The organism is Pseudomonas sp. A0308, assembly GCF_044218815.1.
GTDB classification, from domain to species: domain Bacteria; phylum Pseudomonadota; class Gammaproteobacteria; order Pseudomonadales; family Pseudomonadaceae; genus Aquipseudomonas; species Aquipseudomonas iridis.
Window position 1 is genome coordinate 2,175,328 of sequence record NZ_CP162581.1, and the last position, 230,686, is coordinate 2,406,013.

205 protein-coding genes, 1 tRNA gene and 2 pseudogenes (2 of these 208 running past the window's edge) are annotated in these 230,686 nt (G+C 59.3%); 97 read left to right on the plus strand and 111 right to left on the minus strand.

Annotated elements, in window-relative coordinates; translation table 11 throughout:
* Together AB4P92_RS10190 and rlmF are read left to right on the plus strand one after the other, a co-directional pair.
* Nucleotides 1–1,632, plus strand: the 3' portion of a protein-coding gene (locus AB4P92_RS10190; protein WP_042557780.1) for a valine--tRNA ligase. The gene continues 1,215 nt to the left of window position 1, outside the view; 1,632 of the gene's 2,847 nt are visible here — the last part of the coding sequence; its start codon lies beyond the left edge, outside the window; the stop codon is at nt 1,630–1,632.
* A 156-nt stretch (nt 1,633–1,788) separates the two neighbouring features.
* The gene (gene rlmF / locus AB4P92_RS10195) at nt 1,789–2,808 is read left to right on the plus strand and encodes a 23S rRNA (adenine(1618)-N(6))-methyltransferase RlmF (protein ID WP_047299839.1); all 1,020 of its coding nucleotides are present in this window, start codon (nt 1,789–1,791) and stop codon (nt 2,806–2,808) included.
* A gap of 189 nt (nt 2,809–2,997) precedes the next feature.
* On the opposite strand, the gene AB4P92_RS10200 is transcribed toward rlmF, so the two are convergent.
* Nucleotides 2,998–3,279: an HU family DNA-binding protein gene (locus tag AB4P92_RS10200; RefSeq protein WP_003221909.1), complete on the minus strand. Its 282-nt coding sequence runs from the start codon at nt 3,277–3,279 to the stop codon at nt 2,998–3,000.
* A 395-nt stretch (nt 3,280–3,674) separates the two neighbouring features.
* Here AB4P92_RS10200 and yejK point away from each other — a divergent pair, with 395 nt between their 5' ends.
* Nucleotides 3,675–4,679, plus strand: a complete 1,005-nt coding sequence (yejK, locus tag AB4P92_RS10205; RefSeq protein ID WP_042557778.1) for a nucleoid-associated protein YejK — start codon at nt 3,675–3,677, stop codon at nt 4,677–4,679.
* Nucleotides 4,679–5,029: a glutaredoxin family protein gene (locus AB4P92_RS10210; RefSeq protein WP_008083649.1), complete on the plus strand. Its 351-nt coding sequence runs from the start codon at nt 4,679–4,681 to the stop codon at nt 5,027–5,029. The genes yejK and AB4P92_RS10210 overlap by 1 nt, the downstream gene beginning before the upstream one ends.
* 51 nt (nt 5,030–5,080) lie before the next feature.
* Here the strand turns inward: AB4P92_RS10210 and AB4P92_RS10215 are convergent, their stop codons facing one another.
* The 5 genes from AB4P92_RS10215 to AB4P92_RS10235 form a co-directional block, all read right to left on the minus strand.
* A complete protein-coding gene (locus tag AB4P92_RS10215; protein ID WP_047299838.1) occupies nt 5,081–6,016 on the minus strand; it encodes a glutathione S-transferase family protein in 936 nt (311 codons plus the stop codon).
* Nucleotides 6,017–6,761: 745 nt separating this feature from the next.
* Nucleotides 6,762–7,064, minus strand: coding sequence for a GIY-YIG nuclease family protein (locus tag AB4P92_RS10220; RefSeq protein ID WP_042557776.1), 303 nt, complete (start codon nt 7,062–7,064; stop codon nt 6,762–6,764).
* A gap of 39 nt (nt 7,065–7,103) precedes the next feature.
* A complete protein-coding gene (locus AB4P92_RS10225; protein ID WP_395599322.1) occupies nt 7,104–7,574 on the minus strand; it encodes a nuclear transport factor 2 family protein in 471 nt (156 codons plus the stop codon).
* 156 nt (nt 7,575–7,730) lie between these two features.
* Nucleotides 7,731–9,035, minus strand: coding sequence for a CynX/NimT family MFS transporter (locus AB4P92_RS10230; RefSeq protein ID WP_115146338.1), 1,305 nt, complete (start codon nt 9,033–9,035; stop codon nt 7,731–7,733).
* A complete protein-coding gene (locus tag AB4P92_RS10235) occupies nt 9,025–9,684 on the minus strand; it encodes a FadR/GntR family transcriptional regulator (RefSeq protein WP_115146337.1) in 660 nt (219 codons plus the stop codon). Before AB4P92_RS10235 ends, AB4P92_RS10230 begins: the two co-directional genes overlap by 11 nt.
* 165 nt (nt 9,685–9,849) lie before the next feature.
* Here AB4P92_RS10235 and AB4P92_RS10240 point away from each other — a divergent pair, with 165 nt between their 5' ends.
* Nucleotides 9,850–10,161 carry a type II toxin-antitoxin system MqsR family toxin gene (locus tag AB4P92_RS10240; protein WP_042557772.1) on the plus strand — a complete coding sequence of 104 codons (312 nt, stop codon included), beginning with the start codon at nt 9,850–9,852 and terminating at the stop codon, nt 10,159–10,161.
* Nucleotides 10,158–10,646, plus strand: coding sequence for a type II TA system antitoxin MqsA family protein (locus AB4P92_RS10245; protein ID WP_395599323.1), 489 nt, complete (start codon nt 10,158–10,160; stop codon nt 10,644–10,646). Before AB4P92_RS10240 ends, AB4P92_RS10245 begins: the two co-directional genes overlap by 4 nt.
* A gap of 53 nt (nt 10,647–10,699) precedes the next feature.
* Here the strand turns inward: AB4P92_RS10245 and AB4P92_RS10250 are convergent, their stop codons facing one another.
* The 4 genes and pseudogenes from AB4P92_RS10250 to AB4P92_RS10265 form a co-directional block, all read right to left on the minus strand.
* Entirely contained in the window at nt 10,700–11,464 is a 765-nt protein-coding gene (locus tag AB4P92_RS10250) for an amino acid ABC transporter ATP-binding protein (protein WP_007905492.1), read from the minus strand.
* 10 nt (nt 11,465–11,474) lie between these two features.
* The gene (locus tag AB4P92_RS10255; RefSeq protein WP_047299835.1) at nt 11,475–12,572 is read right to left on the minus strand and encodes an amino acid ABC transporter permease; all 1,098 of its coding nucleotides are present in this window, start codon (nt 12,570–12,572) and stop codon (nt 11,475–11,477) included.
* Between the two features lie 10 nt (nt 12,573–12,582).
* Nucleotides 12,583–13,764: an amino acid ABC transporter permease gene (locus AB4P92_RS10260; protein ID WP_042557769.1), complete on the minus strand. Its 1,182-nt coding sequence runs from the start codon at nt 13,762–13,764 to the stop codon at nt 12,583–12,585.
* 66 nt (nt 13,765–13,830) lie between these two features.
* A pseudogene (locus tag AB4P92_RS10265) lies at nt 13,831–14,862 on the minus strand (amino acid ABC transporter substrate-binding protein).
* A gap of 468 nt (nt 14,863–15,330) precedes the next feature.
* On the opposite strand from AB4P92_RS10265, the gene AB4P92_RS10270 reads away from it, so the two are divergent.
* From AB4P92_RS10270 to AB4P92_RS10290, 5 genes are all read left to right on the plus strand, one after another.
* The gene (locus AB4P92_RS10270) at nt 15,331–15,987 is read left to right on the plus strand and encodes an alpha/beta hydrolase (protein ID WP_042557767.1); all 657 of its coding nucleotides are present in this window, start codon (nt 15,331–15,333) and stop codon (nt 15,985–15,987) included.
* Between the two features lie 96 nt (nt 15,988–16,083).
* A complete protein-coding gene (gene rhlB / locus AB4P92_RS10275) occupies nt 16,084–17,562 on the plus strand; it encodes an ATP-dependent RNA helicase RhlB (RefSeq protein WP_115146332.1) in 1,479 nt (492 codons plus the stop codon).
* 140 nt (nt 17,563–17,702) lie between these two features.
* Entirely contained in the window at nt 17,703–18,647 is a 945-nt protein-coding gene (locus tag AB4P92_RS10280; protein ID WP_395599324.1) for an ornithine cyclodeaminase family protein, read from the plus strand.
* Nucleotides 18,648–18,794: 147 nt separating this feature from the next.
* Nucleotides 18,795–19,922 (plus strand): NAD(P)/FAD-dependent oxidoreductase, encoded by a 1,128-nt coding sequence (locus AB4P92_RS10285; protein ID WP_395599325.1) that lies wholly within the window; start codon nt 18,795–18,797, stop codon nt 19,920–19,922.
* Between the two features lie 92 nt (nt 19,923–20,014).
* Nucleotides 20,015–20,641, plus strand: coding sequence for a transcriptional regulator (locus AB4P92_RS10290; RefSeq protein WP_150597492.1), 627 nt, complete (start codon nt 20,015–20,017; stop codon nt 20,639–20,641).
* Nucleotides 20,642–20,763: 122 nt separating this feature from the next.
* On the opposite strand, the gene AB4P92_RS10295 is transcribed toward AB4P92_RS10290, so the two are convergent.
* The 6 genes from AB4P92_RS10295 to AB4P92_RS10320 form a co-directional block, all read right to left on the minus strand.
* Complete coding sequence (locus tag AB4P92_RS10295; RefSeq protein WP_047299830.1) at nt 20,764–21,540, minus strand: ABC transporter substrate-binding protein; 777 nt, start codon at nt 21,538–21,540, stop codon at nt 20,764–20,766.
* A gap of 229 nt (nt 21,541–21,769) precedes the next feature.
* A complete protein-coding gene (moaE, locus tag AB4P92_RS10300; protein WP_008080204.1) occupies nt 21,770–22,222 on the minus strand; it encodes a molybdopterin synthase catalytic subunit MoaE in 453 nt (150 codons plus the stop codon).
* 3 nt (nt 22,223–22,225) lie between these two features.
* Nucleotides 22,226–22,468: a MoaD/ThiS family protein gene (locus AB4P92_RS10305; protein ID WP_150594956.1), complete on the minus strand. Its 243-nt coding sequence runs from the start codon at nt 22,466–22,468 to the stop codon at nt 22,226–22,228.
* Nucleotides 22,465–22,938 (minus strand): cyclic pyranopterin monophosphate synthase MoaC, encoded by a 474-nt coding sequence (gene moaC / locus AB4P92_RS10310; protein WP_042557760.1) that lies wholly within the window; start codon nt 22,936–22,938, stop codon nt 22,465–22,467. The genes AB4P92_RS10305 and moaC overlap by 4 nt, the downstream gene beginning before the upstream one ends.
* Before the next feature lie 175 nt (nt 22,939–23,113).
* Complete coding sequence (locus AB4P92_RS10315) at nt 23,114–24,505, minus strand: PhoH family protein (RefSeq protein WP_042557759.1); 1,392 nt, start codon at nt 24,503–24,505, stop codon at nt 23,114–23,116.
* 349 nt (nt 24,506–24,854) lie between these two features.
* The gene (locus tag AB4P92_RS10320; protein ID WP_395599326.1) at nt 24,855–25,979 is read right to left on the minus strand and encodes a polysaccharide deacetylase family protein; all 1,125 of its coding nucleotides are present in this window, start codon (nt 25,977–25,979) and stop codon (nt 24,855–24,857) included.
* A 265-nt stretch (nt 25,980–26,244) separates the two neighbouring features.
* Here AB4P92_RS10320 and yaaA point away from each other — a divergent pair, with 265 nt between their 5' ends.
* The 13 genes from yaaA (at nt 26,245) to AB4P92_RS10385 (ending at nt 44,333) form a co-directional block, all read left to right on the plus strand.
* Entirely contained in the window at nt 26,245–27,024 is a 780-nt protein-coding gene (yaaA, locus tag AB4P92_RS10325) for a peroxide stress protein YaaA (protein WP_395599327.1), read from the plus strand.
* Nucleotides 27,025–27,833: 809 nt separating this feature from the next.
* Nucleotides 27,834–29,150 (plus strand): nucleotide sugar dehydrogenase, encoded by a 1,317-nt coding sequence (locus tag AB4P92_RS10330; protein ID WP_150594961.1) that lies wholly within the window; start codon nt 27,834–27,836, stop codon nt 29,148–29,150.
* A gap of 98 nt (nt 29,151–29,248) precedes the next feature.
* Entirely contained in the window at nt 29,249–30,733 is a 1,485-nt protein-coding gene (gene alg8, locus AB4P92_RS10335; protein WP_390896409.1) for a mannuronan synthase, read from the plus strand.
* A 35-nt stretch (nt 30,734–30,768) separates the two neighbouring features.
* Nucleotides 30,769–31,938, plus strand: coding sequence for an alginate biosynthesis protein Alg44 (locus tag AB4P92_RS10340; protein ID WP_042557754.1), 1,170 nt, complete (start codon nt 30,769–30,771; stop codon nt 31,936–31,938).
* A gap of 9 nt (nt 31,939–31,947) precedes the next feature.
* A complete protein-coding gene (gene algK / locus AB4P92_RS10345) occupies nt 31,948–33,456 on the plus strand; it encodes an alginate biosynthesis TPR repeat lipoprotein AlgK (RefSeq protein ID WP_395599328.1) in 1,509 nt (502 codons plus the stop codon).
* Complete coding sequence (locus AB4P92_RS10350; protein WP_395599329.1) at nt 33,453–34,940, plus strand: alginate export family protein; 1,488 nt, start codon at nt 33,453–33,455, stop codon at nt 34,938–34,940. Before algK ends, AB4P92_RS10350 begins: the two co-directional genes overlap by 4 nt.
* Before the next feature lie 26 nt (nt 34,941–34,966).
* Complete coding sequence (algG, locus tag AB4P92_RS10355; protein ID WP_042557752.1) at nt 34,967–36,538, plus strand: mannuronan 5-epimerase AlgG; 1,572 nt, start codon at nt 34,967–34,969, stop codon at nt 36,536–36,538.
* Between the two features lie 10 nt (nt 36,539–36,548).
* Nucleotides 36,549–38,009, plus strand: coding sequence for an alginate O-acetyltransferase (locus AB4P92_RS10360; protein ID WP_042557751.1), 1,461 nt, complete (start codon nt 36,549–36,551; stop codon nt 38,007–38,009).
* Between the two features lie 8 nt (nt 38,010–38,017).
* Nucleotides 38,018–39,142 (plus strand): mannuronate-specific alginate lyase, encoded by a 1,125-nt coding sequence (locus AB4P92_RS10365; protein ID WP_042557750.1) that lies wholly within the window; start codon nt 38,018–38,020, stop codon nt 39,140–39,142.
* Between the two features lie 214 nt (nt 39,143–39,356).
* On the plus strand, nt 39,357–40,922 hold the full coding sequence (locus tag AB4P92_RS10370; RefSeq protein WP_042557749.1) for an MBOAT family protein: 1,566 nt from the start codon (nt 39,357–39,359) through the stop codon (nt 40,920–40,922).
* Between the two features lie 10 nt (nt 40,923–40,932).
* Nucleotides 40,933–42,108 (plus strand): alginate O-acetyltransferase, encoded by a 1,176-nt coding sequence (locus tag AB4P92_RS10375; protein ID WP_395599330.1) that lies wholly within the window; start codon nt 40,933–40,935, stop codon nt 42,106–42,108.
* Nucleotides 42,109–42,122: 14 nt separating this feature from the next.
* Entirely contained in the window at nt 42,123–42,779 is a 657-nt protein-coding gene (locus AB4P92_RS10380; RefSeq protein ID WP_042557747.1) for an alginate O-acetyltransferase AlgF, read from the plus strand.
* A gap of 102 nt (nt 42,780–42,881) precedes the next feature.
* Complete coding sequence (locus AB4P92_RS10385; RefSeq protein WP_150603712.1) at nt 42,882–44,333, plus strand: mannose-1-phosphate guanylyltransferase/mannose-6-phosphate isomerase; 1,452 nt, start codon at nt 42,882–42,884, stop codon at nt 44,331–44,333.
* Between the two features lie 83 nt (nt 44,334–44,416).
* On the opposite strand, the gene AB4P92_RS10390 is transcribed toward AB4P92_RS10385, so the two are convergent.
* The gene (locus AB4P92_RS10390; RefSeq protein WP_395599331.1) at nt 44,417–47,239 is read right to left on the minus strand and encodes an RHS repeat domain-containing protein; all 2,823 of its coding nucleotides are present in this window, start codon (nt 47,237–47,239) and stop codon (nt 44,417–44,419) included.
* Between the two features lie 183 nt (nt 47,240–47,422).
* Between AB4P92_RS10390 and AB4P92_RS10395 the strand changes: the two genes are divergently transcribed.
* Together AB4P92_RS10395 and AB4P92_RS10400 are read left to right on the plus strand one after the other, a co-directional pair.
* Nucleotides 47,423–47,887 (plus strand): hypothetical protein, encoded by a 465-nt coding sequence (locus AB4P92_RS10395; protein ID WP_042557745.1) that lies wholly within the window; start codon nt 47,423–47,425, stop codon nt 47,885–47,887.
* Between the two features lie 36 nt (nt 47,888–47,923).
* Nucleotides 47,924–48,748, plus strand: a complete 825-nt coding sequence (locus AB4P92_RS10400) for an SDR family oxidoreductase (RefSeq protein ID WP_047299821.1) — start codon at nt 47,924–47,926, stop codon at nt 48,746–48,748.
* A 26-nt stretch (nt 48,749–48,774) separates the two neighbouring features.
* Here AB4P92_RS10400 and AB4P92_RS10405 read toward each other — a convergent pair whose 3' ends face one another.
* Nucleotides 48,775–49,656: a LysR substrate-binding domain-containing protein gene (locus tag AB4P92_RS10405; protein ID WP_395599332.1), complete on the minus strand. Its 882-nt coding sequence runs from the start codon at nt 49,654–49,656 to the stop codon at nt 48,775–48,777.
* A gap of 109 nt (nt 49,657–49,765) precedes the next feature.
* Between AB4P92_RS10405 and AB4P92_RS10410 the strand changes: the two genes are divergently transcribed.
* Together AB4P92_RS10410 and AB4P92_RS10415 are read left to right on the plus strand one after the other, a co-directional pair.
* The gene (locus AB4P92_RS10410) at nt 49,766–51,136 is read left to right on the plus strand and encodes an MFS transporter (RefSeq protein ID WP_395599333.1); all 1,371 of its coding nucleotides are present in this window, start codon (nt 49,766–49,768) and stop codon (nt 51,134–51,136) included.
* The gene (locus AB4P92_RS10415; protein ID WP_047299819.1) at nt 51,133–51,531 is read left to right on the plus strand and encodes a DUF4440 domain-containing protein; all 399 of its coding nucleotides are present in this window, start codon (nt 51,133–51,135) and stop codon (nt 51,529–51,531) included. The genes AB4P92_RS10410 and AB4P92_RS10415 overlap by 4 nt, the downstream gene beginning before the upstream one ends.
* Nucleotides 51,532–51,675: 144 nt before the next feature.
* Here AB4P92_RS10415 and AB4P92_RS10420 read toward each other — a convergent pair whose 3' ends face one another.
* The 4 genes from AB4P92_RS10420 to AB4P92_RS10435 form a co-directional block, all read right to left on the minus strand.
* On the minus strand, nt 51,676–52,542 hold the full coding sequence (locus AB4P92_RS10420) for an HlyD family secretion protein (protein ID WP_210624714.1): 867 nt from the start codon (nt 52,540–52,542) through the stop codon (nt 51,676–51,678).
* 10 nt (nt 52,543–52,552) lie between these two features.
* Nucleotides 52,553–52,753, minus strand: a complete 201-nt coding sequence (locus AB4P92_RS10425) for a DUF1656 domain-containing protein (protein WP_042557739.1) — start codon at nt 52,751–52,753, stop codon at nt 52,553–52,555.
* Complete coding sequence (locus AB4P92_RS10430; protein WP_395599334.1) at nt 52,743–54,935, minus strand: FUSC family protein; 2,193 nt, start codon at nt 54,933–54,935, stop codon at nt 52,743–52,745. The genes AB4P92_RS10425 and AB4P92_RS10430 overlap by 11 nt, the downstream gene beginning before the upstream one ends.
* A 142-nt stretch (nt 54,936–55,077) precedes the next feature.
* Nucleotides 55,078–56,577, minus strand: coding sequence for an efflux transporter outer membrane subunit (locus AB4P92_RS10435; RefSeq protein ID WP_395599335.1), 1,500 nt, complete (start codon nt 56,575–56,577; stop codon nt 55,078–55,080).
* Between the two features lie 280 nt (nt 56,578–56,857).
* On the opposite strand from AB4P92_RS10435, the gene AB4P92_RS10440 reads away from it, so the two are divergent.
* The 3 genes from AB4P92_RS10440 to AB4P92_RS10450 all read left to right on the plus strand — a co-directional run bounded on the left by AB4P92_RS10440 (nt 56,858) and on the right by AB4P92_RS10450 (nt 60,260).
* Nucleotides 56,858–57,826: a LysR family transcriptional regulator gene (locus AB4P92_RS10440; RefSeq protein WP_042557736.1), complete on the plus strand. Its 969-nt coding sequence runs from the start codon at nt 56,858–56,860 to the stop codon at nt 57,824–57,826.
* 380 nt (nt 57,827–58,206) lie between these two features.
* Nucleotides 58,207–58,581 carry a DUF6124 family protein gene (locus AB4P92_RS10445; protein ID WP_210624717.1) on the plus strand — a complete coding sequence of 125 codons (375 nt, stop codon included), beginning with the start codon at nt 58,207–58,209 and terminating at the stop codon, nt 58,579–58,581.
* A 704-nt stretch (nt 58,582–59,285) separates the two neighbouring features.
* Nucleotides 59,286–60,260 carry a D-glycerate dehydrogenase gene (locus AB4P92_RS10450; protein ID WP_042557734.1) on the plus strand — a complete coding sequence of 325 codons (975 nt, stop codon included), beginning with the start codon at nt 59,286–59,288 and terminating at the stop codon, nt 60,258–60,260.
* Nucleotides 60,261–60,374: 114 nt separating this feature from the next.
* On the opposite strand, the gene AB4P92_RS10455 is transcribed toward AB4P92_RS10450, so the two are convergent.
* Complete coding sequence (locus AB4P92_RS10455; RefSeq protein WP_042557733.1) at nt 60,375–61,277, minus strand: DMT family transporter; 903 nt, start codon at nt 61,275–61,277, stop codon at nt 60,375–60,377.
* Nucleotides 61,278–61,416: 139 nt separating this feature from the next.
* Between AB4P92_RS10455 and AB4P92_RS10460 the strand changes: the two genes are divergently transcribed.
* Complete coding sequence (locus tag AB4P92_RS10460; protein ID WP_200611064.1) at nt 61,417–62,292, plus strand: AraC family transcriptional regulator; 876 nt, start codon at nt 61,417–61,419, stop codon at nt 62,290–62,292.
* A 143-nt stretch (nt 62,293–62,435) separates the two neighbouring features.
* Here the strand turns inward: AB4P92_RS10460 and AB4P92_RS10465 are convergent, their stop codons facing one another.
* From AB4P92_RS10465 to AB4P92_RS10490, 6 genes are all read right to left on the minus strand, one after another.
* Nucleotides 62,436–64,865, minus strand: a complete 2,430-nt coding sequence (locus AB4P92_RS10465; protein WP_395599336.1) for a TonB-dependent siderophore receptor — start codon at nt 64,863–64,865, stop codon at nt 62,436–62,438.
* Between the two features lie 201 nt (nt 64,866–65,066).
* Nucleotides 65,067–66,056: a FecR family protein gene (locus tag AB4P92_RS10470; RefSeq protein ID WP_395599337.1), complete on the minus strand. Its 990-nt coding sequence runs from the start codon at nt 66,054–66,056 to the stop codon at nt 65,067–65,069.
* Nucleotides 66,053–66,619, minus strand: coding sequence for an RNA polymerase sigma factor (locus AB4P92_RS10475; RefSeq protein ID WP_042557729.1), 567 nt, complete (start codon nt 66,617–66,619; stop codon nt 66,053–66,055). The genes AB4P92_RS10470 and AB4P92_RS10475 overlap by 4 nt, the downstream gene beginning before the upstream one ends.
* Before the next feature lies 1 nt (nt 66,620).
* Nucleotides 66,621–66,947: a DUF3325 domain-containing protein gene (locus AB4P92_RS10480; protein WP_200611070.1), complete on the minus strand. Its 327-nt coding sequence runs from the start codon at nt 66,945–66,947 to the stop codon at nt 66,621–66,623.
* Nucleotides 66,947–68,533: a PepSY-associated TM helix domain-containing protein gene (locus tag AB4P92_RS10485; protein WP_395599338.1), complete on the minus strand. Its 1,587-nt coding sequence runs from the start codon at nt 68,531–68,533 to the stop codon at nt 66,947–66,949. Before AB4P92_RS10485 ends, AB4P92_RS10480 begins: the two co-directional genes overlap by 1 nt.
* Nucleotides 68,530–68,835, minus strand: a complete 306-nt coding sequence (locus AB4P92_RS10490; protein WP_042557726.1) for a DUF3649 domain-containing protein — start codon at nt 68,833–68,835, stop codon at nt 68,530–68,532. Before AB4P92_RS10490 ends, AB4P92_RS10485 begins: the two co-directional genes overlap by 4 nt.
* A 191-nt stretch (nt 68,836–69,026) precedes the next feature.
* Here AB4P92_RS10490 and AB4P92_RS10495 point away from each other — a divergent pair, with 191 nt between their 5' ends.
* From AB4P92_RS10495 to fecA, 3 genes are all read left to right on the plus strand, one after another.
* The gene (locus AB4P92_RS10495; protein WP_395599339.1) at nt 69,027–69,515 is read left to right on the plus strand and encodes a sigma-70 family RNA polymerase sigma factor; all 489 of its coding nucleotides are present in this window, start codon (nt 69,027–69,029) and stop codon (nt 69,513–69,515) included.
* Nucleotides 69,512–70,444, plus strand: coding sequence for a DUF4880 domain-containing protein (locus AB4P92_RS10500; RefSeq protein WP_395599340.1), 933 nt, complete (start codon nt 69,512–69,514; stop codon nt 70,442–70,444). The genes AB4P92_RS10495 and AB4P92_RS10500 overlap by 4 nt, the downstream gene beginning before the upstream one ends.
* 176 nt (nt 70,445–70,620) lie before the next feature.
* On the plus strand, nt 70,621–72,954 hold the full coding sequence (gene fecA / locus AB4P92_RS10505) for a TonB-dependent Fe(3+) dicitrate receptor FecA (protein ID WP_395599341.1): 2,334 nt from the start codon (nt 70,621–70,623) through the stop codon (nt 72,952–72,954).
* Nucleotides 72,955–73,244: 290 nt separating this feature from the next.
* On the opposite strand, the gene AB4P92_RS10510 is transcribed toward fecA, so the two are convergent.
* The gene (locus AB4P92_RS10510) at nt 73,245–73,649 is read right to left on the minus strand and encodes an HPF/RaiA family ribosome-associated protein (protein WP_047299805.1); all 405 of its coding nucleotides are present in this window, start codon (nt 73,647–73,649) and stop codon (nt 73,245–73,247) included.
* A gap of 200 nt (nt 73,650–73,849) precedes the next feature.
* Nucleotides 73,850–74,797: a LysR substrate-binding domain-containing protein gene (locus AB4P92_RS10515; protein ID WP_042557721.1), complete on the minus strand. Its 948-nt coding sequence runs from the start codon at nt 74,795–74,797 to the stop codon at nt 73,850–73,852.
* Nucleotides 74,798–74,932: 135 nt separating this feature from the next.
* Here AB4P92_RS10515 and AB4P92_RS10520 point away from each other — a divergent pair, with 135 nt between their 5' ends.
* Both AB4P92_RS10520 and AB4P92_RS10525 read left to right on the plus strand, forming a co-directional pair.
* On the plus strand, nt 74,933–76,309 hold the full coding sequence (locus tag AB4P92_RS10520) for an L-serine ammonia-lyase (RefSeq protein ID WP_042557720.1): 1,377 nt from the start codon (nt 74,933–74,935) through the stop codon (nt 76,307–76,309).
* Between the two features lie 245 nt (nt 76,310–76,554).
* Complete coding sequence (locus AB4P92_RS10525) at nt 76,555–76,872, plus strand: DUF3509 domain-containing protein (RefSeq protein ID WP_047299804.1); 318 nt, start codon at nt 76,555–76,557, stop codon at nt 76,870–76,872.
* On the opposite strand, the gene AB4P92_RS10530 is transcribed toward AB4P92_RS10525, so the two are convergent.
* Nucleotides 76,869–77,369, minus strand: coding sequence for a phosphate-starvation-inducible protein PsiE (locus AB4P92_RS10530; protein ID WP_261736739.1), 501 nt, complete (start codon nt 77,367–77,369; stop codon nt 76,869–76,871). The genes AB4P92_RS10525 and AB4P92_RS10530 overlap by 4 nt on opposite strands.
* Nucleotides 77,370–77,695: 326 nt before the next feature.
* Here AB4P92_RS10530 and AB4P92_RS10535 point away from each other — a divergent pair.
* Nucleotides 77,696–77,950: pseudogene (locus AB4P92_RS10535) on the plus strand (YebG family protein); the annotation flags it as partial.
* A 145-nt stretch (nt 77,951–78,095) separates the two neighbouring features.
* On the opposite strand, the gene AB4P92_RS10540 reads toward AB4P92_RS10535, so the two are convergent.
* Complete coding sequence (locus AB4P92_RS10540; RefSeq protein ID WP_150595001.1) at nt 78,096–79,115, minus strand: Glu/Leu/Phe/Val dehydrogenase dimerization domain-containing protein; 1,020 nt, start codon at nt 79,113–79,115, stop codon at nt 78,096–78,098.
* A 185-nt stretch (nt 79,116–79,300) separates the two neighbouring features.
* Here AB4P92_RS10540 and AB4P92_RS10545 point away from each other — a divergent pair, with 185 nt between their 5' ends.
* Nucleotides 79,301–80,104, plus strand: coding sequence for a SirB1 family protein (locus AB4P92_RS10545; protein WP_042557715.1), 804 nt, complete (start codon nt 79,301–79,303; stop codon nt 80,102–80,104).
* 100 nt (nt 80,105–80,204) lie between these two features.
* Here AB4P92_RS10545 and AB4P92_RS10550 read toward each other — a convergent pair whose 3' ends face one another.
* From AB4P92_RS10550 to hmgA, 4 genes are all read right to left on the minus strand, one after another.
* Nucleotides 80,205–81,560, minus strand: coding sequence for an MFS transporter (locus tag AB4P92_RS10550; protein ID WP_395599342.1), 1,356 nt, complete (start codon nt 81,558–81,560; stop codon nt 80,205–80,207).
* 156 nt (nt 81,561–81,716) lie between these two features.
* Nucleotides 81,717–82,352, minus strand: a complete 636-nt coding sequence (gene maiA, locus AB4P92_RS10555; protein ID WP_115147438.1) for a maleylacetoacetate isomerase — start codon at nt 82,350–82,352, stop codon at nt 81,717–81,719.
* Nucleotides 82,353–82,364: 12 nt separating this feature from the next.
* Nucleotides 82,365–83,669, minus strand: a complete 1,305-nt coding sequence (gene fahA, locus AB4P92_RS10560; RefSeq protein WP_047299802.1) for a fumarylacetoacetase — start codon at nt 83,667–83,669, stop codon at nt 82,365–82,367.
* Between the two features lie 3 nt (nt 83,670–83,672).
* Nucleotides 83,673–84,977 (minus strand): homogentisate 1,2-dioxygenase, encoded by a 1,305-nt coding sequence (gene hmgA / locus AB4P92_RS10565; RefSeq protein WP_042557711.1) that lies wholly within the window; start codon nt 84,975–84,977, stop codon nt 83,673–83,675.
* A gap of 163 nt (nt 84,978–85,140) precedes the next feature.
* Between hmgA and AB4P92_RS10570 the strand changes: the two genes are divergently transcribed.
* Entirely contained in the window at nt 85,141–85,920 is a 780-nt protein-coding gene (locus AB4P92_RS10570) for an IclR family transcriptional regulator (protein ID WP_047299800.1), read from the plus strand.
* Between the two features lie 105 nt (nt 85,921–86,025).
* Here AB4P92_RS10570 and AB4P92_RS10575 read toward each other — a convergent pair whose 3' ends face one another.
* The 8 genes from AB4P92_RS10575 to AB4P92_RS10610 all read right to left on the minus strand — a co-directional run bounded on the left by AB4P92_RS10575 (nt 86,026) and on the right by AB4P92_RS10610 (nt 96,365).
* A complete protein-coding gene (locus AB4P92_RS10575; protein ID WP_395599343.1) occupies nt 86,026–88,581 on the minus strand; it encodes a LuxR C-terminal-related transcriptional regulator in 2,556 nt (851 codons plus the stop codon).
* A 139-nt stretch (nt 88,582–88,720) separates the two neighbouring features.
* Nucleotides 88,721–90,088 (minus strand): DUF1329 domain-containing protein, encoded by a 1,368-nt coding sequence (locus tag AB4P92_RS10580; RefSeq protein WP_395599344.1) that lies wholly within the window; start codon nt 90,086–90,088, stop codon nt 88,721–88,723.
* 23 nt (nt 90,089–90,111) lie between these two features.
* Nucleotides 90,112–91,905 (minus strand): DUF1302 domain-containing protein, encoded by a 1,794-nt coding sequence (locus tag AB4P92_RS10585; RefSeq protein ID WP_395599345.1) that lies wholly within the window; start codon nt 91,903–91,905, stop codon nt 90,112–90,114.
* Nucleotides 91,906–92,431: 526 nt separating this feature from the next.
* Nucleotides 92,432–93,343 (minus strand): SDR family oxidoreductase, encoded by a 912-nt coding sequence (locus tag AB4P92_RS10590; RefSeq protein ID WP_115147443.1) that lies wholly within the window; start codon nt 93,341–93,343, stop codon nt 92,432–92,434.
* A 144-nt stretch (nt 93,344–93,487) separates the two neighbouring features.
* Nucleotides 93,488–94,390 (minus strand): alpha/beta fold hydrolase, encoded by a 903-nt coding sequence (locus tag AB4P92_RS10595; RefSeq protein ID WP_261736743.1) that lies wholly within the window; start codon nt 94,388–94,390, stop codon nt 93,488–93,490.
* Entirely contained in the window at nt 94,390–95,172 is a 783-nt protein-coding gene (locus AB4P92_RS10600) for a class II aldolase/adducin family protein (protein WP_042557705.1), read from the minus strand. Before AB4P92_RS10600 ends, AB4P92_RS10595 begins: the two co-directional genes overlap by 1 nt.
* A 130-nt stretch (nt 95,173–95,302) precedes the next feature.
* Nucleotides 95,303–95,989 carry an LrgB family protein gene (locus AB4P92_RS10605; RefSeq protein ID WP_200611115.1) on the minus strand — a complete coding sequence of 229 codons (687 nt, stop codon included), beginning with the start codon at nt 95,987–95,989 and terminating at the stop codon, nt 95,303–95,305.
* Nucleotides 95,979–96,365, minus strand: coding sequence for a CidA/LrgA family protein (locus AB4P92_RS10610; RefSeq protein WP_210624738.1), 387 nt, complete (start codon nt 96,363–96,365; stop codon nt 95,979–95,981). The genes AB4P92_RS10605 and AB4P92_RS10610 overlap by 11 nt, the downstream gene beginning before the upstream one ends.
* A gap of 94 nt (nt 96,366–96,459) precedes the next feature.
* Between AB4P92_RS10610 and AB4P92_RS10615 the strand changes: the two genes are divergently transcribed.
* Nucleotides 96,460–97,347 carry a LysR family transcriptional regulator gene (locus tag AB4P92_RS10615; RefSeq protein WP_047299793.1) on the plus strand — a complete coding sequence of 296 codons (888 nt, stop codon included), beginning with the start codon at nt 96,460–96,462 and terminating at the stop codon, nt 97,345–97,347.
* Here the strand turns inward: AB4P92_RS10615 and AB4P92_RS10620 are convergent.
* A complete protein-coding gene (locus tag AB4P92_RS10620; protein WP_047299792.1) occupies nt 97,337–97,795 on the minus strand; it encodes a flavodoxin in 459 nt (152 codons plus the stop codon). The two genes, AB4P92_RS10615 and AB4P92_RS10620, sit on opposite strands and share 11 nt — an antisense overlap.
* Before the next feature lie 153 nt (nt 97,796–97,948).
* Here AB4P92_RS10620 and AB4P92_RS10625 point away from each other — a divergent pair, with 153 nt between their 5' ends.
* Together AB4P92_RS10625 and AB4P92_RS10630 are read left to right on the plus strand one after the other, a co-directional pair.
* The gene (locus AB4P92_RS10625; protein ID WP_261736746.1) at nt 97,949–98,407 is read left to right on the plus strand and encodes a PAS domain-containing protein; all 459 of its coding nucleotides are present in this window, start codon (nt 97,949–97,951) and stop codon (nt 98,405–98,407) included.
* A gap of 72 nt (nt 98,408–98,479) precedes the next feature.
* The gene (locus AB4P92_RS10630; protein ID WP_042557699.1) at nt 98,480–99,085 is read left to right on the plus strand and encodes a hypothetical protein; all 606 of its coding nucleotides are present in this window, start codon (nt 98,480–98,482) and stop codon (nt 99,083–99,085) included.
* A 3-nt stretch (nt 99,086–99,088) separates the two neighbouring features.
* Here the strand turns inward: AB4P92_RS10630 and AB4P92_RS10635 are convergent, their stop codons facing one another.
* A complete protein-coding gene (locus tag AB4P92_RS10635; RefSeq protein ID WP_042557698.1) occupies nt 99,089–100,048 on the minus strand; it encodes a MerR family transcriptional regulator in 960 nt (319 codons plus the stop codon).
* A 209-nt stretch (nt 100,049–100,257) separates the two neighbouring features.
* Here AB4P92_RS10635 and AB4P92_RS10640 point away from each other — a divergent pair, with 209 nt between their 5' ends.
* From AB4P92_RS10640 to AB4P92_RS10665, 6 genes are all read left to right on the plus strand, one after another.
* Nucleotides 100,258–100,833: an antibiotic biosynthesis monooxygenase gene (locus tag AB4P92_RS10640; RefSeq protein WP_042557697.1), complete on the plus strand. Its 576-nt coding sequence runs from the start codon at nt 100,258–100,260 to the stop codon at nt 100,831–100,833.
* A gap of 136 nt (nt 100,834–100,969) precedes the next feature.
* Entirely contained in the window at nt 100,970–101,680 is a 711-nt protein-coding gene (gene folM / locus AB4P92_RS10645; protein ID WP_395599346.1) for a dihydromonapterin reductase, read from the plus strand.
* A gap of 22 nt (nt 101,681–101,702) precedes the next feature.
* Complete coding sequence (gene folE, locus AB4P92_RS10650; protein WP_042557695.1) at nt 101,703–102,263, plus strand: GTP cyclohydrolase I FolE; 561 nt, start codon at nt 101,703–101,705, stop codon at nt 102,261–102,263.
* Complete coding sequence (folX, locus tag AB4P92_RS10655; RefSeq protein WP_016771653.1) at nt 102,264–102,635, plus strand: dihydroneopterin triphosphate 2'-epimerase; 372 nt, start codon at nt 102,264–102,266, stop codon at nt 102,633–102,635. It begins immediately after the preceding gene.
* A 96-nt stretch (nt 102,636–102,731) separates the two neighbouring features.
* Nucleotides 102,732–103,028 carry a DUF1244 domain-containing protein gene (locus AB4P92_RS10660; RefSeq protein ID WP_042557694.1) on the plus strand — a complete coding sequence of 99 codons (297 nt, stop codon included), beginning with the start codon at nt 102,732–102,734 and terminating at the stop codon, nt 103,026–103,028.
* Entirely contained in the window at nt 103,021–103,359 is a 339-nt protein-coding gene (locus tag AB4P92_RS10665) for a HopJ type III effector protein (RefSeq protein ID WP_047299789.1), read from the plus strand. Before AB4P92_RS10660 ends, AB4P92_RS10665 begins: the two co-directional genes overlap by 8 nt.
* A 185-nt stretch (nt 103,360–103,544) precedes the next feature.
* Here the strand turns inward: AB4P92_RS10665 and trxB are convergent, their stop codons facing one another.
* A complete protein-coding gene (gene trxB / locus AB4P92_RS10670; RefSeq protein WP_042557693.1) occupies nt 103,545–104,507 on the minus strand; it encodes a thioredoxin-disulfide reductase in 963 nt (320 codons plus the stop codon).
* Between the two features lie 310 nt (nt 104,508–104,817).
* Between trxB and cysZ the strand changes: the two genes are divergently transcribed.
* Together cysZ and AB4P92_RS10680 are read left to right on the plus strand one after the other, a co-directional pair.
* Nucleotides 104,818–105,570, plus strand: coding sequence for a sulfate transporter CysZ (cysZ, locus tag AB4P92_RS10675; RefSeq protein WP_047299788.1), 753 nt, complete (start codon nt 104,818–104,820; stop codon nt 105,568–105,570).
* Between the two features lie 54 nt (nt 105,571–105,624).
* Nucleotides 105,625–106,824 (plus strand): glycosyltransferase family 1 protein, encoded by a 1,200-nt coding sequence (locus AB4P92_RS10680; protein WP_047299787.1) that lies wholly within the window; start codon nt 105,625–105,627, stop codon nt 106,822–106,824.
* Between the two features lie 137 nt (nt 106,825–106,961).
* On the opposite strand, the gene AB4P92_RS10685 is transcribed toward AB4P92_RS10680, so the two are convergent.
* From AB4P92_RS10685 to AB4P92_RS10695, 3 genes are all read right to left on the minus strand, one after another.
* On the minus strand, nt 106,962–108,065 hold the full coding sequence (locus AB4P92_RS10685; RefSeq protein WP_395599347.1) for an NADH:flavin oxidoreductase: 1,104 nt from the start codon (nt 108,063–108,065) through the stop codon (nt 106,962–106,964).
* A gap of 232 nt (nt 108,066–108,297) precedes the next feature.
* Nucleotides 108,298–108,780: a glutathione peroxidase gene (locus AB4P92_RS10690; protein WP_042557689.1), complete on the minus strand. Its 483-nt coding sequence runs from the start codon at nt 108,778–108,780 to the stop codon at nt 108,298–108,300.
* 123 nt (nt 108,781–108,903) lie between these two features.
* Entirely contained in the window at nt 108,904–109,389 is a 486-nt protein-coding gene (locus AB4P92_RS10695) for a peptidylprolyl isomerase (protein WP_042557688.1), read from the minus strand.
* Between AB4P92_RS10695 and AB4P92_RS10700 the strand changes: the two genes are divergently transcribed.
* The 3 genes from AB4P92_RS10700 to AB4P92_RS10710 are packed head-to-tail and all read left to right on the plus strand — an operon-like array spanning nt 109,358 to nt 112,750.
* Complete coding sequence (locus tag AB4P92_RS10700; RefSeq protein WP_042557687.1) at nt 109,358–109,684, plus strand: DUF3565 domain-containing protein; 327 nt, start codon at nt 109,358–109,360, stop codon at nt 109,682–109,684. The two genes, AB4P92_RS10695 and AB4P92_RS10700, sit on opposite strands and share 32 nt — an antisense overlap.
* A 60-nt stretch (nt 109,685–109,744) precedes the next feature.
* Nucleotides 109,745–111,844, plus strand: coding sequence for a phosphate acetyltransferase (pta, locus tag AB4P92_RS10705; protein ID WP_042557686.1), 2,100 nt, complete (start codon nt 109,745–109,747; stop codon nt 111,842–111,844).
* Nucleotides 111,845–112,750 (plus strand): acyltransferase, encoded by a 906-nt coding sequence (locus AB4P92_RS10710; protein WP_042557685.1) that lies wholly within the window; start codon nt 111,845–111,847, stop codon nt 112,748–112,750. It begins immediately after the preceding gene.
* 134 nt (nt 112,751–112,884) lie between these two features.
* Here the strand turns inward: AB4P92_RS10710 and cysN are convergent, their stop codons facing one another.
* The 4 genes from cysN to AB4P92_RS10730 all read right to left on the minus strand — a co-directional run bounded on the left by cysN (nt 112,885) and on the right by AB4P92_RS10730 (nt 117,209).
* Nucleotides 112,885–114,783 (minus strand): sulfate adenylyltransferase subunit CysN, encoded by a 1,899-nt coding sequence (gene cysN, locus AB4P92_RS10715; protein ID WP_395599348.1) that lies wholly within the window; start codon nt 114,781–114,783, stop codon nt 112,885–112,887.
* 53 nt (nt 114,784–114,836) lie between these two features.
* Nucleotides 114,837–115,178, minus strand: a complete 342-nt coding sequence (locus tag AB4P92_RS10720; RefSeq protein WP_395599349.1) for a four helix bundle protein — start codon at nt 115,176–115,178, stop codon at nt 114,837–114,839.
* 104 nt (nt 115,179–115,282) lie between these two features.
* Entirely contained in the window at nt 115,283–116,200 is a 918-nt protein-coding gene (gene cysD, locus AB4P92_RS10725; RefSeq protein ID WP_007912374.1) for a sulfate adenylyltransferase subunit CysD, read from the minus strand.
* A gap of 250 nt (nt 116,201–116,450) precedes the next feature.
* Nucleotides 116,451–117,209 carry a Nif3-like dinuclear metal center hexameric protein gene (locus AB4P92_RS10730; protein WP_042557683.1) on the minus strand — a complete coding sequence of 253 codons (759 nt, stop codon included), beginning with the start codon at nt 117,207–117,209 and terminating at the stop codon, nt 116,451–116,453.
* A 103-nt stretch (nt 117,210–117,312) separates the two neighbouring features.
* Between AB4P92_RS10730 and algW the strand changes: the two genes are divergently transcribed.
* The 3 genes from algW to AB4P92_RS10745 all read left to right on the plus strand — a co-directional run bounded on the left by algW (nt 117,313) and on the right by AB4P92_RS10745 (nt 121,407).
* A complete protein-coding gene (gene algW, locus AB4P92_RS10735) occupies nt 117,313–118,470 on the plus strand; it encodes a Do family serine endopeptidase AlgW (protein WP_042557682.1) in 1,158 nt (385 codons plus the stop codon).
* An 87-nt stretch (nt 118,471–118,557) separates the two neighbouring features.
* Entirely contained in the window at nt 118,558–120,675 is a 2,118-nt protein-coding gene (locus AB4P92_RS10740) for a TonB-dependent siderophore receptor (protein WP_395599350.1), read from the plus strand.
* A 12-nt stretch (nt 120,676–120,687) separates the two neighbouring features.
* Nucleotides 120,688–121,407 (plus strand): DUF4198 domain-containing protein, encoded by a 720-nt coding sequence (locus AB4P92_RS10745; RefSeq protein WP_395599351.1) that lies wholly within the window; start codon nt 120,688–120,690, stop codon nt 121,405–121,407.
* 210 nt (nt 121,408–121,617) lie between these two features.
* Here the strand turns inward: AB4P92_RS10745 and hisC are convergent, their stop codons facing one another.
* The 10 genes from hisC to AB4P92_RS10795 form a co-directional block, all read right to left on the minus strand.
* Nucleotides 121,618–122,670, minus strand: coding sequence for a histidinol-phosphate transaminase (gene hisC / locus AB4P92_RS10750; RefSeq protein ID WP_261736755.1), 1,053 nt, complete (start codon nt 122,668–122,670; stop codon nt 121,618–121,620).
* A 2-nt stretch (nt 122,671–122,672) separates the two neighbouring features.
* Nucleotides 122,673–123,998: a histidinol dehydrogenase gene (hisD, locus tag AB4P92_RS10755; RefSeq protein ID WP_042557678.1), complete on the minus strand. Its 1,326-nt coding sequence runs from the start codon at nt 123,996–123,998 to the stop codon at nt 122,673–122,675.
* 124 nt (nt 123,999–124,122) lie between these two features.
* Nucleotides 124,123–124,758, minus strand: coding sequence for an ATP phosphoribosyltransferase (gene hisG / locus AB4P92_RS10760; RefSeq protein WP_008085048.1), 636 nt, complete (start codon nt 124,756–124,758; stop codon nt 124,123–124,125).
* Nucleotides 124,759–124,900: 142 nt separating this feature from the next.
* On the minus strand, nt 124,901–126,166 hold the full coding sequence (gene murA / locus AB4P92_RS10765; protein ID WP_042557677.1) for a UDP-N-acetylglucosamine 1-carboxyvinyltransferase: 1,266 nt from the start codon (nt 126,164–126,166) through the stop codon (nt 124,901–124,903).
* 22 nt (nt 126,167–126,188) lie between these two features.
* Entirely contained in the window at nt 126,189–126,428 is a 240-nt protein-coding gene (locus tag AB4P92_RS10770; protein WP_007912386.1) for a BolA family protein, read from the minus strand.
* Nucleotides 126,429–126,543: 115 nt separating this feature from the next.
* On the minus strand, nt 126,544–126,849 hold the full coding sequence (locus AB4P92_RS10775) for a lipid asymmetry maintenance protein MlaB (protein WP_042557676.1): 306 nt from the start codon (nt 126,847–126,849) through the stop codon (nt 126,544–126,546).
* Nucleotides 126,846–127,499 (minus strand): phospholipid-binding protein MlaC, encoded by a 654-nt coding sequence (locus tag AB4P92_RS10780; RefSeq protein ID WP_042557675.1) that lies wholly within the window; start codon nt 127,497–127,499, stop codon nt 126,846–126,848. The genes AB4P92_RS10775 and AB4P92_RS10780 overlap by 4 nt, the downstream gene beginning before the upstream one ends.
* An 11-nt stretch (nt 127,500–127,510) precedes the next feature.
* On the minus strand, nt 127,511–127,978 hold the full coding sequence (mlaD, locus tag AB4P92_RS10785; RefSeq protein ID WP_042557674.1) for an outer membrane lipid asymmetry maintenance protein MlaD: 468 nt from the start codon (nt 127,976–127,978) through the stop codon (nt 127,511–127,513).
* Nucleotides 127,978–128,775, minus strand: coding sequence for a lipid asymmetry maintenance ABC transporter permease subunit MlaE (gene mlaE, locus AB4P92_RS10790; protein ID WP_042557673.1), 798 nt, complete (start codon nt 128,773–128,775; stop codon nt 127,978–127,980). Before mlaE ends, mlaD begins: the two co-directional genes overlap by 1 nt.
* A complete protein-coding gene (locus AB4P92_RS10795) occupies nt 128,775–129,584 on the minus strand; it encodes an ATP-binding cassette domain-containing protein (protein ID WP_042557672.1) in 810 nt (269 codons plus the stop codon). Before AB4P92_RS10795 ends, mlaE begins: the two co-directional genes overlap by 1 nt.
* 275 nt (nt 129,585–129,859) lie before the next feature.
* Between AB4P92_RS10795 and AB4P92_RS10800 the strand changes: the two genes are divergently transcribed.
* The 10 genes from AB4P92_RS10800 to AB4P92_RS10845 all read left to right on the plus strand — a co-directional run bounded on the left by AB4P92_RS10800 (nt 129,860) and on the right by AB4P92_RS10845 (nt 136,887).
* The gene (locus tag AB4P92_RS10800) at nt 129,860–130,834 is read left to right on the plus strand and encodes a KpsF/GutQ family sugar-phosphate isomerase (RefSeq protein WP_047299779.1); all 975 of its coding nucleotides are present in this window, start codon (nt 129,860–129,862) and stop codon (nt 130,832–130,834) included.
* Nucleotides 130,835–131,359, plus strand: coding sequence for a KdsC family phosphatase (locus tag AB4P92_RS10805; RefSeq protein ID WP_395599352.1), 525 nt, complete (start codon nt 130,835–130,837; stop codon nt 131,357–131,359).
* Nucleotides 131,360–131,367: 8 nt separating this feature from the next.
* Nucleotides 131,368–131,940 carry an LPS export ABC transporter periplasmic protein LptC gene (gene lptC, locus AB4P92_RS10810; RefSeq protein ID WP_042557669.1) on the plus strand — a complete coding sequence of 191 codons (573 nt, stop codon included), beginning with the start codon at nt 131,368–131,370 and terminating at the stop codon, nt 131,938–131,940.
* Complete coding sequence (lptA, locus tag AB4P92_RS10815; RefSeq protein ID WP_042557668.1) at nt 131,927–132,472, plus strand: lipopolysaccharide transport periplasmic protein LptA; 546 nt, start codon at nt 131,927–131,929, stop codon at nt 132,470–132,472. Before lptC ends, lptA begins: the two co-directional genes overlap by 14 nt.
* The gene (gene lptB / locus AB4P92_RS10820) at nt 132,472–133,197 is read left to right on the plus strand and encodes an LPS export ABC transporter ATP-binding protein (RefSeq protein ID WP_042557667.1); all 726 of its coding nucleotides are present in this window, start codon (nt 132,472–132,474) and stop codon (nt 133,195–133,197) included. The genes lptA and lptB overlap by 1 nt, the downstream gene beginning before the upstream one ends.
* A 187-nt stretch (nt 133,198–133,384) precedes the next feature.
* Nucleotides 133,385–134,878, plus strand: coding sequence for an RNA polymerase factor sigma-54 (locus AB4P92_RS10825; protein WP_042557666.1), 1,494 nt, complete (start codon nt 133,385–133,387; stop codon nt 134,876–134,878).
* Between the two features lie 73 nt (nt 134,879–134,951).
* On the plus strand, nt 134,952–135,260 hold the full coding sequence (gene hpf, locus AB4P92_RS10830; protein ID WP_047299778.1) for a ribosome hibernation-promoting factor, HPF/YfiA family: 309 nt from the start codon (nt 134,952–134,954) through the stop codon (nt 135,258–135,260).
* An 11-nt stretch (nt 135,261–135,271) separates the two neighbouring features.
* Nucleotides 135,272–135,736, plus strand: a complete 465-nt coding sequence (gene ptsN / locus AB4P92_RS10835; protein WP_042557664.1) for a PTS IIA-like nitrogen regulatory protein PtsN — start codon at nt 135,272–135,274, stop codon at nt 135,734–135,736.
* Nucleotides 135,737–135,738: 2 nt separating this feature from the next.
* A complete protein-coding gene (gene rapZ, locus AB4P92_RS10840; RefSeq protein ID WP_042557663.1) occupies nt 135,739–136,596 on the plus strand; it encodes an RNase adapter RapZ in 858 nt (285 codons plus the stop codon).
* 15 nt (nt 136,597–136,611) lie between these two features.
* On the plus strand, nt 136,612–136,887 hold the full coding sequence (locus tag AB4P92_RS10845; RefSeq protein ID WP_008085079.1) for an HPr family phosphocarrier protein: 276 nt from the start codon (nt 136,612–136,614) through the stop codon (nt 136,885–136,887).
* Nucleotides 136,888–136,978: 91 nt separating this feature from the next.
* Here the strand turns inward: AB4P92_RS10845 and AB4P92_RS10850 are convergent, their stop codons facing one another.
* The 6 genes from AB4P92_RS10850 to pmbA form a co-directional block, all read right to left on the minus strand.
* Complete coding sequence (locus tag AB4P92_RS10850) at nt 136,979–137,872, minus strand: ZIP family metal transporter (RefSeq protein ID WP_395599353.1); 894 nt, start codon at nt 137,870–137,872, stop codon at nt 136,979–136,981.
* A gap of 30 nt (nt 137,873–137,902) precedes the next feature.
* Nucleotides 137,903–138,514: a superoxide dismutase gene (locus AB4P92_RS10855; RefSeq protein ID WP_047299775.1), complete on the minus strand. Its 612-nt coding sequence runs from the start codon at nt 138,512–138,514 to the stop codon at nt 137,903–137,905.
* A 1-nt stretch (nt 138,515) separates the two neighbouring features.
* Complete coding sequence (locus AB4P92_RS10860) at nt 138,516–138,956, minus strand: hypothetical protein (RefSeq protein WP_042557660.1); 441 nt, start codon at nt 138,954–138,956, stop codon at nt 138,516–138,518.
* 27 nt (nt 138,957–138,983) lie between these two features.
* A complete protein-coding gene (locus AB4P92_RS10865) occupies nt 138,984–140,366 on the minus strand; it encodes a class II fumarate hydratase (protein WP_395599354.1) in 1,383 nt (460 codons plus the stop codon).
* Nucleotides 140,353–140,754, minus strand: coding sequence for a hypothetical protein (locus AB4P92_RS10870; RefSeq protein WP_047299773.1), 402 nt, complete (start codon nt 140,752–140,754; stop codon nt 140,353–140,355). The genes AB4P92_RS10865 and AB4P92_RS10870 overlap by 14 nt, the downstream gene beginning before the upstream one ends.
* A 164-nt stretch (nt 140,755–140,918) precedes the next feature.
* Complete coding sequence (gene pmbA, locus AB4P92_RS10875; RefSeq protein WP_395599355.1) at nt 140,919–142,265, minus strand: metalloprotease PmbA; 1,347 nt, start codon at nt 142,263–142,265, stop codon at nt 140,919–140,921.
* A gap of 108 nt (nt 142,266–142,373) precedes the next feature.
* Here pmbA and yjgA point away from each other — a divergent pair, with 108 nt between their 5' ends.
* The gene (gene yjgA / locus AB4P92_RS10880) at nt 142,374–142,898 is read left to right on the plus strand and encodes a ribosome biogenesis factor YjgA (RefSeq protein ID WP_042557656.1); all 525 of its coding nucleotides are present in this window, start codon (nt 142,374–142,376) and stop codon (nt 142,896–142,898) included.
* A gap of 51 nt (nt 142,899–142,949) precedes the next feature.
* On the opposite strand, the gene tldD is transcribed toward yjgA, so the two are convergent.
* The 8 genes from tldD to mreB form a co-directional block, all read right to left on the minus strand.
* On the minus strand, nt 142,950–144,392 hold the full coding sequence (gene tldD, locus AB4P92_RS10885; protein WP_042557655.1) for a metalloprotease TldD: 1,443 nt from the start codon (nt 144,390–144,392) through the stop codon (nt 142,950–142,952).
* 3 nt (nt 144,393–144,395) lie between these two features.
* Nucleotides 144,396–145,256, minus strand: coding sequence for a carbon-nitrogen hydrolase family protein (locus AB4P92_RS10890; RefSeq protein WP_042557654.1), 861 nt, complete (start codon nt 145,254–145,256; stop codon nt 144,396–144,398).
* Between the two features lie 135 nt (nt 145,257–145,391).
* Nucleotides 145,392–149,198 carry a YhdP family protein gene (locus tag AB4P92_RS10895; RefSeq protein ID WP_042557653.1) on the minus strand — a complete coding sequence of 1,269 codons (3,807 nt, stop codon included), beginning with the start codon at nt 149,196–149,198 and terminating at the stop codon, nt 145,392–145,394.
* Nucleotides 149,199–149,273: 75 nt separating this feature from the next.
* Entirely contained in the window at nt 149,274–150,731 is a 1,458-nt protein-coding gene (gene rng / locus AB4P92_RS10900) for a ribonuclease G (RefSeq protein ID WP_042557652.1), read from the minus strand.
* 57 nt (nt 150,732–150,788) lie between these two features.
* A complete protein-coding gene (locus AB4P92_RS10905; protein WP_395599356.1) occupies nt 150,789–151,385 on the minus strand; it encodes a Maf family protein in 597 nt (198 codons plus the stop codon).
* 36 nt (nt 151,386–151,421) lie between these two features.
* Nucleotides 151,422–151,913 (minus strand): rod shape-determining protein MreD, encoded by a 492-nt coding sequence (gene mreD / locus AB4P92_RS10910; protein ID WP_042557650.1) that lies wholly within the window; start codon nt 151,911–151,913, stop codon nt 151,422–151,424.
* On the minus strand, nt 151,913–153,037 hold the full coding sequence (mreC, locus tag AB4P92_RS10915) for a rod shape-determining protein MreC (protein ID WP_395599666.1): 1,125 nt from the start codon (nt 153,035–153,037) through the stop codon (nt 151,913–151,915). Before mreC ends, mreD begins: the two co-directional genes overlap by 1 nt.
* Nucleotides 153,038–153,177: 140 nt before the next feature.
* The gene (mreB, locus tag AB4P92_RS10920; RefSeq protein WP_002555108.1) at nt 153,178–154,215 is read right to left on the minus strand and encodes a rod shape-determining protein MreB; all 1,038 of its coding nucleotides are present in this window, start codon (nt 154,213–154,215) and stop codon (nt 153,178–153,180) included.
* 211 nt (nt 154,216–154,426) lie between these two features.
* Here mreB and gatC point away from each other — a divergent pair, with 211 nt between their 5' ends.
* The 6 genes from gatC to AB4P92_RS10950 all read left to right on the plus strand — a co-directional run bounded on the left by gatC (nt 154,427) and on the right by AB4P92_RS10950 (nt 159,644).
* Nucleotides 154,427–154,714: an Asp-tRNA(Asn)/Glu-tRNA(Gln) amidotransferase subunit GatC gene (gatC, locus tag AB4P92_RS10925; protein WP_007901429.1), complete on the plus strand. Its 288-nt coding sequence runs from the start codon at nt 154,427–154,429 to the stop codon at nt 154,712–154,714.
* Between the two features lie 16 nt (nt 154,715–154,730).
* Nucleotides 154,731–156,182 (plus strand): Asp-tRNA(Asn)/Glu-tRNA(Gln) amidotransferase subunit GatA, encoded by a 1,452-nt coding sequence (gene gatA / locus AB4P92_RS10930; RefSeq protein WP_395599357.1) that lies wholly within the window; start codon nt 154,731–154,733, stop codon nt 156,180–156,182.
* Nucleotides 156,183–156,192: 10 nt separating this feature from the next.
* Entirely contained in the window at nt 156,193–157,638 is a 1,446-nt protein-coding gene (gatB, locus tag AB4P92_RS10935) for an Asp-tRNA(Asn)/Glu-tRNA(Gln) amidotransferase subunit GatB (RefSeq protein ID WP_042557647.1), read from the plus strand.
* Between the two features lie 149 nt (nt 157,639–157,787).
* Entirely contained in the window at nt 157,788–158,162 is a 375-nt protein-coding gene (locus AB4P92_RS10940; protein ID WP_042557646.1) for a septal ring lytic transglycosylase RlpA family protein, read from the plus strand.
* Between the two features lie 46 nt (nt 158,163–158,208).
* Nucleotides 158,209–159,270 (plus strand): calcium/sodium antiporter, encoded by a 1,062-nt coding sequence (locus AB4P92_RS10945; RefSeq protein ID WP_261736805.1) that lies wholly within the window; start codon nt 158,209–158,211, stop codon nt 159,268–159,270.
* Entirely contained in the window at nt 159,267–159,644 is a 378-nt protein-coding gene (locus AB4P92_RS10950; protein WP_042557645.1) for a carboxymuconolactone decarboxylase family protein, read from the plus strand. The genes AB4P92_RS10945 and AB4P92_RS10950 overlap by 4 nt, the downstream gene beginning before the upstream one ends.
* Before the next feature lie 85 nt (nt 159,645–159,729).
* Here the strand turns inward: AB4P92_RS10950 and AB4P92_RS10955 are convergent, their stop codons facing one another.
* The 5 genes from AB4P92_RS10955 to kdgD form a co-directional block, all read right to left on the minus strand.
* The gene (locus tag AB4P92_RS10955) at nt 159,730–160,671 is read right to left on the minus strand and encodes an AEC family transporter (RefSeq protein ID WP_042557644.1); all 942 of its coding nucleotides are present in this window, start codon (nt 160,669–160,671) and stop codon (nt 159,730–159,732) included.
* 174 nt (nt 160,672–160,845) lie between these two features.
* Nucleotides 160,846–162,399: a galactarate dehydratase gene (gene garD / locus AB4P92_RS10960; RefSeq protein ID WP_047299765.1), complete on the minus strand. Its 1,554-nt coding sequence runs from the start codon at nt 162,397–162,399 to the stop codon at nt 160,846–160,848.
* Between the two features lie 11 nt (nt 162,400–162,410).
* Nucleotides 162,411–163,883 carry an MFS transporter gene (locus AB4P92_RS10965; RefSeq protein ID WP_155418713.1) on the minus strand — a complete coding sequence of 491 codons (1,473 nt, stop codon included), beginning with the start codon at nt 163,881–163,883 and terminating at the stop codon, nt 162,411–162,413.
* 50 nt (nt 163,884–163,933) lie between these two features.
* A complete protein-coding gene (locus AB4P92_RS10970; protein WP_261736762.1) occupies nt 163,934–165,379 on the minus strand; it encodes an aldehyde dehydrogenase family protein in 1,446 nt (481 codons plus the stop codon).
* A gap of 60 nt (nt 165,380–165,439) precedes the next feature.
* Nucleotides 165,440–166,351: a 5-dehydro-4-deoxyglucarate dehydratase gene (gene kdgD / locus AB4P92_RS10975; RefSeq protein ID WP_042557640.1), complete on the minus strand. Its 912-nt coding sequence runs from the start codon at nt 166,349–166,351 to the stop codon at nt 165,440–165,442.
* 270 nt (nt 166,352–166,621) lie between these two features.
* Here kdgD and AB4P92_RS10980 point away from each other — a divergent pair, with 270 nt between their 5' ends.
* Nucleotides 166,622–166,996 (plus strand): hypothetical protein, encoded by a 375-nt coding sequence (locus tag AB4P92_RS10980; RefSeq protein WP_042557639.1) that lies wholly within the window; start codon nt 166,622–166,624, stop codon nt 166,994–166,996.
* A gap of 193 nt (nt 166,997–167,189) precedes the next feature.
* On the plus strand, nt 167,190–167,534 hold the full coding sequence (locus AB4P92_RS10985) for a hypothetical protein (RefSeq protein WP_395599358.1): 345 nt from the start codon (nt 167,190–167,192) through the stop codon (nt 167,532–167,534).
* A gap of 7 nt (nt 167,535–167,541) precedes the next feature.
* Here AB4P92_RS10985 and AB4P92_RS10990 read toward each other — a convergent pair whose 3' ends face one another.
* From AB4P92_RS10990 to AB4P92_RS11005, 4 genes are all read right to left on the minus strand, one after another.
* On the minus strand, nt 167,542–168,288 hold the full coding sequence (locus tag AB4P92_RS10990) for a FadR/GntR family transcriptional regulator (RefSeq protein ID WP_047299761.1): 747 nt from the start codon (nt 168,286–168,288) through the stop codon (nt 167,542–167,544).
* A 188-nt stretch (nt 168,289–168,476) separates the two neighbouring features.
* Nucleotides 168,477–170,204, minus strand: coding sequence for an ABC transporter ATP-binding protein/permease (locus tag AB4P92_RS10995; protein WP_395599359.1), 1,728 nt, complete (start codon nt 170,202–170,204; stop codon nt 168,477–168,479).
* A 96-nt stretch (nt 170,205–170,300) separates the two neighbouring features.
* On the minus strand, nt 170,301–170,861 hold the full coding sequence (locus AB4P92_RS11000) for a response regulator transcription factor (RefSeq protein ID WP_042557635.1): 561 nt from the start codon (nt 170,859–170,861) through the stop codon (nt 170,301–170,303).
* The gene (locus AB4P92_RS11005) at nt 170,854–172,116 is read right to left on the minus strand and encodes an ATP-binding protein (RefSeq protein ID WP_042557634.1); all 1,263 of its coding nucleotides are present in this window, start codon (nt 172,114–172,116) and stop codon (nt 170,854–170,856) included. The genes AB4P92_RS11000 and AB4P92_RS11005 overlap by 8 nt, the downstream gene beginning before the upstream one ends.
* Nucleotides 172,117–172,352: 236 nt before the next feature.
* On the opposite strand from AB4P92_RS11005, the gene AB4P92_RS11010 reads away from it, so the two are divergent.
* The gene (locus AB4P92_RS11010) at nt 172,353–173,069 is read left to right on the plus strand and encodes an SIMPL domain-containing protein (RefSeq protein WP_395599360.1); all 717 of its coding nucleotides are present in this window, start codon (nt 172,353–172,355) and stop codon (nt 173,067–173,069) included.
* Between the two features lie 188 nt (nt 173,070–173,257).
* On the opposite strand, the gene AB4P92_RS11015 is transcribed toward AB4P92_RS11010, so the two are convergent.
* The gene (locus tag AB4P92_RS11015) at nt 173,258–173,614 is read right to left on the minus strand and encodes a DUF6124 family protein (protein ID WP_200611202.1); all 357 of its coding nucleotides are present in this window, start codon (nt 173,612–173,614) and stop codon (nt 173,258–173,260) included.
* A 985-nt stretch (nt 173,615–174,599) separates the two neighbouring features.
* On the opposite strand from AB4P92_RS11015, the gene AB4P92_RS11020 reads away from it, so the two are divergent.
* From AB4P92_RS11020 to AB4P92_RS11060, 9 genes are all read left to right on the plus strand, one after another.
* A complete protein-coding gene (locus AB4P92_RS11020) occupies nt 174,600–176,201 on the plus strand; it encodes an ABC transporter substrate-binding protein (protein WP_395599361.1) in 1,602 nt (533 codons plus the stop codon).
* 259 nt (nt 176,202–176,460) lie between these two features.
* Nucleotides 176,461–178,086, plus strand: a complete 1,626-nt coding sequence (locus tag AB4P92_RS11025) for an ABC transporter substrate-binding protein (RefSeq protein ID WP_042557630.1) — start codon at nt 176,461–176,463, stop codon at nt 178,084–178,086.
* A 302-nt stretch (nt 178,087–178,388) separates the two neighbouring features.
* Nucleotides 178,389–179,987, plus strand: coding sequence for an ABC transporter substrate-binding protein (locus AB4P92_RS11030; RefSeq protein ID WP_150595068.1), 1,599 nt, complete (start codon nt 178,389–178,391; stop codon nt 179,985–179,987).
* Between the two features lie 176 nt (nt 179,988–180,163).
* Nucleotides 180,164–181,600 carry an OprD family porin gene (locus AB4P92_RS11035; RefSeq protein ID WP_395599362.1) on the plus strand — a complete coding sequence of 479 codons (1,437 nt, stop codon included), beginning with the start codon at nt 180,164–180,166 and terminating at the stop codon, nt 181,598–181,600.
* A 77-nt stretch (nt 181,601–181,677) separates the two neighbouring features.
* Nucleotides 181,678–183,273, plus strand: coding sequence for an ABC transporter substrate-binding protein (locus AB4P92_RS11040; protein ID WP_210702630.1), 1,596 nt, complete (start codon nt 181,678–181,680; stop codon nt 183,271–183,273).
* Between the two features lie 73 nt (nt 183,274–183,346).
* Nucleotides 183,347–184,357, plus strand: a complete 1,011-nt coding sequence (locus AB4P92_RS11045) for an ABC transporter permease subunit (protein WP_042557626.1) — start codon at nt 183,347–183,349, stop codon at nt 184,355–184,357.
* A gap of 4 nt (nt 184,358–184,361) precedes the next feature.
* On the plus strand, nt 184,362–185,291 hold the full coding sequence (locus AB4P92_RS11050; protein ID WP_390896398.1) for an ABC transporter permease subunit: 930 nt from the start codon (nt 184,362–184,364) through the stop codon (nt 185,289–185,291).
* A 10-nt stretch (nt 185,292–185,301) separates the two neighbouring features.
* A complete protein-coding gene (locus AB4P92_RS11055; RefSeq protein WP_042557624.1) occupies nt 185,302–186,270 on the plus strand; it encodes an ABC transporter ATP-binding protein in 969 nt (322 codons plus the stop codon).
* A complete protein-coding gene (locus tag AB4P92_RS11060) occupies nt 186,270–187,250 on the plus strand; it encodes a peptide ABC transporter ATP-binding protein (RefSeq protein WP_042557623.1) in 981 nt (326 codons plus the stop codon). The genes AB4P92_RS11055 and AB4P92_RS11060 overlap by 1 nt, the downstream gene beginning before the upstream one ends.
* 214 nt (nt 187,251–187,464) lie before the next feature.
* On the opposite strand, the gene AB4P92_RS11065 is transcribed toward AB4P92_RS11060, so the two are convergent.
* Entirely contained in the window at nt 187,465–187,725 is a 261-nt protein-coding gene (locus tag AB4P92_RS11065; protein ID WP_042557622.1) for a hypothetical protein, read from the minus strand.
* A 319-nt stretch (nt 187,726–188,044) separates the two neighbouring features.
* Nucleotides 188,045–189,628: a peptide chain release factor 3 gene (locus tag AB4P92_RS11070; RefSeq protein WP_042557621.1), complete on the minus strand. Its 1,584-nt coding sequence runs from the start codon at nt 189,626–189,628 to the stop codon at nt 188,045–188,047.
* Between the two features lie 517 nt (nt 189,629–190,145).
* On the opposite strand from AB4P92_RS11070, the gene AB4P92_RS11075 reads away from it, so the two are divergent.
* From AB4P92_RS11075 to AB4P92_RS11095, 5 genes are all read left to right on the plus strand, one after another.
* Complete coding sequence (locus AB4P92_RS11075) at nt 190,146–190,835, plus strand: ABC transporter permease (RefSeq protein ID WP_178120922.1); 690 nt, start codon at nt 190,146–190,148, stop codon at nt 190,833–190,835.
* Between the two features lie 21 nt (nt 190,836–190,856).
* On the plus strand, nt 190,857–191,750 hold the full coding sequence (locus AB4P92_RS11080; protein ID WP_150595073.1) for a glycine betaine ABC transporter substrate-binding protein: 894 nt from the start codon (nt 190,857–190,859) through the stop codon (nt 191,748–191,750).
* A gap of 13 nt (nt 191,751–191,763) precedes the next feature.
* Nucleotides 191,764–192,417, plus strand: coding sequence for an ABC transporter permease (locus AB4P92_RS11085; protein ID WP_042557618.1), 654 nt, complete (start codon nt 191,764–191,766; stop codon nt 192,415–192,417).
* Nucleotides 192,414–193,571 (plus strand): betaine/proline/choline family ABC transporter ATP-binding protein, encoded by a 1,158-nt coding sequence (locus AB4P92_RS11090; protein WP_395599363.1) that lies wholly within the window; start codon nt 192,414–192,416, stop codon nt 193,569–193,571. Before AB4P92_RS11085 ends, AB4P92_RS11090 begins: the two co-directional genes overlap by 4 nt.
* A gap of 640 nt (nt 193,572–194,211) precedes the next feature.
* Complete coding sequence (locus AB4P92_RS11095) at nt 194,212–195,375, plus strand: type III PLP-dependent enzyme (protein ID WP_042557616.1); 1,164 nt, start codon at nt 194,212–194,214, stop codon at nt 195,373–195,375.
* A gap of 40 nt (nt 195,376–195,415) precedes the next feature.
* Here AB4P92_RS11095 and AB4P92_RS11100 read toward each other — a convergent pair whose 3' ends face one another.
* The 4 genes from AB4P92_RS11100 to AB4P92_RS11115 form a co-directional block, all read right to left on the minus strand.
* Entirely contained in the window at nt 195,416–196,294 is an 879-nt protein-coding gene (locus AB4P92_RS11100; RefSeq protein WP_395599364.1) for a hypothetical protein, read from the minus strand.
* Nucleotides 196,295–196,339: 45 nt separating this feature from the next.
* Nucleotides 196,340–198,556, minus strand: a complete 2,217-nt coding sequence (locus AB4P92_RS11105) for an alpha-xenorhabdolysin family binary toxin subunit A (RefSeq protein WP_395599365.1) — start codon at nt 198,554–198,556, stop codon at nt 196,340–196,342.
* 229 nt (nt 198,557–198,785) lie between these two features.
* Nucleotides 198,786–199,541, minus strand: coding sequence for a tetratricopeptide repeat protein (locus tag AB4P92_RS11110; RefSeq protein ID WP_395599366.1), 756 nt, complete (start codon nt 199,539–199,541; stop codon nt 198,786–198,788).
* Nucleotides 199,538–200,218 carry a Fe2+-dependent dioxygenase gene (locus AB4P92_RS11115; RefSeq protein WP_150595076.1) on the minus strand — a complete coding sequence of 227 codons (681 nt, stop codon included), beginning with the start codon at nt 200,216–200,218 and terminating at the stop codon, nt 199,538–199,540. The genes AB4P92_RS11110 and AB4P92_RS11115 overlap by 4 nt, the downstream gene beginning before the upstream one ends.
* A 207-nt stretch (nt 200,219–200,425) precedes the next feature.
* Here AB4P92_RS11115 and AB4P92_RS11120 point away from each other — a divergent pair, with 207 nt between their 5' ends.
* Together AB4P92_RS11120 and AB4P92_RS11125 are read left to right on the plus strand one after the other, a co-directional pair.
* On the plus strand, nt 200,426–202,735 hold the full coding sequence (locus AB4P92_RS11120; protein ID WP_395599367.1) for a TonB-dependent receptor: 2,310 nt from the start codon (nt 200,426–200,428) through the stop codon (nt 202,733–202,735).
* Nucleotides 202,736–202,968: 233 nt separating this feature from the next.
* Nucleotides 202,969–205,497, plus strand: a complete 2,529-nt coding sequence (locus AB4P92_RS11125; RefSeq protein ID WP_395599667.1) for a PepSY domain-containing protein — start codon at nt 202,969–202,971, stop codon at nt 205,495–205,497.
* 56 nt (nt 205,498–205,553) lie between these two features.
* Here AB4P92_RS11125 and AB4P92_RS11130 read toward each other — a convergent pair whose 3' ends face one another.
* From AB4P92_RS11130 to ptsP, 4 genes are all read right to left on the minus strand, one after another.
* Nucleotides 205,554–207,095, minus strand: coding sequence for an alkaline phosphatase D family protein (locus AB4P92_RS11130; protein WP_395599368.1), 1,542 nt, complete (start codon nt 207,093–207,095; stop codon nt 205,554–205,556).
* Between the two features lie 171 nt (nt 207,096–207,266).
* Nucleotides 207,267–209,000, minus strand: a complete 1,734-nt coding sequence (locus tag AB4P92_RS11135) for a PTS fructose-like transporter subunit IIB (RefSeq protein ID WP_042557609.1) — start codon at nt 208,998–209,000, stop codon at nt 207,267–207,269.
* Between the two features lie 11 nt (nt 209,001–209,011).
* The gene (gene pfkB / locus AB4P92_RS11140; RefSeq protein WP_042557608.1) at nt 209,012–209,953 is read right to left on the minus strand and encodes a 1-phosphofructokinase; all 942 of its coding nucleotides are present in this window, start codon (nt 209,951–209,953) and stop codon (nt 209,012–209,014) included.
* Nucleotides 209,953–212,814: a phosphoenolpyruvate--protein phosphotransferase gene (gene ptsP, locus AB4P92_RS11145; protein ID WP_395599369.1), complete on the minus strand. Its 2,862-nt coding sequence runs from the start codon at nt 212,812–212,814 to the stop codon at nt 209,953–209,955. The genes pfkB and ptsP overlap by 1 nt, the downstream gene beginning before the upstream one ends.
* 307 nt (nt 212,815–213,121) lie before the next feature.
* Between ptsP and cra the strand changes: the two genes are divergently transcribed.
* Nucleotides 213,122–214,117 carry a catabolite repressor/activator gene (gene cra / locus AB4P92_RS11150; protein ID WP_042557606.1) on the plus strand — a complete coding sequence of 332 codons (996 nt, stop codon included), beginning with the start codon at nt 213,122–213,124 and terminating at the stop codon, nt 214,115–214,117.
* Between the two features lie 3 nt (nt 214,118–214,120).
* On the plus strand, nt 214,121–214,897 hold the full coding sequence (locus AB4P92_RS11155; protein ID WP_261736773.1) for a TatD family hydrolase: 777 nt from the start codon (nt 214,121–214,123) through the stop codon (nt 214,895–214,897).
* A gap of 120 nt (nt 214,898–215,017) precedes the next feature.
* Here AB4P92_RS11155 and AB4P92_RS11160 read toward each other — a convergent pair whose 3' ends face one another.
* The 4 genes from AB4P92_RS11160 to AB4P92_RS11175 all read right to left on the minus strand — a co-directional run bounded on the left by AB4P92_RS11160 (nt 215,018) and on the right by AB4P92_RS11175 (nt 220,881).
* Complete coding sequence (locus tag AB4P92_RS11160) at nt 215,018–217,048, minus strand: methyl-accepting chemotaxis protein (RefSeq protein WP_395599370.1); 2,031 nt, start codon at nt 217,046–217,048, stop codon at nt 215,018–215,020.
* Between the two features lie 185 nt (nt 217,049–217,233).
* Complete coding sequence (gene ampE, locus AB4P92_RS11165; protein ID WP_042557603.1) at nt 217,234–218,073, minus strand: regulatory signaling modulator protein AmpE; 840 nt, start codon at nt 218,071–218,073, stop codon at nt 217,234–217,236.
* Complete coding sequence (ampD, locus tag AB4P92_RS11170; protein ID WP_042557602.1) at nt 218,070–218,630, minus strand: 1,6-anhydro-N-acetylmuramyl-L-alanine amidase AmpD; 561 nt, start codon at nt 218,628–218,630, stop codon at nt 218,070–218,072. Before ampD ends, ampE begins: the two co-directional genes overlap by 4 nt.
* A gap of 64 nt (nt 218,631–218,694) precedes the next feature.
* Entirely contained in the window at nt 218,695–220,881 is a 2,187-nt protein-coding gene (locus AB4P92_RS11175; protein ID WP_395599371.1) for a DUF1631 domain-containing protein, read from the minus strand.
* A 393-nt stretch (nt 220,882–221,274) separates the two neighbouring features.
* Here AB4P92_RS11175 and nadC point away from each other — a divergent pair, with 393 nt between their 5' ends.
* A complete protein-coding gene (nadC, locus tag AB4P92_RS11180; RefSeq protein ID WP_042557600.1) occupies nt 221,275–222,123 on the plus strand; it encodes a carboxylating nicotinate-nucleotide diphosphorylase in 849 nt (282 codons plus the stop codon).
* Nucleotides 222,124–222,212: 89 nt separating this feature from the next.
* On the opposite strand, the gene AB4P92_RS11185 is transcribed toward nadC, so the two are convergent.
* Nucleotides 222,213–222,512 carry a DUF6388 family protein gene (locus tag AB4P92_RS11185; RefSeq protein ID WP_042561953.1) on the minus strand — a complete coding sequence of 100 codons (300 nt, stop codon included), beginning with the start codon at nt 222,510–222,512 and terminating at the stop codon, nt 222,213–222,215.
* 274 nt (nt 222,513–222,786) lie between these two features.
* Between AB4P92_RS11185 and AB4P92_RS11190 the strand changes: the two genes are divergently transcribed.
* Nucleotides 222,787–223,281 (plus strand): hypothetical protein, encoded by a 495-nt coding sequence (locus AB4P92_RS11190; RefSeq protein WP_047299741.1) that lies wholly within the window; start codon nt 222,787–222,789, stop codon nt 223,279–223,281.
* 9 nt (nt 223,282–223,290) lie between these two features.
* Here the strand turns inward: AB4P92_RS11190 and AB4P92_RS11195 are convergent.
* The 7 genes from AB4P92_RS11195 to nusA form a co-directional block, all read right to left on the minus strand.
* Nucleotides 223,291–223,363: transfer RNA gene (locus AB4P92_RS11195), tRNA-Thr, on the minus strand.
* A 157-nt stretch (nt 223,364–223,520) separates the two neighbouring features.
* Nucleotides 223,521–225,626, minus strand: a complete 2,106-nt coding sequence (gene pnp / locus AB4P92_RS11200) for a polyribonucleotide nucleotidyltransferase (RefSeq protein WP_042557598.1) — start codon at nt 225,624–225,626, stop codon at nt 223,521–223,523.
* A gap of 192 nt (nt 225,627–225,818) precedes the next feature.
* Nucleotides 225,819–226,088 carry a 30S ribosomal protein S15 gene (rpsO, locus tag AB4P92_RS11205; protein ID WP_003177875.1) on the minus strand — a complete coding sequence of 90 codons (270 nt, stop codon included), beginning with the start codon at nt 226,086–226,088 and terminating at the stop codon, nt 225,819–225,821.
* Nucleotides 226,089–226,230: 142 nt separating this feature from the next.
* On the minus strand, nt 226,231–227,148 hold the full coding sequence (gene truB / locus AB4P92_RS11210; protein ID WP_042557597.1) for a tRNA pseudouridine(55) synthase TruB: 918 nt from the start codon (nt 227,146–227,148) through the stop codon (nt 226,231–226,233).
* A 4-nt stretch (nt 227,149–227,152) separates the two neighbouring features.
* Nucleotides 227,153–227,554, minus strand: coding sequence for a 30S ribosome-binding factor RbfA (gene rbfA, locus AB4P92_RS11215; RefSeq protein ID WP_042557596.1), 402 nt, complete (start codon nt 227,552–227,554; stop codon nt 227,153–227,155).
* A gap of 159 nt (nt 227,555–227,713) precedes the next feature.
* Nucleotides 227,714–230,245, minus strand: coding sequence for a translation initiation factor IF-2 (gene infB, locus AB4P92_RS11220; RefSeq protein WP_042557595.1), 2,532 nt, complete (start codon nt 230,243–230,245; stop codon nt 227,714–227,716).
* A 27-nt stretch (nt 230,246–230,272) separates the two neighbouring features.
* Nucleotides 230,273–230,686: the end of a transcription termination factor NusA gene (gene nusA, locus AB4P92_RS11225; RefSeq protein ID WP_042557594.1), read on the minus strand. It continues 1,068 nt past the right edge of the window; the window shows 414 of its 1,482 coding nt (coding positions 1,069–1,482); the start codon falls outside the window, past its right edge; it ends in the stop codon at nt 230,273–230,275.

Here is a 230,686-nt window from a genome sequence, read left to right on the forward strand (position 1 = left end):
TACGAAAACATGTACTTCTCGTGGATGCGCGACATTCAGGATTGGTGCATCAGCCGTCAGTTGTGGTGGGGCCATCGGATTCCGGCCTGGTACGACGAGTCGGGCAAGGTCTACGTCGGTCGCGATGAAGCCGAAGTGCGTGCCAAGAACAACCTTGGCCCGGACGTTGCGCTGCAACAGGACAACGATGTTCTCGACACCTGGTTCAGTTCGGGTCTGTGGACGTTCTCCACCCTCGGCTGGCCGGAGAAAACCGAGTTCCTGAAGAAATTCCACTCCACCGACGTGCTGGTCACCGGTTTCGACATCATTTTCTTCTGGGTCGCCCGGATGATCATGATGACCATGCACCTGGTAAAGAACGAAGACGGCACGCCGCAAGTGCCGTTCAAGACCGTCTACGTGCATGGTCTGGTGCGCGACGGCCAAGGCCAAAAGATGTCCAAGTCCAAGGGCAACGTCCTTGACCCGCTGGACATCATCGACGGCATCGACCTGGAAACGCTGGTGCAGAAACGCACCTCGGGTCTGATGCAGCCGAAACTGGCGAAGAAGATCGAGAAGCAGACCCGCGACGAGTTCGCCGACGGCATCGCCAGCTATGGCACCGACGCCCTGCGCTTCACCTTCTGCTCGCTGGCGTCCACCGGTCGCGACATCAAGTTCGACATGGGCCGCGTCGAAGGTTATCGCAACTTCTGCAACAAGATCTGGAACGCCGCACGTTATGTTCTGGACAAGGGCGAAGACTGCGGCCAGAACGGCGAAGCCTACGAGCTGTCGCTGGCAGATCGCTGGATCATCTCGCAACTGCAGCGCACCGAAGCCGAAGTCACCCGTCAACTGGATCAGTTCCGTTTCGACCTCGCGGCGCAAGCGCTGTACGAGTTCATCTGGAACCAGTACTGCGACTGGTATCTGGAATTGTCCAAGCCTGTGCTGTGGGACGAAAACGCTCCGGTCGAGCGCCAGCGCGGCACTCGTCGCACGCTGGTTCGCGTACTGGAAGTGGCGCTGCGTCTGGCGCACCCGTTCATGCCGTTCATCACTGAAGAAATCTGGCAGCGCATTGCACCGCTGGCCGGTATTCAGGGCAAGACGATCATGCTGCAACCTTGGCCAGTGGCCAATGAAGAGCGCATCGATCCGGCTGCCGAGAGCGACATCGAGTGGCTCAAAGAGCTGATGCTCGGCACGCGTAACATCCGTGGCGAGATGAACATCGGTCCGGGCAAACCACTGCCGATCTACCTGAAAAACGTCAGCGCCGAAGACCAGCGCCGTTTGACCGAGAACGAAGCGCTGCTGAAGAAGCTGGCGCGTCTGGAATCGATCACCGTCCTGGCCGCTGGCGAAGAAGCACCGCTGTCCGCCACCGCACTGGTCGGCGAAATGGAAGTGCTGGTGCCGATGGCCGGCCTGATCGACAAGGCTGCTGAACTGGCGCGCCTGGACAAGGAAATCCTGCGTCTGCAGGGCGAAGTCCAGCGGGTTGGCGGCAAGCTGTCCAACGCCGGTTTCGTCGACAAGGCCCCGGCCGAAGTCATCGAGAAGGAACGCGCCAAACTGGCCGAGGCTGAACAGGCCCTGGGCAAACTGGCCGAGCAGCACGCGCGGATTGCCAGCCTGTAACGGTAAATCGCAATGAAAAAGGGAGGCCCGTAACGGCCTCCCTTTTTTATGCCCGCCACACATGCCATGCGGCATCTCCGACATGGGTTCGGCGTATAAGTCGTCAATGTGGGACAATACCCACCACTTTCAGCCATACCCGAATCGACCACGCCCATGAACGCCCCCCGTACACCTCGCCCGCCGCGCAAGAAGCCTGATTCCGCCACCTCGGCCAAAGCCGTGGAACCGCGGGAAAAGGCCAGCCTGCACCCGCGCAATCGCCATCAGGGTCGTTACGACTTCCCGGCACTGATCAAAACCACGCCGGAACTGGCGAAGTTCGTGATCACCAACCCGTACGGCAAGGAAAGCATCGACTTCGCCAGCCCCGACGCGGTGCGCGTGTTCAACCGTGCGCTGCTCAAGTCGTTCTATGGCATTCAGCATTGGGACATTCCGGCAGACTACCTCTGCCCTCCGGTTCCGGGCCGTGCCGATTACGTGCACTTTCTTGCGGACCTGCTGGCGAGCATCAACGACGGCAAGGTGCCGCGCGGCGCGATCGTCAATGTGCTGGACATCGGCATGGGTGCCAACTGCGTGTATCCGCTGATCGGCAACAGTGAATACCGCTGGCACTTCCTCGGCTCGGAAATCGACCCGACGGCCGTTGCAGCGGCCAAGGCGATTGTCCAGTCGAACGACCTGAGCAAGGTCATCCAGCTGCGCCAGCAGGAGAATCGCAAGCACATCCTGATCGGCTTGCTGGAGCCAGGCGAGCGTTTCGACCTGACCATGTGCAACCCGCCGTTCCATGCCTCGATGGACGAAGCGACCAAGGGCAGCGAGCGCAAATGGCGCGCACTGGGTAAAGCTGATCCGAAACGCAAGTTGCCGGTGCTGAACTTCGGCGGCCAGTCGGCAGAGCTGTGGTGCGAGGGGGGTGAAGCGCGTTTCGTGACGCAACTGATCGCCGAAAGCGCCAATTTCCAGCACAAGGTGCTGTGGTTCAGCACATTGGTGTCTAAAGCCTCCAACCTGCCGGCCATCGAAACCGCGCTGAAAAAGGCTGGCGTACTGGAAAGCCAGGTGGTGGAAATGTCTCAAGGGCAGAAACAGAGCCGTTTCGTGGCCTGGACCTTCCAGACCAAGTCCGAACAGCAGATCTGGCGTCGCGAGCGCTGGACGCGCTAAACATCGCATTGACCGACGCAGGTCAAATCTGCTCGCGAAGGCGGCGGGTCAGTCAACTTTAAAATCGACTGACCCACCGCTTTCGCGAGCAGGCTCGCTCCCACATGGGATCGCGCGGCATCGCCAAATCGCAGACACAAAAAAACCGTGCCCGGATCGCTCCGGTGCACGGTTTTTTATTGCTGCGTCTTACTTGTTCACAGCGTCGGTCAGGCCTTTGGCCACAACCAGCTTGATCACTTTCTTCGCAGGGATTTCGATGGCAGCGCCAGTCGAAGGGTTACGGCCAGTGCGGGCAGGACGCTCGGTCACTTTCAGCTTGCCGATACCTGGCAGAGTGATTTCGCCGCCGTTTTCCAGCTGATCGGCAACGATTTGGCCCAGTTGGTCCAGAGCGTTACGCGCGGTGGTTTTCGGCGCGTCGATAGCTTCAGCGATGTCGGCGATCAGTTGGTCTTTAGTAAGAGCCATGTAGTGTTCCTTCCCTATCAAATTCATATGGATTGCAGAGTGCAGTGTCAGCCATCGAGCCCGATCTTCTGGATCTGGCACCCTCGGCGATAACCGCGACGAGTCGGGTTATAGATACCGAAATCAGGGTTTGGTTCGACCTGACAAATGCTGATTGCACGCTTAACGCAGTGACTTCGCGTAAGACCGGGCAAAACTAGCACAGAGACAAGGAAATATCCGCCTCTAGCTACCCATTTGGTCAGCTTTATTGCTCTAAACCGGTAAAAAACTGCATAAGGGCCGCACAGCGCCCAGGAATTGCCCTTCACCCGGCGCCAAAACCAGTGATTGCGGTACACTGGGCGCTTTTTCGGGGGAGCCTGCCCTCCTCCCATCCAACAGCCGAGAAGCCCATGCCGATCCGTCATTGCATCGTCCACCTGATCGACAAAAAACCCGACGGCACGCCCGCAGTTCTGCACGCCCGTGATTCTGAACTGGCGGAGTCGGCGGCCATCGAGAACATGCTCGCCGACCTCAACGAGAGCTACAACGCCAAACAGGGCAAAGCCTGGGGTCTGTTCCACCCGGAATCTGGCGCGTTCCCGTTCAGTGGCTGGCTGAAGGAGTACATGGAAGGTGGCAGGGACTTCACCGCATTCAGCAAAGTGGCGGTCGAGCATCTGCAGAAGCTGATGGAAGAGTCGAACCTGTCGGTCGGTGGCCACGTGCTGTTCGCCCACTACCAGCAAGGCATGACCGACTACCTGGCCATCGCCTTGCTGCACCACAGCGAAGGCGTGGCCGTCACCGACTCGCTGGACGTGACCCCGTCGCGCCACCTCGACCTCGGCCAGCTTCACCTGGCCGCGCGGATCAACGTTTCCGAGTGGCAGAACAACAAGCAGTCCAAGCAGTACATCTCGTTCATCAAAGGCAAAAACGGCAAGAAGGTTTCGGAATACTTCCGCGACTTCATCGGCTGCCAGGAAGGCGTCGACGGCCCGGGCGAGACCCGCACCCTGCTCAAGGCTTTCAGTGACTTCGTCGAGAGCGAAGACCTGCCGGAAGAGTCCGCTCGCGAGAAAACCAAGACGCTGGTCGATTACGCCAGCAGCCAGGCGAAACTTGGCGAGCCAATGGGCCTGGAAGAGCTCTCGGAGCTGATCGACGAAGAACGCCCGAAAGCCTTCTACGATCACATCCGCAACAAGGATTACGGCCTGTCGCCAGAGATACCGGCGGACAAACGCACCTTGAATCAATTCCGCCGCTTCACCGGTCGCGCCGAAGGCCTGTCGATCAGCTTTGAGGCGCACCTGCTGGGCTCCAAGATCGAGTACGACGAAGAGAACGGCACCCTGATGATCAAGGGTCTGCCAACCTCGCTGACCGATCAGCTGAAGCGCCGCAACTGATGCTCGGCAATGTGCTGAAGAAGGTCGCGCTGGTTCTGCTGGTGGTCGTGGTTTATCAGAACTGGGGCAAGATCGAGCGGGTGTTCAACCCGTCGCAGATGGTTGCTGAGCAGACGCGGGCGCAGGCTAATGTCGTGCTCTATGCCACAGACTGGTGCGGCTACTGCAAGCAGACCAAACGCTTTCTCGACAGCAAGGGGATTGCGTTCAAGGAATTCGACATCGAGAAGGATGCCGAGGCGCGCAAGGCGTACGAGGCACTGGGTGGACGCGGGATTCCGCTGATCGATGTGAATGGCACGTTGATTCGAGGATTTGATCCGGACGAGATCCTCGCTGCCCTGAAATAACTGTGGGAGCGAGCAGGCTCGCCCCCACAGGTTTGCATCTGACTTAAAAAATCAGCGGGCCTCGATACGGAAACCGAAGCGCGGGAAGTGCACATGCACCACGCCGCCACGCTCGTCTTCGCGACGCACGATCAGCTCCTCACGACCGGCAAACAGCAACTCACCCACCACCGGATCAACCCCGTAATCAGTCGCGGCAATTGCCACCTGCTGGCCTGCCTTGAACCCGTTCGGATCAACAAACTGTTCATCCGGCAATGCCGCTGGCGTCGCATTGCGTGCAACCTCCAGCGCCTCCTCGGACGTCATTTCGCTCGCAGCGCCATGCCCGAAGCCCAACACACGTCCCAGCCACGCGACGACGGCTGGATACTCATCCACCAGAGGCGCTGTCACATGGGTCGCCTTGAGAAACCACATCGGGTGCGCCAAAGCAAAGTCGGCAATCGATGGACCGCCAAACAGGAAGTCACCTTGCTCGCGCTGCAACTGCTGCTCCAGACGCGCCATGATCGTCGGCCATTGATGCTTGGCCTGCTCGGTAGACAAACGCGTGGCGCTGCCGCCACTGAACAAGCCGGCACGGTCGGCCATAAACGCCTTGATCGCTTCCGGCGGTAATTTGCCGAAACGCACGGCAACCGATTCCGGCTGGAACACCAGACTGACGGCATGCTGGAACACCACCGAGTCCGCCCACGTCGCGAAGCTGGCGGTGGTCATCTCCTGACCTTCGGGGAAAAACGACGGCTGCGCCTTCTCTTGCTCCAGGCGGCGGGCGATCAACGAAGTGTCGCAATAGATGTCAGCGCCGATCTGCAGCACTGGGGTTTTGCGATAACCACCGGTCAGGGCGGTCAGATCCGGTTTCGGCATTACCGGCGAGATATTCACCGAGCGCCAGGACAGACCTTTGAAGCCCAGCAGCAGACGGGCCTTCTCGGCAAATGGAGAGGTCGGGTAATGATGCAGAATCAACTCGGACATGCTCGGCTCCGCCGCTCAGAAAGTGAGTCGGCAGCTTAGCGCGCATTTACTTAGCAGCCTACAGATCTGGCTGATGGGAACCGATCAGTCAGATTGATAAGACGAGTGTGGCCCCCGAACGAAAAAAACCGCCTCAGCCGAAACCGAGGCGGTCGTTCTCACCTCAATAAACCTTACATAAAGTCATCGAAGTGATCTCGCAGGAATTCGTAAAAGCGAACCGCTTTAAACGATCTCCATACGAGGCTCAGAGTACGCAGCAAAAGCTTCATACGTTTTGGCCTCCAGTCGGGGGACCAAACCTCCAGCGCGCTTACCGGACCATGTACGCCTTCGGAATACACGCTAGCGTATCCAGTGAGGCGGCCGATTGAGACACCCTTCGAAAAATCATTCCGGCACGGGAGCAACTCCGTGTCAGAGGGCATGAAACCGTTACGCCAATCAGCCAAGCCTCACTAGCTGCACTGTCATGCGAGCGGATGGAGAGTAATCGCGTTTCAGAACCGCCGTTTAAACAAATCGATCTAAAATCGCGCTCTTCCAAAAATCGCCTCAGGCTTGCTCGATGGCAAAAAGACGAATAATCTTCACCCACGCTAGTGTATCCAGTGAGAACAGTAATCCCGGCCGCAAACCGAGGTTTACGAAAAAAAACCGCCCCGCAAGGCGGCTTTTTTTTGCCTGCCATTTGCGTGGTAGTCGTCTCCATCCACAAGGATTTCTACCACCCGACAGAATCTGATCAGTCAGATTGATAAGACGCGACCAGACACTCCTTCGCGCTCTTGCGCAGTTTTTTGATCAACCGCTCCTGCCGCAAGGCGTCGCTCTTGTCGCGACAAAGCTCGGTGTAAACCAGTGCCGTGGCCGGGCTGGACAGGAAGAAGCGCGCGCCTTTACCGCTCTGGTGCTTGGCAAAACGGCGCGCGGGATCGTTGCTGATCCCGCAATACAACGAACCGTTGGCCGCGCGCACGAGGTAGACGAACCAGGACTTGCTCACTGGCTCGACAACATCGACAGATTTTTCGCTAAGGCTGGTCACTTCAGGATCAAGACGCGTAGGAAACAGGCCGCGATCTTATCAGCGACCGGCCTGAAATGCCTTCAGTCCCTTCAGCGCCTGGGCACGCAATGCGTTGCGCACCAGAGGCGTCCAGCCCAGCAGCAGGCCTTTGAAACCCAAGGCCTGACGCGACCAGCGCCACAGATCGAAATGATCGTGGTGCTCGCAAATCTTGCCGTCACGGAACACGAAGCGTGCTTGGATATCGTTGACCACGACGTTGCCGGTCTGGCTGAACAAATACGTCGCCACCCAATGCGCACCGCCGCTGCGCTCATCGGCGCGAACGTTGTCGAAAGTCAGCGAAAAGTCTTTGGCGCGGGTGGTGAGCATTCGCCACATGTCGCCAGCATCGCGCCCACGCAGCTCACCAAAGGCCGGGTCGCTGAACACCACATCGTCGGTGTAACACGCAGCCATGGCCTCGGCGTCGAGGCGCTGGAAAGCCTGATAGAAGCGGGTGATCAACGCAGCGTGGGCGTCACTCATGGGCAAACTCCGAGGAATGGACAGATTGCCAGCACGATAATCTGCAAAGCGCGGAAACACTATCGGCATTCGCCCACCGAATACCCTTCTTGGCCTTCAGACGACGATAAAACCAGTGGGAGCGAGCAAGCTCGCTCCCACTGGGGCCTGCGCTATTCAGATCTTTTCGCTTGTGACCTGCACGTACAGCGTCCGCCCGGCGCCGAGGCCCGCGACGATCGCCCCCGTGCCAATGATGCCGAAGATCCAGCCCACCGCATTCCAGCCGCCCGTCCAGTCATGCACAACGCCGACTGCAAAGGGCCCCATCGACGCCAGCGTGTAGCCGAAACCCTGGGCCATGCTCGACAGGTTGGCTGCGACATGGGAGTCACGCGAACGCAGTACGATCAACGTCAGCGCCAGACTGAATGCACCGCCCTGCCCCAGACCGAGCAGAATCGCCCAGCCCCACAGGCCTTCGATCGGCGCATACAGACAACCGAACAGACCGCCGAGGGTCAGCGACATCACCACCACGATCGCCAGACGCTGATCCTTGCCACGAGTCGCCAGCCACGGCGCCGCGAGTGAACTGGCGAGCTGGACGATCACCGAACCGGACAGTACCAGGCCGGCCTGAGTCGGCGTCAGACCGCGACCAATCAGGATCGACGGTAACCAGCCGAACACGATGTAGGCCAGCGACGATTGCAGTCCCATGTACAAGGTCACCTGCCACGCCAGCGGATCACGCAACAGTCCGCGCACGCGATAAGCGACATTGTGCGCACCGTGTTTCTGGCCGACTTGTGGTAGCCAGAACACCGCAGCGACCAGCGCCGGAATCACCCAGAAACCCAGACCCACGGCCCAACTGCTGCCGAAGTGCTCACTCAACGGTACGCTCGATCCCGCCGCCATCGCGGCACCGAGACACAGCGCCATGGTGTAAACGCCCGTCATGGTACCGGCGTGTTTGGCGAAGTCGCGTTTGACGATGCCCGGCAGCAGCACGCCAATGATGCCGATACTGGCGCCGCCCAATACGCTGCCGGCAAACAGACCGATCTCACCGAAATTGCTGCGCAGGATAATCCCGCCTGCGAGGGTCAGGAGAATTCCCAACACCACTCGCTCGGCACCAAAACGCCGCGCCAGAATCGGCGCCAGCGGTGCAAACAGACCCAGGCACAGCACCGGCAACGTGGTCAGCAGACCCGCCTGAGCGGCAGACAGCCCGAGACTTTTCGATACGTCGCTAAGCAGCGGCGCCAGGCTCGACAGCGCCGGACGCAGGTTCAGCGCCACCAGAATCAAGCCCAGCAGCAACAGCCATGGCCGGCGCACCAGCGGATGGCTTTGCTGTACTTGTTCGTCATCAGCCTCGGCATCGATCAGCAGCTCTTCGAGCTCTGCCGTGCGTTTCGGGGCTGTGGATATCTCGTTGCGGGGCATGGATTTCTCGGTTTCAAGGTTCATTGATCAACTGCCTGGATAAGGCTTTGGCCCGTTCCGGGTCGCGTTGTTCGACGGCATCGAGCAACTCGATGTGCAGGTCGAACACTTCCTGACGGCGCGGAACGATGTTCAGCGTCTGACGCAATTGCGCGCCGACGATGCTGGAAAAATAGCGATACAGCTCGCTGAGTGTCGGGTTATGCGCGGCGTCGACCAAACGGCGGTGGAACACCAGATCGCAGGCGATGTAGGTGTCGAGATCGCCGTGGTAATGGCTGCCGCTTGTGCCGAGCGCTTCACGCAAGGCGACGAGGTCTTCATCGGTGCGGCGCAACGCCGCGAGGCCGATGGCCTCGACCTCAAGGATATGCCGGGTTTCCCGCGCCTGTTCCAGCGAACAACGCGAGAGCGCCTTGAGGGTGTCCAGCGGATCAATCACCGCACGCAGATAACTACCGTCGCCCTGGCGAATTTCAATCAACCCGGAAAACGCCAGCACGCGCATGGCCTCACGCACGGTGTTACGGCTGATGCCCAGCTCGGCGCACAGCTCGGGCTCGGTAGGCAATCGCTCGCCGACCTGCCAGGTGCCGCTGTTGATGCGCTGACGCAATTGATCCAAGGCCTGATCGACCAAGGACCGTTTAACAAGAGGAGAAATGTCTGACATAGGATTCGCCCTTTCATCCAATCATAGGATGAATTTTCTGACATGTTAGTCAGACCCGTGTAGGACGGCAACAACCTAGGGTCAATTGGAGGGAAATGAAGCGGGATTTTCGATTAGTCAAAATTACCCTTAGAGGGTAATTTCAGGGACAGGGTTTGGTTTCTTATGGAGAAGAACACGCCCCATTACGACTTGGCGGTGATTAAGGCTGAGGTCCGGCGGCTTGGGAAAAAAGCCTTCACCAAAACCTCGGCAGATTCAGCTGAATATCTCGGCTTTAGCGTCAGCGAGATGCAAGAGATCATTTTCGAATTGCAAAACAGGATGTTGTACAAATCGATGACCAGCTACGACGACCATCGTGTCTGGCAAGACGTGTATCACACCAACTCACAAGATCTGGAGATTTACATCAAGGTGACCTACCGCCCCGGCGGCGGCCCACCGGTAATCTCCTTCAAGGAGAAAAACCCATGAAAACCCGGCAATGTGTCAGCTGCGGTGCACGTGAGGGAATGAAACATTTTGAAGGGCGCGGCGAGACCTTGAGTGTCAAAGGCATGGAGCGCCGTGTAGATGATCTTTCTGGATGGGAATGCCAGCAGTGCGGAGAAGTCGAGTGGGATGACGATACCGATAGTGCGGAACGTTATTGTGACGCAGGGGATGAGCTGGTTATCGCTGCAAGGCAAATGATCGGGGCCGAGATGAAGCGTATCCGGCGCAAACTGCATCTCACGCAAAAAGAGACGGTGCAACTGCTGTCTGGTGGAGGGCATAACGCGTTCTCTCGCTACGAGCGCGGCGAAACATTACCACCCAAGTCGCTGATGTTGCTGATGCGACTGTTGGATCGTTACCCGTACTTGCTGACCGATGCGAAAATTCTCAGTGAGGGCGCAGACTTGAGAGGCTTCAAGCACACCATCCACAAAGAACACGAAACCCTCACCGTATCCTGACCCCCAAAAAAACAAACCCGACACAAGGCCGGGTTCGTTTTACACATCAGCCATCAATGCAGAATCTGGCTCAGGAACAGCTTCGTCCGCTCATTTTGCGGATTATCGAAGAAGTCGTTCGGTGCCGCCTGCTCAACGATCTCGCCCTTGTCCATGAAGATCACGCGATTGGCCACGGTGCGGGCAAAGCCCATTTCGTGGGTTACGCAGAGCATGGTCATGCCGTCTTCGGCCAGACCGATCATGGTGTCGAGCACCTCTTTCACCATCTCAGGATCAAGCGCCGAAGTCGGTTCGTCGAACAGCATGATTTTCGGTTTCATGCACAGCGCGCGGGCGATTGCCACACGCTGTTGCTGACCGCCGGACAGTTGCCCCGGATACTTGTGCGCCTGCTCCGGAATGCGTACGCGCTCCAGGTAATGCATGGCGATTTCCTCGGCCTTGCGCTTGGGCATCTTGCGTACCCACATCGGCGCCAGGGTGCAGTTCTGCAAAATGGTCAGGTGCGGAAACAGGTTGAAATGCTGGAACACCATGCCGACTTCACGGCGGATCGCTTCGATCTGCTTGAGATCGTTGGTCAGTTCCACGCCATCGACGACGATGCGGCCCTGCTGGTGTTCTTCCAGACGATTGAGGCAACGAATGGTGGTCGATTTGCCGGAACCCGATGGGCCGCACAGGACGATACGCTCGCCCTGTTTGACGTTGAGGTTGATGTCTTTCAGCACGTGGAACTGGCCATACCACTTGTTGACGCCCTGCATCTGAATAATGCCTTCAGGGCTCACAGGCTTTTTGATTGCTTCACTCATTACAGAACTCCTAACGCTTGTGGCCAGTGTCGAGCTTGCGTTCCAGATGCATGGAATAGCGCGACATACCAAAACAGAAAATCCAGAACACCAGGGCGGCAAACACGTAGCCTTCGGTGGCCATGCCCAGCCATTTCGGATCGGCAGCGGCTTGTTTGACGCTGTTGAGCAGGTCAAAGAGGCCGATGATGATCACCAGACTGGTGTCCTTGAACAGCGCGATGAAGGTGTTGACGATGCCGGGAATCACCATTTTCAGGGCTTGCGGCAGAATCACCAGGCCCATCGAACGCCAGTAGCCCAGGCCCATTGCAGCCGCCGCTTCGTACTGACCTTTAGGGATCGCTTGCAGACCGCCGCGCACCACTTCAGCCACGTAGGCCGACTGGAACAGGATCACGCCGATCAGCGCCCGCAGCAACTTGTCGAAGTTCATGCCTTCGGGCAGGAACAGCGGCAGCATTACCGAAGACATGAACAACACAGTGATCAACGGCACGCCGCGCCAGAACTCGATGAAGGTCACGCAGACCACTCGAATCGCCGGCATGTTCGAACGCCGACCCAGCGCCAGCACGATGCCAAGCGGCAAGGCGCCAGCGATACCGACGGTGGCAATCACCAGAGTCAGCATCAAGCCGCCCCATTGGCTGGTCGCGACGGTTTGCAGGCCGAATACGCCGCCGTGCAGCAGGCACCAGGCGACAATCGGATAGATCACCAGAAAGCTCAGCCCGTACACAGCTTTACGCGGGAAGCGCGAGATGAACAGTGGCGCCACGCCGATCACTGCCAGCCATACGGTCAGGTCCACGCGCCAGCGCAGGCCGGTCGGGTAGTAGCCATACATGAACTGACCGAAGCGTTGCTGGATGAACACCCAGCAGGCGCCCTCCTTGGTGCAATCGGCCTGGGTGGTGCCGACCCAGTTTGCGTCGAGGATCGCCCACCCCAGAATCGGCGGAACGATCAGGTAGATCAGGTAGAACGCGAACAGCGTCAGCAAGGTGTTGAGCCAGCTGGAGAACATGTTCGCGCGCATCCATGCCACTACGCCGATGCTACTGCTCGGTGGGGGCATGTCGGGTTTGAAAGTATGAGTACTCATGCGCTTTTCCTTACCGCTCGATCAGCGCAATGCGCTTGTTGTACCAGTTCATCAGCAGGGAAATGCTGATACTGATCGCCAGGTACACGCTCATGGTGATCGCAATCACTTCGATCGCCTGACCGGTCTGGTTCAGCACGGTGCCGGCGAACAGCGAAACCATTTCCGGATAACCGATACCGGCGGCCAGCGAGGAGTTCTTCGCCAGGTTCAGGTATTGGCTGGTCAGCGGCGGGATGATCACCCGCAGGGCCTGGGGAATGATTACCTTGCGCAGGGTCGGGCCTTCACGCAAACCGAGTGAACGGGCCGCTTCGGTCTGGCCGTGGCTGACCGACTTGATCCCCGAACGCACGATTTCGGCGATGAACGCCGCGGTGTAAACGGTCAGGGCCAGGGTCAAGGCCAGCAGTTCCGGGATAAGCACCCAGCCGCCAACGAAGTTGAAGCCCTTGAGCTCGGGCATTTCCCAGTGCAGCGGAGCGCCGAAGATCAGCGCGCACAAACTCGGGATCACCAGCAGAATCGCCAGACCCACCCAGAACTTGTGGAACGGCTCACCGGTCGCTTCGAAGCGCTTATTGGCCCAGCGGCACATCAGCACGATGCCGACGATGGCCACCACAACACTGATCACGAATGCCCAGAAACCATCAGCTGCCAGCGCGGCCGGCATGTTCAGGCCACGACTGCTGACAAAGAAGGTGTCGCCGAAGTTGTGGCTGTTGCGCGGTCCCGGCATGGTCAGGAACACCGCGAAGTACCAGAACAGGATTTGCAGCAGGGGCGGAATGTTGCGGAAGACTTCCACATACACGGTCGCCAGCTTGCTGATGATCCAGTTTGGCGAAAGACGCGCGACACCAATGATGAAGCCCAACAGAGTCGCCAGGATCACGCCGATGATGGTCACCAGCAATGTATTGAGCAGACCGATCACAAACACGCGGGCATAGCTGTCCGCTTCGGTGTAGTCGATCAGGGTTTGAGCGATGCCGAACCCGGCACTGCGCTCCAGAAAGCTGAAGCCGGAGGTGATGCCCCGGTGTTCAAGGTTGGTTTGTGTGTTATCGAACAGGAACCAGCCCAGGGAGACGACGGCCACGATAGTGACGATCTGAAATACCCAGGCGCGCACTCGCGGATCGCTGAGGCTGAGCCTCTGCTTTGGTGCGCCGATTGATTTTTGCATGAAGTGCCCCGGAAAAAATGGAACAAGAACATCACCCGGCGGTTGGCCCGCCGGGTGATAGAACCATTAGCGCACTGGTGGTGCGTACTGAATGCCGCCGTTGTTCCACAGGGCGTTCAGGCCACGGTCGATTTCCAGCGGAGTGTTCTTGCCGAGGTTTTTCTCGAACACTTCACCGTAGTTGCCGACCTGCTTGACGACCTGCACTACCCAGTCCTTCGGCAGTTTCAGGTCTTTGCCGTACTCACCGTCAGCGCCGAGCATACGAGCGACGTCCGGATTCTTGGTCGACTTGGCTTCAGCTTCGACATTCTTCGAAGTGATGCCAGCCTCTTCAGCGTTGAGCATGGCGTAGCCAGTCCAGCGCACCACGGCCAGCCACTCGTCGTCGCCGTTACGCACGACTGGACCCAGTGGTTCCTTGGAAATGGTTTCCGGCAGAACCACGTAGTCTTTCGGCGAAGCCAGTTTGCTGCGCTGGGCGAACAGCTGGGATTTGTCGGAAGTCAGCACGTCGCAACGACCGGATTCCAGCGACTTGGCGCTTTCATCGGAGGTGTCGAAGGTGATTGGGGTGTATTTCAGACCGTTGCCGCGGAAGTAGTCGGAAACGTTGAGCTCGGTGGTAGTACCGGCCTGGATGCAGATGGTTGCGCCGTCCAGCTCTTTGGCACTCTTCACGCCCAGCTTGTTGTTTACCAGGAAGCCGATGCCGTCATATTAGGTAATGAAGCCCGGGAATTTCAGGCCCATGCCCGCATCACGGGAGCTGGTCATGGTGGTGTTGCGCGACAGGATGTCGATCTCGCCGGACTGCAGCGCGGTAAAGCGCTCCTTGGCGTTCAACTGACTGAATTTGACCTTGGTTGCGTCGCCGAATACGGCAGCAGCTACTGCGCGGCAGAAGTCAGCGTCGATGCCGAGGATCTTGCCGGTAGCGTCCGGTACCGAGAAGCCCGGCAGACCGTCGCTCACGCCACATTGCACGAAACCTTTCTTCTGCACGGCATCCAGGGTTGCACCCGCCTGAGCGAACCCGCTGACGCCGAGTACTGCTGCTGCAGTCACGATCGCCAGAGTGGATTTCAACATCTTCATTCAAACCTCCAGTTTTGCTCTTGTTGTGTCGGAGCTTGAGTCCAGTCGCACCCTTTTGAGGCGGTGTTGACCCTAGTTGGCTTTTTATTGGGTCAACCGACGTAAAGACCTTCGCTATGAGTGTTTCAGGAGAAAATCCACATCATGGACAACTCACTTCTCACCAATTGGCCGAACGGGCTGTAGCCCTTTCATATTCGCTAAGCCCATGGCGGCCATTGGCGAACATCCATTACCGGATTCTTTGCATCCCATCGTCAGGCGTTCACTGATAGTGTTACCGCCAGACGCGAGATCGGTTGCACGCTTCAAGCCATAGCAAAGCCCGTACCACACCGGCCGCTGAAGCACATAAGCGACAGGTCAATAGCAAAACTTGTACCCTTGCGACATCTTCTTAACGGATCAACCGGGCGCGCACTTCAATCACGCACTCAATGAGAGCGCCCGCACATATTTGGAGCAGACATGACCGAGCCCTTGATTCTTCAGCCTGTTAAGCCCGCAGACGCCTGCGTGATCTGGCTGCACGGCCTCGGCGCCGACCGCTTTGACTTTCTGCCGGTCGCCGAGGCGTTGCAGGAAAGCCTGCTGAGCACACGCTTCGTACTGCCGCAGGCGCCGACCCGTCCAGTGACGATAAATGGCGGATATGCCATGCCGAGCTGGTACGACATCAAAGCCATGAGCCCGGCGCGCGCGATCGATCGCGATGAACTGGAAGCGTCGGCCGATCACGTCATTGAATTGATCGAAAACGAGCGCGCCAGCGGAATAGACGCCTCGCGGATTTTTCTCGCGGGTTTCTCCCAGGGTGGCGCCGTGGTCTATCACACCGCTTTTCTGAAATGGCAGGGACCGCTGGGTGGCGTGATGGCGTTGTCGACGTATGCGCCAACGTTCAGTGAGGAACTGCAGTTATCTGCCAGTCAGCAACGAATTCCGGTGCTGTCATTGCACGGTCAGTTCGACAACGTGGTGCAAAACTCGATGGGCCGCACAGCTTATGAGTATCTGAAAGCCCATGGTGTCACCGTGACATGGCAGGAATACCCAATGGAGCACGAAGTGTTACCCGAGGAAATTCGCGATATCGGTACCTGGCTGAGCGAGCGCCTGCGCTGATTATCCGCACAACGTCCGCCCTTTGATCATCACACTACGCCGCGCCCGTTTCTTGCATTACACTGGCCGGCGTACATTCCTTAACCAATTGATGAGATGACCGTGCTCGAAGCACTCAAGAAAATGTTCGGTAAAAGCGAGGCTGAGCAGCTCGCGCCAGTTACCCGTGCGCCGTCGCACGCCCCCGGTCATCGCAACGATGCCCCGCAGGCCGACCGCCCCGCTCCCGCAGCGGCACCGAAGCAAGAACCGCAACCTGCACCGGCCGCGCCAATCGCCGCCGAGCCTGCCCGCAGCGAAGCGCCAAAACCGCCCAAGCCGCGTCGCGAACCCAAGCCCAAGGCTCCAGTCATCCCGTGGAAACTCGAAGACTTCGTCGTCGAACCTCAGGAAGGCAAAACCCGCTTTCACGATTTCAAGCTTTCTCCAGAACTGATGCACGCCATTCAGGATCTGGGCTTTCCTTATTGCACGCCGATCCAGGCACAGGTGCTGGGTTTCACCCTCGCCGGCAAAGACGCCATCGGCCGCGCCCAGACCGGTACCGGTAAAACCGCCGCGTTCCTGATCTCGATCATCACTCAGTTGTTGCAGACCCCGCCGCCGAAAGAACGCTACATGGGCGAACCCCGTGCGCTGATCATCGCGCCGACCCGTGAGCTGGTGGTGCAGATTGCAAAAGACGCCGCCGACCTGACCAAGTACACCGGCCTCAACGTGATGACGTTTGTCGGCGGCATGGATTTCGACAAGCAGCTCAAGCACCTTGAAGCGCGCCACTGCGACATCCTCGTTGCGACCCCGGGCCGCCTGCTCGACTTCAACCAGCGCGGCGACGTCCATCTGGACATGGTCGAAGTAATGGTGCTGGACGAAGCCGACCGCATGCTCGACATGGGTTTCATCCCGCAGGTTCGGCAGATCATTCGCCAGACCCCGCCGAAAAGCGAACGTCAGACGCTGCTGTTCTCCGCGACTTTCACCGAAGACGTGATGAACCTCGCCAAGCAGTGGACCACCGACCCGTCGATCGTCGAGATCGAATCGCAGAACGTGGCCAACGAAAACGTCGAGCAGCACATCTTTGCCGTGGCCGCTGCCGACAAATACAAACTGCTCTTCAACCTGGTCAACGATAACGGCTGGGAGCGGGTGATCGTGTTTGCCAACCGCAAAGACGAAGTGCGCCGAATCGAAGAACGTCTGGTGCGTGATGGCATCAACGCCGCGCAACTGTCTGGCGACGTGCCGCAACACAAGCGCATCAAGACGCTCGAAGGCTTCCGTGAAGGCAAGATTCGCGTACTGGTCGCCACCGACGTTGCCGGTCGCGGCATCCACATCGACGGCATCAGCCACGTCATCAACTTCACCCTGCCGGAAGTCCCGGACGATTACGTGCACCGCATCGGCCGTACCGGTCGTGCCGGCGCCGATGGCGTGTCGATCAGCTTTGCCGGTGAAGACGACTCCTACCAGTTGCCGTCCATCGAAGAGAAGCTCGGCCGCAAGATCAGCTGTGAAACACCTCCCACGCATCTGTTGCGTGCAGTTGAGCGCAAGCGTCCAGAGTAAGTGACACGATAGAAGAGAAGCGCAGCCGGCAACGGACTGCGCTTTTTTTGTGCCCGGCTTTTTTTCCGGAGGATCTTGCCCGATAAAACTAAAAGTCCATAATAGACAAATAAGTTTAGATTTCGCATCCGGAGCCTGACATGTCCAGTACGCCCTACGTGATCGACCAAACCCAGGCCCGTGAACTGCTGGCCCGCATTGATGTGCCGCAGACATTGCGCAAACTGTTCCGCGATCTCGCCGCCGGTAACGCGGTTCAACCGGCGCAGCAACTGGTGGAGTTCCCGCAGGGCGCTGGTGACTTCATCAATTACCTGGGTGTGCTGGCCGAAGACGGTGTGTACGGCGTGAAGACCTCGCCGTACATCGTCCGCGAGCAAGGCCCGTTGGTGACCGCGTGGACCTTGTTGATGTCGATGCAGACCGGCCAACCCTTGCTGCTGTGCGATGCCGGCGAACTCACCACAGCGCGTACGGCTGCGACCACCGCAGTGGCCGTCGATGCCCTCGCTCCGCTGGATGCGCGGCGACTGGCGATCATCGGCAGCGGCAAAGTCGCACAGGCGCATCTGCATTACGTGAAGTCTTTACGCGACTGGAAAAGCATCAGTGTGTATTCGCCGAGCCTGCAGGAGGATCCTGAAACCCAGGCGCTGCTCAAAGCCGCAGCTCCCGGACTGACGATTACAACCCGTCTTGAAGCCGCCCTCGCCGATGCCGATGTGATCATGCTCTGCACTTCGTCAGCGGGGCCGGTGATCGACCCGGCGGCACTGAGCAAACCTGCGTTGATCACCTCGATCAGCACCAACGCCCCCCGCGCCCATGAAGTGCCGCCGCAAAGCCTCAACGACATGCAGGTGTTCTGCGACTATCGTCTGACCACACCGGGCTCGGCGGGCGAGATGCTGATTGCTGTTGAGCAACATGGCTGGAGCACGGACTCGATCATGGGTGACCTCGCCGATCTGCTCAGTGAAAAAGTGCAACGCCCGGATTACCACCGTCACGTGTTTTTCCGCTCGATCGGGCTAGGGCTGGAAGACATCGCCCTGGCGAATGCGATTTATCACCTGAAGCACTGACACCTCGATCCCTGTGGGAGCGGGCCTGCCCGCGATGCAGACGCCTCGGTTCTTCAGAAAAAACCGTAGTGATGCCATCGCGGGCAAGCCTGGCTCCCACAGGATTTGCGACAACTTCAACTTTGCAGTTCAACGTGGAGTTTTTTCATGAGCCAGGCAGATTTCATCATCATCGGCGGCGGGATTGCCGGCGCTTCCACCGGTTTCTGGCTGTCGCCCCACGCCAAAGTGATCGTGCTGGAGCGTGAGTCTCACCCGGCCTATCACTCCACCGGGCGCTCCGCCGCCCTGTTCACCGCGGCTTATGGCACACCGCAGGTACGCGCGCTGACTCAGGCCAGCCGTGAGTTTTTCGACCAGCCGCCGGCCGGTTTTTGCGAGCACCCGCTGCTGACCCCGCGCGGCGAGATGACCGTGGATTTCACCGGTGACGCCGCCGAACTCAACAACCAGTACCTGAGCGCCAAAGCCACGGTGCCGGAAATGCAACGGCTCAGCGCCGATGAAGCCTGCGCGCGCCTGCCGATCCTGCGTCGGGAAAAAGTCCACGGGGCGATTTACGACCCGACAGCCTGTGACATCGATACCGACGCCCTGCATCAAGGCTACCTGCGCGGGATCCGCCGCAATCACGGCGAGGTGCACACCGACTGCCAGGTGCTGGGGCTTGAGCGCGATGCCAACAATGTCTGGCAGGTGCAGACCAATGGCCAGACCTTCAGCGCGCCAGTGATCATCAACGCTGCCGGCGCCTGGGCTGACAAGATCGGCGCAATGGCCGGTGCACAATCGCTGGGCCTGCAACCGAAACGCCGCGCCGCCTTCATCTTCGCCGGGCCAGAAGGTGTCGACATTCATCAGTGGCCGATGCTGGTCAGCCTCGACGAATCGTTCTACATGAAACCTGATGCCGGCATGTTCTTAGGCTCGCCAGCCAACGCGGACCCGGTCGAACCCCACGACGTGCAGCCTGAAGAACTGGACATCGCCATGGGCATCTATCAGATCGAAGAAGCCACGACGCTGACCATCCGCCGCCCGACACGAACATGGGCCGGCTTGCGCAGTTTCGTTGCCGACGGTGATTTGCTCAGCGGATTCGATGCACAGGTGCCGGGCCTGTTCTGGGTCGCAGCCCAGGGCGGGTACGGCATCCAGACGTCACCGGCGATGGGCCAGGCCAGCGCCGCACTGGTGCGCGGTTTGCCGTTGCCCGAGCAACTGCGCCAGTTCGGCCTGAGCAGCAACATGCTCTCCCCTACCCGGCTCGGTTAATCCGCGCTGCGGATGACGCGCCCAACCGATTGCGGCAAACTCGCAGCGCCCCTGTTCATGTGGGCGCTGACGCTGCCTGGAGCTCCACTGTCATGACCGCCCCCGAACTCGACCCGGCACTGGATAACTTCCGGGCCATCGCCGACGCCATCGCCACACTGTTTTTTCCCCACGCCGAAGTGGTGCTGCACGATTTGCGCACGCAAAAAGTCGATTACATCGCCAACAATCTGTCCAAACGCGAGATCGGTGACGAGTCGTCACTTGAAGACATGCTCAGCGAGGACGTCAGCGAGCGGAACATCGGCCCGTACGAAAAACTCAACTGGGATGGTCAGAAGATCCGCAGCCTGAGCAGCGTATTGCGCGACAGCGAAGGCCTGCCGCTGGCGGTGCTGTGCATCAACCTGAATATTTCGCTGTTCGAGAATGCCAAGGCTGCGCTGGACCTGTTCCTGTCGCCGAGCAAACTGATCCCGCAACCGGACTCACTGTTTCGCGATGACTGGCAGGAGCGCATCAACACGTTTCTGCACGCCTGGCTGCGCGAGCGCCAACTGAGCCTGAATCTGCTGACCCGCGATCACAAACGTGAACTGGTGCTGGCGCTGCATGCCGAGGGCGCGTTCAAGGGCAAGAGTGCCTCGAACTACGTGGCCAATGTGCTGAACATGGGCCGGGCGACGGTGTACAAACACCTGAAGGAATTAAAGGGCTGAAGAGCCGCGGTGATTGATCTGACTCCATCGCTGGCAAGCCAGCTCCCACAGGGATGTTGATGTACACAAAATGTGTACGACTCGATGACTGTGAGAGCTGGCTTGCCAGCGATAGCGGACGATCAGTCGCCGTAAATGTCCGACTTGAAATACTTGTCGGAAATCTTCTGATATTCGCCACTGGCGCGAATGCCATCGATGGCGCTATTCAACTGGCTGACCAGTTCAGTATTACCCTTGCGCACAGCAATCCCGGCCCCCTCGCCGACATACTTCGGATCCTTCAGCTCCGGCCCGACAAACGCATAGCCCTTGCCGCGTGGCATCGACAGAAAGTCATTCAGCGGAATGGTGTCGGCAAAAATCGCATCAAGGCGACCGGCTGCCAGGTCCATGTAGATCTCTTCGTTGTTGCTGTAGCGCTTGACGTTGACGCCCTTGGGCTCGAACACCTCGGTGGCATAGCGGTCGGTGGTGGTTGCGCGCTGCACGCCGACGTTCTTGCCTTTGAGGCTGGCGTATTGATCATCGACCGTGGCGCCGTCCTTCATCACCAGCCGCGAGGACGTGAAGTAGTACTTGTGGGTGAAATCCACCGACTTCTTGCGGTCTTCGTTGATGGTCATGGACGACAGCGCCATGTCGATTTTCTTCACTTTGAGCGAAGGAATCAGACCGTCGAATTCACCCTCGACCCACACGCACTTGGCCTTCATCTGCGCGCACAGGGCGTTGCCGATGTCGTAGTCGAAACCGACGATTTCGCCTTTGTCGGTTTTCGAGGCGAATGGCGGGTAAGCCGCTTCAATGCCGATGCGCAGGGTTTTCTCGGCGGCGAACACGCTGCTGCACGCCAACAGGCTAAGGGCCAGACCGGTGATGAGGGGAAGTTTCTTCATGTTCATTCTCTCGCGGGTTGTTGTTGGTTTGGCAAGATGAAGAAGAGCAGCTGGGAGCAAGGAGCTACGAGCGGCAAGACGAAGCTGTTTTTTGTACTTGGAAATCCATATTGGACTTATAGGTACAAGTCGTCAATTAGGAAGCAGAGAGTGTTTGCGAGGTTTTTGGTGTTGCGGATGGTCTCATCGCTGGCAAGCCAGCGATGGCTTACTGAAGAAAGCTAAAGAACTATTTGTTCCAGCGATCCGCCGCCGCATGATCACTGTCGCGCCCTTCCACCCAGCGCGGGCCGTCACTGGTGTTTTCCTTCTTCCAGAACGGTGCGCGGGTTTTCAGGTAATCCATGACGAAAGCGCAGGCGTCGAACGCAGCCTGGCGATGGGCGCTGGCAGCGCCGACAAACACGATCGGCTCGCCCGGTTCCAGCGCGCCGATGCGGTGCAGCACTTCCAGTTTCAGCAACGGCCAGCGCTGCTCGGCCTCAATGGCGATCTTGCCGAGGGCTTTTTCAGTCATGCCCGGATAGTGTTCGAGGAACATCCCCGCCACATCCAGGCCATCGTTGAAGTCGCGCACGTAACCGACGAAGCTCACCACCGCGCCGACGCCGACATTGGCCGCGTGCATCGCATTGACTTCCGCACCCGGATCGAACGGCGTGGCCTGCACACGAATCGCCATGGATCAGCCTCCGGTCACAGTGGGGAAAAACGCCACTTCGTCACCCTCGACCACCGGCTCGTCGAGCTGGCACAAGTCTTCGTTGCGTGCGCACATCAGGTTCTGCTCGCTCAATACCTCGGCGCCTTCACGCTGCGCCAACAGCGCGCGTACGTCATCGACGGTGGCGAAATCGCCGTCGACCGTTACCGAGTCAACGCCCAGCGCTTCACGGTAACGGGCAAAAAACCTAACTGTCAGCTTCATGCTTGATCCGCCTGAAAGTGCCCGCTCTTGCCGCCGACCTTTTCCAGCAGGCGCACGCTTTCGATGGTCATGCCGCGATCCACCGCTTTGCACATGTCATAGATAGTCAGCGCGGCGACGCTGGCAGCGGTCAGCGCTTCCATCTCGACGCCGGTCTGCCCGGACAATTTGCAACGGGCGACGATGCGCACGGTGTCTTCGCCTTCAGCGCTGAGCTCGACTTTGACGCCAGTGAGCATCAGCGGATGGCAAAGGGGAATCAGATCGCTGGTTTTCTTCGCCGCCTGAATGCCTGCAATGCGCGCGACGGCAAATACGTCGCCTTTGGGATGGCCGCCACTGACGATCATCTGCAACGTTTCGGGGAGCATGCGCACCAGCGCTTGAGCCGTCGCTTCACGGAACGTCACGGCTTTTTCGGTGACGTCGACCATGTTGGCGCGACCTTGGGAATCGAGATGAGTCAGCACGGGGGCCTCCTTGAGGCAGCTACAAGCGGCAAGCTACAAGCGGCAAGTTAAAGCGCGGTAGGCAGGCGTCAGGAAAGCTCGCATTTAAACAGCCGAAAGCCGCAAGCTTCAAGCAGCAAGTGAATTTCACTCGGGCCACTTGTAGCTTACGGCTTGAAGCTTGTAGCTGCTCCTCTTAGAGGTGAGACTCTGCGTATTCAGCCAGGATCGAGCGAGGCACCCCTTGCAGGGTGATGTGCACACCGTTGGGGAAATCCTTGAAGCGTTCGGTCAGGTAGGTCAGCCCGGAGCTGGTCGCGGACAGATAAGGGGTGTCGATCTGTGCGAGGTTACCCAGGCACACCACTTTGGAACCAGCGCCGGCACGGGTGATGATGGTTTTCATCTGGTGCGGCGTGAGGTTCTGGCATTCGTCGATCAGGATCAGGCTCTGCTGGAAGCTGCGACCGCGAATGTAGTTGAGCGATTTGAACTGCAACGGCACTTTGCTGAGGATGTAATCGACGCTGCCATGGGTGTTTTCGTCATCCATGTGCAAGGCTTCGAGGTTGTCGGTGATGGCACCCAGCCAAGGCTCCATTTTTTCCGCTTCGGTGCCGGGCAGGAAACCGATTTCCTGGTCCAGGCCCTGCACGCTGCGGGTGGCGATGATGCGCCGATAACGCTTGCTGACCATGGTCTGCTCGATCGCAGCGGCCAACGCCAGAATGGTTTTACCGGAACCGGCCGCCCCCGACAGGTTGACCAGATGGATGTCCGGATCGAGCAGCGCGTACAGCGCCAGGCTCTGGTAGATGTCACGCGGCTTGAGGCCCCAGGCTTCCTGGTGCAAGAGGGGTTCCTGATGCAGATCGAGAATCAGCAGGCGATCTTCGTCAATCTCCTTGATCCAGCCAACGAAGCCCTGCTCGTCGATGATGAACTCATTGATATGCACCGCCGGCAAGTTGTCGATCAACTTCACTTCGTGCCATGTGCGACCGTGGTCCTGACGGGTTTCAACCTTGCTCACCAGATCCCAGAAAGAGCCGGTCATGTTGTGATAACCGTTGGGCAGCAGGGACACGTCATCGACCAGTTGGTCGGTGCTGTAATCCTCGGCCGCGATCCCGCAGGCCCGCGCCTTGAGGCGCATGTTGATGTCTTTGGTCACCAGAACCACAGGTTTCTGCGGATCACGGGTGTGCATATCGATGAGTTGGTTGATGATTTTGTTGTCGTTCAGATGCTCGGGCAGAATCAGGTTCGATTCGGCCTGTTTGCTCATCAGAATTGACAGCAAGCCCTTCGGACCGCCCTTGCCGCGCTGAATCGGCACGCCCAGTTCGACATCCTCGGGGGAGGCATCGCCCAGGGTCTTGTCGATCAGCCGGATAGCCTGGCGGCATTCGGCGGCAACGCTGTGATGGCCGCTCTTGAGCTTGTCCAGCTCTTCCAGCACGGTCATCGGGATGGCGACGTGGTGTTCTTCGAAATTAAGCAGGGCGTTTGGATCGTGAATCAATACGTTGGTATCGAGTACATAAAGGATTGGCTGGTTGGAAGGGCTACGTCCGTGATCATCCATACTCGGTCACCTTTGTCAGAGCCATTCGACGCAATACCTCTACAGTGCTGCGCCTCGAAGTGACTGCCGATTCATCTGCCGGGCTTTTATTGAAAGAGGCAGGTGACTTGCACACAAAGTGGGTCTTGGAAGACGCCACCTGTGTTGCAGGTTTCGGCGGTCTGTCTTCGTAATACTCCAAAACCCATGACAGGAAAAAGCACTTTGACGGTTTTTTGAAGTTTATTTTGCAGAGTGACGAAAAGCCCTTGGCGGACCGTCCAGACCTCGCTAAAGTCGGAAGTCCGCCTGCATCGAATTCTGCAAAAAAATTGCCCCAAGCCCAATGTTTCCGGGCTTTCTTCGTTTCTCAGCGAAACCCGTCCAGACAGTCTTCCCAACCGATGCCGCTTTGCGCGGTTTGCGTGATCAGCCACGGCATGGCGGTCTTCACGGCATCCTGTTTCATGTTGAAATTGATCACCCCGTGACGCCACAACAGCATCAGGGTCAGCACTCGCTGTGCACTCTGCGGGCCTTTGAGTTTGCCGGCACCGTCCTGGGCATCGATGTCCCACAGCGCCACTTGCAGGCCCTGCGTGTTAAAGAAGCCCTGTGCATCGCTACGCCGCTGGCCATCCGGCGGACGGAACAGCGGTACATAATTTTCCGGCAGTTTGTTCTTCACCAGATCGGCACTGCGGCGCACCGAATCCTGCCAGTCCTGCCAATGGCTGTGGGAGCGGAACTCCCAACCCTGCACGCCGACGCATTGCTGCGAGAACGTCGCTTGCAGGCCGCTCACGGAACGGTCACCCAGTCGCGCCTGAATATCCTTGCCCAACATGAAGAACGTGCCGCTCATGTTGGCCTTGCGCAGGTACTCGGTGAGCCAGTCGGTGTTGTCCGGTTGCGCGTTGGCGGCGCTGTCGAAAGTCAGCAGAAACAGTCGATCATGCATCTCCTCGCCGTTGCGCTCATAGTCGCCGAAACGATCGATTTCGCTGCTGGTCTGTGGAAACAGCGCAGCCTTGCGCAGCAATTCGTCCAGGTACTGCAGATGGAAGATCCGGCTTGGCTCGGCCCACCTGGTGTAATAGCTGTCATCGCTGACGACGAATTTGGCGGCCTGCTCACGCAGCGTAGGCAAGTCTTCGACGAGGAAGCAGAACGAGGCGTCCTGATCGCAACTTTGCTGGGCGTAGTTGTAGTTGGCAAGCAGGCGCTGCCACAGGCGCTCGCGCAGGCTGTTGACTGCATCGATATTGACCGTGCGCAGGCCCAGGCGCTGGGACAGGGCAGCTTCGTCAATAGACTCGGTACCGAGCAGAACACGGGCGAACATGAGGATTTCCGCACGGGACGCAACGTCGAACAGGGTCGGGCTGGTCAATTGCTCAGGCCAGGTGCTGCGATCCAGCGTCGCCACATCGCCCGGCGCCGCGATGGCACCGAAGCTAAACAGCCACGCGGTGAATAAAAGAACAATGCGCAATGGGATGTCTCCGTAACAAAACCCGGGCGGCACTATAGCTGATCCCACACAGTTCCCTCAGCAACACAGATTCCTATGTGGGAGCGAGCCTGCTCGCGAATACGGATTCAGATCCGCCATAGAAGTCGACTGATGCACTGCTTTCGCGAGCAGGCTCGCTCCCACAGGGGATTGGGGCCAGCCGTCGATCACCTATGAGCCTGATAGCTGGAGTCAACCGCCCCAACCCCCTAGAATCGCCTCCACGATTAAAGGAGACGACTTCATGCTGATGGTGATTTCCCCCGCCAAGACCCTCGATTACGAAACGCCGCCGGCGACCCAGCGCTTCACCCAGCCGCAATATCTGGACCACTCCCAGGAACTGATCGAGCAATTGCGCGAGCTATCGCCGGCACAGATCAGCGAGCTGATGCACGTCTCCGACAAGATCGGCGGGCTCAATGCCGCGCGTTTCGGCAGCTGGACGCCAGCGTTCACCCCGCAAAACGCCAAGCAGGCGTTGCTCGCGTTCAAGGGTGACGTCTACACCGGTCTCGACGCGCAGTCCTTTAGCGAAGCGAATTTCGATTACGCGCAAAAACACCTGCGCATGCTCTCCGGCCTTTATGGGCTGCTGCGCCCACTGGACTTGATGCAACCGTATCGTCTGGAGATGGGCACCAAACTGGCCAACGCGCGCGGCAAGGATTTGTACGCGTTCTGGGGCACGCGCATCAGTGAATGGCTGAATGAAGCATTGGCCGAGCAAGGCGATGATCTACTGCTCAACCTGGCGTCCAACGAGTACTTTTCAGCTGTCAAACGCACCGCGTTGAATGCGCGAATCATCAATGCCGATTTCAAGGATCTGAAAAACGGCCAGTACAAAATCATCAGCTTCTACGCAAAAAAAGCCCGTGGCCTGATGAGCCGTTTCGTGATCCAGGAAGGCATCAACGATCCTGCCCAGCTCAAGCAGTTCGATGTTCAGGGTTATCGCTACAGCGCTGAACAGTCGAAACCGGACAATCTGGTGTTTCTGCGCGATCACGCCCCCGAATAAAGCATGCCTATTGCACGACTCTTTCTACCAAGAGTCGTGCAGCTCGCACGATGTCCAAAATCCCTCGCCACATATCGCCATTTTTATGGCGCCATAAAATCAACACCCTCTTTTCTAATATTAGTTTCACTCGACACTGATCATTTTTTTCAGTAGTGGCACCTAAATTTTTTCACGGTAGTGGCACAAAACTATCTAACGTGATTATTCGCCTGTTATTAAAGGTCGAAAACGAAAGTGCCATCAAATTGAGATCGGTGCCATCTACGACAATATTTCAAGAAATTTCAGCTTTCGCGATGAGCGGACAGGAACTTCGTCCAAATGCATAGCTCATACCACCGGTAACGATTCTCGCCGAGTTTGTACGAGATAACTTACGCAGGGCAGATAGTCATGTAACCAAGTTGTCACAGCAACTTGCCTAGATGACTAACTAGTCTGAAAACAAACCGAAGCACAGGAGATACGCTCCATTAATATCCCCTGCAAGGCCATGGCCACGCCCCTATAAACGTGCTCGCCTGAGTACACAACCGCTTGATTTGTATGGCTATTCGCCTTACATCAAGCGCGCAAACCGATTGCACCAAGGTCTCCAACAATGGAGATCGGCTGCATAACAGGGCAGGTCATAACAACAAGGCCTAGTTGCGCACATCTTGAGTGCACTTATTTAGACACTCGAAAATTAGTTTGCCTGCACACGGCATTGTGACGCCTGCGCGCCGCACTTTCGAGTGCACTTTTAACGCTGAACACCATTAACTCCGGCCTTCTTTGGCCTGATATATACAGAGGTAATTGCGATGCGCATCAGCATATTTGGTTTGGGTTACGTTGGCGCAGTTTGTGCCGGTTGCCTGTCTGCACGGGGCCATGACGTCGTGGGCGTCGATGTTGCCAAAGACAAGATCGATATGATCAACGCTGGCAAATCTCCGATTGTTGAACCCGGTCTGGGCGAGCTGTTGCAGCAAGGTATTCAGAACGGCCGTTTGCGCGGTACGACTAACTTCGCTGAAGCGATTCGTGACACCGATCTGTCGATGATCTGCGTCGGTACGCCGAGCAAGAAGAACGGCGACCTGGAACTCAACTACATCGAGGCCGTGTGCCGCGAGATCGGTTTTGTCCTGCGCGACAAGACCACCCGCCACACCATCGTGGTGCGCAGCACCGTACTGCCGGGCACTGTCGCAAACGTTGTCATCCCGATCCTCGAAGATTGCTCCGGGAAAAAGGCTGGCGTCGATTTCGGCGTTGCGGTCAACCCTGAGTTCCTGCGTGAATCCACCGCGATTGCCGACTACGACCTGCCACCGATGACCGTCATCGGCGAGTTCGACAAGGCCTCGGGCGACGTTCTGCAATCGCTGTACGAAGAACTCGATGCACCGATCATCCGCAAGGACATCGCCGTTGCCGAGATGATTAAATACACCTGCAACGTCTGGCACGCCACCAAGGTGACCTTCGCCAACGAGATCGGCAACATCGCCAAAGCCGTCGGCGTCGATGGCCGTGAAGTGATGGACGTGGTCTGCCAGGACAAGACCCTCAACCTGTCCCAGTACTACATGCGCCCAGGCTTCGCTTTCGGCGGTTCTTGCCTGCCCAAAGACGTCCGCGCCCTGACCTACCGCGCCGGTTCGCTGGACGTTGAAGCGCCACTGCTCAACTCGCTGATGCGCAGCAACGAATCGCAAGTGCAGAACGCCTTCGACATCGTTGAAAGCCACGACAAACGCAAAGTCGCCCTGCTCGGCTTGAGCTTCAAGGCCGGCACCGACGACCTGCGCGAAAGCCCGCTGGTGGAACTGGCCGAAATGCTGATCGGCAAGGGTTACGACCTGAGCATCTACGACAGCAACGTCGAGTACGCCCGTGTTCACGGCGCGAACAAGGACTACATCGAGTCGAAGATCCCGCACGTGTCGTCCCTGCTCAACGCAGACTTCGATTCGGTGATCGACAACTCCGACGTGATCATCCTCGGCAACCGCGACGAGAAGTTCCGTGCGCTGGCTCAGCAAGCGCCGGACGGCAAACAGGTCATCGACCTGGTCGGCTTCATGGCCAAAGCCACTGACGCCGGCACCCGTACCGAAGGTATCTGCTGGTAAAGCAGCCCTAAGCGACAAGCTTCGAGCTGCAAGCCAAAGCGTTTCGCTTGCAGCTCGCCGCTTGCGGCTTGAAGCCTTCTCACCTTCGGATGACGGTTATGTCGAACAAGCTCAAACATTTTTTTCTGCAATCCGCCGGCTGGCTTTTTTATCTCAGTCTGCTGATGGGCCTGGCCTTGATGCTGCCCACGTCCACGTTCGACTCCGAGTCGAAGGACTTCATTTTCCTGATTGGCGCCGTGGGTATCTGGCGCTACTCGATGGGTGCAACGCACTTTGTGCGCGGCATGATTTTTCTCTACATCGTCTACCCGCACCTGCGCCGTAAAGTGCGCAAGCTGGGCAAGGCGGCAGATCCGTCGCACGTGTACCTGATGGTCACCAGTTTCCGTATCGACGCGCTGACCACAGCGCAGGTCTACAGCTCGGTGATCCGCGAAGCGATCGACTGCGGACTGCCGGCCACCATGGTCTGCTCCATCGTCGAAATGTCCGATGAGCTGCTGGTCAAAGCGCTGTGGGCGCGAATGAATCCGCCGGATCGAGTGAAACTCGACTTCGTGCGCATTCCCGGCACCGGCAAACGTGATGGCCTGGCCTACGGTTTCCGCGCCATCTCCCGTCACCTGCCGGACGACCGCGCTGTCGTCGCCGTGATCGATGGCGACACCGTGCTCGCCGAGGGTGTGGTACGCAAAACCGTGCCGTGGTTCCAGATGTTCGGCAACGTCGGCGGCCTGACCACCAACGAATTCTGCGAAGTGCGCGGCGGCTACATCATGAGCGAATGGCACAAGCTGCGCTTCGCCCAACGCCACATCAACATGTGCTCGATGGCCCTGTCCAAACGCGTCCTGACCATGACCGGCCGGATGTCGGTATTCCGCGCCTCCGTGGTGACCAATCCGGATTTCATCGCCGACGTGGAAAGCGACTCCCTGCAGCACTGGCGCTTGGGCCGCTTCAAGTTTTTGACCGGCGACGACAAGTCGAGCTGGTTCAGCCTGATGCGACTTGGCTACGACACATTCTATGTGCCGGACGCGGCGATCCACACCGTGGAACACCCGCCGGAAAAGAGCTTCATCAAGGCCAGCCGCAAACTGATGTTCCGCTGGTACGGCAACAACCTGCGCCAGAACTCGCGAGCACTGGGCCTGGGCATGAAACGCCTCGGCGCCTTCACCTCGTTGGTGCTGTTCGACCAGCGCGTGTCGATGTGGACATCGCTGCTCGGCCTGACTGTGGCAATCATCGCCAGCTTCAAGTACGGCACCGCGTTCATCCTGGTGTACCTGCTGTGGATCGGCATCACTCGCCTGATTCTGACGCTGCTGTTGTCCTGCTCCGGTCACCGGATCGGCCCGGCCTACCCGGCGATTCTCTATTACAACCAGATCGTCGGTGCGCTGGTGAAGATCTACGTGTTCTTCCGCCTCGACCAACAATCCTGGACTCGCCAGCCCACTTCCCTGACCCGTGATCTCGCCAGCTTTCAACGTTGGTTCAACACTTGGTCGTCTCGGACCATGACCTTCTCCGCCGGCAGCATTTTCGTCGCCGTGCTGCTGATGATGGTCTGACCCGCCCCTATTGAATTAACAAGGAAATCGCCCCTATGAATACCGCCGTCAACGCCAACGTAGTGCATGAATCCGAAGCCCAGCGCCAACACGCCCGAGTGAAAATCCCGGCCAAACTGCGTTTCTTCGGCCCTGACCGGACGCCGCTGGAAACCCGCGTGCTGGATCTGTCCGCCGGCGGCCTGGCGTTCAACGCCGGGCAGATGCCGCTGACCATCGGCCAGGTGCACAAGGCTCGCCTGCAGTTTGTGATCGACAACCTCGGTCTGGCCATGGACGTCGAGCTGCAGGTGCGCTCCTTCGACCGCCAGACCGGCCGCGTCGGTTGCCAGTTCCAGAACCTTGAGCCGCAGGATATTTCCACCCTGCGCCACCTGATCACTTCGCACCTGGCCGGCGACATCGTCAGCATGGGTGAAGTACTGGCGACCCTGCAGCGCGACAACTTCACCAAGGCGCGCAAGGTCAAGGACGGCGGCCACGGCATGACCCCGTTCGGGCGTCTGAAAGCCGTGACGTTCAGCGCCGGGATCTTCGCGGTCGGCCTGGTCGCGGCGGGTTTCATTGCCAAATCGGTGTATGGCATGTACTTCGTCAGCCACGCGCAGGCCGGTCTGGTCAGCGTACCGGGCATGAACATCACCATGCCGCGTGACGGCACTGTGCAGAGCCTGATCAAGTCCGACGGCGTTGCGGCCAAAGGCGCGCCACTGGCGACCTTCAGCACCAGCATGCTCGACGTGCTCAAGGGCCACATGCAAGAAGATCAACTGTCGCCCGCCAAGGTTGAAGAACTGTTCGGCAAGCAAATGACCGGCACCCTGACCTCGCCGTGCGATTGCACCGTGGCCCAGCAACTGGTGGCTGACGGTCAATACGCGAGCAAGGGCGATGTGATCTTCCAACTGGTGCCGCGCAACACCGAGGCCAACGTGGAAGCACGCTTCTCCTATCGCCAGTTCGGCGACGTGCGTCCGGGCACCCCGGTGAGCTTCCAGATCGCGGGCGAAGACAAGATCCGCACCGGCAAGATCGTCAGCAGCACCAGCCTGAAAAGCGCCGACCTGTCTTCCGATATCCGCGTACAGATCAAGCCTGACGAGTCGCTCGACAGCAGCCTCGCCGGCCGCCCGGTGGAAGTGAACAGCGACCGTGGCCCGAACCTGAACTGGCTGATCGACAAAGCCATGGCTGCCGGTCTTTAAGTCGAGGACATGCCTGTGACTATCACCAGTCTTTTCAGAACGCCACGGTCCCTGTGGGAGCTGGCTTGCCAGCGATCGGATCAATGTGGTCTGGCTGAAACACCGAGTCGCCTGAATCGCTGGCAAGCCAGCTCCCACAAAGGATCAGTGTGTGCATTGGCACTGGCAGTGTCTCTGGCCGGTTGCGCCGGCCTGCCTGATCAGCGCCTGGCCAACGAAGCGCTCAAGCGTGGCGACACCGCCACCGCTGCGCAGAATTATCAGCAACTGGCCGATCTGGGCTACAGCGAAGCGCAAGTGGGCCTCGCTGATATCCAGGTCGACAGCCGCGACCCAGCGCAAATGAAACAGGCCGAAGCGACTTATCGCGCAGCGGCCAGTGTTTCGCCGCGCGCTCAGGCACGTCTGGGGCGCCTGCTGGTGGCCAAGCCCGGTTCGACCGAGGCCGAGCACCACGAAGCCGAAACCCTGCTGAAAAAAGCCGCCGCCAATGGCGAAGGCAACACGTTGATCCCGCTGGCGATGCTCTACCTGCAATACCCGCGCAGCTTCCCGAACATCAACGCTCAGCAGCAGATCGATCAGTGGCGCAAATCCGGCTACCCGGAAGCAGGTCTGGCGCAGGTACTGCTGTACCGCACCCAGGGCACTTACGACCAGCATCTGGATGACGTGGAAAACATCTGCAAAGCCGCGCTCAACACCACCGACATCTGCTACGTCGAACTGGCCACGGTCTATCAGAAACGTGCCCAGCCAGAACAACAGGCCGAGCTGATCAAGCAAATGCAAGCCGGTTACAGCCGTGGCACCGTCACCGCTCAGCGTGTCGATTCGGTTGCCCGTGTGCTGGCCGACTCGACCCTGGGCAAGACTGACGAAAAAACCGCGCAGTCGCTGCTTGAGCCAATCGCTCCAGGCTACCCGGCGTCGTGGGTCACCCTCGCGCAATTGCTCTACGACTTCCCGGAACTGGGCGACGTCGATCAGATGATGAAGTACCTGGACAACGGCCGCGCCGCCGACCAGCCGCGCGCCGAGCTGTTGCTGGGCAAGCTCTACTACGAAGGCAAAGTGGTCCCGGCCGACGCCAAGGTCGCCGAAGAACATTTCCAGAAAGCCGTCGGCCGTGAAGTCGCCGCCGACTATTACCTCGGCCAGATCTATCGCCGTGGTTACCTGGGCAAGGTCTATCCGCAGAAGGCCCTCGACCATCTGCTGACCGCTGCGCGCAACGGCCAGAACAGCGCCGATTTCGCCATTGCCCAACTGTTTTCCCAAGGCAAGGGCACCAAGCCCGACCCGCTCAACGCTTATGTGTTCAGCCAATTGGCCAAAGCTCAAAACACCCCGCAGGCCGATGAGCTGGCGACCACTGTCGCCGCCCAATTGCCGCCCGAGCGTCTGGCCGAAGCCCAGCGCCTGCTGCAACAGGAGCAGGCCAGCCGTGGCGCCCTGAACCCGAACACGCTGCAACTGCACGCCCTGCAAGAAGAAGACGGCGAGGAAAAACTATGAAGCTCAATCCATTCGTGAAGGCCGGTATTGGCCTCACCTTCGCGCTGATCTGGTCTTGCCCGACACTGGCCGCGATGACTGAAAGCAAAAACTTCGGCCTGGAAGTGAAAGTCACCGGCCAGTCCGAAGACGACCGTGACCTCGGTACCGCCAGTGGCGGCGACGTCAGCGGCGTCGGCCTCGACCTGCGTCCGTGGGTCTACGGCGAGAGCGGCGCGTGGAGCGCCTACGCGATGGGTCAGGCGGTGACCTCGACTGACATCATCGAGACCGACACCCTGCAGCAGTCCGACAGCGACGGCACCCAGACCACCGACAACGGTGATCGCAAGACCAAGAAAAACTACCTGGCGATGCGCGAATTCTGGGTCGGCTACAGCGGCCTCACGCCTTACCCCGGCGAGATGCTCAAACTCGGTCGCCAACGCCTGCGCAATGACGACGGCCAATGGCGCGACACCAACATCGAAGCGCTGAACTGGACCTTCGACACCACCCTGTTGCGTGCGAACGCCGGTGTTGCCGAACGCTTCAGCGAATACCGTACTGACCTCAAAGAGCTGGCGCCCAAAGACAAGGATCGCCTGCACGCCTACGCCGATGCCGCTTACCAGTGGACACCGGGCAACTGGGTCGGGATTCGCGGTCACCATACTCACGATGACGGCAAACTCGACTATCCAGAACCCGGCGTTGCCGGCGATTCGCTGGACAAGAAAGAGAATGGCGACATCAGCTGGATCGGCCTCACCGCCGACAGCGATGCCTACAACTGGCGCAACACCAACACCGTCAACTACTGGGGCAGCATCACCGGCATGAGCGGCGACCGCGACACGGTCAACGCGCAGAACGCCGATGGCAGCCGCCCGACGCAAGCCAAACGCAGCGATGACGTCAACGGCTGGGCCACTGACATCGGTGTGCGTCTGCGCCTTGATCCGCAGTGGCAAGTCGGTGCCGCCTATGCCCGCGCCAGCGCCGATTACGAACAGACCGGTCTGGAAAGCAACCGCTCGAACTACACCGGTACGCGTTCACGCGTTCACCGTTTCGGCGAAGCGTTCCGTGGCGAAATGAACAACATGCAGACCGCTACGTTGTTCGGTTCGTGGATGCTCAATGACGAGTACGACGCCAGCCTGATCTACCACAAATTCTGGCGCGTCGACGGCAACAAGCCAGTCGGCAGCAACGGGATCAACGCCGTCGAGAACAACACCGACGACGTCACCGGCGCCATCTTGTCCAGCACCTCGTTGCCGCTTGAAGACGGCAACAAGGACATGGGTCAGGAGATGGATCTGGTCGTCACCAAGTACTTCAAGCAAGGCCTGTTGCCGGCGGCATTGAGCCAGTCGATCGATGAGCCTTCGGCCTTGGTGCGCTTCCGTGGCGGCGTGTTCAAGCCGGGCGATGCCTACGGCAAGCAGGTTGATTCGTACATGCACCGTGCGTTCATCGACGTGATCTGGCGCTTCTGATGCCAACCGCCAAGGGAGTGCCCGACATGAACAGTGCCCGCAAAGGCTCACTCAGCCTGCTGGCCGGCGCAATGCTGCTGGCCTCGGCAGGTGCCTTCGCCAGCGTGGAGCCGGCCAAGCCAGCAACCACGGCGAAAGAGCTGCAACAAGCCAAGACATATACCGTCAGCAGCGCACCGACCGAGGCGCTGAACCTGGCCGCGCCGACACTGCCGGACATCTCCGGCTACACCGCCGAAGCCGCCGCCGCGAAGATCGTTCGCAGCAAAGCGGGCAAGGTCAGCGTGCGCCGGATGATGCAGGAAGACGCCCTGAAGGACTTTATCGGCGGCGACAACAAGATGGCCGAGTGGGTGGTGCGTCAGCACGGTATTCCGCAGGCGATCTTCGTCGACGACGGCTACATGAACCTCAAGGATCTGGCGAAGAAACTGCCCAAGCAGTACTTCAGCGAAACCTCGCCGGGCGTGTACCTGGCGAAGTTGCCGATCGTGGTTGGCCGCAAGGGCATCCTCGAAATCGACGGCCAGACTCAGGAATTGCGCCTGTCCCAAGAGGCCGGGTCGTTCCTGGTCAACGACGGTCAGCTGTTCGTGCGTGATACCAAAATCACTGGCTGGCGGGAGAAGGAAAACGGCCCGGCAACCTTCCGTTCGCCGAAAGAATTCCGCCCGTTCCTGCTCGCCTGGGGTGGCACCGAGACTTACATCGTCAACAGCAAGATGGCCAGCTTCGGCTACGCCAACAGTAAGTCGTACGGCGTGAGTATTTCCCAGTACACGCCGAACATGGCCAAGGTCCTCAAGCGCGCCGAGCCGACTGGCTGGATCGTCGGCTCCGAGTTCTCGGACATGTGGTACGGCTTCTACTGCTATGAAACCCGCGACTTCGTGGTCAAGGGCAACACCTACAAAGACAACATCGTCTACGGCATCGACCCGCACGACCGTTCACACGGCCTGATCATTGCCGAGAACACCGTTTACGGTACGAAGAAGAAGCACGGGATCATCATTTCCCGCGAAGTGAACGACAGCTTCATCTTCAACAACAAAAGCTACGACAACAATCTCTCGGGCCTGGTGATCGACCGGAACAGCGTCAACAACATCATTGCCTACAACGAGATCTACAAGAACCACACCGACGGCATCACCCTCTACGAGTCTGCCGACAATCTGCTGTGGGGCAACAAGGTCATCAGCAACAAGCGCCACGGCATCCGCATTCGTAACAGCGTGAACATTCGCCTCTACGAAAACATCGCCATGGCCAACGGTCTGACCGGCGTCTACGGCCACATCAAAGACCTGACCGACACCGACCGCGACATCAAGCTCGACCCGTTCGATGCGCAGGTGTCGCTGATCGTGGTCGGCGGTGAACTGGCGGCCAATGGCAGCGGTCCGCTGTCGATCGACTCGCCGTTGAGTGTTGAGCTGTATCGCGTATCGATGCTGGCGCCGACCAAATCCAGCGGCATCAGCTTCAACGGCATCCTGGGCGAGCGCCAGGATGAAATTCTTGATCTGCTGGTGCGCCAGCAGAAAGCCGTGCTGATCGACCCTGTCGAACGCCAGACCGAAATGCAGGACTGAGGATAATTTTATGCACCCACACTTGATCAAATTACTCAGCCTGTCGGCCCTGACCATGGGCATTCTGGCGGCCAGCAATGGTGCCCGCGCAGATCAAGCCAGCGCCGTCACACCGCCCAAGTTCACCGCTGATCCGTGCTGCAACCTGTGCCCGGAAGCCCACGACGCGAAGAACTACACCACGCGTTATCAGCAGAACTTCACCACGCTGGTACAGGCGCAAGGCGACTGGCTGTTCCGTACGCAAGAAGACCTGCGCACCGAATTCAACACCACCCCGGCCGGCTACAAACGCATGCAACAGCTGCACGATGCGTTCAAGAGCAAAGGCGTCGAGCTGGTGATCGTTTATCAGCCGACCCGTGGCCTGGTGAATCGCAACAAGCTCAACCCGCAGGAAAAAGCCGCGTTCGATTACGAAAAAGCGTTGGGCAACTACAAGACCATGCTCGGCCGTTTCGCCAAGATGGGTTACGTGGTGCCGGACCTGTCGCCGCTGACCAATGAATCGCTGCCAGACACCCTGCCTGCCCACGATTTCTACTTCCGTGGCGACCAGCACTGGACGCCATACGGCGCACAGCGCACGGCAAAAATCGTCGCCGAGAAGGTCAAGCAGATCCCGGCCTTCGCCGACATTCCCAAGCGTGAGTTCGAGACCAAGAAGTCCGGCCGCATGGGCAAGACCGGCACCCTGCACAACATGGCCGGGCAACTGTGCGGCACCAGTTACGCGATCCAGTACATGGACCAGTTCACCACCGAGCCGAAAGGCGAAGCGGGCGACGGCGACCTGTTCGGTGATTCCGGCAACCCGCAAATCACCCTGGTCGGCACTTCGCACAGCGGCAAGAACTACAACTTCGCCGGTTTCCTCGAAGAGTCGATTGGCGCCGACATCCTCAACGTCGCGTTCCCGGGCGGTGGTCTGGAAGGTTCGATGTTGCAGTACCTGGGCAGCGACGAATTCCAGAAAACCCCGCCGAAAATTCTCATCTGGGAATTCTCGCCGCTGTATCGCCTCGACCAGGAAACCATCTACCGCCAGATGATGGCGCTGCTGGATAACGGCTGCGAAGGCAAAGATGCACAGATGACCGGCAGCGCCACACTGAAGCCGGGCAGCAAACAAGAACTGCTGGTCAACAGCAAGAACCTGAACCTGCAGAACAGCAGTCATCAGGTCGACATTCGCTTCGCCGACACCTCGGTGAAAACCCTGCAAGCCACCCTCTGGTACATGAACGGTCGCCACGAGGACATCAAGATCGAGAAGCCGGAAACCTCCGACACCGACGGTCGTTTCGCCTTTGAGTTGCGCACGGACGAAGACTGGGCCTCGCAAAACCTGCTGGCAGTCGAAGTCCAGGGCCCGGAAGCGGGCGCCGCGCCACAGAAAGTCGAAGCGAAAATCTGCAAACGCAACGTATTCCCGGGCGCTGGGCAACAAACCGCTCAGGTCGGGCAATGAGGTCTGCTATGCGAAATCCGAAATTGAAAACTTTTTTAGCGCCGACGCTGCTCGGGCTGGCGATCTTCGCCGGCACCGCGCAGGCCGCCGCGCCATTGCGTCCACCTCAGGGCTATTTCGCCCCGGTGGATAAATTCAAGACTGGCGACAAAAGCGAAGGCTGCGATGCAATGCCGACGCCGTACACCGGCGCGCTGCAGTTTCGCAGTAAATACGAAGGCTCGGACAAGGCCCGTTCGACCCTGAACGTGCAGTCGGAAAAAGCCTTCCGCGACACCACCAAAGACATCACCACGCTGGAACGCGGCACCGCCAAACGCGTGATGCAGTTCATGCGCGACGGTCGCCCGGAGCAGCTCGAATGCACGCTCAACTGGCTGACCGCTTGGGCCAAGGCTGACGCCTTGATGTCGAAAGACTTCAACCACACCGGCAAATCGATGCGCAAATGGGCGCTGGGCAGCATGGCCTCGTCGTACATTCGCCTGAAATTCTCCGACTCGCATCCGCTGGCGCAGCATCAGCAGCAAGCGCAGTTGATCGAAGCCTGGTTCAGCAAAATGGCCGACCAGGTCGTCAGCGATTGGGACAACCTGCCGCTGGAAAAAACCAACAACCACTCGTACTGGGCTGCCTGGTCGGTAATGGCGACGTCCATCGCCACCAACCGCCGCGACCTGTTTGACTGGGCAGTGAAGGAATACAAAGTCGGCGTGAATCAGGTCGACGCCGATGGTTTCCTGCCGAACGAACTAAAGCGCCAGCAACGCGCCCTCGCTTACCACAACTACGCCCTGCCGCCGCTGGCAATGATCGCCAGTTTTGCCCAGGTCAACGGTGTCGATCTGCGTCAGGAAAACAACGCCGCGCTGAAGCGTCTGGGTGATCGGGTGCTGTCGGGTGTTAAAGACCCGGATGAGTTCGAGAAGAAGAATGGCAAAGAGCAAGACATGGACGACCTCAAGGTCGACTCCAAATTCGCCTGGCTCGAACCGTTCTGCACCCTCTACACCTGCCCGGCCGATGTGATCGAGAAGAAGCGCGATATGCAACCGTTCAAGACCTTCCGCCTTGGCGGGGATCTGACCAAGGTCTACGACCCGTCCCATGAAAAGGGCAACAAAGGTTCGTAAGACCAGACGCAAAACCTGTGGGAGCGAGCCTGCTCGCGAATACGGTCTGACATTCAAAAGTGATGTCGACTGACACGACGCTTTCGCGAGCAGGCTCGCTCCCACAGGGGCCAGTGTCAGGTTTAGAGATTTGTGAGTTGGCCCTCCGGTTTTTCGGTGGGGGGTTTGGGGGGGCTTTTGCCCTTGACTGTTGGTTAAAACTGGAGAGATCGGGATGGTATTTTCATCCAACGTGTTCCTGTTTCTGTTCTTGCCGATCTTTCTCGGCATGTACTACCTGAGCGGAATTCGTTATCGCAATCTGCTGCTGCTACTCGCCAGCTACGTGTTCTATGCGTGGTGGCGGGTGGACTTCCTGGCGCTGTTCGCTGCCGTCACGTTGTGGAACTACTGGATCGGCCTGAAAGTCGGTGCTGCCGGCGTGCGGACCAAACCGGCGCAACGCTGGCTGCTGCTCGGCGTGGCAGTGGATCTGTGCATCCTCGGCTACTTCAAGTACGCCAACTTTGGTGTCGACAGCATCAACGCGATGATGACCTCGGTCGGTCTGTCGCCGTTCATCCTGACCCACGTGCTATTGCCGATCGGGATCTCGTTCTACATCTTCGAGTCGATCAGCTACATCATCGACGTGTATCGCGGTGACACCCCGGCGACGCGCAACCTGATCGACTTCGCGGCCTTCGTGGCAATCTTCCCGCACCTGATTGCCGGCCCGGTTCTGCGTTTCCGCGACCTCGCCGACCAGTTCAACAACCGCACGCACACCCTCGACAAGTTCTCCGAGGGCTGTACGCGGTTCATGCAGGGTTTCATCAAGAAGGTCTTCATTGCCGACACCCTGGCGGTAGTTGCCGACCACTGCTTCGCCCTGCAAAACCCGACCACGGGCGATGCCTGGCTGGGTGCGCTGGCGTACACCGCGCAACTGTATTTCGACTTCTCCGGTTACAGCGACATGGCGATCGGTCTGGGTCTGATGATGGGTTTCCGCTTCATGGAAAACTTCAAGCAGCCGTACATCAGTCAGTCGATCACCGAGTTCTGGCGTCGCTGGCACATCAGCCTGTCCACCTGGCTGCGTGACTACCTGTACATCACCCTGGGCGGTAACCGTAAAGGTACGTTGATGACCTATCGCAACCTGTTCCTGACCATGCTTCTGGGTGGTCTGTGGCACGGCGCGAACATCACCTACATCGTCTGGGGCGCCTGGCACGGCATGTGGCTGGCTATCGAGAAGGCGCTGGGCCTGAACACCTCGCCACGCAGCCTCAACCCGATTCGCTGGGCCCTGACGTTCCTGCTGGTGGTGATGGGCTGGGTGATCTTCCGCGCAGAGAACCTGCACGTTGCCGGTCGCATGTACGGCGCGATGTTCAGCTTCGGCGAATGGTCGCTGTCGGAACTCAATCAGGCCAGCCTCACCGGTCTGCAAGTGGCAACTCTGGTGGTGGCGTACGTGACGCTGGCGTTCTTCGGCCTGCGTGATCTGTACACCAATCAGCCACCGGTCAAGGCCAAACCTGAAGTCAACGTCGAGGCCGACGGCCCTGGCACGGCGACCCCGGGAATGATCAAAGCGGTGCCCGGCGACAACCCGGCAAGCATCCACGAGCCAGGCTACACCGTCGGCGTCGAAGCTCAGGTGCAACCGGCCTACTGGACCGCTGACTGGTCGCGCTACGCAATGCGCGCCGTGATTCTGCTGCTGTTCATTGCCTCGATTCTCAAACTCTCGGCGCAAAGCTTCTCGCCGTTCCTTTACTTCCAGTTCTGAGGGATCTGACATGACCCGCTCATTACGCATCTTCTACATCGCCCTGTTCCTGGTGACCCTGCTGGTCCTGGGTCTATGGTCGGTTCGCAGCTTCTTCGGCTTCAGCACCAACGCCGAAGCGACGGTGCTCAACGGTCGCTGGACCAAGGCTGTGGAGACTCATTACGACGAAGAGTTTCCGATCAAGCGCCTGGGTACCAACCTCTGGGCCGCGCTGGATTTCAAACTGTTCAACGAAGGTCGTCCGGGCGTCGTGCTCGGTCGCGATCAATGGTTGTACAGCGATGAGGAATTCAACCCGATCGTCAACGAAGAGCTGAACCTGCAAGGCAATTACGCGCTGGTCGAAGGCGTACGCCAGACCCTCAAAGACAAAGGCGTGAAACTGGTGATGGCGATCGTGCCGGCCAAGGTTCGTCTGTACCCGGAACACCTGGGTGAAGTGAAACCGGCAAGCATTCACGCCAACCTTTACGAGGACTTCCACGCACGGGTTGCGGCGGACAAGATCCTTGCGCCCGATCTGCTCAAGCCTTTGCAACAGGCCAAGCAGAACGGTCAGCAAGTGTTCCTGCGCACCGACACTCACTGGACGCCTGAGGGTGCCGAAGTTGCCGCCAACACCCTGGCCAAGACCATCGCCGACAAGTTCCCGCTCAGCGGCGAGCCACAGCGTTTCGTCACCACGCCAGCGGAAAAGATCACGCACAAGGGCGATCTGCGTCTGTTCCTGCCGCTTGATCCACTGTTCGAAAACCTGATGCCGGCGCAAGAGCCGCTGCAAAAGCGCAACACCGTAGCCGCTGGCGAGCAACCTGGCGGTGATGACGCTCTGTTCGCCAACAGCGAAGTGCCGGTCGCGCTGATCGGCACCAGCTACAGCGCCAACCCGAACTGGAACTTCGTCGGTGCGCTGAAACAAGCGCTGCACAGCGACGTCGTGAGCTACGCCGAAGACGGCCACGGTCCGATCCTGCCGATGCTCAGCTACCTCAAAAGCGATGACTTCAAGAACAGCCCGCCACAAGTGCTGATCTGGGAGTTTCCTGAACGTTATCTGCCTGTGAACAACGAAATCGGTGACGCCGACCCGCAGTGGGTCGCAGAGCTTAAACAAGCCGGCGCACGCCAACAAAACGTAGCTGCAAACACTAAATCCGAGACGCCCGACCGGGCGCAAAACTGAAAGAGAGGTACACCATGACTTTCACTACAACTCCTCGCCGTCTCGCTAAAAGCTTCGCTCTGGTTGCTGGCCTCAGCGTGCTTTCCGTACCCGCCTTCGCGGGTGGCGATGCTGCCCTCTACGGCCCTACGGCGCCAAAAGGTTCGAGCTTCGTGCGCATCTATAACGCCAGCAACGCTGAAGTCAGCGCCACCGTTGGCAGCACCAACCTGAGCGATGTTGCGCCACTGGCCAGCAGCGATTTCAGCTTCATGCCGGGCGGCGACTACAGCGCCAAGGTCGGCAGCCAGACCCTGCCGGTGAAACTCGCCGGTGACCACTACTACACCCTGGTCAACAACGCTTCCGGCGCGCCGCAACTGATCGAAGAGCCGCCGTTCAAGAACAAGCAGAAATCCCTGGTGCGCGTGCAGAACCTCAGCGACAAGCCGCTGACCCTGAAGACTGCCGACGGCAAGACTGAAGTGGTTAAAACCGTGGCGGCCAAGGGCCGTGGCGAACGTGAAATCAACCCGGTGAAAGTCAGCCTGGCGCTGTACGAAGGCGACAAGAAAGTCGGCGACGTGAAGCCAGTCGCCCTGGAGCGCGGTGAAGCAGCGGTGCTGTACGTCACCGGTTCCGGCAGCAGCCTGTCGCCAGTCTGGGTGAAACGCCCGGTGTCGACGCGCTAATCGCGCGAGCTATCAGCTACAAGCCTCAAGCTGCAAGTGAAGTGCTCCTAACTCACCGCTTGCAGCTTGCAGCTCTCAACTGCATTTTATGGAGTAAACAATATGATTCCGGTGATCTTGTCAGGTGGTAGCGGCTCACGTCTTTGGCCGCTTTCGCGCAAGCAGTTCCCTAAGCAATTCCTCGCCCTGACCGGCGAGCACACGCTGTTCCAGCAAACCCTCGAACGCCTGGTGTTCGAAGGCATGGACACCCCGATCGTGGTCTGCAACAAAGATCACCGCTTCATCGTCAACGAGCAGTTGGCCAACCGCAAACTCGAGTGCCAGCGCATCCTGATGGAACCGTTCGGCCGCAACACCGCGCCGGCCGTGGCGCTGACCGCGATGATGCTGGTCAATGAAGGCCGTGACGAACTGATGCTGGTGCTGCCGGCCGACCACGTGCTGGAAGACCAGAAAGCCCTGCAACGTGCATTGGCCCTGGCCACCGTCGCTGCCGAAAACGGTGAAATGGTGCTGTTCGGCGTACCGGCGACCAAACCGGAAACCGGCTACGGCTACATCAAGTCCACCGCTGATTCGCTGCTACCCGAAGGCGTCAGCCGCGTCTCGCACTTCGTCGAAAAACCTGACGTCAAACGCGCCACCGAGTACGTGCAGTCCGGCGGTTACTTCTGGAACAGCGGCATGTTCCTGTTCCGCGCCAGCCGCTTCCTTGAAGAGCTGAAAAAGCACGATCCGGACATCTACGACACCTGCCTGCTGACCCTTGAGCGCAGCGAGCATGACGCCGACACCGTCACACTGGACGAAGCCACTTTCGCCTGCTGCCCGGACAACTCCATCGACTACTCCGTCATGGAAAAAACCCAGCGCGCCTGCGTCGTGCCACTGAGCGCGGGCTGGAGCGATGTCGGCTGCTGGTCGTCGCTGTGGGAAGTCAACGAGAAAGACGCCAATGGCAACGTCACCAAAGGTGATGTGGTGATTCAGGACAGCAAGAACTGCATGATCCACGGCAACGGCAAACTGGTGTCGGTGATCGGTCTGGAAAACATCGTTGTGGTCGAAACCAAGGACGCGATGATGATTGCCCACAAGGACAAGGTCCAGGGCGTCAAGCAGATGGTCAACACCCTCAACGAGCAGGGCCGCAGCGAAACGCAGAACCACTGCGAAGTCTATCGTCCGTGGGGTTCATACGACTCGGTGGACATGGGCGGGCGTTTCCAGGTCAAGCACATCTCGGTCAAACCGGGCGCGTGCCTGTCGCTGCAAATGCACCACCACCGCGCCGAACACTGGATCGTGGTCAGCGGCACCGCCGAAGTGACCTGCGATGACAACGTGTTCCTGCTCTGCGAAAACCAGTCGACCTACATCCCTATCGCCTCGGTGCATCGCCTGCGCAACCCGGGCAAGATCCCGCTGGAAATCATCGAAGTGCAGTCCGGTTCGTACCTGGGTGAAGACGATATCGAGCGTTTCGAAGATATCTACGGCCGCTCCACCCCGATCGAGCGCGGCGTGTCGGTGAAAACCATCGCGCAGTAAACGATCCGCAAAACAAGAAGCCCTCGCCCTACCTGTTGCGTTCCCTATCCGCAGCGGGTTGGGCGGGGGCTTTTTTCCGGCAATCACTTGCCTTTATTTCGGAACGCCATCAACAACCCTGGGTACGAATCGGCGTTATGCAAAATCACATTTCTTCGAACCGCCAGATTTGACTTGAACAACGTCAGTCGTTGCGCAGCTGATGTCACTGCCCCCCCTCCAGATGCCGCTTGGAATCCATCTATGATTCTTTTGTAATCGGCGCGTCCATTGCCGGGCATTTTTGCTTCATCTGGCCCATCCTCAATTCTTTCGGCGGACGTTAGCAACGCGGTCAACGCAAAGTTTTCGATATCTTGTTCGGATGCTTGCTCCGATAACTTACCGATCCTCAAATACCAAATGTCATCAACCCTTTGGGGGCTACTGTAGTTGTACATCGCATGGGCGGATTCATGCACAAGCGTGCGCGCCAAGCTAAAAACATGTGCACTCTCTACATGATCGCGACTCAACCAGATCTGTTTCTTTTGCGTGTTGTTATAGACGGTTCGTCCTACGGCATGATTGGAGAGCTTTTGCACAAGGCTCAGGCGCCAACTGTCTGCACCTTTTAGCTGCTGCATGTAGCTACCCAAGCGTTGCAGTGACCCCAGCAGGGCCGTGCGCAATTCTTCTGATTCGTTTCGATTGGCTGCGTACTCGGCTCCGAAAACCAAGTTGAGATACTTCTGCGATGACGCGCTCAAGTCTTTCGAAGATAGCGCAGATTGCGCGTTCTTAATCCAGCTCAGGCCTTCATCCAACCCCGCCACTACCTTCTCATGCAAAAGTTGGGGAAAATAATCCAGCCCTCGAGCATCGAAGTGCATGCCTTGATTCAGTGCATTCGTTTCCGACTCGTTCAAGACGTCAAACCTTGGCGATTCGGTGACTGAGCTACCCTGCATGCCCTGCTCGTCCCGATAGACAAGGGGGGAGTTATTGACCATCTGGTACAGGTTCAATCCGTCCACTCCACCCAAAGGGTCCGGATTCAACCAGCGTTGTAACCACGGCATGTAATAGCGATAGCCGTAGTAATACAACCCGGTCGCATCGCGCTCTTTGCCCGAATAACCAACCGTTTGGTAACTGACCTCCGTCTTGGCACTCCACGCCGTCTCGCCAAATGGATAAAAGGTTTCCTGACTGATAAGCCGGGTATCCTCGGCCAGCTCCAGACAGGTCGACCCGAGGTGATCGGTAAAGTTGAAGCGATAACGGTCATTGCTGCCATCGGGTGGAGTACTTTCCCAGTGAAGAACATTGACGCTGTTAAGCCCCGACTGTGCCGTGATGACCTGCAACACCTCACCTGCGCTATCTATGCGCAACTCCAGCCCTGGCAGGTATCGCACCTGAGCAACCACCACGCGTGCATTCGTGTGCAATTCACGAGTTTTGCGCACACGCTGTCCGCCACCGTCGTAAGCGTATTGCTCGATGTCATTGAGCCCACTCGCCCGCTCCATCGGCGTGACCGACTGCAACTCATTACGCAGATCCCACGTCAACGAGCGCCCTGCTTCCAGCGCCCGCAGATTTCCACAGGGATCGAACGCCGCAGCGATTTCCTCTTCCGTGGGCGGTACGTCGTTGCGATAAGGCAGGCAGCGATTGCTAAGCCGCGCGGCGACAAGCTTGCGCCCGCTGCGCGCGCCCACATGCGTCAGCTCCAGCAGGTTGCCGGATTCGTCGTAGCGATAGCTCTGGCGGTAATTGCTCAACGCCGCCGGATCATTGCGACCCAGAGACTCAGGCCCCTGACTCGCGGCCCCCGCCTCCCACCCGGTTGCCTCGCTCAATTGGTACAGACTGTCGTACGTAAACCGGCTGACGGGGTCGATACGCTGATTGGCGAAATAACGAATCGGCAGTGCCTTGTCCTCAATGCTCAGCACATTGCCCACCCGGTCATATTCGTAGCGAAGGAGCTGCAACGCCGCGCCGTTGGCCTTTACAGCGCTGCGCTCAAGCAGGCGACCATCTTCGGGCCGATAGGTCAGTGCTGTCAGCACCCCGTTGCCCGCCAACTCCTGCGTGACTTGTCCGTCAGCGTTGTGGGCTATGTCAGAGACCAGCGTTTGCGGCCCGGTTTGATGTTTCAGTTGCAGATGACTGGCGCGCAGACGGCCATCGAGGGTGAACTCGCTGAAATGCCGATTGCCCCGCGCATCGATCTGTTCGATCACCTGGCCCTGTGGCCCGAAACGCCATCGGGTCATTGCGCCCTCGCCGGGCTCCAGCAACCGTGCCCGTTCATCAATCGGTTCGGGCCAGTCCGGGAGAACGGGATCCAGGGTGAAATGTCGATTGTTTTCGCTGCATTGGCCGCTGATGGAAAAGCTTTCGAACAGCAGACTGCCCGCCGGATCATCATGGCGAAGCAACTGGCCGAGCTGGTTGCGGGTCGGGTCAGCCGTATCGGGCTGGCCATACATGAAACGCTCGACGCATAGCCGAGGTTGCAATTCGCCTTCTTCAAACACCGCCAACGGACGCAGCATCAGATCGTGTTGTATTTCGCGACGAGTGCCACGACTGTCCCAATCGAACAGCACGTGCGCCCCCACACCGTGCAAGGCGATCTGCATGCCGGCATCAACGCTGTCCGAGCGCAGCACCTGGCCATTCAGCAAATACACCGAGGTCAGATTGGCCGGAGTCAGCGGATCGCTCATATGCAGCGACCATAAACGTGGATCCCACTGGGCGACAGCGCGCCCGGCTACGTCATGCAGCGTGCGGTTGATGCGGGTTTGCGCAGGTTCAACCACCTCGGTGCGCCAATAGTCGACCGTACGAACCGGCAACCCACGCGGGTCGTGCGCCGAAAGCGTCGGTGTTCTGCTGTGCACGTTCATGTGGTTTGCTCCGCACGGTCGCGACGTCCCTTTCGTCTGTCGGCATCAAAGCAGTCGGACGGCATGAATGCCTACTGTCAGAAATTACAGTTCCGACCAACGGTGCATTCGCTTGCGCAACGAATGTCTATTGGGGCGTCCCTTAGGTAGGATGGTGCGCAAGAGTTCAAGGAGCGTTCAAACATGTTCATCGGCGTCCTGCTGGTCATCACCTGGCTGATCCTGTTGCTGCGCTATCCCGCCAAGGCTCTACCGGTTTCGGTCGCAGCGGCCGTCGGTCTCGCGCTGGTGGCGATGTGGGTGGTGTGGCTGGACAACCGCGAGGTCAAGCAACTGGCACGTCTGGAACTGCGCATCAGCTATGCGCCCGAACAATGCCCGGCAGATCGACCGCTGCAACTGAAGATGAACAACGGCAACGACGTCCCGCTGACCGAACTGCGCTGGCGCATCGCGGCCTACGCACCGGGCGATACCGTCAATCTGGCCGATAACCAATACACCGCGCCACGCTATCGCGGCCCCGGCGAATTACAGGCTGGCGGCAGTTGGGAAGATTGCCTGCCGATGCCGCCCCTGCGGCCCGGTTATCGCCCACAAACCCTGGAGTTTCGCGCCGAGCGATTGCAGGGCAGCTTCTCCGACTGATCCCCTTCCCCCACCGTTTTGCACAAGGAACGCGCCATGCCTGTTGCGTTGATCACCGGTTGTTCCAGCGGCATCGGCCGCGCCCTGGCGGATGTTTTCACAAGCGCCGGTTACGAAGTCTGGGCCACCGCGCGCAAGTCTGAAGATGTCGCCGCGCTGACAGCAGCCGGGTTTATCGCGGTGCAGCTCGACGTCAATGACGGCGCGGCACTGGAGCAACTCGGCGAGCGAATCAATCAGCAACACGGCGGCCTCGATGTGCTGATCAACAATGCCGGTTACGGCGCCATGGGCCCGCTGCTCGACGGCGGCGTGCCCGCCATGCAGCGTCAATTCGAAACCAACGTGTTCTCGATTGTCGGCGTCACCCGCGCACTGTTTCCGGTGCTGCGCCGGGGCAAAGGGCTTGTCGTGAATATTGGCAGTGTGTCCGGTGTTCTGGTCACGCCATTTGCGGGCGCCTACTGTGCCTCGAAAGCCGCCGTACATGCCTTGAGCGACGCGTTGCGTATGGAGCTGGCACCGTTCGGCATCCGCGTGATGGAAGTCCAGCCCGGAGCGATTCAGTCGAGTTTCGCAAAGAATGCCGGGCATGAGGCCGAGCAGTTGATCAACGAGCAGTCACCGTGGTTTCCCTTGCGTGAAGGCATTCGCGCGCGGGCCAAGGCGTCGCAGGACAAGCCGACACCCGCCAGCGAATTTGCGGCGCAATTGCTGAAGGCTGTGCAACAAAGCAAACCGCCGCGGTTGATCCGCATCGGCAATGGCAGCCGGGCATTGCCGATGCTGGCGGCTTTACTGCCAAAAGGTTTGCTGGAATCGACGTTGATGAAGCGGTTCGGCTTGCGTGGGCAACTCTGAGACCGGGTTGAGCCCATCGCGAAATCTCAACCCCAGCCCTTCATGAAATCAATGAACGACCGCACTTTAAGCGGCAAATGCCGGGTGTCCGGGTACAGCGCGTACACGCCTTGCTGAGCAAAACGGTAGTCCGCCAACAAGCGCTGTAACCGTCCGGCGTCGAGATCTTCCTGGATCAGCCACTGCGGCAGAATGGCCACACCCTGCCCGGTCAATGCAAATGCCCGCAGCGTTGCCGAGTTGTCCGCAACGATCGCGGTCGCCCCCGGTTTTGGCTGATAGAAATGCTCGCTGCCGGCCGGGTCGGTGACCGTCATTTCCGGTACGCGCCCATGCCCCAGTGTCGGCATCGACTCCAGCACTGCCAGGGTGCTGACGGGAGCGAACTGCTCGACCAAAGCCGGCGCCGCCACTGCAAACACCTCGAACGTCGACAACTGCACCGCGCGCAGATTGGAATCGTGCATGCGCCCGAGGCGAATCGCCAGATCAAAACGTTCAGAGATCAGATCCGCGTGGGTCGAGGAAGTGGACAGGTGAATATTCAATTGCGGCTGCTGCTGACGGAACACTTCCAGCGCCGGCACCACCTGCGCCAGAGCAAATTCCACGGTGGTGGTGATGCGCAACGTGCCCTTTAGCTGTGAGTGCTCGGAACGGGCCTCCTCGATCGCCAGTCGCGCTTCATCCAGTGTGCGCAAACAGCGCCGATAGAAGCGCTCGCCGGCATCGGTCAGCGCCAGTTGCCGGGTGTTGCGGGTGAGCAACGTGACGCCCAGCTCCTCTTCCAGCCGTTTGAGGTTGAAGCTCACCACCGCTCGCGTCTGGCCAAGCGTATCGGCGGCAGCGGTCAGCGACCCGGCCTCGACCACGGCTTTAAAAGTGTCAAAACGGTCCAGGCTGACCATGTACACGGCGCTCCTTGTCAAAATTATTTTGACAAACTAGCAGCCAAACCAGCGTTTTCCTATCGCCAGAAGCGCCCTACCCTGCACGCCTCATCACAGGGAAGTCACCATGGCCTATCGCTCAAAAGTCGCGCTGGTGTATCTGCTGGGTTTCGCCCTCGATCTGCTCAACATGTTCGCCGCCAGCATTGCCTACCCGGACATCGCCCGGCAGTTGCACGCCTCGGTGACGCAACTGGCGTGGATCACCAACGCCTACATGCTCGGGCTGACGCTGATCATTCCGATGAGCGTGTGGCTGGCGGCACGCGTCGGCGAGCGCCGGCTGATTCTTGGCTCGTTGCTGGTGTTCGCCATCGCGTCCGGACTGGTGGCCCAGGCCGGCTCGATTGAGAGCCTGATCGGCTGGCGGTTGCTGCAAGGGCTGGGGGGCGGGTTGCTGCTGCCGGTCGGTCAGGCCTTGGCCTATCGAGAGTTTCCTGCGACGCAGCGCGCGCACTTCACCGGTGTGGTGCTGCTGGTGGCGCTGATGGTGCCGGCCTTGTCGCCGGCGGCCGGTGGACTGATTGTTCAAGCGCTGTCGTGGCGCTGGATTTTCTACCTGAACATGCCGATGGCGCTGTTGGCGTCCGGACTCGGCCTGCTTTGGTTGAAGCCCGACCAACCCACCCGCGAACGACCGACACTGGACGCACGCGGCCTGCTGTTGGCCGTGTCGGCCCTGAGCCTGTTGCTGATCGCCGTAAGCCTGGCAAGCGCAACCGCAACCCGCCACCTGGCTGGCGCCGTGCTGCTGCTCAGCGTCTTAACCTTGTGCGTGTACATACGCGATGGCTGGCGAAAACCTGGTGCGGTGCTTGACCTGCAACTGATCAAGAACCCGTCATTGCGTCTGGCCATGCTGATCTACCTGTTTGTGCCGGGCATCTTTACCGGCACCAACATGCTTGCCGTGCTGTACCTGCACGACCTCGGTTTCGGTGCGGCGCAAACCGGTGCACTGATGCTGTCCTGGGCGGCGGCTTCGGGACTGGCGATCATGCTTGGCAAACGCAGTTTCAACCGAGTCGGTCCCAAGCCGCTGCTGATCGCGGGAATGCTTTTGCAAAGCCTGGGCATTGTCACGCTGATGCAGATCGAACAACCCGCAGCTGGCCCGCTGATCATCGCCTATGCCCTGATGGGCCTGGGCGGCAGCCTGTGCAGCGTCACCGCGCAGACCCTGGCGTTTGTCGGCATGAGCGCGGAAAAAATGGGTCACTCCAGCGCCCTCTGGAACATCAATCGCCAGCTCGGTTTCTGCCTCGGCGCGGCGCTGCTCAGTTCATTGCTGGGCGCCTTGGGCGCCAACGGTTTCAGATACTGCTTTCTCGCCGCCGCGCTGCTCACGCTCTTGCCGATGGCCGCCGTGCTGCGTTTCGATGCGAGCAAAGTGCTCGCGCTGCTGAACTCACCTGCCCTTCAGGAAAAATCCACATGACTGACCACACCGACTACTTTGCCGAAGTTATCGAAGCGCACGAGGCCATCGAACGATGGTTTGCCGTGGCAGAAGACGAGACTGCTCTGGAGCGATTACTGACACGCTTTTCACCCCGGTTTTCGATGATTACGCCGCTGGGTCGAGTGCTTGATTTCGAAGCCTTGCGGGGATTGTTTCAAATGGCCGGAGGCAAGAAGAACGGGTTCAGGATTGAACTCAGTGAACTGCGCGCGATTGCCTTGCACGACCGTGGCGCGACGGTGAGTTACCGAGAACAACAGACGGATGCGAGCGGTTTGCACACGGACCGGCGCTCGACGGTCGTGTTTGAAAAACTCGATTCCGGGCGGCTGGTCTGGGTGCATTTGCAGGAGACGTTTTGCGGGGTTTAGACGTTCGGCATTTTCTTGCAGGACCGAGGCGTCCGCATCGCGGGCAAGCCCGCTCCCACAGGTTTTGCGGCGCTCTCAAAAATCTTGTACACGACAGACTCTGTGGGAGCGGGCTTGCCCGCGATGGCCGCGACTCGGTCTGCCTCAGTTATCCACACTGTCCTGCTTGACCACAACCGTACAAGTAATCCCCGCCGCCAACAGCACACCCTCCGGCACTTCATCGATGTGAATGCGCACCGGCACCCGCTGCGCTAACCGGACCCAATTGAACGTCGGATTCACATCGGCAATCAGCTCGCGGCTCTCAGGGTTGTCGCGGTCGTAGATGCCGCGGGAAATACTTTCCACATGGCCCTTCAACACTTCGCCACTCATCAGTTGCATGTCGGCCTTGTCGCCGACGCGCACGTGGGGCAGTTTGGTTTCTTCGAAGAAGCCGTAAACCCAAAACGAATTCATATCCACCACGGCCATTTTTGCCTCGCCGATGCGCGCGTAGTCGCCGCGATGCACGTTGAGGTTGGTCACATAGCCGTCCACCGCCGCGCGCACTTGCGTGCGTTTGAGGTTGAGTTCGGCGGCTTCCAGTTGCGCTTGCGCGTGCTGATAATCGGCCAGTGCGGCGTCTGCGATGTTGCTGGCGTCGTCGCGGTTTTCCCTGGAGATCACCAGCGCATCCATGTCGGCGCGACGATGCGCGTTGACCTTGCGCATCTCCCATGTCGACTTGCGTGAAGCGACCAGCGACTGCGCCTGTTTCACCGCGATGCGGTAATGCTCCGGGTCGATCTGCATCAGCAAATCGCCCTTCTTCACCAATTGGTTGTCGCGCACCGGCACGTTCACCACTTCACCGGTGACGTCGGCGGCGACGTTGATGATATCCGCACGCACCCGGCCGTCGCGGGTCCACGGCGTATCCATGTAATGCACCCACAAGGTCCGACCAATCCACAGCGCAAGGGCCAGCACCAGCAGGGTCGCAAGCAGGCTGAAAAACTTTTTCATCAGGACGTTCTCAACGGTAGACAGTCAGCGACATCGCGCCGAACAGACAGGTAAACAGACTCAGGCGCAGCAGCGCCGGGTGCCAGAAGAAGCGGTACAGATCGAACCCCGACAAGAACCGGTCCACCGCCCAGGCCAAGGCCGCGGCGATGAAAAACATCAGGGTCATGGTTGGCATGTACACGCCGTGGAAGGCGATTTCACGAGGCATGGGCAAGTCCTTCGGGCTTGGCGGGCGCGAGCATGGCAAGCGGTGATTGCGGGTCGAGCAAGGACGTGCGGATAAAGTGCAGATAGCTCTTCACCCGACGCAACGCCGAGGTATCGAAGTGCGGCGCGAACGGTTCATCGGTGGCCGCGACACGACTGATCGCGTGGTCGACCGCGACCAGTGCGCGCTCCAGATTGCTGGCGTTGGGGTACAGAAACAGACGCACCAGTGCACGCCCCATAACGCGGATTGCCTGACGCCACGGCTGCGACTCGGCATACGCCGGATGCACCGGCAGAATCGCCTGTTCCTTGCGCAACTCGATGATCGCGTGGCCGACTTCAAGCACCACGAACATCCAGCGCAGCAGACTCTTTTGTACCTTCGGCTCACCGGCCGCCAGACCGTAGGCCTGATGCAGCAGATCGCGGGTCCGGCTCTCGAAACTCGAGGCCAGCCCTTTGAGTTTGCCGCTGATGGCATAGACCACTTGCCCGCGCAGATCCTGCTCCAGCCGTTGCCACAACCAGCGGCTGTTCGGCGGCAGAATAATCGCCCCGGCAGCCGCGCAGACCAGCATGCCGATGACCATGGCGATGTAGTCATTGATGAAGGTGTACGGGTTGTAGACCGTCAGGTTGTCCGGCACGGAACCGGTGCTGAAGAAGATCAGCAAACCGAGACCGACACCGGCGTATTGCGGCCGCGACGTAAGAAACGAGCCGAGCACGATCACCGGCGCGAGCATCACGCACAGCAATGGAAAACCGTCGATCCACGGAAAGATGAAAAACATCTCGAAGAAGCCGATCAGCGCGCCGAGGAACGTCCCGCACGCCATCTGGAATGCCATGCGTTTCGGGTTTGGCGTAGCGGCGGACAGGCCCACCGTGGCGGCGGCAATCAGGGTCATGGTCGCGCCGCTCGGCCAAGCGGTGGCCACCCAATAACTGCCCAGCACGATCAGGATGAACGAGGCGCGAATCCCCGACGCCGCCGCTGCCCACCAGTTGGTTTGCGGGGTGAACGGCTCGTCCCAACGCTCGCGTTCGTGACGGTGATCGGCCAAGGACGCGTGGGTCTGTGCATAACTGTGCAGGTCATCGACGAAGCGATAGAGCAACTCGTAAGCGGTGTGGAAATCCAGTTGCTCGGCATCGCTCGGCTCACTCTCCTGAAACGTCGCGCGCAGGCTGCGCACCCGCGCTGGCAGGCCTTCTTTATAGGTCGCAAGCGCCGTCGCCAGGCGTGCGGCATCGGGACTGGTCAGGGCACGACCGCTGAAGCTGTCGAGCACTTCGGCCAGGTCCTGCAGACCCGGCCTGATTGCCGCCACGACGTGTTCCTCGCCATTGCCGCGCAGACGCTCAAGCAATTGGTGCAGGGCATTGAAGCGCGTGGTGATGCCCATGAACTCACTGTTCAAACGGCTGAGGCGACCATTGCGCCGGCGCATGTGCGGGTCTTCGAACACGGTCACGCTGCGCAGCCCTTCCAGCCCCACCGCTTCGGCAATGAAGCGTACGTTGGTCGCCTCAAAGGATTCGGTTTTGCTACGCCCGCGCAAGCCATCGGTGACGAACAGCGCGAATACACCGAAACGCTGATACAGAGCGTTGCGCATCGCCGCGCTGGCGGTTTGCGGCAGGATCCCGGCGCTGACTACGGTGGCGCAGAGAATCCCCAGTGAGATCTCCAGAACCCGCCACACAGCGGCCATAAACGCGCCGTCGGGGTGCGCCAGCGCCGGCAACCCGACCATTGCGGCGGTGTAACCCGCCAGCACGAATCCATAGGCGCGGAAGTTACGGCAACGCGCGGCACCCGCCGAGCAGATGCCGACCCAGATCGCCAGCGAGCCGAGGAACAGTTCGGTGTTCTGCGCAAACAGCGCGATCAACGTGACCATCATCGCCGAGCCGGCCAGCGTGCCCAGAAAGCGATAGAAACTCTTGGCGAAAACCTGCCCGCTTTGCGGCTGCATGACGATGAACACGGTGATCATCGCCGTGCGCGGTTGCGGCAATTCCAGACGCATGGCCAGCCACAGGGTCAGGAACGCTGCAAGCAACACCTTGAAGATATAAACCCAGGTCACGCCATCGCTGCGCGCCCAGTCAAAAAAGCCGCGGCGCCATTCCAGGGAGTAGAGCCAGCGCAGAGGTGCGGGCAAGGGAGTCATTCAAATGTGCTCAATGAGATTCGATCTGGTCGCAGAACCTGTGGGAGCGAGCCTGCTCGCGAATGCGTTTTCATATTCAACGTCGATGTCGACTGATAAACCGCTTTCGCGAGCAGGCTCGCTCCCACATTGGGTCGTGTGTTCAATGCAGGAGAGCCGGGGTTTTCGGGGCTTGGGTTTTTTCGGCACTCGGCACGTCATTCCCCGCACCCAGCCCACCACCCAGCGCCGTCACCAATTGCGCATGCGCACTCAAGCGTGCCGCCTGCACCTGCTGTTGCACTTGCTGCTGTTTGAACAGCAACGTTTGTGCGTTGAGCACGTTGAGGTAATCGGTGAGGCCGCGCTGATAAGCGATCATCGCGATGTCGTAAGTCTTCTGCGCGGTGGCCACGGATTCGGCGGCGAACCCTTGCTGCTTGTCCATCGACTCACGGCGAATCAACTGGTCGGAAATATTCTTGAGCGCATTCACCAGTGTCTGGTTGTAATGCGCCACAGCGATGTCATAACCGGCCGACGCTTCACCCAGTTCGGCACGCAGTCGCCCGCCATCGAAAATCGGTAACGAGATTGCCGGGCCCACGTTGTAATTGAGTTTCTTGCCGGTCAAAAACTCCAGCGCCCCACCGCCAGTGGCCATGAAACCGAGGCTGCCGACCAGGTCGACGTTGGGATAAAAACCGGCGTGCGCCACATCGATGCCACGCGCCTGCGCCGCCACTTGCCAGCGGCTGGCGACCACATCCGGACGCTGCCCGAGCAATTGCGCGGGCAGTGCCGAAGGCAGCTTCAGCGCCGCACCAAGGGACAGCGTCGGCCGCTGCAATTGCGCGCCCGCCCCCGGCCCTTTGCCTGCCAGTGCGGCGAGCTGATTGCGACTGAGGGCGATCTCTTCGTCCAGCGCATCGAGTTGCCGATGGGTCTCCGGCAACGGCGTTTGCGCCTGGCTGACTTCAAAGTGCGTGCCGATCCCGCCGTCCAGACGCTTTTGCGCCAGATCGAGAATCTGCTGTTGCTGCGCAAGCGTGGCCGCGACGATGTCGCGCTGGGCGTAATGCAGCGACAGCGCGATGTAGGCGCGCACGATGTTGTTCTGCAACTCCAACTGCGCCAACCGCGCCTCGGCAACGCTCATGTGCGCCAGATCCACCGCCCGTTCGCTGGTATTGCTTTCGCGGCCCCAAAGGTCGAGGGCGTAGCTGAAACCCAGCGCGGCGTTGTTGTCCCAAGTGGTGGTATTGGCCAGCTCGCCCGGGCCGTAGAACTGATCAGTCGGCCAGTTGTGGCGCTTGAGCGTCGACTCGCCATTGATCAGCAATGACTCGGCTGCTTCAGCGACACCGGCCATGGCTTTGGCTTGACGTACTCGCGCGGCGGCTATGGCCATACTCGGGCTGCCTTGTACGGCGAGGTCGATCCAGCGGTTCAGTTGCGGGTCGCCGTAGGCTTGCCACCATTGTGCGGCGGGCCAATTGGCGTCACGGGCGGCGTGGGCGATGGCGTCGTCGGTGGCCAGTGCATTGGCTTGCAGTGCTTTGCCCTGCGGGGAAATACCTTCGGTTGATAAGCAGCCGCTGAGACCCAGGGCGAAAGCCAGAACACTGAGCGGCAAAAGCGCTCTGTTGATGCGACGCGGCACAGCTGCGAATTCCTGAGAAGGGGATATGGCGGGGCTTACTCACTCTGTAGGAGCTGCCGCAGGCTGCGATCTTTTGATCTTGATCCCTTAAAACAAAATCAAAAAATCGCAGCCTGCGGCAGCTCCTACAGGGAACGGCGCAATTCTAGGTGGGCGCCTTGGCCGCGATAAGCTGGGAATCCTGTGAATCTTTGTTACCGTTAACGAGATAATCCCTTGGTCGGGGGTTTCGACCCTGAAACTTCGTGTCACAATTTGCCATCTCCCTTGAGAGCACCCCATGGACACTTTGCAAAACATGCGCGCCTTCAGTTGCGTGGCCGAAGCCGGCAGCTTCACCGCCGCCGCCGTGCAACTCGACACCACCACCGCCAACGTTTCGCGCGCGGTCTCCAACCTTGAAGCCCACCTGCAAACCCGACTGCTCAACCGCACGACCCGGCGCATCGCCCTGACCGAGGCCGGCAAGCGTTATCTGCTGCGCTGCGAACAGATCCTCGCCTACGTCGAAGAAGCCGAGGCAGAAGCCAGCCAAGCCCACGCCCGTCCGGCCGGACAGCTGAAAGTGCACACCATGACCGGCATCGGCCAGCACTTCGTCATCGACGCCATCGCCCGCTATCGCAAGACACACCCCGACGTGACCTTCGACCTGACCATGGCCAACCGCGTGCCAGACCTGCTCGATGAAGGCTACGACGTCTCCATCGTCCTGGCGCGCGAACTGCCGGACTCGGGCTTCGTCTCGCAGCGTCTGGGCATCACCTACAGCATCGTTTGCGCCTCACCTGCCTACGTGAAAGCCAACGGCTGCGCGCAAAAGCCCAGCGACCTGCTCAACCACGCCTGCCTGCGCCTGGTCAGCCCGGTGATCCCGCTGGAGAAATGGGCGTTCGACGGCCCGGAAGGTCAGGAAATGGTCACCATCAACAGCTCGCCATTCCTGGTGAACTCCGCTGACGCGATGAAAACCGCAATCATCAGCGGCATGGGCGTCGGCGTCCTGCCGGTGTACGCCGCCATCGAAGGCCTGCGCAACGGCACGCTGGTGCGGGTGATGCCGAACTACCGCTCGCAGGAACTGAACCTGTACGCGATCTACCCGTCGCGCCAATATCTGGATGCAAAGATCAAAACGTGGGTCGAGTATCTGCGCGGCTCGCTGCCGGAAATTCTCGCAGCGCATCAAGCAGAATTGTCGGCCTATGAGCTCAGCGGCAGCCTCGCCGGAGCGCGCGTCGCCAATTGATTTTCAACACACCGTGAAACCTGTAGGAGCTGCCGCAGGCTGCGATCTTTTGACCTTGATGTTTAAAAATCACAAGATCGCAGCCTACGGCAGCTCCTACATTTCCGGGTTTTCGCGGAAGTTTCCGACGTGTTTTGAAGGTTGTCCGTCGGAAGTGCGGTGGATAGGCTTTGGGTGTCGCTGACGAATCAGCGACCGGACTTGGTCGTCCGGGTTTAGAATGGCGCACTTTTCAAGCTTGCTTAATGGCGAGCTGTGCGTGGGAGGGCCTCGGCCCTGCCGGGTTTCCATTCCCTGGTCGACCAACCCGCGTACGGTTCGCCACCCTTCTGCTTGGTCGCAGCGTCTGGCGAACTCCACATCCCGAATGGAGTTTCACCTTGAAAAAGCCGACACCAAACCCACCAGAAATCGACAACACCTCCCCCTACGAATCCCCCGATTCGAAGAAATTTCACGAAGCCGCCGAGCGCGCCCTCGACCACTACCTCAAACCCAATGCCCTGACCCTGCGCTTCCACAAACCGAGCACCATGTTCCAGGTCGCGCCCGATCAAGACAACGAAAGCCTGCTGGTCCACGCCTGCGAATCACTGGCACAAGCCAGCCTCATGACCAGCGACATCGCCGCCTACGTCGACCTCCCGCAACGCCGCACAATACTGGCGATTCAGCAGATCATCATGCTGGCGGAACTGGCCGTGAATCGCGTCCTGGATAACGTCGACATCCCCCAACCCGCGCCACACAGCTGACCCCTTGCAGGAGTGAGCCTGCTCGCGATTGCAGGCTCACTCCTACAATGTGAATCGCATACAACCTGCTAAAAATCGATCGGCTGTCAGGCCGCCATCGCTGGCAAGCCAGCTCCGACATTTGAAAGGAGTACACCCGCCAAAGACCGGTCGGCTGTCAGGCCGCCATCGCTGGCAAGCCAGCTCCACACAAAAGCAACAGCAAGATCAAAAGATCGCAGCCTTCGGCAGCTCCTACAAAGGAGGCAAGGACAACCCGCACGCGGCGAATGCCGCCCCACTCAACAGGATGAGCGTTAGCTCGGCTGCAGCTCTTGATCTTGATCCACGGGCGACGTCGGAAGGCTGAGCGGAGGGATTGATCCGGGGGTGGGAGCGCAGCGACCGTTTGGCGAAGCCAAACACATCGAAAGGAGGTGCAGCGAAGCAAACCGGAAGCGATGCCCCCGGATCAATCCCGGAGCGAAGGAACCCCGAGCCCCAGCGAGCGGGCCGCACGTAGGAGCAAGCGTTTTTTTGCTTACTTTTTTTAGGCGTTTGTAAAAAAAGTGAGTCGCCGTAAGGGCGAAACCTCAAGCCGCCATAACAAACAAAACGGATATGCCCCCCCCACCAAACCCTGGTCGGCCCAGAGGCCGCCAAGACACCCCAAAACAAAAAATGTTAGCTTGCTTGGCATCAAGCCCGAACAAGAGCCAAAAACGATGAAAAAAACAGTCCTGGCCTTCAGCCGCATCACCCCAGCCATGATCGAACGCCTGCAACAAGAGTTCGACGTCATCGTCCCCAACCCGAAGGCCGGTGACATCAACGCCCAATTCAACGAAGCCCTGCCCCACGCCCATGGCCTCATCGGCGTCGGCCGCAAACTCGGCAAGGCCCAACTCGAAACCGCCGCCAAACTCGAAGTGGTCTCAAGCGTGTCGGTCGGCTACGACAACTACGACCTCGACTACTTCAACGAACGCGGGATCATGCTCACCAACACCCCGGACGTGCTCACTGAAAGCACCGCCGACCTCGCCTTCACCCTGATCATGAGCAGCGCTCGCCGCGTCGCCGAACTCGACGCCTGGACCAAGGCCGGCCAATGGCAAGCCAGCGTCGGCGCCCCGCTGTTTGGCTGCGACGTCCACGGCAAAACCCTCGGCATCGTCGGCATGGGTAACATCGGCGCCGCCGTCGCCCGCCGGGGTCGGTTCGGTTTCAACATGCCGATCATCTACAGCGGCAACAGCCGCAAAACCGAGCTTGAGCAAGAACTCGGCGCACAATTTCGCAGCCTCGACCAACTCCTGGCCGAAGCCGACTTCGTCTGCCTGGTGGTGCCACTCAGTGACAAGACCCGCCACCTGATCAGCCATCGTGAACTGGCCCTGATGAAGCCGAGCGCGATTCTGGTCAACATTTCCCGTGGCCCGGTGGTCGATGAACCGGCACTGATCGAGGCGCTGCAAAACAACCGCATCCGCGGTGCCGGCCTCGACGTCTACGAAAAAGAACCGCTGGCCGAGTCGCCACTGTTCCAGCTGAAAAACGCCGTGACCTTGCCACACATCGGCTCGGCCACCCATGAAACCCGCGAAGCCATGGCCAATCGCGCCCTCGCCAACCTGCGCAGCGCGCTGCTCGGCGAACGCCCGCAGGATCTGGTCAACCCGCAGGTCTGGCGCGGATAAAAAACAGGGCGAGTGCTCTGCAGCACTTGCCCGTTCATTTTCCCGAAACACCTGACTTGCAACCTGACCGCCACCCCTAAAAGTTGAGCGCTGAACGCGCAGCGCTCACGGGTTTCAGGCCAGTTTGCCCTGGCTCGGCAATACGGATGTGCGTGGTTTGCGAAACACCAGCACATTGCCCAGCATCACCAATACCAGGCCCGCCAGCGCCGGCGCCGTCCATTGATAACCTTCGGCAAATGCCGAAACGTTCAGCGCCACCACCGGGAACAGCACTGTGCAATACGCTGCACGTTCGGGCCCCATTCGCCCGACCAACGTCAGGTAGGCGGTGAAGCCAATCACCGAGCCGGGAATCACCAGGTACAACAACGCACCGACATATCGCGGGCTCCAGTCCATTTCGAACGGGATGCCTTTGACCAGACACCACACAGACAGCATCGCGGCACCGTAAGCCATGCCCCAGGCGTTGGTGGTCAGCGGTTTGAGCCCGGCCTTCTGTTGCAGGCTCGAGAGCATGTTACCCGCCGAGAAACACAACGTACCGCACAGTGCCAGGCCAAGACCGAGCAAGGTTTGCGGCGTAGCCTGATGGCCGGCCAGTTCCGGCCAGAACAACAGGCCCAGGCCGAACAACCCCAATCCCCCACCCATCAGCACATTGCGGGCAATGCGCTGACCGAAGAACACCCGTGCATTGAGCGCATTCCATAAGGTGGCGGTGGAAAACACCACCGCCACCAGACCGCTGGGAATCCATTGGCTGGCGGTCAAAAAGCACATGAAGTTGACGCAGAACAGACACACGCCCTGCGCCACGCAGATCAGGTGCCCGCGCCGGTTCATCGGTTGCAACCGTCGGCTGAGCAGCAACAGCGCAAACAGCACCAGCGCGGCCAGGCCAAAGCGATAGACGATCGAAACGGGAATCTCCACCACGCCCAATTGCCATTTCAAGGCAATCCAGGTGGTGCCCCAGATCAGCACGGTCAACAGATACAACGACAGGTTCATGACGGACACTCCTCAATTGATTTTCAGTGTCCGTTGCGGCCTGGAGGCCGCGCTTGCATAAACTTGCGCTTTTGTCGGCCGACTGGCTGGCAGCGCGAAGGCGACGGAGTAGGATGCAAGTCGTTGAAGAGAACCGATCATGGCCGCCATCGAAAACCTGCAAGTCTTCCAGGCACTTAACCGCTCGCCGAACGCATGCCTTGTGCACAGCGCCGAGCTCGGTGACGGTTTGTCTGCGGCCCTGTGGACCAATCACCACGACGCCCAGGAATACGAAGCGCCGAGCCATCACACCCTCTCGTGCTATATCGCCGGTGGCACTGGCACGTTTCGTCGCGGTCAGCCGGGCCACAAGGGCGGGCCGGACAAGTTGTGCATCCTGCCGGCGGATCACGAATCAGGCTGGGTGATCAATGGCGATATCCGCCTGGCGCACCTGTATTTCAGCGCCGAACAATTTGCCCTCGGTTGTGTGACGTTGCTTGATCGCGAGCCGCGCGAGATGCAACTGCGCGAGCAGACCTTCCTCGAAGACCCGCAGCAAGCGCAGCGCTTTCGGCAATTGCTGAACCTGAACTGGGACGAGCCCGCCGAACGTTTGCTGACCAGCAGCATCGCCCATGAATTGATCAGTCATACCTTGCTCAGTCAGGTCGGTGCCCGGCAGGGTTTACGTTTGAAAGGCGGGCTGGCACCGCACCAGCGCCGGCAACTGGTGGACTTCATCGACAGTCAGTTGGCCGAGCCGATCAGCCTCGGGCAACTGGCCGGTTTGTGCGCATTGTCGGAGTATCACTTTGCGCGAATGTTTCGCATGAGCTTCGGCCTGCCGCCGCATCAATACGTGCTGGCCCGGCGCTTGAGTCGGGCGCGGGAGTTGTTGCGGGGGACGGCATTGCCGCTGGGAGAGATTGCACTGGCGTGCGGGTTTGCCAGTGCGAGTCATTTCACCAATCGTTTCAGGCAGGTGTTGGGTGGGACGCCCGGCGAATATCGGCAGGCGTTTTTGCGTTAGATCAGTGATTTTCGCTGTCTGTCAGGGCCTCATCGCTGGCTAGCCAGCTCCCACAAAGTCTTCAGTCGCTCAAGAAATATGTGCTCGCCCCAGATCCTTGCGGGAACTGGCTTGCCAGCGATGAACCATGACGCGGTTGCGGATCAGAACTCCAGGGTGCTGGACAAAGAAACCTGCCGCGAATCCCCCATCGACACAAAGAACCGGCTCGCCGACGAGGTGTAATAAGTGCGGTCGAACAGGTTCTTCACGTTGAGCTGGAACTTGACCTTCTGCCCTTCGATTTTGGTGTCGTAAGTGGCGAAAGCGTCGGCCACGGTGTAGCTCGGCAGATCGAAATCATTCACCGCGTTACCCGCCCGCTCACCGACGTAGCGCGCCCCGGCGCCAACGCGCAACTGATCGCCGCCGATCACGCTGCCGAAGTCATACACCGCCGACAATGAGCCGCTGTTCTTAGCCACGTTTTGCAAACGCTTGCCCTTGTATTCCGGGTCTTCGGTGACTTCGGCATCGGTGTAGGCGTAGCTGCCGATCATGCTCCAGCGGTCGCTCAACTGACCGGTCATGTCCACTTCCAGACCCCGGGAGCGCACTTCACCGGCCGCGCTGTAAATCGTCGTCGGGCCTTCGGAATTGGCCACCAGCACATTGCGTTTCTTGATGTCGAACAGCGCGATATTGCCGGTGATGCGCCCCGGCATATCCAGCCGCGCACCCAGCTCCCACGACTTCGCTTCTTCCGGTGCGATGCTGCCGTCGAGCACGGTGCTGCTGCCGCTCAGCGGGGCGATGGTCGAGTTGGGTTTGAACGATTCGGTGTAGCTGCCGTAGAACGACAACTCGTCGGTATAGCGATACACCAGACCGGCGCGTGGCACCCACTTTTGCCCGTTGCTGTCGGTGTTGGCCTTGAACGGCACGCCTTTGCCGGCGTACTGGTCGTATTCCTGAAAACGCCCGCCGGCGACCAGAATCCACTGGTCGTTGAGGTGGATGGAGTCCTGCAAAAAGACCGAGTCGCTGCGCAGTTCATCGGTCTGAGCGCTGTCGGCGGCGCTGACCGTGGAGCCCTCGACTTCACGCCCATACACCGGGTTGGTGTAGCTGAAGGTGCTCAGGCTTTTCTGGCGGATCAGGTCGGCGCGGTAGATCTTGCGGTACTCGTCATCGACGCCGAACACCAGGTCATGCTGCATGCCCAGCACGTTGACTTTGCCTTCAAGGCTGGCGGTGGTGAAACGGTCGGTGCTGATCGCGCCGTGGGTGCCGTCCATGTTGCGGGTCAGCGTGCCGTTTTGGGTGTTTATGGCGGTCACGCGGACTTGGCTGGCGTCGTAGGTTTCGCGGTTCCAGCTGTAGCCGAAGTGGGCTTTCCAGTCGTCGTTGAGTTCGTGATCGGCTTCGAAGTGATACAGATCCGAACGCCCTTCCATGTCGTTGAACGGCTCGTCGAGACGCTGCTTGCGCGAGATGTCCAGCGGGTGATTGGTGCGTGGATCGATCAGCGTGCCACGGTCGAACGGGGTGAGAAATTCGCGATGTTCATAAGCCAATAACAGCTGAGTACGTTCGCCATACCAGGCCAGCGAAGGGGCGATCAACGTTTCCCGATGAGTGCCGAAATTGCGCCAATAATCTTCGTCGACATGATCCACCACCATGCGATAGGCCAGCCCGGAATCGCCCAGTGCGCCCGTGCTGTCGAAGGTGCCGCCGCTGCCGTTCTTGCCGTCGCCATAGGTCGACCCGGTGTAGGTCAAGGCGTTGTATTGCGTCAGTTCAGGTTTCTTGCTGACCAGATTGACCACGCCGCCCGGGTCCTGAATACCGTACAACAAAGAGGCCGGGCCTTTGAGCACTTCGACGCGATCAACCGTGGCGTTCATGCCACGCCCCTGCACGATCGGCATGCCGTCGCGCATGATCGAGCCGTTGCGGTTATCACCGAAGCCGCGGGTCATCACCGAATCCTGGGTGCTGCCCAGCGTGTTGCCCTGGGTGATGCCGCTGACATTGGCCAGCGCGTCGTCGAGATTGCGCGGCGCCTGATCGCGAATGACCTGCGCCGGGATGACATTGACGGTCTGCGGGATTTCCTGAAGCGAGGCCGAGGAACGCATCACCGAACTGGTTGGCGGCGGCTGGTAACTCGTCGACTCATCGCGCATCGAGGTGATGGTGGTGGCGCCCAGATTCAGCGCGCCTTCGGTGGGCTGCGGCTCAAGTGCCAGGGTGTGACTGTCGGTGCGGCGAAAGCTCAGGCCGGAACCGGCAAGCAGGCGTTGCAGCGCTTGTTCTGCATTCATCTGTCCATTGACGGCTGGCGCGGTGAGGCCGTACGGCGCTTCATCGGTGTAGACCACGCTTTGCCCGGTGACACGGCTGAAGTCGCTAAGGGCTTGCGGCAACGGTTTGGCAGCCAATGCGAAATTGAATTGCTTTTGCGCCTGGCTGCTGACAGTTTCAGCGCCGAGCGCGACGCTCATCGGCAACAGCGCCAATGCCGAAAAACTTAACGCCGAAACGCCCAACCATTGTTTGACCGAACCCGATTTTGCCCTGGACTTCATTGCTCAATGACCTGTGTAGAACCGCAACGGATGCGAATGACTCGCAGTTTCAGTCACTACACGGATGGGGCTCGGGTTTACCTCACTACAATTTTGAAATTATTTTCAAGATCAAAAGATCGCAGCCTTCGGCAGCTCCTACAGTAGATGTGCGTACACCCTGTAGGAGCTGCCGAAGGCTGCGATCTTTTGACTTTGTTGTCAGCGCAAAATAATCATCTGCCCCAAAACCCGATGCTGCTCAAACCCCATGACTCCTTGCAGGGAATTGAGCACTGCCTGCGGATCCTTGCTCGGAAAACTGCCGCTGACCCTGCGCGCCGCCAGCTCATCGTTGAGCAAGACAATGCGCCCCGGGTAATAGCGGCGAAGATCCTGCACCACATCCGCCAGCGTCGATTTGTAGTAAGTCAGCCAGCCTTGGCGCCAGGCCAGTTGCGCCTCGCTGTCCACGACATGCAGTTTTTCCGCAGTCCCATCACCGTAAGCCACTTGCTGGCCGGCGGTGAGAATCTGCTGCTCGCCCCCTTCATCGGCCGTCACGCCGACGCGCCCGGACAACACCGTCACCTGCGCCCCATGGGGTTGCAGACGCACTTCGAATTGCGTCCCAAGCACCCGCGCCTGGCCCTTCTCGGCCTCGACCACAAATGGATCGCCCGTGTGCGTGACGCTGAAAAACCCGGCGCCGCGACGTAACTGTACATGGCGCTTGCCCTGGCTGAAATCCACGGCAATGGCACTGTCGGCGTCCAGTGTCACTTGCGATTGATCGGCGAGGATTACAGTGCGGACTTCGCCCGGTGCAGAAACATAGTCGGCATCGAGGTCATCCAGCCAACGCTGCGGTTGCCAGCCCGTTCCGAGGCTGATCATCAGCAACAGACACGCGGCCATCGCCAACCCGCCGGACCAGCGCAAGAGCGGCGAGCGACGCGGGCGATCCATGGCGTTGAGATAGCCTTGCAGCGCGAAAGCCTCTTCATCCGCCAACGTTTTCGCCGGGCCTTCACTCAATTCCCAGATTACCTGCGCCTGGGCGTAAGCCTCGGCATGGGCGGGGTCGGCGCGCAGCCATTGGCTGAACGTGAGTTGATCCCCTGCGCTGGGCCGATCATGCAACAGGCTCAGCCAGGCAAAAGCGGCCTGTTCCTGGGCGGGCGTCGGAGTGACGCAGTCGGTGTGCTTCACGGTGCTTTCCCTGGCGTGCGTGGCGCGGGTTCGCGCAGGCTGGCCTTGCAGGCCTCGAGGGCGCGCATCATATGTTTTTCCACGGCGCTTTGGGACAGGCCCATGGCTTTGGCGATGTCCGCGTACTTGCGACCGTGTATTCGATTGAGCAAAAAGATCTGCCGGGTGCGTTCGGGCAAGGCGCGCAACGCCGCTTCGACATGGCGCAGATCATTACCGGCTTCGAGCGCTGCTTGTGGTTCGCTGCCGTGGCTGTCCGGCTCGTCGGGTTGCCAACCTTCGTTGACGCGCACCCGCGTGCCTTCACTGCGCAAATGGTCGATGGCGATGTTGCCGGCGCAGCGCAACAGGTAGGTGCTGAGTTCCTCGACCTGTACCAGCGGCCGGCGCCAGAAACGCAAAAACAGATCCTGCACCAGATCCGCCGCTGTCGCCCGGCAGCCAACGCGGCGGCTCACCAGCGCTTCCATCTGTGAACGCTGGGAGAGGAACACCTGAAGAAAATGCGCACGCGCGCCAAGCGGCTCGTCGTCGCGCGATTCCGGGGGATGACCGATCAGCACGTCAGCACTGCGCCCAGGCTGCGACCGGACTGGCCAACAGACTCAAACCGGCCAGCGCCAAAGCCAGACGCGGGCGATACGGCAGCAACAGCACCAACGCCAACGCACTGAGCATCAGCACCGCGAACCAATCGACCAGGCCCAGACTCCAGCCGTTGGCTTTGACGGCCGCCCAAAGCGACAAACCCAGCAGCAGCCACCCCGCCAGCTTCAGGGCCTGACCCCGTCGCGTCGACGGTTTATGGCCGAGCAATTCATCGTGGTGCCGAGGCATGGACAGACACAATGCCGTGAACCCGGCGTAGCACAGCAATAGCGCCAGCAGCATCAGTTTGTCCCTTGCTCGAGCGTGACGGCCCGAGGCATCTCGCGACGAGTTTTTTTCACGCTGACGGTGTTGCCGACGCGCTGCATTTTCCACGCAGCCCACGCCAGAAAAACGCCTGTTCCGAGACAGGTCAGGTCGAAACCGGCGAGCACCCAATCGCCCTGCGCAAGCGTTACACGAAGGTTCCACGGCGTGGTCAGCGCATTGATCAAAGGCACCGCAATAAACAGCAAGGCGCCCAACGCTAGCTGTTCAATCCAGGCTTTGCGTCCCGGGCGCAACAACGCATGCACGACGCTCAACCCCCAGGCGATAAAGAATGCATTCACTTCCCAATCGGCACGCCCGACCAGACTCACGGGCAACAGCCGATTGGCCAGGAAGAACACCGCCACCGCCGTCACCAACCCAGCCATGCTGGCAATGTTCAGCACTTCCACCAGCCGCAATTCGAACGGCATGACGCCGCTCTTGGCGTGCTTGAGCTGACGCTTGCCGAGCCAGATCACCAGTCCGGTGCCGATCATCGCCGTACCGGCCAGACCGCAGATGAAATACAACCAGCGCAATACCGGCCCGGCGAAATGGCCCATGTGCAAACCGTAGAACGCGCCACTCACGGCCATCGCCACAGGTTGCTCCGGCGTGCTGCCGAGCATCTGCCCAGTGACACCGTTGAAGGTCACCGCGCGACCGAAATCGTGCACCACACGATCGCCCGCGCGGGACAACACCACCGTGGCATTTGCATCGCCCGGATTGCTCACGGACAGTCGTGCGGTGGTGCCACCCGACCATTGCTCGCTGGCCTTGGCCAGCAGCGGCGCCATCGGTGCCAGTGCGGCAGGAATGTTGGCCCGTTCCGGGGTTTTCGACGCAGGAAAAACCTCATCGTAGAACTTGCGAACGTCGCCACCATAAGAGGCCACGATGCTCGCGGGCATGACCATTGACATGAAAATCACCAGACTGCTGTAGGTGATCATCAAGTGAAACGGCAGCACCAGAACGCCCACGGCGTTATGCCCGTCGAGCCAGGAACGCTGGCCCTTGCGCGGGCGGAACGTGAAGAAGTCCTTGAAGATTTTTTTGTGGGTGATGATCCCGGTGATCAGCGCGACGAACATCACCATGGCGGCAATCGTCGCCAGCCAGCGGCCCCACGGATAAGGCATTTGCAGCTGAAAATGGAAGCGGTAGAAGAACTCGCCGCCCATGCTTTCGCGCCCCTGCACCTGGGCACCGGTTTGCGCGTCGAGGGTTTTCGATTCGAAGCGGCCACGCTCACCGGGTTTGGCTGGCGCCTGTTGCCAACGCACGGTCAGGCCGGGATCACGGGCATTGGGCAAATCGATCAGCCAACGCGTGGCGCCGGCCGCGTGTTGCTGCAGATAATCCTGCGCCAGCGTCAGGCTCGCCTCGGCATTGATCGGCCGTGCGGGAATTTCCGGCTGCATCCAGTGACTGGTTTCGTCGTTGAAGTAAGCCAGGGTTCCGGTCAGGAAAATCGCAAACAGCAACCAGCCGAACACCAGCCCGGTCCAGGTGTGCAGCCATGCCATGGCCTGGCGGAAACCCTCTTTCATGCGAAACCCAACCCCCGCGCCGCGCCGGAAATGGTCGCCAGAATCACACTCGGCACCAGCAAACCGACCCATGCCGACCACGCCGTGCGACAGGCAAAACACCAAAGCACCGCGACCAGATAGACCAGAAAGGAAACGGTCATGCCCGTCACTACGGCTTCGGCGCGGCTCAATGGCAGCCACATCGTCAGGGTGACACTGGCCAGCGCGGCGACCAGATAGCCGCCAAACACCGCCGCCAGCACCCGCGAGGTAACGGCCAGACGATAGGACAGCGGGAGTGCGGCGAGTTTGGCTTTCATGTTTCGACCCTGAAACGAAAAACGTCCGGCCGACAAGCCGAACCAACAGGCGATCGAGTTTAATGATAAATATTCTCATATGCAAAAGCATCTGATTGCCGGCAAGCCACCTGCGCCCCTACAATGCGAACCATTCTTGTTCTCTAACGCATGCTTTCTGCCGCAGAGCGAAAGCGCCCGGAGCACTACCGTTGCCATCCGCCCATCCCGTCGAATCGCTTTATCAGGCTCACCACAGTTGGCTTACCGGCTGGCTGCGGCGCAAGCTCGGCTGCCCGGACAGCGCGGCGGATCTGGCGCAGGACACCTTTATCAAAGTGCTCACCGCGCGCGAGCCAACGGTGATCATCGAACCACGCGCCTTCCTCACCACCCTCGCCAAACGGGTTTTGTTCAATCACTACCGCCGCCAGGATCTGGAGCGCGCCTATCTGGAAACATTGGCGCAGATGCCGGACGTGATGGCGCCGTCGGAAGAAGACAAAGCAATCATCCTGCAAACCCTGATCGATCTGGATCAGTTGCTCGATGGTCTGCCACGTCAGGTCAAGCGCGCATTTCTATTGGCGCAGGTCGATGGCCTGACCTACCCGCAGATCGCCGCCGAACTGGATATTTCCGTGGCCACGGTCAAACGTCATCTGAACAAAGCGGCGCTGCGCTGCTATTTCGCGCTATGAACCAAGCGCCGGATTTTTCCTCGCAAGTGGCCGAACAAGCGGTGCACTGGCTGATGGAAGTGCAGCAAGGCGCGCTCACCACGCGCCAGCAACTGGCGTTGCAGCAGTGGCTGGATGCCCACAGTGAGCACCGCCGCGCGTGGGAACACATTCAACGAGTCAACCAGCGTTTACGCGGTGTTTCTTCACCGCTGGCGCATGCGGCATTGAACAGGCCGAAGTCCGGCAGCCGACGTCAGGCACTGAAACTGCTGCTGATTCTCGGTGCCGGTTCTGCCGCTACCTGGGGCCTGCGCGAGCACAATCCGCTGCCGTCGCTGCTCGCCGATTACCGCAGCCCGATTGGCCAGCGTCGCAAGATCGGGCTGGGGGCGGACGATCAGTTGCAACTGAACACGGGCAGTGCGGCAGACGTGCGCGTCGATCAACGTTTGATCCGCTTGCTGGAAGGCGAAGTTCTCCTGACGGCCGCGCAATCGTTCGAAATACACACCGCGCAGGGCATTCTGAAAACCCGGGGCGCAAGGCTCAATGTGCGGCAATTTGCCGATCGCACACAGGTTGCGCTGTTTGCAGGTCGAGCCGAACTGGCCACCAGCGAACGCGCGCCGATACTGCTGCCCGTTGCTCGCCAACTGAGTTTCACCACGACTGCCGCCAGCGACGCCAAACCACTGGACGCCAACAGTGGTGCCTGGGCGGACGGCATGTTGGTGGCCGCGCATATGCGCCTCGGCGACTTCCTCGAAGAACTTGGCCGCTACCGGCGCGGGCAGCTCAATTGCGATGCCAAGGTTGCCGGGTTGCTGATCTCGGGGACGTATCCGCTGGACGACAGTGAGCGGATTCTCGATCTGCTGGAAATCAGCTTGCCGGTGAAGGTGAAGCGCTTTACCCGCTATTGGGTCAATGTTGAGGCGCGGGTTTAACGGCAAGATCAAAAGATCGCAGCCTGCGGCAGCTCCTACATGGGATTTGTGTTCACCCTGTAGGAGCTGCCGAAGGCTGCGATCTTTTGAGCTTGAAAATAAATGAGCCGTTTTTCAGATCTGGCGTGACAGAGAAGGAAAGCCCCCTTGATTCAACCTTCTCAGGATCATCCACCATGCACCCCACCCGCCTCACGCCACTGGCCCGCTGCCTGCGCAATCTCATCCTCGGCGCCAGCCTGAGCTTCAGCGCCCTGCCCGCCGCACTGGCCAGCGATGCCAAGGCGTATCACATCGCACCGTCTTCGCTGGAAAACGCCCTTAATCAGTTCGGCCGTGAAGCCGGGGTGCTGATTTCTTTCGGTTCGCAAGTCACCAGCGGCGTGCAAAGCCGTGGTCTGGAAGGCAATTACACGACCGAGCAAGGTCTGGATGCATTGCTCGAAGGCACCGGTTTGCAAGCCCGCGCCGAGGGCAACAACGCTTTCAGCCTGCAACCGGTCAGTGATGCAGCACTGGAGCTGGACACCTCGAAAGTCGTCGGCGACTGGCTCGGCGACGCGGCGCAGATCAACGTGTTTGAACATCCCGGCGCACGCGACGTGATCCGCCGCGAAGAGTTCGAACGCCAGGGTGCGACTCAGGCACGCGATGTGCTCAACCGTATCCCCGGCGTCAACGCTCCGGAAAACAACGGCACCGGCAGCCATGACATGGCGCTGAATTTCGGCATCCGTGGTTTGAACCCGCGCCTGGCTGCACGCTCGACCGTGTTGATGGACGGCATCCCGGTGCCGTTCGCCCCTTACGGTCAGCCGCAGTTGTCGTTCGCGCCCATCAGCATGGGCAACATGGACGCCGTGGACGTGGTGCGCGGCGGCGGTGCAGTACGTTACGGCCCGCAGAACGTCGGCGGCGTCGTCAACTTCGTTACCCGCGCGATTCCTGACGAGCCGACGGTCAAGGGGGGCTTTCAGACCGAGACCAGCCCTTCGTCGAGCCACGACGGCTTCAAGACCAACGCCAATCTGCTGGCCGGCGGCACCAACGCCAACGGTCTGGGCGGCGCCCTTCTGTATTCCGGCACCCGCGGTGGCGACTGGCGCGAACACAGCGACACCGAAATCGACGACCTGATCCTCAAGGGCAAATATCAGCTCGACGATGCCAACAGCTTTAACGCCATGGCCCAGTATTACGAAGGTAAAGCGGACATGCCCGGCGGTTTGAACGTCGCTGATTACGATGCCGATCCGTACCAATCGACGCGCCCGAAAGACCAGTTCTGGGGCCGTCGCACGATGTTCAACTTTGGTTATCGCTATCAGGAAGATCGCCGCGAATTCACCGCCAACACGTTCTTCACCAAAACCTTGCGCAGCGGTTATCTGGACCAGGGCACGTTCCTGTCGCTGTCGCCACGCGAGTATTGGGTGCGCGGTTTCGAAACCCGTTTCGCCCAAGGCTTCGACCTCGGCCCGACCAGCCATGAAGTCGGCGTCGGCTACCGCTACATCAACGAGGCCGGCCACGAATTGCGCTATCGCACGCCGATCGCCAGCAACGAATACCCGACCACCAACAGCCGTAACGACCGCGACACTCGGGGCGGCACCGAAGCCAATGCATTCTTCGTCGACGACCGTATCGACATCGGCAAATGGACGATCACCCCGGGCGTGCGCTACGAGATGATCGAATCCCAGCAGACCAACAACCTGACCAACGTCAAATACAAGGGCGACTACAACACCGCACTGCCGGCGTTGAACGTGCTTTATCACCTGACGGATAGCTGGAATCTGTACGCCAACACCGAAGGCTCGTTCGGCAGCGTGCAGTACAGCCAGATGCCCAACCGTGTGACCAGTGGTGAGGTCAAACCGGAGAAGGCCCGCACCTGGGAACTGGGCACTCGCTATGACAACGGCGCATTGCGCGCGGAAATCGGTGCGTTCCTGATCAACTTCGACAACCAGTACGAAAGCAACCAGACCAATGATTCGGTGATCGCCCGTGGCGAAACTCGCCATCAAGGCATCGAGACCAGCATCAACTACGCGCTCGATGACTTGAGCCCGGCACTGGCCGGCTTCGACGTCTATGCCTCCTACGCCTATGTTGACGCGTCCATCCGCGAAGATGGGCCGAACAAGGGTAATCGCGTGCCGTTCTCTTCCAAACACAAAGGCACGGTTGGCGTCGGTTATACCGAAGGGCCGTGGAAGTTGAATCTGGACAGCAGCTTCCAGAGCGACCAGTTCGCCGACAACGCCAATACCTCAAAAGAAAGCGCTGACGGCAGCACCGGCAAGATCCCGGGCTACATGCTGTTCAGCAGCCGTGCAGGTTACGACTTTGGGCCGCAACTGTCGGATTTGAATGTGGCGGTGGGCGTGAAGAACATCTTCAACACGCAGTACTTCACGCGGTCGTTCGATGACAACAACAAGGGGAAGTATGTGGGTGAGCCGCGCACTGTGTACGTGCAGACTTCTGTGGCGTTCTGACGTTTTGAACAGCCCCTCACCCTAACCCTCTCCCAGAGGGAGAGGGGACTGATTGGGGGATGCTGCAGAGATACGCCGATCTGATAATGCTTCACCGAATCCGTAATCGACGCGGTATTTCAGGTCGAAGCAATAAACCAGACACCTCGATCGGCCCCCTCTCCCTCCGGGAGAGGGCTGGGGTGAGGGGTTGGGGCCTGAGCCGTGCACAACACTTGGCAACACCACAAACAAAAACGGGCCTGCATCAGCAGGCCCGTTCTCATTGGGTGACTTTAATAATCAGCGCATCAACTGTTGATCGCTGCCTGTTCGTTCTCTAGAAACTCTTCTTCCAGCAGCGCGTCGTTCGTTTTGCTGAACGGCACCACAGCGGCGCGTGGTTTACCTCGCAGTTTGCCAAAAAGGTGTTCCAGCGCGTGCTCGAGTTTTTCGGCAGCGCCATCGATCGCCAGTTCCAGCGAATCGGCTTTATGGGTAACGGAAACCGGTTGATGGCCTTTTGGCCGCGCTTCCAGTTGGCAGCGCAAGTCATGGGGACCTGGTTTGTCACCGTTCTCGTCGCTCAGATGGACTTCGACACGGGTCAGGTCTTCTTCATAACGTTCGAGCGTGCTCTCAATGGTGGTGCGTACCCACTCCTCCAGTCGTTGACTACTTTGAATATGGTTATCGCTGTTGACTTGGATTTGCATAGTTCATCCCTTATTTCAGCTAGCTCGCGAGAGGCCTCGAATTGAATTTCCTGACCCCTTGGTTACAACAATCGGCCCGACCGTCGAACATTTCAACCCCTGAAAAAAGATAAATATTCATTCGCAAAAAAAGCCGGACAACCGGACAAAGCGCTGGTAAGGTCGGGAGTTGGGTCGACATGCCTTCCTGCAAAATTTGCTCACAATTGCCCATCGTTCAACGGGTGCAAGCCGCGAAAAATCCCTGCCTCCTCTACCAGCCAGTCGTGCACTGCACGCACGCCCGGATGACTCAACGCGCCCGGCGCATACAGCAACACGTAACGTTTGTGATTGGGCACCGACAGCCCGAACGGTACGATCAACGCTCCCCGCTCCAGCTCATCATTGAGCAATGTGCGCCGCGCAATCGCGACGCCCATGCCGGCGATTGCCGCTTCGATGGTCAGGTGATTGCGATTGAAGGTATGCCCACGCCGCACGTCGGCGCCTTCGAAGCCGATCGCATTCAAATAAAATTCCCATTCCGCATATTCATAACTGCCGCGCCAGGCGGTGATGTCGTGCAGCAAGGGGAAATGCACCAGGTCCACCGGCCCGTGCAGTGGCGGGCGCCCGCGCAAGAGGCTTGGCGCGCACACCGGGAAAATCTGCTCATCGAGCAACGCTGTGGATAACAATCCCGGATAACTGCCGTCGTTCAGGTCGATGGCCAAATCGAAATCGCCCTCATGCAACGGCACGCTGCTGTCCTCGGCCACCAGTCGCAACTGGATGTCCGGGTAACGCTGCTGCAAACGCGGCAAACGCGGCGTCAGCCATTTGCTGAGGAACGATGGAATGGAACGCACCCGCAGGATCCCGCTGATCATCCCGGCATCCAGTCGACGCAATTCGGCGTCGATGCTGCCGTACGCCTCATTTACCGTAATCGCCAGCCGCTGGCCTTCCGCACTCAATTCCACGCCCCGCGCACGCCGGTGAAACAGCCGAAAGCCGAGGCGCTCTTCCAATTGGCGGATTTGCTGGCTGACCGCGCCCGGCGTGATGTGCAGCTCTTCAGCACAACGGGTGAAGGAAAGGTGCCGCGCGGCACAGGAAAACACCTGCAGCCAGACGTAGGTCTGCGCATGCAATTGACGACTCATCGTTTAGTCCTGCTAAAGGCTGTCTTAGGAAGTTTCGTTGGTCACGTCCGACCGAGCGAGGCAGTATCGCCGACATTGCGCTTGTCCGACAAAAAATGGCAGCGATTCCTCCTCCATTGCTTGTAAGGGTTTAGCATGGCTATCAGTGTTTTCGATCTATTCAAAGTGGGCATCGGCCCGTCCAGTTCCCACACCGTCGGCCCGATGCGCGCCGCCGCGACCTTTGCTCAAGCGCTGAGCGATCAACGTCTGCTCAATGATGTGTGCCGCGTTGAAATCCGTTTGTACGGGTCGCTGTCGGCCACCGGCGTGGGTCACGCCACCGACCGCGCCACGATCATGGGCCTGATGGGCGAATGGCCGGACAGCATCGACCCGACGACCATCGATGCGCGCATCGAGCAGCTGCGCCACACCGGGCAACTGCCCCTCGCCGACGGACGGTCGATTGCCTTCGACTGGCAACGCGATCTCCTGCTGCTGGACGAGAGCCTGCCCTACCACCCCAATGCCATGTCGCTGACAGCCTTTGGCGAATCTGCCGAGCTGTTTACGCAGACGTACTACTCGGTCGGCGGCGGCTTCATCATCGAAGCGGCGGAAGCTGAGTCAGGTGTCGCGCCGTCGGGTGACGTAGTGTTGCCTTACGATTTTTCCAGCGCCGCCGAGTTGTTGTCGCTGTGCAAGCAGCACAACCTGCGGGTGTCCGAGCTGATGATGGCCAATGAGCGTGCCTGGCGCAGCGATGCGGACATCCGTCAGGGTTTGCTGCATATCTGGTCGGTGATGCGCGAGTGCGTCGAGCAGGGCCTGCGCCACGAAGGAATCCTCCCCGGCGGTCTGAAGGTGCCGCGCCGTGCAGCAAAACTGCATCGCAGCCTGCTGGAAATCGGCAAACCGAATGTGATCAGCTCGACGCTGTCGGCGATGGAATGGGTCAACCTGTTCGCCCTCGCCGTCAACGAAGAAAACGCTGCCGGCGGGCGCATGGTCACCGCGCCGACCAACGGCGCAGCGGGGATCATTCCGGCGGTTTTGCACTACTACATGAAATTCAACCCGGAGGCGTCTGACGATGACGTCGTCGCTTTCTTCCTGTCCGCGGCGGCCGTCGGCATTCTGTGCAAGAAAAATGCGTCGATCTCTGGCGCCGAAGTCGGTTGTCAGGGCGAAGTCGGCTCGGCCTGCGCCATGGCTGCCGCCGGTCTGGCCGAAATACTCGGCGCCACTCCCGAGCAACTGGAAAACGCAGCCGAAATCGGCCTGGAACACAACCTTGGCCTGACCTGCGATCCGGTCGGCGGCCTCGTGCAAGTGCCGTGCATCGAACGCAATGCGATCGCTGCGGTGAAGGCCATCAATGCCACACAAATGGCCCTGCGTGGCGACGGCAACCACTTCATCTCACTCGACCGGGTGATCCGCACCATGCGCGATACCGGCGCCGACATGCATGACAAATACAAAGAGACTTCACGAGGCGGTCTGGCGGTGAACTGGGTGGAGTGCTGATCCGCCTGACTGCACTGTCTGCGCTCACCTGCCCGAAAATAGACCAGAAATGAACAAGGCGAGCCCAGTGCTCGCCTTGTTATTGCCGGATTCATTGTTCGACAATTTTCCCGGCATGCACCTTGCTACCTCTACACAGAGGCGATTTGGCGAAATGGCCAAGGAATGGCCGATGGTCTGGTTGGGCGAACCAACCCGATGACGGCCGGTCAACAACTGCACGTTCAATCAGGCGGTGACGCATCATGGACAATCCTTTTCAGATCATTACCGATGCCTTCGCGCCGGACTATCAGATCAACCTGAGCATTCAAGGTCTGGACGGCAGCATCATGCTGACCCTGTCCAACAGCGGCCGGATCGTGGCCAAGCGGATGATCAGCGCCGAACAGCGCAATGACCCTAAACGCCTCAAGCTGCTGGTGCAAAGCATTCAGTTCGGTATCGCCATCGAACAGGGCCACAGCGCCATGGCGATTCTCGAAGCCATGACCAGCGGCGACGGGCTGACCCCGCCACCGCCACAGATCAAAGGCCAGCCTCGGCCATCGGCCGGTCTTTAGAGTTCGCCCTTCTCGACATCGGGATGCTCACTCGAACCCGTACCGACTTTGCGTTGCGGGTATTCGATTTTCACCGAGGGAAATTGCGACGACGCGTAACGCACCACCAGAATCGAAAATGCCAGCAGCAGAATGCCGCCGCACAGGTAGATGATGCCCATGTCCGGCGGATTGTGGTGCGAGACATTGGAGATCAGCAGTCGCGTCAGCGCAGTGATCGCCACGTAGATCAGGAAGCGCACCGGCATGTGGTTGGTCTTGAAATAAATCCCGACCATCGCCCCCAGTTCCAGATAGATGAACAGCAACAGAATGTCATCGATCTTGATGTGCCCGACTTCGAGCATCCCGAGAAACTCCATCACCGCTGCATACGCGGTCACCGCACCAATGGCGAACAGCGCCAGGTAGTGAAAAGTCTCGACGAACAGGTTGCCCAGGGACTCGGCCAGTTGATGCACTTTTTGCCGCAGTTTCTCGGCCCAGTTGATTTTCACGATGATGTTCCTTAGCCCGATTCGAGCGGATGATGCGTGTTGGACGTGACGGTTTTCTGCACGCGCCTGATTTCATGCAGAAACAGGGCCACGCATCATGGCGATGTGCCGCAAAACCCGCGCTGTGGCGTTTGGTCGCACATGCCCTGCTCAGGTGGGGTGAGCCTGCTTGCGAATCGCAGTCACACGGCTCGACTGACAAACCCTGAATTCGGTCTACATTGAAATGCCACTACCCAAAGCGCAGGGATTCGCTTATCCTTTTCGCTGTATATAGATACAGTAGTCGCAAAGACAACTAAATGTGAAGGCATGTGAGGTGGTGAATGGCCGTCGAAGTGGTATACCGCAGCAGCCGAGATCTGGAGCGCTTGTTCATGGATAAAGCCGAAGCTGACCGTCATGACAAAATGCTCGAACTGGCCGAATATCTGGCCGATGTGTTGCAAAAAGCCGTTCCGTCCCTGACTGAACAGCAAGTGGAAGAAGCCGGGATCTACATGGCGAAGAACCGCGATGTATTCGCCCGGGCCTTCAAGAGCCAGCCTGATGCACTGTCGGAGCTGATCAATGCGCCGGCCGAGCCGGTCGAAAAAGCCGAGTCGGAAGAATCTGCCGAAGCGCCGGTCAAGCCAGCCAAAGCGGCGAAAGCTGCAAAGTAGTTGATGCCCGAATTGAATAGGCCCTGAGTCAAATGGCTCAGGGCCTTTTTCATGCCTGCGAAACTCAGCGATACAAAACTCTTTCCGCCAACTCATCCGCCACCCGTGCCGGTGAACGTTTCTCCGCCTGCGCATGGGCAAAAACTTCAGTCAGCCGCGAGCTGATTTTCGACAGGTGCGCGGTAATGGTGGTCAATTCCTCACCGCGATGTTTCAGCGAGACGTAAATCAGCCCACCCGCATTGATCACATAATCCGGCGCATAAAGAATGCCGCGCCGTTCCAGTTGATCGGCCACATCCAGATGCGTCAGCTGATTGTTCGCCGAACCGGCCACCGCCGCGCAGCGCAGTTGCGCCACCGAATGGCTATTGAGCACACCGCCCAGACCACACGGCGCAAGGATGTCGCACGGCGTGCTGAGCAACGCATCGTTGGCGATAGGGTGAGCATTAAGCTGTTCCATCGCCAGTTGCACCTTGCCGTGGTCGATGTCGCTGACCAGCAACTCGGCGCCGGCGGCGTGCAGTTGCTCGGCCAATGCATAACCGACATTGCCCAGGCCCTGAATCGCCACGCGCAAGCCTTCGAGGTTGTCACTGCCCAGGCGCGCCATCGCCGTGGCACGAATGCCGGCGAACACACCCATCGCCGCGTGCGGCGCCGGATCGCCGGCCGAGGTGGTGCTGGTGACGTGTTGGGTCTGTTGGGCGATGCAATCCATGTCCGCCACCGAAGTGCCGCTGTCGATGGCGGTGATGTAGCGACCGTCGAGCTGGTCGATGCAACGACCGAAGGCTTCGAACAGCGCTGCACGATTTTCAACATGAATCGGGCGCACGATGACCGCAACCCCACCGCCCTGCGGCAAACCCGCCAACGCGGCCTTGTAGCTCATGCCCTGAGCTAGGCGAATGGCGTCTTCGACGGCGGAGTCGTCGTTGGGGTAGGCAAGATAACGACACCCGCCCAGGGCTGGGCCCAGGCGGCTGTTATGGATGGCAATGACCGCCTTCAACCCGCAAACCGGGTCGACGCTAAGGTGCAGCGATTCCAGGCGAGTGCTTTGCATGAGCGCAAACATCGTTGGGCTCCCGAATCACTTCTTGTAGAACGCCAGTATAGGCTTGCGCCTGAAAATTGCTGGAGCGCACCGGAATAAGCAGGCGTGCAGACGACGGCTTTACGGCATATCTCTCGACCTGTTCACCGAGCCACTGGACGAATGCCACGGACGGGGCTAAAACGAGGCATTCCACGGAGATTTCGATGAGTCCGCGCCAACGCTTTTTCGAGTGCCTGCACCGTTCACCGCCCGCGCTGTTCGAAGCCGCGCTGTGGATGGCCGCCGAGCACGAAAAAGCAGTCGACCCCGAGGCGCTGCTTGTGGAGTTCAAGGATCTGCAACAGCGTGTCAGCTATGGTTTGCCGATGTTGCCAGTCAGCGAGTTGGCGCAACCGTTATTGCGGCGCATGAATGATCTGGGCTTTGCCATGGATGACTTCACCCCGCTCCGTCCGCAGGCCGCTTTAATACATAAAGTCTTGCAGACCCGTCGCGGGCAGCCGCTGGCGCTGGCATTGATTGCACTGGAACTGGCGCGTGGTCTGGAGATTCCCCTGGTCGGGGTCAACTTCCCCGGGCACTTCCTGTTGCGCGTGCCCGGTGCCGATCATCTGCTCGATCCGTGCGGCGGTCGCCGCTTGTACCCCAACGACTGTCGTGAGCTGTTGCAGCGCCAGTACGGGCCCAACATGAAACTCAATGCCGAGCATTTGTTGACTGCCACGCCGGTGCAGATGCTGCAGCGCCTGTCGCGCAATTTGCGCCAGCTTCACCTGACTCAGGATGACTTCATCGCCGCGCTGATTGACGCCGAACGCGTGCTCGAACTGGGCGATGCCGGCGCCGCCGATTATCTGGCTCGGGCCAGCCTGTATCAGCGGCTCGACTGCCCGAACGCCGAGCGGTTTGATCTGGAACACGCGTTGTTGCTCAGCGATGACCCGATCCAACGGCTGCGCCTGACCGAACGACTCGGGCATCTGCCGCCGAATTCAGTCGTCCACTAACAGCAAAAGATCGTCCGATCGCGGCCCGAGCCTTCGGCAGCTCCTGCAGGTGTACACCTTCCCAATGTAGGAGCTGCCGCAGGCTGCGATCTTTTGATCTTCAGCTTTTCAGTGCTTGCTCCACCACCGGCTGCCCGGCGGTTTCCGAGGGCGAACGAACCTGGATGATCAGCAGTGCGGCGATGACGGCCGGAATCGCGCAGAAGAAGAAAATCTGCTGCACCGGAATGTGCATCGCCAGCAACAGGCTGCCGAACAATGGCCCGAGAATCGAACCAAATCGCCCTACACCCAATGCCCAACCGGTGCCGGTGGCGCGCACATGCGCCGGGTAGAAGTTGCTGGCGAAAGCGTTCAGCGTCAGTTGCCCGCCAATGATGCAGAACCCGGCAGCAAAGACGCAGGCCACCAGATAACGCGGATTGTCGTGGTTAAGCCCCAGCACAATCGTGCACAGCGCAGCGCCTGCAAGCACGCCGGACAACAGTCGCACCTTGCGTTTCAAACGGTCGGCGAACCAGGCCATGCAAATCGCACCCAGGGTGCCGGCGAACAGGAACATCGACGTCACCAGATTGGCTTCGTTAAGTTTCAGGCCACTTTCCAGCAGCAGCGACGGCAACCAACTGATCATGAAGTACAGCAAGATCAGGCTGACGAAGAACGTCGCCCAAATCAGTAAGGTTGGCCGCGCATAACCATTGCGGAACAGTTCGACCACGGTCAGTTTACTGCCCTGCTCGCGTTCATTCTGTTCGACCGAGGCCAGCGGAGGTTGCCAGTCCGGCAACATTCGCCCGGTAACTCTGCGCAGCCGCGCATAAGGTGGCTGATCACGCAGCAGGCGCGGCAAGGATTCGGGCAGCACCCACCAGAGAAACGGAAACAGCAGCAGCGGCGTCACACCGCCGGCGAGGAACACGGCCTGCCAACCGAACTGATCGATGAAACCGGCGGCAACAAAACCACCTGCCGCACCACCAAACGAGAAGCCACAAGCTGCCAGCGTGACCATCAAGGTGCGCAAACGTGGTGGCGAATAATCCGACATCAGCGCCATCGCGCTAGGCATTGCACCGCCCATGCCGATGCCGCAGATAAAGCGCGCGACCATCAGGGAATTGAGGGAGTCGGCGAACACCATCTGCAGGGTCAAACTGGCATAGATCAGCACGCAAGCAAGCAGAATTCGCCGCACACCAAAACGGTCGGCCAGCGGTGTCACTGCGAGGGAGCCAATGGTGAGGCCTAGCAGGTTGGCACTGAATACAGGTCCGAAGGCGGATTTTTCCAGACCCCAATCCTGCGCCAGCGCCGGCACCACGTAGCCGAGCACTTGGGCGTCATAACCATCGGTGACCAGCAACAAGGCGAGCAGGATCAAGAGCAACCACTGATATCGGGACACAGGACGGGCGTCGAGTGCCGCCCGAAAGCTGGCAATCTGGTTGTGCATCGCGAGGTACCTTTTTGTTTTTATGGTTTGGTGGTGGTGCAACACAAACCCTGTGGGAGCGGGCTTGCCCGCGATGATGGCAGCCCATCCGACATAAATGTGCCTGCCAAATCGCTATCGCGGGCAAGCCCGCTCCCACAGGTTTTTTGGTAAGGCTTACGGTGTATCTGGCTGGTTGGACGGGTGAGCCTGGATGAACGCTGGATGTTCGGCCGCCAATTCCGAAACACGACAAATCCGCGGATAAGCCTCAAGCGAAACATTGAAGCGCTCGGCCGCGTACAACTGCGGAATCAGGTACACGTCCGCCACGCACGGCCACTCACCGAAACAGAATCCGCTATCGCCAATCAACTGTTCCACCGTCGTCAGCCCCTGGCTGATCCAATGACTGATCCACTCCATGACCTGCGGTTCGTCATGCCCCGACTGCCGCAGTCGATTGAGCACGCTGACGTTGTGCAGCGGATGCACATCGCAACCGATCACCGCCGCCACGCCGCGTACATGGGCGCGGGCAGCGAGGTCTTCGGGGAGTAGCGGCACCTGTGGATAACGTTCCTCCAGGTACTCGATGATCGCCGGTGACTGGATCAGCAGCTCGCCGTCATCGGTGCGCAAGGCCGGCACGCGGCCCTGCGGATTGATCGCCAGATACGCCGGCTGCCGATGTTCGCCACCGGGCGCCGCGATCAAGTTGACCGGCAACGCCTGATAGTCGAGACCTTTTAGCGCCAGTGCGATCCGCACCCGATACGACGAGGTCGAGCGGTAATAGGTGTAGAGATCCATGAGCCGCTCCTGTCAGCGCGCCGCCAGCACTTTGCCGCGGCATTCGCCAAAGCCGATCGAGGCGAAACCATCACGGGCACAACGCGCGCGCAGAATGATTTCGTCGCCATCTTCAAGGAATTTACGCACTTCGCCGGACGCCAGTTCGATCGGCTTTTTACCACCCTCGGTGATTTCCAGCAGGCTGCCGAACTGACCGTTTTCAGGACCGGACAGCGTGCCCGAACCGAACAGGTCACCGGCCTGCAACTGGCAACCGTTGACGCTGTGATGCGCGACCATTTGCGCGACGGTCCAGTACATGTAGCGGGTGTTGCTCAGGGTCAGGCGATGAGCCGGCAGATTCTGCTCGCGCATGGTTTCGGTGAGCAGCAGCACTTCCAGTTCGATGTCGAATGCACCGCCGTCCTGATCGCGCTTGTCGAACAGGTACGGCAGTGGCTGCGGATCGCCTTGCGGACGTGCCGGTTGTGCGGTGCGGAACGGCTCCAGCGCTTCGGCAGTGACGACCCACGGCGAGACGCTGGTGATGAAACTCTTGGACAAAAACGGCCCCAGCGGCTGGTATTCCCAGGCCTGGATGTCGCGAGCCGACCAGTCGTTGAGCAGGCAGAAACCGGCGATGTGTTCGGCCGCATCACCGATGGCGATCGAGTCGCCCATCTCGTTGCCCTGACCGATCCAGATGCCCAGCTCCAGCTCATAATCCAGACGCGCGCATGGGCCGAAAGTCGGCTCGGTAGCACCGGCCGGCAGGGTCTGGCCTTTAGGACGACGGACGTCGGTGCCGGACGCACGCACAGTGGACGCGCGACCGTGATAGCCGATCGGCACGTGCTTGTAGTTTGGCAGCAGCGGGTTGTCCGGACGGAACAGTTTGCCGACGTTCTGCGCGTGCTCGATGCCGACGTAGAAGTCGGTGTAATCGCTGATGCGCGCCGGCAGATGCATCTGGCAATCGGCGGCCAATGGCAGCAGCTTCGCACCTTGAGCTTCGATGTCGCCGCGCTGGGTGCTGGTTTCGCTGAACAGTTCCAGCAGACGTTCACGCAGGGCAACCCGCGCCTCACGACCGAGGTCGAAGAAGGCATTCAACTGGCCGCCACGGGTGGCTTCCACAGCGCTGCGAGCGGCGCCATCGAACAGACCGGCTTCAAGGGCAACTTGCAGATCGAAGATGTGGTCACCAATGGCCACACCGCTGCGCGGTTCTGAACCGTTGATGCTGAAAACACCCAGTGGCAGGTTCTGCAGCGGGAAATCGGCGTGGCCGTTGGCCGACGCAACCCAGCTGCGGGTGATGGAATTCTGAGTCATGGGTTATCTCCGGGTCGGGTCGAACGTGGCGGGCAACGTGGCCCAGCATGCGTCGTAATGGGGTTGCAGTTGTGGGCAGTCGAGGGCGAAGCGGCTTGGGCGCAGCACTTGGCTGGTCTCGAACATGAAGGCCATGGTGTTGTCGATTTTCGCGGGTGCAAGCTCGGCGTTGATCGCTTTGGTGCAGGTCTCGCCGTCCGGGCCGTGAGCACTCATGCAGCTGTGCAGCGAGGCGCCGCCGGGCACGAAGCCTTCGGCCTTGGCGTCGTATTCGCCCTGAATCAGGCCCATGAATTCGTTCATCAGATTGCGGTGGAACCACGGTGGACGGAAGGTGTTCTCAGCCACCATCCAGCGTGGCGGGAAAATCACGAAGTCGAGGTTGGCCAGGCCATGCACGCTGGTCGGCGAGGTCAACACGGTGAAGATCGACGGGTCGGGGTGATCAAAACTGACCGTACCGATGGTGTTGAATCGGCGCAGATCATATTTATACGGCACGTTATTACCGTGCCAGGCCACTACGTTCAGCGGCGAATGATTGAGCTCGGTGGCCCACAACTGGCCGAGGAATTTCTGCACCAGCGTGGTGGGTTGTTGCAGGTTTTCGTAAGCGGCGACCGGGGTGAGGAAGTCACGCGGATTGGCCAGACCGTTGCTGCCGATCGGCCCCAGGTCCGGCAGGCGCAGCGGCGCGCCATGGTTCTCGGCAACATAGCCGCGCGCTTGCGGGTCGAGCAATTCGATGCGGAATTTCAGGCCCCGTGGCAGCACGGCAATTTCCAGCGGCGAGACTTCCAGCACGCCCAACTCGGTGGCAATGCGCAGACGCCCCAGTTGCGGCACCAGCAGCAGTTCGCCGTCAGCATTGAAAAACACCCGCTCCATCGAGCGGTTGGCCACGTAGTTATAGATGCTGATGCCCGAAGGTTTCTCGGCGCCGGAATTGGCCGCCATGCTCACCAGTCCATCGATGAAATCGGTCGGTTCGGCCGGCATGTCCAGCGGATTCCAGCGCAGGCGATTGGGGGTTACTTCACCCAAAGGCCCACCGGCCAGTTGCCGCTCCAGTTTGACGAACGCCGGGTGATTGGCCGACGGCTGAATCCGGTACATCCAGGTGCGCCGCGCTTCGCTGCGGGTCATGGTGAACGCAGTGCCGGAAAACAATTCGGTGTACAGGCCGTAGGGAGCTTTTTGCGGGGAGTTCTGGCCGACGGGCAGCGCGCCGGGCAACGCTTCAGTGCTGAATTCGTTGCCGAAACCGGACTGATAAGCCAGCGTCGACGCGGTTGAATCGAGGTTCATGGAGCCTCCTGAACAGGGAGTCGGCAGTGGCCCATCGCTCTGGCTCAGAGGTTTCGGCACGCCGGGGTTGTTATTATCGTAATTCGATTACGCATAACGTAATTTGCTCGCTATCCAGCGTCAAGCTATAAAGACGCCCATTCGTATTGGAACCGGCCGCACCATGGAAAAAACCAGCGACAGTAACGGCAAACAGAAAGTCCGCTCCGCCGAGGTCGGCACCGACATCCTCAAGGCTTTGGCCGAGTTGTCGCCGTCCACCTCGCTGTCGCGCCTGGCCGAACACGTGCAGATGCCGGCGAGCAAGGTTCACCGCTACTTGCAGGCGTTGATTGCCAGCGGCTTCGCCGAGCAAAACCCGGCGACCAACCACTACGGTCTGGGCCGCGAAGCCCTGCGCGTGGGCCTGGCGGCACTCAACAGTATGGACGTGCTGAAAGTCGCCGCCCTGCCCCTGTCGGAACTGCGCGACGAACTCAACGAAACCTGTTTCCTCGCCGTGTGGGGCAATCAGGGAGCAACCGTGGTGCACATCGAACCGGCGGTGCGTGCAGTGACGGTGGTCACGCAATTGGGTTCGGTGCTGCCGCTGCTCAGTTCCTCGACAGGACTGGTGTTCAGCGCCTACCTGCCGCATCGGGAAACCGACGAATTGCGCGAGCGGGAAATCGCCGTCGCCGAGCATCCGCTGAAGGACGAAACTGCCTACGCGACATTGTGCGAACAGATCCGCGCGCGCGGCCTGCATCATGTCCACGGCTTGCTGATGCCGGGTGTGGATGCCTTGTCGGCACCCGTTTTCAATGCCGTGGGACAAGTTGCGGCGGTGCTGACCATCGTCGGCCCGACTTCGTTGTTCCATGCCGACGAAAACGGCCCGGCGGCGCAGCGATTGTTGGCTGCGACGCGGGCCGTGAGTTGGCGGATGGGGTTTGACGCGTAGGCGCCTGCGTCGATCCGCCGGTCAGCGACTTTGTGAAGGGTTACAGCAACCCGGTTTTGCTGTCGCCCGCCGCGGCCTCTTGCAGAGCTTCTTTGATAACCCTTGCTACAGCTCAAGCCCCAGCAGCTTGGCACTGGCTACAGCCTGGGTTCTTCGCTCGACGCCCAGTTTTCCGTGTATCCGCCTGGCGTGAGTCTTTACCGTGTGCAGAGAAATAAACAGCTCATCTGCAATCTGTTGATTGGAATGGCCCCTGGCAATCAAGCGCAAAACCTCCAGCTCACGCTGACTGAGCAAACCACTGCCGCTCGCCACTTCAACAGTGACCGGCTCCGAAACCGTGTTTGCCAGTACTTGCGACAGCCCCGGGTGGCGCAGTTGCAGCTCACGCAACGCCTGATGCAGCCCATATTGACGGCCCAGCGCCAGACCCTGCTGTAAGCAGGCGCACGCCGAAGTCTGATCACCCTGGGAAAAGGCAACTTCGGCCATCGCCAGATGCAAGTCGGTTTCCAGAATGAGCATCCTGCAGCGCTGCGCCGTTTCGAGCAGACGCTGTAACCGGCCCATCGGGTCGCGAGCCGATCCTGAACCTACCTCGGCAAGGATCAACAAGTACTCGACGCGGGGTATCAACTCGAGTGTCGCCGGCGGCGCCTGTAAGGCGTCCGCTCCTTGATAGTGCCGTAACAGGCGTGTCATCGCCTCGCACGCCAGCTCATAACGGCCCTGCTGCAGCCAGAAAAGACTGCTGACTTGCAACACCACGCCGCGATAAACCGTGTCCGGAATCTGCCGTTGCTGCATCATTCGCTCCGCATCACGCAGCCAGACGAACGCTTTCTCGTAATCCGCCTGATTGGCAGCCAGTTGCGCCAGCCCCAGATAGCCGTAGAGGGCACGCTTGTCATGATTGCGCCCGCAACCGTCCAGACCGGACTGGAAAAAATCCGCCGCCAAGACATCCAGGCCCTGACTCAGCGCAAGACGCCCGCGACGCAGCGCAATCCGTCCCAACAGTGGGGTCAGGCGGTTCGGTTGCCGGACGAGTAAATCATGTACGCCTGCCAAAAGACTTTCAGCCCGAGGCGCCGAGCCGCGCTGTTCGAGCAGTTGCCCGTGATCAAGCTCCAGCAGAGCTTCGAAAACCAGCGAGCCTTGCGCCCGTGCCAGGCACAGTGCCTGACGATTACGGGCGTGGGCGACGTCCAGTTCGCCACGCAACAAAGCCTGCTGGGTCAACCCTGACAAACACATCACCCGAGCGATCCAGTTATCGAAATCGAGTGCCTCCAACGCTTGCGAAAAGTATTCGTGAGCGCTCTCCATCCGCCCTTCCAAATGCAGTAACCAGCCTTTCAACGTTTGCCAACGCGCAATCAATTGCCGCTCATGAGCTGGCGAAGGCTGCGGCATGAACCGCCCTAAATGCTCGATGCATTGCGCCGCCTGTTCAAAACGACCGGCGAAGAGCAATGCAGCTGTAATCAGACCGACCAGCTGCGGCGTGCTCAGGGTCAACTCTTCACCCTGATGCTCATGCAATTGCAGTAACAGGACCACGGTTTGCTCTTCAAACAAATGCTCGAAACTGAAGTGCTGCAACAGGCTGACGGCGATTTCATGTTCTTCGGCGAGCAAGGCTTGCTCGAAGGCCGAACGCCAATCCTGCCGCCAGGAAAACCACTGACACGCCCGCCGATGCCAGGAACGACCTGCGGGCCATTGTTCGTCGCGCATCACCCGCGACAACGGTGGAAAAACCTGCAGCCAGTCGGCCGAGTCGTGCCACGGCTCGATAAAGCAGCCCAGTGTTTGCAACGTGCGCAGGCACTGTGCGCCCTCCCCGGCGCCGAACAGATGCTCACACAACTCGGCATTGAAGCGCGGCAAATGCGCGAGCACCCGCCAGTTCTCGGCCAGCTCCGGTGTGAGGCTATTGAAGAGTTCGTGTTGCAGATAATCCAGCAGCGTATCGACCCGTTGCTGCGGCTGATTACTTTGTGACCAGTCACACTTTTGCAGCAGCGCCATGCGCACCCCGGCGCACCAACCGCCGGTACGCTGGACGATACGTGCAGCAACACTGCCAGCCTGCTCGGGCGACAGATGTCGCAGCGCCTGGGCGATTTCGTCCGGGGTCAGGGCCAGCGTCGGGGATTCGCATTCGTACAGTTCGTCGTCGAGCAACAGCCGCGGCCAGTTGCATTGCGGCCGTCGACGGGTGCCGATCCACCAGGTGAGCGCCGGACTACTGACCGTCAGCAAGCGGTCGAGCAACGCATCCAGCGCTGGATCCGGCAGCCGACAGTAGTCATCGATAAACAGCCAGGTCGGCAACGACCAGCGACTCAGCGCAGCCACCAGGCCGGACTCCGTTGTGTCTGCCAGTCCCAACGCCCGTGCCAATCGCAGACAAAATTCGTCGACCCTCATTGCGGCACCCGCCAGCGGTAGCCAGCACACTTCGCAGTGTGGCGGCGCCTGAAGCAGGCACTCGGCGAGCAACGCGCTCTTGCCGCTGCCGGCGGGCGCACAGATGAGCCTGACCCGTGCCACCGATTCCAGCAATGGCTCGCTCAATCGCGTGCGTCTTTGGTGATGGGAGGACAGTCTGGGGAGAAAACCGGGGCGATCCAGACAAGCTGTCATGGCGGTCATCGGATGAGCCTTTTTATAGTTGTGAGCTCACCCTAGCCCTCTCCCGACAGCTTGTTGACAAGTATTCAGCACGCTGATTGGCGGCCATAAAAAAGGCGACCATGCGGTCGCCTTTTGTTCAGCCGATGTATCAGAACCGTTACCGCACACCCTCTGCACGCAGGGCCGATGGCGTGTAATCGGCAGCCTTGGCTTCGAAGCCGAATTCATAGCTGTGCTTCTCTTCGTTCTTCATCCCCAGCGCGATGTAGCGGCCGGCAATAATGTCGTAGAGCGCTTCGAGGGTGTAGGCCTGAGTCTGGTGATCGTAGTAGTACTCAGCGTGACCTTCGGCGACGCGCCACAGCTGCCCGCGACCGTCGTAGTGATCGGCGAGCGCCACTTGCCAGCTGTCCTCGTCGATGTACATGTGGCGCTTGGCGTAGATGTGCCGCTCGTTCGCCTTGACCGTGCCGATCACTTCCCAGACGCGGTGCAGCTCATAACGCGTCAGGTCCTGATTGATGTGCCCGGCCTTGACGATGTCGTCGTACTTGAGCTTCGGCGAGTCGAGTTTGTAGCTGTTGTACGGAATGTACATTTCCTTTTTGCCGACCAGTTTCCAGTCGTAACGATCCGGCGCACCGGAGAACATGTCGAAGTTGTCCGAAGTGCGCAGGCCATCGGCGGCGGTCCCCGGGCCGTCGTATGCCACTTGCGGCGCGCGACGTACGCGACGCTGACCGGCGTTGTAAATCCATGCCAGGCGCGGCTCCTTCACCTGATCGAGGGTTTCGTGCACCAGCAGCACGTTACCGGCCAGTCGCGCTGGAGCCGTCACAGACTGCTTGAAGAAGGTCAGCACGTTGGCGGCTTTTTCCGGGTCGATATCTTTCATCAGTTGCGGCACGGCGATCTCTTCTTCGAAGCGGATCGGCGTGTAGCTGCCGTTGGTTTGCGGCGTCACCTGGGTGATGATCCGCTTCACGTTGCCGCCGTGATAACGGGTGATGTGGTTCCACAAGACTTCCACGCCATTCTTCGGAATCGGGAAGGCGTAGTAGCGATTGCCGGTGAAGTTGGCCAGGCCGTTACCGTCGTTGATGGTGGTGACGTTAAGGGCGCTGCGCTTGGCCGATTCGTAGATTTGCGGTGGTGCGGCGACGGTACGATGGGTCGGGTAGACCGGGATCTTGTAGGTCTGCGGATAGCGTTTGAACATCGCTACCTGACCTTCAGACAGTTTGCTTTTGTACTGATCGACGTTGGCGGCGGTGATGGTGAACAGCGGTTTTTCATTGGCAAACGGGTCAGCAAGAAAGCCTTTACTGTCTACCGCACCGGCGTTTTTCGCGAGGCCGCCCGTCCATGCCGGGATCGAGCCGTCGGCGTTGCCGGCCTTCTCGGCGCCGAGCGGGGTCAGGCTGGTGCCGAGTTTGTTCGCCTCATCCGGCGACACCGCCGCCATCACGTTGGCCGCCAACAGACTCAGGGCCAGCACACTGCATTGCAGAATCATTTTGCGCATTGCTTTCATCCTTCTCGGGCAGATCAGAAGTTCACGCCGAAGCTCAGAGCGACGAAGTCACGGTCTTCGAGGACGTTGTAGTCGCCACCGAAAAAGTCGGTGTAACTGAGGCTCGCGGTGTAGGTGTTGCGGTAGTCAGCATCGACGCCGACGCTGATCACTTTGGCGCCTTCGTTGAACAGGCCGTTGGGGCCATAACCGGCGACGTCGTGCGACCAAGACAGGTTGGGTTTGAGGTTAACCCCGCCAATCACGTTGGCGTAATCGAGGATGGCGCGGCCGCGATAGCCCCACGAAGTCGAGGTGACGAAGCCGCCCGTGTCGCCACCAAACCCGTACTGGCCGTACACCGAATCGCGGCCATAACGCAGCTTGCTGCGCGACTCCAGACCGCCGACCCGCACCACCGCCGCTTCACCGACCAGGGTCAGGCGTTGGGCGCCCAGCACTTGGTCGAAGAAGTGCGTCAGGGTGCTCTGGATCTGCGTCACTTCCTTGCGACGGTACCCCGTGTTGTCCGAACCCGGCGAGGTGGCGATCGGCGAAGCTGCGCCGCCAGCGATCGGGTTGAGCAAAGCCAGCGTCAGGTCATTGGTGCTGACTTGCACCGGAGCGTTCGGCCGGTAGCTGATCTCGCCGGTCCATGCGGTGCCGGTGGGCAGCGTGGTAGAGAAACTCGCGCCGTACAGGCGGATGTCTTCCGGGTATTCAAGGTAGTAGCCACCGCGCCCGAGCATCACACTTTGCGCCAGGCCCGAACCGCTGCCGGGTGCCAACTGGTTGGCGATGCCGACCATGCCCGGCAATGCCGCCAGAGTCGAAAGCCCTGCCGTGGTGGTGCCGACTGTTGGCGTGCGGCTGTGGTAGTTCATGAAATAGAGGCCGTACTCGGTGTCGTCGCCGAGCCAGCGCAATGCCGTGCCCCACTGCCCGGAATCCCGCGCATCGCGGTCGCCGCCACGCGGGATGACCACGCCTTCGCGGGTGACCTGAATGCCCTGGCCAAACGCGGTGGTCAACGGCACCAACGGCGCAATCGCCGGGTTACCGACGGTGTAGCCGCTGGTGCAGCCGTCCGCCACCACGTCGACGCCGAAGAACGTGCCGCAGTTGTCGACAACGGTCTGGTCCCACTCCAGTTGATAGAAGCCTTCGATGCTCAACTGGTCAGTCAAGCCCTGGGAGCCGAACAACATGTTCACCGGAATCAAGCCTTCCTTGATCTCCGCACCGGGGCGACGGAATGCCGACACGTCGATCGGGTTGATACTGTTGATCGAGTTGCCGATGAAAGTACTTTCGCCCCAACTGACCACTTGTTTACCGGCGCGCACCGTGCCCGGCAGATCGCCGATGGAATAGTTGTGATAGACGAATGCATCGAGAATCTGCGCGCCAGATGATTTGGCGCCTTCCTTGCGGCCACTGTCGCTGATCTGCTTGAACTCGCGGTCTTCGTCCTTGAGTTCGAAGTCGTACCAATATTTGCCACGCACGAACACACCGGTATCGCCGTACTTGAGTTCGAGATCGTGAATGCCTTTGACGATTTTCGAGAAGGTCTCGCCCTTCTTGAAGTTCAAACGCCCGTCATCACCGGTCGAGGATTGCCCGGTCCCACCGTTGACAGTACCGACCAGCGACTTGTCGGCATCGCGCATGCCCCAACTCGCACCGACCGACAACGACGAATCGAACGTGCCTTCGATTTCTCCGATATTAAAAGCGACCGCGTGCGCCTGGGCACAGCAACCCAGAGCCACCGCGGCTGCCAGCGCCTGCGGTGTGAAGATGGCGCGCATTGTTTTTGTTGTCATGCGTCTTCCCCGGTGAGTGACAGAAGGCCTCACCCTACTGCCGCGCGACGGGGTAGATAAGCGCACCAAGGAGGTATTCGCGCTGTCGCTCGAAAGGATGAATGTCCATGCAGCACGCGGCTTTGCATCGATCATGGATCGGCTGGATAGAGGATCATCAGTGCCGCGCATGGTGCACATCAGCCTCTGTAGACTGTTGCATGCCCCGTAACAGTGCATGTCTGGAATCGGTATTTTTCCTACAGGGCTGAAACCGTATTCTGAGCGGGCTTTCACGGGACACGCCGAAAAGCCCCCAGCCTTGGCTACTGAGCAATTCAGGCCACTGTTGACAGATTTCAGATGAATCGATGATTCGGTTTATCGCCCCGGTGTTCACTGACGTTGATTTGTAGCTCCTTGATCCAACGTCTTACCTTGGCCGCTGCGTTTGCAGCGGCCTTTTTTATGGGCGATCGATTTTCAGGCAGAGGAGGCAGTGCGGGGCGACAGGACTTGAGCAAGCCCTGTCGAAGAGCAATCGCGATCAGAGTGAATACTTCTGCAAATTCGCCATCATCTCCTTCAGTGCCTCAATATTGTCCTTCGGATGCGCCGCCCCTTCGAAATCACAAATCTGCTGCCAGTGCGCCGCTACATCTTCCGGCGAGAAACCCACCCGTGGATCAAACCCGGCACCGAGGCTGCGCTCCCAACGCACCTTGCCCATCCAGCCACCGCCGACTTCGAACAATCCGGAAGTCTCCTGGCACTGCTCACTGGCCAGATACACCACCAACGGGCTGACCAGTTCCGGTTTCAGTTGCTCGAACACTTGCGGCGGGATCAGTCCTTCGGTCATGCGCGTGCCGCCGGTTGGCGCGATGGCGTTCACGAGGATGTTGTTCTTGCGGCCCTCGATGGCCAAAGTGCGGGTCAGCCCGTATAGACCGAGCTTGGCCATGCCGTAGTTGGACTGGCCGAAATTGCCGTAGATGCCTGAAGTTGAAGCAGTGAAGATCACTCGGCCGTAGTTTTGCTCGCGCAGATGCGGCCATGCGGCGCGGGTGACTTTGTAGGCGCCTTCGACGTGGACGCGGTAGACCAGATCCCAATCGGCGTCGTCCATTTTGTGGAAGGTCTTGTCGCGCAGGATCCCGGCGTTGTTGACCACGACGTCGACGCGGCCGAAAACATCCAGCGCGTTCTGCACCAGTTTGTCGCCGTCGGTAACCGAGTCGTGGTTGGCTTCGGCGATGCCGCCGGCTTCACGAATTTCCGCGACCACGCGATCAGCCGCAGAAGCGTTGGCGCCTTCGCCCTGAGTCGAGCCGCCGAGGTCGTTGACCAGCACCTTGGCGCCCTGTTTGGCGAACAGCAAAGCGTGCGCCCGTCCGAGGCCGCCGCCGGCTCCGGTGACAATCACGACTTTATCTTCGAAACGCACAGACTCATTCATCGCGGCAACTCCAGCAGGCCAAGGGACAGTGACCCCGAGTGTCAGGCACGGGGCTTTCGGTCACAACGAACACGGCTGGGGCTGAATGGTGCGCGATAAGGCTGGGGGATGATGTGCAGCGCAATTAAAAGACCAAAAGATCTGTCAGGAACACGCCACTTTGCGCGGTGGCAGCGCAAAACGGTCACGAAACGCCAGGTAGTGCTTGAGCACGTGCACCGGCGCTTCGATCTGCGGATAGTGGCCAATATTCGGCAACAGCACGGTGTCGGCATCCGGTATCAATTCCCGATAGCGCTCGACCATGTGCGCACCCGAGACCGGATCGACTTCACCATCGATCACCCGCATCGGCACTTCGCCGCGCTGCATCGCCGCCACCCAGCGATCACGCTGCTCCCGCCGTTCGGGGATGTAGTTAATCAGCTTGTGCATGATGCGCGGGCCGTGATTGCTGTCGACCAGGCTCCAGAAATCGTCCAGCTCGCTCTCGGTCGGCCCGGTCAGCGGACCGAAAATCTGGCGAAAGCTTTTCACCAATGCATCGCGGGTAAAGGCACGGCCGATCATCCAGCCCAATGGGCTGAGCAACAGTTTTTGCATCAGTACCGGACGATGGGTTTCCGGAAACAAACCACCGTTGAGGAACACGCAACTGGCAATCTCGATCTTGTCTTCGTAGTGCCGGGCTAGCAGTTCCTGCGCGACGCTATCGCCATAATCGTGAGCGAGGATGTGAACAGGCTGTTCGACCTGCAAATGCGCGAGCAACGCCTGTTGCAGATCGGCCTGCTCAAGCAGGCTGTAGCGGTGATTGGCCGGTTTGGCCGAATCGCCGAAACCCAGCATGTCGCAAGCGATCATTCGATAACGCTGGGCCAGTGGTTGCCACAGGTAATGCCAATCCCAACTGGCGGTCGGGAAGCCATGGATCAGCAGCAGCGGCTCACCCTGCCCCGTCATCCAGTAACGGATCGTCTGACCTCGAAAGACAAACGTCTGGCTGCGTTTACGCCAGACACACAGTGGAATCTCGGCAAGAGGCATTAGAGTTTATATCCAGGGTCGTGTTTATCGAGTTTGCGCAGCAGCGCCGGCCAAGCCAGCGCGCCACCCATGCCTTGAGCACTTTTGGTCACGCCGGCGATCATTGCCTTGGCGCCTGCCAGAATCTGCGGTTCGATGGCGATCAGTTCAGCGCCGCCGGTCTGGGCCATCACCTGAATGTCGCAGGCGCGCTGGAAGGTGAACATCATCAGGAAGGTATCAGCGATGGTGCCGCCACAGGTCAGCAGACCGTGGTTATGCAGCATGAGGAAATTGTTCTCGCCAAGGTCGGCCTGCAAGCGCGCCTTCTCTTCGTGGTTCAGCGCCACGCCCTCATAGCCGTGATACGCCAGGCTCGACAGCACGAACAGCGACTGTTGGCTGATCGGCAACACGCCTTGCCTTTGCGCCGACACCGCCACGCCCGAAGCGGTGTGCGTATGCAGCACGCAAACCACATCGTGCCGCACTTCATGCACGGCGCTGTGGATAGTGTAGCCCGCCGGGTTGATTTCGTAGGGGCTGTCCATGAGTTTGTTGCCGGCCTGATCGACTTTCACCAGGCTCGACGCGGTGATTTCGTGGAACATCAGGCCGAACGGATTGATCAGAAAATCTTCGGTGCCCGGCACCTTGGCAGAAATGTGCGTGAAGATCAGATCGTCCCAGCCATGCGACGCGACCAGACGATAGCAAGCGGCGAGATCGACGCGGGTCTGCCACTCGGCGGCGCTGACCTGCTCTTTGACATTAAGGGACGACTGGACGGGGGCTACGCTCACTGTGTGCACCTCTGCTTTCTTATTGTTCTGCTCGTGTCATCAGTCTAGTCGGCGCAGTCGATCGCGTAGTTGCATTGCCAGCCAGCTTGATGACTGAACGGGTCAGCCATGCAAACTCCTTGGATCCATGTCAAAGCAACGACGCCAACAAAGGTGCGGCGAATAAATTAAGCAAGCCGGTCAAGACCATCACCAGCCCCGCCACGGAGCCTTCTTCGCCGCCCACTTCATGGGCCCGGCTGACACCGGCGCCGTGCGCACCGACACCAAACAGCGCGCCGCGCGCCAAGGCACTGCGCAACGGCAACCACTTCAGCAACACGCCACCGAGCATCGCGCCAAACACGCCAGTGAACATCACGAACACCGCGGTCAGTTCCGGCACGCCCCCCAGATCCTGGGCCATAGGCATGGCAAACGGCGTGGTAATCGAGCGCGGCACCAGTGACATCGTCACCGAACTGTCGAGCGCGAGCGCTTTGGCCAGGCCGAACGAGGTCGCGATCGACGCAGCACTGCCGGCCAGCATGCCCAGCAGCAACGCCGACCAGTGCCGCATCAACAGGCGCCGCTGCTGCCAGATCGGCACGGCGAAGGCGACAGTAACAGGACCGAGCACCAGCATCAGCCAGTGGGTATTGCTCGAGTATTCGGCGTAAGCGGTGTGCAGCGGCACGGCGAGCGCCAGCAGCAGCGCCGGCACCAGAATCAGCGGCGACAACAGATAACGCCCGGTGCGGCGATAAATCCAGCGGCTGAACAGGTAAGCCAACAGCGTGAAGGCCAGCCAGAACATCGGCATCAGTTCAAGTTTCATGGGAATGCCTCATGCGCACGGCCAATTCCACGGTGAACGCGGTCACCAACATCACCATCAACGTGCTGGCAGCAATGACCAGCAGGATCCGCCAGCCGTCATTGCGCAGCAAAGTGCCGTAATCGAGCAGGCTCATCAGCGCAGGAATGAAGAACAGCAGCATCTCGGCCATCAGCAAGCCAGCGCCCAATTGCAATGCCGCCGGTTTGACCCAACCGAAAGCGAAAGCGAGCAGCAACAGCACCATGCCGATAACACCCCCGGGAATGGGCCAGGCCAGCCATACCGCCAGCTGACAGCCGAGCAGGTAAAGACCGAGCAGCACGGCGAGTTCGGTCACCAGGCGGGAAAGGTATTTGAGGGTAGCGGTGTTCATGATCAGCTCCTTACAGAGGCTCATTTTACGAAGCGCTCTACCATCCCTAAAGCGAATTGTTAGACTCACAACCATTCCAAAATGGAATCCGCTTATGGAATTCAAACAGCTGCGCAGTTTTGTCGAAGTCATGCATCAGGGCGGTTTCACTCAAGCCGCAAAAACCTTGCACATCAGCCAGTCGGCTGTGAGCAAACAGGTCGCACAACTGGAGCAAAGCATTGGCACGCCATTGCTTGAGCGCCTTGGCTCACAACTGCGCCTGACGGCCGCCGGCAGCGTGGTATTGCAACGCGCCGAAGGCATGCTGCGTCTGCGTAATGAGTTGCTCAGCGAACTGGATGACCTGAGTCAGCTGGCGCGTGGGGAACTGCGCCTCGGTTTGCCGTTGCTGGGCAGCGATGCGCTGTTCGCCGGAGCATTCGCCGAATACCGACGGCGCTATCCGAACATCAGCATTCAGCTGCTTGAGGGCGGCAGTCGCAACATCGAGCAAGCGGTGTTGAGTGGCGAACTGGAGTTGGGCGGCAGCCTGATGCCGAAGGATGCGCAGTTCGACTGTCAGCCGTTTTGCGACGAAAAACTCGACGCCCTGCTGCCGGTGGATCATCCACTGGCGAATCGAGGCGAGATCGGGCTGGAGGAGTTGGCCGACACGCCGTTCCTGCTGTATCAACGCAGCTTCGTGCTCAATGACCGCTTGCTCCAGGCGTGTCAACAAATGGGCTTTACGCCCAAGGAAGGCGGGCGCAGTGGTCAGGCGGATTTTCTCGCGGCGCTGGTCGCCGCCGGGCAAGGCGTGGTGCTGTTGCCCAGCGTCGTGGCGCGCGGCCTGGTGCGACCAGGCGTCGTACGCCTGGCCTTGCGAGCGCCGGATTATTTGCGCTGGGACATCGCTTTCATCTGGCGCCACGGCGCCTATCTGTCGAAGGCCGCGCAAGCCTGGCTGGCGCTGCTGCGCGAGCGGGCGATCAGCCCTTGAGCGCGCCGATCAGATCCGCCAGCCACGGCTCGGCGTCGGTTTCCGGGGTGACGCTTTCGCTGGCATCGAGGCGCAGCATCTCTTGCACTTCACGCAGGCCGAGTTCGCTGAAAAACAGTTCGCGCATTTGCTCACCGCCACCGCAGAAGGTGTCGCCGTAACTCGCATCGCCCAACGCAATCACCGCACCGGGCAAACCACGCCAGGCGGCCGGCAATTGATCGCGGATCATCGAATACAACGGTTGCAGGTTGTCCGGCAACTCGCCCATGCCGGTGGTCGAGGTCACGGCGAGAAACGCTTCAGGCGCGAAAGCCTGAACCTCGGCCAGGCTGGCGCGCGAGCTGTAGAAGGTTTCAAAGCCAGCGGCTTTCAGCAGGTTCTGGGCGTGGCGGGCGACTTCTTCGGCGGTGCCGTAGACCGAACCGGAGAGGATGGCGACTTTCATCAATCTGATCCTGAAGCTGAAAAAAAGAACGGCGATAGTAACAGCCTCAGCCGTGAAGTTGCGATTCGCTCTCAATGAGCGCTGATGGCCTATGGACAGGCATCGCCGATCTTCTAGAATGCGTGCCACTGACAGCTCTGAGGGGAATCACGGATGATCAGCGCCAGTTTGCTGCAAATGATGATCAACGCATCGAACGACGGAATTTCGGTCGCGGAAAGGGAGGGCGAACGGGACAACATCCTGATTTACGTCAACCCGGCCTTCGAACGCCTGACCGGTTACACCAGCGAAGAAATCCTCTACCAGGACTGCCGTTTTCTGCAGGCCGGAGACCGTGACCAGGAGAGCCTGAAGTTCATCCGCGAAGCATTGCGTACCAACGGCTCGTGCCGGGAGGTATTGCGTAACTACCGCAAGGACGGCACGCCGTTCTGGAGTGAATTGTCGCTTTCAACGGTAAAAAATGCCGATGACGGGCAAACGTACTTTATCGGCGTGCAAAAGGATGTGACGATTCAGGTCAAGGCTCAGCAACGTGTCGCGCAGCTGGAAGCCAAGGTCGCTGCCCTGGAAGCGGAAATCGCCGCTTTGAAAGCGACAAACGGTTAAAACAAACTATCGAACTTGTTGTCATTAACTACAATCACCAATGCCTTTGTAACTATTCCTTTCGAGTTAGCCATGCAACGCGATGCACTCCTGACCCAGGATGAGCTGGATTTTATCCAGACCATGCAGCACAACCCGCAGCTCAATGTGCGGGATGCGACGTCGAGCCTGCTGGTTAACGGCGGTTCGCAAATCCGTGATTTGCTCACACGTCTGGCCGCTCACGAACAAGTGACTATTCAGGCCAACTTCGAAAACCAGCAAATGACGTTTCCGCTGCATCTGGTGGAAGACGAGTTTCATGCGCTGCACCTGCGTCTCGGTGTGCCAAGCATCTACGAAGATGGCCCGATGGTTCGTCCGTGGCGGCTGGCACTTGAAGAGCCGGTGGCGCTGGAGAATGCCAAAGGTCAGGCGGGCACGCTCTGGGTTCACGAGGTTTCACATAAAGGCGTACTGCTGGAAGTGCGCAACAAGACCAAACCGCCCAAGCACTTCGCTCTGTGGTTCAGCCCTTCGGGTTATGAGCGGATCGCATTGCGCGGCAGTTTCGAGCGCGAAACCGAAAGTGGTTTCTACGCCTACGAGCTCAGCCAGACAGACAGCGACGAAACCGAGCGTCTTCGACAATTCATCCTGCAGCAACATCGTTTGACACACCCTGCCCTGCACACCTGATTCTCAGGTATCAAGCTTCCCCGCCAGAAACTGAGTCATGCGCTGACGCATGTTCGCCCCTTCATTACCCAGGCACGCCACTGATGTTCCGGCCAGGCTCTCTTGCGCCAGATCAGACGCATCGCCAGCGAGCATCAGCTGACAATCAAGACTCAAGGCGAGTCGATTCAGACGCCGGGGCAAATCGGCACTCGGGGCGTGATTGGAAAACAGCACCAGTGCGTCAGGTTTGGTCTTTTCGCAAATGAGGGTCAGCTCATCGAGCGGCTGGCCGGTGGTCAACACCCGAACGCCCGAGTCATTGCCACTCAGAAACAACGCCGCCACCAGCAACTCAAGCTCCCGGCATTGCCCGGCCAGTGCACTGACGATCACCCGTCGCGGTTGCGAGCCACGCAGGGTGATGATCCGATGCAACACACGCGCCCGAAGAAATCCGTCAAAGAACAGCCATTCGCTGGTCTGCCCGAAGGCATCCTGACGCTGCAACAATTGCAGCCACAACGGCATCAGGATGTCTTGAAATACAACGGGCAACGCATAAGAAGAAAAGATCTGACCGTAGACCTGGTCCAGTAACTGATCATCGAAAGAGCTGATCGCCTGCTGGAGTTGCACCTGCCATTGCAGATAGTCGGCTTGCACCAGTTCATCGGGAATGATGTGCGCGAGGACTTTCAGCGGTTCGGTCTTGGCGAGGATCTTGCCGATCTTGCTGACCGCCACACCGCGATCAATCCAGTCGACGATGCTGCGAACACGCTCGATTTCGGTCATCGAATATAGCCGATGCCCACTGTCGGTGCGCACCGGCTGGATCAAGCCATAGCGACGTTCCCAAGCGCGCAGGGTGACCGGATTGACCCCTGTCACCTTCGCGACTTCGCGGATAGGGAAAAGGTCCTCGCACTCAAGCGCAGCAGATGTCTGAGAATCAGCGTGCGCGTCTGTCATCACAGGCATTTGGCCAACTTCCGATCTTGTGAATTGGATCCCATTCTACCTCTGATGCCCTGTTTGCGTTCAAGTGGAGATATGCGACGAAAGTCTCTGGTTTAAACACGAAAATCAGGAATAATCCTTGCTTGCTGAAAAGCGCAGGCCTCCACCCCGGCCTTGCGTCAGGCGAAACTCCTACCCGGAGTGACGCAATCGAGATACGGAGATACACAATGTCTACTTCCCCCGTCACGCTGATGGTTGCGCGTCGAGTCGCCGATGGCCGCTATCAGGATCTGATCGCCTGGCTGCGCGAAGGCGAACAACTGGCCACCGATTTCCCCGGTTATCTGGGCTCCGGCGTGCTCGCACCGCCGCCCGGCGATAACGAATTCCAGATTATCTTCCGTTTTGTCGATGAACAGACTTTGCATGCCTGGGAGCATTCGGCCTCGCGTACCGCCTGGCTGGATCGTGGCAGCGATCTGTTTGCCCACCCCAAAGAGCATCGTGTCAGTGGCATCGAAGGCTGGTTCGGTACAAGCGTAGTCGGCCAGCGCCCGCCGCGCTGGAAACAGGCGATTGCGATCTGGCTGGCATTCTTCCCGGTGTCGCTGTTGTTCAATTTTGTCGTGGGCCCGTTGCTCGCTGACATGAGCCTTTTGCCGAAAGTGTTGATCAGCACGGCGTGCCTGACGCCGCTGATGGTTTATTTCTTTATCCCGCTGTCGACGCGGTTGCTGGCGAACTGGTTGAACAGCACGCCAGCGCGTCCGCTGCCGGTTACGCCGTCTGCGCAGAACCGCTAAAAGATCGCAGCCTCGTTGCACTCGAGTGCTCCTGCACAGCTGCAACATTGACGCAGTGCAGGAGCTGGCGAAGGCTGCGATCTTTTCAGGCCCGCCGCTGTTATAGTTTTTGCACCCACCGCGACGCGAGCCGTTCATGACTACAACCTCCGACCCGATCCTGATCACTGGCGCCGGCCAACGCGTCGGTCTGCACTGCGCGCAGCGTTTGCTCGAAGACGGCTACAGCATCATTTTCACCTACCGCAGCGATCGTCCCGGGGTGCAAACGCTGCGTGATCTGGGCGCCATCGGGATATTCGCGGATTTCTCCAGCGAAGCAGGCATCCTCTCCTTCATCGCCGAACTGCACACCCACACCGACAGTCTGCGGGCAATCGTGCATAACGCCTCCGACTGGCTCGCGGAAACCCCGGGCAGCGAAGCCGAAGCGTTCAACCGCATGGTCAACATCCACATGCTCGCGCCCTATCTGATCAACCTGCACTGCGCCGACCTGCTCAAGCAGTCGACACCCGCCGACATCATCCACATCAGCGACGATGTCACCCGCAAAGGCAGCAGCAAACACATCGCCTATTGCGCCAGCAAAGCCGGGCTCGACAGCCTGACCCTGTCGTTCGCCGCCCGTTATGCGCCGGCGATCAAGGTCAACGGCATTGCGCCGGCCCTGCTATTGTTCAATCCCGACGACGACGCGGCGTACCGCGCCAAGGCCTTGGCCAAATCCGCGCTGGGCATCGAACCCGGCAGCGAAGTGATCTACCAGAGCCTGCGCTACCTGCTCGACAACCCTTACGTCACCGGCACGACCCTGACCGTCAATGGCGGAAGGCACGTCAAATAACGCTGTCACGCGAGGATGTTCAATGACCCGCTCCCTGCCCGAGAACTACCGTGAAATCCTCATTGGCCTCGGTGAAGATCCCGACCGTGAAGGATTGCTCGATACGCCGGCGCGGGCGGCCAAGGCCATGCAATACCTGTGTCACGGCTACGAGCAGAGCGTGGACACGATCGTCAATGGCGCGCTGTTTGCCTCTGACAGCGACGAGATGATCATCGTCGCCGACATCGAGTTGTACTCATTGTGCGAACATCACCTGCTGCCCTTCATCGGCAAGGCCCATGTGGCTTATATTCCCACTGGCAAAGTGCTGGGGCTGTCGAAGATCGCGCGACTGGTGGACATGTTCGCCAGACGCCTGCAAATTCAGGAAAACCTCACCCGGCAAATTGCCGATGCGGTGCAACAGGTTACCGATGCCGCCGGTGTTGCGGTGGTCATCGAGGCCAGACACATGTGCATGATGATGCGCGGTGTCGAGAAACAGAATTCGACCATGAACACCTCGGTCATGCTCGGCGCCTTCCGCGACTCGAGCAACACCCGTCAGGAGTTCCTGCAATTGATTGGACGGAGCAAGTAAATGCCACAACTTCAGCCGGGAATGGCGCGTATCCGGGTCAAGGATCTGCGCTTGCGTACCTTTATCGGGATCAACGAGGACGAAATCCTCAACAAGCAGGATGTGCTGATCAACCTGACCATCCTTTACGCCGCGCAAGAAGCGGTGCGTGACAATGACATCGACCACGCGCTCAATTACCGCACCATCACCAAGGCAATCATCGCCCACGTCGAGGGCAATCGTTTTGCCCTGCTCGAGCGCCTGACCCAGGAATTGCTCGATCTGGTGATGACCAACGCATCGGTGCTGTACGCCGAAGTCGAAGTCGACAAGCCGCACGCGCTGCGATTTGCCGAGTCGGTGTCAATCACGCTTGCAGCGAGCCGCTAGCTTCAAGCTTCAAGCGCCAAGCTGTAAACTTCGTATCACCGCCAACCATCTTGCAGCTTGAAGCTCGTCGCTTGAAGCTGTCTCGCAGAGACTCCCATGAACGAGCAACAACGCCTCGAACTCGAAGCCGCCGCCTTCCGCCGGCTGGTCGCGCACCTGGACAGCCGCAAGGACGTGCAGAACATCGACCTGATGAACCTCGCCGGGTTCTGCCGCAACTGCCTGTCGAAGTGGTACAAGGCCGAAGCCGACGAGCGCCAGATCGAGGTCAGCCTCGACGACGCCCGTGAAGTGGTTTACGGCATGCCGTACGCCGAGTGGAAAGCCCAATTTCAGCAAGAAGCCAGCGCTGAGCAACAAGCGGCGTTCGCCAAAGGAAAAACCCATGAGTGACCTGAACACCCTGCGCGCCAGCCTCAAGAGCGGCGAACACGCTTTCGCCGACACCCTGGCCTTCATTGCCGCGGGCTATGACTACCAGCCTCAGGCGTTCAACAACGGTGGCGTGGAAAACGCCGCCGGGCAGAACGAAGGCTCGTGCAAGACCCTGGGTCTGGCGCTGCTGGAAGGCTTGAGTGACGAAGAAGCGCTGCTGGCGTTCGGCGAGCATTACCGCTCGGTAGTGGCCACGCCTGAGGGCAGTGATCACGGCAATATTCGGGCGTTGATCCAGCATGGCCTGGCCGGCGTGAAATTCACCGCCCAGCCCCTGACCCGCCGCTAACTTCAGCTGCAAACCCAATTCCTGTGGGAGCGAGCCTGCTCGCGAATACGGACTGACATTCGACATTGATGTCGACTGAAACAGCGCATTCGCGAGCAGGCTCGCTCCCACACTGGAACTGTGTTGAACCTGAAACCCGAGCACAAAAAAACCGGCCAATCGGCCGGTTTTTTTATATCTGCGATTTAGAACGAAGCGTTCTGCAGACCGTCCAGGTAACGCTCGGTATCCAGTGCCGCCATGCAACCGGCGCCGGCCGAGGTGATGGCCTGACGGTAAACATGGTCGGCCACGTCGCCGGCGGCGAAGATGCCTTCTACGCTGGTCGCAGTGGCGTTGCCGTCGCGGCCGCCCTGCACTACCAGATAACCGTCTTTCAAGGTCAACTGGCCTTCGAACAGCGAGGTGTTCGGAGTGTGGCCAATGGCGATGAACACGCCGTCGACAGTGATTTCGTCGAAGCTGCCGTCGTTGTTCTTCAGACGCGCACCGGTCACACCCATGTTGTCGCCCAACACTTCGTCGAGGGTGGCGTTGAGCTTGAGGATGATCTTGCCTTCAGCCACGCGAGCGTTGAGCTTGTCGATCAGGATCTTCTCGGCGCGGAAGGTTTCGCGACGGTGGATCAGGGTCACGGTGCTGGCGATGTTGGCCAGGTACAGGGCCTCTTCAACAGCGGTGTTGCCGCCGCCAACCACTGCAACTGGTTTGTTGCGATAGAAGAAACCGTCGCAGGTCGCGCAGGCCGAAACGCCTTTGCCCATGAACGCTTCTTCCGACGGCAGGCCCAGGTAACGAGCGCTGGCACCGGTGGCGATGATCAGGGCGTCGCAGGTGTAGGTCGCGCTGTCGCCAGTCAGGCTGTAAGGCTTGGAAGCGAAGTCGACGGCGTTGATGTGATCGAAAACGATCTCGGTTTCAAAACGCTCGGCGTGCTCGCGCATGCGCTCCATCAGCACCGGACCGGTCAGACCGTGGACGTCACCCGGCCAGTTGTCGACTTCGGTGGTAGTGGTCAGTTGACCGCCAGCCTGCATGCCGGTGATCAGCAGTGGCTTGAGGTTGGCACGCGCGGCATACACCGCAGCGCTATAACCGGCAGGGCCGGAACCGAGAATGATCACTCGCGAATGACGGACTTCAGACATGAATCTGCTCCTGTTGACCGGCCAATACAGCTGGCGCGGACGCCGGACTGCCGGCGGAATAAAAAAGGACTGTGGATAACCTTGGGGAAGGCATTAGCTCGACAGTCCTGTAAAAAGTTGGGTGCAGCGTATCGAGGGGGGCAAGATTAAGGAAATACGGTTTAACAATCCAGCTCATAGGTGGTCTCTATGCCGAGACACTGACGAGAAGGACGTCTTTGTTACAGTGAATGTCGATCGCTCTACCGCGCTTTCGCACGTGGTGCAAAGTCGGTAAGGTCGGCGCGTTTTCCCTTGCTCGGAGCACCCTATGCCCGCCCCTGTTCTGTCTGGCCCGCAATACCTGCGTGAAGGCCTCAAACTGGTTCTCAGTCCCGGCTTGCGCCTGTTCGTGTTGCTGCCGCTGGCGATCAACCTTGTGCTGTTCGTCGGATTGATCTATCTGGCCGGCCACCAGTTCAGTCTGTGGGTCGACACGCTGATGCCATCGCTGCCCGAGTGGCTGAGTTTCCTCAGTTATATCCTGTGGCCGCTGTTCGTGGTGCTGGTGGCGTTGATGGTGTTTTTCACGTTCACCATGCTGGCCAATATCATTGCTGCGCCGTTCAACGGTTTCCTCGCGGAAAAAGTCGAAGTGGTGGTGCGTGGCACCGACGACTTCCCGGCCTTCAGCTGGGGTGAGCTGGTCGCCATGGTCCCGCGTACCCTGGCCCGGGAAATGCGCAAACTCGGCTACTTCCTGCCTCGGGCGCTCGGCCTGTTCATTCTCTCGTTCATCCCCGTGGTGAACATCATCGCCGCGCCGCTGTGGCTGTTGTTCGGCGTGTGGATGATGGCGATCCAGTACATCGACTACCCGGCGGACAACCACAAACTGGGCTGGAACGAGATGCTCGCCTGGCTGCGCGAGAAGCGCTGGCAGAGCATGAGCTTCGGCGGGATCGTGTATCTGGTGCTGCTGATTCCGGTGGTCAACATCCTGATGATGCCGGCCGCGGTGGCTGGGGCAACGTTGTTTTGGGTACGTGAGCGCGGTGCCGAGAATCTGGTGACTCAGCGCTGAGGCGCTCAAAAACAGCCCGTCACAAATCCATCATCCGAACGTCACAAGCACGACATGGCCTCAGCCGACACTGAGGTCATGACGACAGCTCTACATATCACTCTGATCAGCGAAACTTTCCCACCGGAAATCAACGGCGTGGCCAATACCCTTGGCCGCTTGTGCGATGGACTGCGCGCGCGTGGACATCGGGTCGACCTGATACGCCCACGTCAGGCCGACGATCCACAGCGTACTGAAGACGATGGCTTGCTCCTGTGCCGGGGCTGGCCGCTGCCGGGTTATCCAGGATTGCAATGGGGCCAGTCGTCGATGCACAAGTTGCTGCGGCGCTGGAAGCACCAGCGTCCGGACGTGCTGTACATCGCCACTGAAGGCCCGCTCGGTCTGTCGGCGTTGCGAGCGGCGCGGCGTCTGGGGATTTCGGTGGTCAGTGGCTTCCATACCAATTTCCAGCAATACACCAGCCAGTACGGCCTCGGCTTGCTGACGCGGCTCCTGACGCATTATTTGCGCTGGTTCCACAACCGTTCGGCGCTGACACTGGTGCCGAGTATCAGTCAGCGACTGGAACTGGAGCGGCGGCATTTCGAACGACTGGCGTTGCTGTCCCGCGGTGTGGACAGCCAGTTGTTTCACCCGGCCAAACGCCTGAACGCTCTGCGTGAGCAATGGGGGCTGGGCGAGCGCGATATTGCGGTGATTCACGTAGGAAGGCTCGCGCCAGAGAAAAACCTTGGTTTGCTCAAACGCTGCTTTGAAAAGCTGCGCGACACTTATCCACAGCGCACTCTGAAGCTGATCGTGGTCGGCGACGGGCCGCAACGCATGGCGCTGGAGAAAGATCTGCCCGAGGCGATTTTCTGCGGGTCGCAGCGCGGTGAAGCGCTGGCCGCGCACTATGCGTCCGGCGATGTGTTTCTGTTTCCGAGCCTGACCGAAACCTTTGGCAATGTCGTGCTCGAAGCGCTGGCGTCAGGGCTTGGCGTGGTGGCCTACGATCAGGCAGCGGCGGCGCAGCATATTCGCCACGGCTACAGCGGCGTGCTGGCGATGCCGGGCGATGAAGAGGCGTTTTGCGATGCGGCGGCGTGGTTGCTGGAGAAGTATGAAACGTTGCGCTGCGTGCGCCTGAATGCTCGCCAGCATGCGAGTCGCCAAGGGTGGGCGGCGATTATCGAGCAGTTTGAAGGGCATTTGCGCGGGGCGTGCGTTGGGGAGCAGGTTGTCCCTAATGCACAGACATTGCCATAGATTTTTACTGGTCTTGAAGCCACCTTCGCGAGCAGGCTCGCTCCCACAAGGGATCTCCAGTGAACACAGGATTTGTGAATACCGGAGAAACCTGTGGGAGCGAGCCTGCTCGCGAAGGGGGTCAGTAATGGCGCCGCTTAAACCAGCGTCATCAACGCTTCACGGCTGAACGGCAGAATGTCCTGCTCACGCCCTTCGCGCACTTTCAGTGCCCAATCCGGATCGACCAGCAGTGCGCGCCCCACCGCGACCAGATCGAATTCCTCTTTGTTCAGACGCTCGAGCAGGTTCTCCAGACTGGCCGGCTCTGCGACCTTGTCAGTGTTGACCATGAACTGCAGGAACTCGCCATCCAGGCCTACGCTGCCGACAGTGATGGTCGGTTTGCCGGTCAGCTTGCGCGTCCAGCCAGCCAGGTTCAGCTCGGAGCCGTCGAATTCCGGCTCCCAGAAACGCCGCGTCGAGCAATGGAAAATGTCTACGCCAGCGTCGGACAACGGCTTGAGGAATTCACCCAAGGCTTCCGGGGTTTGCACCAGCCGTGCGGTGTAATCCTGCTGTTTCCATTGCGAGAAACGGAAGATGATCGGGAAACCCTCGCCGACGGCTGCACGCACCGCCTGAATCAGCTCGATGGCAAAGCGCGAACGGTTGGCCAGACTGCCGCCGTATTCGTCAGTGCGCTGGTTGCTGCCTTCCCAGAAGAACTGGTCGACCAGATAACCATGGGCGCCGTGGATTTCCACGCCGTCCATGCCGATGCTTTGGGCATCCTTGGCCGCTTGGGCGAAAGCGCCGATCACGTCCTGGATGTCCTGCTTGGTCATGCCGTGCACTACGACCTGACCGTCCTTGAGTTTTTCCGACGGACCATAACCCGGCACGCTGGCGTCCGGTTCGGTGCCGATGCGGCGCACGCTACCGACGTGCCACAGCTGCGGAACGATCTTGCCGCCCTCGGCATGTACCGCGTCGACGACTTTTTTCCAACCGGCCAAGGGTACTTCACCAAAGAACTGCGGTACATTCGGGTAACCGTTGGACGCAATATGGCCGACGGTGGTGCCTTCAGTGATGATCAGGCCGACGCCAGCAGCAGCGCGACGACGGTAGTACTCGATGACTTTGGAGTTCGGCACGCCACCCGGAGAAAACGAACGGGTCATCGGTGCCATGACTACACGGGTCGGCAGTTCGAGAGTGCCGAGGTGGAACGGTTTGAACAGGGCTTGAACCGGCATGGGAAGACTCCGCAGGGAATGACTTTATGACGGCGATAATATTGATCGGCAAGCGCCTTGAACAGCACTATTGATCTGAATGATTAAGGGATAGAAACGAAAAGATCGCAGCCTTCGGCAGCTCCTACACAATCGAATGCAGGCCAAACGAAAAGATCGCAGCGCCAGCAGTCCCCTGTAGGAGCTGCCGAAGGCTCGGGCCGCGATCGGACGATCTCTTGATCTTGATGGGTTAGCCCAGCGCTTTCTCGATTGCAGCAATCACGGTCGGATCATCCGGCGCCGTGCGCGGCGAGAACCGGGCCAGCACGCGACCGTCCTTGCCAAGCAGGAACTTCTCGAAATTCCAGGTGATGTCACCGGGAAACTCCGCGCCCTCGCCCGCCAGCAGCCGATAGAGCTGATGGCGCTCGTGACCATTGACTTCGAGCTTGCTCGACAAAGGGAACGTCACGCCATAGTTGAGGCTGCAGAAATCCTGGATTTCCTGTTCGGTGCCTGGCTCCTGACCGGCAAACTGGTTGCACGGCAGGCCCAATACACTGAAGCCTTTACCCTTGAATTGCTGGTAGAGGTTTTCCAGCGCCGCGTACTGTGGGGTCAACCCGCATTTGGAGGCGACGTTGACCACCAGCACGACTTGGCCCTTGAAGGGCGCCAGCGGTAGCTCCTGACCATCCAGGGCTGTCAACTTAAGGTCGTGAAAAGCACTCATGACGAACTCCAGATTCCCGTGTTCTACTCGAAACAGCCACTTGGCGAGACCACCAAGGACAGCCGCGGACTAAAAAAGGCGCCCGCAGGCGCCTCTCCAGTACTCGAAGCTTAGCGCAGAAAATCAGTGCTGATGGCCACCTTCGCCATGGACGTGACCATGAGCGACTTCTTCCTGGCTGGCATCACGGATAGCAACGATCTTCACTTTGAAGTTCAGACGCTGACCGGCCAATGGGTGGTTGCCGTCGACAGTGACGTCGTCGCCGTCCAGGTCACGGATGGTGACGATTTGCATCTGGCCGTCCGGCGCCGAAGCGTGGAACTGCATGCCAACTTCCAGCTCGTCAACGCCTTCGAACATGCTGCGGCTCAGGGTGCTGACCAGTTCGGCAGCGTATTCGCCGTAAGCGTCTTCCGGTTCAACGGAAACTTCCAGTTCGTCACCAACAGCTTTGCCATCCAGGGCTTTTTCCAGGCCCGGGATGATGTTGCCTGCGCCTTGCAGGTAGACCAGCGGAGCGCCGCCGGCGGAGCTGTCGATGACCTCACCAGCGTCGTTGGTCAGGGTATAGTCGATGGAGACAGCCTTATTGGCGGCGATCAGCATGGGGCGAGACCTTTTGCAGAAGAATATAGAAAGACCAAGTTTAGCGAAGCAAACGCGCGAAAGCGAACACAACCCGGACAAACGGGATTCGACGATTACCGGCTTCCATCAGGACGAGGACGGTCACTGGGTGGCCGAGCTTTCCTGTGGCCACACTCAGCACCTGCGCCACCAGCCACCGTGGCAATCGCGCGCGTGGGTGCTGGACCCGGCGCAACGTATTGAAAAAATAGGCCAACCCTTTGCCTGCGGTTGGTGCGCTCAAGGCTCGGTTAGCGATAACCTTGGCGCCTGAATTTCGGTAGGCAGTCACGTATAGATCGCCACCATTGCCATGCACCCTTAGAGAATTCGCATGCAAACTTTTTTTATCGCACCCACCGATTTTGGTGTGGGTCTGACCTCCATCAGCCTCGGGCTGGTGCGTACGCTGGAGCGGGCCGGGCTGAAAGTCGGTTTCTTCAAACCGATCGCCCAACCGCATCCGGGCGACACCGGCCCTGAGCGCTCCACCGAACTGATGGCGCGCACCCACGGCCTAAAACCACCACAGCCGCTGGGTCTGGCCCATGTCGAGCGGATGCTGGGCGATGGCCAGCTCGATGAGCTGCTCGAAGAAATCATCACCCTGTATCAGCAAGCAGCCGTCGGCAAAGACGTGCTGGTGGTTGAAGGCATGGTGCCGACCCGCAGCGCCAGTTACGCCGCACGAGTCAATCTGCATCTGGCTAAAAGTCTGGATGCCGAAGTGATTCTGGTCTCGGCGCCGGAAAACGAAGTGCTCGCCGAACTCTCCGGCCGCGTCGAATTGCAGGCGCAATTGTTCGGAGGTCCGAAGGACCCGAAAGTCCTCGGCGTGATCCTCAACAAGGTCAAGACCGACGAGAGCATGGAAGCGTTTGCCGCACGTCTGAAGGAGCACTCGCCGTTGCTGCGCAGCGGTGATTTCCGTCTGCTCGGCTGCATCCCGTTCCAGCCTGAACTCAATGCGCCGCGGACCCGCGACGTCGCCGACCTGATGGGCGCACAAGTGCTCAACGCCGGCGACTATGAAACCCGCCGGATGACCAAAATCATCATTTGCGCACGCACCATGCGCAACACCGTCGAGCTGCTCAAGCCCGGTGTGCTGGTGGTGACGCCGGGGGATCGTGACGACATCATCCTTGCGGTCAGCCTCGCGGCGATCAACGGCGTGCCGCTGGCCGGCCTGTTGCTGACCAGCGACACCCTGCCCGATCCGCGCATCATGGATTTGTGCCGTGGCGCCTTGCAGGCCGGACTGCCGGTGTTGTCGGTGAGCACGGGCTCTTACGACACCGCCAACCTGCTCAACGGCTTGAACAAGGAAATCCCGATCGATGACCGCGAGCGAGCGGAGATCATCACCGATTTCGTCGCCAGCCACCTCGACGCCAACTGGCTGCACCAGCGCTGCGGTACACCGCGCGAGATGCGCCTGTCGCCGGCGGTGTTCCGTTATCAACTGATTCAGCGCGCCCAGGCCGCCAACAAACGCATCGTCCTGCCTGAAGGCAGCGAGCCATTCACCGTGCAAGCGGCGGCGATTTGTCAGGAACGCGGGATAGCCCGTTGTGTCTTGCTGGCCAAACCCGAAGACGTCGAAGCGGTCGCCCGCGCCCAAGGCATCGTATTGCCGCCGGGACTGGAGATTCTCGATCCGGATCTGATCCGCGAGCGCTACGTCGAGCCGATGGTTGCCCTGCGCAAGACCAAAAGCCTCAACGCCCCAATGGCCGAGCAGCAACTGGAAGACACCGTGGTGATCGGCACCATGATGCTCGCGCTGGATGAAGTCGACGGCCTGGTTTCCGGCGTGATCAACACCACCGCCAATACCATCCGTCCGGCCCTGCAACTGATCAAGACCGCGCCGGGCTGCACGCTGGTGTCGTCGGTGTTCTTCATGCTGTTCCCGGAGGAAGTGCTGGTCTACGGCGACTGCGTGATGAACCCACACCCGAGCGCCACCGAACTGGCTGAGATCGCCCTGCAAAGCGCCGACTCGGCAGCAGCATTCGGCATCACCCCGCGCGTGGCGATGATCAGTTACTCCAGCGGCGAATCGGCCACTGGCGAGGAAGTCGAGAAAGTCCGCGAGGCCACCCTGCTCGCCCACGAACAACAGCACTCGCTGCTGATCGATGGCCCGCTGCAATACGACGCCGCTGCCAACGAAACCGTAGCTCGGCAACTGGCACCGAACAGCCCGGTGGCCGGTCGCGCCACAGTGTTTGTGTTCCCCGATCTGAACACCGGCAACACCACACACAAAGCTGTGCAGCGCAGCGCCGACTGCGTCAGCCTCGGCCCGATGCTGCAAGGCCTGCGCAAACCGGTGAACGACCTGCCGCGCGGCGCGCAAGTCGACGACATCGTCTACACCATCGCCCTCACCGCGATTCAAGCCGCCAACCGACCTATGGATGTGTAAATGCTGGATTTCCTACCTGCGCCGCTGCGCGGCGTGATCGCCTCACTGTTGTTGGCGCTCAATACGATTCTGCTGTGCTCGTTCCTGTTCTGCGTGGCGCTGATCAAGGCCTTGCCGTTCGCCTTCACCCAGCGCATCGCCGGTTGGCTGATGAGCCACACCCACGAAGCGTGGATCAGCAATAACAAGGGCTGGATGAACCTGGTGCGCCGCACGCGCTGGCACATCAGCGGTCTGCAAGGTCTCGACTACAACCACTCCTATCTGATTACCAGCAACCATCAGAGCTGGGTCGACATTCTGGTGCTGCAATACGTACTCAACCGTCGCATCCAGCCGCTGAAGTTCTTCCTCAAGCAAGAACTGATCTGGGTGCCGGTGATTGGTCTGGCGTGGTGGGCACTGGGCTTCCCGTTCATGAAGCGCTACTCCAAGGCCTATCTGGAAAAACACCCGGAGAAAAAAGGCAAAGACCTCGAAACCACCCGCAAGACCTGCGCGAAATTTCGCAACAACCCGGTGGGAATCTTCAACTTCGTCGAAGGCACGCGCTTCACCACTGGCAAGCATGCACAGCAACAGTCGCCGTTCAAATACCTGCTCAAGCCGAAGGCTGGTGGCATTGCGTTCGTGCTGGATGCAATGGGCGAACAGTTGGAGTCGATCGTCAACGTGACCATCCACTACCCAGCCGGGCGCCCGGGATTTTGGGATTTACTGTGCGGCAACGTGCGAGACGTAGTGGTGCACTTTGAAGAGCTGAAGATTCCTCAGCAGTTCATCGGCAAGAATTACGATCAGGACGGTGAGTATCGTTTGCAGTTCCAGGGCTGGATCAATCAGCTGTGGCTGGATAAAGACGCGCTGCTCGAACAGATGCACCGCGAGTATCCAGCGAAGTCTTGAAGCGTCTGTTCTGACCTCATCGCTGGCAAGCCAGCGATAGCCATCTAAAGGTCAAAAAAAAGCCCGCCGATGATTGCACATCGGCGGGCTTTTTCTTGCAGCTTGAAACCAGAAGCTTGCAGCTGCTTTATCGCTTAAATCGCGCCACGTTGACGCAGCAGATCCAGCACTTGCTTGACGCTCTCTTCCAGCGACAGCGCCTGAGTGTCGATCACCAGGTCAGCATTCAACGGCACGTCATACGGGAAGGACTCACCCGGAATATTATCGCCGCCCGCCGCATACAACCCCTGCGGATCACGCTCTGCACAAACCGTCGGCGAAGCCTGCACATAAACCGTCAGCAAACGATCCTTGCCAATCAGGTCCTTGGCCTGCTCGCGCTCTTCAGCACTCGGCGCCACGAACGCCGCCAGAGTCAGCAAACCAGCCTCGTTAAACTGACGCGCCACATGCGCGGCACGACGCCAGTTCTCGGTACGGCCAGCGCGGTCCTGCGGCAGACCTTTATTCAGATCGTGACGCAGATTCTGGCCATCCAGCACAAAAACCGCACGACCGAGGTCGAACAACTTACGCTCGACCGCATAAGCCAGCGTGCTCTTGCCCGCGCCCGACAGACCGCTGAACAGCACGGTGGCCGGCTGCTGACCAAAGCGCTGCGCACGTTCTTCAGTCGCCACATGCGCCAGTTTGCCGTGGTGTGTCGTGGTGCCATGCGAAACAGGCTGAGCGACGATCATGCCAGCGCCAACGGTACCGTTGGTCAAGCGGTCGATGATGATGAACGCGCCGGTGGTGCGGTTGCTTTCGTATCCGTCGAGGGCAATCGGCGCATCAAGCGCGATCCTGACCTTGCCGATTTCGTTGAGCTGCAAAGCGCTCGCCGGGCCTTCTTCCAGCGTGTTCACGTCGACCTTGTTGATGATGCTGGCAATCGAGCCCGGCACATAACTGGTCGCCCGTTTGATGTCGTACTTCTTGCCCGGCAGCATCGGCTCTTCAGCCATCCACACCAGCATCGCTTCGAAGCTGTCGGTGACCGGCGGCACGTTGTCGGCATGCACCAACAGGTCGCCGCGAGAGATGTCGATTTCGTCTTCCATGGTCAGCGTCACCGCTTGACCAGGACCCGCATGCTCCAGTTCACCTTCGAAAGTGACAATGGATTTCACGCGGCTGCTCTTGCCCGACGGCAGCACCACAACCTCGTCACCCTTTTTGACGATGCCGCTGGCGAGGGTACCGGCGAAACCGCGGAAGTTCAGGTTCGGACGGTTGACGTACTGCACCGGGAAACGCAGATCGGTGAAGTTGCGGTCGCCCGCCACTTCCACGGTCTCGAGAATTTCCATCAGCGACTGACCGGTGTACCACGGCGAGCGCTCGGATTTGTTCACCACGTTGTCGCCTTTCAGGGCAGACATCGGCACAAAGTGCATGCTGGTCGGCTTCATCTTCAAGCCTTCGGCGAACTTCAGGTAATCAGCCTTGATCGACTCGAACACGCCTTCATCGAAGTCCTTGAGGTCCATCTTGTTGATGGCGACAACGATGTGTTTGATCCCCAGCAAGGACGCGATGAAGCTGTGGCGACGGGTCTGGGTCTGCACACCGTAACGGGCGTCGACCAGGATGATCGCCAGGTCACAGGTGGACGCACCGGTGGCCATGTTGCGGGTGTACTGCTCATGGCCGGGGGTGTCGGCAATGATGAATTTGCGCTTGGCGGTGGAGAAATAGCGGTAGGCAACATCGATGGTGATGCCCTGCTCACGCTCGGCCTGCAGGCCGTCGACCAGCAACGCCAGGTCGATGTCGTCACCGGTGGTGCCGACTTTCTTCGAATCGCGGGTGATGGCTTCCAAATGATCTTCGTAGATCATTTTGGAGTCGTGCAGCAGGCGCCCGATCAGGGTGCTCTTGCCGTCATCGACGTTACCGCAGGTCAAAAAGCGCAGCAGCTCTTTACGTTCGTGCTGGCCCAGGTAGGCGAGGATGTCCTCGCTGATCAAATCAGATACGTGGCTCATTGCATTCAAGCTCCGAGCTGTAAGCTTCAAGCGGCAAGCTTGTCGGCGTACAGCTAGTCAGAAATTTTGTTGATCAACCCGACCAGCATTCTAGAAAGCTCTCGGGTTTCCATAATCCAATTTTCAGCCAGCGGTTCTGCGATGTAAGCGATATCTCGGCCTATCAGGATTTGGGTTCGCAACTCGCCACAAGAAGCCTTCGCGATCCAAAGAAAATGGACCTTCTCTTTGCAACTCCGACGCTCCATGCCTTCAGCAATATTGGAAGGCACTGACAGTGCAGAGCGGGTGATCTGATCCTTGAATCCAAAATCCCCGCATCGCGCAAACTCTTTAAAAATCCCCACCGCTAGACATTTGCTTCGCTGCCAAACAACCAGTTTCTCGAAATCCATTACGAGGCATCCGATCCCGGCTCACAGCAACCGGCCGCAAGCGCCAAACCACAAAGTTACGCATACTGCCTTTAACTTGCAGCTTGCCGCTTGTAACTCGAAGCTTAAAAGTATCCCTGACGTTTTTTGTCTTCCATGGAGCCTGCGCCATCGTGGTCGATGACCCGGCCCTGGCGCTCGGAAGTTCGCGTCAGGAGCATTTCCTGAATGATGTCCGTGAGGCTCTCGGCCTCGGACTCCACCGCGCCCGTCAACGGGTAGCAACCAAGGGTACGGAAACGCACTTTCTTTTTGACGATGCGCGCTTTGTCTTCGTCGGACAGGTGCTCGAGGATGCGCTCGTCGTCGATCATGATCAGCGTGCCGTTCTTCTCGATCACTTCACGCTCGGCGGCGAAGTACAGCGGCACAATCGGGATGCCTTCGAGGTAGATGTACTGCCAGATGTCCAGCTCGGTCCAGTTCGACAACGGGAACACACGAATGGATTCGCCCTTGTTGACCTTGCCGTTGTAGACGTTCCACAGCTCCGGGCGCTGATTTTTCGGATCCCAGCGGTGCTTGCTGTCGCGGAACGAGTACACGCGCTCTTTGGCGCGGGACTTCTCTTCATCGCGACGGGCACCGCCAAACGCTGCGTCGAAACCATGCTTGTCGAGCGCCTGTTTCAGGCCCTCGGTTTTCATGATGTCGGTGTGCTTGGCGCTGCCGTGGGTGAACGGGTTGATATTCTGCGCCACGCCATCCGGGTTGATGTGCGTGATCAGGTCCAGGCCAAGCTCTTCGACCATCTTGTCGCGGAACTTGTACATTTCCTGGAATTTCCAGCGGGTGTCGACGTGCATCACCGGAAACGGCAGTTTGCCCGGGAAGAACGCCTTGCGTGCCAGGTGCAGCATCACGGCGGAGTCTTTACCGATGGAGTACAGCATCACCGGGTTATCGAACTCGGCGGCCACCTCGCGGATGATGTGGATGCTTTCCGCCTCCAGCTGTTTCAGATGCGTCAGTTTGTCGACCATGGCTACTCACGAAAGCTTTCTTATGAACGGCCAGCGGGCCGTGTTCGAGCGGGGAATCCTAGCACAGCGACCTCTTCTAATCAGGACGCCAACTAGAACGAAAGGACATATGAATATGCCCACTCGTTTGGGCGAAGGCATTCAATGTGGGAGCGAGCCTGCTCGCGAAAGCGTCGTGTCAGGCAGCGCTGTATTGAAGCGTAAATCGTATTCGCGAGCAGGCTCGCTCCCACCAGAATTTGTGCTGGATTCAAATGGGATTCGGGCAGTCGATGAAGATGTGCTCGAGAGCGAAGCGTTTTGCCAAATAGTCGCCCAGCGCCTGCACGCCGTAACGCTCGGTGGCGTGGTGGCCGGCGGCGATAAAGCTGATGTCGTTTTCCCGGGCGCTGTGGAATGTCTGCTCGGAAGCTTCACCGCTGAGAAACAGATCGACACCCGCCGCCACGCCGTGATCGATGTAGCCCTGACCACCGCCAGTGCACCAGCCTACCCGGCGGATCATCCCGCTGCCTTCAACCAGCAGCGGTTCACGGCCCATCACTTCCTGGACCTTGCGGGCGAAATCGCGCGGGGTCATTGGCTCGTTCAGCGAACCGACAAGCCCGACTATTTTCAGATTATCCGGATCCAGAGGCCCTTCAACGGTGATGTCCAACTGACGCGCCAACTGCACGTTGTTGCCGACATCCGGGTGCAGATCCAGCGGCAAGTGATAGGCGAGCAGGCTGATGTCGTGCTTGAGCAACGTCTTCAAACGGCGCTGCTTCATGCCCGTGACGCAGGGGTTTTCGCCCTTCCAGAAGTAACCGTGGTGCACCAGCACCAGATCAGCCTCGGCCTCGACGGCGGCATCGAGCAACGCCTGGCTCGCAGTGACGCCGCTGACGATGCGCATCACTTGCGGACGGCCTTCGACCTGCAAGCCGTTGGGGCAATAATCGGCAATTTTTGCACTGGCCAGGTATCGGTCGGCTTCTTCGACGAGGGTGCTGAGGGCAACGGCCATGAAAGACTCCTAAATATCCCGTTCAGAGGCACGCGCGGCCTCGTATAATGCGCGACATTATGGGCGGTCTGACTTCGCCTGCAACTTTTCCAGGACGTGTTTAATGTTCAAGGCGCTGCGTTTTTTTGGCTGGCCATTGTTGGCCGGTGTGCTTATCGCTCTGTTGATTATTCAGCGATACCCGCAGTGGGTCGGGCTGCCAAGCCTCGACGTCAACCTGCAACAGGCGCCGCAGACCACCCTTGTGCAGCAGGGGCCGGTGTCCTATGCCGATGCGGTGACGATCGCCGCGCCGTCGGTGGTCAACCTGTACACCACTAAAGTCATCAACAAGCCGGCGCATCCTTTATTCGAGGATCCACAGTTCCGCCGTTTCTTTGGTGACAACTCGCCGAAGCAGAAGCGCATGGAGTCGAGCCTCGGTTCCGGCGTGATCATGAGCCCGGAAGGCTACATCCTGACCAACAACCACGTTACCAGCGGCGCCGACCAGATCGTCGTAGCACTCAAGGATGGCCGGGAAACCCTGGCCCGAGTGATCGGCAGCGACCCGGAAACCGATCTCGCCGTCCTGAAAATCGACTTGAAAAACCTGCCAGCGATCACTGTCGGCCGTTCCGACAGCATCCGCATCGGCGACGTTGCGCTGGCCATCGGCAACCCGTTCGGCGTCGGCCAGACCGTGACCATGGGCATCATCAGTGCCACCGGGCGTAATCAGTTGGGCCTGAACAACTACGAAGATTTCATCCAGACCGACGCGGCCATCAACCCGGGCAACTCCGGCGGTGCACTGGTGGATGCCAACGGCAACCTCACCGGCATCAACACGGCAATTTTCTCCAAGTCCGGTGGCTCGCAGGGCATCGGTTTTGCCATCCCGGTGAAACTGGCGATGGAAGTGATGAAGTCGATCATCGAGCATGGACAGGTGATTCGCGGCTGGCTCGGCATCGAAGTGCAGCCATTGACTCAGGAACTGGCCGAATCGTTTGGCTTGTCCGGGCGTCCGGGCATTGTGGTGGCGGGGATCTTCCGCGACGGCCCGGCACAGAAGGCCGGCCTGCAACTGGGCGACGTGATTCTCAGCATTGATGGCGAGCCGGCCGGCGATGGTCGTCGCTCGATGAACCAGGTCGCGCGGATCAAACCGACCGACAAGGTCACGATTCAAGTGATGCGTAACGGCAAGGAGATCAAGCTCTCGGCGGAAATAGGCCTGCGTCCACCGCCGGCGCCGGTGCAGGAAAAACGAGAGTAAAAATTTATTCGCGTCAGCGGCGCGAATAAAAGACATTCTCAAAAGGCATGTTATATTGTTTCAATCTAACAATTGGAACAACATAACATGTCGTCTCGAACAAAGGCCTCCCTGCTTGGCCTGACTCTCGGTCTACCCCTTGCCTTGCTGGGCGATGCGGCCTTTGCCGAAGAGCCGCAACCGCTCGAACTTGACGCGATCAACGTCACCTCCGATTACGAATCCCCCACAGGCCCAGTCAAGGGCTACCGTGCGACGCGCTCATCCAGTGCGACCAAAACCGACACGGCGATCCGCGATATCCCCCAGGCAATCAGCGTGGTGCCTGCGAGTGTGCTCAAGGATCTGGGCAGTACCAGCGTCGAGCGCGCACTGGATTTCGCTGGCGGCGTATCGAAGCAAAACAACTTCGGCGGCCTGACGCTCTACGAATACAGCGTGCGCGGTTTCACCACCTCGGAGTTCTACAAGGACGGCTTCAGCGCCAATCGCGGGTACCCGAGCACTCCGGACGCAGCCAATATCGAGCGTATCGAAGTGCTCAAAGGCCCAGCGGCCAGCCTATATGGCCGTGGCGACCCGGGTGGCACGGTGAACATCGTCACCAAAAAACCACAGCCCGAAGCCTTTACCACGTTGCAGACCAGCGCTGGCAGTTGGGACCGTTATCGCACGGCGCTGGACGTCAACACGCCGCTCGATGAACAGGGTGACGTGCTCTCGCGGATCAACCTTGCAGTCGAGGACAACCACAGCTTTCGCGATCATGTCGACAGCAAACGCGTATTCGTCGCGCCCTCGATCAGCTGGCAACTGAACCCGGACACGTCGCTGTTGGTGGAAAGCGAAATCGTCCGCCACAGCTCGACGTTCGATCGTGGCATCGTCGCGCCTGGCAATAAATGGAGCGGTGTTTCTCGTTCGACGTTCCTCGGTGAGCCCAACGACGGCAACGTCGACAACCACAACAACCTGCTTCAGGCGACGCTCGAGCATCACCTTAACGACAGCTGGAAACTGCGTCTGGCCAGCCATTACAAGGAAGGCAAACTGTGGGGCGACGCTTCCGAAAGTCGCCCGCTGAATGCCGACGGTCATACCGTCAACCGCCGTTACCGCGAGCGCGATACCAACTGGCACGACAGCATCACCCAACTGGAATTGCGTGGTTTGTTCGACCTCGGCCCATGGCAGCACGAACTGCTGATCGGCACCGAATACGAGAACTTCCGCAAGAACGAGCGCGTCACCACCATCGCCGGCGGCCCCTACGCCATCGACATCTACAAGCCGATCTACGGCCAGCCGAAACCCAACGGCGCACGCTCGGGCACTGACACTTTCGAGCACCTCGAAAGCCACGCGCTGAACCTGCAGGATCAAATCGTCTTTACCGACAAATTGCGCGGGATGATCGGCGCACGTTTCGAACACTTCGAACAAAACATCGATGACCACAGCCGCAACGCCAGCAGCCGCCAGACCCACGACGCCCTCACCCAGCGCGCCGGCCTGCTCTATCAACTGACGCCCAACACCGGCCTGTTCGCCAACGCCTCGACCTCGTTCAAACCAAACAACGGCCTTGATGCGGCCGGCAAATCCTTCGATCCGGAGGAAGGTGTCGGCTACGAAATCGGCATCAAAAACGAACTGTTCGACGAACGTCTGAGCAGCACCCTCGCCTTCTTTCACATCGACAAGGAAAACGTTCTCGCGCTTGACCCTGCCACCGACACCAACCGCGCGATGGGCAAGGCACGCAGTCGCGGCTTCGATCTACAGGTGACCGGCCAAGTCACCGATGCCCTGCGGGTGATTGGCGCCTTCGCCTACATTGACGCCGAAGTGACTCAGGGTGACGCCGTGATTCCCACCGGCAGCCGCATCCTCGGCGTGGCCAAACGCAGCGGCAGTCTGCTGGGTGTTTATGAATTTCAGGACGGGCATCTGCGCGGCTCGGACGTTGGCGCAGCGTTCAATTACGTCGGTGATCGCTCGGGCGAATCCGGCAGCGATTTCGAATTGCCGGCGTATCACACCGTCGACCTGCTGGCCCATTACAAGGCCAGCGACAACGTCACCGTCGGCCTGAACCTGAACAACGTATTCGACGAAAAATACTACGAGCGCTCTTACAGCAATTACTGGGTCAACCCCGGCGAGCCGCGCAATTTCACCGTCAGCCTGTCACTCAATCTGTAAAAGGAAGTCACCATGCAATACGGCAAAACCCTGCTGGTCATCGCCGCGCTGTTCGCCGGACAAGCCTCGGCCCATGGCCTGTGGACCGAACAACGGCGCGGCAACATCGAAGTGATCTACGGTCACGGCGCCGAAGACAACGCCTTCAAGGCCCAGAAAATCAGTGGCGCGTGGGCCTACGACGCGAGCGGCAAGATGATCCCGGTCAGCGTCGAGCGCCTGCCCGATCACGCCCGCCTCAAGCCGTTGAAAACACCCGCGGTAATGGCCGTGGCGTTGAATAACGGGATGTGGTCGCAGACCGCTAACAAGAAGTGGATCAACGAAGGGCGCAGCAAAGTGCCGGGCGCCGTCGAGGCGACGCAGACGTTCAAATACAGCCTGGCGATCTATCAACCGGGGGCAAAGTTGCCCAAGCTGGATCAGATCAAGTTGCTGATTCTGCCGGAAGTTGATCCGCTGACGGTCGGGCCAGGCAAATCATTGCCGGTGCGCGTGTTGCTTGATGGCAAACCGGCGGCGGGCGTCAAGTTGATCGGCGATTACCGCAGCGCACCCAACACCCTGAGCACCGAGACCGACAAGGACGGCCGCGCGCAGGTGCTGGTGCGAAATGAAGGGTTGAATGTGATTGCGGCGCAGGTTGAGGTGCCGGTGAAGGACAGTGTTGATGTGAACAGTCGCGGGTTGTTTACCTCACTGACCTTCCTTGGCGAGCCGCATCACGAATAAAAAACTCACCCTCATCGCAAACGCCGCCCGCCAAGCCCTCTCCCGGAGGGAGAGGGAGCCGACCGCGTTGTCTTGCGGAATACAACGACCTGAAAGACCGAGTCGATTATGGATTCGGTAAAGCATTCCCCAGGTCGGTGTAACGCTGAAGCATCCCCCAATCAGTCCCCTCTCCCTCCGGGAGAGGGTCAGGGTGAGGGGCTTTTGCCTTTACAGTTCACCAAGCCCATCGATCAACGCCTGATTCTGCTCCGGCGTGCCAATCGAGATCCGCAGGAACTGCGCAATCCGCTCCTGCTTGAAGTGCCGCACAATCACGCCCTGCTCGCGCAACTTCGCCGCCAGCCCAGCTGCATCATGTTGCGGGTGGCGGGCAAAAATGAAGTTCGCCGCCGACGGCAACACCTCAAAACCCTTGCCCTGCAATTGCGCGACAACCCACTCGCGGCTTTCGATGACCAAACGGCAAGTCTTGTCGAAATACTCACGATCCTCGAATGCCGCCGCCGCGCCGACGTTCGCCAGGCGATCCAGCGGATAAGAGTTGAAGCTGTTCTTGATGCGCTCCAGCGCCTCGATCAAATCCGGATGCCCCACCGCCAAGCCAACCCGCAGGCCTGCCAGAGATCGGGATTTGGACAGGGTCTGGGTCACCAGCAGGTTCGGATAACGATCCACCAGGCTGATCGCCGTTTCACCACCGAAGTCGATGTACGCCTCATCCACCACAACTACCGAGTTCGGGCTGGCGATGAGAATCCGCTCAACCGCATCCAGCGCCAACAGGCAGCCAGTCGGGGCGTTCGGGTTAGGGAAAATGATCCCGCCGTTTGGCTTGGCGTAATCCGCCGGGTTGATCTGGAACTGCGCATCCAGCGGCACCGCGTCGAACTTGATGCCGTACAAACCGCAATACACCGGATAAAAGCTGTAGCTGATGTCCGGGAACAGAATCGGCTGATCGTGTTGCAGCAAACCGTGAAAAATGTGCGCGAGCACTTCGTCCGAACCGTTGCCCAGGAACACCTGATTGGTCTGCACGCCGTAGTAAGTGGCGACAGCACTTTTCAGCAAATCGCTGTTCGGGTCCGGGTACAGGCGCAGGTTGTCGTTGAGTTCGGTCTGCATTGCCGCCAAGGCTTTTGGCGACGGGCCGTACGGGTTCTCGTTGGTGTTGAGCTTGACCAGCCTGGTCAGCTTCGGCTGTTCGCCCGGCACATAAGGCACCAGATCCTTGACGAACGGGCTCCAGAATTTGCTCATGTTCAGTTCCCCTTCGTTTCGTCTTTGATGCGGTATTCGGCGCTACGTGCGTGAGCGCTCAGCGACTCACCACGGGCCAGGACCGAAGCAGTTTTGCCCAGCTCGGACGCACCAGCCTCGGAGCAGAAAATGATCGAGGAACGTTTCTGGAAGTCGTACACACCCAGCGGCGAAGAGAAACGTGCGGTGCCGGAGGTCGGCAGCACGTGGTTCGGGCCTGCGCAGTAATCACCCAGCGCTTCGGAGGTGTGGCGCCCCATGAAGATCGCACCGGCGTGGCGGATCTGTGGCAACCAGGCCTGGGGGTCGGCGACCGACAGCTCAAGGTGTTCTGGCGCAATGCGGTTGGCGACTTCGATGGCCTGGGCCATGTCACGCACGTGAATCAGCGCACCGCGGCCATTGATCGAGGTTTCGATGATGGCTGCGCGATCCATGGTCGGCAGCAGCTTGTCGATGCTCGCGGCGACCTTGTCGAGGAACTCGGCGTCGGGGCTGACCAGAATCGCTTGCGCGTCTTCGTCGTGCTCGGCCTGGGAGAACAGGTCCATGGCGATCCAGTCCGGATCGGTCTGACCATCGCACACCACGAGGATTTCCGAGGGGCCGGCGATCATGTCGATGCCGACCTGGCCGAACACGTGGCGCTTGGCAGTGGCGACATAGATGTTGCCAGGGCCGACGACCTTGTCCACTTTTGGCACGCTTTCGGTGCCATAGGCCAGCGCCGCAACCGCTTGGGCGCCACCGATGGTGAACACGCGGTCAACGCCGGCAATGCACGCGGCAGCCAGCACCAACTCGTTGATTTCACCGCGCGGGGTCGGCACGACCATGACCACTTCGGTCACGCCGGCAACCTTGGCCGGAATTGCGTTCATCAGCACCGACGAAGGGTACGACGCCTTGCCGCCCGGCACGTAAAGACCGGCGCGATCCAGCGGCGTGACCTTCTGGCCCAGCACCGTGCCGTCTGCCTCGGTGTAGCTCCAGGAATCCTGTTTCTGTTTTTCGTGGTAGCTGCGCACACGGGCCGCGGCTTTTTCCAGCGCTTCACGTTGCGCTACGGTGATGCGGGTCAGGGCCAGTTCCAGGCGTTCGCGCGGCAGAATCAGGTCAGCCATCGAGGCGACGTCGAGACCGTCGAACTTCTTGGTGAACTCGACCAACGCCGCGTCGCCACGCTCGCGCACAGCCTTGATGATGTCGAGCACGCGCTGATTGACCGAGTCGTCAGACACACTTTCCCAGCTCAGCAGATGATCCAGATGATGCGCGAAATCCGGGTCAGCAGCGTTGAGTCGGCGAATTGCAGTCGGTGCGGTCATAGCGAGAGCCTCATAGGATTGGCAAAAACTCAGGCGCCCGAAACTACCATTCGATCCGCTTGGGCACCTGAGAATTCTGGCTATGAGGCGGATAGACGGCGCGACCTGAGGTCGCGCAAGTAAATCAGCCGCGGTGTCGTGATTCCACTGCGTTGCGCAGGGTATCGATCAACGCCTGGATACGGGCGTGTTGCATTTTCATCGAAGCCTTGTTGACCACCAGACGCGAGCTGATCGTGGCGATCAGTTCCTGAGGTTCCAGACCGTTGGCGCGCAGGGTATTGCCGGTGTCTACCACGTCAATGATCTTGTCGGCCAGGCCAATCAGCGGAGCCAGTTCCATCGAACCGTACAGTTTGATGATGTCGACCTGGCGGCCCTGCTCGGCGTAATAACGCTTGGCAACGTTGACGAACTTGGTCGCCACACGCAGGCGGCCCTTTGGCTCGGCGGCGCCGATCTTGCCGGCGGTCATCAGTTTGCACTGAGCGATCTGCAGGTCCAGTGGCTCGTACAAGCCCTGGCCGGTGTATTCCATCAACACGTCTTTACCGGCTACGCCGAGGTCGGCCGCGCCATGCTCGACATAGGTCGGCACGTCGGTGGCGCGCACGATCAGCAGGCGTACGTCTGGCTGCGTCGTGGGGATGATCAGCTTGCGGCTCTTGTCCGGATTCTCGGTCGGCACGATGCCCGCTTCAGCGAGAAGCGGCAGGGTGTCGTCAAGGATGCGGCCCTTGGACAGTGCGATGGTCAACATGGGAAACGTCAGTCCTTATCAAGGTACTCATGTCCGGTCGCAATCGGCGCCGAACACACATCGAGGTGTCTTTACTATTGAAAAGAACACCCTCGATTCGAAACGAATTCAACGGACACGTCCCTGTGTCCACATGCAGCGATCAGCCCGGAACGCGACGAATCTTGGCGCCCAGCATCTGCAGTTTTTCTTCGATGCACTCGTAACCACGGTCGATGTGGTAGATGCGGTCGATCAGCGTATCGCCTTCGGCAACCAGTGCCGAGATCACCAGGCTGGCCGAAGCACGCAGGTCGGTTGCCATCACTGGCGCGCCCTTGAGTTTTTCGATACCGGTAACAATGGCCGTGTTGCCTTCAACCTGGATATGCGCGCCCATGCGGTGCAGTTCGTAAACGTGCATGAAACGGTTTTCGAAGATCGTCTCGATCACAGCACCGGTGCCTTCGGCAATGGCGTTGAGCGAGATGAACTGCGCCTGCATGTCGGTCGGGAACGCCGGGTACGGCGCAGTGCGCACGTTGACTGCTTTCGGACGCTTGCCGTGCATGTTCAGCTCGATCCAGTCTTCACCGCAGGTGATTTCTGCGCCGGCTTCACGGAGTTTTTCCAGAACGGCTTCGAGGATGGTCGGATCGGTGTCCTTGACCTTGACGCGGCCACCGGTCACGGCAGCAGCGACCAGATAGGTGCCGGTTTCGATACGGTCAGGCATGACTTTGTAGAAAGCCGAACCCAGACGCTCGACGCCATCAATGGTGATGGTGTCGGTGCCGGCACCGGAAACCTTGGCGCCCATGGCGTTCAGGAAGTTCGCCAGGTCAACCACTTCAGGCTCGCGGGCGGCGTTCTGCAACACGCTGCGGCCCCTGGCCAAAGCGGCGGCCATCATGATGTTTTCGGTACCGGTCACACTGACGGTATCGAAGAAGAAGCTTGCACCGCGCAGACCGCCCTCAGGCGCCTTGGCCTTGATGTAGCCGCCTTCGACGTCGATCACTGCGCCCATGGCTTCGAGGCCACGGATGTGCAGGTCAACCGGACGCGAACCGATCGCGCAACCGCCAGGCAGTGCGACTTCGGCTTCACCGAAGCGCGCAACCATCGGGCCGAGCACCAGGATCGACGCACGCATGGTTTTCACCAGTTCGTACGGGGCGATCAGGGTCTTGATGGTGCGCGGGTCGATTTCGACGCTGAGCTTCTCGTCGATCACCGGCTCGATGCCCATGCGACCGAACAGTTCGATCATGGTGGTGATGTCGTGCAGGTGCGGCAGGTTAGCCACCGTCACCGGGCCATCGCACAACAAGGTGGCGGCCAGGATCGGCAGGGCAGAGTTCTTTGCCCCGGAAATGCGGATCTCGCCATCAAGACGAGCGCCACCGGTAATAATCAATTTATCCATAAGAATCTCGACGCCCTTAGGCTCAGGTGCGCTCGGCCCAGGCCGCGCTGCTGAAAAATTTCATAGTAACCGCATGGATGCTGCCATCGGTGATCCATGGGTTCAAATGGGCATAGATCTGCTGCTGACGCTTCACCGGGCTCAACGCCGCCAGTTCATCGCTAATCACGTTCAGCTGGAAATTGCAGCCTTCGCCCTCAACTTCTACCAACGTTCCGGGCAGCTTTCCTTCTAGGAAGCTCTTCACTTCTACGGCCTGCATGCTCAACCTCAATCGGCGCCCTGTGCGCACGGGTCGGACATCATACAAAAAAGCCCCGCGCCTGCGAACCCCGCATGGCAGGACTCTGACGGGGGGCTTCTTTAATGATGCGGGTTCAGGGTTGCGCCAAGAGTTCGGTCAGTTCACTGACCTGAGCAATTTCGCGCATGTCTTCGGGCATCGCGCGGATGCTGACAGCCTTGCCGGCCGCCTGTGCATCGCGCATGAAACACAGCAGCAACGACAAACCGACGCTGCTGGATTTCTTTACGGCCGAGCAGTCGATGACCAGCGAAGACGCCTTGCTGGACTTGATCAGCGCCTGACCTTCCTTGCGCAGATCAGGCCCGGTGCGGTAATCCAGCACTCCGCTGAGCAAGAGCTCGTCTACATCACTCATACGAACTGCGGCCTCATTCATTGCGCTGGCTTCTCGGCAGCTTTTTCGGTGGTTTCCTTGGCCTTGGCCACTTCACCGGCCCAACCGTTGATGGTCGCGTCCAGATTGTTGCCATTGCGCTGCATCGCGTCAGCGAACTGATCACGGAACAGCTTGCCGATGTTGATACCGTTAATGATCACGTTGCGCAGTTTCCACTCGCCGTTGATCTTCTCCAGCGTGTACTGCACAGGATAGACCGCGCCACTGCTGCCCTTGACGGTCATGTTGACGCTGGTGCGATCGCCCGACTCATCCTTGGCAGGATCAACGGTGATGCCCTGGTTGTTGTACTCGAGCAAGGCGTTGCCGTAGAACTGGAACAGACCTTTCTTGAAGTTTTCCTGGAAGGTTTGCATCTGCGCCGGCGTGGCCTTGCGCGAATACTTCACCGTCATGATGCTTTTCGAAATGCCCTCGGCATCCACCACCGGCCCAACAATGTTGTTGAGCGCCGCGTAGAAATCGGTCGGATCCTGCTTGTATTTCTCTTTGTTGGCAGCCAGATCGGCCAGCAACCGGGTGGTTGTGTCCTGAACCAGTTCATGGGCCGACGTTGCAGCCACAGCGTTACCCATCAAAGGCAGAGCCGCCAGTAACACCAACAGGCTGCGTCGCAAGATAGAGATCATTCAAAAGCTCCTCATTTGGCGTCTTTGCTAACGGTATTGAGCAGGAATTTACCGATCAGGTCTTCCAGTACCAGAGACGACTGCGTGTCGTGAATGGTTCCACCATCCTTCAGAGCGGTGTCTTCCCCGCCTACGCTGATACCGATGTACTTCTCGCCCAGCAGACCAGCGGTCAGGATAGATGCTGTGGAGTCAGTCGGCAGATTGTCGACTTTCTTGTCCACTTGCAGTGTCACCCGACCGGTGAAGCTGTCGCGGTCCAGATCGATTGCCGTGACTTTGCCGATGGTGACACCGGCCATGGTCACTTTGGCTCTGACCGTCAGACCGGCGATATTGTCGAAGTAGGCATACAGTTTATAAGTGTCGGTGGTCGAAGTCGGAGACAGGCCACTGACCCGCAACGCAAGCAGCAACAAGGCCAGGATCCCTGCCAGCAGGAACAGGCCGACACCGATTTCCAGGGTGCGGTTTTGCATCAGAAATCTCCAAACATCAAAGCGGTCAGAATAAAGTCCAGACCCAGTACTGCCAGCGAGGCAAACACTACGGTCTTGGTGGTGGCACGACTGATCCCCTCGGAAGTGGGCTCACAGTCATAGCCCTGGAATACGGCGATCCAGGTGACGACGAAAGCGAAAACAATACTTTTGATGACGCCGTTGAGCACGTCACTGGTGAAGGTCACGCTGTTTTGCATGTTCGACCAGTAAGACCCTTCATAGACACCCAGCCAGTCGACAGCGACCCACGAACCGCCCCAGATGCCCACCACGCTGAAAATCATTGCCAGCACTGGCAGGGAAATGAAACCGGCCCACAGACGCGGGGCAATAATGTATTTGAGCGGGTCGACACCGATCATTTCCAAGCTGGAAAGCTGTTCGGTGGACTTCATGTTGCCGATTTCCGCGGTCAACGCCGAACCGGCGCGCCCGGCAAACAACAGTGCGGTCACCACCGGGCCGAGCTCACGCAGCAGTGTCAGCGCAACCATCTGCCCTACCGCCTGCTCCGAACCGTAGCTCGACAGGATGCTGAACCCCTGCAAGGCCAGAACCATGCCGATGAAAACCCCGGAGACCACAATGATTACCAGCGACATGACGCCGACCGAATGCAGTTGCTTGACTAGCAGGCCAAATCCGCCGCTGATGCCGCCACGACCAACCAACGCGTGAAACAGGAACAGCGTCGCCCGACCGAACACCGCAATTGCGTCGATCGCCGCTTCGCCGAACCGGCGCACGCGTTCTATTAATGAAATTCTGCGCATCAGCGCTTCCCCAGAAGATCTGCGCGGTAGTCCGTCGCTGGAAAATGGTACGGCACCGGGCCATCGGGATTGCCGGACATGAACTGACGGATACGCGGCTCATCCGAGTTCATCAACTCGTCCGGCGTACCCTGCCCCAGCACCTGACCGTCACCCACTACATAGATGTAGTCGGCAATGCTCGCGGTTTCAGCCAGATCGTGGGACACCACGATACTGGTGATGCCCAACGCATCATTGAGCAGACGGATCAGACGTACCAATACGCCCATGGCGATCGGGTCCTGACCGACGAACGGCTCGTCGTAAAACAGGATCTGCGGATCCAGCGCAATGGCACGGGCCAGAGCCACGCGACGCTTCATGCCACCGGACAGTTCATCAGGCATCAGCTCGATGGCACCGCGCAACCCCACCGCCTGCAATTTGAGCAAGACGATGTCGCGGATCATTTCTTCCGGCAACTCGGTATGAACGCGCAGGGGAAAAGCGACGTTCTCGAAGACATCGAGATCGGTGAACAGTGCGCCGCTCTGGAACAGCACACCCATGTGCTTGCGCGCATCGAACAGATCGCTGCGCGACAGCGTAGGCAGGTTCTGGCCGTTGACCCAGACTTCGCCGCTGGCAGGGCGCAACTGAGCCCCCATCAACCGCAGCAGCGTGGTCTTGCCACACCCGGAAGGTCCCATGATGCCGGTGACCTTGCCGCGCGGGATGCGAATATCGACGTTATTGAAAATGCTGCGCGCACCGCGCTTGAAGGAGACTCCCTTCAGCTCGACCGCGTAAGCGTTATCGGCACTCATCTAAACTCCTTGCGATGCAGCCTCTCACTCGGACGCCTGGCTTTGGTGAAAAAGCACGTACGTCCCGGGCAGGCCGAACTGGCGGCGAACTATATCACTGCAAAGGCCAAGCGCCCAAGGCTTGTGCCGGCCCGTATTCAGCGAGATGACAGGTGCGGAGGCGCTTTTGCCGGGTTTTGGTAACGCGGGATGACAAAGCATGACGAACTTGCGTGAGGCTTTGCTACATAACCGCTATAATCGCCGCCTTTTCATCGGGCTATACGATTTCTGACATGAGCCAATCCAGCGACCTGATTCAATCGGCACAACGCACCATTCGCCTCGAAGTGGAAGCCGTACAAGGCTTGTTACCCCATATCGACGCCGATTTCGTACGCGCCTGCGAGATGATTCTGGCCAGCAAGGGCCGTGTGGTCGTGGTCGGCATGGGCAAATCAGGGCACGTCGGCAACAAGATCGCCGCGACTCTGGCCAGTACCGGCACCCCGGCCTTTTTCGTTCACCCGGCCGAAGCCAGTCATGGCGACATGGGCATGATCACCCGCGACGACGTGATCCTGGCCCTGTCGAACTCCGGCTCGACCAACGAAATCGTCACACTGCTGCCGTTGATCAAGCGTCTGGGCATCCAGTTGATCAGCGTCACCGGCAATCCGGCCTCGCCGCTGGCCAAAGCCGCCGAAGTGAACCTCAACGTTCACGTCGAGCACGAAGCCTGCCCGCTGAACCTGGCGCCAACCTCATCGACCACCGCCGCTCTGGTCATGGGCGATGCGCTGGCCGTGGCATTGCTGGAAGCTCGTGGATTTACCGCTGAAGACTTCGCCTTCTCCCATCCAGGTGGCGCCCTTGGCCGCCGCCTGTTGCTGAAAGTGGAAAACGTCATGCACGCCGGGCAGGAGTTGCCGCAGGTTCAACGCGGCACGCTGCTCAAGGACGCCTTGATGGAAATGACTCGCAAGGGTCTGGGCATGACCGTCATTCTTGAAGCCGACGGCAAACTCGCCGGGATCTTCACCGACGGCGATTTGCGCCGCACCCTTGATCGCAGCATCGATATTCGCAGTGCGACCATCGACCAGGTGATGACAGCCCACGGCAAGACCGCCCGGCCCGAGATGCTCGCCGCCGAAGCGCTGAAAATCATGGAAGACCACCGAATCAATGCACTGGTAGTGGTCGACGAGGAGGATCGCCCGGTCGGCGCCTTCAACCTCTCCGATCTGCTGCGCGCAGGAGTCATGTAAATGAGCACCGATCTGCTGCAACGCGGCAAAGCCATCAAACTGGCAGTTTTCGACGTCGATGGCGTCCTGACTGACGGGCGCCTGTACTTTCTTGAAGACGGTAGCGAGTTCAAGACCTTCAGCACCCTCGACGGCCAAGGCATCAAAATGCTCATGAACGCCGGCGTGCAGACCGCCATCATCAGCGGCCGCAAGACACCCGTGGTCGAACGCCGGGCGAAAAACCTCGGCATCCCACACCTGTTTCAGGGACGCGAAGACAAATTGGTGGTTCTGGACGGTCTACTTGAGCAACTGGGCCTAAGCTATGAACAAGTCGCCTATCTGGGCGACGATTTGCCAGACCTGCCGGTGATCCGCCGCGTCGGGCTGGGCATGGCCGTCGCCAACGCCGCTGATTTCGTCCGCGAACACGCCCATGGCGTTACCCGTGCCCGAGGCGGTGAAGGTGCTGCCCGCGAATTCTGCGAATTGATCCTGCGCGCCCAGGGCCGCCTCGATGCGGCCAACGCCGCGTACCTGTGAGCCAAACCATGTTTAGCAAAAAATTTCGTAACTTCCTGCTGTTCGGCTGCATCGCTGCACTATTTGCAGCCGTCGGCTACTGGAACATCAGCCCGGAACGCTTCCTCGACAAGCCTCCGACCACGTCCGTGGAAAACCCTATCGACTGGTATGCGACCAACACGCGTACCGTGCAATACCTGCCGGATGGCAAAGTGCAGTATGAAATGACGTCCGACAAGGCCGAACACGTCAAGGCGACCGATGTCACGCTGGTTACCAAGCCCGACCTGAACATGTACCGCGGAACGGATTTCCCGTGGCATGTGACCAGCGAACGTGGCGAAGTGAATTCGGGCGGCACTGAAGTCGAATTGATCGATTCGGTACGCATCAAGCGCACCGATGAAAAGAACCGCGACACGCTGATCACTTCCACTCGCATGACAGTGTTCCCGCAGCGGGAATATGCGCAGACCGAGCAACCCGTTAGAATCGAGGGCGCTGGCGGTGTATCGACTGGCGTAGGAATGAAAGCGTACCTGAAGGAAAGCAGGATACACCTGCAATCGAACGTAAGAGGACAGTATGAGGCTCGTTAAAACCCTCCCTATTTTGCTCAGTCTGGGCGCAGCACTGGGAAGCGTGAGCGCCTGGGCTCTGCCGAACGATCAAGAGCAGCCAATCCGCATTCAGGCCGACGATGCCCAGCTGGACGACAAGAACGGCGTAGCCACCTATAAAGGTGACGTGATCATCACTCAGGGCTCGATGATCGTAAAAGGCAACACCGTGACCATCACCCGCACCTCGACCGGTGATATCGACGTTGTCACGTCTGTCGGCAACCTCGCCTACTTCGAACAACTGCAGACCGCCGGCGATTCCAAGCCTGTTCAGGGCTGGGGCGTGACGATTCAGTATCACGCCGCGCAAAATCGCGTCGTACTGATCGACAAGGCCAAGGTTGTCGATAAAGACAGCAACACCACCCAGGGCGAGAAAATCGTCTATGACACCGTGAAGAAACTGGCCAGCGCCGGTCGCGCTACCGGCAGCAAAGTCACCGAAGCGCGTCCGCGCATCGACATGGTGATCCAGCCGAAGAAGAAATCCGAAGAGAAAAACCAGTAATGGCAACTCTGAAAGCTCAGCACCTGGCCAAGGCCTATAAAGGCCGTCAGGTCGTGCGTGACGTCAGCCTGTCGATCGACAGCGGTCAGATCGTCGGCCTGCTCGGCCCCAATGGTGCCGGCAAGACCACATGCTTCTACATGATCGTCGGGCTGGTTCAGGCTGATCAGGGCCGCGTGCTGATCGACGATCTGGACGTCAGCCACCAGCCAATGCACGGTCGTGCAAAGGCCGGTATCGGCTATCTGCCGCAGGAAGCGTCGATCTTCCGCAAACTGTCGGTAGCCGACAACATCATGGCCATCCTCGAGACCCGTCAGGAACTCGACAAGGCCGGTCGTCGCAAGGAGCTGGAAAGCCTGCTGCAGGAGTTCCATATCAGCCACATCCGCGACAACCTCGGCATGAGCCTGTCCGGTGGTGAACGCCGCCGGGTGGAAATCGCTCGCGCGCTGGCGACTGCGCCAAAATTCATCCTGCTCGACGAACCGTTCGCCGGTGTCGATCCGATTTCGGTCGGCGACATCAAGCAAATCATCCACCATCTCAAAGCCAAGGGCATCGGTGTTCTGATTACCGACCACAACGTGCGCGAGACGCTGGATATCTGCGAAACCGCTTACATCGTCAACGACGGTCAACTGATCGCCGAAGGTGACTCCGCTACCATCCTGGCCAATGATCTGGTGAAAGAAGTGTATCTGGGCCACGAGTTCCGCCTGTAAGCGCAAAGGTGCCCGGTGAGCCGCCCGGGCGCTGTATCGATTCAAGCAGAATTTAATACGCTTTAATTGTTACAGCGCTCTAGGCAAACACTTCAGTTTCAGGCATATAATTTGCTTAAGTTTGGCGCTTCGGCGCCCTGTAGTGGATGGCGCATCGCGCCGGCGAATAAGGTGTTAAGCCCCTGCCATGAAACCATCGCTAGTCTTGAGAATGGGCCAGCAGCTGACGATGACACCTCAGCTGCAACAGGCTATCCGTCTGCTCCAATTGTCGACCCTGGACCTGCAACAGGAAATTCAGGAGGCTCTGGAATCCAATCCGATGCTCGAACGCCAGGAAGAAGGCGAAGACTTCGACAACACCGATCCCTTGGCTGACAACGCCGAACAGAAGCCCAACACCGATATCCAGGAACCCTCCTATCAGGAAACCGCCCCAACGGTGGATAACCTCGAGGAAGGCGACTGGAGCGAGCGCATCCCCAATGAACTCCCGGTCGACACTGCCTGGGAAGACGTCTACCAGACCAGCGCCAGCAGCCTGCCGAGCAGCGATGATGACGAGTGGGACTTCACCACGCGCACTTCAGTGGGCGAAAGCCTGCAAAGCCATCTGCTGTGGCAACTGAATCTGGCACCGATGTCCGACACCGATCGACTGATCGCCGTGACCCTGATCGATTGCATCAACAATCAGGGCTATCTGGACGAAACCCTCGAAGAAATTCTCGAAGCGTTTGATCCGGAACTGGACATCGAACTGGACGAGATCGAAGCCGTTCTGCACCGCATCCAGCAATTCGAGCCTGCCGGCATCGGCGCCCGCAATCTCAGCGAATGCCTGCTGCTGCAATTGCGCCAACTATCGGCCAAGACGCCCTGGCTGGCTGAAGCGAAACGTCTGGTCAGCGATTACATCGATTTGCTCGGCAGCCGCGATTACAGCCAGTTGATGCGCCGCATGAAGCTCAAGGAAGATGAGTTGCGCCAGGTCATCGAGCTGGTACAGAGCCTCAATCCACGGCCGGGCTCGCAGATCGAATCGACGGAAGCCGAATACGTCGTTCCGGACGTCATTGTGCGCAAAGACAATGAACGCTGGCTGGTCGAGCTGAATCAGGAGTCGGTACCTCGTCTGCGAGTCAACGCCCAGTACGCAGGCTTTGTGCGTCGCGCCGATACCAGCGCCGACAATACGTTCATGCGCAATCAGTTGCAGGAAGCCCGCTGGTTCATCAAGAGCCTGCAAAGCCGCAACGAAACCCTGATGAAAGTGGCCACCCAGATCGTCGAGCATCAGCGCGGCTTTCTTGAATATGGCGACGAAGCCATGAAGCCGCTGGTACTGCATGACATCGCCGAGGCGGTCGGCATGCACGAGTCGACCATTTCCCGGGTAACCACGCAAAAATTCATGCATACCCCGCGCGGTATTTATGAACTGAAATACTTTTTCTCCAGCCACGTCAGCACCTCCGAGGGCGGCGAATGCTCGTCCACGGCGATCCGCGCGATCATCAAAAAACTGGTTGCCGCGGAAAATCAGAAAAAGCCGTTGAGTGACAGCAAGATCGCTGGTTTACTGGAGGCACAAGGCATTCAGGTGGCTCGCCGCACCGTCGCCAAGTACCGCGAATCCCTCGGGATCGCGCCTTCGAGCGAACGCAAGCGGTTGATGTAAGCCACGTTACAGCGTTCCAGTGGCAGGCTTTTCGGCCTGCCGCTTTATGCACTGGCAACGAAGGAGAAGCTGTATGCAAGTCAACATCAGTGGACACCAACTGGAAGTGACCGAACCTCTGCGCGACTACATCAATGAGAAACTTCAACGATTAGAGCGACATTTCGACAAGATCACCAACGTGCAGGTCACGATGTGCGTCGAAAAGCTGAAGCAGAAAATCGAAGCCACCTTGCATATCCCCGGCAGTGAAGTGGTCGCCAACGCAGAACATACCGATATGTATGCCGCGATCGACGCCTTGACCGACAAGCTGGACAAACAACTCAAAAAGCATAAGGAAAAGACCCAGAGCCTGCTCCAGGGCGCGACCGGTCGATAACCCCCTACCCCATGATCCGACTTGAAAGTATCCTGACCCCCGGCCGTTCCCTCGTGAACGTGCCGGGCGGCAGTAAAAAGAAAGCCCTCGAACAGATTGCCAACCTGATCGCCCGCGAAGTGCCGGATCTGGAGATGCAAGATGTCTTCGAGGCTCTGATTGCCCGTGAAAAACTCGGTTCTACCGGTTTTGGCAACGGCATCGCCATTCCTCACTGTCGCCTCAAGGGTTGCCAGTCGCCGATCAGCGCTCTGATGCACCTTGAAGCCCCTATTGATTTCGACGCCATCGACGGTGCGCCGGTTGACCTGCTGTTCGTACTGCTGGTCCCCGAAGCCGCCACCGATGCGCATCTGGAGTTGCTACGCCAGATTGCCAGCATGCTGGATCGCAAAGATGTGCGCGATAAACTGCGCAGCGCTTCAAGCAATGAAGCCTTGTACCAGGTTGTTGTGGACGAGCAGAGCGGGCAGTAATCATGCGCTTGATCATCGTCAGTGGCCGTTCCGGCTCAGGTAAAAGTACCGCGCTGAATGTCCTTGAGGACAACGGTTACTATTGCATCGACAATCTGCCGGCAGGCTTGCTGCCGGAACTGGCTGAGCGCGCGCTGATTCACACTGAACTGGCGCAACCGCTGGTGGCGGTGTCGATCGATGCGCGCAACCTGCCAAGTCATCTCTCGCGTTTTCCCGAACTGCTTGAAGAAGTGCGCAGCCGCCATATCCAGTGCGATGTGCTGTATCTGGATGCCGACGAAGAAACCCTGCTCAAGCGTTTTTCGGAAACCCGTCGGCGCCACCCGCTGAGCAACGCCAATCGCTCGCTGGCCGAGGCGATCCAGGATGAAACTGCCCTGTTGGGGCCCATCGCCGATCTGGCCGATCTGAAGATCAATACCACCAATCTGAACCTGTACCAGTTGCGCGACACCATCAAGCTGCGTCTGCTGAGTCAGCCGGAGCCGGGCACGGCATTTCTGGTTGAGTCATTTGGCTTCAAACGCGGCATGCCGGTGGATGCGGATCTGGTGTTTGACGTGCGCTGCCTGCCCAATCCGTACTGGAAGCCTGAGCTACGTGCGCAATCGGGGCTCGACGAGCCGGTGGCCGAATACCTGGCAGCGCAGCCCGAGGTTGAAGAAATGTTCCAGGACATTTTCAGCTACCTGCACAAATGGCTACCGCGCTTCGCCGCGAGCAATCGCGCCTACGTTACTGTTGCCATTGGCTGCACCGGCGGGCACCACCGCTCCGTCTACCTGACCGAACGCCTGGGTCAGGCCCTGCAGAAAACTCTGAAGAACGTCCAGGTCCGCCACCGCGACCTCACCTAAAGGATTCACACCGCGATGCCTGCTCTGGAAATCGAAATCATCAACAAACTGGGTTTGCATGCCCGAGCGTCGGCGAAGTTTGTCGGGGTTGCCGGTCAGTATCCCGACTGTACGATCAGAGTGGGCCGCACACCAGAGACAACGGTTGATGGCAAAAGCATCATGGCAATGATGATGCTGGCGGCTGGCAAAGGCACCAAAATCTATCTGAGTACCGAAGGCCATCAGGAACAGGAAGCGCTGGATGCGCTGGTGGCGTTGATCAACAACTACTTCGACGAAGGCGGCTGACAGCCAAAATCAAAAGATCGCAGCCTGCGGCAGCTCCTACATTGGAATGCGCTTCCTGTAGCAGTTGCCGCAGGCTGCGATCTTTTGATATTCAACCCAGCGCCGTATCCATCACCATCATCAAACAGAACCCGATCAGCAAACCAAGGCTGGCCAGCTTGTCATGACCATTGCGTCGCGACTCCGGAATCACTTCGTGGGTCACCACCAGCAACATCGCCCCGGCCGCCAGCGCCAGGCCTAACGGCAACAGCACCTGCGCCAGACTGACCAGCCACGCACACAACAGCGCAAACACCGGTTCGACCAGCCCTGACGCCGCGCCGATCAAGAACGCCTTGACCCGTGACATCCCCGCCCCAGCCAATACCAACGCAATCACCAGTCCTTCCGGTACGTCCTGCAAGGCGATGCCCATGGCCAGACTGTCCGCGTCCGGCATGCCGCCGCCGGCCGATACCCCGACGGCCATTCCCTCAGGGATGTTATGGGCAATGATGGCGAACACGAACAGCCAGATCCGCGGTGGAATCACCGGATGCTCGATGCTGCCCACGAACATTTCCGGTGACGCGCCGGACACCTTGCGATCCACCAGATACAGGCCGAACGCACCGAACATGATGCCGAAGCAGATCAGGCCACTCGCCGCCCACGGTGTCAGACCCAGGCTCTCTGCGGCAGCAATGCCCGGGACAATCAGCGAAAACGCCGTCGCCGCCAGCATCACCCCGGCACCGAAACCCAGTAACGTATCGCTGAGCGCCTGAGGCATGCGCCGAATCACCAACACCGGCACCGCTCCGAGCGCGGTGCCGAGCGCGCAGAGTGCTCCACCCTGCAACGCCCGCGACAGCCTCGGTTCCAGATTCAGCCATTCCAGCCCGTGGGCTGCCAGTAAGGTTAAGCCCGCCAGCAGCAACAGCGATCCCACGGCGTAACGAAACATACGCCCGCTTCCGACCGCCAGTGTCTCAGTGCCCATAGTCAGCCTTGAATTGTTTTTTTAGGAGACTTAAACCAGTGCAGCCTGATAGCGCGCAGCCACTTCAGGCCAATTGATCACGTTGTAGAACGCGTTGATGTATTCCGGCCGACGGTTCTGGTAGCGCAGGTAGTAGGCGTGCTCCCAAACGTCGAGGCCGAGAATCGGCGTGTTGCCGTTCATCAACGGACTGTCCTGATTACCGCTGCTTTCCACGACCAGTTTCTTCTCCGGGGTCACACTCAGCCAGGCCCAGCCACTGCCGAACCGGGTCAGCGCAGCTTTGGTGAATGCCTCTTTGAAACTGTCGAGGCCACCCAGCTGTTCGTCGATGGCCTTGGCCAGCGCCCCGTCCGGTTTGCCGCCGCCGTTGGGCACCATGACTTCCCAGAACAGCGAGTGGTTGGCATGGCCGCCGCCCTGATTGATCACCGCCGCGCGAAGTTTTTCCGGCAACTGTTGAACGCTGGCCACCAGTTTTTCCACTGGCCATCCGGCATATTCAGTGCCTTGCACCGCAGCGTTAAGGTTGTTGATGTAGGTCTGGTGATGCTTGGTGTAGTGGATCTCCATGGTCTGCGCATCGATGTGCGGCTCCAGGGCATCGTAGGCATAAGGCAAGGCAGGCAAGGTAAAAGCCATTTCAATGGACTCCATGGTGATGTGGGGCTGGTGCGCGGCGCGCATTGCCGGTATCCGGATGCAACAGACGCTGGGTGCGTGGGTATTCGCCGTGGTCGCTGATGAAATTCAGCAGCTCGACGTAAGTTTTGCTGCTCTGACGCAGCGCCGCTTCACGCAGCGCGAGGCGCTGACGTTCGTCCTGCATCGTCTGCAACAGCCGTTGATGAATGGCGCAAAGATATTCGGCGCTTTCTTCCGGCTGATTCAGGCGCAAGTGCAGATCCGCCAGGTTGTGATGGGAGATGACACAGGCCGCCACCGCTTCGTCGGCATCGGCCCAGCGTTCGAACAGCACTTGCGCCAGGGCCAGCGCCTGCAGATAAGCTTCACGGGCATCGATCAGCTCGCCCAACATGAAGCAGCGATTGGCCCGTTCGATCGTGCGTTTCCAGTGCTCCATGGTGAGCCTCCAAAGCGGTTGCGGGGATTACACGCCGCCAGCGGTGAGTTTCTCGGGGTTGAGCAACTCCTCCAGCTGACTGCGCGACAGGTCGGTGTGCTCCAGCGCGACGTCGATCACCGGGCGACCCTGTTTATAGGCCTGCTTGGCGATTTCAGCGGCTTTCTGGTAACCGATGATCGGGTTGAGTGCGGTGACCAGAATCGGATTGCGCGACAGCGCTTCCTTGAGCCGCGACTCATTGACCTTGAAGCTGGCGATGGCTTTGTCAGCCAACAGGCGACTGGAGTTGGCCAGCAACTCGATGCCGCTCAACAGGTTCTGGGCAATGATTGGCAGCATCACGTTCAGCTCGAAATTGCCCGACTGGCCGGCGATGGTGATCACCGAATCGTTGCCGATCACTTGGGCGGCGACCATGGCGGTCGCTTCCGGGATCACCGGGTTGACCTTGCCCGGCATGATCGACGACCCCGGCTGCAGGGCTTCGAGTTCGATTTCGCCGAGACCGGCCAAGGGGCCGGAGTTCATCCAGCGCAGGTCGTTGGCGATTTTCATCAGCGACACAGCGATGGCCTTGAGCTGTCCGGAGACCGCTACGGCGGTGTCTTGCGAGCCGATCAGCGCGAACAGGTCTTTGCCTTGGGTGAACTGCACATGGGTCAACTGGCTGAGTTGACGACTGAACCGCGCAGCGAATTCCGGATGCGCGTTGATTCCGGTACCGACCGCCGTCCCGCCCTGCGCGAGGGATTGCAGGCTTGGCAGCAGGTCTTGCAAATGACCGATGTTGGCCTTCAGTTGCTGCGCCCAGCCGTTGAGCACCTGGCTCATACGCACCGGCATCGCATCCATCAAATGCGTACGCCCGGTTTTGACGTGGTGATGCACTTGCTCGGCTTTGTGCTCGATGACCTGCACCAGGTGCAACATCGCCGGCAGCAGTTGTTCGTGCAGGGCCAGCGCAGCACTGACGTGGATGGTGGTCGGGATGATGTCGTTGCTGCTCTGGCCGCAGTTGACGTGATCGTTGGCATTGACCGGCTCGCCAAGCAGGCGGCTGGCCAGGGTGGCAATCACCTCGTTGGCATTCATGTTGGAGCTGGTGCCGGAGCCGGTCTGGAAAATATCCACCGGGAAATGCCGCATGAAATCGCCTTCAAGCAAGCCTTGCGCGGCGTCGCTGATGGCTTTGCCCTGAGCGGCGCTGATCTGGTTGAGTTCGACGTTGGCCCGGGCCGCGGCGGCTTTGGCCAGGATCAATGCGCGGATGAATTGCGTCGGCATCGGTTTGCCGCTGATCGGGAAGTTATCCACTGCGCGCTGGGTTTGCGCGCCGTAGAGAGCGTCCACCGGCACCTGCAATTCGCCCATGCTGTCGCGCTCGATACGAGTGTTAGGGTCTGCCATCAGTAAATCCTTGGACTAATTCAATAAGAGGAATCGAGGGTTGCAACTCGCAGGTCGCCAGTTGCCAGGTGTAGCGTTGCCAGCGTTTGAGCCGGCATTTGCACAGCGACAGGCGCTCCATTTCACGCAAGGGGCGCCAGGCTTGATCGAGACAGAGGCTGCGCCAGTGCCACGGCAACGCGGTGTCGGTGGCCGTGTCGAGCAGCAATCGGAAGGAAGTTTCAGCGACGGTCCAGGGCGAGGTCGCTGTGCAACAGGACAGATACCGGCCCTCGGCCAGGTAATGTTCGATCAGGCGCGGTTCGTCAGGATCCATCGCGCATCGGATCTGACGACTCATCCAGCGCCAGCTTTCGAGGTACGGCTGCTCGTGCAAGGCAGAACTCATGATCCACGGCTCATTCGATAATGAGATTTATTATTAGATGATAATGAGAACCAACACAAGAGCGCTTTTTATAGGAGCTGCCGCAGGCTGCGCCTAAAAAGCAGACATAAAAAAGGCGCGCCACCCGATGGGGTGGCGCGCCTGTTTGCGTAGAGAGTGGGCGCTTAGCTGCCCGCCACCGTCATTCGCTCGATCAACACCGAGCCAGTGCGGATGTTGCTGCGCAGTTCCAGATCATTACCCACTGCGACGATCTGCTTGAACATGTCGCGCATGTTGCCGGCGATGGTCACTTCCTGCACCGCGAACTGAATTTCGCCATTCTCGACCCAAAAACCCGCCGCCCCGCGCGAATAGTCGCCGGTGACCATGTTCAATCCATGGCCCATCAACTCGGTAACCAACAACCCGCGGCCCATGCGCCGCAGCAGTGCCGCCTGGTCTTCGTCGCCATGAGTGACGAACAGGTTGTGCACACCGCCAGCGTTGGCGGTGCTCGGCATGCCGAGTTTACGGCCGGAGTAAGTACCGAGGATGTACGACACCAACTCGCCTTTCTCGACGAACGGTTTGGCGTAGGTCGCCAGACCATCACCGTCGTAGGAGGCGCTGCCCATGGCGCGCATCAGGTGAGGACGCTCATCGATGGTCAGCCACTCCGGAAACAGTTTCTGGCCCAGCGTGCCTTCCAGGAACGACGATTTTCGATACAGGCTGCCACCGGAAACCGCCGAGAGGAAACTGCCGAACAACCCGCCCGCCAGCTCGGCCGAAAACAGTACCGGCACTTCACAAGTCGGCACCGGACGCGCGCCCAAGCGACCCGCCGCCCGCTGCGCGGCACGTTGGCCGATGCTCACAGGGTCGGCCAGCAACTCGCCCTGACGGCTCACGTCGTACCAGTAATCGCGCTGCATCTGGCCATCGGCTTCGGCGATCATCACGCAGCTGAGGCTGTGCCGTGTCGACGCATAACCACCGATAAAACCGTGGCTGTTGCCATACACGCGGCAGCCCTGGTGGGTGCTGAGTGTGGTGCCGTCGGCGTTTTTGATCTGCGCATCGGCATCGAAAGCGGCCGCTTCACAGAGCAACGCTTTCTCGATGGCCTGTTCCGGGGTGATGTCCCATTCGTGGAACAAGTCGAAATCCTGCTGATCCCTGGCCATCAACGCCGCATCGGCCAAGCCTGAGGCTTCATCTTCGGATGTGTGCTTGGCGATCGCCAGTGCGGCAGCCACCGTCTCGCGAATCGCATCCGGCCCGGTGGCGGAGGTGCTGGCAGAGCCTTTGCGCTGGCCAACATACAACGTGATGCCAAAGCCCTGATCGCGGTTGAACTCGACTGTTTCGACCTCGCGCTGACGCACGGATGTCGACAGGCCCTGCTCCAGCGACACCGCGACTTCACAGGCACTGGCGCCCTGGCGCTTGGCTTCGGCGATGATCTGCTCGACTTGTTCCTGCAGTGCCGGCAATGCCTGCGGGCCGACGCTTTGAACTGCACTCATGCTCATCTCCACTCAAATTCTGCTTTCGGCTGGGGCCATCGAGCGACCGGGCCGGACAAGCGGCCCCCGACTGGTTATCATGGCGGCGTTTCTTTGCGGACTGCCACCATGGTTGATTCTTACGACGACTCCCTCGATACGGGAGAAAAAAGCAAATCTCAGGTCAAACGCGAGCTGCATGCTCTGGTTGACCTTGGCGAGCGCCTTACAACACTCAAGCCTGACTTGGTGGCAAAACTGCCACTGACCGACGCGATGCGCCGTGCCTTGGCCGATGCGCCGAAGCACACCGCGAATATCGCGCGTAAACGGCATTTGCAGTTCATCGGCAAACTGATGCGCGATCAGGACACTGACGCGATCCTCATTTTGCTCGATCAACTCGATGCCTCCACTCGTCAGTACAACGAGCGTTTCCACAATCTCGAACGCTGGCGTGACCGCCTGATCGCCGGTGATGATGCCGTGCTGGAGAAATTCGTCCTGGAGTACCCGGACGCCGATCGCCAGCAACTGCGTTCCCTGATCCGTCAGGCTCAGCATGAGGTTGCGCAAAACAAAGCGCCTGCCTCAAGCCGTAAAATCTTCAAGTACATCCGTGAGCTGGACGAGACTCAACGCGGTCTGCGTTGATATTCGCCACCGGGTGGCCGCCCTGCGCGCCACCCGAAGCTCCATCCCTTCTTATGCGCCCGTGCCACCCACGGTGATCGCATCGATTTTCAGCGTCGGCTGGCCAACACCCACTGGTACCGACTGCCCATCCTTGCCACACGTTCCCACACCGCTATCAAGCGAAAGATCGTTACCGACCATCGACACCCGGCTCATCGCCTCAGGGCCGTTGCCGATCAACGTCGCGCCCTTGACCGGCGCGGTGATCTTGCCGTCTTCGATCAAATACGCCTCGCTGGTGGAGAACACGAATTTGCCGCTGGTAATGTCGACCTGGCCACCGCCAAGGTTCGCGCAGTAGATGCCTTTCTTCACCGAGGCGATGATTTCTGCCGGATCGCTTTCGCCGCCAAGCATGTAGGTGTTGGTCATCCGCGGCATCGGCAGGTGTGCATAGGATTCACGACGACCGTTGCCGGTACGGGCTACGCCCATCAGGCGCGCGTTGAGCTTGTCCTGCATGTAGCCCTTGAGCACGCCGTTTTCGATCAGCGTGGTGCACTCGGTCGGGGTGCCCTCGTCGTCGACGCTCAGCGAGCCGCGACGGCCGCTCAAGGTGCCGTCATCGACAATGGTGCAGAGCTTGGAAGCGACCATTTCGCCCATACGACCGCTGTAGGCGGAGCTGCCCTTGCGGTTGAAGTCGCCTTCCAGACCGTGGCCAACCGCTTCGTGCAGCAGCACACCGGACCAGCCCGACCCCAGCACCACCGGCAGCGTCCCGGCCGGTGCCGGAATCGCTTCCAGGTTCACCAGCGCCTGACGCAGCGCTTCACGGGCATAACCCATGGCGCGGTCTTCAGCGAGGAAATAACGGTAGTCGGTACGCCCGCCGCCGCCATGGCCGCCGCGCTCCCGACGACCGTTCTGCTCAACAATAACGCTGACATTGAAACGCACCAGCGGTCGAACATCCGCCGCCAGACCGCCGTCGGTGGAAGCCACGAGAATGCGTTCCCAAACCCCGGCCATGCTCACGCTGACTTGCTGGATACGCGGATCGAGCGCGCGCGTGGCGACGTCGATGCGCTTGAGCAGCTCGACTTTCTCGGCACGGCTCAACACTTCCAACGGATTGTCCGGCGCATACAACTGGGCGACGTCCTGAGTGGTGAACGCCTGCACCGTGCCGTTCTGCCCGGCCCGGGAAATCGAACGGGCCGCACGCGCCGCAGCACCCAGCGCTTCAAGGGTGATCGCGTTGCTGTAGGCGAAACCGGTTTTTTCACCGGACTGCGCACGCACACCGACACCTTGGTCGAGATTGAAACTGCCTTCCTTGACGATGCCGTCTTCCAGCGCCCAGGACTCGGAGATCTGGCCCTGAAAATACAGGTCGGCAGCATCGATGCCCGGGCCCGCCAGATCGCCGAGTACGCTTTGCAGGCTCTCGATCGTCACGCCGCCGGGCGCCAAAAGGTGATCACTGACTGAGGACAACAACTCGCTCATGGTTTAGGCCTTAAATTCGTGTTCTGAAGCAGGTCGCTGTGCGCCCTGCGAGAAAAACCGCCGATGACTCGTCACCGGCATCCGCGCCCTGATGGACGCTTGTTCATTGCTATCGCGTTCGGCCAGCAACACCGCTTCGCCTTGATCCTGACTCGCCAGCACTCGGCCCCATGGGTCGATGATCGCCGCATGCCCGAAGGTTTCTCGCGGTCCCGGATGGGTTCCGCCCTGCGCAGCCGCCAGCACATAACACTGTGTTTCGATGGCCCGCGCGCGAATCAATACGTCCCAATGCGCCGCGCCGGTCACGGCGGTAAAGGCCGATGGGGCAGTAATCAACTCGGCTCCGGCAGCGCGCAATTCGCTGTACAGCTCCGGAAAGCGCAGGTCGTAACATACGGTCAGGCCCACTTTGCCGACCGGTGTATCCGCAACCACCACACCACTGCCATAAGCATAGTCATCGGATTCGCGGTAACGGCCTCGATTGTCCGCTACATCCACATCAAACAGATGCAACTTGTCATACCGTGCAACGGTTTCGCCCTGATCGTCGACCAGCAGCGAACACGCGTGTGATTTGCCTGTCGGCTGATCAACCGGCGGCAACGGCAATGTGCCGGCCACTATCCATAACTTGAGGTCGCGGGCGGTCTGTTTCAACCATGGCAGGATCGGTCCTTCGCCAACGGCTTCAGCGCGGCCGATATCGGCGATGTCGCGACGGCCCATGGCGGCGAAGTTTTCCGGCAGTACCGCCAGCTTCGCGCCACCGGCCGCTGCCTGCTCAAGCAGGCGCCGGGCCTGGGCCAGATTGGCCAGCACGTCACTCTGGCTGACCATTTGAATCACCGCTAAAGACATGGCCGCTCCTGATCTGCGATCAACATATTCCACTGTAGGAGCTGCCGAAGGCTGCGATCTTTTGATCTTGATCGTTTAAAAGCAAAAGATCGCAGCGTGCCGCAGCCCCTACAGATTGGGCTAGCCTCATGCTACTCAAAATGGCTTGTCGAAAGTGATTTTCGGCTCTTTCCACGGGCCCTTAACGGTGTATTTCACACTGGCAAAGCGTGAAACACGGTCGCCGATGAGCTTGTCGATCAGGAACAGCGCCCCGCCGACCGCTGGAGCCCCCACGATCAGCGCGGCGATCGGCAGGTTGTTGGTCACCGGCAGCGTCACCAGCAACTTGGCGTCGACCTGTTCAGCCACCAGGTCCAACTTGCCGTTGAGCTCAATATTGCTCGATGGCCCGGTCAGGCGAATTGGCTCTTTGGTATCGTAAACACCGTTGGTCGCCACCAGCAGGCCTTTGACCCGGTCATAGCTCAGACCTTTGCCAAACAGGTCGGAAAAGTCCAGGCGCAAACGGCGGCCAATGGAGTTGAAATTGAGCAGGCCGAACACTCGCAAAGCCTGCGCGCCGCCTTCTACCTCGACAAACTGGCCCTTGTTCAGCGACGCATCGAGGGTGCCGGAGAAACGCTTGGTCGCCAGCCACGCCGGCGAACCCGGCCAGCGGCCATCGACATCCATGTGGAATTCTTCGCTGGTCACACTCGGTGCGAAGCCCCAGCCTTTGAGGACATCGGCGAGGTTCTTGCCGCCGATCCGCCCCTTGAACCAGCTAGTGCTGGAACCCGGTACACCCTCCCAGCCGCCATTGCCCTGCAACAGGATGCCTTTGAGCCCCATGTCGAGATTGTTCATGGCGATCCCTCTGCTGGTGGGGCGGATCTTCAGCGACCAGCCACCGACCAGATCCTGGCCCAGGAACAGTTGATTGATGGTGATATCCAGCGCCGGGATTTTCGTTGGATCGACAGACGCCAACGGATCAGGTGAGTTCTCGTCAGCCTGCACCGTCGGATCCGACGCCGGCAGTCGCACGTACTGCAGGTTCACCGCAATCGGCGCGTTTTTGGCGTCTGGCAGGCCAGCAGTGCCTTTGGCCTGCTGACTGTCGAGCGCCAGATTCCACGCCCCCGGTTTGCGATTCAGCTGGACCGAGGCCTGATCCAGCGTCGTGCCGAATGCCGTCAGTTTGCCAATCTTGAAATCGGCACTGCTCAACAGTTGCTTGGCATTGCCGCCCGGATCCTGTCCGGCGTATTTGCCAACCAGATCCTGCCAGGGTGCGACGTCCAGCTCCGACAGCACACCGCGAACACGCAAACCCTTGGCACCCGGCAACACGGCTTCGCCTGCCCCGAGGAACAACTCACCGCGCCCCTGGGCAAAATCAGTCGGCGGCGCAGCAAAGGTAAAACTGGCCAGTTGACCGTAACTGACCCAATAACGCCGCTCCTGCCCTTGCAGGGTCATGCGGAAAACGGTGTCTCGACCGACATCCGCCGCCATGCCAAACGGTGCTGGCAGATCGACCGCAACACCTTTGAGATTGGAGCTGACCATCAACTGGCTGTCGTTACCGTCCAGATTCAGTTGCAACTGATAGGGAATCGTCCCGGACGCTGGCAACGGTTGGGTGACACCGAGCCAGTCAGTCAGTTTCTTGACTTCGACCTGCCCCGACGCAGCGACCCGGGTCTTGAGCTGGTTGGCGCTGCCATCAGCGAAAATCTGCGCAGTGACTGGCTTGTCGAACGCTCGGGCAGCGATATTCTGCCCGCTGAGACCCTTGGCGCTGTCGAAACGGAAATCACCCTTGAGCTGCGTCAGCTCCAGTTTCGGCTCCGCCAGCTTCAGCCGCGCGTTGGCGGTCTTGAAGTCGACGACGATTTTCGGCTGGTCGCCACCCTTGTCCAGCGGCACGTCGAGTTTGAGCTTGCCTTGCAGATCGCCCGCGCCTTCCCAACCGGCAAAGGTTTCACCGGTGCCGATCGGTGCATCCTGAAGAATCTTCAAACCGTCCCCCAGACCACCCGCGAACGCGCCGTCGAGGTACATATGGGTATGTTGTCCGGCCGGGACATGGGGAATATTGACGAAGACGTTGCTGACCTGGGTGTCGAGCAATTGGCCTTTGCTGGCCCAGATCCGCACGCCGCTGTCCTCGATGAACACGTCGCCACTGACCTTGCTGACATGCGGCCAACCTGGCTGGAAGGCCAGTTCGGCGTCATGCACCTTGAAGAACAGACTGATGCTGCGATCAGCCTCCCCGGCGTTCTTGCTCAGCGAGCCTTGATACTGAAAGAAACCCTGATCCACCGCGCCCTTGAGAATCGCCGTACGTAGCCATTCATCCAGCGCCGGGCTCAACACTTCGGGCAAGTACTTGGCGGTATAGCGGCCGTCGCCGTCAACCAGACCGACCCGCAGGTCCATGTAGTCTTCCTGGCTGTGATCGAAGTGCAGGCGAATCAGGAAGTCACCGGCAATCTTGCCCTCTTCGCCCAGTACCTTCAGATACGGTGCAATCAGGGTGAAGCCGTCCTTATCAAGCTTCCAGGTGAGGCGGGCGTTGGCCTGAATGTATTGCCATGGCTTGGCGAAAATCGGATCGAGGTGCAGGACGAAATCCTTGCTGTCCATGCGCAACTCACCCCCATCGAGGTTGCCGCTCAGGCTACCGCTGACATTCCGCGCCGCCGGAGCGCCGTGATAGGCATCAAAACCTACGGAATCGAGGTTGGCAGCGAAACCGAATTTGGTTCCGTCCGTGGCATTCGGGCGGAAATCCAGCAGGACATTGCGCAGGCCGCCGGTGACTTTCAGGCGCTCCACGGCTGTGGCGACACCCTGCGGCAACGGCCCCAGCGCGTTGAGCAGTGGGGTGATGGGGGTCAGGTCGAGGCGATCAGCCTGTAAGTGCCAGAGCTCCTCGACCTTGTCAGTGGCCCGGGTCTGCTGCACTTGCACCCGCGATTCCCAGCGGGTTTCACCGACATTCATCGCCAGCGAATCGAAAGTAACCGTCGCGCCTTTGGCACTGTTTTCGTAATAGGCGTTGAGCGCCAGATTGTTGATCTGGATCGGCTTGCGCTCGGCGTAAGCACCGCTCAGTTGCGGGGCATTCAAACGAATCGCGGCACTTTGCAAAGTACCCTCGGCCCAGTTCACCCAAAGCTCGCCGCCGGCTTTGATCTCGGAGAAATTCCACTGCTGGGTCAGACGCTCCGGCAGCCACTTCGACCAGTCGCTTTGCGGCAGGCTGGCGTAGCCCTCCACCGTGCTGTCGCGTAACTGACTGGGGCGAATCCGCGTGCGCAGGCTCAACGCTACAGGTTGGCCGTCAGGCAAGGTCAAGCGTGCGTCAAGGCGTTGCCGACTGGCACCGGTCTTCAGATTGAGGCCGACATAGGTGAGCGTCATCGGTGGGTGATCGAGCGGCTGCAAGGTCACCTGACTTTCGAGCACCGACAATTGCTGGATCATCTGCGAGCGGTTGAACAGTTGCTCGGGATCCAGCGGCTGATCCTTCTGCACCGGCAAACCTTCCAGCGCCCAGGTGCCGTCCTCGGCTTCCTTGAGGCTGATTTTCAAGCCATTGAGTTCCAGATGAGCGATGCGCACTTCTCGGGCCAACAGGCTGGCCCAAAGATCGGGCACCGCCCGCACACGATCGAGGCGCAAGGCATTGGCGCCGTCGCCGACCATCACATCATGGGCCAACAGGATTGGCGCAAAACCGCTCCAGCTGCCTTCCAGTTCGCCAATCTGCAACGGCATGCCGAGGGCGGCGCTGGCCTTGTCTTCGATGTCGGCTCGATATTCGGCCACCAACGGCGTCAGTTCGCGGCCGAGACTGACGTACAACGCCATCAACACCAGAACCAACGCGCACAGGCCCAGCCCCCAACGGGTGAGTGCGGCCAAAATGCGTGTCAGACGGTCCATGTCAGTTGGCTCCCATGGCAAAAATACTGCGAAAAGCTGAGGCCAGCCGCTGTGAAAAAAGGGTGATGCAGGGGTTCAGAGCAGCACCACGTCATATTGTTCCTGGGAATACATGGTTTCCACCTGGAAGCGTATGGTGCGGCCGATGAACCCTTCAAGCTCGGCGACATTACCGGATTCTTCATCAAGCAGCCGGTCCACCACTTTCTGGTTCGCCAGCACCCGATAACCCTCGGCCTGATAGGCCCGGGCCTCACGAAGGATCTCGCGGAAGATCTCGTAACAGATGGTTTCCGCAGTCTTCAATTTGCCGCGACCCTGACAGCAACTGCACGGTTCGCACAACACTTGCTCAAGGCTTTCGCGGGTGCGCTTGCGGGTCATCTGCACTAGGCCCAACTCGGTAATACCGATGATGTTGGTCTTGGCGTGATCGCGCTCCAGCTGTTTTTCCAGGGTTCGCAGAACCTGGCGCCGGTGCTCTTCATCTTCCATGTCGATGAAGTCGATGATGATGATCCCGCCCAGATTGCGCAGGCGCATCTGCCGGGCTATCGCGGTCGCCGCTTCGAGGTTGGTCTTGAAGATGGTTTCTTCGAGATTGCGATGACCAACGAAAGCGCCGGTGTTGACGTCGATGGTGGTCATGGCTTCGGCCGGATCGACCACCAGATAGCCACCGGATTTCAGCGGCACTTTGCGCTCGAGCGCTCTCTGGATTTCGTCCTCGACACCGTACAGATCGAAAATCGGCCGCTCGCCCGGATAGTGTTCCAGTCGATCAGCGATTTCCGGCATCAGTTCGGCGACAAACTGCGTGGTTTTCTGGAAGGTTTCCCGGGAATCGATGCGGATCTTCTCGATTTTCGGATTAACCAGATCACGCAACGTGCGCAAGGCCAGGCCGAGGTCTTCGTAGATCACGCTCGGCGCGGCGATGGTTTTGATCTGTTCGTTGATCTGATCCCACAGGCGCCGCAGGTAGCGGATGTCCATGAGGATCTCATCGGCCCCGGCACCTTCGGCGGCGGTGCGCAGAATGAAGCCGCCGGCCTCCTTGATGCCTTCTTTGGCGACACAATCGGTGACCACCTGCTTGAGGCGATCGCGCTCGGCTTCGTCTTCGATTTTCAGGGAAATGCCAACGTGGGCGGTGCGCGGCATGTACACCAGATAGCGCGATGGAATCGACAATTGCGTCGTCAGTCGCGCACCTTTGGAACCGATCGGATCCTTGGTGACTTGTACCACCAGGCTCTGGCCTTCGTGCACCAGCGAGCTGATGCTTTCCACCGCTGGGCCTTCGCGCAGAGAGATTTCCGCGGCATGAATGAACGCCGCACGATCGAGGCCGATGTCGACGAAGGCTGCCTGCATACCCGGCAGTACCCGGACAATCTTGCCTTTATAGATGTTGCCGACGATCCCGCGCTTTTGCGTGCGCTCGACGTGGACTTCTTGCAGCACACCGTTTTCGACCACCGCCACGCGCGATTCCATCGGCGTTATGTTGATCAGAATCTCTTCACTCATGGCAGGATCTCGTTCAGGCGTGTTCACGATAATGGCCGCATCTTGTTCGTACGACGCTTATTGCGCGTTCAGGTTTTGCCAACAGGGTATGCCGAAATGGCCCAACAGTTCTGCGGTTTCGCAAACAGGCAGCCCGACCACCGCTGAATAGCTGCCATTGAGCCCCGCGACAAACACCGCGCCGAGCCCTTGAATGCCATAACCACCGGCCTTGTCCCGGGGTTCACCGCTGGCCCAGTAGGCAGCGGCCTCCTCGCGGCTGATCGACCGGAACCGTACCAGACTGCGCACCACCCGCGACTCGCAGCGCTCGCCTTCGAGCACAGCGATGGCTGTCAGCACTTCATGTTCTTTGCCGGACAACATCATCAGCATGGCGCATGCGTCGGCTTCGTCCACCGGTTTGCCAAGAATTTTGCCATCGAGCACCACAGCAGTGTCGGCGCCCAGAACGCAAAACGGCGCAGCCGATACAACCGTGCGCCGCCCCGCCTCGGCCTTGCCGCGCGCGAGGCGTTCGACGTAGGCCGCAGGTGATTCTTCGGGGAATGGCGTTTCATCGATGTCCGCACTGATGGCGGAAAAAGGAACGCCGATCTGCGTGAGTAACTCACGTCGACGCGGCGATCCGGAGGCGAGGTAAAGCAGTTTCATCAAAACATCCCCTGTTCAGTGCCCTGCTTCACCGGCTCAATTGATTTTGTAGCGGCGGCGTAATCCACGCAAAGCGAAGCTGATCCAGGGCCAGAGCAAGGCACTGGTCAGTGCCGGCAGCACCAGCGCCAGGGTTGGTTGACGGTTACCGGTCAAGGCACTGAGCCACAACTGCACCAGTTGCGCGAGCCCGAAAATCACCAGAATCACCAGGCACTGTTGCCACATCGGGAACATGCGCAGGCGCTGTTGCAATGACAGCACCAGGAAAGTAATAAGGGTAAGAACGAGCGCGTTCTGCCCAAACAGATCGCCTTGCAACACGTCTTCGGCCAGGCCCAGGCAGAATGCCGTGACCATACCGACCGCGTGCGGCATGTAAAGCGCCCAGAATGTCAGCAGCAAGGCCAGCCACAGCGGGCGCAGGATTTCCATGAAGATCGGTAACGGCGAAACGCTGAGCAATATGCCGACAACGAAGGTCAGCCAGATGATCCAGCCATTTCGGGAGGCTTTGACACCGACCATTATTCTCGTCCCCCAGTGGTGGCTGGCGTCGTTGCCGGCGGTTTGGCAGGTGGTTTGCTGGCGGCAGGAGAAGACGCCGGGGGCTTGGTCGCCGCCGGTGCGGCCGCAGGCGGCTTGCTCGCGGCGGGTTTGACCGGGGTCGCGGCTGGCGTCGTAGCGGCCGGCGCTGGCTCGGTAGCCGGAGCAGCAGGCGCCGGCATGACCAACGGTCGGGAAACCACAGAGGCCGGCATCGGACCGCCGCCATGGGCATCCAGCGCTTCTTGAGCTTGCGCGGCGTCGTTGGCGCGTTCCTCGGCGGTGCGCGAGTCGCTGAACACCAGCAGCAGGTAGCGGCTGCGGTTCAAAGCAGCGGTTGGCACGGCCCGGACGATCGCGAACGGTTGGCCCGAGTCATGGATCACTTCCTTGACCGTCGCCACCGGGTAACCGGCCGGGAAGCGCTGGCCAAGACCGGAGCTGACCAGCAAATCGCCTTCCTTGATATCCGCCGTGTCGGCGACATGCCGCAGTTCCAGGCGTTCAGGGTTGCCGGTGCCGCTGGCAATCGCCCGCAGACCGTTACGGTTCACCTGCACGGGAATGCTGTGAGTGGTGTCGGTCAGCAGCAGTACACGGGAGGTGTAAGGCATCAACTCGACCACCTGCCCCATCAAACCGCGCGCATCGAGCACCGGTTGACCGAGCACCACGCCGTCGCGCTCACCTTTATTGATGATGATGCGATGGGTGAAAGGGTTGGGGTCCATGCCGATCAATTCGGCCACTTCGACCTTTTCGTTGACCAGCGCAGAAGAATTGAGCAACTCGCGCAGCCGAACGTTCTGCTCGGTCAGCGCGGCAAGCTTTTGCATGCGGCCCTGATACAGCAGGTTTTCGGTCTTGAGTTTTTCGTTTTCGGCGACAAGCTCGGTGCGACTGCCGAACTGACTGGCGATACCGTCCCACAGCCGTCCGGGCAGGTCGGTGATCCAGTAGGCGTCCATCAACACCAGCGACGCTTGTTTGCGCGCGGGCTTGAGCAGGTCGAAGCGGGCATCGACCACCATCAGTGCGACCGACAGCACGGCCAGCACCAGCAGGCGCACACCCAGCGAAGGGCCTTTGGCGAAAAGCGGTTTAATAAGCCGCTCCTCCCAGGCAAATGTTCTGTTTATTCATACGGCATCAAACCGGCCTGGATGAAGACTGACAGAAGATAAACGCCAACAGGCAGCACTGCAAAGTGCTGCCTGTGCGCTCACCCACGTATTGCCTCAGCGACTTATTCGCTCGAGAGCAGATCCATGGTGTGCTTATCCATCATTTCCAATGCACGGCCACCGCCGCGAGCAACACAGGTCAGCGGATCTTCGGCAACGATCACCGGCAGACCGGTTTCCTGGGCCAGCAACTTGTCGAGGTCACGCAACAGCGCGCCACCACCGGTCAGCACCAGGCCACGCTCGGCGATGTCGGAAGCCAGTTCCGGCGGCGATTGCTCCAGAGCACTCTTCACTGCCTGAACGATGGTGGCCAGGGACTCTTGCAGAGCTTCCAGCACTTCGTTGGAGTTCAGAGTGAATGCGCGTGGAACGCCTTCGGCCAGGTTACGACCGCGAACGTCGACTTCGCGAACTTCGCCGCCCGGGTAGGCCGTACCGATTTCCTGCTTGATGCGCTCTGCGGTGGATTCACCGATCAGGCTGCCGTAGTTACGGCGCACATAAGTGATGATCGCTTCGTCGAAGCGGTCGCCACCCACGCGCACGGATTCGGCGTAGACCACACCGTTCAGGGAGATCAGGGCGATTTCAGTGGTACCACCACCGATATCGACGACCATCGAACCGCGCGCCTCTTCTACCGGAAGGCCGGCACCGATCGCTGCAGCCATCGGCTCTTCGATCAGGAACACTTCACGGGCACCGGCACCGAGGGCCGATTCACGGATGGCACGACGCTCAACCTGGGTGGATTTGCATGGAACGCAGATCAGCACACGAGGGCTAGGCTGCAGAAAGCTGTTTTCGTGAACCTTGTTGATGAAGTATTGCAGCATCTTTTCGCAGACGCTGAAGTCGGCGATCACGCCGTCTTTCATCGGACGAATGGCAGCAATGTTGCCCGGCGTACGACCGAGCATGCGCTTGGCCTCGGTGCCGACAGCAACGACACTTTTCTGATTACCGTGTGTCCGAATGGCCACAACCGATGGCTCATTCAGAACGATACCGCGCTCGCGCACGTAAATAAGGGTGTTGGCAGTGCCCAGGTCAATGGAAAGATCGCTGGAAAACATGCCACGCAGTTTCTTGAACATGGGAAAGGGACCCTAGGCAACGCGTGGGTAAAAAAGTGCGGCAAACTCTAACAACGACAGGGATTTTGGGCAAGGCGCCAATATGTTAAATTGGCCGCTTTTCTGTGCACCAAGCCCCACAATCGCGGCCTTATGACCGTAGAAGTGCGGTAGTGTTCCGACAATCTAACACACGGACGCCGTCCGTTCTGTTTTCCACTGGAGAATCCCGATGGCACTAGAACGCTCCGACGTGGAAAAAATCGCGCATTTGGCCTGCCTTGGCCTTAATGATGCCGATCTTCCGCACATCACCTCGGCCCTCAACAGCATTCTCGGTCTGGTCGACGAAATGCAGGCTGTTAATACTGACGGTATCGAGCCATTGGCCCACCCGCTGGAAGCCAGTCAGCGCCTGCGCGCCGATGTCGTGACCGAAACCAATCACCGCGAGGCCTACCAGTCCATCGCACCAGCGGTCGAAAACGGCCTGTATCTGGTTCCGAAAGTCATCGACTAAAGGGAATGAGCCTGCAATGCATCAAATGACTCTGGCCGAGATCGCTCGTGGTCTTGCCGATAAAAAGTTTTCCTCCGAAGAGCTGACCAAAGTCCTGCTGGCGCGTATTTCCCAGCTCGATCCGCAGCTCAACAGTTTCATCAGCCTCACCGAAGAGCTGGCACTCGAGCAGGCGAAAGCCGCTGATACACGCCGGGCCAATGGTGAAAGCGGCGCCCTGCTGGGTGCGCCGATCGCCCACAAAGACCTGTTCTGCACCCAGGGCATTCGCACCAGTTGCGGCTCGAAGATGCTCGACAACTTCAAGGCTCCGTACGACGCCACCGTGGTCGCCAAACTGGCCGCTGCCGGCGCCGTGACCCTGGGCAAGACCAACATGGACGAATTCGCCATGGGTTCGGCCAACGAGTCGAGCTGGTACGGCGCGGTGAAAAACCCGTGGAATCTGGAACACGTGCCGGGCGGTTCGTCCGGTGGTTCGGCGGCGGCCGTTGCCGCTCGTCTGTTGCCAGCGGCCACCGCCACTGACACCGGTGGCTCGATCCGTCAGCCAGCCGCGTTCACCAACCTCACCGGCCTGAAACCGACGTACGGTCGTGTTTCGCGCTGGGGCATGATCGCCTACGCCTCCAGCCTCGATCAGGGTGGGCCGTTGGCCCGCACTGCCGAAGACTGCGCAATTATGTTGCAAGGTATGGCCGGTTTCGATCAGAACGACTCCACCAGCATCGATGAGCCTGTGCCGGATTACTCCGCCAGCCTGAACGAATCGCTGCAAGGCTTGCGCATCGGTGTGCCGAAGGAATACTTCAGCGCCGGTCTCGACCCGCGCATTGCCGAGCTGATCCAGAACAGCATCAAAGAGCTGCAGAAGCTCGGTGCCGTGATCAAGGAAATCAGCCTGCCGAACATGCAGCACGCGATTCCTGCGTACTACGTGATCGCGCCGGCAGAAGCCTCCTCGAACCTGTCGCGTTTCGACGGCGTGCGCTTCGGCCATCGCTGCGAGAACCCGGAAAACCTCATCGACCTGTACAAGCGCTCGCGTGGCGAAGGCTTCGGCCCTGAAGTACAGCGCCGGATCATGGTCGGTGCCTACGCGCTGTCCGCCGGTTACTACGATGCCTACTACCTCAAAGCGCAGAAGATTCGCCGCCTGGTGAAGAACGATTTCATGACTGCCTTTAATGAAGTCGACATCATCCTCGGCCCAACCACGCCGAACCCGGCCTGGAAACTCGGCGCCAAGAACAGCGACCCGGTCGCTGCCTATCTGGAAGACGTCTACACCATCACCGCCAACCTCGCGGGCCTGCCGGGCCTGTCGATGCCGGCCGGTTTTGTCGACGGTCTGCCGGTCGGCGTGCAGCTGCTCGCTCCGTATTTCCAGGAAGGCCGTTTGCTCAACGTTGCGCATCAGTACCAGTTGAACACCGACTGGCACACCCGCACCCCAACCGGCTTCTGAGGAGACACACATGCAATGGGAAGTCGTGATCGGGCTGGAGATTCATACCCAGCTCACCACCCGGTCGAAAATCTTTTCCGGTAGTTCGACCACGTTCGGCTCCGAGCCGAACACTCAGGCGAGCCTGATCGATCTGGGCATGCCCGGCGTATTGCCGGTGCTGAACCAGGAAGCAGTGCGCATGGCGGTGATGTTCGGTCTGGCGATTGACGCCGAGATCGGTCAGCACAACGTGTTCGCGCGTAAAAACTACTTCTACCCGGATCTGCCGAAGGGCTACCAGATCAGCCAGATGGAATTGCCGATCGTCGGCAAGGGCCACCTGGACATCGCGCTGGAAGACGGCACGGTCAAACGTGTCGGCATCACCCGCGCGCACCTGGAAGAAGACGCCGGCAAGAGCCTGCACGAAGAATTCAACGGTGCCACCGGCATCGACCTGAACCGTGCCGGCACGCCGCTGCTGGAAATCGTTTCCGAGCCGGACATGCGCAGCGCCAAGGAAGCCGTGGCTTACGTCAAGGCGATCCACGCGCTGGTCCGTTATCTGGGCATCTGCGACGGCAACATGGCCGAAGGTTCGCTGCGTTGCGACTGCAACGTGTCGATCCGTCCGAAAGGCCAGGTTGAGTTCGGCACACGCTGCGAGATCAAGAACGTCAACTCGTTCCGTTTCATCGAGAAGGCGATCAACTCCGAGATCCAGCGTCAGATCGAGCTGATCGAAGACGGCGGCAAAGTGATCCAGCAGACCCGTCTGTACGATCCGAACAAGGACGAAACCCGTCCGATGCGTTCCAAAGAGGAAGCCAACGACTACCGTTACTTCCCCGATCCGGATCTGCTGCCAGTGGTAATCGAAGAGTCGTTCCTCGGCGAGGTGCGCGCCACCCTGCCGGAACTGCCTCCACAGAAACGCGAGCGCTTCCAGGAGCAATTCGGTCTGTCGGTCTATGACGCCAGCGTTTTGGCCACCAGCCGCGAACAAGCTGATTACTTCGAGAAAGTCGCAGCCATCGGCGGCGACGCCAAACTGGCGGCGAACTGGGTGATGGTCGAGTTGGGCAGCCTGCTCAACAAGCAAGGCCTGGACATCGACGAGTCACCGGTTTCGGCCGAGCAATTGGGCGGCATGCTGCAGCGCATCAAAGACAACACCATCTCTGGCAAGATCGCCAAGGTTGTGTTCGAAGCGATGGCCAACGGTGAAGGCAGCGCGGACGAGATCATCGAAAAACGCGGCTTGAAGCAAGTCACCGACAGCGGCGCGATCTCGGCGGTGCTGGACGAAATGCTTGCGGCCAACGCCGAGCAGGTCGAGCAATACCGCGCGGCAGACGAAGCCAAACGCGGCAAGATGTTCGGCTTCTTCGTCGGTCAGGCCATGAAAGCCTCCAAAGGCAAGGCCAACCCGCAGCAAGTGAACGAACTGCTGAAAAGCAAGCTCGAAGGCTGACCACAATGGAGCCAGAGCCAAAGCCTGGTTCCGATCCCTGTGGGAGCGAGCCTGCTCGCGAAAGCGTCATGGCATCCAATAGAGATATTGAATGTGATGGCCTCTTCGCGAGCAGGCTCGCTCCCACATTGTTATTTGGGAACTTTCGAATGAAACACCTGCTAGGCGCCTGCGCCCTGCTCTCTTTACTCGCCGGTTGCGCCAGCACTGACATCATCGACCCGCATGGTTACGACCAGACCGGCGTCGCCTCCTATTACGGAGCCAAACACCACGGTAAACGCACCGCCAGTGGCGAAGCGTTCAACCAGAATGCCCTGACTGCCGCCCACCGCCAGCTACCCTTTGGTACCCGGGTCAAAGTCACCAACCTGAAAAACGATGAATCCGTCGTGGTCCGTATCAACGATCGCGGCCCGCACACCCGTGGACGCTTGATCGATGTGTCCCGCAAAGCCGCCGAACAACTCGGTATGCTGCGCAGCGGCACTGCACGGGTTCGTGTGCAGGCCCTCGACGACTGATGGAGCGCCCACCATTTTCGCCCTAGCCGATTTGCCTTTGATCAGCCTGATCGAACTGTTCGCCGGGCTGTGCCTGCTGATCTTCGGTGCCGAACTGATGGTGCGTGCGGCAGTGCGCCTGGCTGCTCGCCTGCATGTGCGGCCACTGATCATCGGTCTCACCGTGGTCGCGTTTGGCAGCAGTGCGCCGCAAATGGCCGTCAGCCTGCAAGCGGCACAGGCGCATACCCCGGACATTGCGGTCGGTAGCGTGATCGGCAGCAGCATCTTCAATATTCTGGTGACCCTCGGCCTGTCGGCGCTGATCATTCCGTTGCGCGTGTCGCGGCAGTTGGTGCGCCTCGACATTCCGCTGATGATCGGCGCCAGTCTGCTGGTGTTCTTGCTGGCCTGGAATGAAGAGCTCGGGCGCCTCGACGGCATCCTGTTGCTGAGTGCACTGGCGCTGTACCTCGGTTTGCTGTTGCGCCAGTCGCGGCATTCGGTACGACCGCATGCGGAACTCCCTGAAACGGCGCCGGCATCGTGGTTCGTCAGTGTGCTGATGATCATCGTCGGCCTGGCCATGCTGGTGTTCGCTGGACGCCTGTTGCTGGGCGCCGCTGTCGTGGTGGCCACTGACCTTGGATTCTCCGAGCGAGTGATCGGCCTGACCGTCGTTGCTGTCGGCACTTCGCTGCCAGAACTCGCGACGTCGCTGATAGCGGCTCTGCGCGGGCAGCGGGACATCGCCGTGGGCAACGTGATCGGGGCCAACTTGTTCAATCTGCTTGGGGTGCTTGGGCTTACTGCACTGATCGCACCGATGCCTTTGTCTGTCTCGCCCAATGCGCTGGATTTCGACCTGCCGGTGATGCTCGGGGTCGCCGTGTTGTGCCTGCCGGTGTTCTATTCCGGCTACCGCGTGACCCGCGTCGAAGGTCTGCTGCTGCTCGGTTTGTATCTGGTATACGGGCTGCACGTGGTGTCGTTCACCACCGGCATGCCACTGGCCGGCAAACTGGAGCAGTTGATGCTGTTTTACGTTCTGCCGCCGCTGCTGGCGTTTCTGCTGTTCACGTCCGTACGCGCCTGGCGCCGCCAACACCACAAGAGGGATATGCCATGACCGAATCGAAGAAGTCCGGGGTTGAAGTCCGCCGTCAGGTAATGGGCGATGTGTTCGTTGATCGTGCCTTGGGCAATGCCACCGAATTCACCCAGCCGTTGCAGGATTTCGTCAACGAACATGCCTGGGGTGGCGTGTGGAATCGCGAAGGTCTGCCGCTGAAAACCCGCAGCCTGATTACCCTCGCCGCGCTGACCGCGTTGAAGTGCCCGCAAGAGCTGAAGGGCCATGTGCGCGGTGCATTGAACAATGGCTGCACCGTCGAAGAGATTCGCGAAGCGCTGCTGCATTGCGCGGTGTACGCCGGGGTGCCGGCGGCGATTGATGCGTTTCGGGCGGCGCAGGAAGTGATCGACAGTTATCAGAAAAGCTAAAAGCTCGCAGCCTTAGGCAGCTCCTACAGTGAAATGCGCTCCCCTGTAGGAGCTGCCTAAGGCTGCGATCCTTTGATCTTGCCCTTCAGATCCACCCACCCCACTGCAAAATGAAGATCCCGAGATTGGTGGTAATCGCCGCCATCAACGTGGTCAGCACAATAATCGCCGCCGCCAGTTCATGATTACCCTGCGCCGCCCGGGCCATGACAAAACTGGCTGCCGCCGTCGGGCTGCCGAAGTACAGGAACAGAATCCCCAGTTCCGCCCCGCGAAAACCACATAACCATGCGCCAAGGGTCGCGAGCACCGGCAAGCCGATCATCTTCACCAGACTTGAGCTGAGCGCCATGTTGCCGCTCTTGCGCAGCGCCGCCAGCGACAGCGTGCCGCCAATGCAGATCAACGCCAGCGGCAAGGTGGTTTGCGCCAGATACTGGCCGGAGGTTTCCAGCCATCCCGGCAGACTGATCTTGAAGTAGGCAAACGGCGCCGCCGCAATCACGCTGATGATCAGCGGATTGCTGAACACACTTTTGCAGATGCTCCACGGGTCGGATTTGATCACCGGGCTGTAGACCGCCAGCACAATGGTCGAGAGCGTGTTGTAGAACAGGATCACCAGCGCCGCGAGAATCGCCCCAAGCGAAATCCCGTAATCGCCATACATGCTCGCGGCGAGTGCCAGGCCGATCACACCGTTATTGCCGCGAAACGCGCCTTGGGTATAGATGCCGCGATCTGCGCGCGGACACTTGAAAATCGCCCAGCCCCAAGCAACGGCAAAACTCACCAGCGTGGCAATCGAGAAGTAGATCAGCAGTGCCGGTTGCAACGCGGCGTGCAGGTCGGCATGCAGTATGCCGAGGAACAGCAGCGCCGGCATGGTGACGTTGAACACCAGCGACGATGCCGTGTGGATAAAGTTGTCGTTGATCCAGTCGATGCGCTTGAGCAGCACACCGAGAAACAGCATGGCAAACACCGGCGCGGTGATGTTCAGGGTTTCGAGGAAGATTGCCAGCATGCCGGGGAGCCTTGGGTGAGCGTCGTTAGGGGGCTAATGATAAGCCACAAGACCTCCGGCGTCTGTGGGATCGCCTTCGCGAGCAGGCTCGCTCCCACACTGGATCGCATTCGCACAGACAGAACGCGATCGAATGTGGGAGCGAGCCTGCTCGCGAAGAACGATAACCCGGTCTTAGGTAATCGGCGCCGGATTAAACAACGTAATGTCGTTATGCAGCTTGTGCTTCTCCGCCCACGTCTGCTGTTTGCCGCTGGCAACATCCAGGTAGTAGTGGAACAACTCCCAACCCAGCTCCTCGATAGTCGCCCTTCCGGTCGCAATCCGCCCGGCATCGATATCGATCAGATCAGGCCAGCGCTGCGCCAGCTCAGTACGTGTCGACACCTTCACCACCGGCGCCATCGCCAGCCCGTAAGGCGTGCCGCGCCCGGTCGTGAACACATGCAGGTTCATCCCCGCCGCCAGTTGCAACGTGCCGCAGACGAAATCACTGGCTGGCGTCGCACAGAAAATCAAACCCTTCTGCTTGAAACGCTCGCCTGGGCCAAGGACACCATTGATCGCGCTGCTGCCGGACTTGACGATCGAACCCAGCGACTTCTCGACAATGTTCGACAACCCGCCCTTCTTGTTGCCCGGCGTGGTGTTGGCGCTGCGATCCGCTTCACCCTTGGCCAGATAGCGGTCGTACCAATCCATCTCGCGCACCAGTTCCTCGGCGACGGTTTTGGTTTGCGCCCGAGAGGTCAGCAGATAAATCGCGTCGCGCACTTCGGTGACTTCGGAAAACATCACCGTCGCCCCCGCCCGCAACAGCAAGTCCGAGGCAAAACCCAGCGCCGGATTAGCGGTGATCCCGGAAAACGCATCACTGCCGCCGCACTGCATACCCAGGATCAGTTCAGAAGCCGGCACGGTTTCGCGGCGGCGCTGGTCGAGCTTCTTCAGACGCACCTCCGCCAACGCCATGATCTGCTCGATCATCTCGGTGAAACCGTGACTGGAATCCTGCAAGCGATACAGCCATGGATCGCTGAGATCGACCGACGCATCGTCCTCGTGCATCACCTGCCCGGCCTGCAATTTTTCGCAGCCCAGACTGATCACCAGCGCTTCGCCCCCCAGGTTCGGGTTGCGTGCCAGATTGCGCACGGTGCGGATCGGGATGTAGGCGTCGGTGGCAGTGATCGCCACACCACAGCCGTAACTGTGAGTCAGCGCCACCACGTCATCGACGTGCGGATACTTCGGCAGCAGCTCGTCCTTGATGCGTTTTACCGCGTGATCGAGCACGCCGGTCACGCACTGCACAGTGGTAGTAATGCCGAGAATGTTGCGCGTGCCGACGGTGCCGTCGGCGTTGCGGTAACCCTCGAACGTGAAACCTTCCAGCGGCGCCTGCGCCTGCGGCACCTCGGTGGACAGCGGCAGGCTGTCGAGCGGTGGCGCGGTCGGCATGCGCAGTTGATCTTCCTTGACCCAACTGCCGCGCGGAATCGGCTGCAACGCGTAGCCAATGATCTGGCCGTAGCGAATCACCTGGCCACCCTCGGCAATGTCCTCGAGGGTGACCTTGTGGCTCTGCGGCACGAAATCCACGGTCACCAGACCGTCCGGGAACTCGGTGCCGGCCGGTACGCCCTGGTCGTTGACCACAATCACTACGTTGTCCCGCTCGTGCAGGCGGATGTAGCGCGGCGAGTCGGAATGTTCAATCAACTGCATGACACCGCTCCTCAGGAATGCGCTTGAGACAATTTACCGCTGGCTTCGACACCGCCAGTGGTTGGCGGCTCTTTGAGCACCACACGTTTGATCGGGCCGACGATCACCAGATAGCTGAACACTGCCACCAGTGCGTTGGCACCCACGAACACCAGCGCCCATTTGAACGAACCGGTGGAGCTGATGATGTAGCCAATCACGATCGGCGTGGTGATCGAAGCGATGTTGCCGAAAGTGTTGAACAGGCCACCGCTCAGACCGGCGATCTGTTTTGGCGACGTGTCGGAAACCACTGCCCAACCCAGTGCGCCAACGCCTTTGCCGAAAAATGCCAGCGCCATGAAGCCCACGACCATCCACTCAACATCAACATAGTTGCAGGCGACGATGCTGCTGGAAACCAGCAGGCCAGCGATGATCGGTGCCTTGCGGGCGAAGGTCAGCGAGTGCCCCTTGCGCAGCAGGTAATCGGAAATCACCCCGCCGAGGACACCACCGATAAAGCCGCAGATCGCCGGCAACGAAGCGATGAAACCCGCCTTGAGGATGGTCATGCCGCGTTCCTGCACCAGATAAACCGGGAACCAGGTCAGGAAGAAGTAGGTGATGCCGTTGATGCAGTACTGGCCCAGATACACGCCGAGCATCATGCGGTTGGTCAGCAACTGGCGGATGTAGTCCCATTTCGGGCCATCGGATTTTTTGCCGCGCTGGTCCATGTCGACCATGCCGCCGTTATCAGCGATGTGCTTGAACTCGGCATCGTTGATGCTCGGGTGTTCGCGCGGGCTGTGGATAACCTTCAGCCAGATCAGCGAGAAGACGATGCCGAGGATACCCATGACGATGAACACGTGTTCCCAGCCGAAGCTGTAGACGATCCAGCCCATCAGCGGTGCGAACAACACAGTGGCGAAATATTGCGCCGAGTTGAAGATCGCCGAAGCGGTGCCGCGTTCAGCGGTCGGGAACCAGGCCGCGACGATGCGCGCGTTGCCGGGGAAGGACGGCGCCTCGGCCAGGCCCACCAGAAAGCGCAGCATGAACAGCGCAACAATCGCCGTGGACATGCCGAACTCACCGACAAAGCCTTGCAGCACGGTGAACAGCGACCAGGTGAAAATGCTCAGGGCATAGACTTTTTTCGAGCCGAAGCGATCGAGCAGCCAGCCGCCGGGAATTTGCCCGGCCACGTAGGCCCAACCGAATGCGGAGAAGATATAGCCGAGGGTGACCGCGTCGATGCCGAGGTCTTTTTGCAGGCTGGAACCGGCGATGGCAATGGTCGCGCGGTCGGCATAGTTGATCGTTGTCACCAGAAACAGCATGAGCAGGATCAAATAGCGGACGTGCGTCGGCTTTTGAGTCGGTTGCATGTAGATGTACTCCCACTGATTATTTTTATGCGCGGGTGAATCTTCTTTGGTCTGGCTTTTGTGGGAGCTGGCTTGCCAGCGATGCAGGCGACGTGGTGTATCAGTCACTCCGCGATGATGCTATCGCTGGCAAGCCAGCTCCCACAGGTATTGCTGGATCAGGAGCCGATGTAGCTGGTTTTCACGACCGTGTAGAACTCCTGCGCATAGCGACCTTGCTCACGTGATCCATAGGACGAACCCTTACGGCCACCGAACGGAACGTGGTAATCCACGCCGGCAGTCGGCAGGTTGACCATCACCATCCCGGCCTGGGAATGACGTTTGAAGTGGTTGGCGTACTTCAGCGACGTGGTAGCGATACCGGCCGACAGGCCGAACTCGGTGTCGTTGGCCATGGCCAGCGCAGCCTCGTAATCGGCGACGCGGACGATGTTGGCCACCGGGCCGAAAATCTCTTCGCGGCTGATGCGCATCGATGCTTCGCTGTCGGCAAACAGCGTTGGCGCGAGGAAGTAACCCTCGGTGTCGCAGGTCACCAGACCGCCGCCGCTGACCAGACGCGCCCCCTCGGACTGGCCGATGTCGATGTATTTCATGTCCTGTTCAAGCTGTGCCTGCGAAACCACCGGACCGATATCGGTGCCGGATTTCAGCGCGTGGCCGACCTTGATCGACTTCATGCGTTCGGCCATGGCTTCGACGAATTTGTCGTGAATCCCGGCGGTGACGATCAAACGACTTGACGCCGTGCAACGTTGGCCGGTGGAGTAGAACGCGCTTTGCACCGACAACTCGACCGCTTGTTTGAGGTCGGCGTCGTCGAGAATGATCTGCGGGTTCTTGCCGCCCATTTCCAGCTGGACCTTGGCCTGGCGCGACACACAGTTGACCGCGATCTGACGGCCAACACCGACAGAACCCGTGAAGCTGATGCCATCGACTTTAGGGCTGTTGACCAATGCTTCGCCGACCACACGGCCGCTGCCCATCACCAGGTTGAACACGCCGGCCGGGAAGCCTGCGCGGGAGATGATTTCGGCCAGCGCCCAAGCGCAGCCCGGTACCAGATCCGCAGGTTTCAACACCACGCAGTTGCCGTAGGCCAGGGCCGGAGCGATTTTCCATGCCGGGATGGCGATCGGGAAATTCCACGGGGTGATCAGACCGACCACGCCCAGTGCTTCGCGAGTGACTTCGACGTTGACGCCCGGGCGCACCGACGGCACGTAATCGCCGGACAACCGCAGGCATTCCCCCGCGAAGAACTTGAAGATGTTACCGGCGCGGGTCACTTCGCCGATGGCTTCGGGCAGGGTCTTGCCCTCCTCCCGGGCCAGCAACGTACCGAGTTCTTCGCGACGAGCGAGGATTTCCGAGCCGACCTTATCCAGCGAATCGTGACGAGCCTGAATACCTGAAGTCGACCAGGCCGGGAACGCTGCGCGCGCAGCATCGATGGCAGCGTTGACCTGAGCCAGATCTGCCTTGGCGTAGTCGCCAATGGTGTCGCTCAGCTCGGACGGGTTGATGTTGGCCGAGTAATCGGAACCGGCGACCCATTCACCGTTGATGTAGTTGTCGTAGCGTTTTGAATCAGTCACTGAAATCGCTCCTCACGCAAAAGGCCGCTGATTGCTCAGCGGCCTTGGTTTTGTCGGGTGTTATTGCGCACCTTGCTTGTCGATCAGCGCGGCGAGCATTTCGTACTCTTCGCCAGTCAGATCGGTCAGCGGAGCCCGCACCGGGCCCGCGTCATAGCCGGCGATTTTTGCGCCTGCCTTGACGATGCTCACGGCATAACCGGCCTTGCGGTTACGGATGTCGAGGTATGGCAGGAAGAAGTCGTCGATGATCTTGCCGACAGTGGCGTGATCTTCGCGGGCAATGGCGTGGTAGAAATCCATCGCGGTTTTCGGAATGAAGTTGAACACCGCCGAGGAGTAAACCGGCACGCCCAGCGCCTTGTAGGCGGCGGCGTAGACTTCGGCGGTCGGCAAGCCCCCCAGATAGCTGAAGCGATCACCGAGGCGGCGACGAATCGACACCATCAACTCGATATCACCCAGGCCATCCTTGTAACCGATCAGGTTCGGGCAGCGCTCGGCCAGACGTTCCAGCAGCGGTGCAGTCAGGCGGCAAACGTTACGGTTGTAAACCACCACGCCGATCTTCACCGATTTGCACACGGCTTCAACGTGAGCGGCGACACCGTCCTGGCTGGCTTCGGTCAGGTAATGCGGCAGCAGCAACAGACCTTTGGCGCCCAGACGCTCGGCTTCCTGTGCGTATTCGATGGCTTGACGAGTCGAACCGCCCACGCCCGCCAGAATCGGCACGCTGGTTTCGCAGGTGTCGACGGCAGTCTTGATGATTTCCGAGTATTCGCTGGCGGCCAGGGAGAAGAACTCACCGGTGCCACCGGCGGCGAACAGGGCCGAAGCGCCATACGGGGCCAGCCATTCCAGACGTTTGATATAGCCCGCGCGGTTGAAATCGCCCTGCGCGTTGAAATCGGTCACCGGGAAAGACAGCAGGCCGGCAGAGAGGATGGACTTCAGTTCTTGTGGATTCATTATTCGAACACCCTGGTAGCAACGTTTTTTGTGATTGGATCGTTCAGCTATTCGCCGAGGTTGTAGGTCATCGTACAACTTAAAAAATAACCGTCAACTGGATTTCATCGTTGCGAGGGCTTTTTTGTCGGACAAAATTGTTTTCGAAGGCGCGCCGCAGCTTTGCAATAAATGGAAATAGACGGTTTAAAACGAGACAGGCGGGATTCTCGTACCGTGCAAACCCGCCGTGAATGGATCACGGCACACCTCGCATGGAGAGCGCCCCCGATGGATTTTGCCCCACCCGAACTCCCGCAGTTTCTGCCTCATTCGCCTGAAACGGCAACCGTGAACCTGTCGGCATTAAGCGACGAACTGATCGTGCAAGTGCCCGATTCCAGCGATTTTGCGGCGAATTGGAGCGTCTACGCGATTCTGGGCGATGACCCCGAGGAGCCCGAATGGGCGAGCGAAGAAGTCAACACTGGCACCTGGGAAGACGCCGAGGACGAGATGGAAAAGCTGACGGGTATCGAACTGCACATTCCGAAAGAAGCGCTAATACCGTACCTGCACAGGGAAATTGAACTGCGCTACAAGTTTCTGGACGAGTCCAGCATTGAGCCTTTCTCTGAGCCGCTGACGTTACAAATCGAGCCCTGATTCAGGACGCGTTTGAAGGTCCGGAGCCCCGTTTCAAAGCGACCACCGTTCGTCGGAACTGGTATTTCTTACAGGTGCGAGCCACGTTTGATCCCTGCCCTAATTGCCATGGAGCGAACGAACCGGCTCCAGGGCGCAATGCATTCAATGCGCTCATTCAAGGGTTTGAATTCACAGAAAAAGGGATTTGATCATGACTGCACAAGAAAAAGCGCTGGAAGCTCCTTTTCTCAAAGAGGCCGTAGAAGGCGTACTTTACGTCGACCAACTCAAAGAATATGCCCACGGGCAAGTGGTGATTTCATCAGCCAGTTTAGAAGACAAGATCACTTTTAAGGTATGGACGACTACCGGTAACAATTGGAGTGAAACAAAAAGCGCGGAATCAGCACCGTCGGTAATGGTATTCGATATTCCCGCAGACATTTTTACAAAAAATATGCAACCAGGGGCCGGTGCTAACCTTCAATACTCCGTGAAGAGAGGGAAACAGGATCTAGGGGAGTCCCCAGCTACGAAGATCCGGCTCGAAAAATAACCATCCATCACCCCTGCGCTTGCGCCTCTTCGTGGGCCTGGCGCAGTCTTTCGCGGCTGTTGGTCAGGTGCAGACGCATGGCCGCACGCGCTGCATCGGAATCCTGACGGGCAATGGCTTCGTAGATTTCTTCGTGCTCACGACTCAAGCGACTCATGTAATGCTGCTGATCATCATGGGCCAGACGCGCGGAATTCAGCCGCGTGCGCGGAATGATACTGGTGCCCAGGTGGGTCATGATGTCGGTGAAATAGCGGTTGCCTGTGGAAAGGGCGATTTCCAGATGGAAAGCGAAGTCGGAGGCGACGGCGTCACTGGCGTGGGAAACGCTGTCGTTCAGCGCATCGAGCGCAGCGCGCATCGTCGCCAGTTGCTCGGGGCTGCGACGTTGCGCGGCAAGCCCGGCGGATTCCACCTCAAGGCTGATGCGTAATTCAAGAATGGCCAACACGTCACGCAGGGTGACGACGGTGGCCGGATCGATCCGGAAACCACTCGGGCTCGGTGTGTCGAGCACAAAAGTGCCGATGCCATGGCGGGTTTCTACCTGGCCTGCGGCCTGCAACCGGGAAATCGCCTCGCGCACCACGGTGCGGCTGACGCCATGGGCTTCCATGATCGCCGACTCGGTAGGCAATTTATCGCCACGCTTGAGCAGGCCGTCACGGATTTGCTCGCTGAGCACCGTCACCAATTCCTGAGCCAGGCTGCGGCGCTTGCGTGGGAAGCGCGGGGTGTCGATCAGGTTTTCCATGGTTGCATCTTGTCTCGAAAGTTCGGCTTGAGCGCATCATAGCTCAACCGGGTTGTACGATCACTTTCCTTCATATTTGTCCCCTGTGGGAGCTGGCTTGCCAGCGATGGCGTCAGATCAGTCCGCTCTACACTGACTGCTCGGCCCTCATCGCTGGCAAGCGAGTTCCCACAGGGATTGTGTGGCGATCAAGCAGTTACTGTTTGCTCAACCAAGTGGCCGCTGTCGATTCGCACATGCCGTGGGTGGAACCGCTTGAGGCTGCTGCGGTGACCGACACTGACAATGCTCAAACCCGGCAACTGATCGATCAGTGCCTGGTACAGCGTGGCTTCGTCTTCCTCGTCCATCGCCGAAGTCGCTTCATCCATGTACAGCCAGTGCGGTGCATAAAGCATCGCGCGGGCGAAGGCCAGGCGCTGCTGTTCACCGGGCGAGAGCATCCGCTGCCAGTGGTTGGCTTCATCCAGACGGGCGACCAGATGCGGCAAGCGGCAGGTTTCCAGCACTTGCGCGTAACGTTCTGCTGAATAGGTGTCACCCGCCTGTGGATAACTCAAGGCCTCGCGCAGGGTGCCGATCGGCAGGTACGGTTTTTGTGGCAGGAACAGATAACGCGCCGCCGGCAGCCGAATGCTGCCGTGCCCAGCTGGCCACAAGTGCCCCATCGCCCGCAACAACGTCGACTTGCCGCTGCCGGAACGGCCGCTGAGCATCACGCGATCACCCGGTTCAACGGTCATGTCGGCGTTGGTCAGCAAGTGACGACCGTCGGCCAGATCGAGCCCCAGGTTGTGGACTTTCAATTCACTGCCCTGATTCTGCACATCAATGGCCGGCGCACGTTGTTCATTGTCGGTCATGGCTTGACGGAAACTCAGCAGACGATCACAGGTGGCGCGCCAGGAAGCGAGGCTCTGGTACGCACTGATGAACCAGCTGAAGCTCTCCTGAACGTTGCCGAATGCCGAGCTGATCTGCATCAGCTCACCGAGTTCGATCTTGCCGGAGAGGTAACGCGGTGAGGCCACGATGAACGGGAAGATAATCGCCGCCTGGCTGTAACCGGCGGTGAAGAAGGTCAGGCGCTTGGACACTTTCATGATGTCCCAGAAGTTGTGCCAGACATTCCCGAAGCGAGCGCTCAACCGACGATTTTCGTTCGGTTCGCCGTTGTACAACGCAATGCTTTCGGCGTTCTCGCGAATCCGCACCATGGAAAAGCGCAGGTCGGCTTCGAAGCGTTGTTGCTGGTTGTTCAGGCCGATCAAACGACGACCGATCAAATGCGTCAGCCAGCTACCGACCACGGCGTAAACCAGCACGCACCAGAACATATAGCCGGGAATAGTGATGCCAAAGACTTCGATGCTGCCCGACACGCCCCACAAAATGATCGAGAACGACACCAGGCTGACAATATTGCGCAGCAGCCCGATACCCAGTTCAAGGGTGTTGGAGGTGAAGTTATTGAGGTCTTCGGAAATTCGCTGGTCCGGGTTATCGGTATAACCGCCCTGCTCCAACTGGTAGTAGTTCTTGTCGGCGAGCCAACGGGAGAAATGCTTTTCAGTGAGCCAGGCCCGCCAGCGAATCGTCAGCATCTGGGTCAAGTAAAGCCGGTACACCGCTCCGACAATCGCGACCGCCGCTATCGCACAGAAATACAGAATCAGCTGCCAGAACGCCGCCTCGTCCTTCTTTTGCAACGCGTTGTAAAAGTCCTTGTACCAGGTGTTAAACCACACCGAGATGCCCACGCTGAGCAGCGAGAGCACTATTACCGCAATCAGCAGCGTCCAGGCCTGGACCTTCTCTTCACTGCGCCAATAAGGCGTGATGATCGCCCATACTTTGCGAAAAAACTGCCCGCGCACAGCATCGTTGACCGCGGAGTATTCAGCGTTCTGATTCATGGATAAGGCTCAATATAGATAAGAACAGACACGCACCGATCATAGATGATCGGCGCGTTTCATCGCGAGGGCTGGCGATGGTCGTTCAGCGCTGGTTCAGCGACGAACCGGGCGCTTCTGCAGTTTGCGCTGCAGGGTGCGGCGGTGCATGCCCAATGCGCGGGCAGTGGCGGAGATGTTGCCTTCGTGCTCGGTGAGCACGCGCTGGATGTGTTCCCACTGCAGGCGGTCGACCGACATCGGGTTTTCCGGCACCAGGCTGTCGAGGTCGGCGTGCTCGGAGAGCAGCGCGGCCAGAACATCGTCGGCATCGGCCGGTTTGCACAGGTAGTTGCAGGCGCCGCGCTTGATCGCCTCGACAGCGGTGGCAATGCTCGAATAACCGGTAAGGATCACCACGCGCATTTCCGGGTCCAGTTCCAGCAGCTTGGGCAGCAGCACCAGACCGGAATCGCCGTCCATTTTCAGGTCGAGCGCGGCGTAGTCAGGGATATCGGCCTGCGCGATGGTAATGCCCTCTTCGGCAGAACCTGCAGTGCTGACGCGAAAGCCGCGGCGGGCCATGGCACGGGCCATCACTCGGGTGAAGGTCGCGTCATCGTCGACCAGCAGCAAATGCGGCAGTTCTTCGCCTTCGACTTGGATTTCGTCACTCATGTTGGTCTCCTCGGGCGCCGTGGGGCAGGCGCAGCTCGGTGAGCGTGCCGCCTTCCTCATGACTATAGAGTTTCACTGAGCCGCCGGCGCGTGTCACGCTGGCCTTGCTCAAAAACAGGCCCAGGCCGAAACCTTTGCCCTTCGTGGTAAAAAATGGTTTGCCGATCTGCTCGGCGATGGCCAGTGGCACACCGGCGCCGTGATCGCGAATGCTGATGGTCAGGTTTTCCGTGTCCCAGTCCAGCGTCACTTTGAGGTTTTCCGGGCAGGCATCGGCAGCGTTGTTGAGCAGATTCAACAGGGCCTGGGTCAGATCCGGCGGCGGCGCCATGCGCGGCACCGTGCCCTGACCGAGACAGTGGAAGCGATAACTGGCTTCCGGACGCATCAGGTGCCAGCGGTTCAGCGCTTCGTCGAGCCAGACGGTGACGTCCTGCATCTCCACCGCCAGACGACGATTCGCTTCGGCGGCGCGCACCAGTTGCTGCAAGGTCTCCTTGCACAACTTGACCTGATCCTGCAGCACTTTCAGGTCGTCCTGCAGCAGCGGGTCGGGATGATCCTGCTGCATCTCCTTGAGCAACACGCTCATGGTCGCCAGCGGCGTGCCCAGTTCATGGGCGGCACCGGCAGCTTGCGTGGCGACGGCGAGCAATTGCTGATCGCGCAGGCCTTCTTCGCGACGAATCGCACGCAGCTCTTCCTGACGACGCAACTCTTCAGCCATGCGCGCAGCGAAGAAAGTGATCACTGCCGCCGCGAGGGCGAAGCTGAGCCACATGCCGTAGATCTGCAGGTTTTCGCGGGCGACCGGCAGGGTTTCCAGCGGGTAGAACCGCGTCAGCATCACGGTGTACAAGGCCAGCGCGATGCCGGACAGGATCACCGAATAGCGCCATGGCAGCGTCACCGCAGCAATGGTCAGCGGCACCAGATAATAGGAAACGAACGGGTTCGTGGAACCGCCGGAGAAATACAGCAGCGCGCTGTGGATAACCAGATCACAGGCCAGTTGCAGGGCGTATTCCAGCTCGGTCACCGGCCATGAAGTACGCAAGCGCACCGCGGTGAACGCGCACAGCAATATCGAGCAGCCGAGGGTCATCGCCAGTTGCACCCACGGCAACGGCAACAGCTCCAGCCAATAGGCCAGACCTACGGAACCTGCCTGCGCGGCGAGCACCAGCGTGCGGATGAAAGTCAGCCGCCAGAGGTTCTGGCGAGTGGCGGAAGTCAATTGTACGGGGGCGAGCATGAGCTCTCCTGATGAGCGCTCCAGGCGGATCGCACGGAGTATAACCAAGCCGCGGCCTCCAGAGGCGAAAGTGCGGCAAACGACCACACCGAATAAGCTGCCAGTTTCGAGCTGCAAGCTACAAGTGAAAGCGTTTGGCTTGGCAGCTTGAGGCTTGCAACTTGAAGCTGCTTTCTGGAGTCTGATGGTTTCACGCAGGCCCGAACCAACACCTGCGCCCTCATCAAGGAGCTTTCATGCATACATTTCGCCGCAGCGCCGCCCTCCTCGCCCTGACCGTCGGCAGCGTCGCCAGCCTTCCAGCCCTGGCCGCCGATGAGTTGCACTACAACCAGATTTCCCTGCGCGCCGAAGTCAGCCAGGAAGTTGCCCGCGACCTGATGATCGTGACCCTCTACACCGAAGAGCAAAACACCGACCCGGCCAAACTCGCCGCCGACGTCAGCACCACCATGAACAAGGCGCTGGCCCAGGCCAAGCAAGTCAAAGACATCACCCTGCGCCAGGGCAGCCGCAACAGCTACCCGATCTACGACACCAAAGGCCAGAAAATCACCGGCTGGCGTGAACGCGCCGAACTGCGCCTGGAAAGCGCCGACTTCGCCGCCCTGTCCAAACTCACCGGCGAACTGCTGGGCGACCTGAAAATGGGTGGCATGGACTTCGCCATCGCCGACCCGACCCGCAAAGCCAGCGAAGACGCGCTGCTCAAAGAGGCCGTCACCGCCTTCAAGGCCCGTGCGCAACTGGCCACCGACGCCCTCGGCGGCAAGGGCTACAAAATCGTCAACCTGAACCTCAACGCTAACGGCTACCCACAACCGTACATGCGCGCGCCGATGATGATGAAAGCCGCCGGCATGGATTCAGCACCGGTGACGCCTGAGGTTGAGGCCGGCACCAGTCAGGTCAGCATGACCGCTGATGGCTCGATTGAAGTGCTGATGCAGTGATGTGATGTGGGCTGAATGACAAACCGGCGATCAGCGAATGATCGCCGGTTTTTTTGTGCCCGGATTTTGTGGTGAATGCTCCGCCGCCATCGCTGGCAAGCCAGCTCCCACAAGGTCATGCGTCGATTTCAAAATCAGCACAAAAACCTGTGGGAGCTGGCTTGCCAGCGATGAACGATAACGCGGTCTCAAGCTTGCGGATCAACCCGATCCAGCGCCCGGCTCACCGCCAGTTCGGCCAGCATGATGATCTGCTGAATACCGAGCACCGTATTGCGCTGCGTGCCGCCCAACTCGTTGGCAAAGTTGCTGGCTGCGGCGCTGGCAGAGGCCAGTGATTCACAGGCATGGGCGAGCAGGCTTTCGGTGTCGACGTTGGGGCAAACCATGAACATCGTGCTGGGTTGGCGCGGTTTTCTGGTTTCGGGGATGAGGTAGAAATCGAGGGCGCGTTTGATGGCTTCGCGGTTTCGGGCGAGGTCTTCGGCGCGGAGGGATGCTTCGAGCGGGGTTTCGAGGGGTGGGTCGGGGATCAATTTATCCATGGAGCATTTCCTTACGAATGACGCCATTCATTTCCGATCTCACTCGAGAAACGAGGTGGCAACTATGTACGGAGTGAGATTACCGGTAAGGAAACCAACCCGGCCGAACCGAAGTCCGCCCGTACATAGCCGCCATAAAGAACTGCCGACAGCATGAACTGGCGGCGATTATGGAGCGGCTTTCGCAGGTTTCCAAATTCAATAACCGGGAATCTCACCTCCCGATCGCAGAGTCTTCTGCGACAACCCAAGCCTAGAGATCGCACGTCCGACGGACAACCTGAAAACCTTGTGGGAAGGTTCTGGTTATTTCAAACACCTCTAAACACAGCAAAGTAATCGGGTGACTGTGTGGGCCTCTTCGCGAGCAAGCCCGCTCCCACAGTTTCAACCGAGTACACCTGCCAGAAACTGGTCGGCTGTCAGGCCGCCATCGCTGGCAAGACAGCTCCCACAGAAAGCAAAAGCCAGATCAAAAGATCGCAGCCTGCGGCAGCTCCTACAGAGGAAACAGGTACAACCCGCACGCGGCGAAGTCCGCCCCACTCAACAGGATGAGCGTTAGCTCGGCTGCAGCTTTTGATCTTGATCCACGGGCGACGTCGGAAGGCTGAGCGGAGGGATTGATCCGGGGGTGGGAGCGCAGCGACCGTTTGGCGAAGCCAAACACAGCGAAAGGAGGTGCAGCGAAGCAAACCGGAGACGCTGCGCCCGGATCGATCCTGGAGCGAAGGAACCCCGAGCCCCAGCGAGCGGGCCGCACGCAGGAGCAAGCCTTTTTGGTTACTTTTTCGGCGCCTGGAAAAAGTGACCCGCCGTAAGGGCGGAACCCTAAGCCGCCATGACCGCAGCAACGGATATACCCACAACAAAAGCCGCCACATATACCGAGATAGACACTCCCCCAAGAAAAACGATATTTCCGAAACCCCACAATTCCCCGCTAATCTCAACCCAAAACCACCTCCATACCCCCGGGGACTCCATGCCAAGATCCACCCTCAAACCGCTCTTGATCTCCCTGGCCCTGGCCACAACCGCCCCCCTGGCAAACGCAGCCACAACATTGGTCTACTGCTCCGAAGCCAGCCCCGCAGGCTTCGACCCCAGCCAATACACCAGCGGCACCGACTTCGACGCCTCCGCCGAAACCGTCTTCAATCGCCTCACCCAATTCCAGCGCGGCGGCACCGACATCGAACCGGGCCTGGCAACAAAATGGGACGTCTCCAACGACGGACTCCAATACACCTTCCACCTGCGCCAGGGCGTGAAATTCCACACCACGCAATACTTCACCCCAACCCGCGACTTCAACGCCGACGACGTCCTGTTCACCTTCCAGCGCCTGCTCGACCCGCAAAACGCTTTCCGCAAGGCCTACCCCGCCGAATCCCCGTACTTCACCGACATGGGTCTGAACACCACGATCAAATCGGTCGAAAAACTCGACGAGCAAACCGTGCGCTTCAACCTCAACAACGTCGACGCCGCGTTCGTGCAAAACCTCGCCATGAGTTTCGCCTCGGTGCAATCGGCCGAATACGCCGCGCAGTTGTTGAAGGAAGGCAGGGCCGCAGACCTCAACCAGAAACCGATCGGCACCGGCCCGTTCGTGTTCAAGCGCTATCAAAAGGATTCACAAATCCGCTACAGCGCTAACACGGCCTACTGGAAACCCGAGGATGTGAAGATCGACAACCTGATCTTCTCGATCACCCCGGACGCCGCCGTACGCCTGCAGAAACTCAAGACCGGCGAATGCCAGGTCAGCGGTTACCCGCGCCCGGCCGACATTGAAGTGATGGAAAAAGACCCGAACCTGCGCGTGCTGAAACAGGCCGGTTTCAACCTCGGTTTCCTCGCCTACAACACCACTCACCCGCCGCTGGATCAGCTCAAGGTGCGCCAGGCCCTGGACATGGCCATCGATAAACCGGCGATCATCAAAGCCGTTTATCAAAGCGCCGGCCAGTTGGCCCAGAACGCCTTGCCACCCGCGCAATGGTCATTCGACCCGAACATAAAAGACGCGCCGCATGACCCGGTAAAAGCCAAGGCGCTACTGAAAGAAGCAGGGGTTGCACCGGGTACAACCATCAACCTCTGGGCAATGACCGTGCAGCGCGCCTCGAACCCGAATGCGCGGATGTCGGCGCAGATGATTCAGCAGGATTGGGACAAGATCGGCATCAAGGCCAACATCGTCAGCTATGAGTGGGGCGAATACATCAAACGCGCCAAAAATGGCGAACATGACGCGATGATTTATGGCTGGACCGGTGACAACGGCGACCCTGACAACTGGCTCGGCGTGCTGTACAGCTGCGCGGCAGTCAAGGGCAGCAACTACGCCAAATGGTGCGACCCGGCCTACGACAAACTGGTACAGCAGGCCAAGGTGTCCACCGACAAAACACAACGGGTACAACTGTATCAACAGGCGCAACTGATCCTTAAACAACAAGTGCCGATTACCCCGATTGCCAACTCCACGGTGTTCCAGCCGCTGCGCAAGGAAGTCACAGACTTCCGTATCAGCCCGTTCGGTCTAACCCCTTTCTATGGCGTGGGTATAAATAAGTAACACCAGGCCCCAAGGCGGCGCGCACAACGTGACCAACGCACCGTTTTGGGGCTTGATTTGCACCGTAAAAACCACCCGCAAACGGTCAAATGCGTCAGAAGTTACACAGATGCGACATTAAGGTACGTTCGTGCCACCGTTTGAGGCCGCCGACCGCTCTGGATCTTGCATTGGGTATGGCGCCTGCATAAGTATCCGCAGGCACGACTCACGAGGTCGTACCTCAAATCAAAAAATGACAACAAATCATGAGGCCAACATGCTTAAACACGCGGTCATTCCGTTTTTAGTCGGCGCAGGCTTGTTAGCCTCCGCACCTTTCGCATCCGCTGCGACTAACCTGGTGTTCTGCTCCGAAGGGAGCCCGGCCGGTTTTGATCCAGGCCAGTACACCACCGGAACAGACTTCGACGCCTCTGCCGAAACCATGTTCAACCGCCTGACCCAGTTCGAGCGCGGCGGCACCGCCGTGATTCCTGGTCTGGCGACCAAGTGGGACATCTCCGAAGATGGCCTGACTTACACCTTCCACCTGCGTGAAGGCGTCAAGTTCCACACCACCCCGTACTTCAAGCCGACCCGTGAGTTCAACGCCGACGACGTGCTGTTCACCTTTAATCGCATGATTAACAAGGATGACCCGTTCCGTAAGGCGTACCCGACCGAATTCCCGTACTTCACCGACATGGGGATGGACACCAACATCACCAAGATCGATAAAGTCGACGACCACACCGTCAAGTTCACCCTCAAGGAAGTTGATGCCGCGTTCATCCAGAACATGGCCATGAGCTTCGCCTCGGTGCAGTCCGCCGAGTACGCAGCCCAGCTGCTCAAGGATGGCAAGCCTGCCGACATCAACCAGAAACCGGTCGGCACTGGCCCGTTCGTGTTCAAGAGCTACCAGAAAGACTCCAACATCCGTTTCACCGGGAACAAGGACTACTGGAAGCCTGATGACGTGAAGATCGACAACCTGATCTTCGCCATCACCACCGACCCTTCGGTACGTATTCAGAAGCTGAAAAAGAACGAGTGCCAGGTCACCCTGTTCCCACGTCCAGCCGACCTGAAAGCGCTGAAAGAAGACAAGTCGCTGAAGATGCCTGACCAGGCCGGTTTCAACCTGGGCTACATCGCTTACAACGTGATGGACAAGGTCAAAGGCAGCGACGAGAAAAACCCTCTGGCTGACCTGCGCGTTCGTCAGGCCCTCGACATGGCCGTCAACAAGCCGCAGATCATCGATTCGGTTTATCAGGGCGCGGGCCAACTGGCCGTCAACGCCATGCCGCCGACCCAGTGGTCTTACGACACCACCATCAAGGACGCCAAGTACGATCCTGAGAAAGCCAAGCAGCTGCTCAAGGAAGCCGGCGTCAAGGAAGGTACCGAAATCGTCCTGTGGGCGATGCCGGTTCAGCGTCCGTACAACCCGAACGCCAAGCTGATGGCTGAAATGCTCCAGTCCGACTGGGCCAAGATCGGCTTGAAAGTGAAGATCACCAGCTACGAATGGGGCGAGTACATCAAGCGTTCCAAAGGTGGTGAGAACCAGGCCATGATCATTGGCTGGAGCGGTGACAATGGTGATCCGGACAACTGGCTGAACGTGTTGTTTGGTTGCGACTCGCTTAGCGGCAACAACTTCTCCAAGTGGTGCGACAAGAAATTTGATGGCCTCGTCAAAGAAGCCAAGCGCACTACAGACCAGGGCAAGCGCACCGAACTGTACAAACAGGCGCAACACGTCCTCAAAGATGCAGTCCCAATGACACCTATCGCTCACTCGACGGTGTATCAACCCATGCGCGCCAACGTGCAGGACTTCAAGATCAGCCCATTCGGCTTGAACTCCTTCTACGGCGTCAGCGTCAGCAAGTAAAAAAAGGCAGCGGCGACGATTTCAGCGTCGCCGCTGCTTTTTCTGCCGATTAGTTAGGAATTTGCCTACATCTGTTTCCACCCTGCTTTACCAGGGAGATACAGAATGTGTTGCCATTTCCTACGAGTCTTTAGGACTCAACGCATTTACTGCCAGATCCACGGTCCCTACCGTCGGGTTCTGACCAGTGCCTGTGTGGGCTAACGGTTTTGCTGTTCGTACTGGTTTGAGCTTGATGCAGCCACAACGTCCCTGGACGGGACCGCGGCGTATCGAAACAACACTAATAAAGAGGGAGCGTCATGCGCCATACCTTGGTTTTTTCCGCACTGCTGGGCGCCGGCCTGTTGGCCGCCACGTCCGCCAGCCACGCCGCCAGCGATAGTCTGGTGTTTTGCTCCGAAGGCAGCCCGGCAGGTTTTGATACTGCGCAATACACGACGGCCACCGATAACGACGCTGCAGAGCCGCTGTACAACCGCTTGGTAGAGTTCGAAAAAGGCGCGACGAATGTCGTACCGGGCCTGGCCACCCAGTGGGATATTTCCGAGGACGGCCTCAAGTACACCTTTCACCTGCGTGAAGGCGTGAAATTTCATACAACGCCGTACTTCAAGCCAACCCGCGATTTCAACGCCGACGACGTGCTGTTTACGTTTAATCGCATGCTTGATGCGCAACAGCCATTCCGTAAGGCTTATCCGACCGAGTTCCCGTATTTCAACGGGATGAGCCTGAACAAGAACATTGCCAAGGTCGAGAAGACCGGGCCGCTGACCGTGGAGTTCACGCTCAACAGCGTCGACGCCGCGTTCATCCAGAACATCGCCATGAGTTTCGCCGCCATCCTGTCCGCCGAATACGCCGACAAGCTGATGGCCGAAGGCAAGCCGAGCGACATCAACCAGAAGCCGATCGGCACCGGGCCGTTCGTGTTCAAGAGCTATCAGAAAGATTCGAACATCCGTTACACCGGCAACCCGCAGTACTGGGACCCGAGCCGGGTAAAACTGAAAAACCTGATCTTCGCGATCAACACCGACGCCTCGGTGCGCGTGCAAAAACTCAAGGCCGGCGAATGCCAGATCACCCTGCATCCGCGCCCGGCCGATGTTGAAGCACTGAAGGCCGACCCGAAGCTGCAACTGATCTCCAAGCCAGGTTTCAACCTCGGCTACATCGCCTATAACGTGCGCCACAAACCGTTCGACCAGCTCGAAGTGCGTCAGGCGCTGGACATGGCGGTGAATAAACAAGGGATTCTCAACGCTGTTTATCAAGGCGCCGGCCAACTGGCCGTCAACGCCATGCCACCGACACAATGGTCCTACGACGACACCATCAAGGACGCCGCCTTCAACCCGGAAAAAGCCAAAGAACTGCTCAAGGCTGCCGGCGTGAAGGAAGGCACCGAGATCACGCTGTGGGCAATGCCGGTTCAACGTCCGTACAACCCGAACGCCAAGCTGATGGCCGAAATGCTTCAGGCCGACTGGGCCAAGATCGGTCTGAAAGTGAAAATCGTCAGCTATGAATGGGGCGAGTACATCAAGCGCACCAAGAATGGTGAGCATGACATCAGCCTGATCGGCTGGACCGGCGACAACGGTGACCCGGACAACTGGCTCGGCACGCTGTACAGCTGCGACGCCATTGGCGGCAACAACTACTCCATGTGGTGCGATCCGGCTTACGACAAGCTGATCAAGGAAGCCAAGGTCGTCACCGATCGCGACCAGCGCACCGTGCTCTATAAACAGGCTCAGCAGTTGCTTAAACAGCAAGTGCCGATCACGCCTGTCGCCCACTCGACGGTCAACCAGCCGTTAAGCACACGGGTTGAAGGGTTCAAGGTGAGCCCTTTCGGCCGCAACGTGTTCTCGGGTGTCAGTATCGATTAACCCAACCGATTAGCCGCAACGCTGAGGGGGACTGTCTACCCCCCTCACGCAAGCGCTTTGCCTAAATTCGCCAATTTGGCCTTTTGCAAACGTTTGCGATGTGTGAACGAGTTCTAAACCAAAAACCGGCCAACCCAAAAAAGCCGGCATAAAAAGAAAGTAAAGGAGCTTCACCCATGAAACTGAGCAGCACCGCGATACTGGCCCTGGCCATAAGCAGCGTCACAGCCACGGCTTATGCTGAAACGCAAAGCCAGGCGTTCACCCCGGTGACCGTCAACACCAAGAGCGCCCAGGCTGAAGCGACCGGCTTCGTTGAAGGTCAGTCGATCACCGGTACGACCCGTAACTGGTACGCCAACGAGCAACTGAAACGTGGCGGCAAATTCGCCTATAAAAAGAATGGTTCGCTGGCCGAAACCGACCGCCGGATCAACTGGGTTCAGGGCACCATCGTCAAGTACAACTCTGGCTTCACCGAGGGCACCGTCGGTATCAGCACCGAAGTGGCAGCGTACAACGCTGTAGCGCTGGAGCGTGACCGCAAAAATCTGGCATCGGGCAATGGTGGCGCACCAAAGACCGGCGACGGCTCCGGTAACAACCGTACCCTGACTCACAAGAACAACGGTGAGGCCGTCGATCAGTGGAGCAAAGTGGGCCTGGCCAACATTAAGGCGCGCGTTTCCAACACCACGCTGACCGCCGGACGCATGGGTTTCAGCAGCCCGCAAGTCGACGTGATAGGCAACCGTGCGCTGCCTTCGAGCTTCGAAGGTGTTGCCCTGCACAGTGAAGAACTGAACAACCTGTCCTTCGATCTGGCCACGTTCGATCGCGTATCGCCGCGTTCTGAACAAAGCCTGCAAAAATTCCGCGCGGAATACGCCAACGGCCGTGTTGAATCCGACAAGGTCAACACCGCCGGTATCAGCTACCAGCCACTGGCCAGCCTGAAAACCAGCCTGTGGGGCACTCAGGTTGAAGACCTGTGGAACCAGTACTACTTCGGCGCCACCCATGAACTGGGTGACAGCAATGTCCTCGCCCTGACCACCGGCCTGAACTACTACAAAACCGTCGACGAAGGCAAAAAGCTTCTGGGCGACATCGACAACGACACCTACTCGCTGTCGTTCGGCCTGACCCACCAGGCGCACAACCTGACGTTCTCGTACCAGCAAGTGAACGGTAACGAGTACTTCGACTACCTGCACGAAACCAACGGCATCTACCTGGCCAACTCCCTGCTGTCGGACTTCAACGGCCCGAACGAGAAGTCCTTCCAGGTTTCCTACGCCATCAACATGGCCGAATACGGCGTGCCAGGCCTGAAGTTCAACATCTATCAGGCTCGCGGCTGGGGTATCGACGGTACTCATTACGACGGCAATAAAGGCGTGGCCAAAAAAGGCTACGACGGCATCCAGGAACAGGATGGCGAGCACCACTATGAATACGGCATCGGCGCGACCTATGCGGTACAAAGCGGTCCGCTGAAAGCCACCACCATTCGCGGCACTTACACCGCGCACCGTGCGAGCGAGTTCCAGTCCGACGGCAGCATCAACGAGTTCCGTCTGGTAACCACCATTCCATTCAACATCCTGTAAAAACGCCAACCGACGGCTGACTCATGATGAGTCGGCCGTTCGGTTTTTTGTCTTCAACCGATTGCAGAGGGTTTTCGATGAAAATGCTTCCCCTACGTGCGGCCGTCGCTGCCGCGTTGTTGAGCGCCGCCATCGGCGTCTCGGCCAAACCCTTGGTGGTCTGCACCGAAGCCAGTCCGGAAGGCTTCGACATGGTCCAGTACACAACTGCAGTCACTGCCGATGCGGTGGCCGAAACGATCTTCAACCGTCTGGTCGACTTCAAGCCTGGCACCACCGAATTGGTCCCGGCACTGGCCGACTCCTGGGAAATCAGCGATGACGGTCTGACGTACACGTTCCACCTGCGCAAAGGCGTCAAGTTTCACACCACCGAATACTTCAAGCCGACCCGTGACATGAATGCCGACGATGTGCTTTGGAGTTTCCAGCGTCAGCTGGACCCGAATCACCCTTGGCACAAGTTGTCGAGCGTGGGCTTCCCGTACTTTGAAAGCATGGGCTTCAAGGAACTGCTCAAGAACGTGGAAAAGGTCGACGACTACACCGTCAAGTTCACCCTGACCCGCCGCGAAGCACCTTTCCTGGCCGACGTGGCCATGCCGTTCACCGCGATCTACTCTGCCGAGTACGCCGATCAGCTGCTCAAGGCCAACAAGACCGGCGACCTCAACAACAAGCCTGTCGGCACCGGCCCGTTCATCTTCCAGCGCTATGCCAAGGATGCGCAGGTTCGCTTCAAGGCCAACCCGGAATACTTCCGTGGCAAGCCGCCGGCCGACGCGCTGATTCTGGCAATCGCCACCGACAACAACGTGCGCCTGCAAAAGCTCAAGGCCAACGAGTGCCAGATCGCGCTGTATCCCAAACCTGATGACATCCCGAGCATCAAGAAAGACAGCAACCTGAAGGTTGATGAACTGAACGCGATGACCGTTTCGTACATCGCCATGAACACCCAGCACAAATACATGAGCGACGTGCGCGTGCGTAAGGCGATCGACATCGCCTTCGACAAAGCCGCTTACGTCAATGCGCTGTTCGGCAAGGGCAACGCGACCGTCGCGGTCAACCCGTACCCGGACACCCTGCTCGGCTACAACACCGAGCTGAAAAACCCGCCACGTGACCTCGACAAGGCGCGAGCCCTGCTCAAGGAAGCCGGGGTTCCGGAAGGCACCGTGTTTACCCTGTTTACCCGCAACGGCGGCGGCCCGACCAACCCCAACCCGATGCTTGGCGCGCAGATGATGCAGGCTGACCTGGCGAAAGTCGGGATCAAGATCGACATCCGCGTCATGGAATGGGGCGAAATGCTTAAACGCGCCAAGGCCGGCGAGCACGACATGGTCTCGGCCGGATGGGCGGGCGACAACGGCGACCCGGATAACTTCCTGACGCCTATGCTCAGTTGCGAAGCCGCCAAGAACGGCGAAAACTACGCGCGCTGGTGCAACGAGAAATTCCAGGCACTGATCGACGAAGCACGGGCTAAAGTAGATCCGGCCGAACGCGCGAAGCTCTACGAACAGGCACAAGTGCTGTTTAATCAGGATCAACCGTGGATCAGCATGGCCCACACGCGGATGTTTACTGCAATGCGCAACAACGTAGAGGGCTATCACATCAGCCCCCTGACAACTAATAACTTCGCCACCACCCAGGTGAAGTAGATAAGAAACTCCCGGCCTCCCTGATCCCAGGGAAGCCGGGCACGCCTAACCGGCTGATGAGGTACCACACAAGATGTTTAGTTTTATTGCCCGCCGACTGGGGTTGTTGATCCCCACGTTTTTCGGCATCACCCTGCTGACTTTCGCGTTGATTCGCATGATTCCTGGCGACCCCGTGGAAGTGATGATGGGCGAACGTCGGGTCGACCCCGAAATGCACGCTCAGGCAATGGAACGCCTAGGTCTGAACAAACCGTTGTATGCCCAGTACCTGGACTACATCGGCAAACTGGCCCAAGGCGATCTCGGCGAATCCCTGCGCACCCGTGAAAGCGTATGGACCGAGTTCACCTCTCTCTTCCCGGCGACCCTGGAACTGTCCATGGCCGCCCTGCTGTTCGCCGGCATTCTGGGCCTTCTGGCCGGGGTGATCGCGGCACTCAAGCGAGGATCATTATTCGACCATGGGGTGATGGGCATCTCCCTCGCGGGTTATTCGATGCCGATCTTCTGGTGGGGCCTGATCCTGATCATGTTCTTCTCGGTGAGCCTGGGCTGGACGCCGGTATCCGGTCGGATCGACCTGCTCTACGACATCGAGCCACGTACCGGTTTCATGCTGATCGATACGCTGCTGGCCGATGACATGGGCGCGTTCCTCGACGCCCTGCACCACCTGATCCTGCCGGCCATCGTGCTCGGCACCATTCCGCTGGCCGTTATCGCGCGGATGACCCGTTCGTCGATGCTCGAAGTGCTGCGCGAAGACTACATCCGTACCGCCAAGGCCAAAGGCCTGTCGCCATCGCGTGTGGTATTCGTTCACGGTCTGCGTAACGCGCTGATCCCGGTGCTGACGGTTGTTGGTCTGCAAGTCGGTACTTTGCTGGCCGGTGCGGTCCTGACCGAAACCATTTTCTCCTGGCCCGGCATCGGCAAATGGCTGATCGAAGCCATCGGCGCCCGGGACTATCCGGTCGTGCAAAACGGCATCCTGTTAATCGCCTGCCTGGTGATTCTGGTCAACTTCGTGGTGGACATCCTCTACGGCTTTGCCAACCCACGCATCCGTCATCAGCGCTGAGATCATGACCATGACCACTCCAGCTTCAACTCAAAATCAAGCGGTAGCAGTCGATCAAAGCCTGCTGTATCCGTCCCCGTACAAAGAATTCTGGCAAGCGTTTTCCAAGAACAAAGGTGCCGTTGCCGGCCTGATGTTCATGTTGCTGGTGATTTTCTGCGCGCTGTTCGCCCCTTGGGTGGCGCCCCATAACCCGAGCGAGCAATACCGTGACTTCCTGCTGACGCCACCGGCGTGGCTTGAAGGCGGGCAGATGCAATTTTTGCTCGGCACCGATGAACTGGGCCGTGACCTGCTGTCGCGTCTGATCCAGGGTTCGCGCCTGTCGTTGCTGATCGGCTTGTCGTCGGTCGTGATGTCGCTGATCCCGGGGATTCTGCTCGGGCTGTTCGCCGGTTTCTTCCCGAAGATGATTGGCCCGACCATCATGCGTCTGATGGACATCATGCTGGCCCTGCCGTCCTTGCTGCTGGCTGTGGCGATTGTCGCCATCCTCGGCCCTGGCCTGATCAACACCGTGATCGCCATCGCTGTGGTGTCCCTGCCGTCGTATGTGCGTCTGACCCGTGCCGCCGTCATGGGCGAACTGAACCGCGACTACGTGACCGCCGCGCGCCTGGCCGGTGCCGGTCTGCCACGCCTGATGTTCATCACCGTGCTGCCCAACTGCATGGCGCCGCTGATCGTTCAGGCAACCTTGAGTTTCTCTTCGGCGATTCTCGATGCCGCGGCCCTGGGCTTCCTAGGTCTTGGCGTACAACCGCCAACCCCTGAGTGGGGCACCATGCTGGCCTCGGCCCGCGATTACATCGAACGCGCCTGGTGGGTGGTGAGCCTGCCTGGTTTGACCATTTTGCTCAGCGTGCTGGCAATCAACCTGATGGGCGACGGTCTGCGCGATGCGCTGGACCCGAAACTCAAGAATGCCGCCTGAGGAGATTCAAATGTCACTGTTGGAAATCAAGAATCTCAACGTTCGTTTCGGCGACAAGAACGCTGTGCCGGTGGTCGATGGCCTCGACATCAGCGTCGACAAAGGCGAAGTGCTGGCCATCGTGGGCGAGTCCGGTTCGGGCAAATCCGTGACCATGATGGCGCTGATGGGCCTGATCGAGCACCCGGGGATCGTCACCGCCGATGCGCTGAATTTCGATGGCAAGAACATGCTCAAGCTGAGCAACCGTCAACGTCGGCAGATCGTCGGTAAAGACCTGGCGATGGTCTTTCAGGACCCGATGACTGCGCTCAACCCGAGCTACACCGTCGGTTTCCAGATCGAAGAAGTGCTGCGCCTGCACCTGAAAATGTCCAGCAAGCAAGCACGCAAACGCGCCATCGAACTGCTGGAAAAAGTTGAAATCCCGGGCGCGGCCAGCCGCATGGACGCTTACCCGCATCAACTGTCCGGCGGTATGAGCCAGCGCGTCGCAATCGCCATGGCAATTGCCGGCGAGCCGAAACTGCTGATCGCGGATGAACCAACCACTGCACTAGACGTGACGATTCAGGCGCAGATCATGGATCTGCTGCTGGCGTTGCAAAAAGAGCAGAACATGGGCCTGGTGCTGATCACTCACGACCTCGCCGTCGTCGCTGAAACCGCCCAACGTGTGTGCGTGATGTACGCCGGCCAGGCTGTTGAAGTCGGTCAGGTACCACAGCTGTTCGACATCCCGGCGCACCCGTACAGCGAAGCGCTGCTCAAGGCGATTCCGGAACACAGCCAGGGTGCTGACCGTCTGGCGACACTGCCAGGCATCGTTCCCGGCCGCTACGACCGTCCGCAAGGTTGCCTGTTGTCGCCGCGCTGCCCGTACGTGCAGGAAAGCTGCCGCGCGCAGCGTCCGACCCTTGATCCGAAAAGCCACAGCCTCGCCCGCTGCTTCTACCCGCTGAACCAGGAGGTGGCGTAATGGCCGTCGTACTTACCGCCCGCGACCTGACCCGTCACTACGAAGTGTCCCGAGGCCTGTTCAAGGGCCACGCGACCGTGCGCGCGCTTAACGGCGTGTCATTCGAACTGGAAGCCGGCAAGACTCTCGCGGTTGTAGGCGAGTCGGGTTGCGGCAAATCCACTTTGGCGCGCGCCCTGACCCTGATTGAGGAGCCGTCGTCCGGCTCGTTGAAAATCGCCGGCCAGGAAGTTGCCGGCGCCGACAAGGCCCAGCGCAAGCAACTGCGCAAAGACGTGCAGATGGTGTTCCAGAGCCCGTACGCCTCGTTGAACCCACGGCAGAAAGTTGGTGATCAACTGGCCGAACCGCTGTTGATCAACACCAACCTGTCCGCCGCCGAACGTCGCGAGAAAGTCCAGGCGATGATGAAGCAGGTCGGCTTGCGTCCCGAGCACTACCAGCGTTATCCGCACATGTTCTCCGGGGGTCAGCGCCAGCGTATTGCGTTGGCTCGGGCGATGATGCTGCAACCGAAAGTGCTGGTGGCGGACGAACCGACCTCGGCGCTGGACGTGTCGATTCAGGCGCAGGTGTTGAACCTGTTCATGGACCTGCAGCAGGAGTTCAACACCGCTTACGTGTTCATCTCGCACAACCTTGCGGTGGTGCAACACGTGGCCGATGACGTGATGGTGATGTACCTCGGTCGCCCGGTGGAAATGGGCCCGAAGAACGACATCTACGAACGCCCTCTTCACCCGTACACCCAAGCGCTGCTGTCGGCGACCCCGACCATTCACCCGGACCCGAACAAGCCGAAAATCAAGATCGTCGGCGAACTGCCCAACCCGCTGAACCCGCCACCAGGCTGCGCTTTCCACAAGCGCTGCCCGTACGCGACCGAGCGTTGCAGCACGGAAGAGCCGGCATTGCGCTTGCTCGACAATCGGCAGGTGGCTTGCCACTACGCCGAGCAGTTCCTCGACGGTGCGGCGTAAGCAGATCCGGGGAAAAGGCAAAAACCTGGGGGAACGGGCCTGCCCGCGATGACAGCGTGTCAGTCACCTGATTTGTCGACTGACACACCGCAATCGCGGGCAAGCCCGCTCCCACAGGGGATGATGTTGAATTCAGCGATGGCGTAACAAGCAAACCCCATCTACCTCGACGACTCATCAGTCGAGGCAGACGGGGTTTTTCTTTGCCTGCAATCTACGTCTGGCTGTCGCCTTCATCCGGATCATCAGAGTCCGGCTCGTCTGTCATCGAGTCATCGTCATCAGCAGTTCCACCCTGCCCCTGATCACCCGGCTCGGACTCGGATTTGGCGAGCATCAGCCCGCTATGCCCCACCTGCCCGTTAAAGGCCTGGGAATCATGATCCTCGCACTCGGCCCAGGCCGTCGCAGTGCCGAGAGACAGCATGACCATCACTTTCAACAGCAATAAAACACGCAGCAACCTGTTTTTCATGATCGATTCCATCCTGTGCAGGTGAAACACAATGCCGATCCGGCGCTGAATGAAATCTAGTTCCGATCAGCCGGGTTCACCAGATAGGACGCGACTGAACCCGCAGAAATGCCCTCAACCGACAGACAGGTTTCGAATAACAACCATAACCAATGCTGCTAGCCCATGTAGGAGCTGCCGAAGGCTGCGATCTTTTGATTCTGTTTCTAAAAACAAGAGCAAAAGATCGCAGCGTGCCGCAGCTCCTACAGGGTTGGAAGTGGCAATAAAAAAACCCCGCAGCTTTCGCGACGGGGTTTTGGGTGCTGCGGCCTGACGCTTAGTGATGTTCACGCGTCGCACGGAATTTCACGTCCGGCCAGCGCTCTTCCATCAGGGCCAGGTTGACCCGGGTCGGGGCGAGGTAGGTCAGGTGACCGCCGCCGTCGACTGCAAGGTTTTCCACTGCCTTGTTGGAGAATTCCTCAAGCTTCTTCTTGTCGCTGCATTCGATCCAGCGCGCGGAGTACACGGTGATTGGCTCGTATGAGCACTCAACCTTGTATTCCTCTTTCAGGCGGCTGGCGACCACATCGAACTGCAGCACACCCACGGCGCCGAGGATGATGTCGTTGCTGCGCTCCGGGAAGAACACCTGGGTGGCGCCTTCTTCGGCCAGTTGTTGCAGGCCCTGGCGCAGTTGCTTGGATTTCAGCGGATCGCGCAGACGCACGCGGCGGAACAGTTCCGGGGCGAAGTGCGGGATGCCGGTGAAGCTCAGGGCTTCGCCTTCGCTGAAGGTGTCGCCGATCTGGATGGTGCCGTGGTTGTGCAGACCGATGATATCGCCGGCAAACGCTTCCTCCAGTTGCTCACGCTCGGAGGAGAAGAACGTCAGGGCGTCGCCGATGCGCACGTCCTTGCCGGTGCGCACGTGGCGCATCTTCATGCCTTTCTCGTACTTGCCGGAGCAAATGCGCATGAAGGCGATGCGGTCGCGGTGTTTGGGGTCCATGTTCGCCTGGATCTTGAAGATGAAGCCCGAGAACTTCTCTTCAACCGGCTCCACGGTGCGCTCGTTGGCGACACGGGCCAGCGGACGCGGTGCCCAATCGACGACGGCGTCGAGCACGTGGTCAACACCGAAGTTGCCCAGCGCGGTACCGAAGAACACCGGGGTCAGTTGACCGTCGAGGAACTCCTGCTGGTTGAATTCGTGGCAGGCGCCCTGCACCAGTTCCAGCTGATCGACGAAGCGATCGTACTCGTCGCCCAGATGCGCGCGCGCTTCGTCGGAGTCGAGCTTTTCGATGATTCTGGTTTCGGTGCGTTCGTGACCGTGGCCGGCGGTGTAGACAATGATGTAGTCGTCGGCCAGGTGATACACGCCTTTGAAGTCGCGGTAGCAACCGATCGGCCAGGTGATCGGCGCAGCCTTGATCTTCAGGACGGCTTCGATCTCGTCGAGCAGTTCGATCGGGTCGCGGATGTCACGGTCGAGTTTGTTGATGAAGCTGACGATCGGCGTGTCACGCAGACGGCAGACGTCCATCAGCGCAATCGTACGCGGCTCGACACCTTTACCGCCGTCGAGGACCATCAATGCCGAGTCCACCGCCGTCAGGGTGCGATAGGTATCTTCGGAGAAGTCTTCGTGGCCCGGGGTGTCGAGCAGGTTGACCATGTGGTCGCGATACGGGAACTGCATGACCGACGTGGTAATGGAAATACCCCGTTGCTTCTCCATCTCCATCCAGTCGGATGTCGCATGGCGGTCGGATTTACGGGATTTCACCGTGCCCGCAATCGCAATCGCCTTGCCCATCAACAGGAGCTTTTCGGTGATCGTCGTCTTACCGGCATCGGGGTGGGAAATAATGGCGAAAGTGCGGCGTTTCGCGACTTCGGCGGCCTGGTTGGTCATGGGAAATCGCCTGGCGGTGATTCAAAAAAGGGCCGCGATTATAGCCCAAGTCAATGCAATAACCGAACCGTTGAGCACATTAAGGGTGGCCAAATGCTGCCTTAGGTGGGAACCTTTTAAAGCACGGAGACGTCCATCCCCTGTTACGAATTTTCGTCAGGGGCTGAAAAATCAGCAAGTTAGCCTGACGAGGCTGCGCTCATGGCTCGCTTTCAGACCGCTTTTTGCCGGTGCTGAGGGAGCTGCTTCTCGCGAACGTTTATTCCCGGCAGCCAGGCATGGCATGTGGCCGGGGTGGTCAATTTTGTTGGCTCAAATTCGGATGCCAGAAGTTCATAGCCAAGGCGCTGTGACGAGTCATAGCCCGCTATGGCGAGGAACAGCAACGCAGGATATGAGCTTATGGCGCCGAAGTTGGGCTAACAAAATTGACCACCCCGGCCACTGAACACGGGACGGCGTTCGCCGACTATAAAAAAGGAGTCCGCCTGTGGCTATCCGCTATGGCAAAGGGCTGATGGGAGGTGCGGTGGTCATCGCGCTCCTGGCCCTGCTGGTCCACTGGATCGGCATCAACACGATCGAACACTACCGCGACGATTTGTTGTTTTACCTGCAAGCTCATCTGATTCTTGTCCTCGCTTCGATGCTGGCCGCCCTTGTCGTGGGCATCCCCGCCGGCATCTTTCTCAGTCGCCCGACCATGGTTGGCCGCGCTGAACGCTTCATGCAAATCTTCAATATCGGCAACACCGTGCCACCGCTGGCCGTACTCGCGATCGCTCTGGGGATTCTGGGCATCGGCAGTGGCCCGGCGATCTTCGCTCTGTTCCTTGCTTCTTTGTTGCCGATTGTGCGCAACACCTATGAAGGCCTGAAAAACGTCCAGGGTTCGCTCAAGGAAGCGGCCGTCGGCATCGGCATGACTCCGCGTCAGGTGCTGTGGCGCGTTGAACTGCCCAACGCTGTGCCGATCATTGTCGGTGGTGTGCGCGTGGCTCTGGCAATCAATGTCGGGACGGCGCCGCTGGCGTTCCTGATCGGTGCCAACAGCCTCGGCAGCCTGATTTTCCCTGGCATCGCCCTGAACAATCAGCCGCAACTGCTGCTCGGCGCCGCGTGCACCGCGCTGCTGGCCCTGCTGCTCGATGGCGTGGTCACCCTCGCCAGCCGTCTATGGCTGGAACGCGGTTTGCGCCCGTCTTAAGGCCTCGGCAAAGGAATTCACATGAAACGACTTAGCTTTATCTTAGGCTGCGTCCTGCTGTTCGCAGGAATCGCACAAGCCGCCGACAAACCGGTTATCCGCCTCGGCGCCCGCGTGTTCACCGAGCAGACCTTGCTCGCCGAAATCACCGCGCAATACCTGCGCAGCAAAGGCTACGACGCGCAGATCACCGGCGGTCTGGGCAGCAACCTGGCCCGCAGCGCCCACGAAAGTGGCCAGTTGGACATGCTCTGGGAATACACCGGCGTGTCGCTGGTGGCCTACAACCATGTCACCGAAAAACTCGACAGCGCTCAGTCTTACGCCCGGGTGAAAGAACTCGACGCGAAAAAAGGCCTGATCTGGCTGACACCGTCCAAGTTCAGCAACACCTACGCCCTCGCGCTGCCGAAAAAAGTCGCCGAGCAATATCCGCAGATCAACAACATCAGTCAGTTGAACGAGGTGTTGCAGGCTGAAGCCAAGACCAATCACCTGGTGGCACTGGACACCGAGTTCGCTAACCGCTCGGACGGCCTGCTCGGCATGGTCAAGCTCTACGACATGAACCTGAGCCGCAAAAACATCCGCCAGATGGATGCGGGCCTGGTCTATACGGCGCTGCGCAACGGCCAAGTGTTTGCCGGTCTGGTCTACACCACGGACGGTCGCTTGAATGCTTTCGGCCTGAAGCTGCTGGAAGACGACAAGCACTACTTCCCCGACTACACCGCAGCACCGGTGGTGCGTCAGGCAACACTGGACGCCAACCCGAAACTGGCCGAGCAGCTCAAGCCACTGGCCGAACTGTTCGATGACGAAACCATGCGCCAGCTCAACGCGCGGGTCGATGTCGATCACGAAAGCCCATCTGCTGTTGCCGCCGATTTTCTGCGCCAACATCCGTTGAATTAAGGGAGGAAAAGTCATGGAATTTTTGAACGCCTTTTCCCATCTCGACTGGCAACAGGTGATGCACCTGACCTGGCAGCACATCACGCTGGTTGGCATCGCTGTCACGCTGGCGATCCTCGTCGGGGTGCCGCTGGGCATTCTGATGACGCGCTTCCCGAGCCTCGCCGGCCCGTTGCAGGCCAGCGCCACGGTGTTGCTGACCGTGCCGTCGATTGCGCTGTTCGGCCTGCTGCTGCCGTTCTACTCAAAGTTCGGCCAAGGCCTCGGCCCAATGCCGGCGATCACCGCAGTGTTCCTTTATTCACTGCTGCCGATCATGCGTAACACCTACCTGGCGTTGACCGGCGTTGAGCCGGGTATCCGTGAAGCCGCACGCGGCATCGGCATGACCTTCGGCCAGCGCCTGCGCATGGTCGAGTTGCCGATTGCGGTGCCGGTGATCCTCGCCGGTGTGCGCACCGCCGTGGTGATGAACATCGGCGTGATGACCATCGCCGCAACCATCGGCGCTGGCGGCCTCGGCGTGTTGATCCTCGCCTCCATCAGCCGCAGTGATATGTCGATGCTTATCGTCGGCGCGCTGCTGGTCAGTCTTCTGGCGATCTTCGCCGACCTGTTTTTGCAATGGCTGCAACGCTCGTTGACTCCAAAAGGATTACTCAAATGATCGAACTTCAAAACCTCAGCAAGACCTTCCAAAGCAACGGCAAAGATGTCAAAGCCGTGGATTCGGTGAGCCTGACCGTCAATGAAGGCGAAATCTGTGTGTTCCTCGGGCCATCGGGTTGCGGCAAAAGCACCACGCTGAAGATGATCAACCGTCTGATCAAACCGACCTCGGGCAAGATCCTGATCAACGGCGAAGACACCACCGATCTGGACGAAGTGACCCTGCGTCGCAACATCGGCTACGTGATCCAGCAGATCGGTCTGTTCCCGAACATGACCATCGAAGAGAACATCGTCGTGGTGCCGAAACTGCTCGGCTGGGACAAGCAGCGATGCCACGACCGCGCCCGCGAACTGATGAGCATGATCAAGCTTGAACCCAAGCAGTATCTGCATCGTTACCCGCGCGAGTTGTCCGGTGGTCAGCAACAGCGTATCGGCGTGATCCGCGCATTGGCGGCAGATGCGCCGCTGTTGCTGATGGACGAACCGTTCGGTGCGGTCGACCCGATCAACCGCGAGATGATCCAGAACGAATTCTTCGAGATGCAGCGCGCGCTGAACAAGACCGTGATCATGGTCAGCCACGACATCGACGAAGCGATCAAGCTGGGTGACAAGATCGCGATCTTCCGCGCCGGCAAGCTGCTGCAGATCGATCACCCGGACACGCTGCTGGCGCATCCGGCGGACGACTTTGTCAGCAACTTTGTCGGTCAGGACAGCACGCTCAAACGTCTGTTGCTGGTGAAGGCTGAAGACGCGGCGGACAACGCGCCGTCGGTGAGCCCGGAAACCCCGGTGGCCGATGCGCTGGAATTGATGGACGAGCATGACCGTCGTTATGTCGTCGTCACCTGTGCCGAGAACAAGGCGCTGGGTTATGTGCGTCGTCGCGATCTGCACCGTCAGACCGGCACCTGTGCGCAATATCTTCGCGAGTTCAACGCCACGGCGGCGTACGACGAGCATTTGCGCATCCTGCTGTCGCGCATGTACGAGTTCAACCGCTCGTGGCTGCCGGTGATGGATGCCGATCGGGTGTTCCTGGGTGAGGTAACGCAAGAGTCGATTGCCGAGTACCTGAGCTCCGGCAAATCTCGCGGCGGCAAGACCAGCATCATCTCGCCGGCTGAGGCGGTAGTCGCGTAAAACACGAAACCTGAGGGAGCGAGCCTGCTCGCGAATGCGCAATATCAGTCAACCATGATGCTGGCTGTGAAAATGCCTTCGCGAGCAGGCTCGCTCCCACAGGATCTGCGTGATTTTTTCCTCATTCGCCAACTGGAAAAGAATCTCAACACACGCCACTCGAAGAACACACCGACAAGCGCTTCACAAACAACCTAAATCCCCTTCATATGCACCTCTCGCCGCCAACGTCGGCGATGTTGCGCCCATCACACTTACCCGCGACTTAGCTGACAAAAGCAGCGAACGTGCAGGTATTTTTAACACTGCAAAGTTCGCGGGGAACATCTGCCCGTCATCTCGGTCGGCTACAAAGAGTGATATCCGCGTCGCACGTCAGAAGCGTGCAAAAACGCGACATTTTTAGTTGATCTCAGGTCCCTCACGCCCTAAAGTTCGCGCCGAACGTCCATGCTGGAAACGATCCATCCGGCTCAAGTACTGACGACGAGACAGCAAGGCCAAGGGAAAAAAGCTGCATTTCCCATGGCCTTTTTGCTTTCGGCGACATGCCTTGGGAAGTAGGCGAACCAAAGTGGGGATACGGAGGACGTTCATTTTTACCCATGTTTATTATTGTTTGCCCTTAGGAGTTCCCAGCATGTCGATCAACGTCGAAGATTATTTCGAGCGCGCCACTTTTGACAAAATGAAGGCGTTTGCCGACAAGCAAGAAACCCCGTTCGTGGTGATCGACACCGCGATGATCAGCCAGGCCTACGATGACCTGCGCGCCGGTTTCGAATTCGCCAAGGTCTATTACGCAGTCAAGGCCAACCCGGCCGTCGAGATCATCGACCTGCTCAAGAACAAAGGCTCGAGCTTCGACATCGCCTCGATCTACGAGCTCGACAAAGTGATGGATCGCGGCGTTAGCCCCGACCGTATCAGCTACGGCAACACCATCAAGAAATCCAAGGACATTCGCTACTTCTACGAGAAAGGCGTGCGCCTGTTCTCCACCGACTCCGAAGCCGACCTGCGCAACATCGCCAAAGCGGCGCCGGGCTCGAAAGTCTACGTGCGCATCCTGACCGAAGGTTCGACTACGGCTGACTGGCCTTTGTCGCGCAAATTCGGCTGCCAGACCGACATGGCCATGGACCTGCTGATCCTCGCCCGCGACCTTGGCCTGGTGCCTTACGGCATCTCGTTCCACGTTGGCTCGCAGCAGCGCGATATCAGCGTGTGGGACGCGGCAATCGCCAAGGTCAAAGTGATCTTCGAGCGCCTGAAAGAAGAAGACGGCATTGAACTGAAGCTGATCAACATGGGCGGCGGCTTCCCGGCCAACTACATCACCCGCACCAACAGCCTGGAAACCTACGCCGAGGAAATCATCCGCTTCCTCAAAGAGGATTTCGGTGATGACCTGCCGGAAATCATTCTGGAGCCGGGCCGTTCGCTGATCGCCAACGCCGGCATCCTGGTCAGCGAAGTGGTATTGGTTGCACGCAAATCCCGCACTGCCGTCGAGCGTTGGGTTTATACCGACGTGGGCAAGTTCTCCGGCCTGATCGAAACCATGGACGAAGCGATCAAGTTCCCGATCTGGACCGAGAAGAAAGGCGAGATGGAAGAAGTCGTCATCGCCGGCCCGACCTGCGACAGCGCCGACATCATGTACGAGAACTACAAGTACGGCCTGCCGCTGAACCTGGCGATCGGTGACCGGATGTACTGGCTGTCGACCGGCGCGTACACCACTAGCTACAGCGCCGTTGAATTCAATGGCTTCCCGCCGCTGAAGTCGTATTACCTTTAACTGACGCGTTAAATGAAAAGGCCCATGCATGGGCCTTTTTTTATTTGCGCAGCCAAGTCTCAAGTTGGTCAACCATGGCCATGAACGCGTCAGCCAGCTCCTTGGTCGCGGCCAATTTGAAATTCAACTCGCCCAGTTTCGACACGCGTTCAGCCCTTAATAACTCGTTGATCGCCGTGTCCATGTGCGATCCCGTTACCTCAAGAAACATACTGACTCGCGAACTCACGGACGCCAGTCCGTTGAACAAAGTGCCAATATCAGTTTTGTATTCTGCGGCCCGGATCACTGCATCCGCGGAAGAATAAGTGATATCCCAAAACGGCGTAGTGCGGGCTTCACGGAACAACTCCTGGACAACCGTTGGCTGGGCATGGCACTGGCAGGAGCGATGATCCATTGCCTTGGTAAACACCGACCTGAGCCCGAACGACTCGTCATGCACCTCGGCGATGGTGTATTTCAGTTGTTGAATCATCGCCCTGAGTTGATAAAACCGCAGTGCCAATTCGTGAACCAGGTCGGGTACATCATTAGGCGGAAGCAGCCTCCAGGTCGGCGACCGGGACAAACTGTACCCCTTGAAATCCACCTTGCTGAGGGGCTCACTCCTTGATGTACGACGGGTCATTTCCCGGGTCTCTTGCGCAAACGTATTGAGATCCGCGACGTAAGCACTGCACAGGATCCGAGCTTCTTTTGTGCGCTCCCAGAGTTCTTGCAAATAGCGCTCATTGAATCGGGCATTGTTCAGGCGCGAATCACTAGCCAATACCGCGGGTGCATGACCGCTGGCTTTTCGACGGGCAAATACCACGGGGATGTTGTTGAAGGTCGGGTGAAGAGAGCCGAGAAATCTTGTATAGCGATCCAGCACGCGCCGCTGCGCGGCAGAGAGGTCATAGGAAAGTATGTTCATGACTATTCAAGAAGCGATGGGCGCGCAGCCCACCGCCCCCACTCCTTATTGTTGAACAGACTTCAGATACCTCACGACTTCGGTGATCCGGGCAATCGCGGCATCGGCACGCTCCTCGACAGGTTGTGACTTGTCCTGCCTGAAGTCTTGGCGGAACGAGTCAAAACCGTTAACCAGATTCGAATACTCGTTCACATAGCCCCAACGACCCTCGTCCAGTTGATCCAGAGCGTTGACCAATTGAATTTTCCCGTCTGTCCGGGCGATGTCGCTTTTGTATTTCTTCAACTGCACCCGCAAGTCAGCGGCTTTATCCCTGAGCTTGTTGTAAGCATCCAGCATGTTCAGAAACGAAATCGCTTCACCAATACCGGAGATGATTTTTTTCAGGGTGTCGATCGCCAGCATTGCAATTTGAACCTGCGGCGGTGCCAAACCCAGGGCTTTGAGATTATCCAGCGTTAATTGCGCTTCCTGACCGATCTTCTCCACACCGGCTTTGGCGATCAGGTCGATCCCTTCGGATGCCGATTTCATCTGTTTTTCCAGATCGGTCAATTTCTCGTCGGATTTGACCTTCAGTGCTTCGGTTACATCCCGATCCTGTTGCAGTGTTGCAATCCATTGCTGCGAAGTGGCCCGGTCATACGCAGTACTCAGGCTGCTGCGAATGACTTTGAGGTCTTCATAACGCTCGGAGATCTTGTTGGAAGTACTCTTGAGTTCGTTTTCCATGTCTTCACGAACTTCTTCCACATCCTCGGGATAGGCAAGTTCGGCCTGATATCCTTTCAGCTTTTCTCGCGCACGCTCCAGATGAATGATGTCTGTCCGGGCCTGGCTACGCATATCAAATGTTGCTCTCTGAACAGCAATCGACAAATCATTCATGTTGCGGACAATGCCAGGCATATAGTTAAACTGTTCAAAAAGCATTTGCGCAGTGGTATTGCTTTTCTGCATGGCGGCCGAGTGAGCACGCAAAGCTGCCACATTGACTTGCGGATAAGTTTGATTATTTGGCAGCGAAAACATGATTCTCTTGCTCCTGAATGACTGAAATTTGTTTCCATGCTCTTTATCCGCTGCTGCAAACACGTCGAGCAGTTGATCAGCACTGGATTTGATCTGTTCCCACGGATCGATAATGGCGAGAATCTGATTCTTGAACCTGCGCAACGACGTGGCCTCATGCAGCGAATCGACCTCTTTGATGGAGGCCGTGATGTAAGTACTCAATGCATTCCATACCAACATCAGATTTTGAGTTGCAACTTCAGCTTCGATCGCTACATAGTCGAGGTTTTGCAAGTCATCCCGTATCTTGTTCAAAGAAGCCAACGTTTGACTCTTGCTGGCCATTTTCTGATTGGCAGCCTGTTGTTCGGCTTTGAGATTGTTGCGCTTCTTGCGGATCTCTTCTGCCTTTACGCCCTGATAGATACCGAGAATCAATCCTGCGACGTTAAAGGTCGCAGCAGCCGCGATGGCCTCCTGTACCAGTTGATCATATTGTTTATTGAGTTCATCAATCTCCTTCGAGCGCTGATCGATCTCCCCTTGCAGTACCTGAATGTCCGCCTGATAGGTATTCCTCGAAACAAACTCCAGACGCAGTTTGATCTCGGGCAAGACTTTCTCGCGCATGTCCTTGCCAAAGCTGTCCAGCTGCTCCCGGACCCGTTCAGCTTTCTGATGGCATTGCCTGACTTTGCCCAGCATGTCATTAAGGTAGGCTTTTATCTCCGGAACATCGCCCTCCGGCAACGCGAGATCAGGAAGATTGGGGATCTTTCGCTTGAGTTCCAGATACTGTTCAGGGGTACTTATATTGTGTTCTTCCAGGTATCTGGACACTTTGAGATCTTCATAGATCTCGACTATTCCGCTGCCTGTACGGATGATACTGCCGGCAAAAATCTTCAGATCGGTCCCCGTGAGCATGATTTTTTCACGCAACGGCGACCATCGTTTGGCGTGATCATAAGTAGTGCCGAATGTACGCAGAAAGTCTGCTGGCTTGAGGCCGAGGCCGCCGCTATCACCTGCGCCATAGTTCAAGTACGCAATAACATCCTGCAAGCGCACGGGCAAAGACAACCCAAGAACTTCATATTTTCTCAAACTGATAATCTGCTCTTTGGTTAGCTGAATACCGGTATCACGATTGTATTCATTACCCTCACCAAGCGAGGCGCTGATAAACACGGCAGGTGCTTTCGTGGCGTTTTCGACAATCTTGTTATCTATCCTGAATCCCATGAGAGACTCCTTGTCTGCTTTGGATATTATTAAAGTCAATTGCGATTCGAGCTTGTCGAGTTTTAGGTCAACTCGATCACGGCCATCGCAAAACAACCTTAGGACAACAAGATAAAAACCAACAAGCGCTTAAATATTAGCAATCACGACAACATAATTACTTACTCAAGTCATTAACGCCTGGCAAACCACTCACATCACTTAAATAACTAACGATAAAAACAAATCATTACGACGCCATCAACTGCGACAAGCGCAGCTTATAAGCGTCGGCCATTGCGCGAATGCGTAAGTGCGGTGCATTCATCAGCGATTCGCCTGCAACCCGCAGAAAGTTCGCATTGCCCCCCGCCAGCGCCTTGCGCAGCCAGACAAGGGCATCATCGATTCGGCCGTCGTCGGCGAGCATCGCCGCGTGACTGAACTGCCCACGAAAATCACCGCCCTCGGCCGCACGGCGATACCAATCACGCGCGGCCAGTGAATCCTGCGGACAATGGCGTCCCTCCTCCAGGTAACGACCCAGCAGATTCATTGATTTGGCGTGGCCCAACGCCGCAGCACGACGATACAAGATCAGGGCGTGCGCCTGGTTTTCGGCGATGCCGCGACCGGTGGCGAGCAGGTTAGCGAGGTTGTACATCGCCCAGTCCAGCCCGGCCTCGGCGGCGATTCGATAATGCTCCACCGCAACCGCAGCATCCGCCTCACAGCCCCAACCATGTTCGTTGCAACGGCCGAGCATGTTGCGTGCCATCAGATGCCCTTGCCCGGCGGCAATGCCGAACCAGCGCAGCGCCAAGGGTTGATCCTGCGCGATACCCTGACCATCGAGCAGGATCTGCCCAAGCAGCGCCTGCGCTTGGACAACTCCCTCGCCCGCCGCCAACAGAATCGCCTGCGCCGCACGACCCGGGCTCTCTTCAAGCATGGCGCTGAGCTGTTCGCCGTCGAGGACTTCCTGACGGCGCAGACGAAAACTCATACCTCGACCCAGCGCCGCAACAAGTTGTGATAAGTGCCGGTGAGGCGAATCAGCGAAGGGTGATCGGGCAGGTCTTGCGTGAGCTGCTGAATCGCCCCGTCCATCTCGAACAGCAAAGCACGCTGGCTGTCTTCGCGCACCAGACTTTGCGTCCAGAAGAATGAGGCGTAACGCGCGCCGCGAGTAACCGCGTTGACTTTGTGCAGGCTGGTGCCGGGGTAGAGCACCATGTCGCCGGCGGGCAATTTCACCTGTTGAGTGCCGAAGGTGTCCTGGATTTCCAGTTCGCCGCCGTCGTAATCCTCAGGTTCGCTGAAGAACAGCGTGGCCGACAGATCGGTACGCACCCGCTCGATGCTGCCCTTGGGCTGGCGCACGGCATTGTCGATGTGGAAATCGAAACTGCCACCGGCCGTGTAACAGTTCACTAACGGAGGAAACACTTTGTGCGGCAGCGCGGCAGACATGAACAGGGGATTCGTCCACAGCCGCTCGAGCATCGCCGCGCCGATTTCCTTGGCCAGCGGATGGCCTTCGGGCAATTGCAGATTGTGCTTGGCCTTGGCCGATTGGTAGCCGGCGGTGATCTTGCCGTCAGCCCAATCTGCCTGTTCCAGCGCCTCACGAATGCGCTGCACTTCGTCCTTTTCAAACAGACCGGGGATGTGCAGCAGCATGGCAATGTCACCTGATGGCAAAGAGGCGGCAATGGTATTGATTCTTATTGTCTGTGTAAAACCCACGGGACGAATGAACAGGTAAAAACCGTAAGGCCAAATTGTAAAGAATGTAAATTCAGTGCGAATAACAATATTTCGCAATTGATACGAATACCCGTTTACCCTATATTCCGCCGCCTCAAATCCTTGGGGAGGGGAATAAAAATGGCACGTCAACCCGCACAATTACCGGTCAGTTCACCACGTCTGCTCGCTTCTGCAATTGGCGTGGCAATCACCGCCGGTTCCGCCGGCCACATGGTGTTTGCCGCCGAAAAGACTGACAGCAAAGCCTCCGGCAATGCCATCGCCCTGGACGCTACCGCCATCACTGGCGAAGCGCAGGACTCGACGTCCTACCAGGTCGAGAAAGCCTCCTCGCCCAAGTACACCGCGCCGCTGATCGACACGCCGCGCTCGGTCACCGTCATTCCGCAGCAAGTCCTCAAGGACACCGGCGCCCTGAACATGCAGGACGCCCTGCGCACCGTGCCGGGCATTACCTTCGGCGCCGGTGAGGGTGGCAACCCGCAGGGCGACCGTCCGTTCATCCGTGGCTTCGATGCCCAGGGCGACACCTACCTCGACGGCGTGCGCGACACGGGCTCGCAGAGCCGCGAAATCTTCGCCGTAGAGAACATCGAAGTCAGCAAGGGCCCGAACTCCGCCATCGGCGGTCGTGGCGCGGCGGGCGGCAGCATCAACCTGGTGAGCAAGAAGGCTCACTTGGGTAATTCGTTCGACGGTGGCTTCACCTGGGGCTCCGACCAGACTCAGCGTTACACCCTCGACGGCAACTACCAGTTCAGCGATACCGCCGCTGGCCGTCTGAACCTGATGAGCCACGAAAGCAACGTCGCCGGTCGCGACAAAGTCGATTACGACCGTTGGGGCATCGCGCCTTCCCTGGCCTTCGGTCTGGGCACCGACACTCGCGTCAACCTTGATTACTACCATCTGGAAAGCAACGACACGCCGGACTCGGGTATCCCTTACAGCTTTTCGAGCCCGCGCACTAAGTCCAATCCGGACAAGCCGTATGCCGGTGGCGACGACAGCAACTTCTACGGTCTGGATCGTGATTTCCGCAAGGGCCGCACCGACACCGCGACGTTCGCCATCGAGCATGACCTGAGCGACTCGCTGACCATCAAGAACACCCTGCGTCACGGCACCAGCATGCAGGATTACATCCTCACCCAGCCGGACGACAGCAAGGGCAACGTCAACAACGGCAGCTTGTGGCGTCGAGCGAATACGCGGGTCAGCAACACCGAGACCACCACCAACCAGACTGACCTGTTCGGCAATTTCTACGTCGCCGGCTTCAAGAACAGCTTCTCCACCGGTGTCGAATACACCCGTGAGCAAAGCCAGAAGTCTTCGTACAACGTCAACACCGACACTACGCCGCGCACCACCAACGTGCCGGCCAGCAGCAACTGCACGCCGGCGATGATTGGCGCATCGAGCGGCTACAACTGCACCTCGCTGTCGAACCCGAATCCGAACGATCCGTGGAATGGTGCGATTTCGCGCAACTACGCCGGCACCGACACCAAGGCCAACACCTACGCGCTGTATGCGTTCAACACCCTGGAGTTGTCCGAGCAGTGGCTGGTGAACATGGGGCTGCGGTACGACCACTTCGACACTGAATACAAAACCTACACCGCCGCCGGCGCTACCACCGCCAAGGGCGATGACGTCAGCGAGTTCGTTACCGGCCAGTTCGGCGTGGTCTACAAGCCTGCGGAAAACGGCAGCATTTATGCGTCCTACGCCACTTCGGCCACCCCACCGGGCAACACCCTCGGTGAAGGCATGGACGGCAACCCATTGGGCGGCACCAAGGATCGCGCCGGCAATCTGCTGAGCAGCGACATGGAGCCGGAAACCACCAAGAACTACGAAATCGGCACCAAGTGGGACCTGCTCAATGATCGCCTGTCGCTGACCGCTGACATCTTCCGCACCGAGAAAGAAAACGCGCGTGTACAAGTCGACACCACCTCGTACGAGAACGCCGGCAAAACCCGCGTGCAAGGTGTCGAGCTGTCGGCCAGCGGCAAGCTCACCGACAAGTGGCAGGTGTTCGCCGGTTACGCCTTCATGGACAGCGAACAGGTTGACGGCGGCCCGCTGAACCGCGCCACCGACGGCAACCAACTGCCTAACACGCCGAAGAACAGCGCCAGCCTGTGGACCACTTACCAGGTCACGCCGAAGCTGACGATCGGTGGCGGCGCGTTCTATGTCGACGACGTGTTCGGCAACGTGGCCAATACCACCATGGTTGATTCGTACGTGCGTTACGACGCGATGGCTGCTTACAAGCTGACCAAGAACGTCGACCTGCAACTCAACGTGCAGAACCTGACCGATGAAACCTATTACGACAAAGCCTTCGCCACCCACTTCGCCAGCCAGGCAGCGGGGCGTACGGCACTGTTGAGCACCAACTTCCACTTCTGACGATGTGGGAACCTGTGGGAGCGAGCCTGCTCGCGAAAGCGGTGAGTCAGTTAAGTGGAGGCTGACTGACACGACGCCTTCGCGAGCAGGCTCGCTCCCACAAGGAATGCGCCGCAAGGCTTGGCCCCGTTCATTCAATTGAACGGGGCTTTTGTGCGTAATCAAGAAGCTTCTCGACAACCCACGGCATAATGCGCGCCGTGAAGACAATTTCCGAACGGACGGCGAGTGACGTGTTGAAGAAAACCCTGTTCCAGTTGCACTGGTTTTTTGGCATCACCGCAGGCCTGGTGCTGGCCCTGATGGGCATCACCGGCGCGGCCTATTCGTTTCAGGACGAAATCCTGCGGGCGCTGAACCCCTCGGTATTGCAGGTGGAAAAACAGGTCGCCGGCGTGCTGCCGCCCGTTGAACTGGTAGAGCGCATCGAAGCCACTTCGGGCAAAAAAGTCTCGATGCTGTCGGTGGAGACCGAAAGCGGCCACGCGGCAAAAGTATTCTTCACCCCGCCCAAGGGGGAACGTCGCGGTGAGATGCGCTACTTCGATCCGTACACCGGCGACTTCATGGGCGATGCCACCGGCCAGGACTTCTTCGGTCTGATGCTGCAACTGCACCGCTTCCTCGCCATCGGTGACACCGGGCGCAACATCACCGGCGCCTGCACGCTGATCCTGGTGTTTTTCTGCCTTTCGGGCCTGTACCTGCGCTGGCCTCGGCAGTGGAACAGCTGGCGCGTCTGGTTGACCCTGGACTGGAAGAAAAAGGGTCGCACCTTTAATTGGGACCTGCATTCGGTGGCAGGCACCTGGTGCCTGTTGGTGTATCTGCTGCTGGCGCTGACCGGGTTGTCGTGGTCATACGAGTGGTACAACAAAGGCCTGACCAGACTGCTTTCCGACGCTCCGCAAAACGAACGCGTGCGCGGCGGTCGCGGCCCGGCCCCACAAGGCCCGGCGCCAACCGCCGACTACGCCGCGATGTGGAGCAGCATCTACAGCGCCGCCGGTCCGGGCCTGTCTGCCTACAACATCCGCATGCCGCCGGTGGCCGGTCAACCGGCGACGGTGTTCTACCTGCTCGACAGCTCGCCCCATGATCGCGCGCTGAACCAGATCACCCTCGATCCAGCCACCGGCATCGTCAAACGTGTCGACCGCTATGCCGACAAGAGCTTGAAGGCGCAATTGCTGACCAGCATTTACGCGCTGCACGTTGGCAGTTATTTCGGCCTCGTCGGACGGATCATTATTACCGTCGCGGCGGTGTGCATGCCGTTGTTCTTCATCACCGGATGGCTGCTGTACCTCGATCGTCGTCGCAAGAAAAAGCAGATCAGGGAGGCGCGCAAAGGCTTCGAACCGCCGGCCGGCGATACCCCTGCGTGGCTGATCGGCTTCGCCAGCCAGAGCGGTTTCGCCGAGCAACTGGCGTGGCAGACCGCAGGCCAATTGCAGGCCGCCGGGTTGCCGGTGAAAGTGCAGCCGCTGGCGAATGTCAGCGAGAAGGATTTGCGTAAGTCGAGCAATGCGCTGTTTGTCGTCAGCACGTTTGGCGACGGCCAGGCCCCGGACAGCGCCCGTGGTTTCGAGCGCAAGGTTCTGGCCAAAGCATCGACACTCGACAACTTGAGCTACGCCGTCCTCGGGCTTGGCGACCGTGAGTATCAGCACTTCTGCGGTTTCGCCCGACGCCTGCATCAGTGGCTGAGCGAGCACGGCGGCAAGCCCCTGTTTGCCCCGGTAGAAGTCGACAGAGGCGACCCATACGCCCTGCATCATTGGCAAACCCAACTGGGCTTGCTCACCGGGCAAGCACCGGTCGACACCTGGCAGGCACCGAGCTACGAAAACTGGACGCTGTTGCGCCGTGAACTGATGAACCCTGGCAGCAGCGGTTCGCCGGTTTATCTGCTGAGCTTGAGCGCACCGAACACCAGCAGTTGGCTGGCCGGGGATCTGGTCGAAGTGCTGCCACGCAACTGCCAGTGGGCCATCGAACACTTCCTCGACGGCCTCGGTATTCGTGGCGAGACGATTGTGAAAATCAACGGCCTCGAAGAACCTCTGGAAGTAGCACTGGCCTCGCGCCAACTGCCCGAGCACCGCGCGCATCTGGTTGGCCTGCACGCGCAGGCACTGGTCGATGCCATGGTGCCGCTGGCCATGCGCGAATACTCGATCGCCTCGATTGCCGCCGACGGTGTGCTGGAGTTGATCGTGCGTCAAGAACAGCACGCCGACGGCACGCTGGGCATCGCTTCAGGCTGGTTGACCGAGCATGCACCGGTAGGCGGCAGCATCAGCTTGCGGGTGCGCCGTAACAGTGGTTTCCACCTGCCGAATGAACCGGTGCCAATGATTCTGATCGGTAACGGCACAGGGCTGGCCGGTCTGCGCAGCCTGCTCAAGGCGCGCATTGCTGATGCTCAGCAACGTCAGTGGTTGCTGTTCGGCGAGCGTCATCGTGAGCACGATTACCTGTGCCGGGCGGATCTGGAAGAGTGGTTGATCAATGGCGATCTGGCACGACTGGATCTGGCGTTTTCGCGTGATCAGGCAGAGAAGGTTTATGTGCAGGATCGCTTGCGGGAATCGGCTGAGGAGTTGAAGAAATGGCTGGCGGAGGGTGCTGTTATCTACATCTGCGGCAGCCTGCAAGGGATGGCATCAGGCGTTGATCAAGTGCTCAACGAAGTGCTTGGAGCTGCTGAGGTTGAACGCCTGATTGAGCAGGGTCGTTATCGCCGGGATGTTTACTGACACCCCCACTCCCCTGTAGGAGCTGCCGCAGCCTGCGACAGCTCCTACAGGGGGTTTCAGACTGGCTGCAGTTTTTTCTCGAACACACTGACCCCATTCAAATCCCGCAACACCACGCTCATCTCCCCACTCTGCCCCTCAATATTCACCTCGCCAAAAAACTGAAATCCGGCAAACGGTGACATGTTCTGCGCCGTCGGTGCCTTCTCGAAAACCACCTCAGGCCCAAAGGTCTTATCCAGCGGATTAGGCCCGAAACTTCCGGCATTCAACGGCCCCGCAACAAACTCCCAGAACGGCTCGAAATCCTGAAACGCCGCGCGATCCGGGTGATAGTGATGCGCCGCGCAGTAGTGCACATCTGCCGTGAGGAAGACGAAATTGCGCACCTGCTGCGCCCGCAGAAAACCGAGCAATTCGGCAATCTCCAGTTCACGTCCCTGCGCCGGTCCCGCGTCGCCGTTGGCCACGGCCTCCCAGCGCGCAACACCCGAACTCACCTCGCCATCAGGCACGCCCAGGCCAATCGGCATGTCTGCCGCGATGACCTTCCACTGCGCTTTCGAGGACTTCAACCCGCGCTTGAGCCAATCCAGTTGCTCACGCCCCAGGAACGGTTTTGCTGCGCCGAGGTTGTCGTCGTTGGCCTCGCGATAACTGCGCATGTCGAGTACGAAAACATCCAGCATCGGCCCGTACTTGAGCTTGCGATAAATTCGCCCGCCCGCGTCAGCCGCCTGCAAACGCATCGGCGAATATTCCAGCCAGGCCTTGCGCGCGCGGCCGACCAGGGTGTGGATGTCTTTTTCCTGATAGCGCTCGTCGAGCTGCTTGCCGGGTGACCAGTTGTTGACCACTTCATGGTCATCCCACTGCCAGATCTGCGGCACTTCGGCGTTGAAGCGGCGAATGTTTTCGTCCATCAGGTTGTAGCGATAATTACCGCGATAGTCGTCGAGGGTCTGGGCGACTTTGCTCTTGGCTTCGGTGGTGATGTTGCGCCACACCCGGCCGTTTTCAGTGGTCAGTTGCGCCGGTACCGGGCCGTCGGCGTAGATGGTGTCGCCGCTGTGGATAAAGAAGTCCGGCAGGCGCAGACGCATGGCTTCGTAAATGCGCATGCCGCCGATGTCCGGATTGATGCCGAAGCCCTGGCCGACGGTGTCGCCGCTCCAGACGAAACGAATATCACGCCGCGCCGAGGGTGCGCTGCGCAAGTGGCCGAGCCACGGTTCGCTGGCGACGCCGCTGCGGGCGTCCTTGAAATACACGCGATAGAAAATCGCCTGATCGGCGGGTAACCCGGTGAGTTCGACGCGGGCGGTGAAGTCGCTGCGGGCATCCGCCAGCGCCGAAACGATTCGCCGTGGATTGCGAAACTGGCTGCGGGTGTCCCACTCGACCACCATCCGGGCCGGGCGGTCGCTGCGGCTCCAGATCATCGCGCGGTCGCCTTGCAGGTCGCCGGACTGCACGCCATCGGTCAGTTGTGGCCGATCCTTGACCGATGCGATCACCGCCGGCGCCAGCCCCGGCATCAGCAGTCCGGCGCCAACAGCTTGCATGACCCGGCGGCGACCGAGGTTGAAATCGCTCATGCTGTTCTCCCTGAAAAAAGGAAAACTTAAGCACGCCTATATGAACTCGCCATGACACCACTAACCATTGTGGGAGCGAGCCTGCTCGCGAAAGCGGTGTGCCAGTCAACATACATGTCGCTGGCAGATTGCATTCGCGAGCAGGCTCGCTCCCACAGTTTTAGTGCGGTGTCAGGCCTTGGCGGGTTCCATTGCCAGCTCCACCGCTTCCGGGCGTTTGACCGTCGCATACACAACGGCAGTCAACAAACTCCCCGCGACAATCGCCAGCAGATACAGCAACGCGTGGTTGATCGCATTCGGAATCGCCAACACAAACAACCCACCGTGCGGCGCCATCAGCTTGCAGCCGAAGTACATCGACAGCGCGCCGGTCAATGCACCGCCGGCAATGCTCGCCGGAATCACCCGCAGCGGGTCTTTCGCGGCAAACGGAATCGCCCCTTCGGAGATAAAGCACAGCCCCAGCACGAACGCCGCTTTACCGGCCTCGCGCTCAGTCTGAGCGAATTTGCGTCGGGCAATAAACGTCGCAATACCCAGACCAATCGGCGGCACCATCCCCGCCGCCATGGTCGCGGCCATCGGGGCGTAACTCTGCGACGCCAACAGCCCCACCGAGAACGCGTAAGCCGCTTTGTTGATCGGTCCGCCGAGGTCGACGCACATCATGCCGCCGAGCAATACACCGAGCAGAATCGCGTTGGTAGTGCCCATGCTGTCGAGGAAATGCGTGAGCGCCGCCAGCATGTCCGCCACCGGTTTGCCGACCACGTAAATCATCACCAGCCCGGTGAACAGGCTGGCGAACAACGGAATGATCAGAATCGGTTTCAGTGCTTCAAGGCTTTGCGGCAACGCGACATAACGACTGATCGCCTTCGCCGCGTAACCGGCAATGAATCCGGCGACGATCCCGCCGATAAACCCGGCGCCCAGGGTGCTCGCCAGCAAACCGCCGATCATCCCCGGCGCCAGGCCCGGACGGTCGGCAATCGAATAGGCGATGTACCCGGCCAGCAGCGGCACCATCAACTTGAACGCGGTTTCGCCGCCGATCTGCATCAGCGCTGCCGCCAGTGTGCCCTCTTCCTTGAACGCGGTGATGCCGAACACGAATGACAACGCGATCATCAAACCGCCCGCCACCACCATCGGCAGCATGAACGACACACCGGTCAGCAGATGTTTGTAGACCCCGGTTTTCTCTTGTCTTGCCGAGACTTTGCCGTCACTCGCGGCGCTTTCCTGCACGCCTTCCGCCAGCGCTTTTTTCAGCGTTTCTTCCGATTTTTTGAGGGCAACGCCGGTGCCGCAGCGGTAGATTTTCTTGCCGGCGAAACGCTCGGTGGCGACTTCGATATCCGCCGCCAGCAGCACCACGTCTGCCTCGGCAATTGCCGTCGCGCTCAACGGTGTTTTCGCGCCGACCGAGCCTTGGGTTTCGACCTGCAAGTCATAGCCCAGACGCTTGGCCGTTTGCTGCAACGCTTCGGCCGCCATGAAGGTGTGGGCAACGCCAGTCGGGCACGCGGTGATGGCGACGATGCGCGGTGCACGGGCCGCAACCGCCGCGGGAACAGCTTCGGTAGCGACGTAGATTTGCGCTTCTTCAGCACCACGGCGCAGTACCGCTTCGACATCCTGCAGGGCTTGCGCAGGTGCAATCTGGAAGACCCGTTTGCCGACAAAACGTGTCATGTCGACGTTGCCGGTGGCGACCAGCAACACCCACTCCGCCGCCGCGATGGTGGCTGCCGACAATTCACGTTCGGGGTGCGCAGCGTCGACCACTTCGACGCTGGTGCTCCAGCCCTGACGCTGGGCCGCTGCATCGAGCAAACGGGCGCACAGCACACTGGTGACCATGCCGTTCGGGCAGGCCGTAACAATGGCTAACTTCATGACAAACCCTCTTATTGTTCTGTCAGGGGGCGCACGCGCACGCCCTGTTCGAGCTGCGCCAGTTGCGCGGCGTCGTTGATGCCGAAACCGATCTGCGTGACCGCCAGCGCAGCAATCGCCGTGGCCGTGCGCAGGGTTTGCTCAGGCGTGTCGGCACTGAGCAAACCGTGAAGCATGCCCGCCAGCAGCGAATCACCGGCACCGACCGTGCTGGCGACGCTGACCTTGGGCGGCGAGGCATGCAGCGCCGAGCCGACGCTGAACCAGTTCACTCCGTCGGCGCCGTGGGAGATCACCACATGGTCGATGCCCTGAGCATGCAGATGCGCCGCCGCCTGGACCTCGGCCGCGCGGGAAACCACTTCGCAACCGAGTGCATCGGCCAGCTCCTCGGTGTTCGGTTTGATCAGCCACGGCCTGGCCTGCAACGCAGCGCGCAACGCTTCGCCGCTGGTGTCGAGGGCGACTCTCAGACCAAGTTGATTCAGCCGTTCGATCAGTTCACGCAACCACTGCGCAGTCACACCACGCGGCAGACTGCCAGCGACCACCACCGCATCGTGCCCCGGTGCAATCTGCACCAGACGATCGAGCAACGCCTGTTGCGCCGCAGCATCAACTATCGGCCCCGGGCCGTTGATGTCGGTGATTCGCCCGTCGCGCTCAGCGATTTTGATGTTGCTGCGCGTCTCGCCCGGTACGCGAATGAATGCGTCAACAAAACCGCGTTTGGCGAACAGCGTTTCGAATGCTTGCAGGTTATCTTCACCCAGAAAGCCGCTGACGGTCAGTTGATGGCCGAGGTCGGCCAGCACTTGGGCAACGTTCACACCTTTGCCAGCAGCATGGGTGTGCATTTCGTCGCTGCGGTTGACCTGACCGGCCGTCAGCACCGACAGCTCGACCGTGAGGTCCAGCGCCGGGTTGAGGGTCAGGGTGAGAATCTTGGCCATTACAGGGCCTCCACTAATGCGCGCACTTCGTTGGCGCTGCCCACGCTGAGGGCTTGTTGAGCAACGGTTTGCGCCTGGGTCAGGCTAAGTTCGCGGATGCGCGCCTTGACCTCGGCAATGCTGCGCCCGGACACACTCAGTTCATCCACACCGAGGCCGACCAGCACCGGCACCGCCAGCGGATCGGCCGCCAATTCGCCGCACACGCCAACCCATTTGCCATGGGCATGAGCCGCACGCACGGTGATGTCGATCAGTTGCAGCACCGCCGGATGCAAGCCGTCCGCCTGTGCCGACAGCGTCGGGTGACCACGGTCGATGGCCAGGGTGTATTGCGTCAGGTCGTTGGTGCCGACGCTGAAGAAGTCGACTTCTTTGGCCAATACCGGTGCGAGCAATGCGGCGGATGGCACTTCAATCATGATCCCCAGTTGCAGATCAGCCACCGGGATTTCCAGGCGCAAGCGCTCGGTCATGTCGCGGGCCTGACGCCATTCGTCGACGCTGCCCACCATCGGGAACATGATCCGCAGCGGCCGGTTATCCGCGGCCCGCAGCAAGGCGCGCAACTGCGCTTCCATGATCTGCGGACGCTGCAACGTCAGGCGAATCCCGCGTACACCGAGGAACGGGTTTTCTTCCTTGGCGATCGGCCAATACGGCAGCGGTTTGTCGCCGCCAACATCCAGCGTGCGCACCACCAGCGGCCGCCCGGCGAGGCCATCGAGGACGCGGCGATATTCGGCTTCCTGCGTGGCTTCGTCCGGCGCTTGCGGGTGCGCCATGAAAATCAGTTCGGTGCGCAGCAAACCAATGCCTTCCGCGCCCTGCTCCACCGCGCTGATCACGCCAGCGCTTTCGCCGATGTTGGCGAACACTTCCACGGCGTGACCATCGGTGGTGTGCGCCGGTTGATGGCGTTGTTCGGCAGCGGCTTTAAGGCGTTGCTCGCGGGTGTCGCGTTCTTCGACAGCGCGTTGCAACGTTGCCGCATCGGCGTCGACATGCAGACGACCGCGTTGTCCGTCGAGCAGCAACGGCGTGCCCGGCGCCAGCAACAGCACTGCCGCGCCAGCGCCGACCAGCGCCGGAATGCCGAGGGCACGGGCGACGATTGCGCTGTGTGCGGTCGCGCCGCCGCGCGCGGTGAGAATCCCTGCCACGCGCGCCGGATCAAGCCGCGCGACGTCGGAGGGGCCAACCTCGTCCATCACCAGAATGTACGGCTGCTCAGGCTCGCTTGGCGTCTGCACGCCGCACAGCTGCGCCAGCACGCGACGACCGATGTCGCGCAAATCCGCCGCACGTTCGGCGAGCAAGGCGTCCTGCAGCGATTCCTGTTGTTTGGCGGCCGCTTCGATCACCGCCATCCACGCCGCTTCGGCGCTTTCACCTTGCTTGAGGCGCGTGTCGACTTCGTCGGTGAGCTCCGGGTCGTCGAGCATTTCCTGGTGGGTGATGAAAATCTCGCGGATCGCTTTGGCTTTGCTGCGTTCGATCAAACCTTGAATGTCGTTGCGCACGTCGCTGAGCGCTTGCTTGAGACGCTCGCGCTCGACGGCGGCGGATTCGCCACGCAACGGGTATTCGATGGTTTGTTGCACTTGAATATGCGCAGGGCCGATGGCGATACCCGGTGCAGCGGGGATCGCGTGCAACTGAGTGCCGGACGCCGGGGCGATCAGCACTTCGGCGATGTCGGCGAAGACTTCGCGCTGCTGGCTCACGGCGGGCAGCGGCTCGACTTCTTCACCGAGGCCTTCCTCGATGGCGGCGAGCAGCGCAGGCAAGGCATCGGCGGCGATGCTCGGTTCTGCGATCAGTTCCAGCACCTGACCGCGACGGGCGCCGAGGCTGAGCAGTTTGCTGAGGCTTTTCACCGACACGGCGCTGTCGTCACCGTCGACAATGCGCACGCGAATCTCGCCGTCAAAACTCTTCGCCAGTTGCGCGAGGATCTTCGCCGGCCGCGCGTGCAAACCGTGGGCATTGGCCAGCGAGATACGAGCGCTCGGCCAGTCTGCCGGCAACTCACCGCCGAGCACTTCAAGGACTTTACGGCTGCTGGTGGCCCGACCCAACTCATGGCCGCGGCCTTCGATGAGCAACGCACACAGGCGTTCCAACAGAGCCTGATGCGCCTCGCCGAGACTGGCCAGACAGAACAGACCGCTCAGTGGCTGACCGAGATAACGCATCGGTTTATCCGGGGTGACAAACGCCAGGCCCGGACGCTTCACGGTTTGCTCGCTGTGCAGCCACCACAGGCCATCGCCCAATGGCAGCGCTTCGACTTGCTGCAATACCGCGGCGAAACCGTTGCTCACGCAATCTGCCTGGCGCAGCAGACGCGCACCACGCCAGACCAGTTCTTCAAAATCGTCAGCGGAAACGCCGAGGCCGATCATTTGCGCGTCGAGCGCCAGTTCCTGCGGTGCGCCTTGCAGCAGTTTGAGCAGCGCTTCAGGCGAACTGGCGCGACGCAGGGCCTGACCCAGATCGGTCTCGCCGAGTGCACGGGTGAGCAGTTGCAGCAGACGCAAGTGTTCGTCGGATTTGGCGGCAATGCCGATGGCCAGATAAACGATCTGGCCATCGCCCCAATCGACACCCTCGGGGAACTGCATCAGCCGCACGCCGGTGGTAAAAACCAGCTCGCGGGTTTCGGGGGTGCCGTGGGGAATGGCAATACCTTGACCGAGAAAGGTCGAGCCCTGGGCCTCACGCGCCTGCAATCCTGCGAGGTATCCGTCAGCGACCAGACCATCGGCCACAAGATGACTGGCCAGCAATTGCAGAGCAGCGGGTTTATCCACAGCCGATTGGCCCATGGATATCTGCTCTATAGTGAGCTCGAGCATGCAATCTCCTTTTTGGCGTTTTATGGCGCCAGGTATTGTTTTGAATTGTTTGCAGCTTAGGCGCTGTCGGCCATCCTTTTCAGGGGCAATTTTGGCGGTTTTACGGCAGAACCGGCCAAAGGCGTCTAAAACGTAGAAAATACGCTTGCTGAAACGTTTAATCTAGATTGATCGGCACGTTACTCGATAATGTCCCATCCTTGAAGTCCAACTTGTCGGATGCGCGTAGGCAATAAGTCGTCTGCCCTTATCGGGTAGGATTGGCGAAAATCTCGCGGCATGCTCGAAATAACAAGGAAATCCCGAGTTGAAACTCAGTGATATCGCGCGGTTGGCCGGAGTGTCCGTGACCACCGCGAGCTACGTCATCAACGGCAAGGCCGAACAGCAACGCATCAGCACCGCGACCGTCGAGCGAGTACGTGCGGTGGTCGATCTGCACGGCTTTACGCCCAACCCACAAGCCGCGGGACTGCGCAGCCGGCATACCCGCACTTTGGGTTTTATCCTGCCGGATCTGGAAAACCCCAGCTACGCGCGGATCGCCAAGCTGCTGGAGCAAGGTGCGCGGGCGCGCGGCTATCAGTTGCTGATCGCCAGCTCCGACGATGCGCCGGACAGCGAGCGCAAACTGCTGCAACTGTTTCGCGCGCGGCGTTGTGATGCGCTGATTGTTGCCAGTTGCCTGCCACCCGGTGATGACAGCTATCTTCAGTTGCAGGCCAAGGGGCTGCCGATCATCGCCATCGACCGGGTCATGGAGCCGGAGCATTTCTGCTCGGTGATCAGCGACGACCGCGAGGCCAGTCTGCACCTGACCCAGAGCCTGCTCGACCCGCAGCTTAAACAGATCGTGCTGCTCGGCGCCCGCCCGGAACTGAGCATCAGCCAGGAACGTGCCGCCGGTTTCAGACAGGCCCTCGTCGATTTCAAAGGCGAAGTGCTGGTCGAGCACGCCGAGTCCTTCAGTCGTGACTGCGGCAAGCAATTGATGGAAGAACTCCTGCAACGTCTGGGGCATTTGCCGGATGCGCTGGTAACCACGTCCTACGTGTTGTTGCAGGGGGTGTTCGACGCGCTGCATGACTTCCCGCTCAAGTCGCGGCCGCTGCGCCTCGGCACGTTTGGTGACACGCAACTGCTCGACTTCCTGCCGCTACCGGTCAACGCCATGGCCCAGCAGCATCAACTGATCGCCGACAAGGCGCTGGAACTGGCATTGGCCGCCGTCGAGCAGTCGCAATACCAGCCTGGCGTGCAAGCGATTGCACGGACCTTCAAGCAGCGTATTCACCGGGACTGATCCGTGGAGCTGATCGACAGCCACACCCACCTGGACTTCCCCGACTTCGACGCCGATCGCTCGGCGCTGCTGGCCGAAAGCCGTGCCCTTGGGGTGCGGCGGATGGTGGTGCTGGGCGTCTATGAAGGGAACTGGCAGCGGGTGTGGGATCTGGTGCAGGGCGATTCGGATCTGTACGCGGCGTTCGGTTTGCATCCGGTGTATCTCGATCAGCATCGTCCCGAAGATTTACAGACCCTCGGCGATTGGCTGACGCGATTGCGCGGCCATCGGCAGTTGTGTGCAGTCGGCGAGATTGGTCTGGATTACTTCATCGAAACGCTGGACCGCGAGCGGCAGCAGGCGCTGTTCGACGCGCAGCTAAAACTGGCGGCGGATTTCGATTTGCCGGCGCTGATCCATGTGCGGCGCAGTCACGCGGCGGTAATTGCCACGCTCAAACGTTTTCGTTTGAAGCGGGCCGGGATCATACACGCGTTCGCCGGCAGCCGTGAGGAAGCACGGGAATACATCAAACTCGGTTTCAAACTCGGCCTCGGTGGCGCCCCGACCTGGCCCCAGGCGTTGCGCATGCATCGGGTACTGGCGGATTTGCCACTGGATTCGATTGTGCTGGAAACCGATTCACCGGACATGGCGCCTGCAATGTTCCCGGGAGTGCGCAACAGCCCGGCGCACTTGCCGGCGATTTGCACAGCGCTCGCCGATCTGATGAATATCTCCCCTCAACAACTTGCCGCGGCCAGCACCGCCAATAGCTGCGCCGTGTTCGGCTGGTAGCTGGAAACACTTTCCCTTGTGGGAGCGAGCCTGCTCGCGAAGTCGGTGTGTCAGACGACAACAATCCCGCCGGCAGATTGCATTCGCGAGCAGGCTCGCTCCCACAGGTATTCGAGCGTCTCAAACCCGAAAGGCGCTGATCAGCTGTTTGAGCTCCACGACCTGGGCGGACAGTGCGCGGCTGGCGTCTTCAGTCTGGTGCGCACCTTGCGCCGTGCGCTCACCTGCGCGGTTGATCTCGACAATGTTCTGGTCAATGTCATGGGCCACCGCCGTCTGCTGCTCCACCGCAGCGGCGATTTGCTGGTTCTGATCGACGATCATTCCGACGGCGCCAAGGATGTTTTCCAGCGCCTGCTGAACCTTTTCCGACTGCCCGACCGTGCCGCTGGCCATTTGATGGCTGACACCCATCGCCTTGACCGCCGCACCCACACCGCCGTGCAGTTTGGCGATCATCTGTTCAATTTCTTCGGTCGATTGCTGGGTGCGCTTGGCCAGCGTACGCACTTCGTCCGCCACTACCGCAAAACCGCGTCCCTGCTCACCCGCACGCGCCGCTTCAATCGCCGCGTTGAGCGCCAGCAGGTTGGTCTGCTCGGCAATACTCTTGATCACTTCCAGAACGCGGCTGATCGCCTGGCTGTCACTGGCCAATTGGTTGATCACCAGCACTGACTGATCGATCTCGCTGGCCAACGCAGCGATGCTGCCCTGCTGCGACTCGACCAGACCACGACCGCTGATGGTTTCGTCATTCACGCTGTGGGCGCTGCTCACCGCCGCTGCGGCGCTGCGCGCCACCTCAAGGGATGTCGCCGACATCTGGTTCATCGCCGTGGCCACTTGTTCGATCTGCGAGCGTTGCCCGGCAACGGCCAGATTGCTTTGCGCCGACACACTTTCCACTTGCCCGGCCTGGCGTTCAACTTCGCCAACGGTTTGCCCGACCCGTTCAATCAAGTCGTGAATCTTCTTTACCGTGCCGTTGAACACTTCGCCCAACTCGCCTAATTCATCGCAGCTGCTGGCCTTGAAGTTGACGGTCATGTCGCCAGCCGCGACCTTGTCCATCATCGCGCCGAGGCGTTTGAGTGTGGTGCGGGTCGACGCGTAAAAGCCGCCATACAGATAGAAAATCAGCACGAACACCACCGACAGCGCCACAGCCTGCAAGACCATGTGCGTGCGGTTTTGCGTCAGGCGCTGCTGTAATTGCGTGTCGAGAAATTTCAGGGCGGCCTCGTTGAGCTGGTAGGTCTTGTCGATAAGCGCAGTAGTCTGGTCGTAAAACGCCTGCCACGGTGCATCGAGCGTGTCGGCCATCACCACTTGTTCTTCGAACAGTTCGCTCGCCTGCTTCAGCGAAGTCTTACTAATGTCAGCCGAAGCGCTGAGCGTTTCGTGCGCGGCTTTGCTCGAGCCGAGGGCGTCCTGCAGTTTCAAGGCGTATTCGGCCTGGAGCTTTTCGATCTGCACCAGCAACTCGTCAAAACGGGTGCTCGACGAACTGTTGAGGAAACCCTGCCCCAGCGAATACGAGCCCATGGCCCGGCCTTCACCGAGGGTTTGCGTCACAGTGGGCGTGATCAGGGTAACGAGTTCGCTGAGTTGACGGATGTCGCCCTGGTTGTCGCGGCTCAGACCGGCCTGACTGGTGATGATCTGGCTGAAAATCTGCGCACTGGCCAACAATTTGCCGATCAACGCACTTTTGCTTTGCAGGGAGTTTTCCGCTTGCTGGGCCTTGAACGCCGCAATCATTTCATCGCGCTTGCCGTCGAACACCTTGATCTGTTCGGGGTCGTCGGTCATTGCCGCCAAGCCTTCCAGGCGTGCCAGTACGGCTTGTTCGAGAGTGGTGATCTGCGATTCGACATTGCCAGCCTTGCCGGACTGGCCGAGGGTGACGTTGATCTGTACCAGATTATTCAGGGTTTCCAGATCGCGGCGCAGGCTCAGGCTGCTGCCGAGCAGATCAAGGCTTTGCAGCTCGACCCGGGTGCCTTGGAATTCACGATAGGAATCGCGCACCAGATAGAAATTGGTCACCAGCATCGGCACCAGAAACAGCACGCTGATCAGGCTGAACTTCATACCGAAGCTCAGACGATTCATCAGCGAGACGGCGGGATAGAGCAAGCTCTTCACTGGAAGTCTCCCTTGGTTTTTCTTGTTTTTATTGGCAGGCGCGCGGGTACAGCAGATAGCCACTATCGGGCGCCATCTCTGTATAGCTCAAATCGAAGGGAGGTTTTGTAACTTAAGGTTAACAGCGAAAAGATCGCAGCCTCCTCAGGACGCGAAGGCTACGATCTTTAGCTCTGGATTGAGAGTCAGTGAATCAATACCGTCCACAAGGCGAACCCGGCATACCACAACACCGCCGCCCGCAGCAGCAATTCCCACAGGCAATCGAGGGTGTTGACGCCTTCCGGGCCGACCGTCGGCGGCGGAATCTCTCCCGCCGCCAACCCGACCTTGTTGATCAGTTGCGCAGCGCTGATGTTCCAGTTCAGCAATTCATGCAGCATCACCCGGCTGACCGCAACGAAGTTGCCGACCAAGGCAAAACTCGCCGCCAACAGACGCACCGGCACCCAGTCAAAGGCATGGCGCAGTTGCGCGGCACGTTCGACCAGCGCCGGGTTCTGACCGTGCTCCTGGGCCAGCGCCAACAAGCGATAGGCCAATGCCGCCACCGGACCGAGCAGGAAATACCAGAAGATCACGGCGAAGAAGCTTTGATAGGCCTGCCACAACAAATGCTCCTGCACCCGATCGAGCAATTGCTCGCCGCTGTCGGCACAGATATTCAGATCGCGCTTGGCCACATGCGCCGCGGCTTGCAGATCCTCGCGCCGCCAGGCATCGCGAAACGGCCCGAGACCGCCGAGCAGGTCGCCGCGCCCCAGGCTATAAATCACCACCAGCAAATGCACCGGCAGGGCCAGCAAGCCGTACGCCACCGGCTCCAGCACCACCAGCAACAGGGCCAGCAACGCCACCGGCAGCAGCACCAGAATCGTCAGTACCAGCCATGGCTGTTTGGCCAGTCGCTCGCTGGTTTCGAGTTTGTTCAGTTCGCGAATCCATCCGCCATCGCGTTGAACCCGATGGCGCAGGGCCGAGAATTTCTCGATCCAGAGCGCCAGCAGTAACACCAGAAAACTCATTGTCCTTCCTCTTGTGCCAGGGCCGCGCGGTAACGCGCCCAGTCGAATGCCGGGCCAGGATCGGTCTTGCGCCCGGGTGCAATGTCGCTGTGCCCGCAAATGCGGGCGCCGGTGATAGCCGGAAATGCTGTCTGCAACTGACGGGTCAGCGCCGTCAACGCCTGATACTGCGCATCGGTGAACGGCAGATCATCGGTGCCTTCGAGCTCAATGCCCACGGAAAAATCGTTACAGGTTTCGCGCCCTTCAAAAATCGACACGCCGGCATGCCACGCCCGCTCAAGACAGGAGACAAACTGGGTGACCTTGCCGTCACGTTCAATCAGAAAATGCGCCGAGACCCGTAAGTCGGCAATCCCTGCAAAGTAGGGATGTTCGGTGACATCCAGACGATTCTGGAAAAATTCCTGCACCTTGCCGGTGGCGAACTGCGCAGGCGGCAGGCTGATGTTGTGGATAACCAACAGGGAAATTTCGCCCGCAGGGCGCTCATTGAAGTTGGGCGATGGGCAAGTCTGCACCCCGTGACACCACCCGCTAGCGGGATCCAACTGCATACCGATTCCTTCAACGCCGACTGTGTTGGCGCCCAGTATGCCGTGATCGGCCCCCGGCGCGCGATCACTTGGCGCGATTGAGTCGCCGCAAATTGCCCAACACCGACTCCAGCGCCCGATCGAACAACAAGGTGTCGTCCAGCGCACGCACCGCTCCACGCTGGAACTCAAGAGCCAGGCCGATGCGACTGCGCTCCAGCACTTTCATGCCGGTACGGTCGACAAACACGTACTTGCCCGTCGCTTCTATGATTGCCGCGAGCTTGCAGCGCAGAGTGTTTTCCTCGTCTTCCTGAAACGCAACCCAACTGCCCAGATGCAATTGAGCCACCTGCTGCAGGCCTACGTCGTGATGGGACAGACGCGCCGAGGCTAGCGTCGTTTCACCCTCTTGCGCCATTGGCAAGACGATCTGCTGCGACACCTTGATCATCGCCGGCGCTTCGGCCTGAGCAGATCCACCGGTTCGCTCGAGCACGCGCACATGCAGCGTTTCCAGCTCAGAGAAAAATTCGCTGGTGGCAAACGGATCGAATGCGCAGCGGGTCAGGCCATCGCGCAGCGACTTCAGCAACCCCGGCACCAGCGCCAGCAGACGCATACCAGCCTCAGCATCGTCGTGGCGCTGAACACTCCAGATGAGTTGCTCCATGGTCTGCACATCAGCTTGCCATTCGGCGGACTGGTCGCCATGTTTGAGGCAGGTCAGCAGCAATACCTTGCTCCAGGCGTCCTGCACGAAGGTCACCACCGACGGCGGCAAGACTTTGCCCAACAGTGCCAGATTCAACGCATGCTCGACGCGTCGCCGCGCCAGCTCGGTTTTCGCCCGCCCCTCTTCCGCATCGCGCAGACGTTGCTCGAGGAGTTCGCTGCGCCGACGCTGATCACTGGTGAAAGCGAGAAAGTCAGCCAACAGTTCGGAGAATATCGCCGGATCATCGACAAAATCGGTCAGCAGGCGCTGCACCACTTGTTCGATGCGCAGATACAGACTGTCGCGCGCATCGCTGTCGCAATCCCCCCAGCCCATGGCCGCATCGGCGATTTCATTGAGCAGACGCCGCGCCGGGTGGCTGCTGCGACTGAAGAAACTCTTGTCGAGTACCGCGACCTTGAGCATCGGAATCTGCAATCGGGCGATCAAGGCCTTGAGCGAGTCCGGCAGATTGCGGTCTTCGAGGATGCAGTCGAAGACCATGGCGATCAGGTTGATCACATCCTCATCAGCGCCTCCGACGATCCGCGACTTGCCAGTTCTGACGCTGACCCGCGTCAGCAGTTGTTCGAGCTGGTTACGCAGGTCGAAATCGTCCTGCGCCGCCAGCGCCGGCACATATTGCTGCAAATGCGAGAGCAGGCGCAGCAGGTCGCGCGTGCTGATCGGCTGGGCAGAGGCGCCTGATTCGAGGCTCGGCGCAACACTGCCGCGCACGTTCAGCAGCAACTCCTGCAACGCAGCGAAAACTTCCTGGACACTTTCGTCCGCCGTTACGGGCTCGGCGCTTTCTTCGCGACTGATACTGGCCGCCGCACGATCAATCGCGCGTCGCGCCGGGGCCGGTTTCAGCTCGGGCAACACGCCGGTGGCGCTGAGCAACTGATTGGCTTCGGAATATAACTGTTCGGTGTCGGCCAGCACATAGCGCTCGAACAGCTTGAGCAGGATCAGCTTGACCTTGATCTCAACGCCCAGATTACGGCCGGCCTGCAAAAAGAACTCACAGAGCAGCGCCGGGCCGAGGGGGTTGTGTTGATCGGCAAAGGAATTATCCAGCAATGCGTTGAGGCGCGCGGTCAGTTGCCCCAAGGCGAAGCCATCACGCTTGAGCACGCGGCCGACCATGGTCTCCACGGCGACGGTGCGTTCCATGTCGTCGGTGCGCGGCGCGCAGTCTTCGAACAGCAACGGGTGCGGCAGCGTGTTGTGCGCGGGCTGGTATTGAGTGAGCCCGACAAAGGCTTCGCAGAACTGCTCGAGAAAGCCGCGCTCGATGTTTTTGCGTTTGAGGCGCAAGTCGCGCATCGCCTCAAAAAAGATGTTCTGCTCAACGTCGTTGCGTGCCCGGTCAGCCATTTCGAACAGGGTGTCGTCGGCATTATCGAACAGCTCCTGCAACCCGTGGCGCAGTTGCTGGGCAGCCTTGTCGCGAACCTGAAGCAGAATCACAGGCAGGCGGGCGAGCGGCGAGTGATTCGCCTGATCGGCAGACGCCTTGTACAAAGGCACCACTTTCCCGTCGTTGTGCATCCAAGCCTCCTGAAACGGTGATTCTTTCGGTGAGTCAGGACACCGCCCCTGTGGGAGCGAGCTTGCTCGCGAAGGCGATCTGTCGGTGACATCGCGGGCGAGTAATACCCCACATTCGCGAGCAAGCTCGCTCCCACAGGGTTCAACCCTTCAGCAAAAAAAGACGTCAAGCCTATGACGTCAAATACAAGTCGGATTATCTTGCAAAAGATGTCCGCAGCGCCATAGCCGTCAGGGTTTCCCCTATGCCCGCCCAGTCACCCTCAACTGACCACGCCCCACCGGGGTTTACTCAAAGAAATCGACCAACTGCGGCCAGGCACGCAAGTTCTTGCCTTGGGTTGGCTCGCGCCATGCCCCTATAATCGAATCACTTTGTTTGTGGAGCCCGTTATGCCGAATCTACGTCTCGCCGATTTGACCGCCGAAATCGAAGCCAACGTGCGCCGTGCGTTGCTCGAAGACATCGGCAGCGGCGACATCACCGCGCAACTGATCCCGGCCGAACGTCTGGCCAAAGCCACCATCATCACCCGCGACGACGCCGTTATCTGCGGCACGGCCTGGGTCGATGCGGTGTTTCGCCAGCTCGATCCAAGGGTGGCGGTGCATTGGCAGGTAATCGATGGCGAGCGGGTCAAACCCAATCAGCCACTGTTTCATCTGGAGGGCCCGGCCCGTTCGCTATTGACCGGTGAACGCAGCGCCTTGAACTTCCTGCAATTGCTTTCCGGTGTGGCGACTCGCGCGCAGTATTTGGCAGACTTCGTGGGCGAGACTCAGGTCAAGCTGCTCGACACCCGCAAGACCCTGCCAGGCCTGCGTCTGGCGCAGAAATACGCCGTGACCTGTGGTGGTTGCCACAACCACCGCATCGGCTTGTACGACGCGTTTCTGATCAAGGAAAACCACATCGCTGCCAGCGGTGGGATCGCACAAGCCATTGCCGCCGCGCACAAGATTGCCCCGGGCAAACCTGTGGAAATTGAAGTGGAAAGTCTGCAAGAGCTGAAGGAAGCGCTGGAGGCCGGTGCCGACATCATCATGCTCGACGAACTGAGCCTGGACGACATGCGCGAAGCCGTGCGCCTGAACGGCGGCAAGGCAAAACTGGAGGCCAGCGGCGGCATCAACGAAAACACGCTGCTGCCGATCGCCGAAACCGGGGTGGATTACATCTCGATTGGCGCGATGACCAAGGATGTGAAGGCGGTGGACCTGTCGATGCGTCTCAGCCTTTAAACAGTAGCGGCCAGTTCAAAGGTGCAAGCTGCAAGCCAAAGCTGTTCCGCTTTGACCTGTAGCTTGCGGCTTGGAGCTAGCAGCTCTCGTCAAACGACGAGATTGTTCATCTCGCAGTACTCTTCCCACTCGACGCCAAGCACTTCAGCCGCCTCCTTGTGCAGAACAAGGCGCTGGGCCTCGAACTCCTCCGGCGTGCTTGTGTACTTGAGCGTCAGCTCCCACGGCTGCAAGCCCTGGGATTCAGCTTCGTCTTCGAACGCCCACTGGATCTGATCTTTCTGATCATCGGCACTCAAGTCCTTGATCTCCTCCTTCAGATCGGGCACGTCAAGAATGTACTTTTCCAGCGCTTGTTCGTGGCGTTGCTCTTGAGTTAATTCGGTCATGTCGTTCTCGCTGATCATAGGAATGGAAGATGGATCTGGATCATCAAGGATCTCTCTGACGCGGATTGTCCGGCCTTCGGAACCATTCGGGATCATCTGAAAACTGCAGGGCGATGCTCATGCAGGCACCGAATATAGGACGTTTGCATGAGGAATTACACGGCTCTTTACATCTCTCTCACAAAAAGCTGACCTGCGGAACATAAATGCCGATTCCAAGTCATAGCGATGTGCCACTTCGGCGCTCATCCGCTGTTCACAAGGAAAACCAGTGATGCGCAGCTTTTTGAAAATTTCCTCTGTAGTGTCCACGACTGCTCTGATCGCCGCTCTGGCGTTGCCGGCAAGCGCAATGGCTGTTGAGTTGAGCAACAGCAGCCCGTCCTATGGCGACAAGGTTCCTCTGATTCACAACGATTACGGCAAAGACGTCGTCATCCGAAGTGACATCAGCATCGATGAACTGAAAAAAATGCGTGACACCGTCAGCGATCAATCGCGCCAGATCGAAGAACTCAAGCGCAGCAGCGGCTCCAGTTCCAGCTCCAGCGGCAAGGAACTCGACGAGTTGAAGAACAAGGTCAAAGAACAGGATCGTGAGTTGGATACTCTCGGCCGCCAGGTTGAAGAGCTCAAGCGCAACAGTGGCTCAAGCTCCAATTCGAGCAGCAGTGAGATTTCGAACCTGAAGCAGAAGATCAACGATCAGGACCGAGCGATGGATCAGCTCAAACGTACCGTCGAGGATCTGAGCCGCAAGGTGAAATAAAGGGGATCGTGCCCGAGACAGGAATCGAACCTGCGACCTTCGCGTTACGAGTGCGCTGCTCTACCGGCTGAGCTACACGGGCGGTGGAGTAAACCTAGCACCGGTTTTCACAAACGCAAAGTTAGCAGCGCCTGCATGGCTCACCGCAGGCTGCGATTTTTTATGGTTTTCCACAGACAAAAAAATGCCCCGCCGTTTTCACGGCGGGGCATTTTTATTGCGCTAAAGCTTTGGGGTGATTAAACGCCCGAAGCCTTGGCCGCTGCCACGTCTTTGATGGACAGCTTGATACGGCCGCGGTTGTCCACGTCCAGTACCAGCACTTCCACTTCCTGGCCTTCTTTCAGGATGTCGGTCACTTTCTCAACGCGAGCGTCGCTCAGCATCGAGATGTGAACCAGACCGTCCTTGCCCGGCAGGATGTTGACGAATGCGCCGAAGTCGACGATGCGCTCAACCTTGCCGACGTAGATCTTGCCGATCTCGGCTTCAGCGGTGATGCCCAGAACGCGCTGACGTGCAGCTTCAGCAGCTTCCTTGGTTTCGCCGAAGATCTTGATCGAACCGTCGTCTTCGATGTCGATCGAAGCCTTGGTTTCTTCGCAGATCGCACGGATGGTCGCGCCACCTTTACCGATAACATCACGGATCTTGTCGGTGTCGATTTTCATCGCGATCATGGTCGGAGCATTTTCCGACAGCTCGTTACGCGACTGACCAATGATCTGGTTCATCTGGCCGAGGATGTTCAGGCGCGCTTCCAGGGCTTGGCCCAGAGCGATTTCCATGATCTCTTCGGTGATGCCCTTGATCTTGATGTCCATCTGCAGCGCGGTCACACCTTTGGCGGTACCCGCTACTTTGAAGTCCATGTCGCCCAGGTGGTCTTCGTCACCGAGGATATCGGTAAGAATGGCGAACTTCTCGCCTTCTTTAACCAGACCCATGGCGATACCCGCAACCGGCGCCTTCATCGGCACACCAGCGTCCATCAATGCCAGGGAAGCACCGCAAACGGAAGCCATCGAGCTCGAACCGTTCGATTCGGTGATTTCCGAGACAACACGGATGGTGTACGGGAACACGTCAGCGGCAGGCAGCATGGCGGCAATCGAACGACGGGCCAGACGGCCGTGACCGATTTCGCGACGACCAGCGCCACCCATGCGACCACACTCGCCCACCGAGAACGGAGGGAAGTTGTAGTGCAGCATGAACGGGTCTTTTTTCTCGCCTTCCAGGGTGTCCAGCAGTTGTGCGTCACGGGCAGTACCCAGAGTCGCGACTACCAGAGCCTGGGTTTCACCACGGGTGAACAAAGCCGAACCGTGAGTCTTCGGCAGAACGCCGACTTCGATGTTCAGCGGACGTACGGTTTTGGTGTCGCGACCGTCTATACGTGGCTTGCCGTTTACGATGTTTTCGCGAACGGTGCGGTATTCGATTTCGCCGAATGCAGCTTTGACGTCGCTGGACGAAGGCTGGCCTTCTTCACCGGACAGCTTGGCCACAACCTGATCCTTCAACTCGCCCAGGCGAGCATAACGGTCGGCCTTGACTGTGATGGTGTAGGCGTCGGAGATCGCAGTGCCGAACTCGGAGCGGATAGCGCCCAGCAGTTCAGTCGCTTCGGCTTGTGGAGCCCAGGCCCAGGTAGGCTTGGCAGCTTCAGCAGCCAGTTCTTTAACAGCGTTGATCACAACCTGGAACTCGTCGTGAGCAAACAGTACAGCGCCCAGCATCTGGTCTTCGGTCAGCTCTTTGGCTTCCGATTCAACCATCAACACGGCTTCCGAGGTACCGGCAACGACCATGTCCAGGCTCGATGCTTTCTGTTGCTCGTAAGTCGGGTTCAGCAGGTAGCCGGTGCTTTCGTGGAAAGCAACGCGAGCGGCGCCGATCGGACCGTCGAACGGGATGCCCGAGATAGCCAGGGCAGCCGAAGTACCGATCATCGCAGCGACGTCCGGATCGGTCTTTTTGCTGGTGGAAACGACGGTGCAGACAACCTGCACTTCGTTCATGAAACCTTCTGGGAACAGCGGACGGATCGGACGGTCGATCAGTCGGGAAGTCAGGGTTTCTTTCTCGGAAGGACGGCCTTCGCGCTTGAAGAAACCGCCAGGGATCTTACCGGCAGCGTAAGTCTTTTCCTGGTAGTGAACGGAAAGAGGGAAGAAGCCTTTGCTTGGGTCTGCGTGCTTGGCGCCAACAACGGTCACCAGTACGGTCACGTCGTCATCAACAGTAACCAGCACTGCGCCGGAGGCTTGACGGGCAATACGGCCTGTCTCGAGGGTAACGGTCGACTGACCGAACTGGAATTTTTTGATTACCGGGTTCACGGTGTCCTACCTTCTTTGTGGCTCTTGGGGAACTGGTTTCTTGCGAAATTCTTGGGCAATGCCGGGAATCGGCCCGACGCCTGTCCAGGGTAAAACGTGTATCCAGATAAAACTTGAGGCTGGGAGCCTGCCCGAAGCCCGCGGAAACCGCGGACGTCTGACAAACAACCAACCTCAGAGCGCAATCGCTTATTAGCGACGCAGACCCAGGCGACCGATCAGAGTCTGATAACGACCCAGATCCTTGCCTTTCAGGTAGTCCAGCAGCTTACGACGCTGGTTTACCATGCGGATCAGACCACGACGGGAGTGGTGATCTTTACCGTTGGCCTTGAAGTGACCCTGCAGCTTGTTGATGTTGTGGGTCAGCAGTGCAACTTGCACTTCTGGCGAACCAGTGTCACCAACAGCTTGCTGGTAGTCAGCAACGATTTGAGCTTTTTCTTGAACGTCGAGAGCCATGAGGCAATCCTTTTATCAGGAAACTGTTTCAGGGAAACAGCTTCAACAGGCCAGGGACAAATCCCTGTATCTATAAATGAGTCGTGACCGTGCCTGTTAACAGCCACACTCGCCAGCCTGCTGTTACACAGGCTGGTTTCGGTCATTCTGACCGAATCAAACGACGTGGCGCGATGCGCCCGTCTTCGCTCACTTCACCGATACCGATGAAGCGACCATTGTGATCCTGTACCCGAACCATGCCGAACTTCGGAGCATCCGGGGCACGTACCGGCTGGCCGTTGAGCCAGTAGAACGCGCTCGCTTCCGAAAAGTGCAGCAGCGGCCAATCCAGCAAGCCGCTGTCCGATGGCATCAGGAAGCGGTCAACCGCTTCGTTGCCGCCTTCGGCATGTACCGCTTCAAGCTCTTCGAGGGTAACGGTCTGCGCCAGGGTGAAAGGCCCGGCCTGGGTACGGCGCAATTCTGCGACGTACGCACCACAACCGAGTTGCTCACCAATATCCTCCACCAGGGTGCGAATATAGGTGCCCTTGCTGCAATCCACCGCAAGCCGCGCAGTATCGCCTTCGAAGGCCAGTAATTCCAAGCGCGCAATAGTAACAGAACGCGGTTCACGCTCCACTACTTCGCCTGCACGTGCCAGCTTGTACAGCGGCTGACCATCACGCTTGAGCGCTGAGTACATCGGTGGTATCTGACTGATTTGGCCGCGAAAATTCGGCAACGCAGCCTCGACATCGGCGCGACCAACGGTCACCGGGCGCTCCTGCAAAACCTCACCTTCGGCATCCGCCGTGGTGGTGGTCTTGCCCAACTGCGCCAGGGTTTCATAACCCTTGTCGGAATCGAGCAGGTACTGCGAGAACTTGGTGGCCTCACCGAAGCACAGCGGCAGTACGCCGGTGGCCAGTGGGTCGAGACTGCCAGTATGCCCGGCTTTCTCGGCGTTGAGCAGCCAGCGAACCTTCTGCAGCGCAGCGTTTGAGGTGAACCCCAGCGGCTTGTCGAGCAGGATGATGCCGCTGACGTTACGACGGATACGTTTGACCTGAGCCACCGAGTTACTCCTTGGTGTCTTCAGGTGCTGGAACGACAACGTGCTGATTGTCTTCAGCAACAGCGCGCTCGATCAGCGCCGACAGGTGCGCACCACGGACAACGGATTCGTCGTAGTGGAAGTGCAATTGCGGCACGCTGCGCAGCTTCATTTCGCGGGCCAGTTGCATACGCAGGAAACCTGCGGCGGCATTCAGTACCTTGATGCTTTGCGCGATGTCTTCTGCGTTGTCCTGCCCCATCACGGTGATGAAAATCTTGGCGTGACCGACGTCACGGCTGACTTCCACTGCGGTAATAGTCACCAGGCCGACGCGCGGATCTTTGACTTCACGACGGATCAGCTGGGCCAGCTCACGCTGCATCTGATCGCCGATACGTTGGGTACGGCTGTATTCTTTTGCCATGATTTGTTACCTGTTACTGCCCCACGGTGAAACCCGCAAGGTCTGAAAGCGGCAAACGCCCGGCCTGACAAAAGCCAGACCGGGCGTTGCGTTTAGAGTCCTGACGCCGTGCCGCGCATTTTCATGCGACGGCCCGACGTGGCCCTTGAAGTGCGCGAGTTAGAGGCTGCGAGCAACCTGAACCTTCTCGAAGACTTCGATCTTGTCACCGACTTTGACGTCGTTGTAGCTCTTCACGCCGATACCGCATTCCATGCCGGCACGTACTTCGGAAGCGTCATCCTTGAAGCGGCGCAGGGATTCCAGCTCGCCTTCGAAGATCACGATGTCTTCACGCAGTACACGGATCGGACGGTTACGGTGCACAACACCTTCGATCACCATGCAGCCTGCGATCGCGCCAAACTTCGGCGAACGGAACACGTCACGCACTTCTGCGACACCCAGAATGTTCTCGCGAACATCGCTGCCGAGCATACCGGTCAGGGCTTTCTTGACGTCTTCGATGATGTCGTAGATCACGTTGTAGTAACGCATATCCAGACCTTCCTGCTCGACGATCTTCCGTGCGCCAGCATCGGCACGCACGTTGAAGCCGAACAGTACAGCGCTCGAAGCCAGTGCCAGGTTGGCATCGGACTCGGTGATACCACCGACACCGCCGCCGACTACGCGCACTTGCACTTCGTCGTTGCCCAGGCCATTCAGAGCGCCTTGCAGAGCTTCCAACGAACCACGGACGTCAGATTTGAGGACGATGTTGAGCGTCTTCTTCTCTGCCTGACCCATGTTTTCGAAGATGTTTTCCAGCTTGCCGGCGTGAGCGCGAGCCAGTTTGACTTCGCGGAACTTGCCTTGACGGAACAGAGCCACTTCACGGGCTTTCTTCTCGTCGGCAACCACACTCATCTCGTCGCCAGCGTCCGGGGTACCGTCCAGGCCGAGAATCTCGACAGGGATGGAAGGACCGGCTTCCTTGATTGGCTTGCCGTTCTCGTCGAGCATGGCACGCACGCGGCCATAGTTCGAACCGACCAGAACCATGTCGCCTTGGCGCAGGGTACCGTCTTGCACCAGAACGGTTGCAACCGGGCCACGACCTTTGTCGAGACGCGATTCAACCACAACACCACGACCTGGAGCCGACGGAGTTGCTTTCAGTTCGAGAACTTCAGCTTGCAGCAGAACGGCTTCAAGCAGGTCGTCGACGCCAGTACCGAGTTTCGCGGAAACCGATACGAACGGCGTTTCACCGCCCCACTCTTCCGACGTCACGCCGTGAACCGACAATTCGCTACGGATGCGATCGAGGTCAGCGCCCGGCTTGTCGATCTTGTTCACTGCGACAACCAGTGGAACGCCAGCGGCTACCGCGTGCTGAACAGCTTCAATGGTCTGCGGCATCACGCCGTCGTCCGCTGCAACTACCAGGATCACGATGTCGGTCGCCTTGGCACCACGGGCACGCATTGCGGTAAACGCGGCGTGACCAGGGGTGTCGAGGAAGGTAACCATGCCGCGTTCGGTTTCAACGTGGTACGCACCGATGTGCTGGGTGATACCGCCGGCTTCGCCAGCAGCTACCTTGGCACGACGGATGTAGTCGAGCAGCGACGTCTTACCGTGGTCAACGTGGCCCATTACGGTCACAACTGGCGCACGGGAGAACGACTCACCTTCAAACTTCAGGGACTCGGCCAGGGAATCTTCCAGGGCGGTGTCGCTGACCAGGGTCACTTTGTGGCCCAGTTCTTCGGCTACCAGTTGAGCAGTTTCCTGATCAAGCACCTGGTTGATGGTCGCTGGAGTGCCCAGTTTGAACATGAACTTGATGATTTCAGCGGCCTTGACCGACATCTGATTGGCGAGATCGCCAACAGTGATGGTCTCGCCGATCTGCACATCACGCACGACAGGGCCGGTTGGGCTCTGGAAACCGTGAGCGTTGCGCTTCTTCAGCTTGGCCTTGCCTCGACCACCACGACGGAAGCCATCGCTTTCTTCGTCGGTAGTACGTGGCGCAACACGTGGCGCTGGCGCTTTCTCTTTGACCGATGCGCGATGCGGAGCGTTTTTGCGCTCGCCATCACCACCGCCACTGCGACGATTGTTGTCGTCGGCACGTGGTTTGTCCGGACGGCGCTGTTCGTTCTGCTTGTTACGAACGTCAGCAGACGGCGCTGGAGCAGCGGCAACCACCGGCGCGCTTTCACGTACCGGCTCAGCAACTGCAGCAGGAGCTGCAACGGCGGCGCTAGTAGCGGTTTGCGCAGAGCCAGGATTGCGGCGTGCTTCTTCTTCGGCGCGCTGCTTGGCTTCTTGCTCAGTCTTCTGGCGGGCAGCATTTTCTACTGCGCGACGCTCATCCAGTTCACGCTTGCGCTCGGCTTCGATTTCTTCCGGGCTGCGCTGTACGAAAACTTTCTTTTTGCGAACTTCAACGCTGATGCTCTTGCTACCAGCCACACGCAGGGTGCTGGTGGTTTTACGCTGCAGCGTGATCTTGCGTGGTTCTTCCACTTTCGCCTTGTGGCTGCTTTTCAAGTGAGTCAGCAAAGATTGCTTCTCACTGTCAGTCACATTTTCTTCGGCGGCGGTGTGCGGCAGACCTGCCTCACGCATCTGCTGCAACAGGCGCTCTACCGGTGTTTTGACCTCATCGGCCAGTTGTTTCACCGTGACTTGCGTCATGCACTTCTCTCCTCAGGCCGCGCCTAATTACTCGAACCAATGGGCTCGGGCGGCCATGATCAACTTGCCGGCACGATCATCGTCAATGCCGTCGATGTCGAGCAGGTCGTCAATAGACTGCTCGGCCAGGTCTTCGCGGGTAATTACGCCGCGCACCGCCAGTTCCATCGCCAAATCCTTGTCCATACCCTCAAGCGAGAGCAGGTCTTCGGCCGGATGGGCGTCTGCCAGCTTTTCCTCAGTAGCGATGGCTTTGGTCAACAAACGATCCTTGGCACGAGCGCGAAGCTCGTTGACGGTATCTTCGTCAAAGCCGTCGATGTTGAGCATTTCTTCCAACGGTACGTAGGCAATCTCTTCCAGGCTGGTGAAGCCTTCATCTACCAGCACCTGCGCCAGGTCTTCGTCGACTTCCAGCTCGTCGATGAAGTTGCGCAGGAT

Bases quoted from the DNA above. Each gene is read 5' to 3' on its own strand.
- rlmF (WP_047299839.1), top strand. From the start codon at position 1,789: ATGAACGCCCCCCGTACACCTCGCCCGCCGCGCAAGAAGCCTGATTCC.
- AB4P92_RS10200 (WP_003221909.1), bottom strand. From the start codon at position 3,279: ATGGCTCTTACTAAAGACCAACTGATCGCCGACATCGCTGAAGCTATC.
- yejK (WP_042557778.1), top strand. From the start codon at position 3,675: ATGCCGATCCGTCATTGCATCGTCCACCTGATCGACAAAAAACCCGAC.
- AB4P92_RS10210 (WP_008083649.1), top strand. From the start codon at position 4,679: ATGCTCGGCAATGTGCTGAAGAAGGTCGCGCTGGTTCTGCTGGTGGTC.
- AB4P92_RS10215 (WP_047299838.1), bottom strand. From the start codon at position 6,016: ATGTCCGAGTTGATTCTGCATCATTACCCGACCTCTCCATTTGCCGAG.
- AB4P92_RS10225 (WP_395599322.1), bottom strand. From the start codon at position 7,574: ATGAGTGACGCCCACGCTGCGTTGATCACCCGCTTCTATCAGGCTTTC.
- AB4P92_RS10230 (WP_115146338.1), bottom strand. From the start codon at position 9,035: ATGAACCTTGAAACCGAGAAATCCATGCCCCGCAACGAGATATCCACA.
- AB4P92_RS10235 (WP_115146337.1), bottom strand. From the start codon at position 9,684: ATGTCAGACATTTCTCCTCTTGTTAAACGGTCCTTGGTCGATCAGGCC.
- AB4P92_RS10240 (WP_042557772.1), top strand. From the start codon at position 9,850: ATGGAGAAGAACACGCCCCATTACGACTTGGCGGTGATTAAGGCTGAG.
- AB4P92_RS10245 (WP_395599323.1), top strand. From the start codon at position 10,158: ATGAAAACCCGGCAATGTGTCAGCTGCGGTGCACGTGAGGGAATGAAA.
- AB4P92_RS10250 (WP_007905492.1), bottom strand. From the start codon at position 11,464: ATGAGTGAAGCAATCAAAAAGCCTGTGAGCCCTGAAGGCATTATTCAG.
- AB4P92_RS10255 (WP_047299835.1), bottom strand. From the start codon at position 12,572: ATGAGTACTCATACTTTCAAACCCGACATGCCCCCACCGAGCAGTAGC.
- AB4P92_RS10260 (WP_042557769.1), bottom strand. From the start codon at position 13,764: ATGCAAAAATCAATCGGCGCACCAAAGCAGAGGCTCAGCCTCAGCGAT.
- AB4P92_RS10270 (WP_042557767.1), top strand. From the start codon at position 15,331: ATGACCGAGCCCTTGATTCTTCAGCCTGTTAAGCCCGCAGACGCCTGC.
- rhlB (WP_115146332.1), top strand. From the start codon at position 16,084: ATGACCGTGCTCGAAGCACTCAAGAAAATGTTCGGTAAAAGCGAGGCT.
- AB4P92_RS10280 (WP_395599324.1), top strand. From the start codon at position 17,703: ATGTCCAGTACGCCCTACGTGATCGACCAAACCCAGGCCCGTGAACTG.
- AB4P92_RS10285 (WP_395599325.1), top strand. From the start codon at position 18,795: ATGAGCCAGGCAGATTTCATCATCATCGGCGGCGGGATTGCCGGCGCT.
- AB4P92_RS10290 (WP_150597492.1), top strand. From the start codon at position 20,015: ATGACCGCCCCCGAACTCGACCCGGCACTGGATAACTTCCGGGCCATC.
- AB4P92_RS10295 (WP_047299830.1), bottom strand. From the start codon at position 21,540: ATGAAGAAACTTCCCCTCATCACCGGTCTGGCCCTTAGCCTGTTGGCG.
- moaE (WP_008080204.1), bottom strand. From the start codon at position 22,222: ATGGCGATTCGTGTGCAGGCCACGCCGTTCGATCCGGGTGCGGAAGTC.
- AB4P92_RS10305 (WP_150594956.1), bottom strand. From the start codon at position 22,468: ATGAAGCTGACAGTTAGGTTTTTTGCCCGTTACCGTGAAGCGCTGGGC.
- AB4P92_RS10315 (WP_042557759.1), bottom strand. From the start codon at position 24,505: ATGGATGATCACGGACGTAGCCCTTCCAACCAGCCAATCCTTTATGTA.
- yaaA (WP_395599327.1), top strand. From the start codon at position 26,245: ATGCTGATGGTGATTTCCCCCGCCAAGACCCTCGATTACGAAACGCCG.
- AB4P92_RS10330 (WP_150594961.1), top strand. From the start codon at position 27,834: ATGCGCATCAGCATATTTGGTTTGGGTTACGTTGGCGCAGTTTGTGCC.
- alg8 (WP_390896409.1), top strand. From the start codon at position 29,249: ATGTCGAACAAGCTCAAACATTTTTTTCTGCAATCCGCCGGCTGGCTT.
- AB4P92_RS10340 (WP_042557754.1), top strand. From the start codon at position 30,769: ATGAATACCGCCGTCAACGCCAACGTAGTGCATGAATCCGAAGCCCAG.
- algK (WP_395599328.1), top strand. From the start codon at position 31,948: ATGCCTGTGACTATCACCAGTCTTTTCAGAACGCCACGGTCCCTGTGG.
- AB4P92_RS10350 (WP_395599329.1), top strand. From the start codon at position 33,453: ATGAAGCTCAATCCATTCGTGAAGGCCGGTATTGGCCTCACCTTCGCG.
- algG (WP_042557752.1), top strand. From the start codon at position 34,967: ATGAACAGTGCCCGCAAAGGCTCACTCAGCCTGCTGGCCGGCGCAATG.
- AB4P92_RS10360 (WP_042557751.1), top strand. From the start codon at position 36,549: ATGCACCCACACTTGATCAAATTACTCAGCCTGTCGGCCCTGACCATG.
- AB4P92_RS10365 (WP_042557750.1), top strand. From the start codon at position 38,018: ATGCGAAATCCGAAATTGAAAACTTTTTTAGCGCCGACGCTGCTCGGG.
- AB4P92_RS10370 (WP_042557749.1), top strand. From the start codon at position 39,357: ATGGTATTTTCATCCAACGTGTTCCTGTTTCTGTTCTTGCCGATCTTT.
- AB4P92_RS10375 (WP_395599330.1), top strand. From the start codon at position 40,933: ATGACCCGCTCATTACGCATCTTCTACATCGCCCTGTTCCTGGTGACC.
- AB4P92_RS10380 (WP_042557747.1), top strand. From the start codon at position 42,123: ATGACTTTCACTACAACTCCTCGCCGTCTCGCTAAAAGCTTCGCTCTG.
- AB4P92_RS10385 (WP_150603712.1), top strand. From the start codon at position 42,882: ATGATTCCGGTGATCTTGTCAGGTGGTAGCGGCTCACGTCTTTGGCCG.
- AB4P92_RS10390 (WP_395599331.1), bottom strand. From the start codon at position 47,239: ATGAACGTGCACAGCAGAACACCGACGCTTTCGGCGCACGACCCGCGT.
- AB4P92_RS10395 (WP_042557745.1), top strand. From the start codon at position 47,423: ATGTTCATCGGCGTCCTGCTGGTCATCACCTGGCTGATCCTGTTGCTG.
- AB4P92_RS10400 (WP_047299821.1), top strand. From the start codon at position 47,924: ATGCCTGTTGCGTTGATCACCGGTTGTTCCAGCGGCATCGGCCGCGCC.
- AB4P92_RS10405 (WP_395599332.1), bottom strand. From the start codon at position 49,656: ATGGTCAGCCTGGACCGTTTTGACACTTTTAAAGCCGTGGTCGAGGCC.
- AB4P92_RS10410 (WP_395599333.1), top strand. From the start codon at position 49,766: ATGGCCTATCGCTCAAAAGTCGCGCTGGTGTATCTGCTGGGTTTCGCC.
- AB4P92_RS10415 (WP_047299819.1), top strand. From the start codon at position 51,133: ATGACTGACCACACCGACTACTTTGCCGAAGTTATCGAAGCGCACGAG.
- AB4P92_RS10420 (WP_210624714.1), bottom strand. From the start codon at position 52,542: ATGAAAAAGTTTTTCAGCCTGCTTGCGACCCTGCTGGTGCTGGCCCTT.
- AB4P92_RS10425 (WP_042557739.1), bottom strand. From the start codon at position 52,753: ATGCCTCGTGAAATCGCCTTCCACGGCGTGTACATGCCAACCATGACC.
- AB4P92_RS10430 (WP_395599334.1), bottom strand. From the start codon at position 54,935: ATGACTCCCTTGCCCGCACCTCTGCGCTGGCTCTACTCCCTGGAATGG.
- AB4P92_RS10440 (WP_042557736.1), top strand. From the start codon at position 56,858: ATGGACACTTTGCAAAACATGCGCGCCTTCAGTTGCGTGGCCGAAGCC.
- AB4P92_RS10450 (WP_042557734.1), top strand. From the start codon at position 59,286: ATGAAAAAAACAGTCCTGGCCTTCAGCCGCATCACCCCAGCCATGATC.
- AB4P92_RS10455 (WP_042557733.1), bottom strand. From the start codon at position 61,277: ATGAACCTGTCGTTGTATCTGTTGACCGTGCTGATCTGGGGCACCACC.
- AB4P92_RS10460 (WP_200611064.1), top strand. From the start codon at position 61,417: ATGGCCGCCATCGAAAACCTGCAAGTCTTCCAGGCACTTAACCGCTCG.
- AB4P92_RS10465 (WP_395599336.1), bottom strand. From the start codon at position 64,865: ATGAAGTCCAGGGCAAAATCGGGTTCGGTCAAACAATGGTTGGGCGTT.
- AB4P92_RS10480 (WP_200611070.1), bottom strand. From the start codon at position 66,947: ATGCTGCTGGCGCTATTGCTGTGCTACGCCGGGTTCACGGCATTGTGT.
- AB4P92_RS10485 (WP_395599338.1), bottom strand. From the start codon at position 68,533: ATGAAAGAGGGTTTCCGCCAGGCCATGGCATGGCTGCACACCTGGACC.
- AB4P92_RS10490 (WP_042557726.1), bottom strand. From the start codon at position 68,835: ATGAAAGCCAAACTCGCCGCACTCCCGCTGTCCTATCGTCTGGCCGTT.
- AB4P92_RS10500 (WP_395599340.1), top strand. From the start codon at position 69,512: ATGAACCAAGCGCCGGATTTTTCCTCGCAAGTGGCCGAACAAGCGGTG.
- fecA (WP_395599341.1), top strand. From the start codon at position 70,621: ATGCACCCCACCCGCCTCACGCCACTGGCCCGCTGCCTGCGCAATCTC.
- AB4P92_RS10510 (WP_047299805.1), bottom strand. From the start codon at position 73,649: ATGCAAATCCAAGTCAACAGCGATAACCATATTCAAAGTAGTCAACGA.
- AB4P92_RS10515 (WP_042557721.1), bottom strand. From the start codon at position 74,797: ATGAGTCGTCAATTGCATGCGCAGACCTACGTCTGGCTGCAGGTGTTT.
- AB4P92_RS10520 (WP_042557720.1), top strand. From the start codon at position 74,933: ATGGCTATCAGTGTTTTCGATCTATTCAAAGTGGGCATCGGCCCGTCC.
- AB4P92_RS10525 (WP_047299804.1), top strand. From the start codon at position 76,555: ATGGACAATCCTTTTCAGATCATTACCGATGCCTTCGCGCCGGACTAT.
- AB4P92_RS10540 (WP_150595001.1), bottom strand. From the start codon at position 79,115: ATGTTTGCGCTCATGCAAAGCACTCGCCTGGAATCGCTGCACCTTAGC.
- AB4P92_RS10545 (WP_042557715.1), top strand. From the start codon at position 79,301: ATGAGTCCGCGCCAACGCTTTTTCGAGTGCCTGCACCGTTCACCGCCC.
- AB4P92_RS10550 (WP_395599342.1), bottom strand. From the start codon at position 81,560: ATGCACAACCAGATTGCCAGCTTTCGGGCGGCACTCGACGCCCGTCCT.
- maiA (WP_115147438.1), bottom strand. From the start codon at position 82,352: ATGGATCTCTACACCTATTACCGCTCGACCTCGTCGTATCGGGTGCGG.
- fahA (WP_047299802.1), bottom strand. From the start codon at position 83,669: ATGACTCAGAATTCCATCACCCGCAGCTGGGTTGCGTCGGCCAACGGC.
- hmgA (WP_042557711.1), bottom strand. From the start codon at position 84,977: ATGAACCTCGATTCAACCGCGTCGACGCTGGCTTATCAGTCCGGTTTC.
- AB4P92_RS10570 (WP_047299800.1), top strand. From the start codon at position 85,141: ATGGAAAAAACCAGCGACAGTAACGGCAAACAGAAAGTCCGCTCCGCC.
- AB4P92_RS10575 (WP_395599343.1), bottom strand. From the start codon at position 88,581: ATGACCGCCATGACAGCTTGTCTGGATCGCCCCGGTTTTCTCCCCAGA.
- AB4P92_RS10580 (WP_395599344.1), bottom strand. From the start codon at position 90,088: ATGCGCAAAATGATTCTGCAATGCAGTGTGCTGGCCCTGAGTCTGTTG.
- AB4P92_RS10585 (WP_395599345.1), bottom strand. From the start codon at position 91,905: ATGACAACAAAAACAATGCGCGCCATCTTCACACCGCAGGCGCTGGCA.
- AB4P92_RS10590 (WP_115147443.1), bottom strand. From the start codon at position 93,343: ATGAATGAGTCTGTGCGTTTCGAAGATAAAGTCGTGATTGTCACCGGA.
- AB4P92_RS10595 (WP_261736743.1), bottom strand. From the start codon at position 94,390: ATGCCTCTTGCCGAGATTCCACTGTGTGTCTGGCGTAAACGCAGCCAG.
- AB4P92_RS10605 (WP_200611115.1), bottom strand. From the start codon at position 95,989: ATGAAACTTGAACTGATGCCGATGTTCTGGCTGGCCTTCACGCTGTTG.
- AB4P92_RS10610 (WP_210624738.1), bottom strand. From the start codon at position 96,365: ATGAACACCGCTACCCTCAAATACCTTTCCCGCCTGGTGACCGAACTC.
- AB4P92_RS10615 (WP_047299793.1), top strand. From the start codon at position 96,460: ATGGAATTCAAACAGCTGCGCAGTTTTGTCGAAGTCATGCATCAGGGC.
- AB4P92_RS10620 (WP_047299792.1), bottom strand. From the start codon at position 97,795: ATGAAAGTCGCCATCCTCTCCGGTTCGGTCTACGGCACCGCCGAAGAA.
- AB4P92_RS10625 (WP_261736746.1), top strand. From the start codon at position 97,949: ATGATCAGCGCCAGTTTGCTGCAAATGATGATCAACGCATCGAACGAC.
- AB4P92_RS10630 (WP_042557699.1), top strand. From the start codon at position 98,480: ATGCAACGCGATGCACTCCTGACCCAGGATGAGCTGGATTTTATCCAG.
- AB4P92_RS10635 (WP_042557698.1), bottom strand. From the start codon at position 100,048: ATGCCTGTGATGACAGACGCGCACGCTGATTCTCAGACATCTGCTGCG.
- AB4P92_RS10640 (WP_042557697.1), top strand. From the start codon at position 100,258: ATGTCTACTTCCCCCGTCACGCTGATGGTTGCGCGTCGAGTCGCCGAT.
- folM (WP_395599346.1), top strand. From the start codon at position 100,970: ATGACTACAACCTCCGACCCGATCCTGATCACTGGCGCCGGCCAACGC.
- folE (WP_042557695.1), top strand. From the start codon at position 101,703: ATGACCCGCTCCCTGCCCGAGAACTACCGTGAAATCCTCATTGGCCTC.
- folX (WP_016771653.1), top strand. From the start codon at position 102,264: ATGCCACAACTTCAGCCGGGAATGGCGCGTATCCGGGTCAAGGATCTG.
- AB4P92_RS10660 (WP_042557694.1), top strand. From the start codon at position 102,732: ATGAACGAGCAACAACGCCTCGAACTCGAAGCCGCCGCCTTCCGCCGG.
- AB4P92_RS10665 (WP_047299789.1), top strand. From the start codon at position 103,021: ATGAGTGACCTGAACACCCTGCGCGCCAGCCTCAAGAGCGGCGAACAC.
- trxB (WP_042557693.1), bottom strand. From the start codon at position 104,507: ATGTCTGAAGTCCGTCATTCGCGAGTGATCATTCTCGGTTCCGGCCCT.
- cysZ (WP_047299788.1), top strand. From the start codon at position 104,818: ATGCCCGCCCCTGTTCTGTCTGGCCCGCAATACCTGCGTGAAGGCCTC.
- AB4P92_RS10680 (WP_047299787.1), top strand. From the start codon at position 105,625: ATGGCCTCAGCCGACACTGAGGTCATGACGACAGCTCTACATATCACT.
- AB4P92_RS10685 (WP_395599347.1), bottom strand. From the start codon at position 108,065: ATGCCGGTTCAAGCCCTGTTCAAACCGTTCCACCTCGGCACTCTCGAA.
- AB4P92_RS10690 (WP_042557689.1), bottom strand. From the start codon at position 108,780: ATGAGTGCTTTTCACGACCTTAAGTTGACAGCCCTGGATGGTCAGGAG.
- AB4P92_RS10700 (WP_042557687.1), top strand. From the start codon at position 109,358: ATGGAGACAGCCTTATTGGCGGCGATCAGCATGGGGCGAGACCTTTTG.
- AB4P92_RS10695 (WP_042557688.1), bottom strand. From the start codon at position 109,389: ATGCTGATCGCCGCCAATAAGGCTGTCTCCATCGACTATACCCTGACC.
- pta (WP_042557686.1), top strand. From the start codon at position 109,745: ATGCAAACTTTTTTTATCGCACCCACCGATTTTGGTGTGGGTCTGACC.
- AB4P92_RS10710 (WP_042557685.1), top strand. From the start codon at position 111,845: ATGCTGGATTTCCTACCTGCGCCGCTGCGCGGCGTGATCGCCTCACTG.
- cysN (WP_395599348.1), bottom strand. From the start codon at position 114,783: ATGAGCCACGTATCTGATTTGATCAGCGAGGACATCCTCGCCTACCTG.
- AB4P92_RS10720 (WP_395599349.1), bottom strand. From the start codon at position 115,178: ATGGATTTCGAGAAACTGGTTGTTTGGCAGCGAAGCAAATGTCTAGCG.
- cysD (WP_007912374.1), bottom strand. From the start codon at position 116,200: ATGGTCGACAAACTGACGCATCTGAAACAGCTGGAGGCGGAAAGCATC.
- AB4P92_RS10730 (WP_042557683.1), bottom strand. From the start codon at position 117,209: ATGGCCGTTGCCCTCAGCACCCTCGTCGAAGAAGCCGACCGATACCTG.
- algW (WP_042557682.1), top strand. From the start codon at position 117,313: ATGTTCAAGGCGCTGCGTTTTTTTGGCTGGCCATTGTTGGCCGGTGTG.
- AB4P92_RS10740 (WP_395599350.1), top strand. From the start codon at position 118,558: ATGTCGTCTCGAACAAAGGCCTCCCTGCTTGGCCTGACTCTCGGTCTA.
- AB4P92_RS10745 (WP_395599351.1), top strand. From the start codon at position 120,688: ATGCAATACGGCAAAACCCTGCTGGTCATCGCCGCGCTGTTCGCCGGA.
- hisC (WP_261736755.1), bottom strand. From the start codon at position 122,670: ATGAGCAAATTCTGGAGCCCGTTCGTCAAGGATCTGGTGCCTTATGTG.
- hisD (WP_042557678.1), bottom strand. From the start codon at position 123,998: ATGACCGCACCGACTGCAATTCGCCGACTCAACGCTGCTGACCCGGAT.
- hisG (WP_008085048.1), bottom strand. From the start codon at position 124,758: ATGTTGACCATCGCACTGTCCAAGGGCCGCATCCTTGACGACACCCTG.
- murA (WP_042557677.1), bottom strand. From the start codon at position 126,166: ATGGATAAATTGATTATTACCGGTGGCGCTCGTCTTGATGGCGAGATC.
- AB4P92_RS10770 (WP_007912386.1), bottom strand. From the start codon at position 126,428: ATGCAGGCCGTAGAAGTGAAGAGCTTCCTAGAAGGAAAGCTGCCCGGA.
- AB4P92_RS10775 (WP_042557676.1), bottom strand. From the start codon at position 126,849: ATGAATGAGGCCGCAGTTCGTATGAGTGATGTAGACGAGCTCTTGCTC.
- AB4P92_RS10780 (WP_042557675.1), bottom strand. From the start codon at position 127,499: ATGATCTCTATCTTGCGACGCAGCCTGTTGGTGTTACTGGCGGCTCTG.
- mlaD (WP_042557674.1), bottom strand. From the start codon at position 127,978: ATGCAAAACCGCACCCTGGAAATCGGTGTCGGCCTGTTCCTGCTGGCA.
- mlaE (WP_042557673.1), bottom strand. From the start codon at position 128,775: ATGCGCAGAATTTCATTAATAGAACGCGTGCGCCGGTTCGGCGAAGCG.
- AB4P92_RS10795 (WP_042557672.1), bottom strand. From the start codon at position 129,584: ATGAGTGCCGATAACGCTTACGCGGTCGAGCTGAAGGGAGTCTCCTTC.
- AB4P92_RS10800 (WP_047299779.1), top strand. From the start codon at position 129,860: ATGAGCCAATCCAGCGACCTGATTCAATCGGCACAACGCACCATTCGC.
- AB4P92_RS10805 (WP_395599352.1), top strand. From the start codon at position 130,835: ATGAGCACCGATCTGCTGCAACGCGGCAAAGCCATCAAACTGGCAGTT.
- lptC (WP_042557669.1), top strand. From the start codon at position 131,368: ATGTTTAGCAAAAAATTTCGTAACTTCCTGCTGTTCGGCTGCATCGCT.
- lptA (WP_042557668.1), top strand. From the start codon at position 131,927: ATGAGGCTCGTTAAAACCCTCCCTATTTTGCTCAGTCTGGGCGCAGCA.
- lptB (WP_042557667.1), top strand. From the start codon at position 132,472: ATGGCAACTCTGAAAGCTCAGCACCTGGCCAAGGCCTATAAAGGCCGT.
- AB4P92_RS10825 (WP_042557666.1), top strand. From the start codon at position 133,385: ATGAAACCATCGCTAGTCTTGAGAATGGGCCAGCAGCTGACGATGACA.
- hpf (WP_047299778.1), top strand. From the start codon at position 134,952: ATGCAAGTCAACATCAGTGGACACCAACTGGAAGTGACCGAACCTCTG.
- ptsN (WP_042557664.1), top strand. From the start codon at position 135,272: ATGATCCGACTTGAAAGTATCCTGACCCCCGGCCGTTCCCTCGTGAAC.
- rapZ (WP_042557663.1), top strand. From the start codon at position 135,739: ATGCGCTTGATCATCGTCAGTGGCCGTTCCGGCTCAGGTAAAAGTACC.
- AB4P92_RS10845 (WP_008085079.1), top strand. From the start codon at position 136,612: ATGCCTGCTCTGGAAATCGAAATCATCAACAAACTGGGTTTGCATGCC.
- AB4P92_RS10850 (WP_395599353.1), bottom strand. From the start codon at position 137,872: ATGGGCACTGAGACACTGGCGGTCGGAAGCGGGCGTATGTTTCGTTAC.
- AB4P92_RS10855 (WP_047299775.1), bottom strand. From the start codon at position 138,514: ATGGCTTTTACCTTGCCTGCCTTGCCTTATGCCTACGATGCCCTGGAG.
- AB4P92_RS10860 (WP_042557660.1), bottom strand. From the start codon at position 138,956: ATGGAGCACTGGAAACGCACGATCGAACGGGCCAATCGCTGCTTCATG.
- AB4P92_RS10865 (WP_395599354.1), bottom strand. From the start codon at position 140,366: ATGGCAGACCCTAACACTCGTATCGAGCGCGACAGCATGGGCGAATTG.
- AB4P92_RS10870 (WP_047299773.1), bottom strand. From the start codon at position 140,754: ATGAGTTCTGCCTTGCACGAGCAGCCGTACCTCGAAAGCTGGCGCTGG.
- pmbA (WP_395599355.1), bottom strand. From the start codon at position 142,265: ATGAGTGCAGTTCAAAGCGTCGGCCCGCAGGCATTGCCGGCACTGCAG.
- yjgA (WP_042557656.1), top strand. From the start codon at position 142,374: ATGGTTGATTCTTACGACGACTCCCTCGATACGGGAGAAAAAAGCAAA.
- tldD (WP_042557655.1), bottom strand. From the start codon at position 144,392: ATGAGCGAGTTGTTGTCCTCAGTCAGTGATCACCTTTTGGCGCCCGGC.
- AB4P92_RS10890 (WP_042557654.1), bottom strand. From the start codon at position 145,256: ATGTCTTTAGCGGTGATTCAAATGGTCAGCCAGAGTGACGTGCTGGCC.
- AB4P92_RS10895 (WP_042557653.1), bottom strand. From the start codon at position 149,198: ATGGACCGTCTGACACGCATTTTGGCCGCACTCACCCGTTGGGGGCTG.
- rng (WP_042557652.1), bottom strand. From the start codon at position 150,731: ATGAGTGAAGAGATTCTGATCAACATAACGCCGATGGAATCGCGCGTG.
- AB4P92_RS10905 (WP_395599356.1), bottom strand. From the start codon at position 151,385: ATGAAACTGCTTTACCTCGCCTCCGGATCGCCGCGTCGACGTGAGTTA.
- mreD (WP_042557650.1), bottom strand. From the start codon at position 151,913: ATGGTCGGTGTCAAAGCCTCCCGAAATGGCTGGATCATCTGGCTGACC.
- mreB (WP_002555108.1), bottom strand. From the start codon at position 154,215: ATGTTCAAGAAACTGCGTGGCATGTTTTCCAGCGATCTTTCCATTGAC.
- gatC (WP_007901429.1), top strand. From the start codon at position 154,427: ATGGCACTAGAACGCTCCGACGTGGAAAAAATCGCGCATTTGGCCTGC.
- gatA (WP_395599357.1), top strand. From the start codon at position 154,731: ATGCATCAAATGACTCTGGCCGAGATCGCTCGTGGTCTTGCCGATAAA.
- gatB (WP_042557647.1), top strand. From the start codon at position 156,193: ATGCAATGGGAAGTCGTGATCGGGCTGGAGATTCATACCCAGCTCACC.
- AB4P92_RS10940 (WP_042557646.1), top strand. From the start codon at position 157,788: ATGAAACACCTGCTAGGCGCCTGCGCCCTGCTCTCTTTACTCGCCGGT.
- AB4P92_RS10950 (WP_042557645.1), top strand. From the start codon at position 159,267: ATGACCGAATCGAAGAAGTCCGGGGTTGAAGTCCGCCGTCAGGTAATG.
- AB4P92_RS10955 (WP_042557644.1), bottom strand. From the start codon at position 160,671: ATGCTGGCAATCTTCCTCGAAACCCTGAACATCACCGCGCCGGTGTTT.
- garD (WP_047299765.1), bottom strand. From the start codon at position 162,399: ATGCAGTTGATTGAACATTCCGACTCGCCGCGCTACATCCGCCTGCAC.
- kdgD (WP_042557640.1), bottom strand. From the start codon at position 166,351: ATGAATCCACAAGAACTGAAGTCCATCCTCTCTGCCGGCCTGCTGTCT.
- AB4P92_RS10980 (WP_042557639.1), top strand. From the start codon at position 166,622: ATGGATTTTGCCCCACCCGAACTCCCGCAGTTTCTGCCTCATTCGCCT.
- AB4P92_RS10985 (WP_395599358.1), top strand. From the start codon at position 167,190: ATGACTGCACAAGAAAAAGCGCTGGAAGCTCCTTTTCTCAAAGAGGCC.
- AB4P92_RS10990 (WP_047299761.1), bottom strand. From the start codon at position 168,288: ATGGAAAACCTGATCGACACCCCGCGCTTCCCACGCAAGCGCCGCAGC.
- AB4P92_RS10995 (WP_395599359.1), bottom strand. From the start codon at position 170,204: ATGAATCAGAACGCTGAATACTCCGCGGTCAACGATGCTGTGCGCGGG.
- AB4P92_RS11000 (WP_042557635.1), bottom strand. From the start codon at position 170,861: ATGAGTGACGAAATCCAAGTCGAAGGCGAAGAACTGCCGCATTTGCTG.
- AB4P92_RS11005 (WP_042557634.1), bottom strand. From the start codon at position 172,116: ATGCTCGCCCCCGTACAATTGACTTCCGCCACTCGCCAGAACCTCTGG.
- AB4P92_RS11010 (WP_395599360.1), top strand. From the start codon at position 172,353: ATGCATACATTTCGCCGCAGCGCCGCCCTCCTCGCCCTGACCGTCGGC.
- AB4P92_RS11015 (WP_200611202.1), bottom strand. From the start codon at position 173,614: ATGGATAAATTGATCCCCGACCCACCCCTCGAAACCCCGCTCGAAGCA.
- AB4P92_RS11020 (WP_395599361.1), top strand. From the start codon at position 174,600: ATGCCAAGATCCACCCTCAAACCGCTCTTGATCTCCCTGGCCCTGGCC.
- AB4P92_RS11025 (WP_042557630.1), top strand. From the start codon at position 176,461: ATGCTTAAACACGCGGTCATTCCGTTTTTAGTCGGCGCAGGCTTGTTA.
- AB4P92_RS11030 (WP_150595068.1), top strand. From the start codon at position 178,389: ATGCGCCATACCTTGGTTTTTTCCGCACTGCTGGGCGCCGGCCTGTTG.
- AB4P92_RS11035 (WP_395599362.1), top strand. From the start codon at position 180,164: ATGAAACTGAGCAGCACCGCGATACTGGCCCTGGCCATAAGCAGCGTC.
- AB4P92_RS11040 (WP_210702630.1), top strand. From the start codon at position 181,678: ATGAAAATGCTTCCCCTACGTGCGGCCGTCGCTGCCGCGTTGTTGAGC.
- AB4P92_RS11045 (WP_042557626.1), top strand. From the start codon at position 183,347: ATGTTTAGTTTTATTGCCCGCCGACTGGGGTTGTTGATCCCCACGTTT.
- AB4P92_RS11050 (WP_390896398.1), top strand. From the start codon at position 184,362: ATGACCATGACCACTCCAGCTTCAACTCAAAATCAAGCGGTAGCAGTC.
- AB4P92_RS11055 (WP_042557624.1), top strand. From the start codon at position 185,302: ATGTCACTGTTGGAAATCAAGAATCTCAACGTTCGTTTCGGCGACAAG.
- AB4P92_RS11060 (WP_042557623.1), top strand. From the start codon at position 186,270: ATGGCCGTCGTACTTACCGCCCGCGACCTGACCCGTCACTACGAAGTG.
- AB4P92_RS11065 (WP_042557622.1), bottom strand. From the start codon at position 187,725: ATGAAAAACAGGTTGCTGCGTGTTTTATTGCTGTTGAAAGTGATGGTC.
- AB4P92_RS11070 (WP_042557621.1), bottom strand. From the start codon at position 189,628: ATGACCAACCAGGCCGCCGAAGTCGCGAAACGCCGCACTTTCGCCATT.
- AB4P92_RS11075 (WP_178120922.1), top strand. From the start codon at position 190,146: ATGGGAGGTGCGGTGGTCATCGCGCTCCTGGCCCTGCTGGTCCACTGG.
- AB4P92_RS11080 (WP_150595073.1), top strand. From the start codon at position 190,857: ATGAAACGACTTAGCTTTATCTTAGGCTGCGTCCTGCTGTTCGCAGGA.
- AB4P92_RS11085 (WP_042557618.1), top strand. From the start codon at position 191,764: ATGGAATTTTTGAACGCCTTTTCCCATCTCGACTGGCAACAGGTGATG.
- AB4P92_RS11090 (WP_395599363.1), top strand. From the start codon at position 192,414: ATGATCGAACTTCAAAACCTCAGCAAGACCTTCCAAAGCAACGGCAAA.
- AB4P92_RS11095 (WP_042557616.1), top strand. From the start codon at position 194,212: ATGTCGATCAACGTCGAAGATTATTTCGAGCGCGCCACTTTTGACAAA.
- AB4P92_RS11100 (WP_395599364.1), bottom strand. From the start codon at position 196,294: ATGAACATACTTTCCTATGACCTCTCTGCCGCGCAGCGGCGCGTGCTG.
- AB4P92_RS11105 (WP_395599365.1), bottom strand. From the start codon at position 198,556: ATGGGATTCAGGATAGATAACAAGATTGTCGAAAACGCCACGAAAGCA.
- AB4P92_RS11110 (WP_395599366.1), bottom strand. From the start codon at position 199,541: ATGAGTTTTCGTCTGCGCCGTCAGGAAGTCCTCGACGGCGAACAGCTC.
- AB4P92_RS11115 (WP_150595076.1), bottom strand. From the start codon at position 200,218: ATGCTGCTGCACATCCCCGGTCTGTTTGAAAAGGACGAAGTGCAGCGC.
- AB4P92_RS11120 (WP_395599367.1), top strand. From the start codon at position 200,426: ATGGCACGTCAACCCGCACAATTACCGGTCAGTTCACCACGTCTGCTC.
- AB4P92_RS11130 (WP_395599368.1), bottom strand. From the start codon at position 207,095: ATGAGCGATTTCAACCTCGGTCGCCGCCGGGTCATGCAAGCTGTTGGC.
- AB4P92_RS11135 (WP_042557609.1), bottom strand. From the start codon at position 209,000: ATGAAGTTAGCCATTGTTACGGCCTGCCCGAACGGCATGGTCACCAGT.
- pfkB (WP_042557608.1), bottom strand. From the start codon at position 209,953: ATGGCCAAGATTCTCACCCTGACCCTCAACCCGGCGCTGGACCTCACG.
- ptsP (WP_395599369.1), bottom strand. From the start codon at position 212,814: ATGCTCGAGCTCACTATAGAGCAGATATCCATGGGCCAATCGGCTGTG.
- ampE (WP_042557603.1), bottom strand. From the start codon at position 218,073: ATGAGTTTTCTGGTGTTACTGCTGGCGCTCTGGATCGAGAAATTCTCG.
- ampD (WP_042557602.1), bottom strand. From the start codon at position 218,630: ATGCAGTTGGATCCCGCTAGCGGGTGGTGTCACGGGGTGCAGACTTGC.
- AB4P92_RS11175 (WP_395599371.1), bottom strand. From the start codon at position 220,881: ATGCACAACGACGGGAAAGTGGTGCCTTTGTACAAGGCGTCTGCCGAT.
- nadC (WP_042557600.1), top strand. From the start codon at position 221,275: ATGCCGAATCTACGTCTCGCCGATTTGACCGCCGAAATCGAAGCCAAC.
- AB4P92_RS11185 (WP_042561953.1), bottom strand. From the start codon at position 222,512: ATGACCGAATTAACTCAAGAGCAACGCCACGAACAAGCGCTGGAAAAG.
- AB4P92_RS11190 (WP_047299741.1), top strand. From the start codon at position 222,787: ATGCGCAGCTTTTTGAAAATTTCCTCTGTAGTGTCCACGACTGCTCTG.
- rpsO (WP_003177875.1), bottom strand. From the start codon at position 226,088: ATGGCTCTCGACGTTCAAGAAAAAGCTCAAATCGTTGCTGACTACCAG.
- rbfA (WP_042557596.1), bottom strand. From the start codon at position 227,554: ATGGCAAAAGAATACAGCCGTACCCAACGTATCGGCGATCAGATGCAG.
- infB (WP_042557595.1), bottom strand. From the start codon at position 230,245: ATGACGCAAGTCACGGTGAAACAACTGGCCGATGAGGTCAAAACACCG.